We start from the raw sequence: 176,621 nt of genomic DNA, 5'->3' as shown, positions 1-176,621 counted from the left end.
CGCACAGAGACTGAAAATGGCCGCGTGAATTCTACCGCGGAGCCCCGTTGAAAATGGGGGGATTACCGAAACACTGCATCAGCATCGAAGTGCGTTTTGCTTGATCCATCGGCTTTAAGTTGAGCGCTGGCGCTATTACATGTTTGCAGCCACTGTTTTGGAAGGAGCCACATTGCTTTCACTGACGGACTTCATTGCTTACCTTCAGGGCGTAAAGCCTAAACTGGCCCGACCGCGATCCTTCAGGGCGGCATCCTCAACAAGGAAGAGCGGGGAAGCATCATCTATCGCAACGCCTACTTGGCAGACGACGTCCTACTTGTCGGCCCGGATGCGGCGGCCGCCATTTTGGCGGCATACCAGGCAGGCAAATTGTCCATGAACAAGGGGGCGGGTGTCGCCGAGGCCCCGCAGGCAGCTGAGTACGTCAATGACCAGGTCGTGAAGGAGCAATTCCGGGAGCGCCGGCGCAAGGAAGCCTGTTTGAGGGATATCTCTTTGGTGAAGGAACGCGATTTCACGGACAGCCGTCTGCTCGATAGAATCTTTTTCGCCCACGCTCCGAAAGGTACTATGAGGCTGACGCTGGATGGCATCGACGTCACGAAGGACGTCCATGGCTACCGAAGCAACAGTCGGAAGAACACTGGGTACGAGGTCACCTTCTACTGGACCGGATCGGACGGTCAGCAACGGAGCTGCGGGACGGGGAAGCCGCCAGAAGCGTTCAATCGTGCAAACGATCCGGAGAGAAACTGGGGATTTTATGAGTAGGCCGATTTACCGATCTGTAGGCACTACCAGCTGATTGATACGTTAGGGTATATGTGCCCTATCCTCGACGTTCAATCAGGTAGTTTTGCGATAGAATATCGCGACATGTGTATCGGCTAACCAGCGGCAAACACGATAAAACCAGCCACTGAGAGCAAGGCGCACACGCCCCAGAATATCGCCGTCTTCACACGTGTGGGGGGAGGGGAAGCATAATCGTTATCTGGACCCGGTGATTTGTCCCATCCACTTACCATGTTGACCCTGTTATTAAGTGTATAGAGATTTAATTATGCATAGATCGAAAACCCATAAGCATCTATGCATCTACAATTCCGTTGAGTAACATATGATTGTGCCAGTCGCATTTATTTTTTTGGGGTGCAATCCCAAGCGACGGACATGTAATTTAAAGATTGTAATCAGTTGTGTATTCTGCGTCGCCAGTTGTGAATTATCCGCTGTAGCGACGAAGGACGACCAATGATTCCGGAAGGCAGTGCTCAAGCCACCCATTTAATGTTTGATTACATCGTTTCGATGAAAACGGCTCAATCTTCATCCGAAGTTCTGGGTCATCTGCGTGATCTTTCGACTACGCTTGGTTTCGACAGCTTTGCAGTATCCGGCATCCCGTTAGCAAATGAGAATATTGCCCCCTACGTATTATTGAGCGGTTGGCGACAGGATTGGTTTGATCATTATGTGGCTGAGAACTACGTTCACATCGATCCCGTGATCCGACAGGCCAAACTGTCGGATGAAGCTTTCGTCTGGAGCGAAGTGATCGCGGGGCAGCAGCTAGGTCCTCGGGCCAGGAAGCTGATGAACGAAGCAGCTGACGTAGGCATGCGAGACGGATTTTGCGTCCCGCTCCACCTCTCTGGCGGGTTCCAAGCTCTGGTGACATTCTCCGGACAAAGCGTCGATCTTCCGATCGGACTTCAGAGTGTTCTACAGATTATAGCCATCTATGCCCATAACAGGCTTCGGTTTTTCATGCCTGCAATCAGACCTGATCGACAACGGCATGCGGCAAGCATCACCCAACATGAACTCGACGTCATTCGGTGGTGCGCGGAAGGTAAAACCAACTGGGAGATAGGAGCGATTCTGGGGCGCAGCGAAAAAACCGTCCAGCACGAGCTACATAACGCACAACTTAAACTTTCATGTGTCAATAGAGCGCAACTCGTTGCCGAGGCTTTTCGGGCTGGCCTCATTCGGTAAATAGGCGATTTTGCCTATCGTCTGCGATTTTGCGGCGTGCGAATAAACGCCAGCAGATGAGAGGGGCGACATGTTAACGTATATTCCAGGTTATATTTTTGAAGATCACCGTCTAAAAAAGGATGTACTCAAGTTTCGGCACCGACATTTCGTTGAACGGTTTGGTTGGGAAGCCTTACGAAAACCCGAACTCCTTGAAACAGATCAGTTCGATACCGATGAAGCAATCCATCTTGTCCTCATAAAGGAGGGCGTTATTCTCGGTTACAGCCGTCTTTTACTGACCATGCGTCCACATTTATTGTCTGACGTATATCCCGAGATTGCAGCGGGAAATCCTTACCCAATAGGACCTGCGATCTACGAATGGACACGCTGTGTGGCGGAGCCTGATACCAAGATTGCAGGTATCTCAACGTCCAACATCCTTCTAACCGGCGTGCTGGAATTCTGCCTGGTGAAAGGAATTGAGGCTCTGATCGTCGAAACCCATCCAAAACTCATGAATCTGCTGGTTTCCACTGGATGGGATGTGGAACCGTTCGCTGCACCATGCACATATGCTGAAAGCCTCGTTGTTCCGATATGTGCGAAGCCTTTGCATTCAGCCTTGGAAATTCACCATCGGCTGTACGGAATTGAAGGCTCTGTTCTCGATCTAAGTGCAGGCGACGAACTCATCATTGATCAGACATTGGCTATGGTCGACGTAATGTGCCCTGGACGTATCGCGTGGGGAACATCTCATGCTTGAGCAAAGTGGCAGCCAAGAGCCTCTCCTTGAAGTTATCGACAACGTCGACAGGCTCCTGAAACGGCTCAGTTTAGAAAATGAAGGAGAAAAGTTTTCATTCCTTATGTACCTGCTTGCGATGACCAAAGAGGAAGCCAGCAGCGCGATGGTCAACTACGGAACATCGTCACAGCACTAGCTTCGGGTTTGCTGCTTCACGGGGTAATTAAGTGAAGCTAGGATGTGGCGGCCAATGCACCAAATACTTGATTCATTATATCCGATGGATCAGCCGCTGTGGCCGTCCACGCTATCCTAGACCTGCAAAGTCCATCCGGTTGGACCCAGCGTCTGCATCACTCGGATGCTCACCTCGTTTGTAAATCATTATAAACAGCGTCAGGTCGCGCGCCTCCTGCCTTGAGCTTGGGTGACTGACTAGACTTGCATGCAAGCCGACGGGCGTGTGCGCCCTTCCTATTGGCTTGCTGTCGCTTGACCCTCTTCCACAACGCATCGGAGACGATACGTAGTTGCGGAATCTCCTGGATGATATGCTGCTCTGGCGAATTTAGCCGGGATACCCGGCGTTCGCTTACCGGGTTCTTTCGGTATGCGAGCCTATTGAACACCAAGCGACCTATGTACAACTCGTTGTTCAAAATTCCGGTTCCTCTTCGCCTGTGGCCCCGGATCGCCGTTCCTCTCCACGCTTGTCCGCGAGGGCCTGCTACACCCTTCGTATTGAGCCTGTCGGCGATTATGTCCGGACTAGAGCCCTTTGCATATTGTTTGAATATCCAAACAATGACATCGGCTTCATCGGGATTGATATCCCTCAGGCCTCGGATGGGCTCACCGTCTGCTCCAAGCACCTTTTTGATCGCGTAACCGTAGCAAATGCCGCCGGGCACTCGTCCCTTTTTCGCTACTGTCTTCATTCCTTCTCGTGTGCGATATCGGACCTGTTCCAGCATCTCACTGTTGAGGACGGCCCTGAGGCCAAGCTCCATTGATGACACCTGCGAGCTGCCATGAACGGTCCAGAGTTCGATTTCATGAAAGTGCAGCAGCTTCAGCACTTTCGCACTATGCTCGAGGTCGCGCGACAGGCGATCAAGGGTCAGGCAGAGAAGGACGTCGAATGCGCCTTCTCGCGCCCCCTTCAAGGCGGCCTGAAGACCCGGCCTTGTATCGAAGCTAGCGCCACTTACCCCCGCATCTACAAAGGTCTGATAAAGCGTCCAACCCCGCTCTTGTAAAAATGAGGTTCCTAAATCGATCTGTGTTTCGATGGACGCTGGGTTCTGCTGATCTGTTGAGTAACGCGCGTAAATAGCCACTCTCTTACACATTTAGTCCTCCCAAGACGATGGAGGTGAACGGTACCATGAACCGCGTGATCAGCTTTCGGCAGAAAACAGGCTAATGGGAGGGCAACTTTGAGGAAACAACAGTACTTGCGTTAACCATATCTGTGAAAGTGCACTATTCCGGCACGTTCGAGATTAAATTCTACCTTTACCGACAGAGACCGACACAATATAACGCCGGAACTGACGCAGGGAGCAATGCATGAACCGAATAGGCATACGCGCAAAGTAATCACACGGACGGAGGACCGTCTCGGTGACATGCGTATGTCGTGGTGGTGTCGAGCCGAAGGAGGGCTTCATGCATTTTGCACGTCAGGTTTCCAAACATATCTCGTTGCACAAGGCTGGTCTCGGGTTTCTGAGCATGCCCGCGATCAAACCACGCACCTTCGGTCATGCAAACCGTATGGGCGAGGGCGGCTCGGCTAATGACGGGGAAAGCGGAATAACACGGTATCGTCGTAGTTTCGACGACTGAGACCAAGTTCTGGAACGAACCTGTTGCCGAACTCGCAGTGCGCAAACCGCCGGCTACGCACGCCAAGACCCTGCGCGGCTTTTCGATCTTCAAGGAAACGGTGGTCTTTCACGAGAGTGATCTCGAACGCCGAGCCTCGAAGGTCATTCAGGTCCGCAAGGACGTGGAGGCCATCTACTCGCAGTTCCCAGTGCTTCTTTACCGTGACGCCGAGGGAGTTTGGCGCGAGCACATTTGCGACTTTTGTGTAGTTTTCCAGAACGGTGAGACCGTCGCTGTAGCAGTGAAGCACGCCCGAAAGTCGGATGTTATGGCGGACCTGCTGAAACGCATCAAAGCCGAAGGCTTCCTCAGGAAGAACCGAAACGGCTCCACGACCCGCGGCGCAGTCCATGACATTCGCCTGATGACTGAGCGCGAGGCGACTTACGGTGCCTACGAGAATGCAGAACGCATCATGCGCGCACGTCGCATGCGTGATGATGCGGACTATGATCGCGCCCTTGCGCTAGTCCAGAAATTCAGCGGCCGGTTTCGATTTGGCGAACTGCTGCGCGGCTGCGAAGATCGCGCCGCGCGTCGGGCCTCCATCTTTCTTCTGATCGACAATGGAATGTTGGTCCCCGAAACCCAGGGCCGGATCGATGATCTGACTCTGCTCGTGGTTCGTCGCTGAACACTCTCCCTCTTCCTAACTGAGCTGTGCCCTTGAAAGGAGCCCGCGATGCTGACTGCCCTTACTATGCCGAAAATCCTCGACCACGCCATCGTCAAGATGCGTCACGCCGATCGCTTCACTGAAGGCGAGGTCCACTGGAAACCGAAGAAGCGGGACGAAGACGGCTGGACCTTCAGCAACGAAGCCAACCCCAACGACGAACGATTCCTGTTGCACCGCGAAGTCTACTCCAAGCTCCTGAGCGGTGCCGTGAAAATTCGCCACGGCTACAACGCACCGGAAAACCAACGGCTGCGGGCGATCTTCGGCGAAGAGACGACAATCGACGACATCAAAGGAAAGCGGCGGCCCTTGGCCTTGTTTCGGGAGAAGCTCATCAAGCGATACGATCACGAATGCGTTGCGCTCGGCAAGAAGCCCCGCTGGTCGAAGGAAAAGTTTGACGCGAAGCTGCGCGCCTGGCGGAAGGAGATTATCTCCGAGATGCTGGGCCTCGATGACGAGGGCACGAACGAGGACGATCCGCGCGCCGACACGGTAATCGAGCTGCAGGCTTTCCCCACGCCTTCCATCAAGACGTTCCGTCGCGATTACAAGCGCTATCACGCCTGTGGTGCGGAGGTGCTCGGTATCGTCCACCGCCACCACGGTCCTGGACTTCATCTTAGGAAGGTGGATGCCGACTCGATGGCCTTTGCCCACAAGGAGGCGCTGAACTACATGACGGACCGAAAGCCGAGCATGGCACAGGTCTACCGCAACTACGTCGCCAAACTGGCAAAGGTGAACGCAGAGCGGATCACGCCGCTCCTCAAGGTCAAGAGGCATAAGTTCGAATCGATCATCTCGAAGTTCGACGCTTTCGATAAATGGGACGGCCGCCATGGCCGGGCCTCGGCTCTCAAGCGCTTCGGTATGGTCAAGCGCGGAATCAACGCGCTGGCGGTCGGAGAACGCATCGAAATCGACTTCTGGAACGTTGATCTCATGACCCTCTTTGTTGAGACGGGGATGTGGGACATCCTGCCGCCGGCGTACAAGGAAGCGGTCGCTGGAAAGCGAATCTGGTTCGTGGCAGCGATCGACGTGGCCACGCGGTACATCCTTGCCTTCAGAGCGAGCCTGAACCCCAATGCGGTTTCGGCGGCCGCGGCTATCCGCATGATCATGTCCGACAAGCGTCACATCTCCGATTTCGTCGGAGCCGAGACGCCTTGGATCGGATTGGTCCAGCCTCGTGACATCTTCAGCGACAACGGCACGGAGTTCGCCAACGAGGTGATGGAGAGCATCATGCGCGCCGCCAAGATCACCTTCAATCGCCCCCAGGCTGGAAATCCGAAGGCGCGCCCTTTTATCGAAAGCCTCTTCCATTCGATCGGCCCCCTGATCGCTGCGTACTTCACGGGAAGAACCTTTGGTTCCGTGGCTGAGAAGGGCGACTACATTCCCGAGCATCAGATCAGCCTGCAGGTGGACGAGATGATCCGTCTCTTCACCTTTGCAATCTGCGACATCTACCATAACAAGCCACATAGTGGGCTTGGCGGCGGCTCCCCGCACAATGCCTGGCGGCGAGCTGTTCAGGAAGACGGGATCGAATTCCCGAGCCAGGACCCTGAACAAATGCTCCACATCTTCGGTGTGAAGTTCAAGCGTCGCATCGGACAGTACGGCATCTCCTTCATGGGCATTCCTTACGGAAACGAAGAGCTGCATCGCCAGCGGACGAAGTACGGCCAGATGGAGTTCGAGATCAAGGTTGATCCCGAAAACCTGGAACACATTGCGGTGCGCGGCGACAAGGGTTGGTTTGTCGTCAGAAACCTGGTCGATATTGGTCCCGATCTTTCTCTGGCTGAATGGATCGTCGCGCGGCGCGATATCCGCGCGCAGCACGCGTCTGAGGCTGAGGCTGGTCTGGCGGCGATGAACCGCGCCATCAATCGTCTCCGTGAAACGGGAACGGCGGCGGCCGTTCGGGCCAATCTGACACCGCGCAACTTCACCGCAGAGCATTATCTGCTTGCCGAGGCCGAGCTGTTTGGAGCGTGGGAGGCCGTTCTGTCGGCCGACACGCCTAAGGTCACGCCGTCGTTTTCTCTTCCCGATGATCCTCTGCGGCAGGGTTCTGTCTCCGCATCCAGTGCCGTGCCGGCGTTCCACGAAGAGCGTGAGAAGGATGCGAGGAAAAAGAAGCGTGTGGACGCTGCCGCTGCCACGGCGAAGCCGCCTGAAGACACTGCAGCCTCCGAGCCTAACAACAATTACTACGAGGAGTACTGAGTATGGATACCTTGACCATCGGACTTGATAACGGCGGCGGCAAGAAGCCGGATGTTTACGACTACATCGAAAACCCGGGCGACAAGATGTTGACCGAGATGTTGCGGGAACTGATCGATAACGTCGAGCTCTGCCGTAGCGGAATCGGATCACGACGTCGCGCCCTCTTTTTGGTGGGAGGATCAGGCACTGGAAAATCGACGGCGTTGAAACACCATTTCCGTTTGATGCCCGAATTCCAGCCGCGGGTGAACGAGTATGGCGAGGAGGTACGGCCGCTCCTCAGCCTGGAAGCGCCTAAGCCCTGTGGGACGAAGGATTTCGCCGTGGCTATCCTGGATGCGATCGGAGTGCCGTCGAAGGCTAGACAGACCGAAGCCGAACTCTATGCGACCGTGAAAACCCAGTTCCGGGAGCGCGGGATCATCTATCTGCACGTCGACGAAGCTCAGCATCTCCGCCGTCACTCAAGTAGCCAAGCGATCCTTGATGTTCAAGACCGCATCAAGAGCCTGATGCAGATCGCTGACTGGCCGTTGCATATGATCTTCTCTGGCGTCCCGGACCTTGCCGATCTGCTGAAGGGCGGCGACGGTCAGGTGAAGAACCGGTCGTTGATCATGCGGTTCGTGCCTTTGAGCCTGCCCAACAACCGAGCGGACGTCCAACGCGTGCTTACAGATATCGTCGAAACCAGGTGCGGGTTGGTCCTCCCTGACGAACTCCTCACTGATGATTTCCTGGGGCGTCTGTGCTGGGCCAACAGCGGCAGCTTCGGTGAGATTGTCACGGCAGTCCAAGGAGCGTGCTTCCTGGCGATGAGCAAGGGCAAGGATACGGTCGACCGCCGCGCTTTCGCCTTCAACTACTCACGCACCAGCGGGTGTCTGCCGAACGACAACATCTACACGGCTGCCCGATGGAGTGAGATCGATCCCGCAAACTCTGTCGCCGATCTCTGGACCCCTGCAAAGAAGGGAAGCAAGTGATGGTCCTGCCTGTAACCCTCGAATACCACGCCGATGAGACTGCGATCGATTTCGTAGCACGTCTTGCCGCGGCAAATGGGTTCTCATCCTTGCGGTCGTTCCTTGGCCACACGGATGTCACGGCGAGGGCTATCGAGCAAGGTGATGCCGACGCCTTGGCTTTGGTCACCGAGTGGTCGGGTGTTTCGGTGTCGCGCCTTCAGACACTGGCGGTGGTGGCTTCCGGTGCCGGGGAAACCTGGCGAATGGGTCATGCTACCCTGAGCAAGGAGATGCGGCTCGGACGGAGGCACCGTCTCTGTGCACGGTGCGTCATGGAGGATAGGGAAAGGAGGTCGGGGCGTCATGTGTCCCGAGCCTATCGCCGCGCGTGGTGGAGTGTTCGGGGAATCGAAGGCTGCCACCTTCATGATTGCGCTTTGCTTGAGGTGTCGGTGGGTTCTGAGGATGACGTCCATGACTTCCCTCGGTTCGTGGAAGCCAACCTCGCACAAATTGAGGCTGCGGGTGCCGCTCCCCTCCCTAGCCGACAGCCTATGCTTGATCGATATCTGCGGGACCGGGTGTTCCTGGGTGCCGGAACCAGCTTCCTGGACGCGCTCCACGTGCACGTCGCGGCCGAATTCTCACGCTATCTCGGTGACGTGCTTGCCCTTCATCAGGTCCGTGAATGGATGTCGGAGGACACCGATCTGCGTGAGTGGGGATTCTGTCTCGCAATGAAAGGTGAAAATGAAATTCGGCGCGCTATTGCGCAGGTGATTGATCGTGATCGTCCTATGGCAAAGTACGTGGGACAGGTGTTGGGTCCTATGGCCCACTGGCTCCGTCGAAACCTTTCCAAGGACGCTTATCAGCCGATCGTGGACCTCATGCAGGATATCCTCGTGCGCAATATGCCGTTTGGGGAAGGTCAGACCATCCTCAAACCTGTCGAAGTCCGCTACTTGCATAGCGTGACCTCTGCGCATGCTGAGTATGGTCTTACCCACAACCGTATCAGAGCCTTACTGAAGGCGAACGATCCTGATTTTCGTGACGGCTTCTCTGACGCATGCACATACTTCGATGCGGCCGTGTTACGGCCCATTCTCCTCGCGGCCCGTGAGACGGTGAATAGTAGGGAGGCCGGAGACCTCTTGGGCGTCAGCGAAGAAATGGTGCATGGCCTCTTGAGCGTAGGCATCCTGACTCAAGTTGAGAGGCGTGCCGACGGAGAGCGGGCATTTGCACGAATCGAAATGAGAGCGGTGGACGCTCTGATTCAATCTCTGGCAAACAGATCGGCAGTTGCAGTCTGCACGAATGGGTTTACGTCGCTTGCTTCGGCGGCTTCTGTTTTCCGACAGCCGTTCAAGCAACTCGTAGGAATGGTATTGGACGGAAGTGTCGAGGCCTTCATCGAGCATGGCGACAGACCGATCTTCGAACGGGTGTACCTTGCTTCACCGACCCCATCGTCCGAGGAGGCGCGCAAAGAGCAAAGAAAAGGCAGCCCCTTCGCTGGCGGCGACGGCGATCTGATGCGACTGAAGGAGGCCGAACTCGCGCTTGGTACCACGACCATCACTGTCGCTGAGCTCATTAGGCGCGGATATCTCACTGTGAAAACTGTTCGTCGGGACACTGGGCGAGTAGTAAAGTTCATTGAGAGGACGTCGCTTGAGGACTTCAAAGTGACCCATGCATCGCTGTCCGAGATCGCGAAGTCTCGCCAAGGATATAGGGCGGCTATCAAAGCGGAATTGGATTCTGCCGGCGTCGCCCCGATCTTCGAACCAGAGGGTTTCATCGCGCGCTTCTACCGGAGGACGGACCTTACCCGGTCCAGGTAGCCTCGTACCCAATTCGGGTAGACTTCAGCTTTTAACCCGCTTCTGCGGGTTTTTTAGTGCCTATGCCCAGAAGGTGCCCACATCAAACGCCGCGATATGCCCACGTCATTTTGGAGGCCCCGAAAAAAGCGCAGTCTTTTCAATGAGCCATATGCGAAGATGGACAAACCATCACCGCGTAATCATCTGGTGTCACTGCCGTGAAGATGGACCTCCGCTCCTGTGACCGCAGCATTGGTCTTGCCATCCGCAGGTCCGCTATCGAGGTATGAACTGCTCTAAGGTTCTGTCAGCGGCAGGTGCTCTGGGAAACAGCTCAAATGTGACTTCCAGGCGGCCATCAATGTACACGTTGCCTCCGTTATGCCAGATGCAAAGGACACGGTCTCCGCAGCTCGGACTGGAACGTCGGAGGAGGCATTTTCGCTGGCACGGGAAAAGGAGGGCGGCACTATGATTGCGTCGCCAAACTCGGGATGCTCACCCGCCGGGTTACACCTGTCCATTCTCCGCCGCCACACACGGTTTTGCAGAGTGATCTGCTCTTGACCAATGAGTTCCGTGCTTCGGATTGCTCGAGTGGGCCTTTTCTGTTCTGACCAATGACATAGAACTATGCTGACATGCGTGTTTTTGTACCGCACCCGTCACCATGGAATGCAATTGAAGAAGCGGCTGTCACCAATAACGCCAATAGCTTGATCGGATGATTCATCCGCCGGTTTGCCTCTCCGCTCTCTGTGAAGTCTCAATGTGAAGGGCCAGGCAATCCGTTTATCGGCCAATGGCGTCGATACATTTGATGACTTTAGGGGAGCGCAGGAGGGAAGCCAGCCTTGCCTATTTTACTCTGTTGAAAGTCTGATATTTTTTGCTTTTCGCGACTTGACCGCGGGCAGGCATCTGAATATGTTCCGCCCACTTTCAAAGGCGCGACGCGCTGCCTGAGGGAGAGCGTAGCTCAGCCGGTAGAGCAACTGACTTTTAATCAGTAGGTCCAGGGTTCGAATCCCTGCGCTCTCACCACTTTCGCAAATTCTTATCCGGATTTTTGAAGCCCCATTGGTTGGGTCGTTAGTTTCGACCATGTGTGGCCAGGTGCACGCACGGTCTGCGTAGCTGCATGGATGTATAGAGGGTCCATCAAAAGTGCTTAGGCGGTTTTGCGCCCGGACTGCACAGCAATAAAAGCTCGAACATTTCAGCTGCCCAGTCCGAAAATGCGCTGGTCTGCTGACGTTGGCGATCTCTTTAGCCCGGACGTGAATACTTGAAGCGCGTAACCAGCCTCACCGTGTGGTCAGGCTGGATCTCGTAGAGTTCGGAATAGCGATCTCCGAACTGGTCTCTCACCTCATAGCTGAAAGAACTCCCGACCCGTCCATTTACAATGGGAGAGCGACCGCCATAGGTTAAGCTCGATGGAAAGGGTTCGATCGCTGAGGATGTTGAGCAGCCGCTCTGCCCAGCACACAACAAGATCGCTGTTCCTATAAGCCACATCCGGGGGTAAGCTACCGTCATCTGCTGTATTCCTTGCTCCCGCAGTCGAGATAGAAGATGCGATTTTGCAGCCGGCTGACAAGCTATGCCGCAATGCTCTGGCGATGATTTTGGGCACGGGAGTTGGCGGTCCCCGCGGCTCGCAACTGTTGCGACGATTGTAGCTGTGGTGCTGCTTTCAAGCCTTTAAGGGGCATGAATACAGACAAGAATCTTCCTCAGCGCTCATGTTTCTGTTTCAGCCCTGTTAGTTCGATCAACATATTTTGTTCATCTGCGGTTCAGGTTTGTCCCTTCTCGGCCATTTTGGTGCGGTAGGTGCAGAGTGAATAGATGTTTTGATTCGAAAGGAGAGCGTGATGCGGGTCCTCCCTCTCATTCTCGCCGGATCTCTCGGCATATTTTTAGCGTCAACTGCATGCGCAGATGAACCCGCTTTGATTTGGGCGCCCAGCAAGCTTTCGGATACGGCATACAACGCACGGCTCGGTTTGCGCATTCCAGGCTATGACTATGCGTCCACAGGTGTGGATATAGGCGTGCAGTCCAAGGTAAAGGGCGGACCGGCCGAGGCGCCTGTTAAGGTATGGGGGAAGCTAAAGGCCGCGTCCCTGCGCACCCCTGACTATCAGTTGAACCGCGACGTCAGTCTGGACATGAATGCTTTGACAGGCGGGGGTACGGCGCGGATGAGCCTTTCATCGAAGCGAATTCTCAACTCGGATCTTGATCTTGAGCTGGAAAGGAGCATCGCGCTTTCCTACGGCGGCATTCACGGCAGTTGGGGGGATTTGAACGCTATGCAGAGCATTCGCTGGTCTAACCCGGCTTGGGGAAGTGCTGTGCTGATCAATGCCGGGAGTGTGGATAGCCTGAGCCATGTCACAACGGGAGTGGCGATAGAGCAGAAGATCGGAAAGAGGCTGAAAGTGACCGGGCGTCTGGATTCCATCACCGGCCCAGCGCCAAGGCCTGCGGTCAACGCTCGCTATTCGATCCGCTGGTAGAGGCGCGAGAGGCATACAGAACTGAAGCCGTGACCATTTGACTTGTAGAGACAAGGAGGGGCGCCGTAGCGCCCCTCTGTCGGTTTAGTGCAGGATTTGGCTCAGGAAGAGCTTGGTGCGCTCGTGCTGCGGGTTGTCGAAGAATTCCGCAGGTGAATTCTGCTCGACGATCTGCCCTTGGTCCATGAAAATGACTCTGTTGGCGACCTGACGGGCGAAACCCATTTCATGTGTTACGCACAGCATGGTCATGCCTTCTTCGGCAAGACTCACCATGGTGTCGAGAACTTCCTTCACCATTTCCGGGTCGAGTGCTGAGGTTGGCTCGTCGAAGAGCATGATCTTTGGCTTCATGCACAGCGACCGGGCGATCGCCACACGCTGCTGCTGACCGCCGGAAAGCTGTCCTGGATATTTGTTCGCCTGCTCAGGGATCTTGACGCGCTCGAGATAGTGCATCGCGATCTCCTCAGCCTGCTTCTTGGGCATCTTGCGAACCCAGATTGGAGCAAGAGTGCAGTTTTCCAGGATGGTCAGGTGGGGGAAGAGGTTGAAGTGCTGGAAGACCATGCCGACTTCGCGGCGGACTTCATCAATCTTCTTCAAATCGTTCGTCAACTCGATGCCATCGACAACGATTTGACCCGTTTGATGCTCTTCCAGACGGTTGATGCAGCGGATCATTGTTGATTTACCAGATCCGGATGGTCCGGCGATAACAATGCGTTCGCCTCTCATGACCTTGAGGTTGACGTCACGCAGAACGTGAAAATCGCCATACCATTTGTTCATATTGGTAATTTCAATAGCGACATCGGTCTGGGATACCGTCATGGCGCTGTTGTTTGCCTTTTGAGCGGACATAGAAAATTCCCTTCTTATCGCTTGTGACCGGTGTCGAGATGACGCTCCATGAAGAGCGAATAACGAGACATCCCGAAGCAGAAAATCCAGAACACGAAGCCTGCGAATACATAGCCGGTTACAGGTGTGACAGGAGTTGCCCAGTTGGGGTCGGCCTGGTTCAGGTTCACAATACCCAAGAGATCGAACATGCCGATGATCGACACCAGCGAGGTGTCCTTGAACAGTCCGATGAAGGTATTCACAATACCAGGAATGACCAGCTTGAGGGCCTGGGGCAGAATGACAAGACGCATTTTCTGCCAGTAGCTGAGGCCGAGCGAATCTGCGCCTTCATATTGACCGCGAGGCATAGCTTGCAAGCCGCCGCGGATGACTTCCGCCATATAGGCGGAGGAGAAGATTGAGACGCCGATCAAGGCACGCAGCAACTTGTCGAAGGTCCAGCCGTCCGGCAGGAACAGCGGCAGCATGACGCTTGCGAAGAAAAGAACGGTGATCAACGGAATGCCGCGAACGACTTCGATGAAAAGCACGCACAACATTTTGATGACCGGCAGATTCGAGCGTCGGCCCAAGGCCAGCAAGATACCGATCGGCAGCGAAACCGTTATGCCGAAGAACGACAGCACCAGTGTCACCATGAGGCCGCCCCAGAGCTGCGTTTCGACCGTTGGAAGGCCAAAACCGCCTGTAAGCAGGAAGAAGGAGATAACTGGAAGCACCACGAAGAGTGCAAGTGCGTTCAAGCCTTTCGCCGGTGCCTTCGGAATCAGCATCGGGATCAGCAGGATGGTAAACATGACCATGACCAGAATCGGCCGCCACCGTTCATCCAGCGGATAACGTCCGAAGATGAACTGCTGGAATTTGGCGGACACGAAGGCCCAGCACGCGCCTGACTGTCCGTCGGGCAGCGCACCACCCTGTGCAACGGTCAAGCAAGCTGTACGATCGCTTCCCGTCCACACAGCGTCAATGAAAAGCCACTGAATGATGCTGGGGATAGAGAAGGCCAGAAGGGCAATCGCCAGAATTGTCATGACGACATCTTTTGGCGTCGCGAACAGATTGACGCGCAGCCAATGGATGATGCCCTTCTCACTCGAAGGTGCCTCACGCGCCGCAGTCATTTGCTGGCGCACATACGTAAAATCGGTGTTCGACATCTTATCTCTCCACCAGCGCCATTTTTGCGTTGAACCAGTTCATGAAGAGGGCCGTCGTAATCGAAAGCGACAGGTAGATTACAAGCCAGATCGCAACGATTTCTACCGCCTGTCCAGTCTGGTTAAGCATCGTGCCGCCCACTGCGACGACGTCCGCATAACCCACGGCAACGGCGAGCGACGAGTTCTTCGTGAGGTTCAGGAACTGGCTCGTCAGCGGTGGAATGATGAGCCGCATGGCCTGAGGAATGATGATCAGCCTGGTCGTGATGTTGGAACGCAGACCAAGAGCATTCGCGGCCTCTGTCTGGCCCTTCGGTACAGCTTTGATACCGCCACGCACGATTTCTGCAATAAACGACGCTGTATAGAAGGAGAGGGCAAGATAGAGTGAAATGAACTCAGGTGCGACGACCGAACCGCCCGTCAAGTTGAAACGGCTTGCGACCGGATACTCAAAGGTCATCGGTGCGCCGAGTGCCAGGAATGTCACAAGCGGCAACAGCACAATAAGACCAAAGCCAACCCAGCCGGAAGGAAACTGCTGTCCAGTTTGTGCCTGTCTGCTTCTGGCCCAGCGGGAAATAATGATTGCCGCGACAACTGCAATCAAAAATGCCAAGCCGACAAGCCAGGTCCCTTCACCCCAGATGGCCTTCGGAAAGAAGAGACCACGGTTGTTCAGGTAGGAGCCGAACGGTAGCTCCATCGATTCCCTAGCTTGTGGAAGGATGGTGATGACACCCTTATACCAGAAGAAGATGACGAGAAGCGGTGGAATGTTTCTGAAAAGCTCGACGTAGGCTTGCGCGATCTTTGCGATAAGCCAGTTACGGGACAGACGTGCAATACCAACCAAGAACCCAATAATCGTGGCAGTAATGACGCCAGCAATGGCGACCTGCAGGGTATTCAGCAGGCCAACGAGTAGTGCGCGCGCATAAGTTGAATCGCTGGAATACTCGATAGAACGCTGACCGATATCGAAGCCGGCGCGGCCCTGCAAGAAGCCAAAACCAGATGCAATATTTGCCCTTTGAAGATTGTGGATCGTGTTCTGCGTCACGATCCATACGAACAGCACTACCAATGCTGCTGTTACTACTTGATAAAAAATTCCGCGCGCTTGCGGGTCGTATATCAGCGAAGAAAGCGTCTTACGAGGCTTCCCCGGGCTGAGCGCGTCGCCTGCCATGGGCACTTTCCCTCTCACATGCTCTTTTGAGCGTTTTTTTGCCCTTCCGGGTTTTGTTTATGCTGAAGGCGGAGATGACCCCGCCTTCAATATCTTCATAGATGAATTTTATGTATTAGCGTGCTGGTGGAGCATACTGCAGGCCGCCCTTGGTCCACAGTGCGTTCAGGCCGCGCTGAATTTTGAGAGGCGTGTTCGGGCCGACGTTGCGGTCAAACACTTCGCCGTAGTTACCGACCAGCTTTACAACATTGTAAGCCCACTCATTGGTCAGACCAAGGTCCGTGCCAAGCTTCGTACCTTCTTCCGAGCCGAGCAGACGCTTCACGTCCGGGCTGCCGTTGGTCTTCATCTCATCGACGTTCTTGGAGTTCACGCCAAATTCTTCAGCGTTGACCATTGCATAGTGAACCCAGGAGACCACATCGAACCACTGGTCATCGCCCTGGCGAACGGCCGGGCCAAGCGGCTCCTTGGAGATGACTTCCGGCAGAACTTCGTTCTCATCCGGGTTCTTCATCTTCAGACGAATGGCATAGAGGCCGGACTGGTCGGTCGTGTAGACGTCGCAACGGCCGGAATCGTAGGCACCAGTCGCGTCAGCTTCCTTTTCGAAGACGACCGGGTTGTACTGCAGATTGTTTGCCTTGAAGTAGTCAGCCAGGTTGAGCTCGGTGGTGGTGCCCTGCTGAACGCAAACGGCTGCGCCGGACAGTTCAAGAGCCGACTTCACGTTCAGAGCCTTCTTCACGATGAAGCCCTGGCCGTCATAGTAGTTTACGGTGCGGAAGTTGAAGCCGAGCGAGGTGTCGCGGCTCAGTGTCCACGTCGTGTTACGGGTCAGAACATCGATTTCGCCGGACTGGAGCGCTGGGAAGCGGTCCTTTGCGGAGAGGGCGACAACTTTGTACTTGGAAGCGTCACCGAAGACAGCTGCTGCGATGCCGCGGCAGTAATCAACGTCGATACCGGTCCATTCGCCCTTGTCGTTCGGGTTGGAGAAGCCCGGAATGCCGCCGCTGACGCCGCAGGTTACAAAGCCCTTCGCTTTTACATCGTCAAGCGTGGCAGCGGATGCAGCCGAGGCGGCGCCAAGGACTGCCGCGCCGATCGCGGCTGACAGGATCGTCTTTTTCATTTTCCCAACCTTTGTCTGTTTGTTTTTTAGAATAGAATACTCACCATGCGTGATTTTCATGGTGAGTTGCTCGTAAGGCCTCCCGAAACGAGCCGGGCTTATCACAGTCGCAAATCTTCGCGCCGGTCAAGACTTGCCTTTTATATTAGCGCCCAAAATTCGACAAATTTCGGTGCGTTGATGATATATAAGGCAGGGTGTGCAATTTTGGGCAGCCCCGATTGTGCGTGAGGTCTGTTTTTGGCCAGTTGATGCATAGCTTGCTTAAGCGTTTTGGCATCCTGATGATCCGTGATAGCACCGCTTTGAATCGCGATCTTCACGCAGGAACCTTCAGCAAATGAAAAAAAAGACCTCTGGTCACTCTGCTCTTGGTGAGAACACACGGCTCGCACATCTGGGCCATGACCCCGGCAGCTTTCACGGATTTGTAAACCCGCCGATCACGCGCGGTTCGACCGTACTTTTTCCTGACTCCCATACGATGGCGACGCGCGGACAGAAGTATAGCTATGGTACGCGGGGAACGCCGACGACCGACGCCTTGTGCGAGGCGCTTGATGAGTTGGAAGGATCGGCAGGCACCATTCTGGTGCCGTCAGGGCTAGCGGCCATTACGGTGCCATTTCTGGCCTATCTCTCCGCAGGTGATCACGCCCTGGTCGTTGATTCCGTTTACGGCCCCTGCCGCGAATTTTGCAATACAACCTTGAAGCGGCTGGGCGTGACAGTCGACTATTACGATCCGGCTATCGGTGCGGGGCTCGAGGCATTGATCCGTCCGAACACAAGGCTTGTTCATACGGAGGCGCCAGGCTCCAACACCTTTGAGATGCAGGATATTCGCCTCGTCTCCGACATCGCTCATAGGCATGGCTGCGTCGTGACGATGGATAATACGTGGGCTACGCCACTTTATTTTCGTCCACTGGATCATGGCGTGGATGTTTCCATGCATGCCACGACGAAGTATCCCTCCGGCCATTCTGATATCATCATGGGATCGGTATCGGCCAATGCAGAACATTGGCCAAGACTGAGGCAGGCGCAACTTTCGCTTGGCATTTGTGGAGCGCCAGAAGATTCATACCTCGTCCTGCGCGGTTTGCGCACAATGGGCGTGCGATTGGCTCATCACCAGAAGAGTGCGCTGGAAGTTGCCCAATGGCTGGAAGGTTTGGAGGCTGTCGACCGGGTCATGCATCCGGCGCTGGAAAGCTTTCCGGGACACGCGCTCTGGAAGCGGGATTTTCGCGGCTCCAGTGGTATCTTTTCTTTCGTTTTGAAGGTTGACGGTAAAGAGCGCTTCAAGGCAAAGGCCCATGCTTTTCTGGACGCTTTGAGCCTCTTTGGTCTGGGTTATTCTTGGGGTGGGTATGAAAGCCTGGCGCTTCATGTGGATTTGAGTGATCGAACCATTTGCAAGGCACCTGAAACTGGTCCGGTTATTCGATTGCAGATCGGTCTTGAGGACGTTGCCGATCTGAAGCACGATCTGGAGGCCGGTTTCACCGCAGCCGCCGCAGTTTAACGGTCTTCCGATTGGAATTCGTGGCCGTAAAGCCAATCAAGATCCGCCGCGAGTGATTGCGGCGGACGAAGGGCCAGGATCAGATCACGGGCCACACGCAATGGGCCTCTTGCATGATAGGCTAAGCGGTTAAAGTCACCCCGGCGTCTCACCATGGATGCGCGCCGCTTGCGTGAGGCTTCGTAAGCGTGAAGGGCCGAAGGCAGGTCGTTGGCGGAGGCAATCCATTCGGCCAGCTCATAAGCGTCTTCAATGGCCATGGCCGCGCCTTGGGCCGCAAACGGCATCATGGCATGCGCAGCATCTCCCACCAGAACGGTGGATTGTCCATCCTGCCATGCTCCATCGCTGACCTGATAAAGAGGCCAGAATCGTGGATCCTCCCGGCGGCGGAGCATCTCCGTGATTTCGCTGTTCCAGCCGGAAAATTGTTGCAGCAGAAGCCGTTTTTGCTCGGCAGAGGCATGAGCATCCCAGGTATTACCGGGATTGATCCCGGCGGCGATGGCCACGATGTTGAATGCTTCCACTTCCGCCAAGGGATAGGCCACCATATGGGTGGATGGCCCCAGGAAGGCTGTCACGCTCTTTGGATTGAGGAAGGCAGGGCTTTCCCTGAAGGAAAGAGTGAAGCGCCAGGCTACGTTTCCTGAGAAATCCGGCTCCGGTGCATTTGCTATGGTGTTTCTGATGCTGGACCATACGCCGTCTGCGCCAATTATGAGGTCCGGAGCGACTCCGGTCAGCGCCTCGATCCGCACTTTATCGGCATGCTCCAGTCTGCGTCCGAGGCGTATCTGGCAGTTGGGGTTGTTTGCAACGGCATTGGCCAGGACTTTTTGCAGTGTCGAGCGGTGCAGCACACCATAAGGTGCCTGCCAGCGTTGCCTCGCACTCTGCCCCAGTGGAAGCGATGCCAGCTTGCGAAGGTCACGGCCGGAAACCATCTCAACCGAGACCGGCTCTGTCCACACTTCTTCCAGATCAGCCAGAACGCCAAGCCTGGAAAGGACCCGTGAGGCGTTGGGTGAAAGCTGTAAGCCTGCACCCACCTCTGCGAGGTAGGACGCCTGCTCAATGATTTGAACCTGTATTCCCCGCCGCGCCAGCGCAAGCGCAGCGGTGAGCCCCGCCATGCCGGCGCCGATAATCGCTGCGGTTTTTATGGTCATGAGTGCGCTATTAGGCGGCCTTCACGTGGAAGACACAGCCGGGAGGATTGGTTTCCTCTGCCTTGAGGGAGGCATTGTAGCGATAGAGCGTGGAACAGTAGGAGCAGACCTTTTCGTTGTCGTCGCCCATATCGATGTAGATGTGGGGATGGTCGAAGGGTACGTTTGCGCCGGTGCACATGAATTCCTTGACGCCGACTTCAATCAGGCGATGCCCACCGTCGTTCTGGAAATGAGGGATACCGTGACCGGCCATGGAAATTCTCCAATTGCTTTGTTATGGCGCGACATTACTCATGCCGCTGCGGAATGTGTAGAGGTCCGGCGCTTTCGCCAAACGAAAAAACGCAAATTCCACCGTGGAATGATGCCGCACCTTGACCTATGTTTCGCCCGCAATAGGAAGTTTTTCGATGAATCTCAATACGCCTGAATTTTCGCGCTTTACGCATGATGGCTTGTCGCTGGCCTATTTTGATGCCGGTGAAACCACAGGTGAGCCGGTTCTGCTGATCCACGGCTTTGCTTCAAGCGCAAACGTGAACTGGGTGCATCCGGGCTGGCTGAAAACGCTGGGTGATGCCGGTTACCGTGTAATCGCGATCGATAATCGTGGTCACGGTGCCAGTGACAAGCCGATGGAGGTGGATGCCTATCGGCCCTGGGTTATGGCAGATGATGCCATCGCTCTGCTCGATCACCTGGAGGTGGAGACGGCCCATTTCATGGGCTACTCAATGGGGGCGCGCATTTCCACTTTTGCGGCACTGAAGCATCATGCCCGCATGCGGTCGCTGGTCCTGGGCGGGCTGGGAATTGGCATGACCGATGGGGTGGGGGACTGGGACCCGATTGCAGACGCCCTGCTTGCAGAAGACCCTGAAGCCATTACCCACGCCCGCGGCCGGATGTTTCGGGCATTCGCCGACCAGACGCGCAGCAACCGGACGGCGCTTGCTGCCTGCATCCGTGGTTCGCGCGACCTTGTGGCAAGAGAGGCTATGGCATCCATAGAGCTTCCCACATTGATTGGCGTCGGAACCAAGGACGATATTGCCGGCTCTCCGCAGGAACTGGCAGCTTTGATGCCAAATGCGCGGGCACTCGACATTCCCAATCGCGACCACATGCTTGCCGTGGGTGACAAGGTATTCAAGACGGCAGTCCTGGATTTCTACCGGGAGCTTGGTTGAATACACCGCTGGCCGTCCGGGAGATTTTTGGGCGGTCATTGGTGTTTCACCAATTCTGTTCTATATCTTGAGTTCGTCGAGCAAGAGGATACCGCCATGGTGGCACGCAGTGATATTCGAGTTCAGGAGCCCTTTGCTGCGGTCGATCCTATCTGGGATAGTCTGCGACAGGAGGCGAGAGCCGGGGCAGAGCGAGATCCGGTGCTTGCCGCCTTTCTTTACTCCACGGTTCTGAACCACAGATCTCTGGAAGACTGCGTGATACACCGCATCTGCGAGCGGCTCGATCATCCCGATATGCAGGCTGTTCTGTTGCGCCAGACCTTCGAGGAAATGTTGCTCGACTGGCCGGAATGGAGTGCCATTTTGCGGGTGGATATTCAGGCCTATTACGATCGTGATCCGGCCTGCACCCGTTTCCTGGAGCCTGTTCTCTATTTCAAGGGCTTCCATGCCATTCAGACGCACCGGCTTGCACACTGGTTGATGAAAAAGGATCGGCGGGATTTTGCGCTTTATCTGCAAAGCCGATCCTCAAGCGTCTTTCAGACCGATATCAACCCGGCAGCTCGCATCGGCAAGGGCATCTTCCTGGATCACGCGACGGGGTTGGTCGTCGGCGAAACGGCGGTTATCGGTGATAACGTATCGATCCTTCATGGCGTTACGCTCGGTGGGACTGGGAAGGAAGGCGCTGATCGCCATCCGAAAATCAGTCACGGCGTTTTGATCGGGGCAGGGGCCAAGATCCTCGGCAACATTGAGGTTGGCCATTGCTCGCGGGTGGCCGCAGGTTCGGTGGTGCTGAAATCCGTGCCGCATAATTCTACGGTGGCTGGCGTTCCGGCCAAGGTTGTAGGCGAAGCCGGGTGCACAGAGCCCTCGCGCCTGATGAACCAGATGATTGCCAGTGAGGATTGAGCATCCGGCCCCTTCGCTCCGATTGCGTGGGGGAGAATGGCGGAAGCGCCTTTACTTTCGCCGCTATCCCGTGCCAAAAGCCGCGAACCATAAAGAAGACGGAGAAACACCGGTGAAAGCTGAAGAAATCAAGAAACTGGACGCCTATTTCAAGCGTGTGTTCAATCCGACAATGAGCGTTAAGGCGCGCCCTCGGAAGGACGATTCCGCAGAAGTCTATGCTGGCGATGAGTTTCTTGGCGTTGTCTACGTAGACGATGAAGACGACGAGCGCTCGTACAACTTCTCGATGGCCATTCTGGATGTCGATCTCTGATACAGTCGAGATAGTGCGAATGAGGCGGACCTTGCGGTTCGCCTTTTTTGTTTGCGCAACACCCTGAAATTAAAGTGGCTTCGCATCTGCGAATAAAACCCGCTTGACTTTCGCAGTGCGAAATAATTCTATCAGGAATTGAATACACTCAGGAGGTGGAGAATGTTCAATCTTGATGATGCAAACCGCAAGACCAAGGAAGTGCTGGACGGTATGTTGAAGAACTATTCCGATGTGGCAAAGGGCCTTCAGGCTATTGCAACTGAAAATACGGACTACTCCCGCAAGGTCTTTCAGGACTTCACGGCGCATATGGAGCGCCTGATGGGCGTTCGCAACATCGAAAGCGCGCTTGAGTTGCAGACGGGCTATGCCAAGTCTTCCTATGAAGGCTTCGTGGCGCAGAGCACGCGTCTTGGCGAATTGTACACGGATCTTGGCAAGACGGTTACCAAGCCGTTCGAGGCTGCAGTTGTACAATCCACGGCATTGGTTAAGCGTTCCGCCTGATAGGCAGCTTGATGTTTCTATTGAGGCCGTCTGCATCCGCGGGCGGCTTTTTCTATTGCGACATGTTCCGGGCAAGCCTGTTTTGCGATGCTGATCCATCGCTTCGAGCAATAGTGATTGCGTACGGCAGCGAGGGGCTTAAAATCGCTTCCTGACGAACTAAATAGAAGTGACTGATGTTCGAGCCATGCGGACGATGAAGGAAGCGGTCGGACAATGGGGAATGATGAAAGATGATCGCGAAGCCGATCTTGATGCAAGATGAAAAGAGTGACGATGGTGACCAGGCCAATCGCGGCACGTCGGTCATAACCCGTACGAAGCCGAAGACGAAACGCCCGAATCTCTATCGCGTTCTTTTGTTGAATGACGACTACACGCCGATGGATTTCGTCATCCATATTCTGGAGCGTTTTTTCCAGAAGGACCGTGAAGCGGCCACTCGCATCATGCTGCACGTTCACAATCATGGTGTGGGCGAATGTGGCGTCTTTACATACGAGGTGGCTGAGACCAAGGTAAGCCAAGTCATGGATTTTGCCCGCCAGCACCAGCACCCGCTGCAATGTGTCATGGAAAAGAAGTGAGGAACCCACGTGCCAACATTTTCGCCTAGTCTCGAAAAGGCGCTGCATCAGGCACTGACCTTCGCCAATGAGCGGCACCACGAATATGCGACGCTGGAGCATTTGCTGCTGGCGCTCATAGACGACGCCGACGCGGCGGCGGTTATGGGGGCATGCAACGTCAATCTGGAAACGCTTCGAAAGACCGTTTCCGATTATATCGATAATGAACTCGCCAATCTCGTCACGGGATATGACGAGGACTCCAAGCCAACTTCCGGATTTCAGCGTGTCATCCAGCGCGCGGTTATCCACGTGCAGTCTTCCGGTCGGGAAGAAGTGACCGGCGCAAACGTTCTGGTCGCAATTTTTGCCGAGCGCGAAAGCCATGCGGCTTACTTCCTGCAGGAGCAGGAAATGACCCGCTACGACGCGGTCAACTATATTTCTCACGGGATTGGCAAGCGTCCCGGCTCCTCGCAGGTGCGCACACCGCGCGGCGCTGAGGAGGGGGAATCCGAGGCCAAGACCGGGCGCGAACAGGAAGAGGGGGGCGCAAAGAAAGCCCAGGATGCCCTTACAGCCTATTGCGTCAACCTGAATGAGAAGGCCAAGAACGGGCGGATCGATCCGCTGATTGGACGGCACTCTGAGGTTAGCCGCACAATTCAGGTTCTGTGCCGCCGCTCCAAGAACAATCCTCTCTATGTCGGTGATCCGGGTGTCGGTAAAACCGCAATCGCGGAAGGTCTTGCCAAGCGGATCGTGGAAGGCAAGGTTCCGGAAGCACTCGCCGATGCGACAATTTTTTCGCTCGATATGGGTACTCTTCTTGCAGGCACCCGCTATCGCGGCGACTTTGAAGAGCGCCTGAAGCAGGTCGTGAAGGAGCTTGAGGAATACCCGGGCGCTGTCTTGTTCATTGACGAGATCCATACGGTCATCGGCGCTGGCGCGACCTCGGGCGGCGCAATGGATGCGTCCAACCTGCTGAAGCCGGCTCTTTCGTCGGGTGCAATCCGCTGCATCGGCTCGACGACCTACAAGGAATACCGTCAGTTCTTCGAAAAGGACCGTGCGCTTGTGCGGCGCTTCCAGAAGATCGACGTCAATGAGCCTTCAATTGATGATGCCATCGAAATCATGAAGGGCTTGAAGCCCTACTTCGAAGAGTATCACAAGCTGCGTTACTCGAATGAGGCGATCAAATCGGCTGTCGAGTTGTCCGCGCGCTACATTTCTGACCGGAAGCTTCCGGACAAGGCTATCGACGTGATCGACGAAACGGGTGCGGCACAGATGCTTCTGCCGGCTTCGAAGCGCCGTAAGCTGATCACGGAGAAGGAAATCGAGGCGACAATCGCAACGATGGCCCGTATTCCGCCGAAGACTGTTTCGAAGGATGACGAGATGGTTCTCGCCAATCTCGAGAAAGAGCTTCGTTCGGTTGTCTACGGACAGGATAAGGCGATTGAAGCGCTCTCCACCGCGATCAAGCTTGCTCGTGCGGGTCTTCGCGAACCGAACAAGCCCATCGGCTCCTATGTCTTCTCCGGTCCGACCGGGGTTGGTAAAACCGAAGTGGCAAAACAGCTTGCCTCGTCGTTGGGTGTCGAGCTGCTGCGCTTCGACATGTCGGAATACATGGAGCGGCATACGGTTTCCCGTCTGCTCGGAGCCCCTCCCGGTTACGTCGGATTCGATCAGGGCGGCCTGCTGACCGACCAGGTGGATCAGCATCCCCATTCGGTTGTGCTGCTGGATGAGATCGAAAAAGCACATCCGGACATCTACAACATTCTGTTGCAGGTCATGGACCATGGCTCCCTGACAGATCACAATGGCAAGAAGATCGACTTCCGCAATGTGATCCTGATCATGACCACCAATGCAGGCGCGGCAGAAATGGCCAAGGCTGCCATTGGCTTTGGCTCGTCTCGCCGCACCGGTGAGGATGAAGAGGCTTTGAACCGTCTCTTTACTCCGGAATTCCGCAACCGCCTGGATGCAATCATTCCGTTCGCGCCTCTGCCCACCAAGGTTATTCATCAGGTGGTCCAGAAGTTCGTCATGCAGCTGGAAACGCAGCTCTCAGAGCGTAACGTTACCTTCGATCTGCATGAGGATGCGATCTCATGGCTGGCGGAGAAAGGCTATGACGAGCGCATGGGGGCACGCCCGCTGTCTCGCGTCATTCAGGAACATATCAAGAAGCCTCTGGCGAACGAGATCCTGTTTGGTGCCCTGCGCAAGGGTGGCGTGGTCCAGGTTACTGTCGGCAAGCAGGAGGATGGCAAGGAGGACGGCCTTGTGCTGAAATGCATCCCGGAGGCTGCCCCTGTGAAGCCTAAGCCCGAGGCTGAGGTCGAGGCAGCAGAGGACGATGCAGGCGAACAGAAAGCATCGCCCTCCAAGGCGCGGAAATCCAAGCCTAAGGATCAACCGAAGGCGGGCGGGAAAGCCAAGGATGTGAAGGCAAAGGCCGATGCCGATGCCCTGACGGAAGAACAGCCGAAGCCCCGCAAAGGCGCGACCGTTCCACGGGTCCCGAAAAAGAAGTGATCATCGCAAATCAATGCTATGCCGGAGGTGTTCTCTGGCATAGTTTTGTCTGGTTCGGTGTTGCGCCGGGCAGTTGCGGAAGCGGACTGCTTCATCCGCAATCAAAGTGAGCCTGTTCTGCTCCATCTCATGCGGATGTTCCTGGCAGACGTGGACGTGGAATTTCTGATGCCGACAACCGATGTGAGCCAACGCACCAATCTGACCTGGTTTATGATTGGCATGCGGGGCATTTTTTCCATTCCTGCCATCATATTGATGACATCCTTCGTCGGCTTCAGTGCTTTTGCGCTTGAATCCGGCATCACGAGATCGCAGGCGGTTTTCATGACGCTTGCGGTGTGGGCGTTACCAGCCAAGATGATACTCGTTGGCACAATGGCAGGCGGCGCACCTTTGGCGGCGAGCTTTCTGGCCGTGACACTCTCCTCCATTCGCATGATGCCCATGGTCGCATCGATCATGCCGGAAATGCGCACAGACAAGAGCCCGACGTGGCTGTTGTTGTTTCTGTCTCACTTCGTGGCGATCACATCCTGGGTTTTCGCCATGCAGCATGTGCCCAATGTGCCGAGAGAGCGCAGGCTGGCCTATTTCGGTGGTTTCGCCATCACGCTCACTCTCATCAATGGCATCATCGTAGCCATTTGCTACGGCATCGTCGCTCAGTTCCCGCCTGTCGTTGCCGGTGCACTGTTCATGCTGACACCCATCTATTTCTTTGCGTCCATCTGGGCGAGTGCGCGTCAATCGGTTGTAAAGGTTGCCTTCATTGCAGGCGTGGTCCTCGGGCCTTCCATGGCGCTCGTCGAGCCCAAATTCGATATCCTCTACGCCGGGATTGGCGGGGGTACGCTCGCCTACCTGTTCGACAGATATTTCATCCGTAAAAGACGTCAGGTTTCCCAGAGCCCTGCTGTTGAAGAGGAGTTCCCATGAGTGACGCCTGGTGGTGGACCTATCTTGTCATTGCGCTTGCCGGTTGGCTTGCAACAGATATCTGGCGTTGGCTGGGTGTGCTGGCCGGAAACACGCTGGATGAGGATTCGGAAGGGCTGCAATGGGTGAGGGCGGTAGCAACGGCCCTCGTGATGGCTGTCACAGCCAAACTTGTGGTCTTTCCAACCGGGACAATTGCGGATGCACCACTTTGGTTGCGTGCAGGATCTGTCGCGCTTGGTTTCGTGGCATTTCTGCTCGCTGGGCAGCGGGTTATCGTCTGTGTCGTGGTGGCAATTTCGACTTTGCTTGCCGGGTTGCTGCTGCTGTGAGTGCACGGAAGGGAAGCTCCGTTTGCTTGCCGGAGCTTCCTGCGCAACTTTACGCCAGGGCGGCGCGAATTTTGTCTGCGTTAGCCGCAAGAACCGCCTGATCTTCCATCTGTCCGCTATGCGGCTTCAGTGGCTGGCCTTCATGGCGTGGGATCACATGAAAATGCAGGTGAAAAACGGTTTGGCCGGCCGCCGGTTCGTTGAACTGCGCAATGAAAACACCATCCGCAGCAAAGGCTGTCTTGGCAGCATTGGCCAGCTTTTGAACGACCGGCATAAGCTTCGATAATACCGCCGGATCGGCATCCAGAAGGTTTCTCGAACCTTGTTTGGGAATAACGAGCAAGTGACCCGGTGCCTGGGGCATGACATCCATGAATGCCACCGTGTCATCGTCTTCATAAAGCTTGTGAGATGGGATTTCGCCTTTCAGGATTTTTGCAAAGATATTGCTGGGATCATAGGCCGGAGTGCTCATCGAAATGACTCTTCCTCTCTTCGAATTCGGTTATTCCTCACCCTTTCTGAAAGGGCTGTGTTCAGTCAGATATTCGCCAGCATAGGCGACCTCTCGGCGTTCGCGCGCAAGATAGTCCTCGACCGCACGACGCAGACCCGGATGGGCGATATAATGCGCTGAATGAGTTGTGACGGGCATGTAGCCGCGCGCCAGCTTGTGCTCTCCCTGGGCGCCAGCCTCAACTCTCTTCAGCCGGTGCGCAAGGGCAAAGTCGATAGCCTGATGATAGCAGACTTCGAAATGCAGGAACGGGTGATCCTCAATGCAGCCCCAGTGACGACCAAACAGGCAATCTTCGCCGATAAAATTGATCGCCCCGGCGACATATCTGCCTTCTCGCTTGGCCATGACCAGGAGCACGTCATCTGCCATTCTCTCGCCGATGAGCGAATAGAAACTGCGGGTGAGATAGGGGCGTCCCCACTTTCGGCTGCCTGTATCCATGTAGAATGCGAAGAACTGATCCCAGATGTTTTCGGTCAGGTCGCTGCCTGTCAGCCACTCGATGGAGATGCCGTTTTCCAGCGCCGACCGTCTCTCCTTCCGGAGGTTCTTGCGCTTTGACGAGGAGAGTTCGCCGAGGAATTCCTCATGGTTCGCGTAACCCCGGTTGATAAAATGAAACTGCTGATCCATTCGATGCAGGAAACCGGCTTCCTCAAACGAGGAGAGTTCTTCATCCGGCAGAAAAGTGACGTGTGTGGATGAAATGCCAAGCTGGCGTGTAATCTCCGTGAGGCCGCCTGCAAGGTTCAGCCGCACGCTTTCAGTATCCTGCGCGGACGCACTCAAAAGCCTTGGCCCCGTTGCAGGCGTGAAGGGGATACAGCATTGCAGCTTTGGATAATATTGGCCGCCTGCACGCTCGAGCGCGTCTGCCCAGGCATGGTCAAACACATATTCGCCCTGGCTGTGGCTTTTCAGATAGGCGGGAACCGCGCCTAGAAGATCACCTTTCTCGTTTTCCATGAGGATATGATGGCCAAGCCAGCCAGTTTTCGCAGTCGCGGAACCAGACTCCTCCAGGGACGAGAGAAAGGCGTGAGATAGGAAAGGATTGTAGGCCACATCACCCCCGCGCCGCGTGCCGGACAAGCTTGACCATCGGTCAATGCCAATGGACTTGAACGATTTTTCGACGCGGAGGGTGAGTTGTTCCGTCATGCAGATTTTGTCTCTCTGGGATCGAACCCTTCGAAGGTCATTTGATCGGCATGAGTATAGGTATGCGTGCGTGCTTTTTCATCCCTGACGGTCCAGGTAATCACCGGAACGCCCTTTGCCCTCTGTGCCTCAATAAAGCTGTTGGGCAGGTGAGACCAATGGTAGGAAATGAAATCGAGACCCAGTTGCATGGCTTCATCATGCTCGAAGAAGGTCTCTGGCTTGGCGCCTTCGGCCGTTAAGCCGACGGGGTAGGGTGCCTCAAGCCGTTTCAGCTCGCGCAGCAGGTGATGATCGAAGCTCATCAAGGCGACTTTGCCCTGGTAGCCTTCCAGCACTTCCAGCACCGCTTCAACAAAGCCGTCATCTTCTTCCGCATTGCGGCCTTTCAGCTCAATCACCAGCGGAACCTTGCCCTGAACCAGGTCAAGCATCTGCCTTAGCCTCGGAACGCGATCAGCTGTTCCGCCAACGGCCAGCAAGCCCAGCTCGGAGGCCATTTTCTCACGGACATCGCCTTTGATCCCACACAGCCTCTCCAGCGTATCGTCGTGGAAGACCATGGGAATGCTGTCTGCCGACAGCTGGATATCGCATTCGATTGCGAACCCGGCTTCTACAGCGCGAGCGAAGGCGGAAAGGGTGTTCTCCCATACCTTCTGGTTCATGTCGTGGTAGCCGCGATGGGCGACTGGCAACTCCTTGATCCAGGATGCTGCGATGCTCATGCTTCGACTTCCAGGATTGCATCCACCTCGACGGCAGCATTGAAGGGCAGTGCGGCCATGCCCACCGCTGCGCGCGCGTGTTTACCTGCCTCGCCAAGAACGTTCGCAACGAGGTTCGATGCGCCGTTCATCACCACATGCTGCTCGCTAAAGCCGGGGGCGGATGCAATGAAGCCGTTCAACTTCAGAACGCGGCGGACCTTGCCAAGATCGCCGCCGAGGGCGGCCTTGACCTGCGACAGGATATTGATGGCGCACAATTCTGCAGCCCGTTGCGCCGTGGCAACATCGACATCCGATCCGACCAAACCCGTCACCGCAACTTTACCGCCTTCCATCGGCAGCTGGCCGGAAATGTACAGGGTATTTCCGCTTAGCGTGTAGGGTACGTAGTTGGCGGCTGGTGCGGCTGCCACTGGCAGCTCAATCCCCAGTTCCTTGAGTCGGCCATCGATTGCTGCAGACATTTCGTTCTCCTGTTTGATTGTAAAATTGACGCGATTCCGTCACAGATGAAGCAAGCATCGCCTGATGGCGTTCTTATAACATCATGGGCTGAGTCCCATAGGAGATTGTGGATGGTCCGTTACGGCCTTGCAGCTGTGGCTTTCTCCAGCAGCATCATGCTTCTCGCAAACCCGGTTTGGGCCGGGCCCGAGGCAGCTCTTTCACTTGTGCCGCATCGCGCAGTCTATGACCTCAAATTGAAGGATGTGTCCGACCGTTCGGGCATTGAAGGCATGTTTGGCCGAATGGTCTATGAATTCACCGGATCCGCCTGCTCCGGTTTCACAACGAATTTCCGGTTTGTCACGAAGATCGATACGGGCGAAGAGCAGAGAGTGACCGATCAGCAAACGACCACGTTCGAGAACATCCGTGCCGGCCAGTTCCGCTTCGATACGAAATCCTTCACAGACGAGCAGATGGACAAGCAGGTTGTGGGGGAAGCGAAGGATGATGCCGAGGGGGTGAAGGTGGAGCTGGCCAAGCCCGATCGGCGCGAAGTGCAGCTTACCGCATCACAATTTCCCACGGCACACATGCTGGACGTCATAGAGCGAGCGAAGAAAGGAGAGCGCTTTTTCGAAGCGCGTCTGTTCGATGGCTCCGAGGACGGCGACCAAACTCTGCTGACATCCACTATTGTGGGGCCGCAGCAGGGACCGAAGCTGGACGACGCGGAGGCAAATAGTGCCGGAGCGTTTGCCAAAAAGCCCTATTGGCCAGTGACGATTGCCTACTTCAACGAGGATGCGCAAACGGATTCCACACCAGTCTACCGAATGTCCTTTAAGTTGTATGACAATGGCATCACGCGGGATCTCATCATGGATTATGGTGATTTCGTGCTCTCCGGCACGCTATCCAAGCTGGAAGTTCTGGGGGAGCCGGACAAGCACGCCTGCAAGTGATTCTATTCATAAATGCACGCATAATTGCCGATATGACTTGCAATTCGGTCGATTGGCGTTTATGCGCACCATCATTCCACACGTGAAGCTTGGGATTGGCCGGGAGAAATCCGGTCCGTTCCGCCGGTGGTTGGCTTGTCCAACTGTTCGCTTCGCGGGGGTTAAACCGGAAACAAGGAGAAAAAGGCATGGCATTGCCTGATTTCAGCATGCGTCAGCTCTTGGAAGCTGGCGTTCACTTCGGTCACCAGACGCACCGCTGGAACCCGAAAATGAAGCCGTACATCTTCGGCGATCGTAACAATATTCACATCATCGACCTCGCGCAGACGGTTCCGATGCTGTCCCGCGCTCTGCAGGTGATTTCCGACACCGTCGCACGTGGTGGCCGCGTTTTGTTCGTTGGTACGAAGCGTCAGGCGTCTGAACTGATCGCCGATTCGGCAAAGCGTTCCGCCCAGTACTACGTCAACTCCCGCTGGCTCGGCGGTATGATGACGAACTGGAAGACCATTTCGAACTCGATCCAGCGTCTGCGCAAGCTCGACGAAATCCTTGGTTCTGAAGCCCAGGGCTTCACCAAGAAGGAGCGTCTGAACCTTGAGCGCGAGCGTGAAAAGCTTGAGAAGGCTCTTGGCGGTATTCGCGACATGGGCGGTACTCCGGACCTGATGTTCATCATCGACACGAACAAGGAAAAGATTGCTATCGACGAAGCAAAGCGCCTTGGCATCCCGGTCGTTGCTATCATCGACTCGAACTGCGATCCGGACCTGATTGACTATCCGATCCCGGGTAACGACGATGCTTCGCGCGCCATCGCTCTCTACTGCGATCTGGTTGCCCGCGCTGCCATCGACGGCATTGCTCGCCAGCAGGGCGCTTCCGGCCGTGACGTCGGCGCTTCTGCAGAAGCTCCGATTGAGCCAGCTCTGGCTGACGAAGCTCAGGCTTAATTTTTCGGGATTGCCCGAAACCTCGAAGGTCGCCACTCGGCGGCCTTCACTTGAATGGGCGGGACCGTCTGCGCGGTTTTCCTGCGCATGGGGCCCAACGGCACCATTCATGACGCTGTCATACTCCGGGGTACACTCCTGCCCCAATTCGGCGCCTGGCTTTAGATTCCCTGCTGGCGCATCCGACAATCGATAAGAGGCAAAAATGAGCGAAATCACAGCCGCAATGGTGAAGGAACTGCGCGAGAAGACCGGCGCAGGCATGATGGACTGCAAGAAGGCGCTCGCCGAAACCAATGGCGACATGGAAGCAGCGATCGACTGGCTGCGCGCCAAGGGCATTGCCAAGGCCGACAAGAAGTCTGGCCGTACAGCGGCTGAAGGCCTCGTCGGCATTGCCAGCGCCGGCACGAGCGCTGTTGTTGTCGAAGTCAACTCCGAAACCGACTTCGTTGCACGTAATGACGCCTTCCAGGATCTGGTGCGCGGCGTGGCATCCGTAGCTCTTTCTACGGATGGTTCCGTAGACGCAATTGGCGCTGCTACCTATCCGGCAACTGGCAAGTCTGTTTCCGACTCGATCAAGGACGCGATTGCGACGATCGGCGAAAACATGACGCTGCGTCGCGCCGCCAAGCTGTCTGTCGAAGATGGTGTTGTCGCGACCTATGTTCACAATGCTGCTGCTGATGGCCTCGGCAAGCTCGGCGTTCTCGTTGCTCTCAAGTCTACCGGCAACAAGGATGCACTGGCTGCCATCGGTCGTCAGGTTGCCATGCACGTTGCCGCGACGAACCCTCTGGCAGTTCGCGCTGAAGAAGTTGATGCCGCTGTCGCCGAGCGCGAGCGTAATGTCTTCATCGAGCAGTCCCGCGCTTCCGGTAAGCCGGACGCCATCATTGAAAAGATGGTTGAAGGCCGCATGCGCAAGTTCTTCGAAGAAGTTGCTTTGCTGTCGCAGGCATTCGTTATCAATCCTGACCTGACGGTTGCTGCCGCCATCAAGGAAGCTGAAAAGGAAGTCGGCGCTCCGATTGAAGTGACTGGTATGGTTCGTCTGCTTCTCGGCGAAGGCGTTGAGAAGGAAGAGACCGATTTTGCTGCTGAAGTTGCAGCCGCTGTGAAGCACTAAGCTTCCGGCTCTCAAAACTTGTGAAAGCGAAGGGCATCGCGTGACAATGCGATGCCCTTCGTGTATCCGGCATTCGGTGCGATCCTCGAAGGAGTTTCCATGTCTTCCACCCAAACCATCTACAAACGTGTTCTGCTCAAAGTGTCTGGTGAGGCGCTGATGGGCAGCCAGGGATTCGGCATTGATGTCGCCGTGGCAGATCGGATTGCCTCAGACATTGCCGAAGCGGTAGGCATGGGCGTAGAAGTTGGCGTCGTAGTCGGCGGCGGCAATATCTTCCGCGGCGTGGCTGTAGCCTCCAAGGGCGGCGACCGCGTGACCGGCGACCACATGGGCATGCTCGCGACCGTGATCAATGCTCTGGCGCTAGCCACATCTCTGCGGAAGCTGAACGTCGAGACCGTTGTGCTCTCAGCGATTGCAATGCCAGAGATTTGTGAGAGTTTCTCGCAGCGTCGCACCTTGCATCACCTGGCGCAGGGCAGGGTGGTGATTTTTGCTGGCGGAACCGGCAACCCCTTCTTCACGACCGATTCCGCCGGGGCGCTGCGCGCTGCGGAAATTGGCGCGGAAGCCATCTTCAAGGGTACGCAGGTGGATGGCATCTATTCCGCCGATCCGAAGAAGGATCCCAACGCCACGCGCTTTGAGCAGCTGACCCATAGCGAAGTCCTGGAGAAAGGGCTTGCGGTTATGGATGTCGCAGCTGTAGCGCTGGCGCGTGAGAACGCAATACCTATCATTGTATTCTCAATTCATGAGAAGGGCGGCTTCGGCCAGATCTTGACCGGCGGCGGTCGCCGGACCATCGTGACGGATAACTGATAGATTTTATGCAGGTTTTGGACAGCCTGCAGAGAAACGGAGTGCAAGATGAGCGGAACTGATCTCAACGATCTCAAGCGACGCATGGACGGCGCGATTACAGCCTTCAAGAGCGATATAGCTTCTCTTAGAACGGGTCGTGCATCGGCTAACATTCTGGATCCGGTAACGGTTGAAGCATATGGCTCCCGTATGCCGCTGAATCAGGTTGCCAACATCACCGTCCCAGAGCCACGCATGCTTTCCGTATCGGTATGGGATAAGCAGATGGTTGGTGCCGTGGATCGTGCCATTCGCGAATCCCACCTCGGTTTGAACCCCATCGTTGATGGGCAGAACCTGCGTATTCCGCTGCCGGAACTTAACGAGGAGCGTCGCAAGTCGCTGGTGAAGGTTGCCCACGATTACGCGGAAAAGGCAAAGGTTGCTGTTCGCCACGTTCGTCGCGATGGCATGGATGCACTCAAGAAGGCTGAAAAGGATGGCGATATCGGCCAGGATGAAAGCCGCGCCCTGTCGGAAAAAGTGCAGAAGATGACTGACGATACGATTTCCGAAGTCGATCGCTTGCTTGCGGAGAAGGAAAAGGAAATCATGCAGGTCTAAGGCCTGGCACGGCGCATAAACGCTCAACAATACACGGAAAGCTCATGAACAACGGTTCGACGCCAAATGTGCCGAAGCACGTCGCCATCATTATGGATGGAAACGGTCGCTGGGCGAAGGAGCGGGGTTTGCCCCGCACCATTGGGCACACGAAAGGCGTCGAGGCGGTCCGTCGCGCTGTTGAGTATGCGGGTGAGGTGGGGATTGAGTTCCTCACCCTCTATGCCTTTTCTTCTGAAAATTGGAGCCGGCCGGAAGAAGAAGTATCCGATTTGCTGGGGCTTCTTCGTCGCTTCATCCGCCGCGATCTGGCGGAACTGCACCGCGCCAATGTGCGAATCAAGGTTATCGGCGAGAGGCACAAGCTGCGTAGCGATATCCTGCCGCTTCTTTTGGAGGCGGAGGAGACAACCCGGCAGAATTCCGGGCTCACACTGATCATTGCGTTTAACTATGGGGCCCGCGACGAGTTGACGCGCGCCATGCGTGGCGTTGCTGCAAAAATTCGTGACGGGCTTCTGCAGCCGGATGAGATAACGGAAGATCTGATCAGTAGCCACCTCGATACGGCAGGCATTCCGGATCCTGATCTCATCATCCGGACCAGCGGCGAGGAGCGGCTTTCGAATTTCCTGCTCTGGCAGGCCGCCTATGCGGAATTTGTCTTCCTGCCGGGCTTCTGGCCGGATTTCGGACGTGAGATGTTTGGCGAGGCCCTGAAAATCTTTGCTTCGCGCGACCGCCGCTATGGTGGCTTATCGGCGGCTCCAGCTGCGGTGGTGGGCTGATGTCGCCCGAGCTGAGAAAGCGCATCGTATCAGCAATCGTTCTGGCTGCTTTCGCGCTTACGGCCACATGGCTCGGAGGCTTCGCTTTCAGGCTGTTGTCTTCGGTAATTGCATTGACGGTGTACTACGAGTGGTCGACGATAACCCGGCTTGCCGAAAAGGATTTTGCAGGGAATGCGTTCGGGTGGCTGGCAATTGCCGTGATTTGCCTCAATCTGCTGTTCGGCGATCAGGGCATGGGTGTTCCGTTTCTCGGTGGCTTGACGATTACCGCGGTTCTCCTGGTTTTGGTACGAAAGAGCAGCTGGTGGCTGCCGGGTGGCATATTCTACGCAGGCTTGAGCGGGATTGCGCTTGGTGCCATTCGCGGGGCTGATGAGCCCGGATTTGTTGCTGCCCTGTTCGTTTTCGCAGTGGTTTGGGCGACGGATATTCTCGCCTACTTTGTCGGCCGCGCCATTGGCGGGCCAAAACTGGCTCCTCGTATCTCTCCCGGAAAGACCTGGTCGGGTGCCATTGGTGGCACAATCGCGGGTGTTGCCGCAGGGGCAGCCATCTTCACAGCATTCTTTCCGAATCTTGGGCTGCGCCTTTTATTGCTGGCATTTTTGCTGTCTGTCGCGGGGCAGATCGGGGATCTTTTCGAATCCTTCATCAAGCGGCGCTTCGGTGTCAAAGACTCTGGCAGGCTGATTCCCGGCCATGGCGGCGTGATGGACCGCGTTGACGGCCTCGTTTTTGCCGGCTTTGCAGCCTTCTTTCTGGCTATCATAAACGCAGCATGGATGCAGGATGGCTCGGCATCAGTTGCCGCATTCCTGTTCGGGCTGTAAAAGCGGGTAAAACCCGGAGGTGGGAATGGCGATACTTGGCTTCATAACGGGATATCTGGTCCCATTTATCCTGGTTTTGTCATTGCTCGTCTTCGTGCACGAAATGGGGCATTACCTTGTCGGTCGTTGGAGCGGTATCCGGGTCACGGCCTTTTCGATCGGTTTCGGACCTGAAATTGTCGGGTTCAATGACCGTCATGGCACGCGTTGGCGGCTGTCGCTGATTCCCTTGGGAGGCTATGTCCGCTTTTATGGCGATGAGGACGCTGCCAGTCGCCCGGACTCCGAGGCATTGTCACACCTCTCGCTAGCAGAACGCAGTCAGACATTGGCGGGAGCCAAGCTGTGGAAGCGTGCGGCTACAGTTGCCGCTGGACCGATTGCCAACTTCCTTCTGGCAATCGCCATCTTTGCAGTTCTTTTCGCGGTCTACGGCAGGTCCGTGGCCGATCCTGTTGTCGCAGAAATTCGACCCGACAGTGCGGCGGCGGAAGCAGGAATACAGGTTGGCGATCGTCTCATCGCTATGGATGGCTCTCCGATCAGGACCTTTGAGGATGTTCGCCGCTATGTGACTGTGCGCCCCGAGACGCAGATGACTGTGACGGTGGAGAGGGGTGGCAACACGATTGATTTGCCGCTGGTGCCCAAGAGAACCGAGATCACCGATCAATTCGGTAACAAGGTTGAGCTTGGATTGATCGGTGTCGTTACAAATGAGCAAAGTGGCAATTTTCGGCACATAACCTATACGCCGCTTGAAGCGCTGCAGGAAGGCGTGGTCGAGACCGGCCATATCATCACTGGCACATTCCGATACATCGGCAATCTCGTTACAGGCCGTATGAAGCCGGACCAGTTGGGTGGCCCCGTGCGTGTTGCCCAGGCTTCTGGCCAGATGGCAACCTTGGGAATCGCTGCGGTCATTCAGCTTGCTGCTGTCCTTTCTGTTTCAATTGGGCTTTTGAACCTTATGCCGGTTCCAGTACTTGATGGCGGGCATCTTGTGTTCTATGCGATTGAAGCTATTCGTGGAAAGCCACTGGGAGCAGGCGCACAAGAGATTGCCTTTCGCATAGGACTGGCTATGGTGCTGAGCCTGATGGTATTCGCGACGTGGAACGACATTTCGAACCTGATCGGCTAATGATGTGAATAACCATCTATTTACCTTGTTCACAAGTCGTCGTGGCGATTGGGTCACGCCTTTGAAGGAAGTAAATAGAAATTAACGGGATACCTTGCTTGTAGGGTAAAAGCAGGTAAAACGACACACGTGGCCGGAGTCGGGTTCCGCCCGCCGAGGGACAACGGGAAAAGGTAAGATTTGAAAATGAAAGCTGGTTCAAAGTTTTTGAACGCAGTGTCGGCGTTTGCGCTGTCTGCTGGTGTTGTCGTGTCGGGCGCAAGTGTTGCTGTCCTTGCATCGCCATTCACCGCTGAGGCTGCGGTCATTCAGCGTATCGACGTGCGTGGTGCGCAACGTACCGGTCAGGAAGCAGTTCGTTCAAACCTCACGATTCGTCCGGGCGTCAGCTTCTCAAATGCGGATATCGATGAGTCGGTGAAGCGTCTGTATGCCACCGGCTATTTCTCCGATGTCAAAATCTCGGTCTCGGGCAGCACGCTTGTTGTGTCGGTCAATGAGAGCCAGCTTGTTAACCAGGTGGTTTTTAACGGAAACCGCAAGATCAAGGACGACAAGCTTCAGTCTGTCGTTCAGACCCAGCCACTCGGTCCTTACAGCGAAGCTATCATTCAGGCTGATATTCAGCGCCTGAAGGAGGCCTATACGTCGATCGGTCGTAGTGATGTGCAGATCACGACGCAGGTTGCTCCTGTTGGGCAGGGGCGTGTGAACCTCGCTTTCGTGATCAATGAAGGCGATCGCACGAAGATTTCGAATATCAACTTTGTTGGTAACCAGGCCTACAGCGACAGCCGTCTTCATGATGTTCTGATCACCAAGGAATCGGGTCCGCTGTCCTTCCTGACACGTAAGGATGTCTTCTCCGAAGACAAGATGCGTGCCGACGAAGAGGCGCTCCGTCAGTTCTATTTCAGTCACGGTTACCCGGACTTCCGTGTTGTGTCTGCCGATCCTGTTCTGGATGAGAGCAAGAACGAGTACACGATTACCTTCACGGTCGAGGAAGGTCCTCGCTACAGGTTTGGCGACATCAATGTCGAATCCACGGTTGAGGGCGTGAGTGGTGAGAGCCTCCGTGGTCTTGTGGAAACCAAGAGCGGCGACACCTACAATGCCAAGGAAATCCAGAAGACGATGGAAGCGATCTCCAAGAAGGTCGCTGAAGCTGGGTATCCTTTCGCGCGCGTAACGCCTCGTGGCGACCGCAACTTCCAGACCAACACTGTTGGTGTGACCTATCTGGTTGACCAAGGTGAGCGCGCCTATGTCGAGCGGATTGAGATTCGCGGTAATACGCGCACCCGTGACTATGTTATCCGTCGCGAGTTTGATCTCAGCGAAGGCGATGCGTTTAACCAGACAATGATAACGCGCGCCAAGCGTCGCCTTGAAGCTCTCGGATATTTCGCCAAGGTGAATATATCGACGCAGCAGGGTTCTGCACCTGACCGTGTTGTCATCGTTGTTGATGTTGAAGATCAGTCCACGGGCTCTTTCGGTATCGGCGCCGGTTATGCCGGAAACGACGGTCTTGTCCTGGAGGCTTCGGTCGAGGAAAAGAACTTCCTGGGTCGTGGTCAGTATATCCGCGTCGCGGCTGGTGGCGGTCAGGATGATTCCCGGACCTACTCCTTGAACTTCACCGAGCCGTATTTCCTCGGTTATCGCCTTGCTGCTGGTTTTGATGTCTTCAAGAGCCAGACCTCTTCGAACAACAATTACAAATACGAAGAGCAGGGTTTCTCGCTTCGTGTCACCGCTCCGATCACGGAACAGCTAGCGACGACGTTCAAGTACAATTACAAGCAGATCCAGTATTCTCCGGATGGAGCGTTTAGCAATCTGTCAGCGCCCTATCAGGATCTGGTGAATGGCGGCAAGTATCTGCAGTCGTCTGTGTCGCAGACTTTGACCTACAACAGCTTGGATAGCCTGACGCTGCCGCGTGAAGGTATCTATGCAACTGTGACGCAGGAATATGCGGGTCTTGGCGGTGACTCTGATTTCTACAAGATCTATGGCCGCGCCCGGTACTTCCACCTCCTTTCCGACGAGTTGGATATGATCGGTCAGATCGCAGTTGGTGCTGGTCATGTGGTTGCTACTGGCGACAATTTGAACGTGTTCGACCAGTTCACCCTGGGTGGCCGTCAGATTCGCGGCTTCAAGAGCGACGGTATTGGTCCACGCATGCCGAATGGCGATACGATTGGTGGCACGACTTACTTCACAGCTTCGGCAGAAGTAAGTGTACCTATGCCGGCAGTGCCTGAAGACTTTGGTCTTCGTGCCTCGGTATTTGCCGATGCGGGTTCGCTCTACGGTAACAAGGTGACAAACACAGCTGGCATCCTTGGTACGGACAACTCGCTTCGCGCTTCGGTAGGTGCTGGTATTACCTGGGCCTCTCCGTTTGGAGCGCTGCGGTTCGACTACGCTGTGCCGGTTGCCAAGGAAGATTTCGACAAGGAACAGCGGTTCCGCTTCAGCATGGCCAACCAGTTCTGATGTTATCGGCCCTCGAAAGAGGGCCGAATGCTCTTCTGGAGCCTACTTATGGATCATCATCGTTTCTTCCCTCTCCACGAGGGTATAGCTCTGCGCGATCTGGCTGATCGCGTTGGAATGCAACTCGTGTCTGTTGAGGCGGGTAGCAAGCTGGTGCGTTCGGTCGCGCCGGTTTATCGTGCTCAAGAGGGCGATATTTGTTACCTCGTGTCCCGCAAGTATCGTGACGAGCTTGAGACCTGTCAGGCAACGGCAATCATTTGCAGTGCCGATATCGAGCCGTTTGTGCCGGATCATGTGGCCGTTCTGCGCACCAAGACGCCGCATGCAGCCTTTGCGACGGTTGGCGGTTTGCTTCACCCGGAAGCGCTTCAGCCCCTGAAGGTAACGGAAAACGGTATATCACCGAAAGCCTGCATTCACGAGACAGCGAAGCTTGAAGCTGGCGTTGTCGTTGAACCCTTTGCTGTCATTGGTGCGAATGCCGAAATTGGTGAAGGCAGTCACATTGGTGCCAATACTGTCATAGGCCCGGACGTCAAGATTGGACGCAACTGTTCGGTCGCATCAGGTGCGACAATTTTTTGCGCTTACATCGGTAATAATGTGATCATTCACACCGGGGCACGAATAGGCCAGGACGGCTTTGGCTTCGCTCCCGGTCCTGCGGGCATGATCAAGATGGTGCAGGTTGGTCGCGTCATCATCCAGGACAATGTGGATATCGGTGCCAATACCACGATCGACCGTGGTGCAATGGATGATACGGTTATTGGTGAAGGCACGAAGATAGATAATCTCGTTCAGATTGGACACAATGTTCGGATTGGTCGGCACACGGCTCTGGCAAGTGGAGTTGGCATTGCTGGTTCGACGCGTGTTGGCAGCGGCGTCCAGATCGGCGGGGCTGCAGGTATAAACGGTCATATCACGATTGGTGATGGTGCGCAGATCGCTGGTATGAGTGGGGTGGTGACGTCAGTTCCCGCCGGTGCACGTTATGGCGGCTTTCCGGCGAGACCGCTTCAGGATTTCTTGCGCGAGAGCGCTGATATTATGAACCGCGCCCAAGCGCGGCGTAAGAAGAAGGATGCTCATAATGGTTGATGATACGCCGACGGTGCTCGAATCCGCCGACATCATGGAAATCATGGAGTTATTGCCGCATCGGTATCCATTCCTGTTGGTGGACAAAATCATCAACATCAAAGGTGATGATAGTGCGGTTGGCATCAAGAATGTTACGGCCAACGAGCCTCAGTTCATGGGGCATTTTCCCGCGCGGCCTATTATGCCTGGTGTGCTTATTGTGGAAGCAATGGCGCAGACGGCAGGTGCTATTTGTGCACGCAAGCAGGGATCTGCCGGAAACCTCGTTTATTTCATGACGATCGATAATGCGCGATTCAGAAAGCCGGTTGTGCCAGGCGACCGCGTGGAAATCCATGTTGTAAAGCAGAAGCAGCGTGGAAACATTTGGAAGTTTCACTGCGATGCGCTTGTGGATGGGGCGCTGGTCGCGGAAGCAGATATTGGCGCAATGATGATGCGCCCTAAGGAAGATGAATGAGTACTGTTGCATCGAGCGCCATCATCCATCCATTGTCGGTGATTGAAGAAGGCGCCGTGATTGGTGAAGACGTCAAGATCGGCCCATTTTGCCGCATAGGTGGGCGCGTCACTCTGCATGAAGGCGTGCAAGTAATTTCGAATGCCGTAGTGGATGGTTTCACGGAAGTCGGCCGCGATTGCCATATCTATCCTATGGCTGTCATCGGTGGCGTTTCGCAAAGCCTTCACGAGGCTGGCGAGGACTCAAAGCTGGTCATCGGCGAGCGCTGCACCATGCGGGAAGGCGTCACCATGAACACCGGCACTGTGGGTGGCGGTGGAATCACCAGCATCGGCAATGACTGCCTCTTTCTGGCAAATTCGCATGTCGCTCATGATTGCCGCTTGGGTAACAATATTATCCTGTCGAATAATGTGATGCTTGCGGGTCATGTGATTGTCGGCGACAGGGCTATCTTGAGCGGCGGCTGTGCGGTGCATCAGTTTGCGCGCATAGGCAGGCAGGCCTTCGTCGGTGGTCTTTCCGCGGTGAATTACGATGTGATTCCCTATGGCATGCTGAACGGTAATCCAGGCATTCTGGGCGGGCTTAATGTGATCGGAATGAGCCGTGCCGGAATTGAACGCGCGGTTATCCATCAGGTAAGGCGGGCCTTTAAACAGATCTTCGATGCGGAGGGTTCTGTCCGCGCAAATGCGGCAGCAATCCGGGACGAATATCTGGATTGCCCTGAGGCGCTGGAAGTGATCGACTTCATTTGCGCCGAAAGTGATCGGGCGATTTCATCGCCGTATCGGGGAAAAGCCTGACGTGGAAAGCTCGGATACCTCCGGGCGCCTGGCCATTATCGCCGGCCATGGCTTCCTGCCGCTATATGTGGCAGAGGCCGCGCGTGAACGAGGAGAAAATCCCTACATCATCGTTCTCAAGAACGAAGGAAACCGGGATTTCTCCCAGTTCGACCATTCTTTCGTCGGTGTCGGCGATGCATTGCTAATCCAATCCATCATCAAAAAACACGGAATTGCACGGGTCGTTCTGTCGGGCGGTGTCCATCACCGGCCGGAGGTGTCGGAAATCCGGCCAACCTTTGGTGCCCTCCTGCGGCTTCCAGGCATCCTTCGTACGTTAATCAGCGGGGGTGATGACGCGGTTTTGCGGATGGTGATCAGCCTCTTTGAAAGCATGGGCTGCAAGGTCTATGGTGTTCACCAGATCGCTCCCAATCTCTTGGCGGAAGTCGGCGCGATCAACGGCAGCCCGCTTACGGAGTACGATCGGCGGGACATCCGGGTCGCTGCACATGCCGCAAAAATTCTCGGCGAGCTCGATGTGGGGCAGGGTGCTATCTGCGTTGGCGGCCGCGTAGTTGCGCTTGAAGGGGTCGAGGGGACAGATGCCATGCTGATGCGCGTGGCCGAGTTAAGGGCTGCTGGACGGATCTCGCAACGCAAGAAGGGGGTTCTCGTCAAGCTGTGCAAACCCCAGCAGGATCTGCGTGCCGATCTTCCTACCATTGGTCCGGCAACCATGCGGGGCGCGGCGGCAGCTGGCCTTGCTGGTATAGCAGTGGAGGCTGGACGTGCATTGGTGGTGGAGCGAGAAGAGTGTATAGCCATCACCCAACAGGAGGGGCTATTTCTGTATGGCCTCGATCTCGCCGCGAAAAATATGGGGCTTGAATGAACACACGTCCTCTGAGGCTCGCTATTGTAGCTGGTGAAGTGTCTGGCGACCTTTTAGCTGCGGATCTCGTGGACTATCTTCAGCGCATCCACCAAGGGCCTGTCGAGTTAATCGGGGTCGGGGGCGACGCGCTTGAAGAGCGCGGTTTGAAGTCTTTTTTTGATTTCTCTGAACTTTCCATCATGGGAATCACGCAGGTTCTGAAGCGTTTGCCACAGCTGTGGCGTCGCATTCGCCAGACGGTCGATCAGATTGTTGCCGCCCGACCTGATGCGCTTATTATCGTCGACAGTCCTGACTTTACCCACCGCGTCGCGAAGGCCGTACGTGAAAAGCTGCCCACACTTCCAGTGATTGATTATGTCTGCCCCAGCGTCTGGGCCTGGAAGGAGTACCGGGCAAAGAAAATGCTTGGCTATGTCGATCTGGTGCTGGCTCTGTTGCCATTCGAACCGCGTGTCATGGCAAAACTCGGTGGGCCAGAAACGCGGTTTGTCGGGCACCGCCTGACGGTAGAGCCGAATGTGCTACAAGTTCGCAGCGCCCGCAGAAACGGCGACAAGACGCGTGTTGGTGGGCCACGGGTATTGTTGCTTCCCGGCTCCCGTTCCACCGAAATCAATGCGCTCATGCCTGTCTTGCAGGAGAGTGCTGAGCTTATTCTTTCGCGCCAGCCGCGCGCGACTTTCCTGCTTCCGACGGTGCCAAGGCAGGTTGGCCGGGTAACAGAGCTTCTTAAAACCTGGCCTGTTCAACCTCAACTTACCTGTAACCATGAAGAGAAATGGGAGGCATTCGCCCAGGCTGATGTCGCTTTGGCCGCCTCAGGCACCGTGACGCTGGAGCTGGCGCTGTGCGGCGTGCCGACAGTTTCAATTTACAAAACAGATTGGCTGATGACGCTGTTGACCAAGCGGATCAAGGTGTGGTCGGCAGCCCTGCCAAACATCATTGCCGATTACCCGGTGATTCCGGAGCAAATAAACGTCCTGCTTCGACCTGGCTATCTCGCGCGCTGGGTGGATGTGCTCTCGGCTGATACGCCGCATAGACGCGCCATGCTGTCGGGCTTTGATTCTCTATGGGACGCTCTTTCTACCGATGGAGCGCCAGGTGAAGTCGGTGCTCGTCACGTCCTGTCTCTCTTGAAAAACAGAGGAATCATCTAGCTACGTCTCCGGGCGCAAGGCGCTAGAGCATTTCCGGTGAAAACGGGGTCACCTGGAATCCTCTATATCTTTGTTTTTACGCAGTCCGGACGCAAAACCGCTAACGCACTTTTGCTGGACGCGCTCTAGATGCAGTATTTCAGGCGCGTCCGACCGTCTGGTTTCATGAGCAGAACAAGTTTGGCGCGTGGCCCGATACGCCCATTCCCGTCAAAAATTCTGTTGTTCAGTTTTTGGCCGTTGTCCACATGGTATGGTTTTACCGCGATCAGCGGACTTCGGATCAAGCGTTGGAGAATCAACACCGTCTGACGCAGTGCAAGCATCCCAGGGGCGCGACCTGATTGATCGTGCAAAAGCAGAAGGCCCGGTTTGAACCGGGCCTATGTGTCTTTACCTGTTAGCGCTTGGAGAGCGGTACGTAGTCCCGCTTCGGAGCGCCTGTGTACAGCTGGCGGGGGCGGCCGATACGCTGCTGCGGATCTTCGATCATTTCAGCCCACTGCGCGATCCAGCCAACGGTACGCGCCAGTGCGAAGAGCACGGTGAACATCGTTGTCGGGAAGCCCATCGCCTTCAACGTGATGCCGGAATAGAAGTCGATGTTCGGGTAAAGCTTCTTCTCGATGAAGTACGGGTCCGTCAGTGCAATCTTTTCCAGCTCCATGGCGACCTGTAGCAGCGGGTCATCCGTGTGGCCCAGTTCGGCAAGCACCTCATGCGTAGTTTTCTGCATGATCTTCGCGCGCGGATCGTAGTTCTTGTACACGCGATGACCGAAGCCCATCAGGCGGAACGGGTCGTTCTTGTCCTTCGCGCGCGCAATGAATTCCGGAATACGGTCCGGCGTGCCGATTTCCATCAGCATGTTCAGCGCAGCTTCGTTTGCACCGCCATGCGCCGGGCCCCAGAGGCAGGCAATGCCAGCAGCAATGCAAGCGAATGGATTTGCGCCGGAGGATCCAGCAAGACGCACGGTAGACGTCGAGGCATTCTGCTCATGATCGGCGTGCAGGATGAAGATGCGATCCATCGCACGAGCGAGAACGGGGTTCACCTTGTACTCTTCACAGGGAACAGCAAAGCACATGCGCAGGAAGTTGGACGCGTAGTCCAGATCGTTCTGCGGGTAAACGAATGGCTGGCCGATGTGGTACTTATAGGCCATAGCGGCAATCGTCGGCATCTTCGCGATCATGCGAAGAGAAGCAACCATGCGCTGATGCGGATCGGTGATATCCGTTGAGTCGTGATAGAAGGCCGAAAGCGCGCCGACAGTGCCGACCATAACGGCCATGGGATGCGCATCGCGGCGGAAGCCGGTGAAGAAGCGGCTCATCTGCTCATGAACCATCGTATGGTGCGTCACGCGATAATCGAAATCCTTCTTCTGTGCGGCTGTCGGTAGCTCGCCGTAGAGAAGCAGGTAGCAGGTTTCAAGAAAATCGCCATGTTCCGCGAGCTGCTCGATCGGATAGCCACGGTGCAGCAGAACGCCTTCATCACCATCGATGAAGGTGATCTTGGATTCACAGGAGGCCGTAGAGGTGAAGCCCGGATCGTAGGTGAAGGCTCCGGTGTTCTTGTAGAGCGCGCCAATGTCGATGACATCCGGCCCGATAGTGCCCTTTCGCACCGGGAGGTCTACTTTCTTTTCTCCCAATCCAAGGTGTGCGTTCGTGTCCGTCATACTGATCCTCCGATAGGCGGAATGGCGCAGGACGCGCCAGAAAAAACAGAAGCGTTGGAATTAGCTATATGATCTAACGCGCCCTGCCAAGCGTTCCAGACCATGTTTTGTGCGCCGCGAAAGTGAGGTGTATCTGCTGGATGCAGATACAGTAAAGGCGGCCCACGCAGATTATGTTGGATTAAATCGATCCAATATACGAAAGGATAGGAACCAGCTTTGTCAATGCGTTGACCAATGCGCAAGGCGCGTGTCAGTGCTTGCCAGAACATGTGTGATCGGCGGGCGAGGGTGGGCACCGATTGACAGAATCGGCACATCAGGGTCGGGGCAATCGGGCTGGCGGCGGAACGGCAAAAGAGCTCGATTGGCTTCCGGCCGAGCGTGCCGACGCGACACCCCCCATGTTGCCACCACCGAAGCTGAATTTCGCTGCGGAGCCGGATCACCTATCAGAGCCTGCAGGGAAGGCGCGGCTGTCCGGCTGGATCGAGCAGGAGCTGGACCAAGGTGCAGGTTTTCTCTTGCTTCCCGTCGCCTTGGGGCTTGGTGCGATCCTTTGGTTTACGGCAGCCTCCCGGCCCAGTCTGTTCTTGGTGGCAACTGCACTGCCCCTGCTGCTCGCCAGCCTCATCTTGCGCTGGACGATGCGGCGCTGGTTGTCGGTAGCCGCGTTTTTGACAGGGAGCATCTTTCTGGGAATGGCAAGTGCCGCCTGGGAGGAGTGGCGTCTTTCGACAATCATTCTGGACAGTGCGGTGACCACAACGGTGGAAGGCGTTGTGGAAAGACGGGAGGCCACAGGGCAATCACGTTGGCGTTATGTCCTCGAAATTCGTGGGACAACCGACCCGGTGCTGACACGCCCGCCGACGCGGGCCACGCTGACGGTGAGGGGCAAGAGAGAGCCTTTCCACATGGGAGATGTTCTGCAGGGCAAGGCGCGCCTCTCACCGCCATCAGGACCACCATTGGCCGGGCTAGGTGATTTTGCTTTTGCCTCCTATTTCGATGGGATTGGCGCGACCGGCTTCTTCTTCGGCACGCCGCAGAAAATCGGTATCGCTGAGGAAGCGGGCCTTCAGTACGGTTGGCTCAACTCCCTTTATGACTTGCGAAGCTATGTCGGTGACCGCATCCGCACATTGGTGGAGGGGGACAAGGGCGCATTCGCGGCAGCCATCATCACCGATGAAAGAAGGGCAATCTCCGGCCCTGTTCTCGATGCCCTTCGAGAAGCAGGGCTCGCCCACATCGTGGCGATATCGGGATTGAACATGGCTCTTGCTGCCGGGATTTTCTTCGTCGGTGCCCGCGCGCTGCTGGTTTTGATTCCGGGGATTTCCCAGCGCATTTCCGTCAAGAAGGCGGCGGCCTTCGGTGCGCTTCTGATGGTGACAGCCTACTACCTGATTTCCGGTTTCGGGGTGTCTGCGGAACGCGCCTATATCATGATGGTGGTCATGCTGATGGCGGTTCTCGTCGACCGACCTTCGATCAGTCTCCACAACATCGCGCTCGCAGCCATCATTATTCTCGTGCTGCATCCTTCCAGCGTCATGGGCGCAAGTTTCCAGATGTCCTTTGGAGCGACTGCCGCCTTGGTGGCAGGCTACAATCTCTGGTCAAAACGCAAGCAGAATGAAGACGGTTTTCAGATTAAAGGCCCTCAGGCTGCAGTTGTTACATCGGTTGCAGGCTTTGTAGGCGGCACGGTCATGACTTCCTTGATCGGCGGCTTGTCCACGGCGATTTTTTCCATAGCGCACTTCAATCAGCTGAGCGCCTATGGCCTCGTTGCCAATCTGGCAGCCATGCCTTTCATCTCTGTGATTGTCATGCCAGCGGGTCTGCTGGGGATGCTGGCAATGCCATTCGGCCTCGACGCTCTTTTCTTTGCTATCATGGGGTGGGGTCTGGACGTCGTTATCAGTGTCGCAACAGTGGTTGCCTCCTGGGACGGAGGCACGAGCATTGGACGGGCGCCACCTTACTTCCTTGCCATCACGTCCTTCGGTCTGATTCTCTTCATTAGCCTGAGGTCTCCGCTGCGGTGGCTGGGCGCGGTTCTTCTCACTGCTGGATTGATCTTGCTATTTTCTGGTGCGGGAAGAGCCCGCCCGGAGATGGTGGTAGCAGAAGACGGGGAAGCCATCCTCCTACGGCGCGGATCTGTAGCGTCGACCAATCAGGCGCGGTCGTCGGGCTTTCTTTTCGAACGATGGCGCAACGCCTTGCAGATAACCGATACGATACTGCCCGTAAGACGCAGCATTGATCTTGCGGGTGATGACGAGCCGTCCATCAACGCGCTCGCTGATGGTGACGAGGAAACGCCAGTGCTCTCAAACATCCGGAGTGACCGGAAGCGCTTGACGACGGCGCAGATCAAGTCCGTCGAAGCGGCCATGGCAACGGGGCTCAGTGAGATCAAACCAGATCAGTTTTTTTGCCTCACGCGTTTGATCTGCATGACAATAACGGCCGAAGGATCAAGAATCGCTGCAGTGAGCGATAACCGCTTGCTGAGCTTTGCCTGCGACCATGCGGATTTCGTTGTATCGAGCCGGACACGGTTCTCCAGTTGCCGATCAGGCGCGCGGCTGCTGACAGGCACAACACTTCGAACAACCGGCACAATGGAAATTGTGTTTGGTGGCCACTTTGAGCCCGGCAACTGGGCCTATCTACCATCGCTCAATTCAAGTGCCCGAGCATGGGAAATACACCGCACCTATGACTGGCGAGCCCGAAGCTTCGCGATAGACGCGCATGATGACCCCATCCAGCGATGGCTCAATGGTAACGGCGAATAAGACCGACCAGGCGGCCTTGAACCTTCACGCGTTCCGGCGGAAAAATCCGCGTTTCGTAAGCCGGATTGGCGGCCTCGAGAGCGATGGATGCTCCCTTGCGGCGAAAACGCTTGAGCGTTGCCTCTTCATCATCGACAAGAGCGACAACGATATCGCCCGGATTGGCTGTGCTGCCATTGCGGATGATCACCGTATCGCCGTCGAGAATTCCAGCTTCGATCATGGAATCGCCCTTCACCTCAAGCGCATAGTGCTCGCCCGGACCCAGCATTTCGAGAGGTACGCTAATGGCATGGGTGTTGTTCTGAATCGCTGAAATCGGCACACCTGCCGCGATGCGACCCATGACGGGGACGGAGACTGAAGTGCTTTCCTCAGCCGCTACCTTCACCGGCTGTGGTGCAGGGACAGGTTGCGGATTGGGCTTGCCCAACGAACCCTCGATAACGCTTGGCGAGAAGCCGCGCTTGGGTGCCGTACTGGTTCCAAAAGGTTCCGGAAGCTTGATGACTTCGAGTGCACGAGCACGATTTGGAAGGCGTCGGATAAAGCCACGTTCTTCCAGCGCCGTAATGAGGCGATGGATGCCTGATTTCGACGCAAGATCCAGAGCATCCTTCATCTCGTCGAAAGAAGGGGGAACCCCCGATTCCTTCATGCGCGCATGAATGAAGAGAAGTAGTTCCTGCTGTTTGCGTGTTAGCATAATCGGCACCCCGTCCGGAAACAAATCCAGAACGGACACTATATGTTCCAGTTGTGTTCCGCAAGGGGCTCGAAGCGCACTTGTACAAAACGAATAATCGGTTCTAAACCATTTTAACGCAGCGGATGGAGATCGTCGTGTCCAGCAGTCTAGATCATCTCGTTCTGCCAGTTGAAAGCCTTGGTAGATCGAGGGGCATGTTTAGCCGGCTTGGTTTTACGGTTGCGCCTGATGGGCACCACCCTTTCGGAACGTCGAACGCTTGCGTTTTCTTCTGCGACCAGACCTATCTGGAACCACTGGCGATTCGAGACATGGAACGCGCTGGTGAGGCAGCCGGGGCCGGGAATGTCTTTGCAAAGCGGCATTTGGAGGTGGCCATGGACGAGCGATGGCACGCGCCGTCTGCCTTCGTTCTCGCTTCATCCAATGCCGATGCAGATCATGCTCGGTTTGAGAGCCGTGGAATTTCGGCGGGACCAGTTCTGAATTTTTCGCGAGAGGCGCAAGGCGCCGATGGCAGCAAGAGAACCGCGAGCTTCCGGCTGGCCTTTGCGGATCTTGGCTCGAAGGAATTGCTCGGCTTCACGTGTCAGCGAATCAACGCGGCTCTGCCCGGCGGATCGCTCCTGAATCACGAAAACACGGCGCAGGGTATCGCTGAAGTCCTGTTAATTGCCTCTGATTTTGCCAAGGATGCTGACAGGCTGGCATTGGTCCTTGGAGATAAAGGCTGCCAGGGTGAGGCTGAATGGACGTTTCAGTTGCAAAACGGTGCTCTGCGTCTTTTGGCCTTCAGTCATGCCCTGACTGCTTTCGGCGCCTCCTCATCGCGCAGCCAGATGGTCGGGCTGGGCGTGACGATTGCCGTGAAGAGTTTGGCTGCGGCAGAAGCCTGCCTTATTGGCAACGAGATCCCTCATACAAAACTTGGCCGCATGCTTGTGGTTAGTGCGCAGCCAGGAGTTCATCCGATGCTAGCCTTTGTTGAGATTCCGTGACGGTCGAAAACTGCTCGCGCAACGGGAGGTCGGCGCCAGAATGGGTGTGTGGTGAAATCAGAGAGCAGGGACATTCATTGCACATGCAAGAGAGGCAATCCTTGTTTCTCGCTGAACGCCATAGACGGCTCTTGCGGCTTAACGATCTGCTTTTGCGCAGCGACAGCGCAACGCGCACGCTGAGTGCATGGTGCTCCGCTGAGCATACGTGCGAGGGTGAGCTGTCCTCTATTCGTATGGGCGATGATTGTATCTCCGCTGGGCCGGAGGTCAGGCATGCTCTTTGCATGGCGCAGGAAGGCGAGATTGTGCATCGCCGGGTGCTGCTGGTTTGGGGGCAAACACCTATAGCGGAGGCGGATAACTGGTATCTGCCTCATCTGCTCACCGCAGATATGAACACTTCGCTTCAAACCACAACAGTGCCGTTTGGACGGGTGGTGCAGTCGCTAGCGTTTCGCCGGCAGAGCTTATCCTGCGAAGTGCTGTGGCTATCGCCCCAGCAGTTTCTTCCGCAGCAGGTTCTGCGCCATACTGCGCTTCTGAGAAACAGAGAAGGTGCCGCCTTCAGCTTTGTAACGGAAACCTATTTGCCCGGCGTTCTCGAATTTTCCTCAGACCCGGACGGGCTTCACGAAACAGGTTGCGGTTCGACGTGACAGATGGCGAACCGGCTGTTATGGACGTGCGAGTTTTCGGCAGTGCGCTGCCCGGTGAGAGACGGAGGTTCCCATGACTGTTCGCGCCAATGCCATTGTTTCGGTGGGCGAAGGGGCCTCACAGGTTAACTTCGGCAACGACAAGCGGCTTTCCCTCATCTGTGGACCGTGCCAGATGGAGAGCCGCGAGCACGCCTTCATGATGGCAGGTGCTATCAAGGAGATCTGTGACAAGCTGGACATCGGTTTGGTCTACAAATCGTCATTCGATAAGGCCAACCGCACTTCTCTCTCCGGCAAGCGCGGCATCGGGCTGGAAAAGGCGCTCGAAGTCTTCGCCGACCTGAAGAAGGAGTTCGGCTTTCCCGTCCTGACCGATATCCATACGGAAGAACAGTGCGCAACTGTTGCGGAAGTGGTGGACGTTCTGCAGATACCCGCATTCTTGTGCCGCCAGACGGATCTTCTGGTTGCTGCGGCGAAGACCGGACGCGCAATCAATGTCAAGAAAGGGCAGTTTCTGGCACCCTGGGACATGAAGAACGTTCAGGCGAAGTTTACCGAAAGCGGCAATCCGAATGTCATGCTGTGTGAGCGCGGCGCCTCCTTTGGCTATAACACGCTCGTTTCGGATATGCGCTCCCTGCCGATCATGGCCGCACTTGGCTCTCCAGTCATTTTTGATGCCACACATTCGGTGCAGCAGCCCGGCGGGCAGGGCGGTTCAAGCGGCGGTCAGCGCGAGTTCGTTGAAACCCTGGCGCGTGCGGCTGTGGCGGTGGGCGTCGCTGGCGTTTTCATCGAAGCGCATGAGGATCCGGACAATGCTCCCTCCGACGGCCCCAATATGGTGAAGCTCGAAAACCTCCCCAGGCTCCTCGAAACGCTGCTCGCATTCGACGCGGTGGCCAAACGATCGAGCTGATTGAGGCCGGGCGGGAGCTGTCATGTTCCCGCCATTGTATTTTGCGTTTCTTCGAGTAAGACAATCCCATTCATTCCATCCCTCCACGTAACAGGATAGGCTCATGACAGCTATTACCGATATCATCGCGCGCGAGATTCTTGACAGCCGCGGAAACCCCACGGTTGAGGTGGACGTGCACCTTGAAGATGGCAGCATGGGTCGGGCGGCGGTTCCGTCGGGTGCCTCCACCGGCGCGCATGAGGCAGTAGAGCTGCGCGATGGCGGTAAACGGTATCACGGCAAGGGTGTCGAGAAGGCAGTTGAAGCCGTCAACGGCGAGATTTTTGATGCGCTCGGTGGCCACGATGCGGAAAACCAGATTCTCATCGACAACCTGATGCGTGAACTGGATGGCACCCCCAACAAGTCTCGCCTGGGCGCGAATGCCATCCTTGGCGTTTCTCTCGCCGTGGCAAAGGCTGCAGCAGAAGCATCTGGCCTGCCGCTTTTCCGTTATGTTGGCGGCCCTAACGCGCGCCTTCTGCCGGTCCCGATGATGAACATCATCAACGGTGGTGCGCACGCTGACAATCCGATCGACTTCCAGGAATTCATGATCATGCCGGTCGGTGCGGAGAACATCCGCGAGGCTGTTCGCATGGGTTCGGAAGTCTTCCACGTTCTGAAGAAGGAACTGGCAGCACAGGGCCACAACACCAATGTTGGTGACGAGGGTGGTTTCGCACCTGGTCTTGAAAGCGCTCCGGCTGCGCTCGATTTCATCATGAAATCCATCGAGAAGGCAGGCTACAAGCCGGGCGACGACATGCACATCGCTCTCGATTGTGCGTCCACCGAATTCTTCAAGGACGGCAAGTACGTGCTGGAAGGTGAGGGCCGCACGCTGGAGCCTGAAGCTATGGCTGAGTATCTTGCTGAACTGGCTGCAAAGTATCCGATCATTTCCATCGAAGACGGTATGGCCGAAGACGATTGGGATGGCTGGAAGGCGTTGACGGATAAGATCGGCTCCAAGGTGCAGCTGGTTGGCGATGATTTGTTCGTCACCAATTCCGCCCGCTTGCGAGATGGTATCAAGATGGGTGTGGCCAATTCGATCCTGGTCAAGGTCAATCAGATTGGCTCTCTGACTGAAACCCTGGATGCTGTCGAGACCGCACATAAGGCACGCTACACGGCCGTCATGTCGCACCGCTCCGGCGAGACGGAAGATTCCACGATTGCCGATCTGGCTGTTGCCACCAATTGCGGACAGATCAAGACCGGTTCCCTGGCGCGTTCTGACCGGCTCGCCAAGTACAACCAGTTGATTCGTATCGAAGAGATGCTTGGACCGCAGGCCGCTTTTGCGGGCCGTTCGATCCTTCGCGCCTGAAACGGACGCCACACTTGACCAATTGAGAGGGCGGCAACCCATGCGGGGTTGCCGCCCTTTTTCAATGCTCGACCTTCCAATCATGTGGCGCGGGTCAACCATTGATTAAACAAGTTCTGTCAGGTTTCGCATGTTGTGCGTAACAGGATTCTCGTATGTGGACGAAGCATCATAAAGAGCGGAAGCTGGGCCGATTTGTCCTTCCCGCGATAACCATCGCATTCGTTTCCTATTTCAGCTATCATTCCATTCATGGTGAATTAGGCCTGATCGCAACGGAGAAATTCGAGCGCACGCGGCTTGAGCGTGTGGCAACGCTGGAAAAGCTCGTGACAAAGCGTGAGGCTCTGGAACGCCAGGTTCGGCTTCTGAGTGATGGATCGCTGGAGCGGGACATGCTGGATGAAGTCGCGCGCTACCAGCTCAACGTCTCGCGTGATGACGAGATCACGATTTTCCGCAACTATTTCTGATTAACCGAAAACAAGTTAATATCAGTTTTATTCAGTGATATCATGGTGTTGGATATCATGTTAGCCATGCAAATATAGCATTGCTGGCGCGCTTAAACTTCCCTATGGTACGCTCAACCAATCAAGCACGCAGGGAGGTTATGAATGGCGCCGAAGCAATCCGCGTCCGCATCCGGTCGCAAGACGGCGGCGAAGCCTGCAAAGAAGGACTTCAACGGCGGTACTATTGTTGAGTTCACCAAAGAGCAGGAACTCAGCGCGTATCGTGAAATGCTCCTCATTCGCCGATTTGAAGAAAAAGCTGGCCAACTTTATGGCATGGGCTTCATCGGCGGATTCTGTCACTTGTACATCGGTCAGGAAGCTGTCGTCATCGGCATGCAGATGGCGATGAAGGAAGGTGATCAGACCATCACTGGCTATCGCGATCACGGTCATATGCTTGCAACGGGCATGACTGCACGGGGCGTTATGGCTGAGTTGACGGGACGTCGTGGCGGCTACTCCAAGGGTAAGGGTGGCTCCATGCACATGTTCTCCAAGGAAAAGCACTTCTACGGCGGTCACGGTATCGTCGGTGCACAGGTCTCACTGGGCACTGGTCTTGGCTTTGCCAACAAGTACCGTGGCAATGATAATGTGTCCGTCGCCTATTTCGGTGATGGCGCAGCCAACCAGGGTCAGGTCTATGAAAGCTTCAACATGGCCAACCTGTGGAAGCTGCCGGTTATCTACGTAATCGAGAACAACCGCTACGCCATGGGTACGTCTGTTGCCCGTGCCTCCGCGCAGACGGACTTCTCCCAGCGCGGCGCTTCCTTCGGTATTCCGGGCTTCCAGGTGGATGGCATGGATGTGCGCGCCGTGAAGGCTGCGGCTGATGAGGCGACCGAGCACTGCCGTTCCGGCAAGGGGCCGATCATCCTTGAAATGCTGACCTACCGTTATCGTGGTCACTCCATGTCCGACCCTGCGAAGTATCGTTCTAAAGATGAAGTGCAGAAGATGCGGTCCGAGCATGATCCGATCGAGCAGGTGCGTGCACGTCTCCTTGAAAAGGGCTGGGCAAGCGAAGAGGATCTGAAGGCAATCGACAAGGATGTTCGCGATATTGTCGCAGACAGCGCCGATTTTGCACAGAACGATCCGGAGCCGGATGTATCCGAGCTCTACACCGACATCCTGCTGTAATCGGGGAGGGAACCCATGCCAGTCAATATTCTTATGCCCGCCCTCTCTCCGACGATGGAAGAAGGCACTCTTTCCAAGTGGCTGAAGAAGGAAGGTGACAAGGTCACTTCCGGCGATGTCATTGCGGAAATCGAAACCGACAAGGCAACCATGGAAGTGGAAGCCGTTGACGAAGGCGTTATCGGCAAGCTTCTGGTTGAGGCCGGCACGGAAAACGTGAAGGTCAATACGCCAATCGCAGTCCTGTTGCAGGATGGTGAGAGCGCCGATGCCATCAGTTCTGCGCCGAAGGCTGATGCCGATACCCCGGCCGCCACAAGCGACGCTGCCGGTGGCAAGGCTCGCCAGTCCTCGGAAGAGCCGACCTCTGCAGCTGACACGAAGGTTCCGGCTGCGCCAAAGGTTGATGTGGCTTCCGACCCGGATATTCCGGCGGGCACGGAAATGGTGACGACGACTGTTCGTGAAGCCCTTCGCGATGCAATGGCCGAAGAAATGCGCCGTGATCCGGATGTGTTTGTCATGGGTGAAGAGGTTGCCGAATATCAGGGCGCCTACAAGATCACCCAGGGTCTTTTGCAGGAATTCGGTGCGCGCCGCGTGATCGACACGCCGATTACCGAACATGGTTTTGCAGGCGTTGGCGTTGGCGCGGCCATGGCCGGGCTGAAGCCGATCGTTGAGTTCATGACCTTCAACTTCGCCATGCAGGCGATTGACCAGATCATCAACTCCGCAGCCAAGACGCTGTATATGTCCGGTGGCCAGATGGGCGCTCCGATGGTGTTCCGTGGTCCGAACGGCGCGGCTGCCCGCGTTGCGGCACAGCACAGCCAGGATTATGCTGCCTGGTACAGCCACATTCCCGGCCTCAAGGTTGTCGTTCCGTACACGGCGGCAGATGCCAAGGGCCTGCTGAAGGCTGCGATCCGCGATCCGAACCCGGTGATCTTCCTTGAAAATGAAATCCTCTACGGCCAGTCTTTCGAAGTGCCTAAGCTGGATGATTTCGTGCTGCCAATCGGCAAGGCGCGCATTCACCGCAAGGGCAAGGATGTTACGCTGGTTTCCTGGGGCATCGGCATGACCTATGCGGTCAAGGCGGTGGCTGAACTGGAGCAGGCTGGCATTGATGTCGAGCTGATCGATCTTCGCACCATTCGTCCGATGGATCTGCCGGCAATCATCGAGTCGGTGAAGAAGACGGGTCGCCTGGTCACGGTGGAAGAAGGCTTCCCGCAGTCTTCCGTTGGTGACTTCATCGCCAACACGGTTCAGCGCGAAGCGTTTGATTATCTGGATGCGCCGGTCATCACCATCGCTGGCAAGGATGTTCCGATGCCTTATGCGGCGAACCTTGAAAAGCTGGCTTTGCCAAATGTTGGCGAAGTCGTGCAGGCTGTTAAGGCTGTTTGCTACAAATAAGCGGAGGGCAGGCTCATGCCGATCAATATCACCATGCCCGCTCTCTCTCCGACCATGGAAGAGGGCAACCTTGCCAAGTGGCTCGTGAAGGAAGGCGATAAGGTCAAGTCCGGCGACGTTATTGCCGAGATCGAGACCGACAAGGCGACCATGGAAGTGGAAGCCGTCGATGAAGGCGTTGTTGCCAAGATTGTCGTTCCTGCCGGTACGGAAGCGGTCAAGGTGAATGCCTTGATTGCTATCCTTGCGGAAGAAGGCGAAGATGTTTCTGCAGCGGCTTCGGCTGGCGTTTCCGGTTCTTCTGTCGCGAAGGCAGAAGCAGCCCCGGCACCTGCTAAGGCGGAGCCCGTTGCTGCAGCGGCGCCTGCACCTGCCGCAAAGACGGAATCGGCATCGGCTGCTGTTTCCGGCGAGCGGGTGTTTTCGTCGCCTCTGGCACGTCGCGTTGCCAAAGAGGCCGGCATCGATATCTCCAAGGTGGCTGGCTCCGGTCCGAAGGGCCGTGTTGTAAAGTCGGATGTCGAAAAGGCCGTTGCCGGTGGCTCAGCCAAGCCTGCAGCAGCAGCGTCCCAGCCTGCTTCGGCAGCGCCTGCGCTCGCCAAGGGCATGTCTGAAGACGCAGTGCTGAAGCTGTTCGAACAGGGCTCCTACGAGCTTGTTCCGCACGACGGCATGCGCAAGACGATTGCCAAGCGTCTTCAGGAATCCAAGCAGACCATTCCGCATTTCTACGTGTCTGTAGATTGCGAACTGGATGCGCTTCTGGCGTTGCGCTCTCAGCTGAACGCAGCCGCGCCTGAAAAGGACGGCAAGCCGGTTTACAAGCTGTCGGTCAACGACATGGTCATCAAGGCGCTCGCGCTTGCTCTGCGTGACGTTCCGGATGCCAACGTCTCCTGGACGGATAGCGCAATGGTCAAGCACAAGCATGCCGACGTGGGTGTCGCCGTGTCGATCCCCGGTGGACTGATCACCCCGATCATCCGCAAGGCCGAGACGAAGAGCCTGTCCGCAATCTCCAACGAGATGAAGGACTACGGCAAGCGCGCCAAGGAGCGTAAGTTGAAGCCTGAAGAGTACCAGGGCGGTACTACGGCAGTCTCCAACATGGGCATGATGGGCGTCAAGAACTTCGCGGCGGTCGTTAACCCGCCGCATGCAACCATTCTTGCCGTCGGTGCGGGCGAGGAGCGTGTTGTGGTCAGAAAAGGCGAGATGAAGATCGCCAACGTCATGACTGTTACGCTTTCCACTGACCACCGTTGCGTCGATGGTGCGCTGGGTGCTGAGCTGCTCGGAGCGTTCAAGCGCTATATCGAAAACCCGATGGGTATGCTGGTGTAAAGCCTGGAAGGCGGGAATATGCGTTCCGTTCTGGCTTACGGCGATAGCCTGACCTGGGGGTACGATCCGGACAGACTGGGTCGTCACGCCTATGAAGACAGGTGGACCAGCGTACTGCAGAAGTCGCTGGGCCATGGTGTTCGGGTTATCGCTGAAGGCTTGAACGGCCGCACCACCGCCTATGACGATCACTTGGGTGACTGTGATCGCAATGGCGCCCGGCTTTTGCCGAGCGTTCTTGCAACGCACAAGCCGATTGATCTAGTCATCATCATGCTTGGCACCAATGACTTGAAGCAGGGGATCGCGGGTTCCGCGATCCTTGCGACCAACGGCATGAAACGGCTTGTCGATCTGGTGCGCCATCATGTCTGGGGCTTCGATTACGATGCCCCCGATATTCTCCTCGTTTCGCCTCCGAAGATTTGCGAAACGGCGAACAGCGCCTTTGCTGCGATGTTCAGGGACTCGCTGGAGGAGTCGGCAATGCTGGCGACGCTCTACCGGGATTTGGCGGATGAGGTTGGATGCGGTTTCTTTGATGCGGGGTCGGTAGCGCAGACAACGCCTGTCGATGGCATTCATCTGGACGCTGATAATACCCGCTCGATCGGTCGCGGTATCGAGCCGATAGCAAGAATGATGCTGGGCCTTTGAGGTCCGGAAAGATTGATCAGGGTCAAGGAGTTATAGCTGAGGATCGCGGTAGCATGCTTCCGAAGTCATAAGACGGAGGTCGATCATGTCACACACGCCACACCAACTCGCAGAAGATTTTCCTGAACATTTGGTCAAGATTCGTCATCTGCGTGAAAAGGACGGGCACTTTCATCGGATCTCGAAGGAGTATGAGGAAGTGAACCACCGCATACACCTTGGCGAAACGGATATTGAACCCTGCGACGATCTTCACATGGCTCAGCTGCGAAAGCAGCGTATGGCTTTGAAGGATGAAATATACGGGATGTTGATGCGCGCAGAGCCGCTCGCTGCGGAAGCTGAAGTCTAAGCTTCATTGCGCTTTCACTCCCTAGGATAAAACAGAAGACGGCATTAGCCGGTTCGCTAGTTTCTGAAGGAGTGGAAGCGCCTATGGCTCAATCCTATGACGTTATCATCATCGGCTCCGGTCCCGGCGGCTATGTAACAGCCATTCGTGCAGCCCAGCTGGGTCTGAAAACCGCGATTGTCGAGCGTGAACATCTGGGCGGCATCTGCCTGAACTGGGGTTGCATTCCGACAAAGGCACTGTTGCGGTCGGCTGAAATTCTGGATCATGCCAATCACGCCAAGGCTTACGGCCTGACACTCAACGGCACCATGACGGCCGATGTGAAGGATGTCGTTGCCCGTTCGCGTGGCGTCTCAGCCCGCCTGAATGGCGGCGTCGCCTTCCTTATGAAGAAGAACAAGATCGATGTGATCTGGGGCGAGGCCAAGCTGACCAAGCCCGGCGAGATTGTCGTCGGTCCATCGTCCAAGCCTGCTGTTCAGCCGCAAAACCCGGTTCCCAAGGGTGTTCTCGGCGAAGGCACCTACACGGCCAAGCATATCATCGTTGCCACTGGTGCCCGCCCACGTGCGCTGCCAGGCATTGAACCGGATGGCAAGCTGATCTGGACCTATTTCGAAGCCATGAAGCCTGACTTCATGCCGAAGTCCATTGTGGTCATGGGGTCTGGCGCCATCGGCATTGAATTCGCCTCCTTCTACCGCTCCATGGGCGTTGATGTAACGGTGGTCGAACTGATGCCGAACATCATGCCGGTGGAAGACGTCGAAATTTCCACCTTCGCGCGCAAGCAGCTAGAGAAGCGCGGGATGAAGATCATCACCGAAGCCAAGGTGTCCAGGGTCGAGAAGGGTGCAAACTCTATTACGGCCCATGTTGAAACCAAGGACGGAAAGGTTCAGCAGATCACCGCCGACAGACTGATTTCCGCCGTTGGCGTGCAGGGTAATATCGAGAATCTTGGCCTTGAAGCGCTGGGTATCAAGACGGATCGCGGCTGCATTGTCATCGATGGCTATGGCAAGACGAATATCCCTGGCATTTATGCCATTGGCGATGTTGCAGGTCCGCCAATGCTTGCACATAAGGCCGAGCATGAGGGCGTTATCTGCGTTGAAAAGATTGCAGGTGTTCCCGGAGTTCATCCGATGGACAAGGGCAAAATCCCCGGCTGCACCTACTGCAACCCGCAGGTTGCCTCTGTCGGTCTGACGGAAGCAAAGGCGAAGGAAGCAGGCCGCGACATTCGTGTTGGACGTTACAGCTTCGGCGCTAATGGTAAAGCCATTGCCCTGGGTGAAGATCAGGGCATGATCAAGGTCATCTTCGACAAGAAGACCGGTGAATTGCTTGGTGCTCACATGGTGGGTGCGGAAGTGACGGAACTCATCCAGGGTTTTGTGGTCGCCATGAATCTGGAGACCACCGAGGAAGAGTTGATGCACACCATCTTCCCGCACCCGACACTTTCCGAAATGATGAAGGAAGCTGTTCTGGACGCCTATGGCAAGGTTCTGAACGCCTGATCAATCAAGTCCGGTGTCCCGCTATTGCGGCGGGACACGGCAACCGCCATATGTGCTGCAAAATGGAGTGCGGTCTATGGAAGGCTTGGGTTTCTTCGGAACGATTATCATCGGCGGTCTGGCAGGCTGGTTGGCTGGCATGTTGATGGATTTACGCTTTGGCGTCTTCATGAACATCGTGCTCGGCGTGGTAGGCGCAGCGCTTGCAACAGCCATATTGGAGCGTGCTGGAATTTGGGTCGAACCCGGTGCATGGGGCGGCTTGATCAGCGGTTTTCTCGGAGCGTGCGCTCTGTTATTTGTCGCGAAACTGGTAAGACGCTGATCCGTACCCTGGATTAAGGAAGCATATTGTCATGGTAACAATCCTCGACCGCATGTCATCCGACGATGCGAAGCGGGTCCGGCATCCGGAGAAGGCGCATCGCCCCGATACGGAGGTCATGCGCAAGCCGGAATGGATCCGCGTGAAGGCGCCGACTTCGAAGGGGTACCAGGAGACGCGTGAGCTTGTGCGTAGTCACAAGCTGGTCACGGTTTGTGAAGAGGCTGGTTGCCCTAATATCGGCGAGTGCTGGGACAAGAAGCACGCCACCTTCATGATCATGGGTGAAATCTGCACGCGCGCCTGTGCCTTCTGCAATGTCGCGACCGGCAAGCCGAATGCGCTCGATCAGAACGAGCCGGAGAATGTTGCCAAGGCCGTCAAGCAGATGGGCCTTAGCCATGTTGTCATCACCTCTGTTGATCGTGACGATCTCGACGATGGCGGCGCCGAGCACTTCGAAAAGGTAATATGGGCGATCCGTGCGGCATCCCCGCAGACGACCATCGAGATCCTGACACCGGACTTCCTGAAGAAGCCCGGAGCATTGGAGCGTGTGGTTGCGGCAAGGCCGGATGTTTTCAATCACAATATGGAAACGGTCGCGGGCAATTATCTGACGGTGCGTCCCGGCGCTCGCTACTTCCACTCCATTCGTCTTTTGCAGCGGGTCAAGGAACTTGATCCCACGATGTTTACCAAGTCCGGCATCATGGTTGGCCTTGGTGAAGAGCGGAATGAAGTTCTTCAGCTTATGGACGATCTGCGCACTGCCGATGTCGACTTTCTGACGATTGGCCAGTATCTGCAGCCCACCCGCAAGCATCACAAGGTTGAGAAGTTCGTTACGCCGGAAGAATTCAAGTCGTACGAAACCGTTGCCTATACCAAGGGCTTCCTCATGGTGTCTTCGAGCCCTCTGACCCGCTCATCACATCATGCCGGTGATGATTTTGCCCGCTTGAAGGCGGCGAGGGAAAAGAAGCTGATGGCAGCGGAATAAGCTGATCGCTCAACGGGTGCGAACAAGCACCCGTTAGGCTTTTGTCGCCGCCAATGCTTGTGCGATTGTCATCTTGAATGTAAGGGCGCGGCGAACTGTCTCTTGCCATCGGCACGCCGCATGACTAGCTGATATTCATGCCAAAGTTTGAAAATCATAGACCTGTAAGACACTCGCCGGCGGACATGTTCGCTCTAGTGGCAGATGTCGAGAAATATCCGGAATTTTTGCCGCTATGCGAGGCTTTGACCATTCGTTCGCGCAAGGAGCGTGACGGCAAAACCCTGCTGGTTGCGGATATGACGGTAGGTTACAAAGCTATCCGCGAAACCTTCACCACGCAGGTCTTGCTCAATCCGGCTGAACTGGCGATAGACGTCAAATACATCGAAGGGCCGTTCAAGTATCTGGATAATCAATGGCGCTTCCGAGAGTCCCCGGAAGGCTGCGTCGTCGATTTTGTGATCGATTACGAGTTCAAGAGCCGAATACTGGGTGCCCTGATGGGCTCCATGTTCGATCGCGCTTTTCGTATGTTCGCGGAGGCGTTCGAGGAGAGGGCGGACAAGGTCTACACGTCAGCCAATTCTGCTAGCAATTGAAGTGCTGTCTCCACGGTTGCGAGCCGCACTTTTTCGCGTCCGAGATCGCCATAGCGCATTTCACGGTGCAGGAGGCGACCGTTGCGGTGTATCGCCGCCAAATGAACAAGACCGACAGGTTTTTCCGCCGATCCGCCGCCCGGCCCGGCAATGCCGGTGACGGCGACAGATAGATTGGCATTGGATCGCCACAGAGCGCCCTTTGCCATCTGCAAGGCGGTTTCCCTTGAGACTGCGCCATAGCAGGCAAGTGTCGATGGCTGAACACCCAGTAGTTCCTGCTTTGCCTCATTGCTATAGGTGATGAAGCCTCGATCCACCACTGCGGAGGAGCCTGCAAGCTCGGTCAAGATGCCGCCGATCAGACCGCCTGTGCAGGATTCTGCCGTCGAAATCCTGAGGTGACGCTCCTGGCAGACCCTGATGAGGCGTTCAGCTTGTTCCAGTATCGCCTGGGGAAAAAGGCTCATCGCTGAAGTTCCCCATAGATGACGGTGGCCGTTGCAATTGCTGCAATACCCTCCTTGCGCCCAATGAAGCCAATCTTCTCGTTGGTGGTTGCCTTGACCGAGCATCTATCGACGGAAATGCCGAGGATCTCGGCCAGTGTCGAGCGCATGGTGTCGCGATGCGGAGCGATTTTCGGCACTTCCGCAATAAGTGAAATATCGGCATTGGTAATGATACCGCCTTTGGCGCGAACGATTTCTGCCGCATGGGCGAGGAATATACGCGATGCCGCACCCTTCCACTGTGGATCGGACGGGGGGAAATGGTCGCCAATATCGCCAGCACCACAAGTGGCGAGAAGGGCATCTGTCAGCGCATGCAGCGCCACATCCGCATCGGAGTGTCCGTGCAGTTTCAGATCATGTGGGATGAACACGCCGCAAAGCGTCACACCGTCACCCGGCACCAGCTGATGAACGTCATAGCCATTGCCGGTGCGTACGTCTGGAAGCGAATTTCCGGTGAATTTGGCATCAGCCATGGCAATATCCTGTGCTGTCGTGAGTTTAACATTCTGAGCCGAACCCGGCACCAGCAAGACCGGCATCCCGGCCCATTCGGCAATGGAGGCGTCATCTGTGAAATCGCTGCGCCCACTTGCGGCAGCCTTTTCATGCGCTTCCAGGATCTTCTCATAATGGAAGCTTTGCGGCGTCTGTGCGGCAAACAGCCGATCCCGCGAGACCGTTGCCTCCACCAAGCCATCTGCGGAGCTTCGCTTGAGGGTATCTGCTATGGCGACTGCCGGCAGCACCGCATCATGGCCTTCGTGAAGGCGTACAGCAATTGCTTGTAGAAGTGAGCGATCGACAAAGGGGCGCGCCGCGTCGTGGATCATCACATGGTGAGGCCCTGCAGTGCCAAGCGCACGCAGACCGCGAAGCACCGATTCCTGTCGAGTTGCGCCGCCCATAACAGACAGAACTCGTTCTGCACCGGGAAGATCACGGATCGATTCCGAAAACTGGGCTTGATCATCCGGATGGATAACTGTGACAATTGGGCCGCTGTCGGGCCAGTTCAGGAATGCCTCAAGCGTGCGGCGGAGCACGGGCTGCCCACCGATCAGACGATACTGCTTGGGACCCCGTTCCGGCGAGCCCGCTCTTTCACCACGCCCTGCAGCAACAATGACCACACCCGTCGACATACACCAAATCCTGCTTGGAAAGGCCCGATTCTCAGCATCGGGCAATTGACAGCCGAGAACTATAGACTCAAAAACACGTTTTCCAGTGCAGCGCCTATAATTCGCGCATTGCTGGAATCGCTCTTGGCAAAATGAATTTGAATGAATAAAAATAGGGCAGTTAATTTGTGTGCCCGAAAGATGATCAATTGGCTCTTTTCGATCCGTCCCAACCCTTTGCCATAGGCTCCGTCTGTGTGCGTAATCGAATGGTTCTCGCGCCCATGTCCGGCGTGACGGATTTGCCGTTTCGCCAGATTGCCTGGCGCTATGGGGTGGGGCTGGTGGTGACGGAAATGGTTGCCAGCCGGGAGCTGGTGCATAACCGCGGTGAATCCTGGGAGCGCCTGAGGAGTACCGGCATCAAGCCACATATGGTGCAGCTCGCCGGACGCGAGGCGCATTGGATGGCGGAGGCGGCGAGGATTGTCGAAGGCGAGGGCGCCGACATTATTGACATCAATATGGGATGCCCTGCGAAGAAGGTTACAGGTGGCTATTCCGGATCGGCTCTCATGCGTGACCCTGATCATGCGCTCTCGCTGATTGAGGCGGTCGTCAAGGCTGTTCGTGTTCCTGTCACGGTCAAGATGCGACTTGGCTGGGACAGTGAAACCATCAATGCTCCGGTCATTGCGCGGCGAGCGGAAGAGGCGGGGGTGGCGCTGATCACAGTTCACGGCCGCACCCGGATGCAGTTTTACGAAGGCAAGGCTGATTGGGAAGCCATTGGTGCTGTTCGTGAAACAATCAATATTCCACTCATCGCCAATGGCGATGTGTTGTCCGCAGCAGATGCACAAGAGATCGTGCGGTGCTCGGGTGCGGATGCTGTCATGATCGGCAGAGGTGCACAGGGCAGGCCCTGGTATCCTGGCGTAATGGCCGGTGCACTGGAGCCGTCTTGCATGGAAAAGGCCAAAGTGGCCTGCGAGCATTATTCCATGATGCTGGATTTCTATGGGCGTGAGGCTGGTTTGCGCCACGCACGAAAACATGTCGCCTGGTACCTTGAACAGAATGCGCCTGATACTCCTGCAGAGATGAAAGCGAACCTGATGACCGAAAAAGATCCTCAGACAGTTTTGCGTGTTCTTGAGGAGGCACTGTTAAACGGTGCGGATAACAGCCAGAGGGTGGCCGCATGAGTGCCTCCGTGCAGGATAGTGTAGCCATGGCTGTTCTGAACTCGGTTCAGAATCCGGTCATCATGGTGGATAATGAAGGGCAGATTGCGTTTGCGAACTGGGAAGCGGAAGCCTTTTTCGGGGCAAGCGCAACCCATCTTGCCCGTAACAAGATATCCACCTTCATCCCTTTCGGAAGCCCGCTTCTGGCGCTGATCGATCAGGTGAGGGAGCGCCGAGCTCCTGTCAACGAATACCGGGTGGATCTGTCCTCTCCACGATTGGGACAGGAAAAGCTTGTAGACCTCTATGTGGCGCCTGTCGTCAGCGAGCCGGGTGCGGTGGTCGTTGTCTTTCAGGAGCGCAGCATGGCGGACAAGATTGACCGTCAGCTGACGCACCGTGCCGCAGCGCGCTCTGTCACCGGTCTGGCATCCATGCTGGCACATGAGATCAAGAATCCGCTCTCCGGCATAAGAGGAGCAGCGCAGCTTCTGGAAACCTCGGTTGCGGATGAAGATAGGGCGCTCACGCGCCTCATCTGCGATGAAACGGATCGTATCGTTTCTCTTGTCGATCGCATGGAAGTCTTCTCGGATGAGCGTCCGGTAGATCGTGTTCCGCTCAATATTCATGCGGTGCTGGATCACGTGAAGGCGGTGGCGAAGGCTGGCTTTGCACGCGATCTGAAGATCCTTGAAAATTACGACCCTTCATTGCCGCCGGTATTCGCCAATCGCGATCAACTGGTGCAGGTTTTTCTCAATCTCATCAAGAATGCGGCCGAGGCCATAGGTGCGCAGCCGGATGGTGAAATCATGCTGACTACGGCGTACCGGCCCGGCATCCGCCTGTCGGTCGCTGGCACGCGTGAGAAGATTTCGCTGCCGCTGGAGTTCTGCGTAATCGATAACGGTCCCGGCGTTCCCAGTGATATTCTTCCTCATTTGTTTGACCCATTCATCACAACAAAGACGAACGGCTCCGGCCTTGGCCTTGCTCTTGTTGCCAAGATAATTGGCGGACATGGCGGTATCGTTGAATGCGATAGCCAGGCCAGAAAGACCGTTTTCCGTGTTTTGATGCCCATGCATAAAGGCGACGGCCTTCAGGATTGAAGGCTGCTTCCGAACCCGACAGGACGTTTGAAATGACAGCTACCATCCTTGTCGCAGATGACGATGCCGCCATCCGCACAGTGTTGAACCAGGCGTTGACGCGCGCGGGATATGACGTTCGGATCACATCCAATGCCGCAACACTTTGGCGTTGGATCTCCGCCGGTGATGGGGATCTCGTGGTGACGGATGTCGTCATGCCGGACGAGAATGCCTTCGATCTATTGCCACGCATCAAGAAGGCACGACCAGACCTGCCGGTACTCGTGATGAGCGCGCAGAACACCTTCATGACGGCGATCAAGGCTTCCGAAAAGGGCGCCTACGACTACCTGCCAAAACCCTTCGACCTGACAGAGTTGATTGCCATCATCGGCCGCGCTCTGGCGGAACCGAAGCGCAAGCCGGCGAAGCTGGACGATGATATGCAGGATGGCATGCCGCTGGTCGGCCGCTCTGCCGCGATGCAGGAAATCTATCGCGTTCTGGCGCGTCTCATGCAGACGGATCTTACGCTGATGATTACCGGGGAATCCGGTACAGGTAAGGAACTTGTGGCGCGGGCGCTGCATGATTATGGCAAGCGTCGCAACGGGCCATTCGTTGCGATCAACATGGCCGCCATTCCGCGTGACTTGATCGAATCTGAACTGTTTGGCCACGAGAAGGGTGCCTTTACCGGGGCTCAGAACCGCTCCACCGGACGCTTTGAGCAGGCAGAAGGCGGCACACTGTTTCTCGACGAAATCGGCGATATGCCGATGGATGCGCAAACCCGTCTTCTGCGTGTGTTGCAACAGGGGGAATACACCACTGTGGGCGGTCGAACACCGATCCGCACGGATGTCCGCATTGTTGCAGCAACCAACAAGGATCTGAAGCAGCTCATCAATCAGGGCCTCTTCCGCGAAGACCTGTACTATCGCCTCAACGTGGTGCCGCTACGATTGCCGCCTCTGCGCGATCGGGCCGAAGATATTCCGGATCTTGTCCGACACTTCATGCAGATGGGCGAGAAAGAGGGGCTAGACGGCAAACGCTTCGATAACGAAGCGCTCGACATGATGAAAAGCTATGCCTGGCCCGGCAACGTGCGCGAGCTTGAGAACCTGGTCCGGCGTTTGATGGCGCTTTATCCCCAGGATGTGATTACACGCGAGATCATCGAATCGGAGCTTCGCTCGGATGTGCCGGACAGCCCCATCGAGAAGATGGCGGCGCGTACCGAAAACCTTACCATCGCGCAGGCGGTGGAAGAGAATATGCGCACCTATTTTGCCAGCTTCGGCGATGAATTACCGCCGCCTGGGCTTTATGACCGGGTTTTGACGGAGATGGAATATCCGCTCATTCTGGCTGCTCTTACCGCAACGCGGGGCAATCAGATCAAGGCTGCCGATCTTCTCGGCCTTAACCGCAACACACTGCGGAAGAAAATTCGGGAACTAGGCGTATCGGTCTATCGTAGCTCCCGCAGCGTCTAGGCTTCTTCTGCTTGACTCTCGCGCAAGCTTCGTTGCATTTTCGCCACATTGCGTTGCTCAATGGCAACGCAGACGCGATGCTCGAGGCTGTCTTTTAAGATTTGCCTGTTCCACCGCAGGGCGTGACGCGATCATCGGAATGTTCTCCTGAATGGCAGGGGGCGGGGAGTAGGGTTAAATGGCAGAGCGGTCTATGCCGGTCGCAGTGGACGAGGCAGCAGCCCTGATTCAGGATAGAAGGGCATCTTTCGCTCTTCCCGGACTGCTGCTGGCTGGCGGAGCGCTGCTTTGTGCTGTCGCGACCCTCTTTATCCTGCTGGGTGCAACACCCATCGCCCCCACCTCCAACGTTGTCATCGCGTCGGCGGTGGTCAATACGCTTTTCGTGTTGGGCCTGATCTATTTGATCGCACGCGAAGTGGGGCGTCTCGTCAAGGCGCGCAAACGTGGCCGTGCAGCCGCACGCCTTCACGTGCGCATTGTTGTGTTGTTTTCCATTGTGGCCATCACGCCTGCTGTTCTTGTTGCCATTTTTGCCAGTGTGACCCTGAATGTGGGGCTCGACAGATGGTTTTCCTTGCGCACGCAATCGATCGTGCAATCGTCGCTCGATGTCGCTCGCGCCTATATGCTTGAAAATGCCAGCTATCTGCAGGGCCAGACGGCTTCCATGGCCAACGATCTCGAACGAAATCGTGCCATGTTCTATCTGGACCGCACAGGCTTTGTTGACCTGATGACGCGACAGGCAAAGGGCCGTGCCTTGCTTGGCGCCTTTCTCGTTCGCGATGACGGTGAGGCGATTGCGCAAGCGGATATCAAGACAGAGAAGCCACTCCCGGCAATCCCGAAGGATGCTTTGGCAAGCTCTGCAGCGGGCACGCCAACACTGATTCCTCCGGGCATCACCAACCTCGTTGGCGCAGTGATCAAGCTGGATGCCATTCCCGGCTCTTTCCTCTACACCATCCGTGCAGTCGATCCGAAGGTGATGGGCGCTATGCGCCTGATGGAGGATAACAGGGCAGAGTATCAGGCGATGGAGGCTGGCCGCATGAGCCTGCAGGTCGCCTTCGCGGTGCTTTATCTCGGTTTTGCGCTGATCGTGCTTCTCGCTGCGATCTGGACAGCCATTGCAGTTGCCGACAGAATCGTTCGTCCTATTCGCCTGCTGATCAGCGCGGCTGATAATGTCGCGACAGGCAACCTGAATGTTGTGGTGCCGGTACGCTCGGCGGATGGCGACGTGGGCAATCTTTCCCGCACATTCAATAAGATGATTTCGCAGATCCGCAGTCAGCGCGACGAAATTCTTGAGGCTAAGGATGAGGTGGATGATCGTCGTCGCTTCATTGAGGCGGTTCTATCCGGCGTGACGGCAGCGGTTATCGGCGTCGAGGATGATCATCGTATCGCCATCGTCAACAAATCTGCGGAAGAATTCCTCGGTGCTCCGGCAGAAAGCCTCGTGGGACAACGATTGGAAGAGGTTGCTCCGGAAATTGAGCAGGTGCTTCGAGAAGCAACCGGGCGTGGGCGCGGCGAATTCCGCAAGGAAGTCAACCTCATGCGCAACGGCAAGGAACGGACCGTGAGCGTGCAGGTGACGCGGGAAGAGCAGCGGAGCGCCAGCGAATCCTATGTCATTACGCTGGATGATGTGACTGATCTGGTGATTGCTCAACGCTCTACCGCATGGGCGGATGTTGCCCGCCGCATTGCCCATGAAATCAAGAATCCATTAACGCCGATCCAGCTTTCCGCAGAGCGCCTGAAACGCCGTTACGGGAAGCAGATTGACGAGAACGACCGGGCCGTCTTCGACCAGTGCACAGACACAATCGTTCGCCAGGTTGGCGATATTGGGCGGATGGTGGATGAATTCTCGGCTTTTGCCCGCATGCCCAAGCCATCCAAGGAAATTGCCGATCTGCGCGATATCTTGCGCGATGCGATTTTCCTTCGTGAGATGGGCGCAAGCCACGTTACCTTCCACCGTGAACTTGGTGATGAGCGGCTGGAGGGACTGTTCGACTCGCGCATGCTGGGTCAGGCCTTCGGTAACCTCATCAAGAACGCGGTAGAGGCCATTGAGGCAGTGCCGAGCGACGAGCAACGGGACGGACGCAAGGTCCTCGTTCGCTCCATCTATGATGCTGCCAAAGACCAGTTTCAGGTGGATATCATTGATAATGGCAGCGGGCTTCCCGCCGAGAACCGTCACAGGATCCTCGAGCCGTATATGACGATGCGCGAGAAGGGCACCGGTCTCGGCTTGGCGATCGTCAAGAAAATCATTGAAGAGCATGGTGGGCAATTGGAGCTGCACGATGCGCCGGCGGATTTCGATCATGGCAATGGCGCCATGATTCGGGTTGTTCTGCCGCATGCGCAGTCCGCAGTTCTGCCGCACCTAGAGAAGAACAAGGAAATGTCCTATGGCGTCTGATATTCTTGTCGTAGATGATGAGGCTGATATTCGTGATATCGTTTCAGGAATTCTGTCGGACGAAGGCCATGAAACCCGCGTGGCGCACGATAGCGACAGCGCGCTTGCTGCGATCTCGGATCGTGTGCCTCGCCTGATCTTCCTGGACATCTGGATGCAAGGCAGCAAGCTTGATGGACTGGCTCTGCTGGATGAAATCAAGGCTCGCCATCCCGAGCTGCCGGTGGTGATGATTTCCGGTCACGGCAATATCGAAACGGCGGTGTCCGCAATCAAGCGCGGTGCGTTTGACTTCATTGAAAAGCCATTCAAGGCTGACCGTCTCATCCTGATCGCTGAACGCGCGTTGGAAAACTCAAAGCTAAAGCGCGAAGTTACGGAGCTGAAAAAGCGCACAGGTGACGCAGCAGAACTGGTTGGCACCTCGGTTGCCATATCGCAACTGCGGCAGAACATTGAAAAGGTCGCCCCGACCAACAGCCGCATCATGATCCTCGGTCCGTCCGGCTCCGGTAAGGAACTTGTTGCCAGGATGATTCATCGCAAATCATCACGCGCAAACGGCCCCTTTGTTGCGCTGAATGCCGCGACGATTACTCCGGATCGTATGGAAATTGCCCTTTTCGGCACGGAGGGCGGTCCGGGGCAGGCCCGCAAGATCGGAGCGCTTGAAGAGGCGCATCGCGGTATCCTCTATCTTGATGAGGTAGGGGAAATGCCGCGTGAGACGCAGAACAAGATCCTGCGCGTTCTGGTGGATCAGCAATTTGAGCGGGTCGGCGGTTCCAAGCGGGTGAAGGTGGATGTGCGCATCATCTCCTCGACGGCCTATCACCTGGAGAGCTTGATTGCGGAGGGCATATTCCGTGAGGATCTCTATCACCGCCTGGCGGTGGTGCCGGTCAAAGTGCCAGCCCTTGCCGAACGCCGCGAGGATATTCCGTTCCTCGTTGATATGTTCATGCGGCAAATTTCCGATCAGGCTGGCATACGCCCGCGAAAAATTGGCGAAGACGCGATGGCCGTGTTGCAGGCCCATGATTGGCCGGGCAATATTCGCCAGCTGAGGAACAACATAGAGCGCCTGATGATTCTGGCGCGTACTGATGGGCCGGACACGCCTATTTCCGCAGATATGCTGCCAACTGACCTTGGTGACATGCTGCCGAAAATTTCCACCAAGGGCGATCACCACATCATGACACTGCCCCTGCGTGAAGCACGGGAAATGTTCGAGCGGGATTACCTCGTCGCGCAAATCAACCGCTTTGGCGGCAACATCTCCCGCACCGCTGAGTTTGTTGGCATGGAGCGATCAGCACTGCACCGCAAGCTCAAGTCGCTCGGCGTGTGATTTGCATCTGCATGACATGAAATGCGGGACCTGCTAACGGCCCCGCATTCCGATTGGGCGTCGTGATATCAGCCGCCGCTTATTGACCGATTCTGCAAGCTACTGAAATCTTCTGTGGATGAAGAGGGCCGTTACACGCCATCTTCACGCATGCAAAGTGTCAACACTCCGCCTCCTATTTCATCCTTCTGATATATAACAGTAATTTCAACGTGAAGCGGCGCGATCTGTGCCTGCGGCAGACGCCAAGATTGGGCGTTGCGTTCAACACGGCTATTTGATAACCAAATAACCGGACAGCGGATGCAGGAGAGGGTTTGCCGCTGGCTTTTCCGAGCGTGATCAATATCCCCCGGTCTTGAAGACCGGCAAAAAAGAAAGAAGCGGCGCTATGGCGGAACGTTCTCAAAATTTGCAGGATCTGTTTCTCAACACGGTTCGCAAGCAGAAGATCTCACTTACAATTTTCCTGATCAACGGTGTCAAACTTACGGGCGTCGTGACCTCCTTTGACAATTTTTGCGTTCTTTTGCGCCGGGATGGGCATTCGCAGCTGGTTTACAAGCATGCGATTTCCACCATTATGCCCGGCCAGCCGATGCAGATGTTCGAAAGTGAAGAGGCGGCGGGCTGATATCGTGCGTCGCTGGAGGTTGAAACCCCACGACTGGCAACCCATATCGCTCTTGCACCCTGCTCAAGCATGATGAAAAGGAACCGCCGAACTCTTCGGCGGTTTTCGTGTTTGTTCACGGGAGTTAGCTTGCACAAAGCTGCTCTGTGTGCACGATCATGCATGAGGGTGCATTTCGACCCATTGAATCGGAATAGCTCTCTGGGCTTCTCATTTTTGAAGCATAATCTGACCCGATCCTCGCTTCGCTCCGGTTGGATTAGGCTCTAGTTTTACGAAGGACGACGATCATAGTCAGCCGCGATACCTCGAATGAATCCCTTGTTCCAGATGCAGAAAAGCGCCGTGATGACATGCGCGCGCTGGTGCTGGTTCCTGTTCTGAAGCAATCCAGATATTCCCAATCGCCTGGCTCCGAGGGCGCCGTGCCTGTTCCGAGACGGTCAGACGAGGCGCGTCTTGAAGAGGCAACGGGTCTTGCCCGCGCGATTGACCTGACTATTGCGCAGGGGCTGATTGTGCCAATCAGCCAGCCGCGCCCCGCCACGCTGATGGGCACCGGAAAAATCGCTGAAATCAAACAGATGCTGGACGATAACGATTGTGGTCTCGTTATCGTGGACCATCCGCTGACACCGGTTCAGCAGCGCAATCTGGAAAAGGAATGGCATTGCAAGGTCATTGACCGTACGGGCTTGATCCTTGAGATCTTTGGTCGGCGCGCCTCCACGAAAGAGGGCACGCTGCAGGTTGACCTGGCGCATCTCAATTACCAGAAGGGGCGGCTTGTCCGCAGCTGGACCCACCTGGAGCGCCAGCGGGGTGGTGCAGGCTTCATGGGTGGCCCCGGTGAAACACAGATCGAAGCAGACCGCCGCCTGCTGCAGGAGCGAATCCTGAGGCTGGAGCGTGAGCTTGAGCAAGTGGTAAGAACGCGCCAGCTTCATCGCGCCAAGCGACGCAAGGTACCTCACCCCATTGTTGCACTGGTTGGTTACACCAATGCTGGCAAATCTACGCTGTTCAACCGCATCACCGGTGCAGGTGTGCTGGCGGAGAACATGCTCTTTGCAACGCTTGACCCGACTTTGCGCCGGATGAAGTTGCCGCATGGCCGAACCGTGATCCTCTCTGACACGGTCGGCTTCATCTCCGATCTGCCCACGCATCTCGTTGCGGCCTTCCGTGCAACGCTGGAAGAAGTGCTGGAGGCGGACCTGATCCTGCATGTGCGAGATATGTCCGATCCGGACAATCCGGCACAATCCGCGGATGTTTTGCGCATTCTGGATGATCTCGGCATCGATGAGAAAGAGCGCAGCGAACGCATCATCGAGGTTTGGAACAAGATTGATCGCCTGGAGCCAGAGGCGCACGAAGCTGTGTCGGAAAAGGCGAAGGGCCGCGAAAACGTGCTGGCGGTATCAGCAATCACGGGTGAGGGGATTGAGCCACTCCTGGCGGAGATTGCTGAACGTCTTGCCGGTGTGGTGACCGAAACGACTGTGGTGTTGCCACCGGAGAAATTGTCGCTGATCTCCTGGATCTATGACAATGCCATGGTGGACGGACGCGAAGATCGCGAAGACGGCTCGGTGGCGTTTGATCTGCGTCTCTCCGAGCAGCAGGCAAACGCCCTAGAACGCAAACTGGGCGTGCTCCAGCCGGTCGAGAAAGAAGACTGGGAGCGCTGATCGCTGACGGTGGCAGGCGCATTGCGTGCTGCCACCGTGCCGCCGCTCACTCCGCGGCTTCGGTCTTTTCCACCTGCTTGGCGTGCTGCCAGAGTTCTTCCATCTCTTCGAGAGAGGCTGCTTCCAGCGATGTTCCCTGTTTGGAGAGCTCGCGTACAATATGGCCGAAGCGCCTGCGAAACTTCGTATTGGTTCCTCGCAGTGCCTGTTCGGGATCGCTTTTGACATGCCGCCCAATATTGACCAGCGCGAATAGCAGATCGCCGAGTTCATCCTGGATCCGCTCGCTGCGCCCCTCCTTCATGGCCTGCCGCAGTTCTGCGATTTCCTCTTCAACCTTATCCAGAATGGGTTCCGGCTCCGACCAATCGAAACCGACCTTCGCCGCCTTTTCCTGAAGTTTAAGGGCTTCGCTCAGAGCCGGTTGGCTCCGCTGTACAGCGCCGAGGAAGCTTGACTTGCTGTCCTCCACAAGTCCGCGCCTTGCCCGCCGTTCCGCCCGGTCCTTCTTCTCTGCGGCTTTGATCTGGTCCCATTGCAGCTTGACTGCCTCGGGCGTGTCGGCATCCGACTTTGCGAAGACATGCGGATGTCTGCGGATCATCTTGGTCATGACTGCCTCGACCACATCCGCGAAAGAGAATTCACCGGCTTCCTGCGCCATCTGTGCGTGGAAGACGACCTGGAAGAGAAGGTCGCCAAGCTCGTCCTTCAGGTCTTCCATATCGTTACGCTCTATGGCGTCTGCGACTTCATAGGCTTCCTCAATCGTGTAGGGCTTGATTGTCTCGAAGGTCTGCTCAACATCCCATGGGCAGCCCGTCTCACGGTTGCGCAAGGCGGCCATGAGGTCCAGAAGGCGGTTGATGTCTTTCGATGGTTGCATGAAGCGCACTTTCCGGTTTGCAGGTCAGTTCAGCGGAATGCTGTTGCTGGATTTTGAGCTCTGATAGCTGCTCGAAAGCCGATCGTAGCATTGCTTTATACGCTGGACTTGCGCTTGCAATTCCAGCTTTGTCTGCCCATTGGTGTTTTCCACCAGATCCAATATGGCATAGGCATTCCAGAAGCCGTTTTGGCGGCGATAGCCACCCGGTTCAAGTGCGAAGACTTCCTTCATGATTTTCAGGTCGTGAGGAATGGAAAAGGCATCGCGCGAATCCTCGTGACTGAAAAAATAGTAGAAATTGTCAAAGCCGGCCCAGGTAATCGCAGACATGCACATGGTGCAGGGTTCGTGCGTTGAAAGGAAAATGAGGTCTCGCGTATCGGGCTTCTGCGACATTTCGTAGAAGCGTTTGAGTGTATGAACCTCGCCATGCCAAAGCGGATTTTCCAGCTCGTTATTGGTCTCCGCCAGCACCAGCGACAGATCCGATTTTCGAAGGATTGCCGCACCGAATACCTTGTTGCCAAGTGCGACACCTTTCTCAGTCAAGGGTAAGATATGTTGCTCGATAACGTTCAGCAGTCGGGATGGATCAACGGGAGCGGTCACGCGTGGTCCTCATATTTAAGCGGTTACTGCTATGAGCATAGAAGGTCCGCTCCCCTGTTGGAACCGGGAATCCGTCAATGCAGGATTCGCGAAGAACCATGCTCGCGCTTGAAGGCTCCGGAGGGGTTTTCTGCGCTCACGCATAGTTCAGGAATGAAAATGTCCTCAGGTGAGAAAGCGAGAACAGGCATTCCTTCATCTTTCCTCAACAGTCTGCCATACTCTATTCCATTATCTGACTGCATCCATGTCGGTGCGATGTTGAACCGGGAATGAGAAATGGCTGACAAGGTATTGACTGCGAACCGTCTGACGGATGGCATCGCTGTCTGGCTTAATGCTGGAGGGCAGTGGACGGAGAATCTGCAGGAGGCTCTCGTCGCGCGACATGCCGAGGCGGCCTCTGCTCTTGAGGAGATCGGCAAGCGCGATTTTACCGCAAACCTCGTTGTTGACGTCAATGTCATCGACGTCGAAGAGGTTGATGGGCTGATCCGCCCGTTGCGTCTGCGCGAGCGCATCCGTGCCGCCGGTCCGACCATGGAATATGCGAGCGGCTACAAGCCCGCCGATCCCGCCTTTATTGCCGCCTGAGGACTGAAATGTACCGTTATGATGAGTTTGACCACGCCTTTGTGGCAGGTCGTGTTGAGCAGTTTCGTGATCAGGTTTCGCGTCGTCTCTCGGGCGAACTGGCCGAGGATGCTTTCAAGCCTCTGCGATTGATGAACGGCGTTTATCTGCAGCTACATGCCTATATGCTGCGCGTGGCCATTCCCTATGGCACGCTGAACAGCCGGCAGATGCGCATGCTTGCGCACATCGCGCGCAAATATGATCGTGGCTATGGCCATTTCACGACAAGGCAGAATATCCAGTACAACTGGCCGCGGCTTGCCGATACGCCGGATATTCTGGCGGAGCTTGCCAGCGTGGAGATGCATGCGCTGCAAACATCCGGCAACTGCATTCGTAACGTTACGGCAGATCATTTTGCTGGCGCTGCAGCCGATGAGGTTGCTGATCCCCGTCCTTACGCAGAAATCCTGCGTCAGTGGTCCTCCGTTCATCCGGAGTTCTCGTTCCTTCCGCGTAAATTCAAGATTGCCGTGACCGGAGCCGAGCGCGACAGGGCGGCGATCCAGGTTCACGACATCGGCCTTCATCTGAAGCGGAATGAGCAGGGCGAAATCGGCTTTGCTGTTTACGTGGGTGGCGGCCAAGGCCGCACGCCTATGGTAGCCAAGAAGATCCGCGATTTCCTGCCTGAACAGGATCTTCTTTCTTATACAACCGCCATTATGCGCGTTTATAACCTGCATGGCCGCCGCGACAACAAATACAAGGCGCGCATCAAAATCCTCGTTCACGAAACGGGTGCTGAAGAGCTTGCGCGTCAGGTTGAGCAGGAATTTGCGCATCTGCAGGAAACCGAATTGAAGCTGCCGGAAGCTGATATTCAAGCCATCACAGCCTATTTCGCACCGCCAGCTCTGGAGGCTCGCCCCGAAGGCTGGGCGCAGCTTGCGGGCTGGAAGAAGGCCGATGCGAACTTTGCCCGCTGGGTCGATCAGAACGTCCAACCGCACAAGCACCCCGATTACGGCATGGTGACCATTTCGCTGAAGCCGATTGGCGGTATTCCCGGCGACGCAACCGACGTTCAGATGGAGGCGATTGCTGACATCGCGGAGGAATATGCTCTGGATGAAATTCGCATCAGCCATGAGCAGAATGTTATTCTGCCGCATGTGGCGCTTGCGGATCTTGAACCCGTTTATCGGGCACTGCTTGCGCAGGGTCTTGCCACAGCCAATTCAAATCTGATCACAGACATCATCGCCTGTCCTGGGCTTGATTACTGCGCGCTGGCCAATGCCCGCTCTATTCCGGTCGCCCAGGCCATTTCCGAGCGTTTCGGTTCCGCTGAACGGCAGGCGGAAATCGGCGAGTTGAAGATCAAGATATCGGGCTGCATCAATGCCTGCGGGCATCATCATGTCGGGCATATTGGTCTCCTCGGCGTTGAAAAGAAGGGCGCAGAACTCTATCAGATCACACTTGGCGGATCGGCTGACGAGCACACCTCGATTGGGGAAATCATCGGTCGCGGGTTCGAGCCGGAGAAGGTAACGGACGCGATAGAAACGATTGTGAACACATATCTGGGCCTGCGTCTTTCGCGTGAGGAAACCTTCCTGGAAGCCTATCGTCGCGTTGGGCCGCAGCCGTTCAAGGATGCTCTATACGGTCAGACAGCGGAAGCTGCGTGAGGAACTGGTGATGACACGTGTTTGGAAAGAAGCCGGTTTCGTTGAAAATGATCCGTGGGTCATCGAGACCGAAGAGCAGAAGGCGGGTGAGGGGCAGCAAGCCCTTCTCTCCATCAATGCCTTGATTGAGCTTGCCGATAGCAGCAATGAGGTCGGCTTTGGCGTCGTCGTCAATCCTGCCGACGATGTGCGGCGGTTGGAGCCTTATCTCTACCGGATTGAAGTCATCGCGGTGCAGTTCCCGGCTTTCAATGATGGGCGGGGTTTCAGCCACGCTTCACTGCTGCGCGAACGTCTTGGCTATGCCAACGAGCTTCGTGCGGTCGGCGATGTTTTGATTGACCAAATTCCTTTGATGCTTCGTTGCGGCTTTGACAGTTTTGCTGTTTCGAATGAAACCGCATTGAAGAGATTGGCGGAGAAACGCCTGCCGGGCATTAGCGTTCATTATCAGCCGACAGCACGCCCGGCTGAAGCAGGCGAAGCCTATAGCTGGAGACGCCGTTCTGCCTGAGGAGGGTTTGGGTGAAAGGCACTGTCAGGGGGATAATTTTTCCGCCTGCGGCGAAACAACCTGCGCCTCCTGCCTTCAACTACCCACGGTATTGGTATATTTGAGTGGCGCAAAGCCAGCCTTTGGAATGAGATCAATATAATGAACGCTCCTGCCAAGAATGACGATTTTGCTCAGAAGCCTGCCGCCATCCCGGATGGTGTCTACGCAGAAACCGTATTGGCGGTTGAGCATTATACCGACCGTTTGTTCCGCTTTCGCATGACGCGGCCCGCCGGCTACCGTTTCCGCTCGGGTGAGTTCGCGATGATCGGGCTGATGGTCGGCGAGAAGCCGATCTATCGCGCCTATTCTATCGCAAGCCCTGCCTGGGATGAGGAGCTTGAGTTCTTTTCGATCAAGGTTCCAGACGGTCCTCTGACCTCGCACCTCCAGAAGATCAAGCCAGGCGATACTGTCCTGATGCGCAAGAAGCCCACAGGAACGCTGGTTCTGGATGCACTCACCCCGGGCAAGCGGCTCTATATGTTTTCGACCGGAACGGGCATTGCTCCCTTCGCCAGCTTGATCCGTGACCCGGAGACCTATGAGAAGTTCGATGAGGTTATCCTCACCCATACCTGCCGCGAAGTGGCGGAGCTGAAATATGGGTTCGGCCTCATGGAAGAGATTCGCAATCACGAATTCCTGGCGGAAATCGTGGGCGATAAGCTAAAGCATTACCCAACGGTGACGCGCGAAGACTACCCGTTTCAGGGCCGCATTACCGATCTCATCGAGAACGGCAAGATGTTTACCGATCTAGGCGTTCCGCCACTCGATCCGGCTATTGATCGCGGGATGATCTGCGGTTCCTCGGCCATGTTGAAGGACACCAAGGAACTGCTCGAAAAGGCCGGTTTGACGGAAGGCGCAAACAACAAGCCTGCCGAATTCGTTATTGAACGCGCCTTTGTCGGCTGATTGGGCCTATCGACTGAAACGAAAGAGGGGCAGCAGCGGCTGCCGCTCTTTCGTTTGTCACTCGCAATGCGTGGCTGTCTTAATCGTCTTTGACAATTGTGCTGAGAAGTTCCCACATATCGGCGCCCGTTTCGAACACGGCTGCATTGGCTTTGAAAGTGCTCTCGGCCGTCATCAGCGTAGTCATGTCCGACAATAGGTCCGGCTGCGAGCCTCCGCCTGAGGTGTCAGCATCGCGCGCTAGCCTGGCTTCCACGCCGCCGTTTGCCGTGGACGAAAGGGATGCATTCAAACGCGTGTAATCGGGCGTCAAAGCATTCGCTATGTTGCTCGCCGCAGCCTCAACGCGCCGGGTCTGCGCCTGCATGCCGGATTGGGAAATTGCCATGATGGAAGAGATGCTCATCGAAGCTCCTTTTGGCCCAATTGCTCGACATTCTAGCAGAGGCTCTGTCTCTCCACGGAGGTTCGTGAAAATAGCGTTGCTTAAACGTTAATGAAGGGAGCCCACAGGAAACGGCAGGTCCGGCTGACTTGGCCGTGTATGAGAACGCGTGTTTCGGGCTCGCACCAGGTTCGTCATGGCGTGAGGAAGCTCGTCATGCTTCTGACTTTCTTGACACAGCAAAAAGAAAGCCCCCGCAGCGCAATAGGCTGCGAGGGCTTTTTCACGTCCAGGCCGCGGGCTTATTCAGCGGCTTCGGCATATTCTTCCATCGGAGGGCAGGTGCAGACGAGGTTGCGATCGCCATAGACATTGTCGATCCGGTTCACGGGCGACCAGTACTTGTCTACTCGGAAGGAACCGGGTGGGAAGCACGCCTGCTCTCGGGTGTAGGGGCGCGTCCATTCACCCACCAGATCTTCCACCGTATGAGGTGCATTCTTGAGCGGGTTGTTCTCCCGGTCCATCTTGCCCTCTTCGATTTGCCTTGCCTCTTCGCGAATTGCCAGCATCGCATCGCAGAAACGGTCGATCTCTGCTTTTGTCTCCGATTCTGTCGGTTCGATCATCAAGGTTCCGGCAACCGGCCAACTCATGGTTGGTGCATGGAAGCCGCAATCGATCAATCGCTTGGCAATGTCATCGACGCTAACGCCAGCAGACGCATTCAGCGGTCGCGTGTCGATGATGCACTCATGAGCAACACGGCCAGACGCGGACTTGTAGAGCACATCATATGCGCCGGAGAGGCGAGCCGCGATGTAGTTTGCGTTGAGGATGGCAACTTTGGTGGCCTGGGTCAGACCTTCGCCGCCCATCATCAGGCAGTAGGACCAGCTGATCGGCAGAATGGATGGTGAACCGAAAGGTGCGGCAGACACCGCGCCCTCACGACCATCCCATTCCACGTGACCCGGCAGATAAGGTGCAAGATGCGCCTTCACACCAATGGGGCCCATGCCTGGCCCGCCGCCGCCGTGCGGTATGCAGAAGGTCTTGTGCAGATTGAGATGGCTGACATCGGATCCAATATCGCCCGGTCGCGACAGACCCACCATGGCGTTCATATTGGCGCCGTCCAGATAAACCTGGCCGCCATGCTGGTGCGTGATCTCGCAGATTTCCTTCACCGTTTCCTCAAACACGCCATGCGTCGAGGGATAGGTAATCATGCAAGCGGAAAGGCTGGCGGAATATTGCTCTGCCTTGGCGCGGAAATCGTCCAGATCGACATCGCCATTTTCCTTGGCCTTGACCGGAACGACCTTCATGCCGACCATCTGGGCTGAGGCAGGATTGGTGCCATGCGCCGAGGTTGGGATGAGGCATACATCGCGGTGAGTATCGCCTCGCGCGATGTGGTAATTGCGAATGGTGAGAAGGCCCGCATATTCGCCCTGCGCACCGGAATTCGGCTGCATGGAGAAGGCGTCGTAACCGGTGATCTGGCAAAGCTTTGCCGAGAGATCGTCGATCATGTCCTTGTAGCCCGCAGCCTGTTCGACTGGTGCAAATGGATGCATGTCGGCAAATTCCGGCCAGGTGATCGGCAGCATTTCAGCCGTTGCGTTCAGCTTCATGGTGCAGGATCCGAGGGGGATCATGGCTCGGTCAAGAGCGAGATCCCGATCCGAAAGACGGCGGATATAGCGGGTCATTTCGCTTTCCGCGCGGTTCATATGGAAGATCGGGTGCGTCATGTATGGCGATGTGCGCAGCAGATCCGTCGGAAGCCGGTAATCCGCTTCGAAATCTGTCACCTTGAAGTTACCGCCGAAGGCGCGCCAGACTGCTTCCAGAGTGGCCGGGCGCGTACGTTCGTCAAGCGACATCCCGATCTTGGTAGATCCGACCTTGCGCAGGTTCACTCCCTCAGCCACGGCGGCGCGCAGGATGAGGCCCTGCATGTGACCAACTTCCACAGTCACGGTGTCGAAGAAGGCTTCCGGCTCAACCGTGTAGCCGAGTTTTTCCAGCCCCTTCGCCATCAAAACTGCCTTGCGGTGAACCTGCTGGGCAATGGCCTTCAGACCTTCCGGGCCATGAAAGACGCCGTACATGGATGCCATCACGGCCAGCAGAACCTGCGCAGTGCAGATGTTGGACGTCGCCTTTTCGCGGCGAATATGCTGCTCACGCGTTTGCAAGGAGAGGCGATAGGCTCGGTTGCCGCGCGCATCGACGGAAACGCCAACGAGACGACCCGGCATGGAGCGCTTATGCGCATCCTTCACTGCCATGAACGCCGCATGCGGCCCACCATAGCCCATGGGCACGCCGAAGCGTTGCGAAGAGCCAATGGCTATATCGGCACCCATTTCACCGGGCGATTTCAGCAGCGTCAATGCCAGCAGGTCGGTGGCAAAGGCGGCAACGGCACCGGTCTGATGCAGGCGCGCAACCAGGCCTGAAAAATCATGCACGTGACCGTGCGTGCCTGGATATTGGAAGATGGCACCGAAGACATCGACCGGATCGAGATCTGTGAAGGGGTTGCCGACGATCACCTTCCAGCCAAGCGGCGCTGCACGCGTTTCGATCAACGCGATCGTCTGCGGATGGCAGCCCGCATCGACAAAAAAGGCACTGGCCTTTGATTTTGCCTGACGCTGGCAAAGGGCCATCGCCTCGGCCGCTGCTGTTGCTTCGTCCAGCAATGAGGCGTTTGAAACATCCAGCCCTGTGAGATCGCAGATCATGGTCTGGAAGTTCAGCAATGCCTCAAGGCGTCCCTGCGAAATCTCTGGCTGATACGGTGTGTAGGCGGTGTACCAGGCAGGATTTTCAAGGATGTTGCGCTGAATGACAGGCGGGGTGATTGTGCCGTAATAGCCCTGGCCGATCAGCGAAGTCAGGGGCTGGTTCTTGTTTGCGGTCTCCCGCAGTCGATCGAGCGCCTCACGTTCAGTGAGTGCTGCGCCCCAGGCCAGCGGTTCGCGCTGGCGGATGGAGGAGGGCACAGTGGCATCGATCAGGGCATCCAGCGATGGATAGCCCACAACCTTCAGCATTTCCTTCATTTCCGACGGAGAGGGGCCGATATGACGCCGATTGGCAAAGTCATAGGGCTGATAATCGGTGAAGTGGAAGTCCTTTGTATCAGACATTAGCCAACCAGCTCCTTGTAGGCTGCCTCATCCAGCAGTTCGTCTGCGTCTGAAACATTGTTGAGCTTGAGCTTGAAAAACCAGCCTTTGCCCTGCGGATCGGAATTGACCAGGGAGGGATCTGCGGTAATGGCGTCGTTGATTTCGACGATCTCGCCAGCAAGTGGACAATAAACGTCGGATGCTGCCTTTACGCTTTCGACAGTCGCGGCCTCGCCATTCTTCTCGAAAGTAGAGCCAACTTCGGGTAGCTCAACAAAAACCAGATCGCCCAGCTGGTCGGCTGCGTGCTGTGTGATGCCAACGGTGGCGACATCGCCCTCAAGCTTCAGCCATTCGTGTTCAGCGGTGAATTTCAGCATGGTTCTCTCCGGAGGAATTAGCGTTTGTAGGTTTGTGTGACGAAAGGCAGCGAGGAGACAACAAGCGGCAGATACTTGCCGCGCACCTCGGCGAACACGGTTTGGCCGGGAATTGCGAGCGGGGTCGGCACATAACCCATGGCAACCGGGCCCTCTGCGGAAGGGCCGAAAGTGCCGGATGTGACTTCACCGATCTCCTGCTGCCCCTCTGCATCGGCAAACAGTCTGGAATGAGCACGCACAGGTGCCTTGCCTTCTGGCCGCAAGCCCACACGGCGGCGGCTGGTCTTGTTGGCAAGTTCGCCCAGAATTCGCTCTGCGCCGGGGAAACCGCCCTCCCGTTCGCCACCGGCGCGGCGGGCCTTCTGAATGGCCCATTCAAGCGAGGCCTCTATGGGGGATGTCGTCCTGTCGATATCGTTGCCGTAAAGGCAGAGTCCCGCCTCAAGACGAAGGGAATCGCGTGCGCCAAGTCCAATAGGTTCGCAATCGGGGTGTGCCAGAAGTGCCTTTGCCAGCTCTTCGGCCTTTTCGGCGGGCACGGAAATCTCGTAACCATCCTCGCCCGAATAGCCGGAGCGAGAGACAATGCAGGATGCGCCCACCAGCATCACATCACGCACATCCATGAATTTCATGGCGGTAACATCTGGCGAAAGCGCACTCAGCACGGCTTCCGCCGCAGGGCCTTGCAGAGCAATCAGCGCACGGTCTTCCAGCGGCTCCACCGTGCAGCCGGAGAGATTGGCCTGCATGTGACTTATGTCTTGCGCCTTGCACGCCGCGTTGACGACCACGAGCAGATGATCGCCGCGATTGGTAATCATCAGGTCATCGAGAATGCCGCCATTTTCGTCGGTAAAGAATCCGTAGCGCTGCCGGCCTTGTTTGAGACCCAGAATGTCGACGGGAACAAGCGTCTCAAGCGCGATAGCCGCATCTGCGAGCCTGCCGCTTGCTGGCCGAACGATGACCTGACCCATATGCGAAACGTCGAATAGGCCAGCCTTGGCACGTGTGTGGAGATGCTCCTTCAGCACGCCCGCGGCATATTGCACTGGCATGTCGTAGCCAGCGAATGGCACCATGCGTGCGCCGAGTGAAATATGAAGGGAATGAAGAGGTGTGGTGTTCAGTTGGCCGGGTTCGGTCAAGGACGCCTCCAGGTGATGCGCGGCCAGGCCGCACGAGCTCAGTTCATGGCGCGCTATGCGCCGTTCAAAAGAGCCCCCTCTGTCCTTCGCGCCTGAGATTGTTATCCCTTCGGCGAGCCCTTCGCTTCGAAAAGGCTTCTCTCCAGAGTCCTGTCGTTCCTCGCTGGTCCTTTTGCCTGAGAGTTTCCGGGGCGGTTGCTCCTTCGGCGCCGCATTGAAGCGGTTTCTCCCAGCGAGATGCGCGTCATTATGAGAGTGGTGGGGCACTTGGCAAGAGGCAAATGTCGCGATCTGCGCAAAATTTGTCGCAGTCCCCAAGTGCGAGCTTTATTAGCCGATGTCTTGCGCTGGCCTGAATCCGCTTGAAAAGAAGGAAGCGTGGTCATCGGTTACGGACACCAGACTGTGGAGGAGTGAGAAGGAACTGTCAGCGTCTACGTCAGGAGAGCAGGAAATTATGCGAAACAGGAATGCAAAATGAGAGTTAGCCACGCGTGAGCGGTGGGGTCCTTACCGGCATATTGATTCGCAACGGCGCTTATTCGTTCTCGCTGTTTTCGCGATAGGCGTTCTCAACAGCTCGATGGTCAGTCAGTGGCTGCTGCCCGTGATGCAGTGCGAGATCCAACGACATGGGAGTTGCTGGAATGAGCGCCGTGGTTTCCTCTGGGCTTCCGCCACGCACCCGCTCTTCATTTCTTTCCGTATCCTGCTTTGCATCCTGGACCTGGTCACGGGTACTGACGCGCCGCGAAGGCTTCATAGCCTCCATAGCAAAGGCCGCAGTGTTTGCGGACACTGAAAGTACCTGGGTCATCACACACTCCTGTCGCGTTACAGGTAAATATACGTGACCTTTTCTTGGTTCCCCTTTAAGGTTCCACTTCCAATTTTAGTGAATTCAACCGCTTAAGAGTTCTTCCATGTTGAATATCCTTCTGGTTGCCGCAGGTGGCGCATTCGGTTCAATTTGCCGCTACCTCACGGGGCTGCTGATGACGCGCCTTTTCGGAACGGCTTTTCCCTGGGGCACAATCACCGTTAACATTGTCGGCTCGTTTGCAATTGGCTTTTTGACCGAACTGGTAGCACGCAAGTTCAACGCTTCCATGGAGATGCGTCTGTTGCTCGTGGTCGGGATTTTAGGCGGCTTTACAACCTTCTCGTCTTTCTCTCTGGATACGGTTGCCCTGCTGGAAAGAGGCGCAACAATGCCAGCTGTGATTTATGTTCTTGCAAGTGTTCTCGTATCACTGACGGCAACTTTCGCCGGGTTTGGATTGGGGAGAGCCCTGCTCTGATTGCTGCATCAGGTAATTTCGCCTTTCCCTTTGCGCGAAAAATCATCTAAAGGCTGAGGAAATGGCCGTTCTGGCTCTTCCAAATAGAAAGATTTTCGATGGCAGGCATCGAGCATATCCGCGTTGATGCGGACGAGGCTGGCATGCGCCTCGACCGCTGGTTCAAGATTCACTACCCCGGCCTCGGGTTTGGCGCGCTGCAAAAATTGCTGCGGTCCGGCCAGATCCGGGTGGAGGGTGGACGTGTGAAATCCGATACCCGGCTTCAGCCGGGTCAGATGGTCCGCGTGCCGCCCATGGATGTGGACCCGAAGGTTCCAAAAGCCGGTCCAATTGGCGGCAAGGACCTGAAGCACGGCGACGATGGCGAGTTGTTGGCACGTATGCTGCTGCACGAGGATGACAAGGTCTTTGTTCTGAACAAGCCAGCCGGTCTGGCAGTTCAGGGCGGTTCTGGCGTGACGCGCCACATCGACAAGATGCTGGATGCATGGATCAACCAGAAGGGCGAGAAGCCTAGACTGGTGCATCGTCTCGACCGCGACACCTCTGGTGTTCTCGTTATCGCCAGAACGCGCGGTGCGGCACAGAAATTGACGGCCGCATTCCGCGAGCGTGACACCAAGAAGACCTATTGGTCGCTGGTGAAAGGTCTGCCGCGCAAACGTGAAGACAAGATATCGACATGGCTGGTGAAGGAGCAGACACCGGACGGCGACCGCATGCGGGTTGCCAAGCATGGCGAAGAGGGTGCCGATCATGCCGTCTCCTATTACCGCGTTATCGATACGGCAGCGCAACGACTGAGCTGGCTGGAAATGGAGCCCTATACCGGCAGAACGCACCAGTTGCGCGTTCATGCATTGCACATTGGGCATCCGATCATTGGTGACCCCAAATACTTCATTGACGACCCGAACTGGGATTTCCCGGGCGGTGTGCAGAAACGCCTGCACCTCCATGCGCGCCATATCGATATTCCCCACCCATCCGGTGGGCGTTTGAAGATTACGGCGCCGCTGCCGCCCCACATGGTGCAAAGCTGGAATCTGCTTGGTTTCGATCAGGCAGATGGCATTCGTGATGATGAAGAGTGATCTGCGCCTCGTGCTGTTCGATTGCGACGGCACGCTGGTCGATAGCGCCCATCTCATCCATGAAGTCATGCGCAAGACATTTGTGCATTTCGGTCACCCTGAACCTTTGATGGAGCAGACCAAGGCAATCATTGGTCTGACGCTGGATATTGCAATCGCGCGTATCCAGGGGAAGCCTCATGTCGATGACGAGGCAGTGCGGATGATGGCCCATTACAAGTCCGTCTTCCACGAAACCAGACAGGAAACCGGCTTTGAAGAAAAGCTGTTCGATGGCATCCGCGGTGTCATGGATTCGCTTGCCGCTCGTGATGACCTGCTTCTGGGCGCTGTGACCGGCAAATCTCGCCGGGGCCTCGACGTTATTTGCAGGGCGCATGGTTTCGATACGATCTTTACTGTAAGCCGAACCGCCGATGACTGCCCCTCGAAGCCGCATCCTGCCATGGTGACCGAGTGCTGTGACCAAACGGGCATGCGTGTCCAGGATACTCTTGTCATCGGGGATGCGATTTACGATATGCAGATGGCGAAAGCCGCCGGGGCAAAGGCCATCGGCGTGGCTTGGGGTTATGCTTCCGTGGCGGAGCTTAAGGCTGCGGGTGCCGATGCTATTGCTGAGAACCCCAGGGATCTTTTGAGCCTGATTGGCTGAGGATATTCAATGCGAGAACTATTCGATCTTCCGGAAGGGCTGAGCCATCCCGATCCGACGCGGCGGGCGCAGATACAGATGCAGAAGCCGCTGCCCAAGCGCTTTTATTCTGAAGTGACTGTTGCCCAGGAGGGCGCAGTCTTTGCAATTCACTTGGATGGACGCCCCGTGAAGACGCCAGCGAAAAAAGCGCTGGCCGTTCCCACCGCGCAACTGGCAGAGATCGTCCGCGCAGAATGGACATCACAGGTCGATGTGATTGATCCGGCGACGATGCCCGTCACGCGGATGGTCAATACGGCACTTGATGGCGTGGCCAATGATCCGCAATCAGTTTTTGACGACATCCTGCGTTACTCGACCAGCGATATGCTATGCTACCGCGCCGAGGAGCCGATGGAACTTGTCGCGCGTCAGGCAGAGCGTTGGGATCCCGTTCTTGATTGGGCCGCCAACAGCCTCGGCGCTCGTTTCATTCTCATCGAAGGCATCATGCCGCAAGAGCAACCTCAGCAGGCAATTCAGGGACTGTCAGCTTCGCTGCGTCGTTTTGATACGCCTCTGGAGCTTGCAGCTCTTCACACAGTCACCACCCTCACAGGCTCAGCCATTCTGACCCTGGCTTTTGCGGAAGGTTTCCTTTCTGCCGATCAGGCATGGGAATTGGCGCATCTCGATGAGGACTGGACGAATGAATTGTGGGGCATAGACGCTGAGGCCGAGCAGCGCCGGAAAAAAAGACACCAGGAATTGCAGGCCGCAGTTGCAGTTTTTTCGTCGGTGCGCGCCCCGACTTAACTCAATGCTAACGCTGTTTGGCGATCATCGGTGCAAACGCCCCGGTGATCCATGCACGCGTATTTGGCAAGGTTTTCATATCTGGTTCTTGCTTGGCTGATCCTCAGCAGCTTTCGCATTGGCCCGCAGGCCCATGCGCCCGAAATGCCATTGCTTTATGATGTCCGCGGTGCCTTCGTCAGTGCGCCCGCTTCGGTATCGCCGCGCCTGGTCAGCGAGATCGATACGCGTCTTCATGCCTCCATTCGCGCCACATTCCGTAAGACGCTTTTGCCGCGGACCATCATTACCGTGCGCATTTTCGATGTACGGCATGAGAAGTTTCTGGTGGGTGGTCTCGCTTCCGCGCGAATTAGCGTTGAAGCCACAGCAGTGGGCAATGGGGAAAAGATCGCGGCCGGAGGCTTCAATGTCTCTGCCTATAGCCTGAGTGCCACTTCGGGCGAATCTCTGCTGGCGAAACGCATTGCGGAACGTGTAGCGACAGAATTCCGTCTTGAAGACGCGGGTTCTTCGACTTTGGCGACTGCGCTCTTCCCTTGAGCTTTGCAGTTTCATCTCATCATCATACTTCTGCTCTCTAACTCCCCACTTTCGCGAGATTCGTGCGGATGACACATGATTTGGAGGACGGTTCTGATGATCAAACGAATGGGCATTGCCGCAATGATGATGCTGGCAACAAATTCAGCGGGTGCTGAGAACAGGATAGATCAAATCCGCCCTGATGCACCGGAACTGGCTGCATTTGGTGCTCATGCCATTGGAGTTAGGACGCTCAAACTCGTCAATCCTGATCAGATCGACATCAAGAAAGTGGAGCCGGGCAAGGAGTTGCCGCGCTACGATCGTCCGCTCACGGTGGAAGTCTGGTATCCCTCGGAGAAAGGTTCTGCTGGGGGCGAGTACCACACGCTTCTCCGCGATGGTCAAACGGAAGTGACGTTGAAGGGCAGGGCAGTCAGGGATGCCGCGCCAGAGAAGGGTGAGAAGTTTCCCCTTGTCATCCTGTCTCATGGTTATCCCGGCAACCGTTATCTCCTGAGCCATTTTGGCGAAAACCTGGCCAGTAAAGGCTATGTGGTCGCCTCCATCGATCATACTGACAGCACTTACGATGATCGGGGAGCCTTCGGCAGCACCCTGGTGAACAGGCCGCTGGATCAACGTTTCGTGTTGGACGAAATATCGCGCTTGAGCGCGACAAAGGACGGATTCTTGTCCGGTCTGGTCGATACCGAGCGTACGGGCCTCATTGGCTATTCAATGGGTGGTTACGGGGCTGTCATTACCGCTGGTGCAGGCGTGACTGATTCAGCCGTAGCGGCTGGTTGGTCGGCCCCTGCTGGAACTCTCGGCGTGCATAAAGCCGGTACCGAAAGCCATCGAAAGCTGTTTGACCAGAGGTTCAAGGCCATCATGTCCATAGCACCCTGGGGCATGCAGAGGGGTATGTGGGATGGCGCGGGTACGGCGGAAATAAAGGTCCCGATCTTCTTCATGGCAGGTAGCGCAGACGATGTCTCCGACTATGCAAAGGGTATCCGTCCCCTCTTTGAAAGCAGGATGCCAGTTGATCGCTATCTGCTGACCTTTGACAATGCCAACCACAATGCAGCAGCCCCGATGCCTGCACCGGCAGAAAGCTGGAAGAAGAGCGAAAGCCTTGGCTATGCGCCCTTCGATCATTACGCGGATCCGGTATGGGACAGCGTGCGGATGAACAATATCGCCCAGCATTTCGCCACCGCCTGGTTTGACCTGAAGCTGAAGAATGAACAGGGCAAGGCGCGATATCTCGACCTCGTAGAGGATGCAGATAAAGGTGTCTGGGCTGCGAATGCTGAAGGTGGCTTCAAGCCCGAGCACAGCTATTGGGCAGGTTTTCCCAATAGAACCGCCAAGGGCCTGAAGCTGGAGCACCGCGCTCCGGATTGATCATCCGCACGCAGGTACAGCACCTGCCGTCAGCTGGTCACTTTCAACCCGATGATTCCCGCAAGGATAAGGCCAATGCAGAATAGGCGCGCTGCCGTTGCGGGATCCTTGAACAGGATGATGCCGAGGATGACTGCCCCCAGCGTGCCAATTCCGGTCCAGATAGCGTAAGCCGTTCCGATTGGCAGATCGCGCACTGCGAGGCCCAGCAGAACCACGCTTGCAATCATGCAGACGACGGTCAAAACGGTGGGGACAGGCTTGGTAAAGCCTTCGGTGTATTTCAGGCCAATGGCCCAGCCGCATTCCAGTATGCCCGCGAGGGCGAGATAGATCCAGGGCACGATGTCCGCTCCTGCAAGAGAGCGGGGACGGCCCCGCCTATAGTGTTGCGCCCCCAGGAGGGGCGCACGCAGTCGTCTGCGCACGCCGAAGATAAAGCGCCCGACGGCCCAATCAAGCCATTTTTCTAGCCGAGCCGCTCCGCATGCCACCGCAGATGGTCATCCATGAAGGTCGAGATAAAGTAATAGGAGTGATCGTAGCGCTCATGCATGCGCAGCGTCAGCTGGATGTCCGTGTCCTTGACCGCCTCTTCGAACAACCAGGGGCGCAGGCCATTTTCCAGGAAGCTGTCAGCCTTGCCCTGATCAATCAGGAACTCCGGAAAGCGGGCGCCATCCTCCACGAGTGAGCAGGTATCATATTGCCGCCAGGCTTGTCGATCTGCGCCGAGATATTTCTCGAAGGCGGGCATTGACCAGTCTGCCGATGAGGGTGCAACGATTGGTGCGAAGGCCGAGCAGCTCTTGAAGCGGTCGGGGTTCTTGAGGGCGATGGTCATTGCGCCATGGCCGCCCATCGAATGGCCGAAGATGCCCTGACGATCCATATCGACGCGAAAGTGCTCCGAGATCAAGGCGGGCAGTTCCTGGGTCACATAGGTGTACATCTGGTAATGCTCTGCCCAAGGGGCCTCGGTCGCATTCAGATAGAAGCCTGCACCTTTGCCCATCTGCCAATTGGTCAGTTCGTCGGCCACGTCATTGCCTCGGGGGCTTGTATCCGGGCACACGATGATGAGACCAAGTTCTGCCGCCAGCCGCCGATACTCGCCTTTTTCCATCACGTTGGCATGGGTGCAGGTCAGGCCGGAAAGAAACCACAGGACAGGTCTCTTTTCGCTGGTGGCTTGCGGAGGGACGAAGACTGCAAAGGTCATGTCGGACTTGCAAGCGGCTGACTCGTGCTGGAACACCCCCTGCATTCCGCCGAAGGCTGTGTTTTGAGAGATGACTTTCATGGGTTTCTTCCTGTTGTGTTTCGCATTCAGCCAGCCAGCGCAACGGCGGCGTTGACTGTGGCTGCGACCAGAACCGTGTTGAAGAGGAAAGCGACCAGCGCATGCGCAAGGTTGAGCCGCCGCATGGCTGTCGTGGTGATGGCGACATCCGAGGTTTGCGCCGTCATTCCGATGACGAAAGAGAAGTACAGAAAATCAAATCCGGCAGGCTCCTTCGTTTCCGGGAAGGCAAGGCCGCCCTGCGTCACCAGAAGGCCATTCTCATCTGTGCGACGGCGCCAGAAATGATGGGCGTAATGGGCGGAAAACATCGTGTGCAGGGACAGCCAGCCGCCAATGACGGAGAGAAATGCCAGCGCAATTTCGACCGTGCTGACATGGCTTGCGCGGTTAAGTGCGTTGAAGAGTGCGCCGATGGCAGCAATCACCGCACAAACCGTCAGAAGCAAGATGACCGAGGCAGGAGCATCGTCCCGCTCGGGGCTGGCCTTCAGGCGCGCAACAGTCAGGCGCGGAAACCGCACCGCCATGATGCTGAGATAGACGAGAAAGAAAGTGACAGCAGCGCCCTCAATGGCAAGATGCGGTGCGCCATAGACAAGCAGACAAAGACTCGTAGCCCCTGCCATGCCAGCCGCATAGAAGGGACTGTAGCGGCGGCTTCGCCAGCGGGAGCGGATCTTGCGCGGCTGTCCGCTCATGGCGCTTCTTCCGAAGCGGCTGTCTGGTCTATCTGCTTTGCTCTTCGGCACAAGCGGTCGAGTGTTGAAAGGAAACTGGACCTATCGCGCTGCGTGAAGGCTGCGTTATAGCCCTTGCTTTCCCCGGTTTCGCGAAGATGAGCGCCGAGGTCACGCATAGCACTTGCCATGCCAATGTTCGTTTCGTCGAACACCCGTCCCGTAGGCCCCGTTACCTGCGCGCCTTTTGCGACACAACGAACGGCAAGGGGAACGTCTGCGGTCACAACGATATCTCCGGCGGCTGCCCTTTCGGCAATCCAATCGTCCGCAGCATCGAATGCGCCTGATACGATGACATTCTTGACCATGGGATCGCGGGATGGGCGAAGCCCCGAATTGGCAACAAAGGTTACCTCGATCGCGTGCCTCTCGGCGACCTTGAGGATTTCGGCCTTGACCGGACAGGCATCTGCATCAACGTAGATCACTGCACCCCTCGCAACATGTCGATGTGGGGCAGCCCGTCCTCCACATATTCTTCCGATATGGGTCGGAAGCCGAGACTCGTGTAGAATGCCAGAAGATAGCTTTGCGCGGAAATCTCTATCGGTTGAGATGGAAAGGCCAGTTCGCAGGTCGAAAGTGCCTCCGCCATCAATGCTGCACCAAGGCCTTCGCCCCTGTGATCTTTCGAGACAGCCACTCGCCCGATCCGCGGATGGGCAGAGGGCGATGGCTGGAAAATGCGAGCGCAGGCTATAGGCAGCCCGTCCTGCAGAAAGCGCAGGTGCAGCGCGTTCAGATCGTCGCCATCCAGTTCTGGATATGCGCAAGCCTGCTCCACGACGAAGACATCCACCCGCAATCTCAGCAAGGCGTAGAGATCGACGGCGGAGAACTCTTCGAGCCTCCGCACATCGACCGTGTAATGGAGTTGAGAATTCAATAGACGACCACGCCGCGAATGCTGTCGCCCTTGTGCATGAGATCGAAGCCCTTGTTGATGTCTTCCAAGGGCATTGTGTGCGTGATCATGGGGTCAATCTGGATCTTGCCTTCCATGTACCAGTCAACAATCTTCGGCACGTCTGTGCGGCCGCGCGCGCCGCCGAAGGCGGTTCCCATCCACTGACGACCCGTCACGAGCTGGAACGGCCGGGTGGAGATTTCCTGACCGGCACCGGCCACGCCGATGATGACCGACTTGCCCCAGCCGCGATGCGCCGATTCCAGCGCCTGACGCATGACTTTCGTGTTGCCGGTGCAATCGAAGGTGTAGTCTGCGCCGCCAATGAGGTCGCCATTGCGCTTGGTCATGTTGACCAGGAAGGGAACGATGTCGTCACCGACCTCCTTCGGATTGACGAAGTGCGTCATGCCGAACTTTTCGCCCCAGGCCTTGCGGTCGGGATTGATGTCGACCCCGATGATCATGTCGGCCCCTGCAAGGCGAAGGCCCTGAAGGACGTTGAGGCCGATGCCACCCAGGCCGAAAACAATCGCGGTAGAACCGATTTCCACCTTGGCCGTGTTGATGACAGCGCCAACGCCTGTGGTTACGCCGCAGCCGATATAGCAAATCTTGTCGAAAGGTGCGTCAGGATTAACCTTTGCGACAGCGATCTCCGGCAGCACCGTGTAATTCGCGAAGGTCGAGCAACCCATGTAGTGATGGATCTTGTCCTTGCCGATGGAGAAACGGCTCGTGCCATCCGGCATCAGGCCCTGACCCTGGGTGGAGCGGATGGCGGTGCAGAGGTTGGTCTTGCGGGAAAGACAGGAATAGCATTCACGGCATTCCGGCGTGTAGAGCGGGATCACGTGATCGCCCTTCTTGACCGAGGTGACACCCGGCCCGACATCGACCACGATACCTGCACCCTCATGGCCGAGGATGGCCGGGAAAAGCCCTTCAGGATCCGCGCCAGACAGCGTGAAATCATCCGTGTGGCAGATCCCGGTTGCCTTGACCTCGATGAGGACTTCCCCGGCGCGTGGGCCTTCAAGCTGAACGGTCATGACTTCCAGCGGCTTGCCAGCCTGAACGGCAACGGCGGCGCGAACATCCATGGTACAATCTCCTAGGTTCTTGATTCCGAATGTGTTGTTGCATGGCAGGATAGGCCACTCAAGCCTGTTTGCGACATTGCCTCACGCTTCCCGTTTTCGCACCTGTTCTCGCCAAATGATGAACAGGCCGGAAGCAACGATGATGAAGATGCCAACCCACTTAGATGGCGTCGGAAAGTCTGAAAACAGCAGATAGCCGAGCACTGTCGCCGATATGATCTCAAAATACTGAAAGGGTGCCAGCAGCGAGAGTGACGCCATGCGGAAGGCTTTGACCACCAGCAGGTGCACATAGCCGGAGAGGGAGCCGAGAATGACCAGCAGAGTGAGGCCCAGCATGGAGGAGGGAAGCGACAGTTCGAAATCGACGATGTTTGCTTCATTTCCCGCCAGCAGCACGACACCCATGAAAAGGGTTCCGCCAAGCCCGGACATCATCTGCATGGTCAAAGGAGAATCCGCGTCACCCAAGGCACGGTTCAAAAACAGATACAGCGTGAAAAGCGCGGCACAGGCGACGGGCAGCAGGGAGGTCCAGCCAAATATTGCGTAGCTTGGCTGAATCACAACCATCGCCCCGCCGAAGCCCGCCAGAATGGCAGTCCAGCGTCGCCAACCGACCTTCTCACCCAGAAACAGCGCCGACATGATCGTCAGCATGAAGGGCTCGACAAAGTAGATGGCGAATACATCCGCCAAGGGCATATATTTGACGGCGGTAAAGAACATCAGGCTTGCGCCCGCATGAAGGCAGCCGCGCATCAGGTTCATCCAGGGGCGCTTCACGTTACGGAAGCTGCCAACACTCATAAAGAAAAGCGGTGCGAGAACAACGAGCTGGAAGAAAAAGCGATAGAAGGTGACTTGCCCCGGAGACATGGTTTCGAATGTCGCCATATATTTCGCTATGGCATCCATCATCGGCAGTACAATCATGCACAATGCCATGAGGAGCATTCCCTGGACCGAACGATCGGCTGTCGTGGCTGATGTCGCAGTTGTCATGGCGCATTCCTCTTTACATCGGTTGAAGCACGCAGCACGCGAACTCGCAAGGCGGGAGCGCGTCCTTAACCGTTCGGCCATTCGTGAAAAGGATCTGTAGGCGGAAAAACAGCCGGCTGAATCATCGCCCGCGAAGGCGTCTGGCAGTTTTGCGAAATCAGATGCGCCGAAACAGAGACATCAAAAATGACGGGGAGCGTAAAGAGCCAAGCTGACAGGCGCAGACGCCTCAAGTTTTTGACAGGCAACAAAAAACCCGGCCGAAGCCGGGTTTTTTTTGGTGCGGTCGAGAAGACTCGAACTTCCACGGGTTGCCCCACAGCGACCTCAACGCTGCGCGTCTACCAATTCCGCCACGACCGCATCGTGGTAGGCCTTCTTGCGTCGGCGAGGGAGCATCTAGCAAAGGGATTTCGGCAGCGCAAGTGTGCCGTGACAGTTTTTTGAAAGATAAATTGCTGCAGGAATTCCTATATGAGGCGAAGCCCGCATTTGCAGGCTTTTGCGCCTGTGGATATAAGCGGCCAGTCTTGAAAAAAGAGTTTTCCCTCATGCTGACACGAACAGACCTTCAGATTTCCATGATGCCGCAAGAAGGCAGCCCGCCAGTGCGCTGGCGAATCTCGGATGATCTGGTTCCATATGAGCATGCACTGGACATTATGAATCAGGAGGTGGAGGCAATAGCGCAGGGCAGGGCCGACGAGCTTGTCTGGCTGCTGGAGCACCCGCCGCTCTATACGGCGGGAACGAGTGCGGACATGTCCGACCTTATAGAACCCGATCGTTTTCCCGTTTATGCCGCCGGACGCGGCGGGGAATACACCTATCATGGCCCGGGCCAACGCGTTGCTTACGTCATGCTCGATCTGAAGCGGCGCAGGCAGGATGTGCGGGCGTATGTGGCAGCTCTTGAGGAAGTCATTATTCGCACCCTCGATTCCATGAATGTCCGCGGCGAGCGTCGCGAGGACCGCGTTGGCGTTTGGGTTCGACGCCCGGAAAAGCCAACGCTGCCGGATGGAAGCACGGCGGAAGACAAGATTGCGGCCCTGGGCATCCGCCTGCGCAAATGGGTGAGCTTTCACGGCCTTTCCCTGAACGTCGATCCGGACCTGTCGCACTTCTCCGGCATCGTGCCCTGTGGGATCTCCGCCTATGGGGTAACGAGCTTGATGGATCTTGGCCTGCCCGTGTTGATGACCGATGTCGATGTAAAATTGCGGCAGGCCTTTGAAGAGGTCTTTGGCCCGACAAAACAGGAGGTCGGCCGATAATAGCCGCCTGTGTCCGGACCTGACGCTCACTCTCCGCTCGGACAGTGAGCGATTTCGCATATTTATGGAACAATTCTAAAGATGAATATTGTACACAGGTTTTAACGGAAAAAAGTTGACACTCGTTGTCATATTAGTAGTTATCGGCTCCAACCGATATACAGGACGAGCCGGTTAAGCGCATCGAAATCAAAAATGTGCCACCGCTCGGCTGATTCTTCTGTGAATGAGGAGCCCGCCATGGCCAAGATCTTTTCGCCACTTGCGGCAAGCACAGCAAACGCCTCGCACGAATTCCTTCTCGCAACGCCGGACAGGCGACTGCGGACCCAGGGAGCCTTGTGTGAACTTGAGCGCGGTCCACTCATCAGCCTGCGTGAGCGTGTCGAGCGTTTCTTCGCAAGCCGCACAGATGGAATTCCTCTTCTCGTTGGTGCTCTTCCTTTCGATGTCCTTGCTGACGATTATCTGTTTCAGCCAGCCCACGAGGTCTCTGGTGAAAGCAAGTTGAGTGCGGAGGGGCCTGCTGCCAGTTCACGCTGGATCGTCAAGCAGGAGCCAGCCGCGAAAGACTTCGCCGAGGCTGTTTCGCATTGCGTGAAAGCGCTCTCGGAGAATGCAGGCAGTGCTTCGCATGTTCGAAAGGCGGTACTGTCCCGCAGTCTGGTTCTTGAGTCGGATTCAGCGATATCGATTCCCCGCCTTCTGGGAAGGTTAGCGCACGATCCCTCTGTCACGCAGTTTCGCGCCCCCTTGCCGCAGACGAGCGCGCTTCAACCTTCGCTCGTCGGGGCCACGCCGGAGCTGCTTCTGTCCAAACGGGGCGCGACCATCGTTTCCCACCCCTTGGCCGGTTCCTCACGGCGCTCTGCCGATCCTGTTCTGGATCGCCAGGCCATGCGCGCATTGCTGGCTTCGGAAAAAGATCACAGGGAGCACCGGATCGTCACGGAGATGATCCTGGATACGCTTTCACCATACTGCCTGACTGTGAATGCTTCGGAAGGCACGACCATTCGTTCCACCGCCAGCATGCATCACCTGGGTACCCGGATCGTGGGCAAGCTCAAGGATGAGGCAACGCCAGTGGCAGAACTGCTTGCGCTCCTCCATCCGACTCCCGCCGTCTGCGGCTTGCCGCGCCGGGAGGCCGCCGACCTTATCTCACGCATAGAGGGCTATGATCGCGGCTTTTACGCAGGTGCCGTCGGCTGGATCGACGAGGTGCAGAATGGGGAGTGGTATGTTTCCATTCGATGCGCGGAGGTTGCCGGGCGTCATGCTCGCGTCTTCGCCGGCGCCGGGATTGTTGTGGGTTCCGACCCGCAAAAGGAAACGGAAGAAACCTCAGCCAAGTTTGCAGCCATGTTGAATGCTCTGGGAATCGATGAACAGGGCCGCCCGCTGCAGGAGCATGCCGCATGATCCCGTTGCAGCAGAATTTTCCGGCAGAGTTTGCCGATCGTTATCGCGCTGCAGGCTATTGGCGGGGCGAAACATTTCCAGCACTTCTGAAGGATCGGGCAAAGAAGTTCGGCAATCGGACCGCCGTTGTGGGGGCGGATCAGCGCTGGACCTACTGCGAGCTTTTGCAACGTGCGGAGATTGCAGCCTGTGGCTTCCTGTCCCTGGGGCTCAATCCCGGTGATCGTGTGGTTGTGCAACTGCCGAATATCCCGGAATTCTTTTCCGTCGTGTTCGGCCTGTTTCTTGCGCGGCTTGTGCCTGTCTATGCTCTTCCAGCCCATCGGCAGACGGAAATCGTGCATTTCGCGATGCGTGCGGAGGCTTCGGCTTACATTGTAGCCGCGACCCATGATGGCTTCGACTATCGCGAATTGGCGCGGTCCGTGAAATCGCAAGTGCCAGATTTGCATCACGTCGTCGTTGTGGGAGAGGCTCAGGAATTTACGGATTTCTGCGATTTCCGGCTAGATCCCGCAATCGGCTTTGCGCAACCCGATCCTTCCTCGGTTGCCTTTCTCCAGATTTCCGGAGGCAGCACTGGTCTTTCTAAACTCATTCCGCGCACGCATGACGACTACATCTATTCCTTCCGCGCCAGCGCGGAAATCTGCGGACTGACGGAAGAGAGCGTCTATCTGGTCTCGCTCCCGGCGGCCCACAACTTCCCCATGAGTTCACCGGGCTATTTCGGGGCCTTCTATGTGGGCGCAAAAGTGGTTCTGGCTCCGTCTCCCAGCCCCGAGACCGCATTTCCCCTGATCGAGAGGGAAGGCGTAACAATCACCGGCCTTGTTCCGCCCCTTGCGCTTCTCTGGCTACAGGCGGCACAAACCAGGAAGCACGACCTTTCCAGCCTGCAGGTACTGCAGGTCGGCGGCGCGAAATTCATGCCGGAATCTGCCAAGCGGGTGCGTCCCATCCTTGGCTGCACCTTGCAGCAGGTCTTTGGCATGGCCGAGGGGCTGGTGAACTACACCCGGCTGGATGATCCCGAAGAAATCATCGTGGAGACGCAAGGCAGGCCGATCTGCCCCGATGACGAGGTTCTGATTGTCGATGACCAGGGCAATCCTGTTCCTGAAGGGGAACCCGGAAATCTGCTGACACGGGGGCCATACACCATTCGGGGCTATCACAATGATCCCGGCGCGAATGCACGCTCCTTTACGCAGGATGGGTTCTACAAGACGGGCGATGTGGTGAAGCGCACAGCGCAGGGTTACCTCGTCGTGCAGGGCAGGGCGACAGACCATATCAATCGAGCCGGGGAGAAGATTTCGGCGGACGAAATCGAGGATCACCTTCTCGCTCACCCCAATGTTTTCGATGCAGCGGTGGTTTCCATTCCGGATGAGTTTCTGGGAGAGCGGAGCTGCGCTTTTGTCATTCCGCAGGGTGAGAGGCCAAAGGGACCGGCGCTGAAGGCGTTCATGCGCAGCCGCAAGGTCGCGGATTTCAAGGTGCCGGATCAGATCGTCTTCGTCGATTCATTCGATCTTACCGCTGTCGGTAAGGTCAGCCGGAAAGAATTGCGTGCTCGGTTGCGGGCCCAGTTTCTGGCGGAACAGCAAATGAAAGCAGGACAGTAAGAATGGCATTGCCGAAAATCGCACCTTATGCCTTGCCGACCGCGCAAGAGCTGCCGGTTCCCAAGGGCCCGTGGCAACTGGAACCGGGTCGTGCAGCCCTTCTTGTGCATGATATGCAGCGCTATTTCGTTGATGCCTTTACGCCGGAAGCTGAGCCTATCACCCCGGCAACGGCCAATATTGCGCGGCTTATCGAGGCGTGCCGTAAAGCGGGCATTCCTGTCTTTTACACGGCACAAAACGGTGATCAGGATCGCCGGGATCGCGGTCTCCAGGCCGATCTCTGGGGGCCGGGAATGAGTTCCGCACCGGAGCATCAGGCCATTATCGATGAGCTTGAACCGCAAGCGGGTGACATCGTGCTGGTGAAGCACCGCTACAGCGCCTTCCAGCGGTCCAATCTTGAAACGCTGATGCGCGCGCGCGGGCGCGATCAACTGATCGTCACCGGCATCTATGCCCATATAGGCTGCATGATGACCGCCGCCGAGGCATTCCAACGGGATATCGAAGCCTTCTTCGCTGCGGATGCGTTGGCCGATTTCAGCCGCGATCAGCACGATCTTGCGGTGAATTGGGTGGCTGGCCGCTGCGGTGTGCCGATGGCCACCGATACGATTCTGGCTCGTCTGGATAGCTGAGGAGCTGATGATGACCGTTACACTGGAAAGCATGCGGGCTGATGTTGCAGCCATCATTCATGAAAACCCGGAGGATATCGGGTTCGAAGACAACCTTATGGATCTGGGGCTGGATTCAATGCGGCTGATGAACCTGATCCTCGCCTGGCAGGAAGCAGGCGTCGATCTGGATTTCGGAGAGTTTGCTGAAGAATTCACGCTCGCAGGCTGGTGGCGTGCAATCGAGGCCAAGCGGGCAACCAAATGACCGCAGAACCAAAGCGCATTTCGACGGTCTTTGCGGGAGCCCGCGCAGGCGAGATACCCTTGACGGAGGCTCAATCCGGCCTCTGGTACATGCAGCAATTGGATTGCAGCAACCCGATCCTGAATGCCAGCCAATATGTCGAGTTGTGCGGTGATCTCGACCTTCGTCTCTTCCAGGCCGCTTTTGACCAAATGGTGGTGGAGGCCGAGTGCCTCTCCATGACATTCGAGGATACCCCTTTCGGCCCTGTCCAGAAGCTTGCCCACGACAGCAAGCCTTGCCTTCAGGTGATCGATCTGAGTGGATGTGCCGATCCGATGGCTGATGCTTTGGCGGACATGCGCAAGGATACAGCCACGCCGGTCAAACTGGAAAGCGGCCCGATTGCGGCCTTCACCCTGTATCGGCTCGGCCCGCTACATCACGTCTGGTACGAGCGCATCCATCATCTCGCCATTGATGGTTACGGCATCGTGCTGATAACAAACCGGGTGGGCGAAATTTACTCTGCGCTCAAACATGGAGCTTCCACGGGTACACCCTTCGGCCCGCTTCAGGCGGCATTCGCGGAAGATGCCGCCTATTCCTCCGACGAAAAGCGCGAGAAAGACAGGCTTTTCTGGAAAGAGGAGCTTGCGCAGCTGCCGGAGGTTGTCAGCCTTGCCTCCGGGCGCGCCATCTCCAGCCATGTGTTCAATAGGCAATCGATAGATCTTCCGTCAGATCTCTTTTCGGAACTGTCCCGGCGCGCCCAGGAAGAGGGTGTCACCTGGCCCGATCTGCTGACGGTCATCGTTGCGAGTTACTGCCGGCGCTTTGCTTCGGTGCCTGAAATTGTCACTGGCGTCCCGCACATGGGCAGGCTTGGCAGCAAGGCTGCCCGTGTGCCCTGCACTCTGATGAATGTGCTGCCTGTGCGTTTTGAGAACCTGGATGAAATGTCGCTGGGATACGCTGCAAAGCTTGCGGTAAAGCGGCTGATGGCCTGCCGACGCCACGGACGCTATCGCAGTGAGCAGGTGCGGCGCGATCTTGGCCTGATGGGCGGACATCGCCGTCTCTTCGGTCCGATGATCAACATCCAGCCGTTCGATCTTCCTCCGAATTTTTCTGGTCTGGACGTAAGGCTTCACATCATGGGGGCGGGGGCCGTCGATGATATAACGTTCACTTTCCGTGGGGACGCAAAAAAGAGCCTTCTGATGGAGGTGGATACCAATCCCGCCCTCTACTCCATCGCTGAAACGAAGAACCACAGCGAGCGGCTGCATGCCTATCTTGAGGCGGCGCTTTCCGCTGCGCGGCTCGCCGATATTGCCTTGGCCAGCCCCGGCGAACAAAGACGCTACATCTTCGAGGCCAATGCAACGAAGCACGCGGTCACGGATGAAACCCTGACGGATCTCCTAGAAGCGTCCATGCGCAAGCATGCGTCGAGCGTCGCTGTCGTGTTCGAAGGTGAAAGCGTGACCTATGCTGAGCTGGACCGGCGAAGCGAAGCGCTTGCTTCGCTACTGGTAGAACTGGGTGCTGGACGGGATAGGCTGGTCGCCGTCTCCCTGCCGCGGTCTATCGATCTGATCATCGCGCTTTTCGCGGTGTTGAGGGCGGGTGCAGCCTATCTGCCACTCGATCCAGATCACCCTAAGGATCGCCTTGCGCGCATTCTGGATCTCGCACAGCCTGTTACCATTCTCGCCGGGAAGGATCAGCAGGAGCTTTTCGATCGTCCGATCCTGAGTCCACAGGATTGGCCGGGGACTGTTTCGCAGCAGAACTGGCCGCGCGCGACGCAGCAAGACCTCGCCTATGTGATCTATACCTCCGGTTCGACGGGCGAGCCGAAGGGTGTCATGATTGAGCACCGGGCCATCGTCAATCGCCTGGAATGGATGCGGCAGCACTACGGGTTCGGACCGGATGACCGGATCCTCCAGAAAACGCCTGCTACCTTCGATGTGTCGGTCTGGGAATTTTTCCTCGCCGCCTTGTCGGGCGCGACACTGGTTGTCGCGCCGCCCAATGCTCATCGTGATCCTGTTGCAATCGCCGGGCTCATTCGTCGCGAGGCGATTACCACGCTGCATTTCGTGCCCTCCATGCTGTCTGCCTTTCTGGCATCACCGGAAACGCAGGGTCTGGACGTCAGGCGGGTTTTCTGCAGCGGCGAGGAACTGACGGCCGATCAGCGGCAGCGCTTTCACAGCCGGATATCCGGCGAACTCCATAACCTCTATGGCCCAACGGAAGCCGCCGTCGATGTCAGCTTCTGGCCCGCAACGCCGGAGGATCAATCCTCGCCGCTCCCCATCGGCTGGCCCGTATGGAACACCCGGCTTTATGTGCTGGATGACAATCTGCACCCGCTGCCGAGCGGTGTTCCCGGCAATCTCTATCTCGGCGGCGTGCAATTGGCACGCGGCTATCTCGGAAGGCCGGATCTGACCGCGGAGCGCTTTCTGTCGGATCCGTTCTTGCCGGGAGAGCGCATCTACAAGACCGGCGATCTGGCCCGTCTTCGAGAAGATGGCGCGGTCGTTTATCTTGGCCGTTCCGATCATCAGGTCAAAATTCGCGGCTTGCGCATAGAACTTGGTGAAATAGAAGCCGTGATCATGGCCACAGGGCTTGTGCGAGAAACGGTGGTTCTCGCGCGCGAGGATCGACCCGGCGACAAGCGCATTGTCGCTTACCTCGTGGGGGATCACTCCATCGATCCGCAGAGTGTGCGGCAGGCGGTGGCACAGCGGGTGCCGGATTACATGGTGCCTTCTGCCTTTGTGAGCCTGGACGCTTTGCCGGTGACAAGCAATGGCAAGCTGGACCGCAAATTGCTGCCAGCACCCACCTTGGATTTCGCAAAGGGCAGATCCTTGCAGGGTGAGACGGAAAAGCTGGTTGCTCGCCTGTTTCAAGAAATTCTTGAACTCGAAGAAATGCCTGGTCCCGAGGCGGATTTCTTCGCACTCGGTGGCGATTCCCTTTCGGCTGTTCATCTGTGCCTGCAACTGAGGCAGGAGCTGGGGCAGGACCCCGGCCTCGGCACCATATTCGAGCATCCGGTGATTACCGAGCTCGCGCATGCACTGGAAAGCGCAGCCATGGATCAGGGGCTTGGGCCACTCATCGCATTGGCGGATGGTCCTTCGCAGATGCCGCCTCTCTTCCTCATCCACCCGGCGGGTGGGATTGCGTGGGGATATCGCCATCTCGCGCGGGCCTTGGGCAAGCACCGAAAGGTCTTCGGCATTCAATCACCCACGCTTGATATGGCGATCTCTGCGCCAGAGAATTTGCAAGCGCTAGCAAAGACCTATGCGGACATCCTGCAAGATAAGGTGAGGAGTGGACCGATCCATATTGGGGGCTGGTCCGTTGGCGGTATATTAGCGCAGGCAGTTGCCGTTGAACTCGCATCAAGGGGGCGAACGGTCGGTGTGGTGGCGCTTCTCGATAGCTATCCGTGCGATTGCTGGCGCGCCGAACCTGAGCCGGATGAGGCGGCAGCACTTCGTGCTCTGTTGGCGATTGCCGGCTATGATCCGGAAGCGCATCACGAGCTGCGGACACGCGATGAGGTCACGTCATTCTTGCGTCAGGGCGGCAGCACACTCGGCAGCCTGCCGGAAGCAGTGCTCGATGGCGTCGTTCGCTCCGTCATGGACACCAATCGGTTGGTGCGCGGCCACTATCATCAGGTTTTCCGGGGCCCTCTTACTCACTTCCGTGCAGCTCTGGACCATAAGGACAAGGACCTGTGGCCCGAGTTGTGGGCCGCCTATGCGGGCTCGATCGACGTTGTGGATGTGCCCTGCCTCCATTCTCAAATGACTTCTGTTCAGGCCGTAGCGGTTATCGCACCGGAGCTGGATCGTCGTCTTGCCGCCTATGATCACTGAGGAGACCTTATGCAACTCACAGGCCTAGCTGGAAAACTGGCTTTCGTGACAGGGGCAGGCGGCGGCATCGGCAGGGCCGTTGTCGATGTGCTGCTGTGCTCCGGCGCCACCGTTGTTGCGACCGATTTCAGCGAAGATTTGTTGAGCGGGCTGCAGCACCACCCGCAGGATCGATTGTTCCGTCGCGTGCTGGATGTGCGCGACAGTGCGGCGGTGAATTCCGTCATCGAAGAGGCGGAAAATACTATTGGACCCATTGGCCTTGGCATAAATGTCGCCGGCATCCTCTCCACAACCACTGTGACCGAAACGGACGATGCGACCTGGAGAAACGTTTTCGCGGTGAATACCGATGGCGTATTCCATGTGTCGCGGGCGCTTGCGCGTGTGATGCTGCCGCGACGGTCGGGTGTTCTGGTGACCGTGAGTTCCAATGCGGCGGGCATTCCCCGGCACGCCATGGCGGCCTATGCGGCATCAAAGGCTGCGGCCACCATGTTTACACGCTGCCTCGGCCTGGAGCTCGCACCCCACGGCATTCGCTGCAACATCGTCGCTCCGGGTTCCACTCTCACGCCCATGCAGACGGGCATGTGGGCGGATGAACGGGGCGCGGAGCGCGTCATCGCCGGGCTGCCCGAACAGTTCAAGATCGGCATTCCCCTGAAAAAGCTGGCGACCCCGCAGGACATTGCGCAAGCAGTCGTCTTTTTGCTTTCCGATCAGGCCAGCCACATCACCATGACAGATCTCTATGTTGATGGCGGTGCCACTATGCGCGCCTGACAGCATCTCGCTTCATTCACCCATCTTTTTCATTCACCATCCAACAACAGGATAAGCTACATGAGCAGTCTAAAACCATCCGGCACCTTGGGCCTGAATGCGGGCGTTGCGCGTCTTGCCATTCTTGCTGGCGCTATGGCTCTGAGCCTTGGAACGGCAATGGCGCAGAGCTTCGAGCAGCCCGACAAGGATTATCGCGGCCAGGTGCGTCTGGGACCTGCAACGCGCGGCCAGCCGCTGATTGCAGGCGGCGAGGTTTCAGTGCAGGGACAGAATTTCAAGCCCGGCCAGCAGGTGCAGTTGTTGAAGGGCACTGAGAAGGTTGGCGAGGGCGCCTTTACCGCGGACGCTGAAGGCAAATTCACCGCCAAGTTCAAACTGCCAGAAAACGCGGCAGTGGGAACCTATCCACTGATTGTCACAACCGATTCTCCTTATTATGCGGATGTCGTGAAGCTAAAAATCTCCCCCAAAATTCCGCTGTCGGGCCAGGATAAATTCGTTCTTGCCTCAGAAAAGCTTTCGCCCGGCCTTTATCAGGTCGGTTACAGCGAGAAGAGCAATGCGGTATTCGTGACCTCGGCTGCCGGTCGCCCGCCTGTGAAGAACTCGGAAATCTTGAAGCTTGATCCTGAGACGCTGAAGGTTGTGGCACGAGTAAAGCCGCAGGATGCACCTGAGGGCGGCGTCTATGCCGTTTACGGTCTTGGCATCGACGATGCCAACGGGACCATCTGGGTGACCAATACCCGCCAGGATACTGTTGCTGTTTACAAGCAGTCTGACCTTTCCCTTGTGAAGCAGTTCAAGCCAGGTCTTGCGACCCATGCGCGGGACGTGAAGATCGATGAGGCGAAAGGCTACGCCTATGTAAGTCAGGTTGGCGTGCCGGAGATCGCTGTCTTCAACACCAAGACGCTGGAAAAGGTCGACTCCATTGAAATCACGTCAAAGGCACGTGGCGAAAAATTCTCCCCCGCCAGCCTTGACTATGACCCCAGAACTGGGCGCCTGATCGCGGTTAGCCTTTCCACCAATGAAGTAGCGGTTATCGACACCCACTCGCGTGCGGACGATAAGGTATTTCCGGTGAAGGGTGGCTTGTCCACAATCGGTGTCGCTTACGACGCAGCCGATGACCGCATCTTCGTGGCCGGGCAGGGCAGCGACAACCTTCTGATCCTTGATGCAAAATCTGGTGAAGTTCTTCACGATGTGGCTGTGGGTGCTGGATCGCTCAACGTGGCGTTCGAACCGAAGTCGAAGCACGCCTTTGTCAGCAGCCGCGATGCAGGCACGGTTACGGTTGTTGACGCCAACGGCAAAATCGTCGCGAACCTGGAAGTTGCGCCATTTGCCAACCATGTGGTCGCTGACGGGAAGGGCGGCGTCTATGCCGTCAACAAATCCCTCAACCCCGAAGATACAAACGGCGACCGGGTGACGCTGATCACGCCTAAGTAAGCCCGCTGTCGAATGGCTGAAAAGAGAGAAGCCCCGGTTTTGCCGGGGCTTTTCGAATTCAACGGTGCTGCCTGATGCGCAAAGCTGTTCAGAAAGCGCTGTGACGGCGGGCATATTCGCGAAGCCCTGCCTGCTCCCTGCGAAGCTCGCTGATAGTAGATGCCACAGTCGCTACAAACATAGTGCTGATAAGGCCAGCAAGTGCAATCATAGTAACGTACATAGGCATCTCCTTTGCGATCAAGGAGCCCTATGTCTTAGTAATAGGGCTGCTCGTAAGTCGAACCAGTCAGCTGTGTGTATCTGACATTCGACTCGTTTTTGTCTTGGTAGAGAGTCACAGTTGCAGTCATCATGACTGCGATCACGGCCGTCCAAACCAGATTGATGACAGTGATCGTATCCGGCATGGCCGTTTTCTTCTTGGCGAACATCTCCAAATTCCTTCTCGTTTCCAGAACGCGCGGGGCGCGAACGGGTTCCGCACCAGTATGAGAGAAAATTAACCCTTATCCTCTGAAGCCACCCTGAAAGCGCCGTTCATCTGGCGTTCAGGTTTCTGCCAAAGGTTGCCGCTGCGTACGATTTCCAAAGCCAATTCCAAAACAACAGACATCAGGACAGCAGAGAGGATCAGTACGGCCAGCATGGTTTTTCCCTTTTGCCGGATGATAGCGCCACTCGTTCAGCTCATCGGGCATGGTGGCAATAAAACACGCGCCGCATGAAACGGTCTTGAACACCGCATTCATTTGCCGTTCACCTGTGCCGCCTTGCGAAATGGTGCTGTCCGTGACACAAGGCGGACACCGCATCGGAGGTTTGCTTGAGGACTGCGTTCTACCCAGGATCATTCGATCCCATGACCAATGGTCACATGGATATCTTGCTACAGGCGCTGAATGTTGCCGAGCAGGTCATCGTTGGTATTGGCGTCCATCCAGGCAAAACACCACTCTTTAGCTTCGACGAGCGCGCGCAGATGATCAGGGATGCACTGAGCAGCGTTGCGTCTGAAAAGACTGGTGTTCTCCATGTCGTATCTTTTTCGGGACTTGTGGTGGAAGCCGCCCGCGAGCATGGCGCAACGCTCCTTATCCGCGGACTTCGTGATGCTACAGATTTCGATTACGAGATGCAGATGGCGGGCATGAATGGTGAAATGGCACCGGATGTGCAGACCGTCTTTCTGCCTGCAAAGCCAGCTTCGCGACCCATAACGGCCACATTGGTTCGCCAGATCGCGAAGATGAACGGCGATGTGAGCAAATTTGTGCCACAGGTCGTGGCACACGCACTCAGCGACAAAGTTTCCAGCTGAGTGGTCATACAATCAAACGGAGTTCATTCAATGAAGCTTCTTTCCCTTGCATTTGCTGGCCTTGTTGCCGCTGCATCCTTTGCATCGCAGGCACTGGCGGCCGCAGATGATTTCCTCACCATCCAGCTGAAGGACGGTCCGGTTGTTGTGCAACTGATGCCAGAAATTGCGCCAAAGCATGTGGCGCAGGTCAAGAAACTGGCTGCCGAAGGCAAGTACGACAATGTTGCCTTTCATAGGGTCATTGATGGCTTCATGGCACAAACGGGCGATGTGAAGTTCGGCAATCTGAACAAGGGCTACGATCCCCGCCGTGCCGGCATGGGCGGTTCTGATCTTCCGAATATTCCGGCTGAATTCTCTAAGGTTCCGTTTGAGCGTGGCATCGTTGGGATGGCCCGCTCGCAGGACCCGAATTCGGCCAATTCCCAATTTTTCATCATGTTTGACAATGCGCCTTCGCTGAACGGCCAGTATACCGTCATCGGCAAGGTCGTTTCGGGCATGGAAAATGTCGACAAGATCAAGCGTGGCCAGGGCGGCAACGGCGAGGTTTCAGATCCCGACCGGATGATCAAGGTCACGGTTGGCAAATAAGGCGCGGGAAACCGCAAAGAAGGAGAGTGAAAATGGCCGAGATCAAGGATCCGGAAAACACCATCATCATGGAAACCACCAAGGGTAAGGTTGTCATCTCCCTTATGCCGGATCTGGCACCGGGCCATGTTGAGCGTATCAAGGAACTGACGCGCGAAGGTCAGTATGACGGCGTTGTTTTCCACCGCGTCATCGCAGACTTCATGGCACAGACGGGCGACGTGAAGTTCGGCAAGAAGGGCGGCGAAAGCTTTAACCCCGGCCGTGCGGGCATGGGCGGTTCCGACAAGCCGGATCTAAAGGCTGAATTTTCGGCGGTTCCGCATGTTCGCGGCACATGCTCCATGGCCCGCTCGCAGAGCCCGAACTCTGCCAACTCGCAGTTCTTCATCTGCTTCACGGATGCTCCCTGGCTGAACAAGCAGTATTCCGTCTGGGGACAGGTGATCGAAGGAATGGACATCATCGACCAGATCAAGAAGGGCGAGCCGGTTTCCGATCCTGACTCCATCGTTTCCATGAAGGTTGCAGCCGATATCGCGGCCTGATCTTTGCCAGGAATCTCAGAGAAGCGCTCCGGCAGAGCTGGAGCGCTTTTCTTTTTGCTCAAGCGCCGCTATCAGCGGTCTTGCAAGCTTTAGCAACATCATCCACACCGACAACGATCCAAGCGAATGCGTGTAGACCTTTTCGATTTCGACCTGCCAGAAGAGAATATTGCGCTGCGCCCCGCCAACCCGCGGGATAGCGCCAGGCTGCTGCTTGTTCAGCCGCACGGCGAAGAGGTGTTGTCGGATCAAATCGTCCGCGATTTGCCGAAGTTCCTCAAGGCGGGAGATGCTCTCGTTTTCAACGATACCAAGGTCATTCCGGCGCAGCTGGAAGGCATTCGTCACCGCGAAGGCGCGCCGGATATAGGCGTATCGGCCACGCTTCACATGCGCGTGGCACCGGATGCGTGGCAGGCCTTCGCCAAGCCAGGTAAAAGACTGAAGATCGGCGACCGGGTCTCTTTCGGCCACGCAGCAGAAACCTGTGCCCTGGGCAGTCTCGATGCCACGGTCGAGGAAAAGGGCGAGGGCGGTGATATTACGTTCCGTTTCGACCTTTCCGGCCCGTCGCTTGACGAGGCCATCATGGCGGTCGGACATATCCCGCTTCCGCCCTATATTGCCGCCAAGCGCCCGGAAGATGCGCAGGACAGCAAGGACTATCAGACCATTTACGCACGGGAAGAAGGTGCCGTTGCAGCACCGACCGCCGGACTTCATTTTACGCCGGAGCTTTTTGAGGCCCTGGACGCAGCCGGCATAGAACGGCATTTCGTGACGCTTCATGTGGGGGCAGGCACCTTTCTGCCGGTCAAGGCAGATGACACGCAAGACCACAAGATGCACGCCGAAATTGGCTATGTTTCGGCGGAAACAGCGGCCGCATTGAACGCAGTGCGCGCCCGTGGCGGGCGGATCGTTTCAGTTGGCACGACATCGCTGCGATTGCTGGAAAGTGCCGCCAATGAAGACGGCAGCTTGAAAGCCTGGAGCGGCGCAACCGATATCTTCATCACGCCGGGCTATCGCTTCAAGGCCATCGACGCGCTGATGACAAACTTCCACCTGCCGCGCTCGACCCTCTTCATGCTGGTTTCAGCCTTTGCAGGCTTTGAGACCATGCGCGCCGCCTACACCCATGCGATTTCCACGGGCTATCGCTTCTATTCCTATGGCGATTCCAGCCTGCTTTTCCGGAACGATGCACAATGAGCGAGACTTTCCAGTTCACCCTGAAGGCAACAGATGGCAAGGCGCGCCTCGGCGAAATCAGCATGCCGCGCGGGACGATCCGCACGCCCGCCTTCATGCCGGTCGGCACTGTTGGCACAGTCAAGGCCATGTATCTGGATCAAGTGCGTGAGGGTGGCGCAGATATCATCCTCGGCAATACCTATCACCTGATGTTGCGGCCCGGTGCGGAGCGCGTGGCGCGACTTGGCGGCTTGCACGAACTGATCCGCTGGCCGGAACCCATCCTGACGGATTCCGGTGGCTTCCAGGTCATGTCGCTGTCCGGCCTTCGCAAGCTGGATGAACAGGGCGTGACCTTCAAGAGCCATGTCGATGGCTCGCTGCATCACATGTCGCCTGAACGCTCCATCGAAATTCAGGGGCTACTGGATTCCGATATCCAGATGCAGCTTGATGAATGCGTGGCGTTGCCAGCCGAACCCAAGGAAATAGAGCGCGCCATGGAGCTTTCGCTTCGTTGGGCGGAGCGCTGCAAAATTGCCTTTGGCAACCAACCGGGCAAGGCAATGTTCGGCATTGTGCAGGGCGGCGATCAGCCTGCGCTACGCATTCGATCTGCCGAAGGACTGAAGCAGCTGGACCTCAAGGGCTATGCAGTGGGTGGTCTTGCGGTCGGCGAGCCGCAGCATGTCATGCTGGATATGTTGAACATCACGCTGCCTGTCCTGCCAACGGAAAAGCCTCGCTACCTCATGGGCGTCGGCACGCCAGACGACATCATCAAATCGGTTGCGCGTGGCATTGACATGTTCGACTGCGTTATGCCGACCCGTTCGGGACGCCACGGACTGGCATTTACCCGCAAGGGCAAGGTCAACATCCGCAATGCCAAGCACGCGGAAGACGTGCGCCCGCTGGATGAGCAGTCCAGCTGCCCTGCAACGCGGGATTATTCACGCGCCTATCTGCACCACCTGGTTCGCTCGAATGAGGCTTTGGGTGGCATGCTGTTATCCTGGAACAACCTTTCTTATTATCAAGAACTGATGCAGGGCATTCGCAAGGCGATTGCCGAAGGCCGTTTCGAGGATTTCATGGCCGAGACACAGGAAGCCTGGGCACGCGGCGACGATTGAGCGAAGTCAGATGCCGGTGCTGGCGGTCTTCGCCAGCATCCGAACTCCATTGATCTTGTAGCTGCCATCATCTTGCAGGCGCAGATCGTAAATGGCGGTCGCGTCTTTGCCGTCACGACCGGAGAGAATGACCTCCTGAAACACCGTTTCTCCGCCACCAACAAGCTTTGAGCGACCGAAGGCGTAGTTGCGCGCGCCGAACAGGGGTTGATACAGCGCCTGTATCATACCCAGGAAGACCGCTTCATCCTGGAACCTGGATCGAATATCGGGCGAGGCAAAGGAATAGGCCGCCTTTGCATCATTGGCCTGGAGCGCGGCAATTTGCTGCGAGATGATTTTCTGCGCCTCGACCAAGGGGTCTTCCGCACGGGCGAGCGTCAGGGGCAGAAGACAGAAGAATAAGAGCACCATTGCGAATCGGGACTGCATGGGCGTTCTCCCCGGAAAAGGCGAAGCATTCACACCCGCTGGATGCGGCAGGAACTGCGCCTTCCTTCATCAGAGTGACATAAACTGTTTCCTGTTGGCAACTACGTCGTCATTTCAGGAATCGATCACTATCATCCATGCAGCTTCTCCTTGTTTCTGCCGCTGCTGAGTGAGATTCGTATTCGTGATTCCTCCCATCGGTTATGCCCCATGAACATTCTCGCGCCGCCTGCGCTGCTCTTCTTTAGCAACGCGCTGATTTTTGTTTCGCTGTTCACACGCCTGCCTTCAATTCAGGAAGGGCTGGGTGTGGATAAGGCTTGGCTGGGATTGGCTTTGCTGGGTGTTCCGCTCGGCACATTCATGGCCTTGCCTATTGCAGGCCGGGTGGTGAACTATTTGACGCCGCGGGTTGCCGCACCGCTCATGCTGACGATTGCGGCCGCCATCACGCCGCTTCTCACCATCCTGTCGATCTGGGGCTTTTTCGCCTGCTTCGTGCTTTTCGGCTTCTTTCGCACCATCCTTGATGTCGCTGCGAACATGATCTCGACAGGTATAGAGCAGCGGACGGGCAAGAAGGTTCTATCGCGCAGTCATGGTTTCTGGTCCATCGGCTTGCTGGTGGGCTCTCTGGCATCAGGCTTTGTGGCTGGCCATGGTATATCGCCGTTCGTTCATCAGTCCGTCGCGGCTGCTATCGTCGCTGTATGCTGCATTATCGTCTGGCGCATTGCGCCGCGCGAGACGCGCCTTCCCAAAGCCAGTGGAAAGCGGCCTGTCTTCATCCTGCCAGATCGTATCATCGTCCTGATCTGCATCATGGTCTTCGGGATCGGGATCAGCGAAGGGGCTGTCTATGATTGGGGCATCTTCTATCTTCGCGAAGTGCTGTCTGCGGATGCATCGACGGCGGGCATTCTTTATGCCCTCTTCACTGTCGGCATGGGCGGAATGCGGCTGGTGGGAGATAAGCTGCGCGAAAAATTCGGCACGATGACACTGGTCCGCGCCTCTGCCGCTGGGGTGGCGCTTGGCGTGATCCTTCTGCTAGCTGCAAACAACCTTTATCTGGCAGGCTTGGCCTTGTTCCTGATGGGCTGTGGCGTGGCGCTCGGCTTCCCGCTGGCCGTGGCAACAACGATCGAGCGCGGCAGGGGTCAACCAGCCGACAACCTTGCGGCCCTTGCTCTCACCCTGCTCCTCTCCAATATCGGTGTGCCGCCAATGCTGGGCTTTGTTGCCGAACATGCAAGCCTCAGCATGAGTTTCGCTCTGCTCTTGCCCTTCCTCGTCTTGAGCTTCATCATGGCGCCAGTGGCGCAAGGACGCACTCCCCGTTTTCTGGGTCGAATGGCACCTGTTGCTGCAAACGATGGGGAAAAGGTGGCATCGGCCCCTGTTTCGCCACAAGAGGCCGCGAGGGGTTGAGGCTTCCGGCGAAGCACTTTACGAGAGGGTGACCTTGGACAATTTGACACCAGGTGGAACCGTGATCGATCCCTACAAGACGCTCGGCGTAGACAGAGATGCAGATGGAGCCTCAATCAAGGCTGCCTATCGATCTCGTGCGAAAGCTGCGCATCCGGATGCGGGTGGAGATGTGGATGCTTTCTCCAAGCTCACAGCTTCCTACGAACTGCTGCTCGATCCCGTGCGCCGCAAAGTCTACGACGATACGGGTTTTGACCCGCAACTGACGGACACCAAGGATTTGGAGGGCCTGCTGATCCTTGATGCGCTGGTCAACGATTTCATTCTGGACGAGCGAGAGCCCGGCTCATTCGATCCGGTGGCGGCCATGCGCCGTCGATTGACGGACAAGATCGTCAACACCCGCATTCATATTCTCGAACTAGAACGGCACCGTGGACGGATTCGCCACCACATTGACCGAATCGGCAAGCGGCCGGAAAGCGATGTTCTGGGGAGAATGTTGAACGCCCGTTGCGACACCATCGCTGATGCCATCACCAAGGCAGAGAACGAGATCAAGACCATCGAGCAAGCCTATTCCATGCTGGAAGGCTATTCCTACGAGCTTGAAGCGGAATTGCCAAAAGCGGCTGAATAAGCCTCGATGAAATCAGGCGATCCCGGGCTGGACAGGTAAGAAGCTCGCCTGCCAATTCGTTGGCCATGAGAAGAAAGCGGAAAAATACCCATGTTCTCCGTCCCTGTCGCGTCCGCTTGACACAGCCCGGGTTCGAAAGGCAAACCCATCTCTCGCAACAAGGTTCCGCTCAATCACCGGAAAAGAGGAAGCTGGCTGGTGCCCTGTTCTGCGGCCTCACTCAGATTGGAGAGCGTAACGCCAAGAAGGCGAACACCGCGCCTGAAGGGATAGACGGTTTCCAGCAATGCTTCGGCTATCTCCAGCACTTCCGCCTCGCTTGCAAAGGAAAGCGACTGGGTTCGGCTGCGCGTCATCTGCTGAAAATCGCTGTACTTCACTTTCACCGTGACCGTTTTTGCCGAAAGATTGCGGGCACCGCAATAGCCCCAGATTTTCGATACCAACGGTGCCAGCTCCTGCTTTGCCGGCTCCAGGGCGTGAATATCCTCAATAAATGTATCTTCCGAGCCGATCGATTTCCGCACCCGGTCCGGCTTGACCTGACGATGATCAATGCCCCGCGCAATGCCATAGAAATAGGGCCCGGACTTTCCGAAATGCTGGGCGAGAAATGCCAGTGACTTCGCCTTGAGGTCAGCGCCGGTCTGAATGCCAAGCCTGTGCATCTTCTCCGCCGTGGCTGGACCAACGCCATGAAATTTCTTGACCGGAAGTTGTTCGACGAAAGCAGGACCCATGCGCGGTGTGATGACGGCCTGCCCATTCGGCTTGTTCAGGTCGCTTGCCATCTTGGCCAGGAATTTGTTGTAGGAGATACCGGCAGACGCGTTCAGGCCGGTCGCTTCCTTGATCTTGCGACGGATTTCAAGCGCGATCTCGGTCGCAACGGGCATGTTCTTGAGGTTTTCGGTCACATCGAGATAGGCCTCGTCCAGAGACAGCGGCTCGATGAGGGGTGTGTATTCAGCGAATATCTCACGGATCTGCTGGGATACTGATTTATACACCTCAAAGCGCGGCTTCACGAAGATGAGTTCGGGGCATTTGCGCGCTGCAGTCACAGAGGGCATGGCTGAGTGAATGCCGAATTTTCGTGCTTCATAGCTTGCCGCGGCCACGACGCCACGGGCAGCCGCGCCGCCAACAGCGACAGGCTTGCCGCGAAGCTCTGGATTGTCGCGCTGTTCCACAGAGGCATAAAATGCATCCATATCCACGTGGATGATCTTGCGAACAGCCGCCAAGGGCTCTTCCATGAAGATGCCAATCCTTTTATGCTCTCTCAACGGACTGCTCGTTTCAGGAATCACTTAATCAGCCTACGCTTGTATTCAAGGAACATAGATAGAACATAACAGGACCGAAGCCAGATGTGAAGCTGATTGAAGTGCTGGCTGCTTCTCTGACAACTCTGAGAAGCAGAATATTAAATTTGTGTCAGTCGGTATGTTTGTACGGAACCGGACGGCGTATCCAGCATTGGGTCGGGCTTGCGTTTAGGAGACCTATCCTTTGGCTGATCAAATTTCGACCGATGTACGTCGCTCACTTATTGCCCTTGCTACATTGAATTTTTTCCTTGCCGATGCGCGAGATGGGCTTGGTCCGTTTCTGGATGGATTTCTCGCAACGCATGGATGGCAACCGTTCACCCTCGGCGTTGTGGCCACTGTCGGCGGCATATTGGGAATGATCGCAACTCCGTTTTTCGGCGCTCTCGTTGATGCTTCGGATCACAAGCGAACGCTCATCATTATTCCCGTGCTTCTCGTAACAGCGATGGCACTCTGGACATTGGCCACACCCAACAATTTCTCGGTTTTTGGGGGGCAGTCAGCCACCGCAATCGTGGGTGCTGTCATCGGTCCGGCGCTGATGGGCTTAACCTTGGGCCTTGTGGGTGAGAGGCGCTTTACCGATCAAGTCTCGCGCAACGAATTCTGGAACCATGCAGGCAATGTGTTTTCTCTTGCTGCAATCTATCTTGGCAGCATGTATTTCGGACTGAACGGCGTGGTGGGCCTGATGGTGATGACGGCGGCTGCCGCCATCCTTGCGACGCTCGCAATCGATCCGCGCCACATTGATAACCGCGTGGCACGTGGCATGAACACTCACGGCGCTGACGAAGGTCCATCTGGTTTCTCTGTTTTGACGCATAGCAAGGGTCTAATCCTTTTGGCCCTGGTCCTAATGATCTTCCACTTCGGCAATGCGCCGATTAGCCGCCTCATTGCGCAGAATTTCTCAATCCAGCTGGGCAGCCCGTTCCGCACGACAGCCATTACGACGGGCGTTTCTCAGGTTGCCATGATCGTCGTGGCTCTTGCGGCGCCGCGTCTCATTTCACGTTTTGGGCTCGCTTCGATTTTCATCGTGGGTCTGATGGCGCTGCCCATTCGCGGTGCTATCGCGGGCAGTTTTTCAAACTTTGCAGCCATCTATCCAGTGCAGATACTGGATGGCATTGGTGCTGGGCTGATCGGTATCGCCACGCCGCTTGCAGCAGAACGTATCCTTTCAGGTACAGGCCGTTTTAATGTGGGCCTCGGTGCAATCATGACGGTGCAGGGGATTGGGGCTTCATCCAGCAATCTTGTTGCTGGCTGGCTGACGGATAAGGGCGGCTACTCTCTCGCATATTGGGTGCATGGTGGTGTTGCCGCGTTAGCACTGGTCCTTTTCATCTTTGGACGCAAGGCCATTGCTCCCCCATTGAAGAGAGAGCAAGCGGCAACGGGCTAACGTGCATTCCGCCAGTGAATTTTAGCAGTGGCTGACTCGTCTGTTCTTCACGCTGCCCTAGATAGGGCTAAAGTTGCAGGCGGGAACCAAAATCGGGGTTCTCTTTGAGGGCGAGGGTGCTGGATGAAAAAGCAGATCAATTTGATGGGCGCCGCTGTGGTGGCGCTGGGTTTCTCCTTATCGGCTGCTCAGGCGCAGGTGGTCGTTTCCTCTAAGATTGATACTGAGGGAGGCTTGCTCGGAAACATCATCATGAGCATGTTGAAGGCAAACAACATCGAAACCACCGACCGAATTCAGCTTGGCGCGACGCCCGTGGTTCGCAAGGCTTTGCTGGCCGGAGAGATTGATATCTACCCGGAATATACCGGTAATGGCGCCTTCTTTTTCAACAAGGCGGAGGATCCGGTCTGGAAGGACGCCGCCAAGGCCTATGAGGCGGTAAGGAGGCTTGATTTCGATACCAACAAGGTCATCTGGCTTGCACCTTCGCCTGCAAACAACACCTGGGGTATTGCGGTTCGCAAGGACGTGGCCGATGAAGGTCAGCTCAAGACCCTCAGCGAGTTCGGCAAATATGTCAGCGGTGGCGGCAAGGTGGTTCTTGCAGCCTCGTCCGAGTTCGTGAATTCAGCAGCAGCACTTCCTGCCTTCCAGACGACCTACGATTTCAAGCTTCAGCCCAGCCAGCTCATCACTCTTTCCGGCGGTGATACGGCCGCAACAATTGCCGCCGCGGCCAACCAGACCAATGGGGCCAATGCGGCCATGGTCTATGGCACTGATGGCGGCATTGCACCGTCTGGTCTTGTGGTTTTGGAGGACGACAAGGGTGTTCAGCCGGTCTATCAGCCAGCACCTGTTATCCGCGAGGAGGTTTTGAAAAAGAATCCGAAGATCGAGGACATCCTCAAGCCGGTTTTTGCCAAGCTCGATCTCGTGACTTTGCAGGAATTGAATGGCCGGGTGCAGCTTGGCGGGGAGCCCGCAAAGGCTGTGGCTGACGACTTCCTGAAGAAAAACGGCTTCCTGAAATAGGAATTGTCGATGCTCGGTTTCCTGTTTCGCATCGGCCCATACCAACACGCCTTTACAGTGTGGGATTATTCTTCTTGATTGGCAGCCGCTTGGACAAGCTGGGTTTTCTGATTGCCATCCTCAATCTGTTGGGGATGGCATATTTACCCCTGGTGGTGCTTAAGCCAAACCGCATCGTGCAGGGGCAGGCTCTCCCGCTATGGGAGGCTGTCGCAACGCCAGTCGCTGGCTTGACGATTGCTGCCGTTCTGGTTGCCAGCCTCGTGGTAATGGTGAAGCTGCGTCTGTCGGTCAGGCTTGCCTTCGCCTTGCTGGCCGTTGTTGTTCTCATGTTCGCGGCAGGCCTTTCAGCCACGCACCTTGTTGCGCCGGGCAATGGCTTTGCTCGGATTTCCCTGGCCTCCGGCTTTTGGGTTTTGCTTTTCGCCAATACGCTCACAATCTTGGATGCCCTGGCCAAGATCCAGTTGCCGCCTCTATGGCGGCTCGTACTGCTTGCCGCATTTCTAGCAGTCTGTGGTTTGTTTTTTGTCTCTGGCGGCTGGAGCCAGCTCTCTATCCTGAAGGAATACGCGTCCCGTTCTGATGTGTTCTGGAGAGAGGTGAGCCGGCACGTTCTTCTCGCTGCGGGCTCACTTATGGCAGCACTGCTGATCGGCCTGCCGCTTGGCCTTGTCTGTCATCGTGTTCCTCAGCTTCAACGTCTGTGCCTGGCGCTATTGAATACGGTGCAAACTATACCTTCTATGGCTCTTTTCGGCCTGTTGATTGCTCCCATGGGTTGGCTGGCCGTTCATATGCCGGGAGCCTCCGATCTTGGCATTCGCGGTATCGGTGCGGCACCCGCCTTTGTCGCTCTGGTACTTTACTCGTTGCTGCCGGTTGTTGCGAATACGGTTTCCGGCCTTGACAATGTTTCCGCCGTTACGGTGGATGCGGCGCGCGGCCTAGGCATGAGCCGGCAGCAGCTTCTCTGGCGCATAGAAGTGCCGCTTGCCATGCCTGCCATCCTCACCGCAATCAGGATCGTGCTTGTCCAGAACATCGGCATGGCGACCATCGCGGCGCTGATTGGCGGCGGTGGACTGGGCGTATTCGTATTTCAGGGAATAGGGCAAACGGCGATGGATCTGGTGCTGTTGGGTGCCTTGCCCACCGTAGTGTTGGCGCTCTGCGCCGCAGTGGCCATGGACGCCCTGGTCGATGGCGCAAGGGGTCCCGGCAGAAAGGCAGCGCGATGATTGAGATCGAAAATCTCTCCAAGATCTACGACGGTCAGACAGTCGTCGAAAATGTGTCGCTGAAGGTGCCTGCCGGATCGATCACGACCGTGGTGGGAACATCAGGCTCCGGCAAGACCACACTGCTCAGAATGATAAACCGCCTTGTTGAGCCAAGCTCCGGTACCATACGGGTCAATGGTGAAGACAATCGTGCGATGGCGCCACACGAGCTTCGCCGCAGGATTGGTTATGCAATTCAGGGGCATGGATTGTTTCCCCACCGCACGGTGTTTGAGAATATCGCAACCGTTCCCAGGCTGCTTGGCTGGCGGAGGACGCGGATCTACGAAAAGGTGCACAGCCTGCTGGAACTGTTTCAGCTGTCGCCTGCGGATTTTTCCGGGCGTTATCCGCATGAGCTGTCCGGCGGGCAACAACAGCGTGTCGGCGTGGCGCGTGCTCTTGCGGCAGAGCCAAGTCTCTTGCTGATGGATGAACCTTTTGGCGCGCTGGACCCGATCATCCGTGCCAAGGCGCAGGATGATCTGCTGACCATACAAAGGCAACTGAAGACGACCATTCTTCTGGTGACGCATGACATGGAGGAGGCATTCCAGCTTGGGGACCGGATAGCCGTGATGCATGCTGGCCGCCTGGTTCAATATGCAAAACCTGAAGCGATCCTGCGTCATCCGGCAAGCGAGTTCGTTTCATCCATGGTTGGCAGCGTAGAGCGCCCTTTCAGATTGCTTTCCCTTGGAACAGTGAACTCCCTGACAGAGCCCGGCGAGGCGCAAGGTGATGCATTTTTCGAAAGCCTGAGCCAGAGGGACGCATTGGCCCGTTTGCTATGGGAGGGGCGCGACGCTGCGCCAGTTGTGACGGAGAACGGAGAGCGGGCAGGGCGCGTTACGCTGGCGCGCCTCATCCAGTCGGCATCGGAGGCAGGATGAGCGGCAACCGATACCAGCCCTTCACCTTGCTGCTTCTATTGATCTTTGTCGCCTTCCTGTTCGATCCCGCAGCATTCACGCCTCTCTTCAAATGGTTCGCTGACGGCAACGCCCCCGCCATTTATCAGCAGGATAGTCTCGCCTGGCTGACACTTCAGCATCTCATGCTCGTTGTTACGGCCACGGCAAGCTCATCGCTCATTGCTCTTTTTCTGGCGGTTCTCGTTACGCGGCCATTTGGTGCGGATTTCCTACCGCTTTCCCGTAGTGTCGTCGCGATTGGACAAACATTTCCACCCGTTGCCGTTTTGGCGCTATGCGTTCCCATTCTTGGCTTTGGCAATGGACCGACCCTCATCGCCTTGATCCTCTACGGGCTTCTACCCATCTTCGAAAATGCTTTGACAGCGTTGAGCACCGTACCCCCACCCATCGTCGAAGCGGCTCGGGGAAGCGGCATGACGCAGAGCCAAAGGCTGTGGCAAGTCGAACTGCCGCTTGCCTTGCCTTTCATTCTTGCCGGAATTCGAATCTCTGCCGTCATCAGCGTCGCCACAGCGACGATCGGCTCGACTGTTGCGGCAAAAACGCTCGGGGAGGTCATTGTTGCCGGTCTTCAGAGCTACAACTACGCCTTCATCCTGCAAGGCGGTCTGCTGGTGGCGGTGCTCGCATTCCTTGTCAATCAGGCTCTCACGGCTTTGGAAAAGCGGGTGCGCCGGTAAAATATTTCTGGCCATGCGGATAAAAAATTATCCTGAACGAGAAATATTTTCAGATTAAACCTCATTAAAACAGCGGCTTGCGGTATGATTTCGATGAAATATCGGAAATTTCCGATTTCGCTGTTGCAATAAAATTAATAAGGAGTACATTCTCCATATCGACAAATTGCTTGTGACGTCGTTTCAGAGCTTTCACGCTCTCTTCGGATTTCCTCTCAAATATTTCGATCTTTGCCCGCAAGGTATCGCGGGTCCAACAACGGTTTGAGAAAAGGAAATCGTTATGAACATCGGCACAGTTAAGTTTTTCAACGCCACCAAGGGTTTTGGTTTCATTCAGCCTGAAAACGGCAGCGCGGACATTTTCGTGCACATTTCAGCTGTAGAGCGCGCAGGAATGCGTTCGCTCGTAGAAGGCCAGAAGGTGAGCTTCGACATCGTTCAGGATCGCCGCTCGGGCAAGAGCGCAGCGGATAACCTGCAAGCAGCTTAACGTTATGCAGTCACGCTGACCACGGATGTACTGGCAGCGAGATAGATAGCTTGGAGAGGTCGGGTATTGCCCGGCCTTTTTTATTGTTCGCAATACGGAGATATCTCCATGGCCAGACAGAAATTCGAATCCGGCGATCGGGTTATTCTGCGCGTTCGGATGCCAGGTCAGTCCGACGGCGTCGGCAGAATCGTCGCGCTCCAGCCGCAAGGGCAGGGCGGTGTTTCAAAACGTTACCGCGTCCGATTCCCCACGGAAAACTTCGAGCGCAGCATCAGCGAAGATGACCTCGAGCACGCATCGGATGTTACACCCAAGCGCGCGTCAGCCGCGGTACAAACAGAGGCTGGTCCAAGCTGGATCAACTCAAGCAAAATCAGGATCAAGAAGTAAGAAGGATTTCTGTAATCCTTCATTCTGGCGGAAGAGGTGGGATTCGAACCCACGGTACGGTTTCCCGCACGCCGGTTTTCAAGACCGGTTCCTTAAACCACTCGGACACTCTTCCTCTGGAATATGCGATGGCCCGCTGAGCGAAGCACCAAAGCCAGATGTGCAGCGGTTATAGCTTTCGCTACGGCCACGTCAACCACTCCGGCAACCGAGTTTGCAAACTCTTTCATTTGCACTGCACAATTTTCGAAGGCAGCAGGCGTCTGCGTTTTTGTCTCGCCTAGCTATGTGCCTGTTTTGCCAAAGATCGCCAGAGACAATTCCCGGCCTTTGCATGATAAGTTCTGGTGGCAGTGCAGCAATCCTGCCCTATATCGGCCATGGTCCGTTTGTTTGTTCAGCGGGTCGCAGGACTTTTCTGATTTCAGGGTAGACCTCGCAGGCATCCGAAGTCTCAACCGGGGTGGAAGGGATATTGCAGCCCTACCGCCCCTCCAGTTTCTCAGTGGTTCACATCCGGCTGGCGTTTTCGCCCTGATGGATCGGGCCATCCAAAACCGGAGCGTCGTGTATGGCTGCGAAGGGCAAGACGATTACCAGTGTCATCTGGAGCATTTCATCCAAGGTGGCAATCTTCACCCTCAAATTCGTCAGCGTCCCCATTCTGGCCCGTTATCTGTCACCGTCGGAACTCGGCATGGTCGCCAGCGGGATGATTGTGATCACCTTCCTGCTGCTTTTTGCCGGGGCAGGGCTGACTGCCGGGTTGATCCGCGACGCCCGAGAAGATGCCGTCAGCGATGATACGATCTTCTGGACGAACCTGGGCGTTGCAACCACGTTGGGCTTCCTGGTTTATCTGTTTGCCCAACCTCTGGCATCGCTTCTCGGCGCGCCGGAAGCCGCCTGGTTGCTGGAAATCTTTGCGCCGCTTTTCGTCCTTTACCTTGGGCCAGACGTGGCAAGCAGCCAGCTCTCCCGTCGCATGGCCTTCGATAAGGATGCTTTCGTCTCCGTCTTTGCGGAGGCTATGGGCGCAATTGCTGCCATTGCCATCGTCATTGGAGGATATGGAATCTGGGCCCTTATCGGCCAGCTTTATGTCAGCGCGGGCCTGCGCTTCATTGGCCTTTTTCTTGCCGCAGGCTATTTACCCGGCTTTCATTTCGCAATGCCGGAACTGCGCCGTCACATGTCCTATGGCGTGCGCCTCGTTGGCGCAGACTTCGTAAGCTTCCTGTCATTCCAGTCGCCGATTGTCATCATAACTCGTATGCTTGGTCTGCCTGAGGCCGGCACCTTCAATCTGACCAACCGGCTATCCGATCTTCCAAATCAAATTGTCCTTACCGGGCTGATGAGCGTTCTGTTCCCTTCGTTCAGTCGCATGAATGACGATAGCGAGAAGCAGGCTGCCATTCTATCGCGAACTACGCAGGCGACCACGCTGCTGTTGGCGCCCATGCTGTTTGGCATCTGGGCTGTGGCCGAACCGGCCATGACTGTGGTCTTCGGGGAGAAGTGGGCTTTCGCGGCCCCGGTGCTTGGCTTGCTTGCCGTCTCAAAGGGCATCATGTCGCCCTGCGGCAGCTTCATCCCCTACCTCAAGGCAACCGGCCATGCGACAGTCCTTTGGCGCTTCGGCCTCGGACGCGCAATCACGACAATCCTCGCGATGATTGCAGGCGCATGGTGGAATGGGCTTTATGGCCTCTGCGTCTTCCTGTGCATCGCAAACGTCGGTGTCTTGCTGTCCTACCTCTGGGTCGTGCTCAAGGTGGCCGGTCTTCCCCTCATCGCGGGCATGCGCAACACGCTATTCCCTCTGCTGCTGGCGGGCTTGATGGCGGTGACCGTGAGGCTTCTCTTTGTGGGAGGATGGATCCAGGCGGACGGAGCGCTCATGCAATTGGCAATGGGCGTTGCTGTTGGAGGCGCGCTGTATGCGGTACTTGTTTTGCTTACCCAGCGGCGTCTCGTGATGGAGCTGGTGCGGCGATAACGGCATAGTTCTCATCCGTAGAGGCGACAGTATTATTTACTGTATTTTAACCATAATTTCAGCTAATTTTATTTATCCACTATTTCGGATCGCATTTTAGCCACGTTAAGGGCAAAACTGCACGAGCAATGGCGCACGTGAAGTACGAGGCTTCCGGTCGCCTGTGTCGCTGAAAAGCGGCGCTCGGGTCAATTGCGGCGTGGGACTAGAGTATTGAGTGCGGAAAAAAGCAAGCTTCTGCTGGGTGCGAAGTGGATAGGTGTTGCCCTGGTTTGTGCAGGCATGGCGTCATGTGCGTCCACATCCAACACCACCACAGCCAAGAAGAATAAGCCCAAAAGCAAGGAATACTTCGCTGAGAGCGAGTATGGCGTGAAGGCCAGCCCGCGCGTTGTGGCCGAAGGTCAGCCGGTGCCAAAGGGTGGCGGTCGCTACATGGTGGGCAACCCTTATGAGGTGAAGGGCAAGGTTTACGTTCCGAAGGAAGATCCGAACTACAACAAGACCGGTCTTGCTTCCTGGTATGGCTCCGCGTTTCATGGCCGCTACACCGCCAATGGTGAGGTGTATGACAGCGAGCATATTTCTGCCGCACATCCAACCTTCCCGCTGCCGAGCTATGCTCGCGTAACCAATGTGGATACCGGCTCTTCCGTCATCGTTCGTGTCAACGATCGCGGACCTTTCCACCCGGGCCGTATCATCGACGTATCTGACAAGACCGCAGAATTGCTCGACTTCAAGCGCACCGGAACGGCTCGTGTGAATGTCCAGTATGTTGGCAAGGCGGATATGAGCGGTCACGACATGCCCTTCCTGATGGCATCCTATGTCCGCAAGGGCAGCCGAATGCCGGGCATCTATCCTGACGGCCAGATTGCGACGGGCGTGATGGTTGCATCTAACCAGTCGCTTGGCGATCAGCTACAGAGCTATGATCGTTCCAATGCCATTTCCTCCGCTGCTTACGGCAAGTCATCCGGTAAGGGGCAGAAGACTGAAACGCGCAACCCGGCACCTCAGCCGGTTGTTCAGGCAGCTCTTGCGCCCGCACCGACTGCGCGTCCTGCAAGCCTCCCAGCCGCTCGCCCCGCTGCACAGCCAGTTGTTGCTGCCGTTCAGGCAAGGCCAAACATTGCGCCGGTAACAGCACCAGTTGTGAACAAGCCTGTTCACGTGGCTTCCGCGCCGCAACCAAAGGCTGTCGCCCCGAAGCCGTCTCAGGCGCGTCCGGTTGCTGCCCAGGCAGCCGTAACGACATCAGAGACTGCTTATGCAGCACCGGCCAAGCGCCGCACAGAGCCGCAGGTCATCTTTGGCAATGTGATCCTTCGCGATGACGGCATGATGCAGCAGGTGGATGGCGCACCTCAGGGCAAGCCTGCCCGTCGGTAAGCCGCACCAGACAAGCCTGTGCGCCTTGACAGAATCGAGGCGTACAGATGATTTTTGAAGATGCCGTTCGGCGGTTGCGCCGAACATTAGCCACTGATACTCAATGACCGATGCGGTGGACGAGCATTTTCATGTATTTTCCAAGGTTCTCCAGATCGATCGTACCCGGCGTGTTGGCTCTGGCCTTGATCGCGGCCGCGGGCGAAGTTTCAGCGCAGGATAGCGGCCTTCCAGACCTCAAGGCAAAGCAGGCTTATCTCGTCGAATCAAAGACTGGTACGGTTCTTCTGGCTCAGAACGAAAACCAATCCTTTCCTCCTGCGTCTCTGGCCAAGCTGATGACCATGGATCTGGTCTTCGACGCCGTCAGCAAAGGCGAGATCAGGCTCGAACAGGCATTTCCTGTATCGGAAAATGCGTGGAGAACCGGCGGTGCACCCTCAGGCACCACCACCATGTTTGCAGCGCTGAAGTCTGAAGTTCCCGTTGAGGATCTCATTCGCGGCGTCGTTGTTCAAAACGCAAATGATGCTTGCATCATTCTGGCAGAAGGCCTGTCCGGCAACGAGGCCAATTTTGCCGCCCGGATGACGGCGCGCGCCAGGGATCTGGGCCTGACACGTAGCGTGTTTGGCAATTCCACCGGTTTGCCGCAACAGGAAAGCCGCACGACAGCCCGCGATCTGGTCGAGCTTGCTCGGCACATTCACGCCAACTACCCGCAGTTCTACAATCTATATACCCAGCCCGATTTCACCTGGAACAAGATCTTCCAGCGTAACAAGAACCCGCTACTTGGGCTTGGAATCGGGGTTGATGGACTTGGAGCAGGATTTGCGGAGGGTTCCGGCTTTGCGGTCGTCGCCTCGGTCGAGCGCAATGGCACGCGGCTGTTCATGGCGCTTGGCGGCCTTGCCAGCGACAAAGAGCGGACCGAGGAATCGCGTCGAATTCTGGAATGGGGCCTCTCCGCGTTTGAGACGCGCGTGCTGTTCAAGCAGGATGAGGTGGTGGGGCAGGCCTCCGTGTATGGCGGTGAAAAATCGCATGTCCAGCTTGTTTCATCCGAGCCGGTGAACATTTATGTGCGGGCAAAAAACGGCGAGAGGCTGAGCGGCAAGATTGTTTACAAGTGGCCCTTGCGGGCACCCGTGGAGAAGGGGCAAGTGGTGGGCACTCTGCAGATCTTCGAGGGCGATCGTGCTCTGAAGCAGGTGCCGCTGCATGCCGCGGAAAACATTGGCGTCGGGGGGCTCGTTTCAAAGGCAGCGGACGCGGCCCTGGAGATGTTGTTCTTCTGGCTTTGATTTTCTGATCCCGTAGTTTCACATTTCCGGTTTTGTCGTCTAGAACGACCGCAGTCGCAGCAGCAGAACGGACAGCCATACAGTGAGCAAGCGGACAGGCCTATTCGTTACATTTGAAGGCGGGGAGGGTGCGGGCAAGTCCACGCAGATCCGCCGTCTTGCCGCGAGCCTTGAGGAACTGGGAAACGCTGTTGTTCTGACCCGTGAGCCGGGTGGCTCTGCCGGGGCGGAGGCAGTTCGTCACGTTATTCTCTCCGGCGCCGCAGAGCGGTTCGGTGTGCGGACAGAGGCCATGCTTTTCGCAGCGGCCCGCAACGACCATGTGGAAGAAATCATTCGCCCTGCGCTGCTGGCAGGCAAAATCGTGCTGTGTGATCGGTTTATGGACTCCTCACGCGTCTATCAGGGCATTACGGGCAATCTCGATACAGCCTTCGTCAATGCGCTTGAGCAGATCGCAATCAACGGATTGCGTCCCGATCTGACCCTGATCCTGGATCTACCGGCGGAGGAGGGGCTGAAACGCGCACGGACGCGCAGCCTGGAGGCTGGAAGCACGGAGGCGCCAGATCGTTTCGAGAAGGAGGAGATTGACGTGCATGAAAAGCGCCGTCAGGCTTTCCTCGATATAGCGAGCCAGGATGCCGAGCGCTGCCGCGTGATCGATGCATCGAAAGATGCGGATGCTGTTGCCAACGCAGTTCTCGAGGCTGTTCTGGAAAAGCTCAATGCACGCAAGCAGGACGCAGCCAGCCATGAGTGATGCTGTTGCCGGCGTTCTCGACGGCGCCATTCCGCCTCAAAACAATACGGTTCTCTTTGGCCATGAGGAGGCGGAGCAGTTTCTGGCCCGCTTTTACCATTCTGGCCGCAGCCACCATGCCATTCTGATTGAAGGGCCGGAAGGAATTGGCAAGGCTACGCTAGCCTTTCGCTTTGCCAATCACGTGCTCAGCCATCCCGATCCTGCTGCCGCGCCTCTTGAACTGGCAGTTCCTGATCCGTCCAGCAGTGTGAGCCGACAGATCGCCTCTGGTGCATCACATAATCTTCTGCACTTAACCCGCCCGGTGGACGAGAAGACGGGCAAGGTGAAAACCGCGATTACCGTCGATGAAGTTCGCAGGGCAGGGCACTTTTTCTCGCAAACTTCGGGAACAGGGAATTGGCGCGTGGTCATTATCGATCCGGCCGATGATCTCAATCGCAATGCTGCGAACGCCATTCTGAAGATTCTGGAAGAGCCGCCAAAACGCTCGCTCTTTCTGGTGCTGAGCCATGCACCGGGACGATTGTTGCCGACCATCCGTTCACGATGCCTGCCGCTAAAGCTTTCGCCGCTGAAGGCGGAGAGTTTGTCTGCAGCTCTTGCGAACCTCGGCGTTGCTCTCGATGGCGGAAGAACAGCAGAGGAGGTGTTGCAGCTGGCAAATGGCAGTGTCTCCCAGGCGCTTAAACTGCTCAATTACGGTGGCACGGAGATCATCGCAGCGTTCAACGATGTGCTATCCGCAGAAGGGCCGGGCGCACGGCGTGCCATGCACCGGCTTGGAGACGTACTGGCTGGGAAGGACAACGAGGTTATATTTACCTTTTTCCTCGGGCATCTGACGGAATATCTGGAGGGGAGGGCTCGCTCTCTCGCTCTCAGCGGCGAACTCGCCCAGGCGGATCGTCTTTCCCGTCTGGCATCAGACGTGACCGAGCGCATTACCGTTTCTCAGGCCTACAATCTGGATCGGAAACAGACCATCCTCTCACTGCTGGAAGATGTTGCGCGCTGATTCTTCTGAAACTTCTGTTTCGCATTGGCAAAACATGGTTTAAGACGCGGCCAGAGAAATTCACGAACTGAATGCTGGCTTTCATGTCTTCGAAAACGCCCTACTACATCACGACCGCCATATCCTATCCCAACGGCAAGCCTCATATCGGCCATGCCTATGAGCTGATCGCAACGGATGCCATGGCGCGCTTTCAGCGGCTCGACGGACGGGATGTGTTCTTCCTGACCGGCACGGACGAACACGGCCAAAAGATGCAGCAGACTGCACGCGCCGAAGGCATTACGCCGGAGGAGCTGGCCGAACGGAACTCCAACGAGTTCCGCGAGATGGGCAAGCTCCTGAACGCGTCCAACGACGACTTCATCCGCACGACCGAGAAGCGCCACCACCAGACGGTGCAGGAAGTCTGGCGGCGTATGGAGAAGAACGGCGACATCTACAAGGGCGGTTATGCCGGCTGGTATTCGGTGCGCGACGAGGCCTATTACCAGGAAGAGGAAACCGAAGTGCGGCCCGATGGCGTGCGCTACGGTCCCCAGGGCACGCCGGTCGAATGGGTTGAAGAGGAAAGCTACTTCTTCAAGCTTTCCGCCTATGAAGACAAGCTCCTGAAGCTCTACGAGGAGCAGCCGGATTTCATCGGCCCGAACGAGCGCCGCAACGAGGTAATCTCCTTCGTTAAGTCGGGTCTCAAGGATCTGTCGATCTCGCGAACGACCTTCGACTGGGGCATCAAGGTACCCGGCGATGAAAAGCATGTGATGTATGTCTGGGTCGATGCGCTGACCAACTACATCACCGCGACAGGCTATGTCGAAGATCAGAGCGGCCCACGGGCGAAGTACTGGCCAGCCGATGCGCATATCATCGGAAAGGACATCATCCGCTTCCACGCCGTCTACTGGCCAGCCTTCCTGATGTCGGCTGGCCTGCCACTGCCCAAGCGCGTTTACGCTCACGGCTTCTTGCTCAACAAGGGCGAGAAGATGTCGAAGTCACTTGGCAACGTTGTTGACCCGGTCAATCTCGTGAACCATTTTGGGCTCGATCAGGTTCGCTTCTTCTTCCTGCGTGAAGTGTCTTTCGGTCAGGACGGAAGCTATTCGGAGGAGGGGATCGGCACCCGCATTAACGCCGATCTCGCAAACGGTATCGGCAATCTCGCATCCCGTTCGCTTTCGATGATCGGTAAGAACCTGGAAGGCAAGGTGCCGGAACCCGGTCCGCTGACCGATGCCGACAAGGCTATCCTGGCGACGGCTGACGAGGCGATTACAATTTGCCGAGAAGAGATGAGCAAGCAGCAGATCCATAAAGCGGTCGGCGCGATCATGAACATCGTCAATGAGGCGGATCGGTATTTCGCGGCTCAAGAGCCCTGGGTTCTGCGTAAGACCGATGTTGCGCGTATGAGTACGGTTCTCTACGTCACGGCTGAAGTCGTTCGTCAAATTGCCATCCTGTTCCAGCCGATCATGCCGGACAGCGCGGCAAAACTTCTGGATCTTGTGGCTGTCGCGCCGGAAGATCGCGTTTTCGCCAAGTTGGGTGAGGCGGGTCGTTTGAAGCCTGGCACGGAACTGCCCGCCGTTTCGCCGGTTTTCCCACGCTATGTCGCGCCCGAAACGGACAAGGCTTGAATTAGACTGATGCTGATCGATACGCACTGCCATCTGGATTTCGCAGACTTCGAAGAAGAGCGCGATGAACTCGTTGCGCGCGCCCATTCGGCTGGCGTTGGCCAGATGGTGACGATTTCCACGCGCGTCAGAAAGTTGCCTGCACTTCTGGCACTAACGGAGCGCTATCAATCGGTCTTCTGCTCGGTCGGCACGCATCCCAATAATGCCGCCGATGAGTTGGATGTCACTGCAGACGAACTTGTGCGTCTGGCTGAGGCAAACGAAAAGGTTGTGGCGATAGGAGAGGCGGGCCTCGACTATTTCTATGATACGCAGAAGCCGGAAGATCAGCAGACAGGCTTTCGCCGTCACATTGAGGCGGCACGAAGGACACAGCTGCCTTTGGTCATACACAGCCGCAGTGCGGATGATGATATGGCTGCGATCCTGCGTGAAGAAACGGAGAAGGGCGCTTTTCCCTTCATCCTCCACTGCTTTTCCGCAGGTCAGGCCCTGGCGGATGCTGGCGTGGAATTGGGCGGCTTCATCTCGTTTTCCGGAATACTGACCTTTCCGAAGTCGCAGGAATTGCGCGATATTGCCCGCACCGTCCCGATGGATAGATTGCTCGTAGAGACTGACGCGCCCTATCTTGCGCCAAAGCGCTGGCGCGGCAAACGCAATGAGCCTTCCTATGTTGTGAACACCGCGGAGGTGCTGGCGGATGTGAAGGATGTGTCATTTGAAGAAATGGCAGAAATCACGACAGCCAATGCATTTCGGTGTTTTTCCAAAATGAAGAAAGTCGTGTAACTTGTCGGGGCAGGGCTTCAAGCGCCGTTTCACGGTCCTCGGATGCGCCTCGTCTCCGGGCGTTCCGAGACTGGATGGCGATTGGGGTGCTTGCGATCCGCAGGAGCCTCGGAACCGACGCCGTCGGGCCGCCTTTCTGATCGAGCAGATTGCTCCCGACGGCGGCATCACCACTGTGGTGATCGATACCGGACCGGACTTTCGCGAACAGATGATATCCGCCAAGGTGAAGCGGATCGATGCAGTTCTCTATACCCATGCACATGCGGACCATTTGCATGGTATTGACGACTTGCGGGGCTATTTTCATGCGCAAAGGATGCGCATCCCCATATGGGCCGATCCGGTTACGATGGAACGGATCAGGGCGGGTTTCGGATATTGCCTTGAAACACCTGCGGGTGGCAATTACCCGCCGATCGTCCGGCCAAACCTCATCACCCACCTGTCACAACCCATCACCATCGATGGCGCAGGCGGCAGCATCGAAATTCTGGCGCACACGCAACAGCACGGCGATATTCAATCGCTGGGCTTCCGGGTCGGTGATGTCGCCTATTGCAGCGATATCAGCGATTTTCCCGGTGAAAGCGTTGAGCGCTTGTATGGACTGGACGTTCTCGTTATCGATGCTCTCCAGTACAAGCCACACCCAAGCCATCTGTCACTGGATCAGGCCTTGGCTTGGATCGAAAGACTCGGACCTCGCCGGGCAATCCTCACGCACATGCATATACCGCTGGATTATCAAACTGTGCTGGAGCAGACGCCGGACAGCGTCGAGCCAGCTTATGACGGCCTGAGTTTCGATGTCATGCTTTGAGCCTGGAGCGTTTTCGTAGCTGATAGAAACACAACAACGCTCCAACTCTTTGTTTTTACCTATTTATCCGAGAAAATCGATACGCCCTTTATTCAGGTAAATGCTCTAAGAGCCAGATTTTCAAGGGTAGGGCCGAGAAGGGGGATGATCGCTTCTCTGCGGCATCCGCTTCCTCAGGCGCCACGCGGCATTTAGGGGTAAGAGCTTGCCACGGCTGATGGCGATGAAATCAGTCGTCTCAGCCCAAACTCCCGGAATCGGGTGAATGCGGACACGTCCTCCTTGGCCTTTGCTCGAATAAGCGCTCCCTCATATCCCTCCACGATACTTGCCGTCAGATGTTCGATATCCTCATTTTCAGCGAGATCGCCATTCAGCTGAGCGGCGAGGAGTACGCCTTGAATGCTTTTTTCCCAGCGCTCAAACGCTTGGGCGACTGCATCAAGCACAACAGCGCTCCGGCCTGCAGCGCTCTGGGCAATCACCCCGTAAAGACAGCCAGCGTAGGGTGCCTCGGCGCGGAATTCTTGTTCAAGAGCGTCGAAATAGGCGAGGAGGCGGTCTAGTGGCTCTAGCCGGCTGTCTGTGAAGAATCTCTCCCGCAACTGCTGGTACTTTGCCTCATAGGCTTCGATGACCGCTACGACGAAGTCATCCTTGCTCTGGAAGAAATAATAGAAAGAGCCTTTAGGGACGCCGACAGATTTCAGGATTGGCCCAATGCCAACACCTTCATAACCATGCGCCAGCAATTGTCGCATGCCTTCGGAAATAAGACGGTCCCGTGTCGTAGATTGGGAATCCATAACTAGACCATTCGTCTACAACGTTGACTACGCACATCTCTCTCCTTGGAGCGGCCTTTTCATGAGCATAGCACGAAGCAGGCTTATTGGCATCTATCTCGTGGCCGCATCAGCCATTCTGTGGAGTACGGCCGGGCTCTTCGTGAGAATGGCCGACATGGACGTCTGGTCGATGGTGGCATGGCGATCGGCATTTGCGTTTCTAACGCTTGGTGCTTTCGTGTTGCTGCGCCGGAGAACCAGAAAGAAGGACGCCGAAGCGAGTTTTGGTTTACCAGGCGTGGCGGCCTGCGCGGTTTCAACAGTGGCAGCCATCACGTATATCGCCGCGCTGCAATGGACAACCGTCGCAAATGTCATGACGATCTACGCAACACTGCCGTTCGTGGCTACAGCTATTGCTTTCCTTTGGTTGCGCGACCGAGTGACCTCGCGGTTTATCATTGCGGGGTCTCTGGCATTTCTAGGCGTGGCTATTTCGGTTGGCGCCGCAGTGTCGGCAAAGGATCTGCTTGGCGTACTTGCAGCCTTTGTCATGACGGCCGGATGCGCCACTCAGATTGTTATCGCAAAGCGGTTTCCAAGCATGGATTCGACCCTGATGACAGTCTTTGCAGCCCTGGCATGTTTCTGCATTGCTTTACCGCTGATGCAATACACCATGCCGTCTCCAACTCAGCTGTTGGCTTGCGCATTCTACGGGATCTTCACAACTGGCATCGGATACGTGCTCTTGCTGCTTGGTTCGCGCCGGCTGGGTTCTGGTGAGGCCGGTCTGATCTCCATGCTGGACGTGATCCTTGGCCCTATATGGGTCTGGATATTCTATAACGAGGAGATGACTTTGCCAGTGCTTGTTGGCGGAGCAGTCGTTTTGAGTTCCGTCTTCTGGTATCTTTCACCCAAGCGAAAGGTTGCCATGGCCGATACCGGGCCAACACCGGGCTAGGCAGGAGTTTGAGGTTTACCTGTCACCAGATCGGCTTAAGCTAGCTGAAAGGCGGGACGGGACACATATCTCTCACAATTCAGGCCTCAATCAAAATCAGATAAGACAGATTATGGAACACAGCACCCAGAAGGCCTGGATGCGATCATGAACCTAACACCAGAACCGGGGCCCAGAACCTGCTGCCTTGGACGCCTTGTTATGCACCGACGAACTGGAAATACGCCCAAGCCGCGACAAATCCAACGATGATGGCACCAATGACCGCGGCCTTCTTCAAGGCTGGCGAAGGCTGGCGCTGCGGCTTAACCGGCTTGGGTTTGTTGAATTTGATGATATCGCCCATGATTTGTCCTGCTGATGATATGCTCTCATGCCTACTTAATTTTGCCCGAAGTATCCAGAGCAACAAGCTTATGCAGTGATATTGCAAAGCTGAAAGTTCCATCTTTTCAGGCGCTTCATGTCAGCGTCGGTTTTGGAATATACAAAATCTAGATTTATTTGTGGACTTTTGGAACTTTTCCCTATATCTAGATGAGGGTCAGACACGGAAACAGCGAATGCATGATCGCATGTCGCATTCTGGATGCCGTCGTCTCTTCCTGGCAAACATGATGCATTGCCACTTGGGAAGACCAATTCAGCTTGAGTGCGGCTGCAAGGTCAGCGCCGCGAAAAACAATTTGGAACAGACATTCCGCGGCTTACGGTCGAGGAAGAGAGAGTGTGTTCCCGAGGAACAGGAGCGTTCTCCCAGCTGTTGAGCCGGGGGCTTGAATCACTATGACATTAGTTACTGAAGCTGACGTTGCGGATGTCTCTGCGACGCCCAAGATCAGTCTGAAATCCGTCTATAAAGTGTTCGGTGAGCGCCCGGAGAAAGCGCTCGAAATGTTCCAGTCCGGCAGATCGAAGGCCGAAGTTCACGCGGCAACGGGCAGCACGATCGGCGTTTCCAACGCAAGCTTCGATATCCAGTCCGGCGAGATTTTTGTTATCATGGGCCTTTCAGGCTCTGGCAAATCCACCCTCCTCCGCTTGCTGAATCGGCTGATAGAACCAACGGCCGGTGCCATCGAGGTGGACGGCCAGGACATCACAAAAATGTCCAGGCAGGAGCTGATTGCGCTGCGTCGTCGCGAAATCAGCATGGTATTTCAGTCCTTTGCTCTTTTGCCCAATCGCACTGTGTTGAATAACGCAGCCTTTGGCCTTGAAGTGTCCGGCATGGCAGAAGCGGAGCGCAACAAGCGCGCTTTGGAAGCTCTGGAGGCCGTCGGTCTTTCGGGTTATGCGCAAAGCTATCCCGATCAGCTATCTGGCGGCATGAAACAGCGCGTTGGCCTGGCGCGCGCCCTTGCCAGTGAACCCACCATTTTGTTGATGGACGAGGCATTTTCCGCACTTGATCCGCTGATCCGCACGGAAATGCAGGATGAGCTGGTTCGTCTGCAATCCGAGCATAGCCGCACAATTGTCTTCGTCAGCCACGATCTGGATGAGGCGATGCGGATTGGCGACCGTATCTGCATCATGCAGGATGGCGAAGTTATCCAGGTTGGCACGCCGGATGAGATCGTCACACAGCCAGCCAATAATTATGTTCGCTCATTCTTCCGCAACGTCGATATCTCGCAGGTCTTCAAGGCGGGTGACGTGGCGCGGAAAACGCAAGTTACCATTATCGAGCGACAGGGTGTCACTGCCGCTGCTGCACTTGAGCGCATGAAGAGCTTTGACCGCGATTATGCGATCATTCTCGGTCGCGATAAAACCTTTCATGGTGTCGTGAGCCAAACTTCGCTCATCGAGAAGCTACGCGCAAAGGATCCCGATCCATACCGCAGCGCGTTCCTGCCAGAGATCGAACCAATTCCAGCGGATGAACCGCTGGCGAATGTGCTGGGCCGCGTGGCTGGCAGTCCATGGCCAGTGCCAGTGATTGATGATCGCAAACGCTACATCGGTTCCATCAGCAAATCGACTTTGCTCGAAACGCTGGATCGCGCAAGCTAAACGGGGGAATTCCAATGACTCTTGAGATTGGCAGCGGCGTGGACAGCGCCGTGAACTACATTCTTGACAATTTTTCACCCCTTCTGGACACCATTGCGAGCGGCATAGGCTTCGTGACGGATGGCATTCTCAATGCCCTGTCATCTCTTCCCATGCCTCTTGGTATCGCTGTTTTCGTGCTGCTGTCCCTGTGGCGCGTTGGCATCGGATTTGCCGTTTTCACCGGCTTAGCTCTGTGGCTTGTTCAGCATATGGGCCTTTGGCAGGCGACGATGGAAACCCTTTCGCTGGTCATTGCCTCAACCTTCATTGCGATGCTGGTGGGGTTGCCGCTGGGGATTGCGATGGCACGGCGAGACAGTGTGGCGGCGGTGTTGCGGCCAGCGCTCGATCTGATGCAGACGATGCCAGCCTTCGTCTATCTCATTCCTGCAGCCATGTTCTTCGGTCTGGGGGCCGTCCCCGGTACGATTGCAACCGTCATTTTTGCAATGCCTCCTGTGGTTCGCCTGACCAATCTTGGCATCCGGCAGGTACATCCGGAATTCATCGAGGCCGGCCAGGCCTTCGGCTGCACCTCCTCGCAGTTGCTGGTCAAGGTGCAGCTTCCCAACGCCCTGCCCTCCATCATGGCAGGCATCAACCAAACCATCATGCTTTCGCTTTCCATGGTCGTCATTGCCTCAATGATCGGCGCAGGCGGCATCGGCAATACGGTGCTGACAGGTATTCAGCGGCTGGATGTGGGCACCGGCTTTGAAGGCGGCCTCGCGGTGGTCATCCTGGCTGTGATTCTGGATCGTATTACCCAGAGCCTTGGCAGACGACCCGCACTCGTTAGCCGGCTACTGGCCTGGAAGGCAAACACTGGCGAAGCACGTGCTCCTCGCCCTGCCCTCAGCACCTAAGCCAAGCGGAAATTCATCCGCCAAGCCTGCCACGCGCGCAAGCGTTCAGCGTTTCGCCAAGGCGACATGGCTCACCACAAAGACTTAAGGCGTGAACATCGATCTGAACAATCGGGACACGCTTTAATATGCGAACCTTCAAAAAAGGAGCAAGAATGTTCAAGTCAATTGCGTCTCTCGGCGCCACCCTAAGCCTCGCCGCTGCGTTGGTTGCAGGAACTGCAACAGGCAGCTTTGCACAGGAACAGAAGCCGGTGAAGATCGGCTGGGCTGCGTGGTCTGATGCGGAGTTTGTGACTAAGCTCGCCGCCAAGCTCATCAAGGATAAGCTCGGCCAGGAGGTTCAACTCGTTCAAACGGATGTCGCGCCGCTTTATCAGGGTGTCAGCCGTGGCGATATCGATTTTATGATGATGGCCTGGCTGCCGCAAACCCATGCCGATTATTTCGCACGGGTGAAGGATAAGGTGGATACGCTGGGCACGGTCTATGACGGTGCGAAGCTGGGCTGGGTGGTCCCGAAATATATCCCCGAAAGCGAAATTGCATCGATCGAAGATCTCAAAAAGGACGATGTCCGCAAGAAGCTGGGCGACACCATCCAGGGGATCGATCCGGGTGCCGGACTGACACGCCTTTCACAGGAAGCGCTCAAGACCTACGAGTTGAAGGACTACAACCTCCGAATCTCAAGCGAGGCTGGCATGCTGACAACCGTCGACCGCTCATATCGCGGTGAGAAATGGTTCGTGGCAACGTCCTGGAGCCCGCATTGGATGTTTGGCAAGTACGACCTTCGTTACCTGAAGGATCCCAAGAATGCATTGGGCGAGGCCGAACACGTCGATATCCTTGCCCGGAAAGACTTCAAAACGGACAATCCGAAGGTGGCAGATTTCATGTCACGCATGAAGTTGCCGATCGCGGATCTGGAGGCGGCGATGTTTGACGCGCAGGAGACATCCTACGACAAGGCAGTCGATAATTATATTGAGAAACACCCGGACCAGATCAAAGCGTGGTTGGGCGAGCAGGGCTAAATGCAGCGGAGGGTCGGAAAATTTCGGCCCTCCCCTATGTTCACCGTTACCGAACAGTCCGAGGTTAGACATGATATCAGCACGTCAATTACAGCCCGCAGCGTCTGAGGACACGATTGGTGGGCGCATTTCACTCGCACGTGAAGCCCTTGAGATGACTGTCGCGCAGGCAGCTGAACAATTGGGCAGAACAGCTGAGGAATGGGCAAACTGGGAGAGCGACCGTTGCGCGCCGCCACCAGCCTTGCTGCATGAAATCGCAGCCACCTTGCAGGTCACGCTTTGCTGGCTGCTTACCGGCCGTGGCGTTGGCCCAAGCTGGGAAGACCTTCTGGAAAATGTTCCCCCCTACCGCGTCGAACCGGCAACCCTTCGCCTGGTGCGATAATATCGGCGGGCTGCCTGACCGCAATTTTTGTCCCCAGATTGGTTGACTGGCCACCTCGAAAAAGTACATCTGCACGCCCTTGGCCCGCTTTGCGAATCTCCCCTCCTTGTTCCCATCAGGAACTCCGGCAGAGCGGGGGCGTTTCGTTGAGCGGAGAGTGATGTCTGAACGGAGCATGAGGCGCCAGCCAGACGCAAGGATAAACTTATACACCATCCATGCAGCCTGGATGAACCGAGGCGAAGGAAGGGACATGACATGAAGGACATGGATCAGCAGATGGATGCTCAGGAAGCAGCTCTCGCCATCTACCTCGAGCAGAACGATACCGAGCAGTTGACAGACATTCTTGTCGCAGCTCTCGATGATGCTCTCCGCCTTATGCAGGAAGACTTCTTCCGCGAAACAATGCATTGACTGATATGCCGGTTGCGCCGGTGCTCACCGTCAGGCCGGTGCCAGCGGCAGACGAACGGTAACGCGAAGGCCTTTTCCTTCGCGCCCCTGCCCAAGCGTGAGCGCCCCGCCGTGCAGATTGGCAATTTCTTCAACGATAGGCAGGCCAAGACCTGTCCCCTTCTCGTCGCTGCGTTCAGCTCTGTCGAAGCGGCGCAGAACGCTGGAGTGAAGCGATTGCGGAATGCCGGGACCGTTGTCTTCAACTTCGACAACTGCCCAGTCCGCCTCATGCAGCACCCGGACGGTAACTTCCGCACCGCGCCCTGCATAGAGAAGTGCGTTTGAAATCAGGTTTTTGAGAAGCTCGGACAAGAGAAGCGGCTCTCCGCTGATCATGATCTCGGCCTCCCCCTCAAATCCAAGATCGATTCCCGCTTCATCGGCAGGCGGCACCTGTTCACCTGTTACAGTTCGCGCCAGATCCACAAGGTCAAGGCGTTGAAGATGCGCGGTAACGGCACGCGATGTGGCATCGAGGCGTGACATCATGAGCAGCTGCGCCAGGATCCGCTCGGTTTTGGCAATCGCCGCATCCGCCTGCTGGATTGACTCCCGCGCCTGTTTTTGATCGTCAGAGCGCGCGGCCAAAGCCAGTTGCGTTCGCACAACAGCAAGGGGCGTTCGTAACTGATGGCTTGCATTGCCAGTGAAATGCCGCAGAGCATCCAGCGCGAGATTCAGGCGAATCATGAAGGAATTGACGGTTTCTACAAGTCCTTCGACCTCTGAAGGCACGGCTTGCTCGATCGGCTGCAAATCATTCGGATTGCGTTCAGCAATTGCCGCACTCAGGCGGTTCAACGGTCGAAGTGAAAGCGAAACTGCAAACCACACAATCAGCGCGGCCCCCGTCATCATCAGCACCAACCGTGCTGCAGAATGAAGCAGGATCGAGCGCGCCAGTTGTTGCCGCGCAATGGTCGTTTCAGCAACGGTCACTGTGAATGGAACAGAAGAAATGCCGGTCGATGCACTGCGAGCCAGCGTCGCCACCCGAATTGGCTCACCGCGAAAACTGGCATCGTCAAACGCTGTCGACTGCCCCTCTCTGCGATCAATGGCCGGCAAAGCCTGATAGCCGGTGATGAAGGTGCCGGGTGGACCATCCACCCGATAGAATACACGGTCCTGCGCCGCCGAGGTGAGCATTTCCAAGGCAACGTAAGGAATATCGACAGCCAGCGAGCCGTCTTCGGCAACGACCACCCGCTCAGCAATGGCGAGTGCCGAGCCCGCCAGAACCCTGTCAGAGACCTCGTCCGCTGTCTGCTGTGCTTCGCGCCACGTATCTGCAAGCGCAATTGCGCCCAGCACGGCTGTACCGGCCAGCAACCATGCGAGCAACCTTCCGCGAATGGAGCGCACGGCAAATCTCATGGATCCTCGGGCGCAATATCGAGGTAATAGCCGATGCCGCGTGCAGTCTTAACGGTCAACCCGTGGGCAAACAGGCGGCGTCTAAGACGGCTGACATATTGCTCTATCGCATTGGCAGAAAGGTCTTCGTCGAATCCTGTCAGGGAGCCGATGATGGCGTCTTTGGAAACGACCTTTCCAGCGCGCAGGAACAGAAGCTCCAGAAGAGCAAGCTCGCGCGCCGGAATATCGATGGGCCGCCCGCCACTGGAAAAGCTGCGCGACGTGAGATCGAAGGTCAATGCGCCGAACTCTACCCGCGAGCTTCGCAGACCGGCCTGTCGACGCAACAATACGCGGATGCGGGCCTCCAGTTCGGAGATATCGAAGGGCTTTGTCAGGTAGTCGTCAGCCCCGAGATCGAGGCCCCTCACCCGCTCCTCCGGCGCGCCTCTGGCCGTCAGTATCATCACAGCTGCCTGGTTCTGGCGGGCGCGGATGGACCTGAGAACATCCAGACCATCCATTTCAGGCAGGTTGAGATCGAGGATGATGAGATCGAAGCTCTGTGCCGTTGCTGCAGCTTCGGCAGAAAGGCCATCGCCCACCACGTCGACTGTATATCCACTCCCTCGTAAGATCGCGGAAAGCCCCTCGGCCAATGTGCCGTTATCTTCGACCAGCAATATGCGCAATGCATGTCCCCCACGGCTGTTTGAAGATAGATGGGAACACGTCCGCTTGTGAAGAGGCTGGCCATCCGGCATCATGTCATGATGATACGCCTCCTTCTAGCCTCCTGCCTCGCTGCACTCAACACCGCTGTTGCGAAAGCGGATGTCACGCATTTTGCGGCCCTTAACGGTAAACAGGATGCGCCGGAACTGGTGGTTTACTCCTCGCTGGATGAGCCTTTGGCCAAGCCGATGATTAAGGCATTCCAGAAGGTCAATCCTGAGATCGCGGTGCGTTACGAGGACATGCTTACCGGAGCGATTTACGACAGGATCGTCAGGGAGACGGACGGCCCAAAACGAACGGCCGATTTTGCCTTTTCATCTGCGATGGATTTGCAGGTCAAGCTTGCGAATGACGGGTATGCGCAGGCAAGCCATTTGCCGATGAGTGCGCGATGGCCATCCTGGGCCAACTGGCGCGACACAGCCTATGCCCTGACATTCGAACCGGCAGTTTTCGTCTATCATAAACCCAGCTTTTCAGCATCCGCACCGCCTGCAACCCGTGCGGAATTCGTGGAATATCTGGCGCGCGAGGGTGACAAGGTGCATGGCCGCATTGCCACCTATGATATTGAAAGATCGGGCGTCGGCTTCCTTTTTATGTCACGCGACCAGGAACAGTTTGACGATATATGGAATGTCGTGCGTGCCATGGGCAGTGCCGGCGTGAAACTCTATTCCACCAGCCAGGCGATCCTGGAGCGCGTTGCCGATGGCAGGTTTGTGCTGGGTTACAATATCCTGGGCTCCTACGCCGCAGATTGGGCCTCCAATTATCCGGACGTAGGCATTGTACTGCCCAAGGACTATACGGTGGTGATGTCGCGCATCGGCCTTGTTCCCCAAGCTGCGCAATCGCCAGAACTTGGCCGCCGCTTCCTTGAATTTTTCATGTCAAAGGAAGGTCAGACCATCCTGACGGAGCAGCTGCAAATCCCAGCCGTCAACCCCGATGTGGCCGTAGGGAACACCGCAACAAGCATGCGAAACATGCTGGGCGGGCAGCTAAAGCCCGTGCCCGTAAGCCCGGGGCTCATGGTCTATCTGGATCAGGTCAAGCGCTCGAGGCTTATTGCACGATGGAACGAAGCGCTTCGCCTGCAATAGGGCAAATCTCTCTAAAGGCTTAACGTCAGCTAGATGTCAGGATAATGTGGTCGCTTAGTGGCATCCTGAAAACGTGGAGGCGTTTCAGGAACGACTGGGGGGAGACGCCCGCTGCCGAGATTGGCGCGAGTGTATGAAAAACAAACGTCTTCCGCCCGGCACGCCATAACATGCGCTTTGCGCCAACGGAGGACAAACCCTTGAAACATATTTTTCTCGCAACTTTTCTGGCGGGATCCGTAGCTCTTCCGGCATTCGCTGCCGATTACACCATCATGGCGCCCGCTGCCCCCGGCGGCGGATGGGACCAGACTGCACGCTCGCTGCAGACGGCAATGCAGAAGGAAGGAATTTCCAAGAACGTGCAGGTCGTCAACGTGCCTGGCGCTGGCGGCACGATTGGTCTTGCCCAGTTCGCAAGCCAGCAGAAGGGCAAGGACAACGCCCTCATCGTTGGCGGATACGTGATGGTTGGCGCCATCCTCACCAACAAGGCACCGGTGACACTGAAAGATGTGACACCAATCGCTCGCCTCACAGGCGAAGATGAAGCCATCGTCGTTCCAGCTTCCTCACCGATCAAGTCCATGGCTGATCTGGTTGCTGCCCTCAAGAAAGATCCCGGCTCCGTTTCCTGGGGTGGCGGTTCTGCTGGCGGTGTGGACCACATCACGGCTGGCCTCATTGCCAAGGCAGCAGGCGTTGATCCGACCAAGATCAACTACATCGCCTTCTCCGGTGGCGGTGAAGCACTTGCGGCCATTCTCGGCTCACAGGTTACCGTCGGCATTTCCGGCTATGGCGAGTTCGAATCACAGGTAAAGTCCGGCACGCTTCGTCTGCTGGCGACCTCCGGTGAGAAGCGCCTGCCCGGTGTGGATGCACCGACGCTGAAGGAAGCCGGTGTGGATGTTGCTGTTCAGAACTGGCGCATGGTTGCCGCTGCCCCCGGCCTCAGCGCAGAACAGAAGGCAAAGGTAACGGCCGATATTCAGAAGCTTGCAACCTCTGCGACCTGGCAGGAAACGCTGAAGACCAAGGGCTGGCAGGACACCTTCCTGGCGGGCGCTGACTTCGACGCGCAGCTTGCCAAGGATATCTCGGCTACAGAAGGCATCCTGAAGGATATTGGACTGGTAAAATGAGCGATAAGCCTCTGATCAAGGCAGAGGAGCGCCGCCCCGATTGGGCGGCGCTTGTCATTGCCGCTGTACTCGTTGCCCTTTCCGCGACGATCTTCATAGACGCCGCACGCCTGCGCGAAGTTACCGGCTACTCACCCGTCGGTCCGGCGACCGTGCCGCAATGGATAGCCATCGCGCTTCTTCTTCTGGCAATCTGGACAGTCGTCGCAGCTTTCCGGGGTGATTTTCCTGAGCGTGACAGACAGGAAATCAAGCCTGTGGTTTGGGTCATCGGCGGGCTTGCTGCTCAAATGCTGCTTCTCAACACGGCAGGATTTTCCATCGCAACGGGTGTCTTGTTTGCGGCAACCGCAGCTGCATTCGGAAAGCGCAAGATCTGGATCTCGCTTCCCGTGGGCATCATTCTCTGTCTGGTCGTCTGGTTGATTTTCGCTGGCCTCTTGCAGCTCTCGCTGCCCGCTGGGCCGCTTGAGCACCTATTCATGTAAGGGCATTGCCAATGAGCACTTTCGAATTCCTCATGCAGGGTATCGTGGTGGCCATGCAGCCCATGAACCTGCTTTACGCCCTGATTGGCGTAACACTGGGAACTGCCGTCGGCGTTCTTCCCGGCATTGGCCCTGCCCTCACCGTCGCCCTCCTTCTGCCTGTCACCTATCAGCTGGATCCGGCCGGATCGCTCATCATGTTTGCAGGCATTTACTATGGCGGCATGTATGGCGGCTCCACCACCTCCATCCTGCTCAATACACCCGGAGAAAGCGCATCCATCGTGACTGCGCTGGAAGGCAACAAGATGGCCCGCGCCGGTCGCGGCGGACCGGCACTGGCAACTGCTGCCATCGGTTCCTTCGTTGCCGGATTGCTCGCCACGGTCGGTCTTGCTTTCATCGCGCCCTATATCGTGAAACTCGCGCTCGTCTTCGGGCCGCGTGAATATTTTGCGCTGATGGTTCTTGCCTTCATCACCGTTTCTTCTGCCTTCGGCGATTCTACCCTGCGCGGCCTGACCTCGCTGTTCATTGGCCTTGCGCTTTCGCTGATCGGCATCGACCAGCTGACGGGACAGACGCGTCTTGCCTTCGGCGTTCCGGACCTTCTCGATGGCGTGGAAGTGACCACGCTTGCCGTAGCAATGTTTGCAATCGGCGAAACGCTCTATATTGCGGCACAGGGCAACCTTGCGCCGGATAAGGTTGAGGCGGTCAAAGGCTCTATCTGGATGAGTGCAGCCGATTGGGCGCGTTCCTGGAAGCCCTGGCTTCGCGGCACCGTCATTGGCTTTCCCATTGGAGCAATGCCGGCAGGCGGTGCTGAGATCGGCACCTTCCTCTCCTACGCAACAGAGAAGAAACTGACGAAGCATCCGGAAGAGTTCGGCAATGGTGCCATTGAAGGTGTGGCCGGTCCGGAAGCCGCCAACAACGCCTCTGCGGCTGGTACATTGGTTCCTCTGCTTACGCTCGGCCTGCCCACAACGGCGACAGCGGCGATCATGCTTGCTGGTTTCCAGCAATACGGTCTGCAGCCCGGACCACTTCTTTTCGCAACCAATCCGCAGCTTGTCTGGGGCCTTATCGCCTCACTGCTGATCGCGAACTTCATGCTGCTGGTGCTTAACCTTCCGCTCATCGGCCTCTGGGTTCGACTGCTGACGATTCCGAAGCCGTGGCTTTATGCCGGAATTCTGGTCTTCGCGACCCTTGGCACCATTGGCGCCAATCCCTCGGTCTTCGAGCTTGGCATGCTCCTGGCATTCGGTGTGCTCGGCTACGTCATGCGCGTTTTCGGTTACCCGATTGCGCCAGTCGTGGTTGGCCTGATCCTTGGCCCGCTGGCTGAACAGCAGTTGCGCCGTGCCCTGGCGATCAGCCAGGGAGACTTCACGGTTCTCTTCACCTCGCCCATCGCTGCTGTATTGCTCACCATTGCAGCCCTCGCTCTCATCGTACCACTTATTCTGCGCGCGCGCGGCCGTGGCGAAGTGTTGTCGCAGATGGCGGCTGACGAGGACTGATAACGATTTGTCTTCCGCCGGCTTCATTTGGCGGGAGACATCCCCTCTCCAATGGGAACAAAGCGTTGGTGACGTGCGTTAGCGCGGATCATCCGGGGGATTATCTTATGGCCGGTTCGAGACCGCCTTTCACACTGCACTTTCTTCATCGTTCGAATGCTCTGCCAATTCAGGCGAAGGCCACGCGATGAGCCGTTCCAAGCGCATATTCACCTATGGAACGATGATCTTCGGCTTTGCAATAGCAGGCTATCTTCTCTATCGCGGCTTAAGCCAGTTCACCTGGGATGAGATTGTTCAATCCGTTAAAGCCATCCCGTGGAGCAATCTGCTTCTGGCAATGCTCTATTGCGCGGGCTCCTATCTCTGCCTCACCGGATTTGACTGGGCAGGCGTCCGATATGTGAAAAGTGACCTGCCCTACCCCAAGATCGCCCTTGCCTCTTTCGTCAGCCTTGGGCTTGGACAAAGCATTGGCCTCGCAGGCCTCAGCAGCGGAGCGATCCGCTACCGCTACTACGCGCATTGGGGGCTTTCGACGGAAGATGTAGCGAAAATCGTGCTTCTGTCGGGCGTGACCGTCGGCCTTGGCTTGCTGGCTCTTGGCGGGCTTGTGATGGTTCTCAACCCGGCGGACACGGCCAAAATCCTGCGGATTGCGCCATCGGCGGTTCTCATTCTCGGCCTAGCGCTGCTCCTGGCAACGGTCGCCTATGTGCTGGCTGCGGCATTCCTGCGTGCGCCAGTCAAAATCCGCAAATGGACATTCAAGATGCCGACAGCCCGATTGGCCATCGCACAGATCGTCATCGGCACAGTCAACTTTGCGCTCGTCTCCGCATGCCTCATGGAACTGATGCAGGCCAGCGAGAATGTGAGCTACCTGAAGGCCGCAACGGCTTTCGTGCTAGGCAATATCGCAATCCTGGTCACGCATGCGCCGGGTGGGTTGGGTGTGCTTGAGGTAACGGTACGCCATGTGATGGGAGAACAGGCGACTATCGGAGCACTGATAGCGTTCCGTGTGATCTATTTCTTCATTCCCTTCTTCATCGCCCTGCCCATCTCGTTGATCGGGGAGGCAGTTTTCCGCGCAAACAAGGGCAAGAGTGAAGCCAAAAAGGAAAATGATCTGCGAAGGAATGGTGATGTCAGTCCCGTGGCTTGAGCTTCCGCTCGTCAATTTGCCCGGAAGACTGTAGGTCCGCTTCCCAACCGAAAACGCTTCTTCCGCCATAATCGGGTGAATTTCGAAACTCTCCGGCCACGTACTCCTTCAGATCAGGCCCGGTGACATATCGCTCCATCATCCTTGCCTGATGGTCGAGCCGCCGCAATGCCTCCAGCTCTTCCGTCTGCCCAAGCTTGCCCTTTCGCACGGCAGACTTCATGACGCGAATGGTTTCGTCGTAGACTTTTAGCGGGACCGGGAATGGATGCCGATCCTTTCCGCCATGAGCCAACGAATAACGCGCCGGATCGGAAAAACGGCATGGCGCGCCGTGCACAACTTCGGAAACAAGGGCCAGAGCTTCGACGGTGCGCGCGCCCACTCCCGGCGTCAAAATCAGATCGCTGAAATCCTTCGGGCCTCTGTCCGCAGCGGCAGCCAAAGCGCCATGAAGCCGCCGCATGTTCACATCTTTCTCGCGAACATCATGATGATCCGGCATGATCAGGTGCGGAAGGAGCGGCTGCGCCACCGGCACTGCCGTTTCGGCACGAATGGCGGCAATTTCGCGCAAGAGCCGATCCGGGCCAAGGTCTGAGAGAAGTTCGAGCTGTGCCGCGCGGGATCTTTCGGCGCGACTGTCTGCAAGGTTGATGATTTCACCCTGCTGATGCCCCTCGATACCGCTATGCGGCGAATCGAAATAGCTTTTCAATCCCTCAGACATCCAATGGTATCGTCGCGCCTGACGGCGCTCGCCATTCATGCCCTGCTGCACCACCACCCACTTACCGTCGCTAGCGGCAATGAAACCATGCAGGTAAAGGTCGAAACCATCCTGGACAGCGGCACTATCAACCTTGGCAACCAGCCTGCTCGTCTGTGCAAGAGCTAGGCCGTCAAAACCGACGCGTTCGCCGATGAGGAACAATTCATCGGGTGTTTTGCGTGAGTGCTGGCCCCGCCCGCCGCAGACATGAAGTCCCAGCTCACCTGCCATGGGGGCAAGCCCCTTCTTCAACGCGCCGATGACCGAGGTGGTGATGCCGGAAGAATGCCAGTCCATTCCCATGACCGCGCCAAAGGATTGGAACCAGAAGGGATTTGCAAGGCGCCGCAGAAATTCGTCACGGCCATAGTGATGCACGATGGCTTCAGTGATCAAGGCACCAAGGCGCGTCATCCGCTGCCCCAGCCAGTGGGGCACGCGCCCGCCATGAAGCGGTAGATCCGCGCTGCCAGCTCTGCGTGTCATGTTCTACCTTCGTTCCGGCTCTTTCCTACTGCGAAAGCAAGCGATTGGCCAGAGTGGCGGAACAAAATCGGGTCGCAATGGTCAGAAATACAGACACAGAACCGGAGGCTGAAATGCGAACCTACTATGCCTATCATCATGCAGAGCCATCGCCCGGCTGCTTCATTATTCGCTTTTATCATTCCGGCGGCGAGATCCGGGGATACATTCGCCAGATCGGTGAACCGGGCCAGAAAGACGAGATTTTCCCCGGAGAGGAAATGCAGCCGGAAGACGCCTTTCGCATGGCAGACAACAAGAATCGCGGTGATCGCAAACGCCCGATTTTCATAGCACTGTCAGAAGGCGTGCAGTGGAATCCCGCCTGGGGTCGATTGATTTGATCCGGCTCTGCCGCTTTTTAACGGTTTCCCGCAGCATTCTCACGTTTGTTTTGACCTCCCATACCTTCAATTCCCTTGCGGTTTGTTCTAGAGACAAACTTCAGACCCGCCGTGAGGCGGCTTTCGCACGGTTTTGCAAGGTAATGTCGGTCGATGCTTGATACGCTTAGAAACGCTGCCCGCTCCTGGGTCGCGAAATTGCTTCTTCTGCTTCTTGTGGTTTCCTTCGCCATTTGGGGCGTGTCCGCATCGATGTTCAGCGGGACCAACACTTCCGTTATGACGGTGGGAAGTCAGAAGATTTCTCCAGAGGAATTCCGGCTCGCCTACCAGAGACAGCTTGGCGCGATCAGCCGTCAGCTCGGAACCCAGCTGACGAGCGAACAGGCACGCGCATTCGGCGTTGAGCAGCAGACATTCTCGCAGCTCTCTGCCGGTGCCGCACTGGATGAACTTTCCGCCGATATGCGCCTGGGTCTTTCTCAGGATCGGTTGGCGGCACTCATCGCAGAAGATCCTGCCTTCCGCGGTAATGATGGCCAGTTTGACCGCACCCTGTTCAGCGCGCGTCTTCGTAACGCCGGCTTGAGAGAGCAGGACTACATCAACGAACGCAGCAAGGTTGCTGTCCGAAGCCAGGTGGTGGATGCCATTGCAGATGGCTTCCAGCCGCCGCAGGTGCTGGTGAACGCTCTGAAACAATACCGCGATGAGAGCCGTGATGTGGATTACATCGTGCTTTCCAATGCGAACATCGACCCGATCAAAGCCCCGACCGAAGAGGTTCTGGCCAGCTGGTTCCAGGGCGTGAAGGCGCGCTATCGTGCGCCGGAGCTTCGCCGCTTCGCCTATGTGACCCTGCAGCCATCGGATGTCGCTGATCCGACAACCGTGACGGAAGATCAGGTTCGTGCCGAATATGACCGCCGCAAGGATAGCTACCGGACGCCGGAAACCCGCACCGTTGAGCAGCTGAGCTTTCCAAGCAAGGAAATGGCCGATGCCGCGCTTCAGCAGATGAAGGAACGGCAGCTGACCTTCGATCAGCTGGTTGCCGATCAAGGCAAGTCTGCGAGCGACGTCATGCTGGGCGACTTCACCAAGGATCAGATCCCCGATCCTGCCATTGCCAATGCTGCATTCGGTGTCAGCGCTTCAGGCGGCACGACGGGTATTGTCCAGGGCGCTTTTGGCCCGGTCATGCTGCGCGTTACCAATATTCGCCCCGAAACAACCAAGTCTTACGACGACGTGAAGGAAGACATTCGCAAAACCCTGGCGCTTGCGGCTGCGGCTCAGGATGTTCAGGCTGTTCATGATCGCTTCGAGGACCTGCGTGGTTCCGGTTCCTCCCTTGAGGAAGCTGCCGCGCAACTTAAGCTCAAGGCCGTCACCGTGACCACGGATCGCACCGGGCTCGACGCTGAAGGCAAATCCGTTGCCCTCCCTGCCGCAGAAACGCTTGTGCAGGACGTGTTCCGTACTGATGTCGGTGCGGAAGCGCTTCCCGGCAATCTTGGCAATGATGGCTATGTCTGGTTCGACGTGCGCGAAATCATTCCGGAGCGGGAGCGCAGCTTGAGCGAAGTGCGCGAGAAGGCTGTGGCCGATTGGACAGCAGAGCAGCAGCGCCAGGCATTGGCCGCCAGATCTGAAGATTTGAAGGCGCGCCTGGACAAGGGCGAAACGCTTGAAACCATTGCCGCAGAACTTGGGCTGACGGTTGAGAACAAGAGCGGGCTTCGCCGCCAGTCGACTGACGCTATCTTTGGCCCTGAAGCCGCGAAGGCTGCTTTCTCCGGTCCAAACGGTGTAAATGCCGTTGCTCAGGCCGCCGATGGTGAATCCCGCATTCTGATGCACGTCAAGAATGTTCAGCAGGCTCCGGCGGCCCCTCTGTCGTCGGGTGATGAGCAAATCACGCAGATTGCCCGTGCCGCTGGCGACGACCTGCTGGATCAGATGGTTGTGAAGCTGCAAAGTGACTACGGTGTGACGATCAATCAGACATTGGCTGACCAAGCCATCGCGCGCTGAGTGATCACCAGAGGGGGCCAATCGCATGCCTGATTTGAAAGCCTATATCGCCAAAATCGCGACAGGCGAGCCACTTTCGAAAGAGGATGCACGTGCCGCTTTCGATATTCTCATGTCGGGCGAAGCCACCCCCTCTCAGATCGGTGGTTTCTTGATGGCGCTTCGCGTTCGCGGGGAAACGGTCGATGAAATATCAGGCGCTGTTTCCACCATGCGCTCAAAAATGCTGCCCGTCGCTGCGCCAGATGATGTGATGGATATCGTCGGTACCGGGGGAGATGGGCTGAAAACCTACAATATCTCCACTCTGGCTGCACTGATCGTTGCTGGTGCGGGCGTTCGCGTGGCCAAGCACGGCAATCGTGCCTTGAGTTCCAAATCCGGAACGGCAGATGCTCTGGCGGCGCTCGGCGTGAAGCTGGATATTCAACCGGATTTGATCGCCCGTTGCATCTCCGAAGCAGGCATTGGCTTCATGTTCGCCCAGGTGCATCATGCTGCCATGCGGCATGTCGGTCCAAGCCGCGTTGAGCTTGGCACTCGCACCATCTTCAATCTTTTGGGTCCGCTTTCCAATCCCGCAGGCGCAAAACGCCAGTTGCTGGGCGTTTTCTCCCCACAATGGCTGGAACCTATTGCTCATGTCATGCGGGATCTGGGCTCGGAAAATATCTGGGTTGTGCACGGCGATGGCATGGATGAGATTACCACCACCGGCGTAACCCAGGTGTGCGCGCTGGAAAACGGCACCATTCGAAACTTCGTACTGACGCCAGAGGATTTTGGCGTGGCACGCGCAACTCTTGATGAGTTGAAAGGCGGCGATGGAGAGGTCAATGCTCGTGCGCTGCGCGATGTGCTTTCGGGCGCACGTAATGCCTATCGGGATATCGCGCTTTGCAATGCAGCAGCATCACTGGTGATCGCCGGGAAGGCTGCTGACGTGTTGGAAGGCATGATACTGGCGACGACCTCTTTGGATAACGGCCATGCGGCTGCGGTTCTGGATAAGCTTGTCGCGATCTCAAATGAGGATAATTAAAGCGTTATGAGCGACATTCTTAAAAAAATTGAAGCCTACAAACTCCAGGAGATTGCCGCGGCCAAATCCCGCATCTCCATTGACGATCTGAAAGCGATGGCGCGCGAGCAGGACGCGCCCCGCGGTTTCTACAAGACGCTTCGCAAAAAGCAGGCCGAAGGCTCTTTTGGTCTGATCGCCGAAATCAAGAAAGCAAGCCCATCGAAGGGCCTCATTCGCCCGGACTTCGATCCGCCTGCCCTTGCAGAAGCTTATGAAAAAGGCGGCGCGGCGTGCCTGTCCGTGCTGACGGATACGCCAAGCTTCCAGGGTGCGCCCGAATTCCTCACCGCTGCACGCAAGGCCTGCTCGCTTCCCGCGTTGCGCAAGGACTTCATGTTCGACGTCTATCAGGTGCACGAAGCACGCGCCTGGGGCGCAGACTGCATTCTGCTCATTATGGCATCGCTTTCTGACGACGATGCAAAGCGCCTGGAAGACGAGGCCCATTCGCTGGGAATGGACGTCTTGATCGAGGTGCACGATGCGGAAGAAACGGAGCGCGCTCTCAAGCTCACATCTCCGCTTCTCGGAATCAACAACCGCAACCTGCGCACCTTCGAGGTCAGCCTATCGACCAGCGAAACGCTCGCGTCGCTCGTACCGCAGGATAAGCTACTTGTTGGCGAAAGCGGCATATTCACGCATGAAGATTGCAAGCGCCTTGAAGCGAGCGGTATAACCACCTTCCTGGTGGGTGAAAGCCTGATGCGTCAAGCCGATGTGACAGCTGCGACACAACTCCTCCTTCAAGGAAAAGCGGCCGCATGACTGAAAGTAAGCAGCGGCTGACGCATATCGATGCGACTGGTGAAGCCCACATGGTTGATGTGGGCGAGAAGGTTGATACGGTGCGCGTTGCCGTTGCCGAAGGCGTCATCCGCATGAAGCCGGATACACTCACTCTCATCCTTGAGGGAAATGCCAAAAAGGGAGACGTGATTGGTACGGCACGTCTCGCTGGCATCATGGCTGCCAAGCAAACCGCCAACCTCATCCCGCTATGCCATCCTTTGATGTTGACCAAGGTCTCCGTGGAAATTGAAGCGGATCACGACCTTCCGGGTTTACGAGTTACCGCAACCGCAAAGCTGACTGGCAAAACCGGCGTCGAAATGGAAGCGTTGACTGCCGCTTCCATTGCGTGCCTGACGATCTACGATATGGCCAAGGCTGCGGATAAGGGCATGGAAATCGGCGGAATTCGTCTTTTGGAAAAGAGTGGCGGCAAATCAGGAGACTGGAGCCGCCAAAGGTGAGGCAGCATGGCAACGAACCTTCTCCCTGTGGTAGAGGCGCTAGGTCGCCTGCTTGATCGGGCACATCCGGTAAGCGACGCGGAATTGGTCGGCCTTGACCGAGCCACGGGTAGAGTGCTTGCCGCTGATCTTTCTGCACGCCTGACACAGCCTCCCTTCAACGCTTCCGCCATGGATGGCTATGCGCTCGCTGCCGCCGATGCACCCGTGGTCGGCTCCGAGCTTATTGTCATAGGTGAAGCCGCCGCAGGCCGTGCATTCGATGGCACCGTCGGTGAAGGTGAGGCCGTGCGGATCTTCACCGGCGCTCCGGTACCGGCAGGGGCAGATTCTGTGCTCATTCAGGAGGATGCGGAACGGCTCGATGGAAACCGCATCCGCACCAGGTTTCCGGTCACGAAGGGAAGACACATACGGCCGCGTGGCCAGGACTTCCAGGAAGGGGAAGTCGTTCTGAAAGCCGGCACTTTGCTGGACTATTCGCATCTGACGGTCGCGGCTGCCATGAACCACCCGCAGCTGCAGGTTATCCGCCAACCGCGCGTGGCAATCCTGGCGACGGGGGATGAACTGGTCCCGCCGGGCAGCACTTTGAATTCCTCGCAAATCATTGCGTCCAATACCTTTGGCATCGCATCTCTGGTGCGCGAAGCGGGCGGCACTGTCTTGGATCTTGGCATTGTTCCAGATGCGCAGGATAAAATTGAATCCGCCATCGCACTGGCCGTGAATGAGAAAGCAGACATTCTCGTGACGCTTGGCGGCGCATCCGCGGGAGACCATGATCTGGTGCAGGCAAGCCTGAAGGCGCAGGGCATGGAACTGGATTTCTGGCGCATCGCCATGCGCCCCGGCAAGCCGCTTATGGTCGGCTCACTCGGCCAGATGCTGGTGCTGGGGCTTCCCGGAAATCCCGTTGCAAGCCTCGTATGCGGGACGCTTTTTCTTGAACCTGTTGTTGCCAAACTTGCGGGCCGCAAGGTGCATTCTCGTGCTTCGCAGGCTATCTCGGCATCCAGACTGGCTGCCAATGATCAGCGACAGGACTATCTGAGAGCCAGACTTGGTCGTGATAACAACGGAACGCTGATAGCAGAGGTCTTCGAGAAGCAGGATTCATCGATGATGAAGATCTTTGCGCATTCCGATTGCCTGATCGTTCGGCCACCGCATGCGCCGGAACTTCCAGCCGGCGCCCCCTGCCCCATCATCCTTCTGCGCGGCATGCCTAGATGATCCAGTGGCTGGCAGCACGCGTAAATTCACACGATGGAATGTGAAGTGGAGTGCCAGCGTAATGACCTCATCCGAACCGCCCGTCATCCTGTGGTTTCGGCGAGACCTCAGGATGGATGATCATGCTGCGCTGTTACAGGCAATCCAAACCGGACGCCCAATTGTCTGCGTGTATATCAGAGAGCCACTGAAGGGCAATCTTGCGATTGGCGGCGCGCAAGAATGGTGGCTACACCACTCTCTGGAAGCCCTCAACAAATCGCTCAACGAGCGGGGAAACCGCCTGACGCTGGCATCTGGCCAAGCTAGTGATGTTCTGCTGCGCATCGCGAAAGAAACCTCCGCAAGCTGCATCTTCTTCAATCGGCATTACGAACGGGACGCGCTGGATTTGGATGTGGCGTCTTCCCTTCGCGCAGAAGGACTGGACGTAAAGCGCTTCAAAGGACAGATCCTCCACAATCCGGAGACCATGAAGACCGGCTCCGGCGGCGCTTACCGCGTCTACACGCCATTCTGGCGCGCATTGGAGCGGGACGGCGATCCTCGCGAACCCGTTGGTGCTCCTGAGGCTATCCCTGCCCCGCCGCACTTTCCGAAGAGCGAAGAACTGCCCGATTGGCACCTTCTACCCGATCGGCCAAACTGGGCCGAAGAATTTGCCGAGCTTTGGCAGCCAGGCGAAGCGGGCGCGATGAAGCGTCTGGAAAGCTTTCTGGAAAAACCCGTTCTCACCTACAAAAAGGATCGGGACTTTCCGGGTCTCGGGAACGCGACATCCCTGCTTTCGCCACATCTCGCTTTTGGCGAGATTTCTCCCGCCCGAATCTGGCATGCGACACGTGGGCTGGAAGCGACAGAGCATGTCATACATTTCCGGAAGGAACTGGTTTGGCGTGAATTCTCCTATCACCTGCTTGTGGCGTTTCCGAAGCTCGGCGAGAAGAATTGGAATGATCGCTTCGACGCCTTCCCATGGACGTTCGACGAGATAGCCTTTGAAGCATGGACAAAGGGAAAGACAGGTTATCCCATTGTCGATGCAGGCATGCGCCAGCTCTGGCGTCACGGCTACATGCATAACCGCGTAAGAATGATCACAGGCTCATTCCTCATCAAGGACCTGATGATCGATTGGCGCAAGGGTGAAGAGTGGTTTCACGATACGCTGCTGGATGCAGACCCTGCCTCCAATGCCGCGAACTGGCAATGGGTCGCTGGCTCCGGTGCTGATGCAGCTCCGTTCTTCCGCGTGTTCAATCCCATCCTTCAGGGTGAAAAGTTCGATCCCGATGGCGACTACGTGCGCCGCTTCGTGCCGGAGATCGCAAACCTGCCGACAAAGTACATTCACAAGCCGTTTGAAGCACCAAGGGAGGTGCTTGCCAGGGCGGGCGTGACACTGGGGAAAACCTATCCCAATCCGATAGTGAACCACGCACAGGCCCGCGATCGTGCGCTTTCAGCCTATGCAGAGGTGACTGGACGAAGCGGAGAGCCTGACCCACGCGATTGAGATGCAAGAAGCCCGGGAACTATAAAATCCCGGGCTTTCAATTCGATAGTTCAAACGACCATCAAACCAGACGGCTCTGATCCAGCGCCGCCGAAATGAAGCTCGAGAAGAGCGGGTGCGGATCCAGCGGACGGCTCTTCAATTCCGGGTGGTACTGAACGCCGATGAACCAGGGGTGGTCGGCATATTCAATGGTTTCCGGCAGAAGGCCGTCGGGCGACATTCCGGAGAAGATCAAACCGCAGCTTTCCAAACGCTCCTTGTAGGCGACATTCACCTCATAACGATGGCGATGGCGCTCGGAAATATCCGTCGAGCCGTAGATTTCCGCAATCTTGGTCTCACGCTTCAGAGCTGCCTTGTAGGCACCAAGACGCATTGTTCCGCCCAGATCGCCAGCAGACGAACGCTTCTCGAGCGAATTGCCCTTCACCCACTCGGTCATGAGACCGACAACCGGCTCCTTGGCAGGGCCAAATTCGGTGGATGAGGCTTCTTCAATGCCAGCGAGGTTTCGCGCTGCTTCCAGCACGGCCATCTGCATGCCGAAGCAGATACCGAAGTACGGAACCTTACGCTCGCGCGCGAAACGTGCAGCGTTGATCTTTCCTTGCGCGCCGCGCTCACCAAAGCCACCCGGCACCAGAATGCCGTTGACCTTCTCGAGGTAAGGGGCTGGATCTTCCTTTTCGAAGATTTCAGACTCAATCCACTCAAGCTTGACCTTCACATGGTTGGCAATGCCACCATGATGAAGTGCCTCGATCAGCGACTTATAGGCGTCCTTCAGCCCGGTATATTTGCCAACAACGGCAATCGTAACTTCACCTTCCGGCGTATGGATACGGTTGCAAACCTCTTCCCATGCATCAAGCCGCGGCTTTGGTGCAGGTTCGATACCGAAGGCTGCAAGCACTTCCGAATCAAGGCCCTCCTTATGATAGGCCATTGGCACATCATAAATATTGGCCACATCGAGCGCCTGAATCACGGCAGAAGGGCGAACATTGCAGAAGAGCGACAGCTTGCGGCGTTCCGCTTCCGGAATTTCGCGATCCGCGCGCACAAGCAGAATATCCGGTGCAATACCGAGCGCCTGCAGCTCCTTCACCGAATGCTGCGTCGGCTTGGTTTTCAATTCGCCCGCCGCGGGGATGTAAGGCATGAGGGTGAGGTGCAGGTAAACGGCTGAACCACGCGGGAGTTCATTGCCCAACTGGCGAATGGCTTCCACGAAAGGCATAGCCTCGATATCGCCGACGGTCCCGCCGATTTCGCAGATCACGAAATCATAATCGTCATTGCCTTCAACAACGAAGTCCTTGATCTCGTTGGTGACGTGCGGAATGACCTGCACGGTCGCGCCGAGGTAATCGCCGCGGCGTTCCTTGTCGATGATGTTCTTGTAAATACGACCGGTGGTGATGTTATCGGTCTTGGTGGCCGAACGCCCCGTGAAGCGTTCGTAGTGACCCAGATCGAGGTCCGTCTCAGCGCCGTCATCGGTCACGAAGACCTCGCCGTGCTGAGTCGGGCTCATGGTGCCCGGATCAACGTTGAGATAAGGGTCCAGCTTGCGTAGCCGAACCCGGTAACCTCTGGCCTGTAGCAAGGCTCCGAGGGCTGCAGCCGCAATTCCTTTTCCAAGGGAAGAAACCACGCCGCCTGTGATGAATACATATCGCGCCATGGGAGTCACCGGATACCTTTTCACGATCGATTCCGCCAGCCCAAAATTTCTTTAGGATGGTCAAAACTGTGGAATCTGCACAAAAGAAAACCGGCAGGCTTTCGGCCTGCCGGAGGTTTAAGCATTAACCGGGCTTAGTTGCCGGTTGGAACAGAAGACGGATCGGCAGGAGCTGCCGCACCGCCAGATGCCGGAGCACCCGTTGCTGGAGCTGCGCCATTACCAGCGGGCTGCGAAGGCGCCGGACCAAGCGAGTCCAGAATGCCATTGCCCTGCCCCTGCTGGTTGGCGGGGATGCGGTCCAGAATATCCGTCGGACGGGATTCATGGCGCGCCATAATGCCAAGAACGAGCGATGTCACAAAAAACAGCGTGGCCAGGATCGCGGTTGTGCGCGTCAATGCGTTGGCCGTTCCACGTGCCGACATGAAGCCGGAGCCGCCGCCAATACCAAGGCCGCCGCCTTCCGAACGCTGGATCAGCACGACGCCCACAAGCGCCAGCACGATCATGAGATGAATTACGATCAATACGGTCTGCATATCAGTCCAGTCCTGCACGAGAAGTGCTGCGGCATACAAAAAAGCTTTGGCGGTCCTTTAGCTCAGCCCGACCAGCATTCCAAGGGGCAAGTCGCCTTGCCCCTCACTTTCGATGCATTTTACTTCGCGATTTCTTCATAGACGCCGTAGATGGCGAGGAAGTCGGCAGCTTTCAAGCTCGCGCCGCCAATCAGCGCGCCATCCACATTGGCCACGGACATCAGTTCCTTAGCATTGCCAGGCTTTACGGAGCCGCCATAGAGAATGCGCATCTTCTTGCCGTGCTCGCCGAAGCGCGCAACCAGCTCTTCACGCATGAAGGCATGTGCCTTCTCCACATCCTCAACCGTCGGCGTGAGGCCCGTGCCAATCGCCCATACCGGCTCATAGGCGATAACTGTGTTTTCCGGGGTGGCAGAATCCGGCACGGAACCGGACAGTTGACGCTTGAGGATTTCGAGGGTCTGGCCAGCCTTGCGCTCATCAGCCGTTTCGCCAATGCAGACGATGGCGGTCAGATCTGCGGCGAAAGCAGCTTCTGCCTTTGCCCGCACAAGGTGATCCGTTTCTGCGTGATCGACGCGGCGCTCCGAGTGGCCAACGATGACATAGGTGCCGAAGCAGTCTGCAATCATTTCGGCGGAGATATCACCTGTATGCGCGCCGGATTGATTTTGATGGCAATCCTGCGCACCAATCATCAAGGGGCTGTCCGTGCACAAGGCCGTCGCGACATAAAGCAGCGTTGCAGGCGGGCAAATCAATGCATCAACCTTCTCCGCAAGAGGTGTGGTCACACCTGCGGAAATCGCCTTGATCTGATCCAGAGAGGATCTCGTGCCGTTCATCTTCCAATTTCCCGCTACAAGCGGGCGAACATCCGGCGTCATTCGCTTTGCTTCCCTTCGCTCTCCCGACCCCCACATCCATGAGGTGCCGCCCTTCCGAAACCTCGGGGCGTTCAAGGCCCCCTTCCCAACCGTTTCTTCCTGCAAACAGGCGCGGCTGGGCCTAAACTCTGGTTAAGAGAATGCGGCTTGCGGATCAACCGGCTGTCAGAAGAAAGTTCAAGATCTCGCGCCAATCACTCATTCTGATCGGTGTCCCATGTCCACCCGTTTCAAACAGGCGGAAAATGGTCGGATACTTTGCCGCGCGCATTTTCTTGTAGAGAGAAATTTGCGGTTCGGCGGCATAAACGCTGTCCGAACTTCCATGGGAAAAATAGACAGGCAGCTTCAACCTGGCAGCCGGGGTCGTCAGAAACCCCGGATCGGCAGGCCCGCCCATAATGGCAAACCCCTTGAGGTAGCGGACAGCCTCCTTGTCACGACTGATGTTCTGACAAATGAAATTGCCCATCGAGGCACAGGCCAAAATCACCGGCCGACCGCTGGAAAGCTCGAAAACGTAACGAATCAGAGCGGCAACATCTGAGGCGCCCTTTGCATCGAAACTGCGGATCGATGGCGCATAATAAGCACCGCCGTTGAGGACCGCCAGATTCTTCAGGCGATTGAAATTACCGCCGAAGGAATAGTCGTTGGCACCCAATCTTCTGTCACCGCCTCGACCATGAATGAAAATCACCGTGAAGCTGGCCTGGGTCTGCTTGCCAACGCGCATCACTTCCATGCGGCTGGTGCCCAGGGTCAGGGTTTCATTGACCTGCTGGGCGCGGACACGCGTATCGACATAGGCCGGTTTCACCCGCCTCTCCGGCTCCTCGTCACGGCCATTGATGTCCCTCATCTCCTGATAGTCGAGGACTTGGAATGCACCGTCGTCCTCGCTGCGCAAAACTGTCTGCTGCGAGAACAATTCATCCTTGAAGGGCCGAATCGGTCCATCCTGCGCGCTGGCCGAAAGCGCGGACAACAGCAGGAAAAGCCCGCCCAACACGCGATTTTTCAAATGATCTGTGGACATGGAGGGCTTCATCCACTTCCTCGTCACGCGCCGACTTGCCTATTGGGCCTAGGCAGCGCACATCCTGTTCCAAACCATGCGCATTGACGCAAGGCATCGCGAAAAAGCCGTTTATCTGGCACACTCGCAGGCGATTCGATAGCCACGGGATGCTTGAACCGGCACATTCCTAATACGCTTGATGCCCTGACCACAGGCAAGATGTACGGACACAATGGACGACACCAACGACCTTTTCGCCAGCATTCCGGAAACTGCACCCAAGCCTGCGGCTGAACCGTCAGCAGGTGCGCCAAAAGCGCCGCCCGCTCGTGCTGCAGCCCCGGCAGTGCCGCCTTCCGCATCCAGCGAAAACTACGATGCATCCTCGATCCGCGTTCTTGAGGGGCTGGAACCCGTCCGCATGCGCCCCGGCATGTATATCGGCGGAACCGATGAAAAAGCGCTTCATCACCTGTTTGCCGAAGTCATCGATAACTCGATGGACGAGGCTGTTGCTGGACACGCCAATTTCATCGAGGTTCACCTCGATACGCAGGGCTTCCTGACGGTCTCGGACAATGGCCGCGGCATTCCGGTTGAGCTGCACCCACAGGTTCCGGGAAAGTCTACGCTTGAAGTCATCATGACCAAGCTGCACGCGGGCGGAAAGTTCGACGGAAAAGCCTATGAAACCTCGGGCGGCCTGCATGGCGTTGGCGTATCGGTGGTCAATGCCCTTTCAGATCTGCTCGAAGTGGAAGTTGCGCGGAACCGCAAACTCTATCGCCAGCGCTTTTCGCGTGGCATTCCGCTGGGCGGGCTGGAAGAATTGGGCGATGTGCACAATCGTCGCGGCACGCGGGTTCGCTTCCATCCCGATCCGCAGATATTTGGTGAACATGCCAGGTTCGATGCGGGGCGCATTTTCCGCATGGCCCGCTCCAAAGCCTATCTGTTTGGCGGCGTGGAAATTCGCTGGAGCTGCGATCCGGGCATTGTTACCCCAGGTGGCGAGATTCCGGAAAAGGCCGTATTCCATTTTCCCGGCGGCTTGAAGGATTACCTGGCAGCCACACTCGGCAAGGACTTCACGGTGACCCGCGAGATCTTCTCCGGGCGTACCGAGAAAACGGGTGGGCACGGTGCACTGGAATGGGCCGTGACGTGGTATGGGGGCGATCCGCAGATCCACTCCTATTGCAATACCATTCCGACGCCCGAAGGTGGCACGCACGAGGCGGGCCTGCGCATTGCCTTGCTGAAGGGCCTTAAAAACTACGCCGAACTGACGCAAAACAAGCGCGCAAAGGATATCACCACCGATGACGTGATGATTTCCGCTGTCGGCATGCTGTCTGTCTTCATTCGCGAGCCTGAATTTGTCGGTCAGACCAAGGACAAGCTGGCAACTGTTGAGGCCCAGCGCATCGTAGAAAACGCACTGAGAGACCCCTTCGATCATTATCTTGCAGGCAACCCTGCGGAAGCGGCGAAACTGCTGGATTGGGTGATAGAGCGTGCCGAAGAACGGTTGCGCCGACGCAAGGAAAAGGAAGTCAACCGCAAGACAGCCGTGCGCAAACTTCGTTTGCCCGGCAAGCTGGCGGATTGCTCCCAGAACACGGCAGAAGGTGCGGAACTCTTCATCGTCGAGGGCGATTCGGCTGGCGGCTCCGCGAAACAGGCACGCAACCGCACCAATCAGGCTATCTTGCCTCTGCGCGGAAAAATCCTGAACGTTGGTAGTGCGAGCCGCGAAAAGCTTTCCGCCAACCAGCAGATCGCAGACCTTATCCAGGCGCTTGGCTGTGGCACGCGCACCAAATACCGCGAAGAGGATCTGCGCTATGAGCGCATCATCATCATGACGGATGCGGACGTGGACGGTGCCCACATTGCCTCGCTGCTGATTACCTTCTTCTATCAGGAAATGCCGGAGTTGATCCGGGGAGGCCATCTCTATCTCGCCGTTCCGCCCCTCTACGTCATTCGCCAAGGCGCAAAAACGGTTTATGCCCGCGACGACGCCCATCGCGCCGAACTGATGGCAACCACTTTCAAAGGCAAGAAAGTGGAAATCGGCCGCTTTAAAGGTCTCGGCGAAATGATGCCGCAGCAATTGAAAGAAACGACGATGGATCCGGCCAAGCGCACGCTTCTTCGCGTGGCAATCGATGAGGTGGACTTCGAAGGCACGCGTGAGGCTGTGGACAACCTCATGGGCACGAAGGCTGACGCCCGTTTTCGCTTCATTCAGGAGCGGGCGGCGTTCGCGGATAATCTGGACATCTAGCGCATCGCCGTTCAACCGGCTTGATCGGAACGGGCGGCTTCAATGCCGCCCTATTTCGTTGCATCTTTCGCCGCCAGAACACGCAGTAAAGCGCTCATCAGCGCGGCAGATTCATAAGGCTTTCGTACGACGGGAGCGGCGAAGCTTGCAGGCACGATGGAGCGATCACTATAGCCGGTGGCAAACACGAAGGGCACGCCACGACGCACCAGCTCTTCTGCAACGGGCAGAGATGTGCTGCTGCCAAGGTTGACATCCAATATCGCGACATCAGGCGTGAAACCTTTCAGGCGGCGCAGCGCCTCATCCGCAGATGGCGCCGTCGTCACCTTCAACAGACCGTTTTCGGCAAGCATCAGTTCAACATCCGCCGCAACAAGCATCTGGTCTTCCACCAGCAGCAATTCGAGATTGGCCAGCAGATCGATGATCTCGCGCGTTGATGCAGCATTCAGGTCGGTTTGGTCGGATGGTTCGGGGTCGTCGCCGCCCTGCACGTGCTTGGCGGGAATGACGAAACGCGCCGAAAGGCCTTCCAGATCGTAACTGATCATGCTTTCGCCCGCCAATTCGTAAGGGATGCTCCGATCGATCAGTATCGTTCCAAAGCCTGCACGCAACGGCTTGCTGACAGGCGGACCACCCGTTTCCTTCCAAGTCAGTTCCAGATCGCCGGTCTCGAGCCGATGCCATTGGATATCGAGATGGCCACCGCTTTCCGACAGCGAGCCATACTTGGCTGCATTGGTCGACATCTCATGCAGGACCAAAGCCATGACGGAAAAGGCGCGGCTGTCGAGCCATAGGTCTGCCCCGGTCAGTCTGACTGTCCGATGCTCGCCGGAATAGGGCTTCAGCTCTGCTTCCAGCAAATCCTTCAGAGATCCACCATCGGAGCCACGCACCACCTGATCATGCGCAAATGAAAGCGCCTGGATGCGGCCTTTAAGCGTGGCAACATACTCTCCAATATCACGGCCTTCCCGGACCGGATGACCAACCAGCGCCTTTATGACCGCCAGGATATTTTTGACGCGGTGGTTCAGCTCCTCGTTCAGCATCCGCTGCCGGACATCGGCCTTGCCGCGCTCGTCGGCCAGCAGCTCGTTGTGATGCAGGATGACCTCTACGAGAACTGCCCGGATGGCATCTGCAATCTCGCGTTCTCCGTCCGTCCAACGCTGCGCTTTCAGGTGCACAGTCTCCTTCCAGATCGCGAAGCTCTTGCGCGGCGTCAAGCGGTCTCCCATCGGGCCGCTTTCATAGGTCTTGTCCGGGTTCCCGGCCCAATTAAGCGTCTGCACCAATTCCCGTCGGAAGAAGAACAGATAATCCTTTGGTCTCTGAGACAGCGGAATTGCGAGAAGACCGGACACATCGACCGCAAAGGTCGCGGCTTCTGGCAAGTGAAGGGAAAGCTGGTCCGTCGCCCATATCCTTGCGTTAGAAACCTGCCCCACCAGTTCGGCGACATTGGGTATGAGTGTGAGCGGTGGCACCGCACCGTGGCCTGTCCATGCGCCGTCCAGCCACAGACCCACGCCATCACACGGCATGATGCGGGAAAACTCCAGCAATGAACCGCGTAGCAATTGGCTGATATCGGCAGTTTGCGACGCTGATTGCAGCAGACGATCCAGCGAACGACGTGCGCTCTGCGCCGTATCCAAGATCTGCTTTTGCTTGAGTGCGCTGAGGTGAAGCGAGAAAAACTCGCCGAACATCTCCGCTGCAACGCGCTGCTGCATGGCCAGCGCGCGGGGCGAATAGTGATGGCAGGCGATCAACCCCCAGAGTTCTCCGTCCACCACAATCGAAATCGACATGGAAGCAGCCACGCCCATATTGCGTAGATATTCGCAATGAATGGATGAGACGCTGCGAAGATGCGCGTAGGAGAGATCGACAGGCGGCTCGTCCTCACGAAGCGGCGGCACGAGGAATACGCGCTTGTCACTGGCGTCCGAAATCACGCGAATGGTGTTTTTCAGATAAAGAATGCGAGCTTGTTTGGGTATATCGCTTGCCGGGAAATACTGGCCCTTGAAGCTCTCAAGATCCCGCCGCTTGTGTTCACTGACCACCTTGCCAGCCCCATCATGCTCAAAGCGGTAGATCATGACGCGATCATAACCAAGCATCGCGAAAATGAGGCGGGAAGATTTTTCAACCAGCTCGTCAATGCTGGAAATGGAACGAATGCGGCTGATCAGCATCCGCGCAGTTTCCAGCGGTTGATCAGATTGCATGGCGTTTGGTTCGAATTCGATAATCGCACCCTGCTCCGTGCGATGAACGGCAGCATCGAAGAGCCCTGCCGGCAGGGATAGGCCAAGCCGCAGCGCGGAGCGTGAAGGATCATCGCTTGTTGCCAGCGCATTGCGCAGCGTATGCGCAACATCAGAGCCAACAGCATCCTCCAGCCTCAGTTGGACAAGATTTTCCGGAACGCCCAGAAAGCTGGAGATATTGCTGGAGTGACGCAGGATAACGCCTCCACTGCCATCGCACATCAGAAGCGCGCCATGGGCCTGAATGCTCCCAGGAATATGGATCGGCTCTCGGTCGCAATTCGTCAGATCGACCGTCGGGGCATCATGCATTCACAGTTTCCTTGGAAGGCGCGTTCTGCCAGACCGAAAGCAGATCTGGACGCCTCGACAACCTTGTTCATATCGACGTTCGGCGCAGCATCGAGAATTTCAAGAAATCTCCTGAAGCCATCGGAGTGTGCCTGCCCCGCCAGATGCCGGGCGCCAAATTCTTCGTTTAATCCTAGCTCTTTGGCGCGCACATACAAAATGCGTGCCCCCAGAGATGAGCCTTCCAGAACGTAGAGCGCACCCAGCAGAGTTTCCAGATCAAATGCCTCTGAAATATTCGTATGTTGATGTACGGCAGTTACATTAAGATCACGCATATCGGCTATGATAAGCGGGCTGATGGGGGCCGGACGCCATACACCGAACGGATCTGGCCATGTCGCACGAACGAGGCTTTGCTCCAGCGGCTGCCTGAAGGCAAGCAGCCCTAGGAGATAGGTCTGATATTGCTCCAGTGTTTGGAACGATCCGACAGCCGCGTCCACGGCAGCATGATGAGTTGATGTGCGCTCCCGCAGAAGGAAGCGGCGTGCCGATGGGGACATTTTAGGGAAGATGCTAAGTTGACGACGGTCTTATTTGTAGCGCATCTGCGCCTTACGGCAAGGTTGAATTTCCGTTATAGCTAAAAGTGACGCCTTCTTTCCCCTATATGCGGGTGAACAGAAGGTGCGAACAGGGATGACAGTGAAACGTGCGTAATACTGAAAAACCTAAGGCAGAACCGCGTTGGCTCGGGCCGGTTGCACCCATGCGCATGGCGTTGATCCCATCGATTTCCGCAGCACGCTGGCTTCTGGTGCTCATCGTATTCGCCGGAATCTATTTTTTTCACGGCTTTGTGATTCCGGTTCTTGCAGCACTTGTCATCGGCTTTGCCAGCTGGCCACTCTACAAAGATCTTCTGCGACGAATTGGCGGTAATACGACAATCGGCGCAACAATCGCGATCATCTGCGTTCTCAGTTTCATCATCATTCCCATCAGCATCGCTCTCAGCTACGCGATTGGCGAGTTGAGGGATTGGATTGGCTGGACCATTCAGATCAATCGGGTCGGCTCACCGCCGCCCGTCTGGATCGTGCAGCTTCCCATAATTGGCGACTGGCTCTCACTGCAATGGGAACGCCATATCGGTGAACCCGGTGCCATAGGCGAGCTGGTGCAACTCGTCAGTGGCGCCAATATCGGCAATATCTATCGCGCCGTCATTGCAGCGGGCGACGGTGCCTTTCATCTGTTGCTCACGCTTCTTTTCATGCTGATCGCGCTTTTCTTCGTCTATCGCGATGGCGCCTCCTTTGCGCGACAGATGGATATGCTCGGCGAGCGCATTCTGCCTTCACGCTGGGAGAGGATTTCCCGCGTTGTACCGGCCACCATTTCCTCGACCGTTACCGGCATGACGCTGATTGCGATTGGCGAAGGTATCGTGCTTGGTATCGCCTATTGGATTGCCGGCGTCCCATCGCATGTCACTTTGGGTGTCATTACGGGTGTCATGGCTCTGATCCCAGGTGGCGCACCCCTCTCCTTCACCCTGGTTTCTCTCTATCTGGTCGCCAGCGGCTCTCTGTTTGCGGGCGTCGCACTCTTTGTCTGGGGGGCTGTTGAGCTTTTCATCGTTGACAAGACCATAAGGCCGAAGCTTGTCGGCGGGCCGATCAAGCTGCCCTTCCTGCCAACCTTCTTCGGCCTTGTTGGCGGCGTTAAGACGCTCGGCTTCCTGGGCTTGTTCATTGGGCCAGTCCTGATGGCATTGCTCGTCGCCATCTGGCGGGAATGGATGCGTGAGATCGAGCTTTCAAGCGGACCCGACCTCGTGGAGATCGCAAGCGCGGAAGCCGCTCAACCACCTGCAGATGCAGCCAAGGCGAAAACGCCTTAACCGAGGCTCTTCTGCATGAAAATACTGAGGGGATCGAGCTTGTAGGAGCCGAAAGGCTCGATTTCCACGAAACCGGCCTTGCGGTAAAGATTGATTGCCTCAGGCTGATAGATGCCGGTCTCAAGCCGCATCACTGAAACTCTGTGGTGCCGAGCTTCGGCCTCCAACGCATCCAGAAGCCGTTTTCCGAGGCGCAGCCCACGTGCGGCTTCGTCAACGTACATGCGCTTGATTTCGCTGGTATCGTCGTTCGAGCGCACCAGAGATGCGCAGCCCAAGATCTCTTCGCCTCTTCTGGCCACGAAAAAAGAGACGTTTGCCATCTCCAATTCCTCGATGGGCAGCATATGGTTGCTCTCCGCCGGATAGAGGGAGGCGGCATAGGCATCCGACAGGGCTAGGAGACGCAGCACCCCGTCTTGGCGTGGGCTTTCTCGGCGAATAACAATCTCTTCCATCTGCCTGTCTTCTCGGTTCCCTGCCTTCACAAAGGCATGATCTTTTCATTACTCGTCAGCCTGTTAAAGGCTGAGGGTTCATTCATGCTTACTGCAATGGTTATGATGACGATACTGGGTTGCGATGATGGCGTTACAGATTGCCAATATGTGGCCACACTAAAAAAGCGCTGGACCACCATTGAACGCTGCAATGCCGTTTCCGAAAAGGAATTGGCCAATTTTGCCAATGTTTCCTTTCCGGTTGTCATTGCCGTCTGCCAGAACCCGGCCGTTGCCGAGACGAAACCCGCCCAGACAGCACCCGCTTCGGAAGCGAACGGATCAGGACCACCCCATCCGGAACCGACAGAGCAGCAAATTCTGGCAGAGGAGCGTTCCCTCGGCCAGAAAGCAATCGAACACGTCTCGTCGATCCTGCCATCGAAAGACAGTGTTCAGAACCTTCTGCATGGCCCAATACGTGTCATTGAAGACGGATATTCCTGGGTAGCGAAGCGGTTGAGATAGGGCATGCCCGCCCAGATCGACAACAACGGCTCTGCCGTCGCTGTCCCGGCTCAGGCGGCGATAGCCGCCTCTTCCACCATGTAACGGGCAAGATCACGTTCTTCCTGCCGCTGCATCGTCTCCACCATGTCGAGAAGTTCGTTTACGGGGGAGTAGTCATCCACTGTCCGTGGGTAGCGCTCAATCAGCTCGCGGCAGATGCTTGATTGGGCCCAGGCAGTCGCATCCTGCAAACGTTCCCGCCACAGCATGGTGGCCGCAACAAAAACCTCTGCAATATCGCGGGAAAGACCGCAGGATTCGTAGAGAGCTCGGGCGGCATAATGGCGTCCGGTTGCCAGAATGGAGCGAACGCGCCGTTCATCGACGCCGGAAAGATCCATGATGGCTGCGGCAAAGAACTCAATGCGCCCGCTGCACAAAGCGTGCATCAGGAAAGCTGGAGTGAGACGACCATCTTCACGCATCTGCGCAACCAGATACGGCATTTCTTCCGCACCAGCCTGACTTGCAACAGCCAGTGCGGCCAGTGTGCCGGCCTCGCGGGTGATATGGGCGATCCGTGGTGCAGACAGGGTGGATTGCACCAGCCATGAACCCGCCAGCGCCTGGCTAACCTTGTGAACCAAAAGATCGCGCACCTCAGGTGGCAGATCTTCCCGGCACAGAAGAAGGTTGCGTATTTCTGCATTCTGGCCGTGACGCTCGGCAATTCGGCGCAGGGAGTATCTGGTAATGTCAGCTGTCTCATTCTCCAGCAACAACATCACCTCCCCCGCGTCACCAACTTCCGCTATCGCGGCTGCGACGCCACGGGATAAATCCGGGCGGCTTGCAATGATTGCTCTGGTAACGCCCGTTCCACGGCCGACAAGATCGACGAGGTCCATCTCGCTGAGAACCGGAGACATGGTCAGTACCGGGCAGGCCACATCCGGCTGATCCTCTGCAAGCGCCAGAACGATACCCCGTGGTGCGAAATCACACTCTGCAAGGGTCTCAGCAAGCGCCATGCGCACGGACGGCGCCGGATCATCCAGCAGGTGGATCATCGCATGCAAGGCAGCCTGTCTCTGCGGGTCGGTGTCGCTCAGTCGAAAGAAAGCGGTGCACAAAGCCTTGGCAGCGCGCGCTCTATCGGATGCGACCGCAGTTTCGGACCAGGAGAGAAACGCTTCAATGATCACTACACACCCCAACCGGCTCAAGCGCTGAGTCGCTCGAAACTTACCCTAGTGTGATGCTAGCGGGAAATAGTTTACGATCGGTTCACCATATGCGTTAAGCATACCGGCAAGCGATTGCAAATATTAGTATTATTGAAGCGAAGCGGGTGCTGCCATGACTTTCAGCGCTGCGGGCGATCCAGCTGGAAAACATCGCTGCCGCCATCGCAGTAATCCATGTAGCCCATCCGCGCGATCGGCCTAGACAGGCTCATATCGATGCGCCCGTCCCTGACGATATCCTCGCTGATGTGAATGCCGACAACCTGACCGAAAACCATGACGGAGTCGGACGACGCACCATTCAATGCCTTGGGCTGCGAAATCTCCGTCACCTGGCACTCCAGCACAGCATAAGCCTCCTTCACGTAAGGCGCGCGCACCAAGCGTCCCCATTCCGCCGTGAGGCCCGAGAGTTCGAACTCGTCGACGCCGTAGTCGACCGGCGCCGACGACGCATTCATACGCCCCACCAGATTTCGGCTGACGAGGCTTGCGGTAAACGCGCCCGTTTCCTCTGCATTCCGACAACTGTGCTTGCGGCCACTGGAGGAAAACATCACGATTTTCGGATGGTCCGACACGATATTGAAGAATGAGTAGGGCGCAAGGTTGATTGAGCCGTCCGCGCCCCGACTGCCGATCCAGCCGATAGGCCGAGGCGCAACGATGGCCTTGAACGGATCATGTGCCATTCCATGCGCATTCTCGGCTGCCTGGTAAAACATCACTCGTCTCCACCGACCCAGCTGACGATTTCGGAAAGCTCTGGACGCGGGCGATCCGTCTGTGGAAAGCTTGTGGAACCAATGTGGATAAATCCGGCCACTTTCTCGTCCCCGGCGATGCCAAGCACGCCCTTGGCACCGTCATCATAGGCAATCCATTCACTCAGCCAGTTGGCTGCGTAACCATGCGCATTAGCAGCCATGAAAAGGTTCAGGCAAACCGCACCCGCCGACATCTCCTGCTCCCAGACCGGGATTTTCACATGCGGCGCTGCCTTGCTGACCACAGCAATAACTACCGGAGCGCGCGTGAGTCGGGCCAGCTCCACATTCCGAAGTTCCGGGCTAAGATCTGGCGTCTTCGCCAAGGCGATTTTCAGCAGCTCCTCCCCCAGGCGGACACGCTCTTCGCCGCGATAGACAATGAAGCGCCAAGGCGCCAGCTTGCCATGATCCGGCACGCGTGAAGCCAGGGTCAGGATGGACAGGATCTCTGCCTGCGATGGGCCGGGTTCCGTCATCTGCAAGGCCGGAATGGATCGGCGGGTACTCAAATAGTCGAACAAAGGCTTTTGAATGGGCATTGCAGCGTCTCTATGCGTGGGTTGATCTTGAAATTGCCGCGTGGTTGGTTTTGAAGTGGCCTTGGTAAGTCAAAGAGTCAACGGTCGGCATCCCATGAGCGCAGTTTCCCGGACGGCTATCTTGCTCACACTGAGCAGCGCCAGCCTATTTGCGCCCTGCGCTCTGTCGCAAGATGCATTCAAAACCTTCAAGCAATTGGACAGCACGGCAAAAATGCCGAAGCTGAACGCCTTCAGCGGCACGACTGCACGCACCGCACCCGCTGCGCGTGACGTGATGCTGGAAGCAAAATTGACCGCCGATGGCGCTCCCATGCAGACCGGACTGACCTGGCGCGTATTCAGCCCAAACCCGGGAGCCGATGGGAAGCTGCCGCTGATTGCTACATCGGAAGGTGGAGCTGCACATTTGCAGCTTGCACCGGGCGATTATTTTGTGAATGTCGCGTTCGGGCGCGCCGGCATTACGAAACGCCTTTCCGTGCCTGAAAACGGCGAAATCAAGAAGCAGTCCTTCGTTCTGGATGCGGGTGGTCTGGTTTTGAACGCGGTGGCAGGCAGCGATCAGAGAGTGCCAGTCAACAAGCTTCGCTTTTCCATTTACTCGGTCGATGCCCGTGAAGATGGCGAAAGAGCCCTCGTCATGGCCAATGTTAAACCGAATACGATCGTTCGCCTCAATACGGGCACCTATCACGTCGTTTCGGAATACGGAGACATCAACGCAAGCGTGCGTGCAGACATTCAGGTTGAAGCTGGCAAACTGACAGAGGCTACCCTTCAGCATCGAGCAGCGCAGATTACGCTCAAGCTCGTGTCTCAGGAGGGCGGTGAAGCCATTGCCGATACGGCCTGGTCGGTCTTGACGGCGGGCGGCGATGTGGTCAGCGAAAGCGTCAGTGCCTTTACCACCATGGTTCTCGCCGAGGGTGATTATACGGCGGTCGCCCGCAACAAGGACAAGATCTACCAGCGCGACTTCACGGTCGAATCCGGCAAGAACGCCGACGTGGAAGTTCTCATGAAAGAGCAGCAGGCGACTGACGTCGACGCTGACTGAAGGTAAGCACCAATTCCAGACTGAAAGGCCCGGCATCCTCGTTTAGATGCCGGGCCTTTGCGTTTTTATTCGGCTGCAGCCTTCCGTGCAGCCTGACGACGCTTCACGTCCGGAGGCGTGGCCTCTTGCGAAAGAGACGCCACGGCATCTGCCAGAGACATAGGCGTCTGGGCCTGCGAACCGAGACGACGGATATTGACCGTCCGATTTTCAGCTTCCTGACGACCGCAGACAATGATGACCGGAACCTTGGTGACCGAGTGCTCGCGGATCTTGTAATTGATCTTCTCGTTGCGGAAATCTTCCTCAACGATCAGACCCGCTTCCCGCAGCGTCTCAGCCACTTCCCGACCATAGTCGTCGGCATCGGACGTGATCGTCGCCACCACCACCTGAAGCGGCGCAAACCACAGCGGCATGTGACCGGCAAAGTTCTCGATCAGAATACCAAGGAAACGCTCCATCGAGCCGCAGATGGCGCGATGGATCATGACCGGCTGCTTTTTCTCGGAATTGTGGTCGATATAGAAGGCGCCGAACCGCTCCGGCAGGTTAAAGTCTACCTGCGTGGTGCCGCACTGCCATTCACGACCAATCGCGTCCTTCAGAGTGTACTCGAACTTAGGCCCGTAAAATGCGCCCTCACCTGGCAAAATTCCAGTTTTGATGCGACCGCCGGATTGCTCCTCGATCGTCTTCAAGACCTCCATCATCACGCTTTCGGCGCGATCCCAAAGCTCATCGGATCCGACGCGCTTTTCAGGACGTGTGGAGAGCTTCACGACAACCTCGTTGAAACCGAAGTCTTCGTAGACGGACAGGATGAGATCGTTGATGCGCAGGCATTCCGCTGCCATCTGTTCTTCGGTGCAGAACACATGGGCATCGTCCTGCGTGAAGCCGCGAACGCGCATGAGGCCATGCAGTGCGCCGGAAGCTTCATAGCGATGAACGGTGCCAAATTCCGCAAGGCGAACAGGCATTTCACGATAAGACTTCAAGCCATGCTTGAAGATCTGCACGTGGCCCGGGCAGTTCATCGGCTTGAGAGCGAAGACGCGGTTATCGGCTTCTTCATCCTTGGGGTGCGTGAACGCGTAGGCGGATTTTACCGCAAACATGTTCTCCTGATACCAGCCCCAGTGACCCGAGGTTTCCCAGAGAGAAGCATCCAGAACCTGTGGTGCATTGACCTCTTCATACGTGTTGGCCAAGCGACGGCGCATATAGGAGGTTAGTGTCTGGAACATACGCCAGCCTTTGCCGTGCCAGAACACGACGCCCGGACCTTCTTCCTGAAAATGGAAGAGATCCATTTCGCGGCCCAGCTTGCGGTGATCACGCTTTTCAGCTTCCGCCAGCACATGAAGATACTGATCCAGCTGCTCCTGCTCAGCCCAGGCTGTGCCATAGATACGGGTCAGCATCGGTCGGGTGGAATCGCCACGCCAGTAAGCGCCAGCCACCTTCATCAGTTTGAAGGCGGTTCCAACCTGCCCCGTGGAGGCCATATGGGGGCCACGGCAGAGGTCGAACCAATCGCCCTGGGAGTAGATCTTGACGTCCTGATCTTCAGGAATCGCATCCACCAGTTCCACCTTGAAGCCCTCGCCCTTTTCGGCGAACACGTCCTTGGCCTTCTGGCGGGACCAGACTTCCTTGGTGAAAGGCTTGTTGCGGCCAATAATCTCCTTCATCTTCTTTTCGATCTTCGGCAGATCGTCAGGCGTGAAGGGCCAATCTTCCTGCGTGTCCGGGTGAACGCGCTTGAAATCGTAATAGAAGCCGTTCTCAATGACGGGACCGATGGTCACCTGTGTGCCGGGCCAGAGTTCCTGCACAGCTTCGGCCATCACGTGTGCCGCATCGTGGCGGATCAATTCCAGCGCGCGCGGATCTGCGCGAGTAATGATCTCGATCTTGCCCGGCGTTACGGGGTCAGAGAGATCACGCACCTCGCCATCGATCGCGACGGCAACGGACTTCTTGGCCAAAGACTTCGAAATGGACTCGGCAACCGCAAAGCCGGTTGTGCCCGCGTCATATTCGCGAATTGAGCCATCGGGAAATGTAAGGGAAACGGACATTGTTTTCTCCTGTTATCCAGTCCCGCCAACGAATGCGGGTGGTTAATCGCGCCGCTTCGTGCGGCGTCCAACGCGCGCGTTGATACGCTCGAATGTCCTCGGAGTAAAGTATACGGCGCTTAGCCGTTTATGCTGTCAGTGCCTGCGCTGCGATATCGCCAAGGCGTGAACCAGGTTTGGCGTTTGGCACGCGTTTCCGGCACAGGATCAAGCCCGGATGACCCAAAGGGGCCGCACCGTGCGAAACGGTAGGCGGTCATCCACCCGCCGAACCAAAGGCCATGACGCGCGACGGCCTCGTAACCGAATTCAGAACAGGTTGGAATGAGGCGGCAGGAATTTCCGACAAAGCCAGAGAGTGTCAGCTGATAGAGCCGGATCAGACCCATCCCAATCAGACGGTCCGGGGTTTTTCGGAACGGCCCCTGCCAGTTGCGGCCTTTGCGAACAGGACGGTGATCATCGTTATCGTCTTCCAGATTCTGGCAGTGATGGCACATAGGCTTAACCGGCGATGGCAGATTGTCTGGCTTCAATCTGATCCAGACAATCCACAACAGCATCGAAAGTCAGCATCGTGGAAGCGTGGCGGGCCTTGTAATCCTTGACCGGCTTCAGCACGCGCATTTCCTCGAAGCGGCCAGTTGGCCCCTCCCCATCTTCCTTCAGCATCTTCAACATGTCTGTGCGAGCCTGCCGAATCTCCTCTACCGTTGCACCAACAACAGCGTGAGCCATGGCAGACGAGGATGCCTGCCCCAGAGCGCAGGCACGCACCTGATGGGCGAAATCGGTCACCACGCCGTCCGAGACTTTCAGAAAGACACGCACTTTCGAGCCGCATAGCCGGGAATGCTTCTCGCTTGTCGCATCCGCGCCATCCAGAGTACCGGAGCGCTGTATGTTACCGGCCAGTTCCAGAATGCGATTGTTGTAGATATCGTCCATGGCAAGGCCCAAAATCGAGGTGCAATATCCGCATTTACCGAATGCGTCGTCTCCGCGCCAGATGACTAGTAGCGAAGGCTTCTGTGCTCTATATGATGACGCTGAAACACCGTTCAAGAAACTTGTTTCTCGTGCGGCACAACTTTGCGGGTCGGTCATGTCTTGTAAAAAAAGATCCGACAGGCCAGATAGCGCGTAACGGCTGACTAGGCACTGAAACGCAGCACCAAATCAGCCACGGTCAGGTGCGGCTTTGAACCGCACCAGGAGACGAGATCATGGACGCAATCGTGAAGAATTTTCCGGCAGGCCAGAAACAGCCTCGCCCCACACAACAAGAGGCCGAAGAAGCGATTCGCGTTCTCTTGCGTTGGGCCGGCGACGATCCAACACGCGAAGGGCTGCTCGATACGCCAAAACGCGTTGCCAAGTCCTATCGCGAACTCTTCGGTGGCTATGAGCTTTCACCTGAAGAAGTGCTGGGGCGCACTTTCGAAGAAGTGGGTGGCTACAACGATGCCGTTCTGGTGAAGGAAATCCCCTTCTATTCGCATTGCGAACATCACATGGTGCCAATCATCGGCAAGGCCCATGTTGCCTACCTTCCTCAGGGCCGCGTGCTGGGTCTCTCAAAGATCGCCAGGCTGGTGGAAGTGTTTGGCCGCAGGCTTCAGACACAGGAAAACATGACGGCACAGATCGCCGACGCCATTCAGACCACGCTCAAGCCTCGCGGCGTTGCAGTGATGATCGAGGCGGAGCACATGTGCATGGCCATGCGCGGGATCCAGAAACAGGGCTCCTCAACGCTGACGACGACTTTCACCGGCGAATACAAGGAAAATGCTCAGGAGCAGGTGCGCTTCCTGACCATGATCCGCAAATAACTCCTGCGAGCGTTTCATGACCATCACATTCCCGCCGCTCCCCTCGAGCAAAACCGAACTTGAAGATGCTGGCGCATTTACGCCGCGCTTCGATGAGGCAGGATTGGTAACCGCTATCGTTACCGATTATTCAGATGGCGAGTTGTTGATGGTTGCCCATATGAATGCCGAGGCGCTGGCCCTGACGATAGAGACGGGGATTGCCCACTACTTCAGCCGCTCGCGCAACAAGATCTGGAAGAAGGGTGAAACCTCCGGCAACCTTCAAACGGTGGTGGAGCTTTTGACGGATTGCGATCAGGATGCCGTCTGGCTGAAGGTGCGCGTGGCGGGCCATGATGCCAGCTGCCACACCGGCCGCCGCTCCTGCTTTTATCGTAGCGTAAAGCTTGTCGATGGCCGCGCCATGACGGAGATTGTTGACGGCAAGCGCCACTTCGATCCCCATTCAATTTATCAGGGCAGCGGAACCTGAGGGCATTTGCATCGTTTTTCGGCAACCGGCCCCAAAATGAACGCTTTCTCAACGAGTCTAGGCGCTCAATGTATGTCCGGCTTTTAGCCTGAAGGGCGGTATCGAATGCTGAACTGGACTTGGAATCGCGGCGACCCCGGCGGCACGACCTCTGAAAACAGCGGTGCAAATAGCACGCCTGCTCCACCCGTAGAAACAAAGCCTCGCAAACCGAAGCTTGCGCTTGCCCTCGGTGGGGGTGCTGCACGTGGCTGGGCACATATCGGTGTTTTGCGGGCGCTTGAGGAAGCAGACATAGAAGTCGGCATGATTGCTGGCACATCCATCGGTGCGCTTGTCGGCGGCTGCTATCTTGCCGGAAAGCTTGACGAGCTGGAGACCTTTGCACGCTCCCTCACCATGCGGCGCATTGCCGGCCTGCTGGATCTCACCATTGGCGGTGGCGGCCTTCTGGGCGGTATGCGGCTGACGAAACGGATGCAGGAACATCTGGAAGATGTCGCCATCGAGGATCTCGAACGGCCATTCGTTGCCGTCGCGACCGAGCTTCATAGTGGCCACGAGGTTTGGATCACGAGTGGCTCTCTGATTACCGGTCTTCGCGCGTCCTATGCCCTGCCCGGTATCTTTGAACCGGTAAAGTGCAACAATCGCACACTCGTGGATGGCGCATTGGTCAATCCCGTACCCACCTCAGTCTGTCGCGCCTATGAGCAGCCGCTCGTGGTTGCCGTGAACCTCAACTATGACATTTTCGGTCGATCGGCAGTGGTTAAACACAATGCCAGCGTCCAGCCGGTTCAGCCGGGGCAGCACACGAAGGTGCAAGAGGCCCGCATCGGCGTGCCGGGCGTCATGGTGCAGGCGTTCAACATTATTCAGGAGCGCATCTCTCGCGCCCGCCTGGCTGGTGATCCGCCAGATCTCGCACTCCATCCTCGTCTAAGCGACATCGGCCTTTCGGAATTCCACCGTGCTGGTGAGGCAATAGACCGGGGTTACCAAGAGGCAAAGGCCCGCATCGTGGAACTGAAGCGGATGCAGGAAATCTTTACCCTGACATAATCAGGGCGACGAACACGCATCGCCCTGACCAAAACTCAGCTCGCGATATAAGCGCGGATATGCTCGGCTTCGGTCTCGATCTCCTGAATGCGCGCCTTGACCACGTCGCCGATGGAGATGATGCCGCACAATTTTCCGCCGCTTTCAACCGGAACGTGGCGGAAGCGACCAGAACTCATGATCTCCATCAAATCATTCAGCGAAGTCTCTTCCGTGCAGCGCGTGACGGAGGTTGTCATCGCAGAAGAAACAGGTTTCGAGAGCACGGCCGCTCCTTCGCGCGCCACACAGCGCACGAGATCGCGCTCCGTAAAAATTCCAGCAATACGACCTTCGAGACTGGTGACAACAATAGCACCAATGCGCTTCTCGTTTAAAATAGTGGCCACTTCCTCAATGGTCTTGTCACGCGGCACAGAAACCACGTCGCGGCCTTTTCGATCAAGCATGTGTTTTACGGAGACAGACATCAATTCCTCCTATCGAGCAGCTCTTTCGCTCATCCGCTCCGCGACTCCCCTCGCAGAAGCGAATGTTTAAAGAGTGTGCGCCTGCTTTAAGAAGAAAACAAGGAACTCAGTTTTTCGGGCTCGACTGAGGATCGAAGAGCGCAAAGAGCAAATAGCCGAACAGGAAGCCACCGATGTGGGCATCCCAGGCGACAGCTGCATCTTCTGCACCCAGAACCGGAAGCCCGATGGCGATGGCCACATTGCCGAGAAACCAGATCAACGTGAAAATGAAAACTGTGCGGTTACGCATTGCGCCCGTGATAGACTGGCGCGGCAACAGATGCGCCGGAACTCGGCCAAAGCGTATGCCTTGAGCCGGAAAGGCAAAGCGACATGCCGCACCCATCAAAGCAGAGATGACCCCCGAAGCGCCGATGAGAACCGTCTCCTGCCCCCAGTTCAGCCAGGCGTGAAAGAATGCAGATGCGGCGGCAGAGGAAGCCCAGAAAACCACAAACCGGGCAAATCCGATGCGGCGATAGACAGGCGCGCCAAAGGCCGCCAGCCAAAGACCATTGAACAGAAGATGCTCCACACTGCCATGCAGCAATGAATAGGTCACAGGCGTCCAGAGCCATTCAAGCCCCTGATCTGCCAGCGGATAAACGTAGCGCAGTGGCGTAAATGCCAACTCGAACAGGAAGTAGGCGCGCATTTCATCCGACATCACGGAGTTCGGTATCACGAAAAGCGCGATGAGCAGTATGAGACAGATAACCAGCGGCGAGGGCAAATTCACGATGGGCTGACGCTGATTCCCCTGCCCTGAAGGTGAAGCAGAACGCTCAACCTCTACGCCTGAATGATCATGCCTCCTCTGCTCGCCCTCATCTGACCAAAGTCCAGTCTGCTTCTCATCCATACAACCACCACTTCATTGAAGTAGCAGATTAGCACCTTTCATCTGACACCGCGAGGCGTGACATTGGCCGAAACCAAAGTCGAGTTGGCACGTATTTCGCTACTTGCTGTTTAAGAACAATATCCGCCCTTCAACCGATCAGGAATGGAACAGACCGTGCAACCTCTGGGCAGCCGCAGCAATGAAGTGTTGACCTATTGGCAGAAATTGAGGCGCGGCCGCTCGCTCCCCGTTCGAACGGACCTGCAGCCTGCGGCACTCAAATGCCATT

Annotated in this window: 175 protein-coding genes, 3 tRNA genes and 1 riboswitch (1 of these 179 cut by a window edge); of the genes, 122 read left to right on the top strand and 56 right to left on the bottom strand. The window is 56.6% G+C overall.

Annotation, left to right across the window (positions count from 1 at the left end):
- The first annotated feature begins 300 nt into the window (after window positions 1-300).
- The 4 genes from ACFSE1_RS03335 to ACFSE1_RS03320 all read left to right on the top strand — a co-directional run bounded on the left by ACFSE1_RS03335 (window position 301) and on the right by ACFSE1_RS03320 (window position 2,936).
- On the top strand, window positions 301-774 hold the full coding sequence (locus ACFSE1_RS03335; RefSeq protein ID WP_377396520.1) for a hypothetical protein: 474 nt from the start codon (window positions 301-303) through the stop codon (window positions 772-774).
- Window positions 775-1,257: 483 nt separating this feature from the next.
- Window positions 1,258-2,004, top strand: coding sequence for a helix-turn-helix transcriptional regulator (locus ACFSE1_RS03330; protein WP_377396518.1), 747 nt, complete (start codon window positions 1,258-1,260; stop codon window positions 2,002-2,004).
- Between the two features lie 70 nt (window positions 2,005-2,074).
- Window positions 2,075-2,758 carry an acyl-homoserine-lactone synthase gene (locus ACFSE1_RS03325; RefSeq protein WP_377396516.1) on the top strand — a complete coding sequence of 228 codons (684 nt, stop codon included), beginning with the start codon at window positions 2,075-2,077 and terminating at the stop codon, window positions 2,756-2,758.
- Window positions 2,751-2,936, top strand: a complete 186-nt coding sequence (locus ACFSE1_RS03320; protein ID WP_377396513.1) for a hypothetical protein — start codon at window positions 2,751-2,753, stop codon at window positions 2,934-2,936. The genes ACFSE1_RS03325 and ACFSE1_RS03320 overlap by 8 nt, the downstream gene beginning before the upstream one ends.
- Before the next feature lie 169 nt (window positions 2,937-3,105).
- Here the strand turns inward: ACFSE1_RS03320 and ACFSE1_RS03315 are convergent, their stop codons facing one another.
- Window positions 3,106-4,092: a recombinase family protein gene (locus tag ACFSE1_RS03315; protein ID WP_377396510.1), complete on the bottom strand. Its 987-nt coding sequence runs from the start codon at window positions 4,090-4,092 to the stop codon at window positions 3,106-3,108.
- Window positions 4,093-4,411: 319 nt separating this feature from the next.
- On the opposite strand from ACFSE1_RS03315, the gene ACFSE1_RS03310 reads away from it, so the two are divergent.
- The 7 genes from ACFSE1_RS03310 to ACFSE1_RS03280 all read left to right on the top strand — a co-directional run bounded on the left by ACFSE1_RS03310 (window position 4,412) and on the right by ACFSE1_RS03280 (window position 12,890).
- Complete coding sequence (locus ACFSE1_RS03310; RefSeq protein ID WP_377396507.1) at window positions 4,412-4,591, top strand: hypothetical protein; 180 nt, start codon at window positions 4,412-4,414, stop codon at window positions 4,589-4,591.
- Between the two features lie 37 nt (window positions 4,592-4,628).
- The gene (locus ACFSE1_RS03305) at window positions 4,629-5,267 is read left to right on the top strand and encodes a hypothetical protein (protein WP_377396504.1); all 639 of its coding nucleotides are present in this window, start codon (window positions 4,629-4,631) and stop codon (window positions 5,265-5,267) included.
- Between the two features lie 48 nt (window positions 5,268-5,315).
- Complete coding sequence (locus ACFSE1_RS03300; RefSeq protein WP_377396501.1) at window positions 5,316-7,556, top strand: Mu transposase C-terminal domain-containing protein; 2,241 nt, start codon at window positions 5,316-5,318, stop codon at window positions 7,554-7,556.
- A 2-nt stretch (window positions 7,557-7,558) separates the two neighbouring features.
- A complete protein-coding gene (locus ACFSE1_RS03295) occupies window positions 7,559-8,545 on the top strand; it encodes a TniB family NTP-binding protein (RefSeq protein WP_377396498.1) in 987 nt (328 codons plus the stop codon).
- The gene (locus ACFSE1_RS03290; RefSeq protein WP_377396495.1) at window positions 8,545-10,380 is read left to right on the top strand and encodes a TniQ family protein; all 1,836 of its coding nucleotides are present in this window, start codon (window positions 8,545-8,547) and stop codon (window positions 10,378-10,380) included. The genes ACFSE1_RS03295 and ACFSE1_RS03290 overlap by 1 nt, the downstream gene beginning before the upstream one ends.
- Window positions 10,381-11,330: 950 nt before the next feature.
- A tRNA-Lys gene (locus ACFSE1_RS03285) sits at window positions 11,331-11,406 on the top strand.
- A gap of 1,016 nt (window positions 11,407-12,422) precedes the next feature.
- Complete coding sequence (locus tag ACFSE1_RS03280; protein ID WP_377396492.1) at window positions 12,423-12,890, top strand: hypothetical protein; 468 nt, start codon at window positions 12,423-12,425, stop codon at window positions 12,888-12,890.
- Between the two features lie 84 nt (window positions 12,891-12,974).
- Here the strand turns inward: ACFSE1_RS03280 and ACFSE1_RS03275 are convergent, their stop codons facing one another.
- From ACFSE1_RS03275 to ACFSE1_RS03260, 4 genes are all read right to left on the bottom strand, one after another.
- Complete coding sequence (locus ACFSE1_RS03275; protein ID WP_377396489.1) at window positions 12,975-13,754, bottom strand: amino acid ABC transporter ATP-binding protein; 780 nt, start codon at window positions 13,752-13,754, stop codon at window positions 12,975-12,977.
- Window positions 13,755-13,768: 14 nt separating this feature from the next.
- Complete coding sequence (locus tag ACFSE1_RS03270; RefSeq protein ID WP_377396486.1) at window positions 13,769-14,923, bottom strand: amino acid ABC transporter permease; 1,155 nt, start codon at window positions 14,921-14,923, stop codon at window positions 13,769-13,771.
- A gap of 1 nt (window position 14,924) precedes the next feature.
- Window positions 14,925-16,118, bottom strand: coding sequence for an amino acid ABC transporter permease (locus ACFSE1_RS03265; RefSeq protein ID WP_377396483.1), 1,194 nt, complete (start codon window positions 16,116-16,118; stop codon window positions 14,925-14,927).
- A 115-nt stretch (window positions 16,119-16,233) separates the two neighbouring features.
- Window positions 16,234-17,256 (bottom strand): amino acid ABC transporter substrate-binding protein, encoded by a 1,023-nt coding sequence (locus ACFSE1_RS03260; RefSeq protein ID WP_377396480.1) that lies wholly within the window; start codon window positions 17,254-17,256, stop codon window positions 16,234-16,236.
- Window positions 17,257-17,596: 340 nt separating this feature from the next.
- On the opposite strand from ACFSE1_RS03260, the gene ACFSE1_RS03255 reads away from it, so the two are divergent.
- Window positions 17,597-18,787 (top strand): cystathionine beta-lyase, encoded by a 1,191-nt coding sequence (locus tag ACFSE1_RS03255; RefSeq protein ID WP_377396477.1) that lies wholly within the window; start codon window positions 17,597-17,599, stop codon window positions 18,785-18,787.
- On the opposite strand, the gene ACFSE1_RS03250 is transcribed toward ACFSE1_RS03255, so the two are convergent.
- Both ACFSE1_RS03250 and ACFSE1_RS03245 read right to left on the bottom strand, forming a co-directional pair.
- On the bottom strand, window positions 18,784-19,959 hold the full coding sequence (locus ACFSE1_RS03250) for an FAD-dependent monooxygenase (RefSeq protein ID WP_377396473.1): 1,176 nt from the start codon (window positions 19,957-19,959) through the stop codon (window positions 18,784-18,786). The genes ACFSE1_RS03255 and ACFSE1_RS03250 overlap by 4 nt on opposite strands.
- A gap of 10 nt (window positions 19,960-19,969) precedes the next feature.
- On the bottom strand, window positions 19,970-20,215 hold the full coding sequence (locus ACFSE1_RS03245) for a zinc-finger domain-containing protein (RefSeq protein WP_377396470.1): 246 nt from the start codon (window positions 20,213-20,215) through the stop codon (window positions 19,970-19,972).
- A 157-nt stretch (window positions 20,216-20,372) separates the two neighbouring features.
- Between ACFSE1_RS03245 and ACFSE1_RS03240 the strand changes: the two genes are divergently transcribed.
- The 8 genes from ACFSE1_RS03240 (at window position 20,373) to ACFSE1_RS03205 (ending at window position 27,298) form a co-directional block, all read left to right on the top strand.
- Window positions 20,373-21,152, top strand: a complete 780-nt coding sequence (locus tag ACFSE1_RS03240; RefSeq protein WP_377396468.1) for an alpha/beta fold hydrolase — start codon at window positions 20,373-20,375, stop codon at window positions 21,150-21,152.
- A 96-nt stretch (window positions 21,153-21,248) separates the two neighbouring features.
- Complete coding sequence (gene cysE, locus ACFSE1_RS03235) at window positions 21,249-22,073, top strand: serine O-acetyltransferase (RefSeq protein WP_377396465.1); 825 nt, start codon at window positions 21,249-21,251, stop codon at window positions 22,071-22,073.
- 112 nt (window positions 22,074-22,185) lie between these two features.
- Window positions 22,186-22,389 (top strand): DUF3126 family protein, encoded by a 204-nt coding sequence (locus ACFSE1_RS03230; RefSeq protein ID WP_377396462.1) that lies wholly within the window; start codon window positions 22,186-22,188, stop codon window positions 22,387-22,389.
- A 162-nt stretch (window positions 22,390-22,551) separates the two neighbouring features.
- On the top strand, window positions 22,552-22,899 hold the full coding sequence (locus ACFSE1_RS03225; protein ID WP_377396459.1) for a phasin family protein: 348 nt from the start codon (window positions 22,552-22,554) through the stop codon (window positions 22,897-22,899).
- 233 nt (window positions 22,900-23,132) lie between these two features.
- On the top strand, window positions 23,133-23,486 hold the full coding sequence (gene clpS / locus ACFSE1_RS03220; protein ID WP_377396456.1) for an ATP-dependent Clp protease adapter ClpS: 354 nt from the start codon (window positions 23,133-23,135) through the stop codon (window positions 23,484-23,486).
- Between the two features lie 9 nt (window positions 23,487-23,495).
- Window positions 23,496-26,027 carry an ATP-dependent Clp protease ATP-binding subunit ClpA gene (gene clpA / locus ACFSE1_RS03215; RefSeq protein WP_377396453.1) on the top strand — a complete coding sequence of 844 codons (2,532 nt, stop codon included), beginning with the start codon at window positions 23,496-23,498 and terminating at the stop codon, window positions 26,025-26,027.
- Window positions 26,028-26,195: 168 nt separating this feature from the next.
- Window positions 26,196-26,966, top strand: a complete 771-nt coding sequence (locus ACFSE1_RS03210; RefSeq protein WP_377396450.1) for an AzlC family ABC transporter permease — start codon at window positions 26,196-26,198, stop codon at window positions 26,964-26,966.
- Window positions 26,963-27,298, top strand: a complete 336-nt coding sequence (locus ACFSE1_RS03205; protein WP_377396447.1) for an AzlD domain-containing protein — start codon at window positions 26,963-26,965, stop codon at window positions 27,296-27,298. The genes ACFSE1_RS03210 and ACFSE1_RS03205 overlap by 4 nt, the downstream gene beginning before the upstream one ends.
- Before the next feature lie 49 nt (window positions 27,299-27,347).
- Here ACFSE1_RS03205 and ACFSE1_RS03200 read toward each other — a convergent pair whose 3' ends face one another.
- The 4 genes from ACFSE1_RS03200 to ACFSE1_RS03185 are packed head-to-tail and all read right to left on the bottom strand — an operon-like array spanning window position 27,348 to window position 30,177.
- Window positions 27,348-27,776, bottom strand: coding sequence for an HIT family protein (locus tag ACFSE1_RS03200; protein WP_377396444.1), 429 nt, complete (start codon window positions 27,774-27,776; stop codon window positions 27,348-27,350).
- A gap of 30 nt (window positions 27,777-27,806) precedes the next feature.
- Window positions 27,807-28,982 carry a GNAT family N-acetyltransferase gene (locus ACFSE1_RS03195; protein ID WP_377396441.1) on the bottom strand — a complete coding sequence of 392 codons (1,176 nt, stop codon included), beginning with the start codon at window positions 28,980-28,982 and terminating at the stop codon, window positions 27,807-27,809.
- The gene (locus tag ACFSE1_RS03190; RefSeq protein WP_377396438.1) at window positions 28,979-29,710 is read right to left on the bottom strand and encodes a glycerophosphodiester phosphodiesterase; all 732 of its coding nucleotides are present in this window, start codon (window positions 29,708-29,710) and stop codon (window positions 28,979-28,981) included. Before ACFSE1_RS03190 ends, ACFSE1_RS03195 begins: the two co-directional genes overlap by 4 nt.
- Window positions 29,707-30,177 carry a RidA family protein gene (locus ACFSE1_RS03185; protein ID WP_377396435.1) on the bottom strand — a complete coding sequence of 157 codons (471 nt, stop codon included), beginning with the start codon at window positions 30,175-30,177 and terminating at the stop codon, window positions 29,707-29,709. The genes ACFSE1_RS03190 and ACFSE1_RS03185 overlap by 4 nt, the downstream gene beginning before the upstream one ends.
- Before the next feature lie 111 nt (window positions 30,178-30,288).
- On the opposite strand from ACFSE1_RS03185, the gene ACFSE1_RS03180 reads away from it, so the two are divergent.
- The 14 genes from ACFSE1_RS03180 to lpxB all read left to right on the top strand — a co-directional run bounded on the left by ACFSE1_RS03180 (window position 30,289) and on the right by lpxB (window position 44,351).
- Window positions 30,289-31,125 carry a cell envelope integrity EipB family protein gene (locus ACFSE1_RS03180; RefSeq protein WP_377396432.1) on the top strand — a complete coding sequence of 279 codons (837 nt, stop codon included), beginning with the start codon at window positions 30,289-30,291 and terminating at the stop codon, window positions 31,123-31,125.
- A 188-nt stretch (window positions 31,126-31,313) separates the two neighbouring features.
- Window positions 31,314-32,081, top strand: a complete 768-nt coding sequence (gene rpsB / locus ACFSE1_RS03175) for a 30S ribosomal protein S2 (protein WP_377396429.1) — start codon at window positions 31,314-31,316, stop codon at window positions 32,079-32,081.
- 205 nt (window positions 32,082-32,286) lie between these two features.
- The gene (gene tsf / locus ACFSE1_RS03170; RefSeq protein WP_377396426.1) at window positions 32,287-33,213 is read left to right on the top strand and encodes a translation elongation factor Ts; all 927 of its coding nucleotides are present in this window, start codon (window positions 32,287-32,289) and stop codon (window positions 33,211-33,213) included.
- Between the two features lie 99 nt (window positions 33,214-33,312).
- Entirely contained in the window at window positions 33,313-34,038 is a 726-nt protein-coding gene (gene pyrH / locus ACFSE1_RS03165) for a UMP kinase (RefSeq protein WP_377396423.1), read from the top strand.
- A 48-nt stretch (window positions 34,039-34,086) separates the two neighbouring features.
- A complete protein-coding gene (gene frr / locus ACFSE1_RS03160; RefSeq protein ID WP_377396420.1) occupies window positions 34,087-34,644 on the top strand; it encodes a ribosome recycling factor in 558 nt (185 codons plus the stop codon).
- A 44-nt stretch (window positions 34,645-34,688) separates the two neighbouring features.
- Entirely contained in the window at window positions 34,689-35,432 is a 744-nt protein-coding gene (locus tag ACFSE1_RS03155) for an isoprenyl transferase (RefSeq protein WP_377396417.1), read from the top strand.
- Window positions 35,432-36,265, top strand: a complete 834-nt coding sequence (locus ACFSE1_RS03150) for a phosphatidate cytidylyltransferase (protein WP_377396414.1) — start codon at window positions 35,432-35,434, stop codon at window positions 36,263-36,265. The genes ACFSE1_RS03155 and ACFSE1_RS03150 overlap by 1 nt, the downstream gene beginning before the upstream one ends.
- A 25-nt stretch (window positions 36,266-36,290) precedes the next feature.
- Complete coding sequence (gene rseP / locus ACFSE1_RS03145; protein WP_377396411.1) at window positions 36,291-37,412, top strand: RIP metalloprotease RseP; 1,122 nt, start codon at window positions 36,291-36,293, stop codon at window positions 37,410-37,412.
- 186 nt (window positions 37,413-37,598) lie between these two features.
- Window positions 37,599-39,923, top strand: a complete 2,325-nt coding sequence (bamA, locus tag ACFSE1_RS03140; RefSeq protein ID WP_377396407.1) for an outer membrane protein assembly factor BamA — start codon at window positions 37,599-37,601, stop codon at window positions 39,921-39,923.
- Window positions 39,924-39,971: 48 nt separating this feature from the next.
- Window positions 39,972-41,030 carry a UDP-3-O-(3-hydroxymyristoyl)glucosamine N-acyltransferase gene (gene lpxD / locus ACFSE1_RS03135; protein ID WP_377396404.1) on the top strand — a complete coding sequence of 353 codons (1,059 nt, stop codon included), beginning with the start codon at window positions 39,972-39,974 and terminating at the stop codon, window positions 41,028-41,030.
- Entirely contained in the window at window positions 41,023-41,493 is a 471-nt protein-coding gene (fabZ, locus tag ACFSE1_RS03130; protein ID WP_377396401.1) for a 3-hydroxyacyl-ACP dehydratase FabZ, read from the top strand. The genes lpxD and fabZ overlap by 8 nt, the downstream gene beginning before the upstream one ends.
- Window positions 41,490-42,305: an acyl-ACP--UDP-N-acetylglucosamine O-acyltransferase gene (lpxA, locus tag ACFSE1_RS03125; protein WP_377396398.1), complete on the top strand. Its 816-nt coding sequence runs from the start codon at window positions 41,490-41,492 to the stop codon at window positions 42,303-42,305. The genes fabZ and lpxA overlap by 4 nt, the downstream gene beginning before the upstream one ends.
- Window position 42,306: 1 nt before the next feature.
- On the top strand, window positions 42,307-43,182 hold the full coding sequence (locus ACFSE1_RS03120; RefSeq protein ID WP_377396395.1) for an LpxI family protein: 876 nt from the start codon (window positions 42,307-42,309) through the stop codon (window positions 43,180-43,182).
- Window positions 43,179-44,351: a lipid-A-disaccharide synthase gene (lpxB, locus tag ACFSE1_RS03115; RefSeq protein ID WP_377396392.1), complete on the top strand. Its 1,173-nt coding sequence runs from the start codon at window positions 43,179-43,181 to the stop codon at window positions 44,349-44,351. Before ACFSE1_RS03120 ends, lpxB begins: the two co-directional genes overlap by 4 nt.
- Before the next feature lie 400 nt (window positions 44,352-44,751).
- Here lpxB and gltA read toward each other — a convergent pair whose 3' ends face one another.
- Entirely contained in the window at window positions 44,752-46,041 is a 1,290-nt protein-coding gene (gltA, locus tag ACFSE1_RS03110; protein ID WP_377396389.1) for a citrate synthase, read from the bottom strand.
- Window positions 46,042-46,343: 302 nt separating this feature from the next.
- Here gltA and ACFSE1_RS03105 point away from each other — a divergent pair, with 302 nt between their 5' ends.
- A complete protein-coding gene (locus ACFSE1_RS03105) occupies window positions 46,344-48,857 on the top strand; it encodes a ComEC/Rec2 family competence protein (RefSeq protein ID WP_377396386.1) in 2,514 nt (837 codons plus the stop codon).
- On the opposite strand, the gene lexA is transcribed toward ACFSE1_RS03105, so the two are convergent.
- Entirely contained in the window at window positions 48,838-49,563 is a 726-nt protein-coding gene (lexA, locus tag ACFSE1_RS03100; protein WP_377396383.1) for a transcriptional repressor LexA, read from the bottom strand. The two genes, ACFSE1_RS03105 and lexA, sit on opposite strands and share 20 nt — an antisense overlap.
- 137 nt (window positions 49,564-49,700) lie before the next feature.
- Between lexA and ACFSE1_RS03095 the strand changes: the two genes are divergently transcribed.
- From ACFSE1_RS03095 to ACFSE1_RS03030, 14 genes are all read left to right on the top strand, one after another.
- Complete coding sequence (locus ACFSE1_RS03095; protein WP_377396380.1) at window positions 49,701-50,564, top strand: VOC family protein; 864 nt, start codon at window positions 49,701-49,703, stop codon at window positions 50,562-50,564.
- Window positions 50,565-50,851: 287 nt separating this feature from the next.
- Window positions 50,852-51,223, top strand: coding sequence for a hypothetical protein (locus ACFSE1_RS03090; RefSeq protein ID WP_377396377.1), 372 nt, complete (start codon window positions 50,852-50,854; stop codon window positions 51,221-51,223).
- A gap of 73 nt (window positions 51,224-51,296) precedes the next feature.
- Window positions 51,297-52,148: a 3-deoxy-8-phosphooctulonate synthase gene (kdsA, locus tag ACFSE1_RS03085; protein ID WP_377396374.1), complete on the top strand. Its 852-nt coding sequence runs from the start codon at window positions 51,297-51,299 to the stop codon at window positions 52,146-52,148.
- Between the two features lie 103 nt (window positions 52,149-52,251).
- The gene (gene eno / locus ACFSE1_RS03080) at window positions 52,252-53,526 is read left to right on the top strand and encodes a phosphopyruvate hydratase (protein WP_377396371.1); all 1,275 of its coding nucleotides are present in this window, start codon (window positions 52,252-52,254) and stop codon (window positions 53,524-53,526) included.
- 155 nt (window positions 53,527-53,681) lie between these two features.
- Window positions 53,682-53,999, top strand: coding sequence for an FtsB family cell division protein (locus ACFSE1_RS03075; protein WP_377396369.1), 318 nt, complete (start codon window positions 53,682-53,684; stop codon window positions 53,997-53,999).
- A 144-nt stretch (window positions 54,000-54,143) separates the two neighbouring features.
- A complete protein-coding gene (pdhA, locus tag ACFSE1_RS03070) occupies window positions 54,144-55,190 on the top strand; it encodes a pyruvate dehydrogenase (acetyl-transferring) E1 component subunit alpha (protein ID WP_377396368.1) in 1,047 nt (348 codons plus the stop codon).
- Window positions 55,191-55,205: 15 nt separating this feature from the next.
- Window positions 55,206-56,615 (top strand): pyruvate dehydrogenase complex E1 component subunit beta, encoded by a 1,410-nt coding sequence (locus ACFSE1_RS03065; protein WP_377396365.1) that lies wholly within the window; start codon window positions 55,206-55,208, stop codon window positions 56,613-56,615.
- A gap of 15 nt (window positions 56,616-56,630) precedes the next feature.
- Window positions 56,631-57,959, top strand: a complete 1,329-nt coding sequence (locus tag ACFSE1_RS03060; protein WP_377396362.1) for a pyruvate dehydrogenase complex dihydrolipoamide acetyltransferase — start codon at window positions 56,631-56,633, stop codon at window positions 57,957-57,959.
- Window positions 57,960-57,977: 18 nt separating this feature from the next.
- The gene (locus tag ACFSE1_RS03055) at window positions 57,978-58,616 is read left to right on the top strand and encodes an SGNH/GDSL hydrolase family protein (RefSeq protein WP_377396359.1); all 639 of its coding nucleotides are present in this window, start codon (window positions 57,978-57,980) and stop codon (window positions 58,614-58,616) included.
- A gap of 85 nt (window positions 58,617-58,701) precedes the next feature.
- Window positions 58,702-58,968, top strand: coding sequence for an HP1242/YdcH family protein (locus ACFSE1_RS03050; protein WP_377396356.1), 267 nt, complete (start codon window positions 58,702-58,704; stop codon window positions 58,966-58,968).
- 83 nt (window positions 58,969-59,051) lie between these two features.
- Window positions 59,052-60,497: a dihydrolipoyl dehydrogenase gene (lpdA, locus tag ACFSE1_RS03045; RefSeq protein ID WP_377396353.1), complete on the top strand. Its 1,446-nt coding sequence runs from the start codon at window positions 59,052-59,054 to the stop codon at window positions 60,495-60,497.
- 76 nt (window positions 60,498-60,573) lie between these two features.
- Window positions 60,574-60,822, top strand: coding sequence for a GlsB/YeaQ/YmgE family stress response membrane protein (locus ACFSE1_RS03040; RefSeq protein ID WP_377396350.1), 249 nt, complete (start codon window positions 60,574-60,576; stop codon window positions 60,820-60,822).
- 31 nt (window positions 60,823-60,853) lie between these two features.
- Complete coding sequence (gene lipA / locus ACFSE1_RS03035) at window positions 60,854-61,825, top strand: lipoyl synthase (RefSeq protein ID WP_377396348.1); 972 nt, start codon at window positions 60,854-60,856, stop codon at window positions 61,823-61,825.
- A gap of 137 nt (window positions 61,826-61,962) precedes the next feature.
- Entirely contained in the window at window positions 61,963-62,427 is a 465-nt protein-coding gene (locus ACFSE1_RS03030; protein WP_377396345.1) for a type II toxin-antitoxin system RatA family toxin, read from the top strand.
- Here the strand turns inward: ACFSE1_RS03030 and ACFSE1_RS03025 are convergent.
- Together ACFSE1_RS03025 and ACFSE1_RS03020 are read right to left on the bottom strand one after the other, a co-directional pair.
- The gene (locus ACFSE1_RS03025; protein ID WP_377396342.1) at window positions 62,397-62,897 is read right to left on the bottom strand and encodes a CinA family protein; all 501 of its coding nucleotides are present in this window, start codon (window positions 62,895-62,897) and stop codon (window positions 62,397-62,399) included. The two genes, ACFSE1_RS03030 and ACFSE1_RS03025, sit on opposite strands and share 31 nt — an antisense overlap.
- The gene (locus ACFSE1_RS03020) at window positions 62,894-64,087 is read right to left on the bottom strand and encodes a bifunctional 2-C-methyl-D-erythritol 4-phosphate cytidylyltransferase/2-C-methyl-D-erythritol 2,4-cyclodiphosphate synthase (RefSeq protein WP_377396339.1); all 1,194 of its coding nucleotides are present in this window, start codon (window positions 64,085-64,087) and stop codon (window positions 62,894-62,896) included. Before ACFSE1_RS03020 ends, ACFSE1_RS03025 begins: the two co-directional genes overlap by 4 nt.
- A gap of 167 nt (window positions 64,088-64,254) precedes the next feature.
- Between ACFSE1_RS03020 and dusB the strand changes: the two genes are divergently transcribed.
- The 7 genes from dusB to hflX all read left to right on the top strand — a co-directional run bounded on the left by dusB (window position 64,255) and on the right by hflX (window position 73,986).
- Window positions 64,255-65,274: a tRNA dihydrouridine synthase DusB gene (gene dusB, locus ACFSE1_RS03015; protein ID WP_377396336.1), complete on the top strand. Its 1,020-nt coding sequence runs from the start codon at window positions 64,255-64,257 to the stop codon at window positions 65,272-65,274.
- The gene (locus tag ACFSE1_RS03010; RefSeq protein WP_377396333.1) at window positions 65,271-66,371 is read left to right on the top strand and encodes a two-component system sensor histidine kinase NtrB; all 1,101 of its coding nucleotides are present in this window, start codon (window positions 65,271-65,273) and stop codon (window positions 66,369-66,371) included. The genes dusB and ACFSE1_RS03010 overlap by 4 nt, the downstream gene beginning before the upstream one ends.
- A 32-nt stretch (window positions 66,372-66,403) precedes the next feature.
- On the top strand, window positions 66,404-67,855 hold the full coding sequence (gene ntrC, locus ACFSE1_RS03005; RefSeq protein ID WP_377396330.1) for a nitrogen regulation protein NR(I): 1,452 nt from the start codon (window positions 66,404-66,406) through the stop codon (window positions 67,853-67,855).
- 178 nt (window positions 67,856-68,033) lie between these two features.
- Window positions 68,034-70,304, top strand: coding sequence for a sensor histidine kinase NtrY-like (locus ACFSE1_RS03000; RefSeq protein ID WP_377396327.1), 2,271 nt, complete (start codon window positions 68,034-68,036; stop codon window positions 70,302-70,304).
- Entirely contained in the window at window positions 70,294-71,658 is a 1,365-nt protein-coding gene (gene ntrX / locus ACFSE1_RS02995) for a nitrogen assimilation response regulator NtrX (RefSeq protein WP_377396324.1), read from the top strand. Before ACFSE1_RS03000 ends, ntrX begins: the two co-directional genes overlap by 11 nt.
- Before the next feature lie 391 nt (window positions 71,659-72,049).
- Entirely contained in the window at window positions 72,050-72,292 is a 243-nt protein-coding gene (hfq, locus tag ACFSE1_RS02990) for an RNA chaperone Hfq (protein WP_377396321.1), read from the top strand.
- A gap of 353 nt (window positions 72,293-72,645) precedes the next feature.
- The gene (gene hflX, locus ACFSE1_RS02985; protein WP_377396318.1) at window positions 72,646-73,986 is read left to right on the top strand and encodes a GTPase HflX; all 1,341 of its coding nucleotides are present in this window, start codon (window positions 72,646-72,648) and stop codon (window positions 73,984-73,986) included.
- Between the two features lie 46 nt (window positions 73,987-74,032).
- Here hflX and mazG read toward each other — a convergent pair whose 3' ends face one another.
- Window positions 74,033-74,872: a nucleoside triphosphate pyrophosphohydrolase gene (gene mazG / locus ACFSE1_RS02980; RefSeq protein ID WP_377396315.1), complete on the bottom strand. Its 840-nt coding sequence runs from the start codon at window positions 74,870-74,872 to the stop codon at window positions 74,033-74,035.
- 24 nt (window positions 74,873-74,896) lie between these two features.
- Window positions 74,897-75,484: a nucleoside deaminase gene (locus tag ACFSE1_RS02975; RefSeq protein WP_377396312.1), complete on the bottom strand. Its 588-nt coding sequence runs from the start codon at window positions 75,482-75,484 to the stop codon at window positions 74,897-74,899.
- A 279-nt stretch (window positions 75,485-75,763) separates the two neighbouring features.
- Between ACFSE1_RS02975 and ACFSE1_RS02970 the strand changes: the two genes are divergently transcribed.
- From ACFSE1_RS02970 to ACFSE1_RS02955, 4 genes are all read left to right on the top strand, one after another.
- Complete coding sequence (locus ACFSE1_RS02970) at window positions 75,764-76,078, top strand: DUF2849 domain-containing protein (protein ID WP_377396310.1); 315 nt, start codon at window positions 75,764-75,766, stop codon at window positions 76,076-76,078.
- A gap of 8 nt (window positions 76,079-76,086) precedes the next feature.
- Window positions 76,087-77,757, top strand: coding sequence for a nitrite/sulfite reductase (locus ACFSE1_RS02965; RefSeq protein WP_377396307.1), 1,671 nt, complete (start codon window positions 76,087-76,089; stop codon window positions 77,755-77,757).
- Between the two features lie 10 nt (window positions 77,758-77,767).
- Window positions 77,768-78,271, top strand: a complete 504-nt coding sequence (locus ACFSE1_RS02960; protein ID WP_377396304.1) for a DUF934 domain-containing protein — start codon at window positions 77,768-77,770, stop codon at window positions 78,269-78,271.
- Between the two features lie 141 nt (window positions 78,272-78,412).
- Window positions 78,413-79,234, top strand: coding sequence for a ferredoxin--NADP reductase (locus tag ACFSE1_RS02955; protein WP_377396301.1), 822 nt, complete (start codon window positions 78,413-78,415; stop codon window positions 79,232-79,234).
- A gap of 79 nt (window positions 79,235-79,313) precedes the next feature.
- Here ACFSE1_RS02955 and ACFSE1_RS02950 read toward each other — a convergent pair whose 3' ends face one another.
- From ACFSE1_RS02950 to ACFSE1_RS02930, 5 genes are all read right to left on the bottom strand, one after another.
- Window positions 79,314-79,640, bottom strand: coding sequence for a flagellar basal body protein (locus tag ACFSE1_RS02950; protein WP_377396299.1), 327 nt, complete (start codon window positions 79,638-79,640; stop codon window positions 79,314-79,316).
- A 281-nt stretch (window positions 79,641-79,921) separates the two neighbouring features.
- On the bottom strand, window positions 79,922-82,786 hold the full coding sequence (gene gcvP, locus ACFSE1_RS02945) for an aminomethyl-transferring glycine dehydrogenase (RefSeq protein ID WP_377396296.1): 2,865 nt from the start codon (window positions 82,784-82,786) through the stop codon (window positions 79,922-79,924).
- Entirely contained in the window at window positions 82,786-83,148 is a 363-nt protein-coding gene (gene gcvH / locus ACFSE1_RS02940; RefSeq protein WP_377396293.1) for a glycine cleavage system protein GcvH, read from the bottom strand. Before gcvH ends, gcvP begins: the two co-directional genes overlap by 1 nt.
- A 17-nt stretch (window positions 83,149-83,165) precedes the next feature.
- Entirely contained in the window at window positions 83,166-84,302 is a 1,137-nt protein-coding gene (gene gcvT, locus ACFSE1_RS02935; RefSeq protein WP_377396290.1) for a glycine cleavage system aminomethyltransferase GcvT, read from the bottom strand.
- Between the two features lie 154 nt (window positions 84,303-84,456).
- Window positions 84,457-84,544, bottom strand: a riboswitch (glycine riboswitch).
- Window positions 84,545-84,840: 296 nt separating this feature from the next.
- Entirely contained in the window at window positions 84,841-85,119 is a 279-nt protein-coding gene (locus ACFSE1_RS02930; RefSeq protein WP_377396287.1) for a hypothetical protein, read from the bottom strand.
- 106 nt (window positions 85,120-85,225) lie between these two features.
- Here ACFSE1_RS02930 and crcB point away from each other — a divergent pair, with 106 nt between their 5' ends.
- The 6 genes from crcB (at window position 85,226) to ACFSE1_RS02900 (ending at window position 90,091) form a co-directional block, all read left to right on the top strand.
- Window positions 85,226-85,603, top strand: a complete 378-nt coding sequence (gene crcB / locus ACFSE1_RS02925) for a fluoride efflux transporter CrcB (protein WP_377396284.1) — start codon at window positions 85,226-85,228, stop codon at window positions 85,601-85,603.
- Window positions 85,604-85,701: 98 nt separating this feature from the next.
- Entirely contained in the window at window positions 85,702-86,700 is a 999-nt protein-coding gene (locus ACFSE1_RS02920) for an RluA family pseudouridine synthase (RefSeq protein ID WP_377396281.1), read from the top strand.
- A gap of 1 nt (window position 86,701) precedes the next feature.
- Window positions 86,702-87,355: an HAD-IA family hydrolase gene (locus tag ACFSE1_RS02915; RefSeq protein ID WP_377396587.1), complete on the top strand. Its 654-nt coding sequence runs from the start codon at window positions 86,702-86,704 to the stop codon at window positions 87,353-87,355.
- Window positions 87,356-87,364: 9 nt separating this feature from the next.
- Window positions 87,365-88,153, top strand: coding sequence for an ATP12 family chaperone protein (locus ACFSE1_RS02910; protein ID WP_377396278.1), 789 nt, complete (start codon window positions 87,365-87,367; stop codon window positions 88,151-88,153).
- Between the two features lie 63 nt (window positions 88,154-88,216).
- Window positions 88,217-88,696, top strand: coding sequence for a hypothetical protein (locus ACFSE1_RS02905; protein WP_377396275.1), 480 nt, complete (start codon window positions 88,217-88,219; stop codon window positions 88,694-88,696).
- 96 nt (window positions 88,697-88,792) lie between these two features.
- On the top strand, window positions 88,793-90,091 hold the full coding sequence (locus ACFSE1_RS02900) for an alpha/beta hydrolase family protein (RefSeq protein ID WP_377396272.1): 1,299 nt from the start codon (window positions 88,793-88,795) through the stop codon (window positions 90,089-90,091).
- A gap of 29 nt (window positions 90,092-90,120) precedes the next feature.
- Here ACFSE1_RS02900 and ACFSE1_RS02895 read toward each other — a convergent pair whose 3' ends face one another.
- The 8 genes from ACFSE1_RS02895 to ACFSE1_RS02860 all read right to left on the bottom strand — a co-directional run bounded on the left by ACFSE1_RS02895 (window position 90,121) and on the right by ACFSE1_RS02860 (window position 95,515).
- Entirely contained in the window at window positions 90,121-90,435 is a 315-nt protein-coding gene (locus ACFSE1_RS02895; protein ID WP_377396269.1) for a DMT family transporter, read from the bottom strand.
- A gap of 125 nt (window positions 90,436-90,560) precedes the next feature.
- Window positions 90,561-91,394: an S-formylglutathione hydrolase gene (gene fghA / locus ACFSE1_RS02890; protein ID WP_377396267.1), complete on the bottom strand. Its 834-nt coding sequence runs from the start codon at window positions 91,392-91,394 to the stop codon at window positions 90,561-90,563.
- A gap of 26 nt (window positions 91,395-91,420) precedes the next feature.
- Complete coding sequence (locus tag ACFSE1_RS02885; protein WP_377396264.1) at window positions 91,421-92,095, bottom strand: DUF1345 domain-containing protein; 675 nt, start codon at window positions 92,093-92,095, stop codon at window positions 91,421-91,423.
- On the bottom strand, window positions 92,092-92,565 hold the full coding sequence (locus tag ACFSE1_RS02880) for a YaiI/YqxD family protein (RefSeq protein ID WP_377396261.1): 474 nt from the start codon (window positions 92,563-92,565) through the stop codon (window positions 92,092-92,094). The genes ACFSE1_RS02885 and ACFSE1_RS02880 overlap by 4 nt, the downstream gene beginning before the upstream one ends.
- The gene (locus tag ACFSE1_RS02875) at window positions 92,562-93,023 is read right to left on the bottom strand and encodes a GNAT family N-acetyltransferase (protein WP_377396258.1); all 462 of its coding nucleotides are present in this window, start codon (window positions 93,021-93,023) and stop codon (window positions 92,562-92,564) included. The genes ACFSE1_RS02880 and ACFSE1_RS02875 overlap by 4 nt, the downstream gene beginning before the upstream one ends.
- Window positions 93,020-94,147: an S-(hydroxymethyl)glutathione dehydrogenase/class III alcohol dehydrogenase gene (locus tag ACFSE1_RS02870; protein WP_377396255.1), complete on the bottom strand. Its 1,128-nt coding sequence runs from the start codon at window positions 94,145-94,147 to the stop codon at window positions 93,020-93,022. Before ACFSE1_RS02870 ends, ACFSE1_RS02875 begins: the two co-directional genes overlap by 4 nt.
- Window positions 94,148-94,228: 81 nt before the next feature.
- Window positions 94,229-95,152: a DMT family transporter gene (locus tag ACFSE1_RS02865; protein ID WP_377396252.1), complete on the bottom strand. Its 924-nt coding sequence runs from the start codon at window positions 95,150-95,152 to the stop codon at window positions 94,229-94,231.
- Window positions 95,153-95,430: 278 nt separating this feature from the next.
- A tRNA-Leu gene (locus ACFSE1_RS02860) sits at window positions 95,431-95,515 on the bottom strand.
- A gap of 188 nt (window positions 95,516-95,703) precedes the next feature.
- Between ACFSE1_RS02860 and lipB the strand changes: the two genes are divergently transcribed.
- The 8 genes from lipB (at window position 95,704) to ACFSE1_RS02820 (ending at window position 106,522) form a co-directional block, all read left to right on the top strand.
- Window positions 95,704-96,429, top strand: coding sequence for a lipoyl(octanoyl) transferase LipB (gene lipB, locus ACFSE1_RS02855; RefSeq protein WP_377396249.1), 726 nt, complete (start codon window positions 95,704-95,706; stop codon window positions 96,427-96,429).
- Between the two features lie 240 nt (window positions 96,430-96,669).
- The gene (locus ACFSE1_RS02850) at window positions 96,670-97,854 is read left to right on the top strand and encodes an isochorismate synthase (protein WP_377396246.1); all 1,185 of its coding nucleotides are present in this window, start codon (window positions 96,670-96,672) and stop codon (window positions 97,852-97,854) included.
- Window positions 97,851-99,485, top strand: coding sequence for a (2,3-dihydroxybenzoyl)adenylate synthase (locus ACFSE1_RS02845; RefSeq protein ID WP_377396243.1), 1,635 nt, complete (start codon window positions 97,851-97,853; stop codon window positions 99,483-99,485). Before ACFSE1_RS02850 ends, ACFSE1_RS02845 begins: the two co-directional genes overlap by 4 nt.
- A 2-nt stretch (window positions 99,486-99,487) precedes the next feature.
- Window positions 99,488-100,126, top strand: coding sequence for an isochorismatase family protein (locus ACFSE1_RS02840; protein WP_377396240.1), 639 nt, complete (start codon window positions 99,488-99,490; stop codon window positions 100,124-100,126).
- 10 nt (window positions 100,127-100,136) lie between these two features.
- Window positions 100,137-100,373: a phosphopantetheine-binding protein gene (locus tag ACFSE1_RS02835; protein WP_377396237.1), complete on the top strand. Its 237-nt coding sequence runs from the start codon at window positions 100,137-100,139 to the stop codon at window positions 100,371-100,373.
- Window positions 100,370-104,272 (top strand): amino acid adenylation domain-containing protein, encoded by a 3,903-nt coding sequence (locus tag ACFSE1_RS02830; RefSeq protein WP_377396234.1) that lies wholly within the window; start codon window positions 100,370-100,372, stop codon window positions 104,270-104,272. Before ACFSE1_RS02835 ends, ACFSE1_RS02830 begins: the two co-directional genes overlap by 4 nt.
- 9 nt (window positions 104,273-104,281) lie before the next feature.
- Entirely contained in the window at window positions 104,282-105,058 is a 777-nt protein-coding gene (locus tag ACFSE1_RS02825; RefSeq protein WP_377396231.1) for a 2,3-dihydro-2,3-dihydroxybenzoate dehydrogenase, read from the top strand.
- 60 nt (window positions 105,059-105,118) lie between these two features.
- Window positions 105,119-106,522, top strand: a complete 1,404-nt coding sequence (locus tag ACFSE1_RS02820; protein ID WP_377396228.1) for a YncE family protein — start codon at window positions 105,119-105,121, stop codon at window positions 106,520-106,522.
- Window positions 106,523-106,610: 88 nt separating this feature from the next.
- On the opposite strand, the gene ACFSE1_RS02815 is transcribed toward ACFSE1_RS02820, so the two are convergent.
- The 3 genes from ACFSE1_RS02815 to ACFSE1_RS02805 all read right to left on the bottom strand — a co-directional run bounded on the left by ACFSE1_RS02815 (window position 106,611) and on the right by ACFSE1_RS02805 (window position 107,171).
- Entirely contained in the window at window positions 106,611-106,745 is a 135-nt protein-coding gene (locus ACFSE1_RS02815; RefSeq protein WP_377396225.1) for a hypothetical protein, read from the bottom strand.
- 34 nt (window positions 106,746-106,779) lie between these two features.
- The gene (locus tag ACFSE1_RS02810; protein WP_377396222.1) at window positions 106,780-106,956 is read right to left on the bottom strand and encodes a hypothetical protein; all 177 of its coding nucleotides are present in this window, start codon (window positions 106,954-106,956) and stop codon (window positions 106,780-106,782) included.
- 68 nt (window positions 106,957-107,024) lie between these two features.
- Window positions 107,025-107,171 carry a hypothetical protein gene (locus ACFSE1_RS02805; protein WP_377396219.1) on the bottom strand — a complete coding sequence of 49 codons (147 nt, stop codon included), beginning with the start codon at window positions 107,169-107,171 and terminating at the stop codon, window positions 107,025-107,027.
- 177 nt (window positions 107,172-107,348) lie between these two features.
- Here ACFSE1_RS02805 and coaD point away from each other — a divergent pair, with 177 nt between their 5' ends.
- The 5 genes from coaD to tgt all read left to right on the top strand — a co-directional run bounded on the left by coaD (window position 107,349) and on the right by tgt (window position 111,321).
- Window positions 107,349-107,843 (top strand): pantetheine-phosphate adenylyltransferase, encoded by a 495-nt coding sequence (gene coaD / locus ACFSE1_RS02800; RefSeq protein WP_377396216.1) that lies wholly within the window; start codon window positions 107,349-107,351, stop codon window positions 107,841-107,843.
- 30 nt (window positions 107,844-107,873) lie between these two features.
- On the top strand, window positions 107,874-108,440 hold the full coding sequence (locus tag ACFSE1_RS02795; RefSeq protein WP_377396213.1) for a peptidylprolyl isomerase: 567 nt from the start codon (window positions 107,874-107,876) through the stop codon (window positions 108,438-108,440).
- 32 nt (window positions 108,441-108,472) lie between these two features.
- On the top strand, window positions 108,473-108,988 hold the full coding sequence (locus ACFSE1_RS02790; RefSeq protein WP_377396210.1) for a peptidylprolyl isomerase: 516 nt from the start codon (window positions 108,473-108,475) through the stop codon (window positions 108,986-108,988).
- Window positions 108,989-109,114: 126 nt separating this feature from the next.
- Window positions 109,115-110,203 (top strand): tRNA preQ1(34) S-adenosylmethionine ribosyltransferase-isomerase QueA, encoded by a 1,089-nt coding sequence (gene queA / locus ACFSE1_RS02785; RefSeq protein ID WP_377396207.1) that lies wholly within the window; start codon window positions 109,115-109,117, stop codon window positions 110,201-110,203.
- Window positions 110,200-111,321 (top strand): tRNA guanosine(34) transglycosylase Tgt, encoded by a 1,122-nt coding sequence (tgt, locus tag ACFSE1_RS02780; protein ID WP_377396204.1) that lies wholly within the window; start codon window positions 110,200-110,202, stop codon window positions 111,319-111,321. The genes queA and tgt overlap by 4 nt, the downstream gene beginning before the upstream one ends.
- A 6-nt stretch (window positions 111,322-111,327) precedes the next feature.
- On the opposite strand, the gene ACFSE1_RS02775 is transcribed toward tgt, so the two are convergent.
- Window positions 111,328-111,753 carry a DUF4864 domain-containing protein gene (locus ACFSE1_RS02775; protein WP_377396201.1) on the bottom strand — a complete coding sequence of 142 codons (426 nt, stop codon included), beginning with the start codon at window positions 111,751-111,753 and terminating at the stop codon, window positions 111,328-111,330.
- 210 nt (window positions 111,754-111,963) lie between these two features.
- Between ACFSE1_RS02775 and ACFSE1_RS02770 the strand changes: the two genes are divergently transcribed.
- Both ACFSE1_RS02770 and ACFSE1_RS02765 read left to right on the top strand, forming a co-directional pair.
- The gene (locus tag ACFSE1_RS02770) at window positions 111,964-113,184 is read left to right on the top strand and encodes an MFS transporter (protein ID WP_377396198.1); all 1,221 of its coding nucleotides are present in this window, start codon (window positions 111,964-111,966) and stop codon (window positions 113,182-113,184) included.
- A 61-nt stretch (window positions 113,185-113,245) separates the two neighbouring features.
- Window positions 113,246-113,827: a J domain-containing protein gene (locus tag ACFSE1_RS02765; RefSeq protein WP_377396585.1), complete on the top strand. Its 582-nt coding sequence runs from the start codon at window positions 113,246-113,248 to the stop codon at window positions 113,825-113,827.
- Between the two features lie 173 nt (window positions 113,828-114,000).
- On the opposite strand, the gene dinB is transcribed toward ACFSE1_RS02765, so the two are convergent.
- On the bottom strand, window positions 114,001-115,086 hold the full coding sequence (gene dinB / locus ACFSE1_RS02760; RefSeq protein WP_377396195.1) for a DNA polymerase IV: 1,086 nt from the start codon (window positions 115,084-115,086) through the stop codon (window positions 114,001-114,003).
- 256 nt (window positions 115,087-115,342) lie between these two features.
- Here dinB and ACFSE1_RS02755 point away from each other — a divergent pair, with 256 nt between their 5' ends.
- The 7 genes from ACFSE1_RS02755 to ACFSE1_RS02725 all read left to right on the top strand — a co-directional run bounded on the left by ACFSE1_RS02755 (window position 115,343) and on the right by ACFSE1_RS02725 (window position 121,400).
- Window positions 115,343-116,575, top strand: coding sequence for an MFS transporter (locus ACFSE1_RS02755; protein WP_377396192.1), 1,233 nt, complete (start codon window positions 115,343-115,345; stop codon window positions 116,573-116,575).
- 144 nt (window positions 116,576-116,719) lie between these two features.
- Complete coding sequence (osmF, locus tag ACFSE1_RS02750) at window positions 116,720-117,613, top strand: glycine betaine ABC transporter substrate-binding protein OsmF (protein WP_377396583.1); 894 nt, start codon at window positions 116,720-116,722, stop codon at window positions 117,611-117,613.
- Between the two features lie 77 nt (window positions 117,614-117,690).
- The gene (locus tag ACFSE1_RS02745; protein WP_377396581.1) at window positions 117,691-118,854 is read left to right on the top strand and encodes an ABC transporter permease; all 1,164 of its coding nucleotides are present in this window, start codon (window positions 117,691-117,693) and stop codon (window positions 118,852-118,854) included.
- Entirely contained in the window at window positions 118,851-119,789 is a 939-nt protein-coding gene (locus ACFSE1_RS02740; protein ID WP_377396189.1) for an ABC transporter ATP-binding protein, read from the top strand. Before ACFSE1_RS02745 ends, ACFSE1_RS02740 begins: the two co-directional genes overlap by 4 nt.
- The gene (locus ACFSE1_RS02735) at window positions 119,786-120,514 is read left to right on the top strand and encodes an ABC transporter permease (protein WP_377396186.1); all 729 of its coding nucleotides are present in this window, start codon (window positions 119,786-119,788) and stop codon (window positions 120,512-120,514) included. The genes ACFSE1_RS02740 and ACFSE1_RS02735 overlap by 4 nt, the downstream gene beginning before the upstream one ends.
- Before the next feature lie 283 nt (window positions 120,515-120,797).
- Window positions 120,798-121,007, top strand: coding sequence for a cold-shock protein (locus ACFSE1_RS02730; protein ID WP_377396183.1), 210 nt, complete (start codon window positions 120,798-120,800; stop codon window positions 121,005-121,007).
- 108 nt (window positions 121,008-121,115) lie between these two features.
- Complete coding sequence (locus ACFSE1_RS02725; RefSeq protein ID WP_377396179.1) at window positions 121,116-121,400, top strand: cold-shock protein; 285 nt, start codon at window positions 121,116-121,118, stop codon at window positions 121,398-121,400.
- A 25-nt stretch (window positions 121,401-121,425) separates the two neighbouring features.
- On the opposite strand, the gene ACFSE1_RS02720 is transcribed toward ACFSE1_RS02725, so the two are convergent.
- Window positions 121,426-121,515, bottom strand: a tRNA-Ser gene (locus ACFSE1_RS02720).
- Window positions 121,516-121,971: 456 nt separating this feature from the next.
- On the opposite strand from ACFSE1_RS02720, the gene ACFSE1_RS02715 reads away from it, so the two are divergent.
- From ACFSE1_RS02715 to ACFSE1_RS02680, 8 genes are all read left to right on the top strand, one after another.
- Complete coding sequence (locus ACFSE1_RS02715) at window positions 121,972-123,402, top strand: lipopolysaccharide biosynthesis protein (RefSeq protein WP_377396176.1); 1,431 nt, start codon at window positions 121,972-121,974, stop codon at window positions 123,400-123,402.
- A gap of 213 nt (window positions 123,403-123,615) precedes the next feature.
- Entirely contained in the window at window positions 123,616-124,797 is a 1,182-nt protein-coding gene (locus ACFSE1_RS02710; protein WP_377396173.1) for a septal ring lytic transglycosylase RlpA family protein, read from the top strand.
- Window positions 124,798-124,928: 131 nt separating this feature from the next.
- Window positions 124,929-126,104: a D-alanyl-D-alanine carboxypeptidase family protein gene (locus ACFSE1_RS02705; RefSeq protein WP_377396170.1), complete on the top strand. Its 1,176-nt coding sequence runs from the start codon at window positions 124,929-124,931 to the stop codon at window positions 126,102-126,104.
- An 82-nt stretch (window positions 126,105-126,186) separates the two neighbouring features.
- Entirely contained in the window at window positions 126,187-126,867 is a 681-nt protein-coding gene (tmk, locus tag ACFSE1_RS02700; RefSeq protein WP_377396167.1) for a dTMP kinase, read from the top strand.
- A complete protein-coding gene (locus ACFSE1_RS02695; RefSeq protein WP_377396164.1) occupies window positions 126,860-127,888 on the top strand; it encodes a DNA polymerase III subunit delta' in 1,029 nt (342 codons plus the stop codon). The genes tmk and ACFSE1_RS02695 overlap by 8 nt, the downstream gene beginning before the upstream one ends.
- A gap of 83 nt (window positions 127,889-127,971) precedes the next feature.
- Entirely contained in the window at window positions 127,972-129,531 is a 1,560-nt protein-coding gene (metG, locus tag ACFSE1_RS02690) for a methionine--tRNA ligase (protein ID WP_377396162.1), read from the top strand.
- Between the two features lie 9 nt (window positions 129,532-129,540).
- The gene (locus ACFSE1_RS02685; protein ID WP_377396158.1) at window positions 129,541-130,326 is read left to right on the top strand and encodes a TatD family hydrolase; all 786 of its coding nucleotides are present in this window, start codon (window positions 129,541-129,543) and stop codon (window positions 130,324-130,326) included.
- A 1-nt stretch (window position 130,327) separates the two neighbouring features.
- Window positions 130,328-131,149: an MBL fold metallo-hydrolase gene (locus ACFSE1_RS02680; RefSeq protein WP_377396155.1), complete on the top strand. Its 822-nt coding sequence runs from the start codon at window positions 130,328-130,330 to the stop codon at window positions 131,147-131,149.
- Window positions 131,150-131,340: 191 nt separating this feature from the next.
- Here the strand turns inward: ACFSE1_RS02680 and ACFSE1_RS02675 are convergent, their stop codons facing one another.
- Window positions 131,341-131,955: a TetR/AcrR family transcriptional regulator gene (locus tag ACFSE1_RS02675; RefSeq protein WP_377396152.1), complete on the bottom strand. Its 615-nt coding sequence runs from the start codon at window positions 131,953-131,955 to the stop codon at window positions 131,341-131,343.
- A gap of 61 nt (window positions 131,956-132,016) precedes the next feature.
- Here ACFSE1_RS02675 and ACFSE1_RS02670 point away from each other — a divergent pair, with 61 nt between their 5' ends.
- A complete protein-coding gene (locus ACFSE1_RS02670; protein ID WP_377396149.1) occupies window positions 132,017-132,904 on the top strand; it encodes a DMT family transporter in 888 nt (295 codons plus the stop codon).
- Between the two features lie 199 nt (window positions 132,905-133,103).
- Here ACFSE1_RS02670 and ACFSE1_RS02665 read toward each other — a convergent pair whose 3' ends face one another.
- Window positions 133,104-133,250: a hypothetical protein gene (locus tag ACFSE1_RS02665; RefSeq protein ID WP_377396146.1), complete on the bottom strand. Its 147-nt coding sequence runs from the start codon at window positions 133,248-133,250 to the stop codon at window positions 133,104-133,106.
- 440 nt (window positions 133,251-133,690) lie between these two features.
- On the opposite strand from ACFSE1_RS02665, the gene proV reads away from it, so the two are divergent.
- From proV to ACFSE1_RS02640, 5 genes are all read left to right on the top strand, one after another.
- A complete protein-coding gene (proV, locus tag ACFSE1_RS02660; protein WP_377396143.1) occupies window positions 133,691-134,923 on the top strand; it encodes a glycine betaine/L-proline ABC transporter ATP-binding protein ProV in 1,233 nt (410 codons plus the stop codon).
- Window positions 134,924-134,931: 8 nt separating this feature from the next.
- Window positions 134,932-135,831, top strand: coding sequence for an ABC transporter permease (locus ACFSE1_RS02655; RefSeq protein WP_377396579.1), 900 nt, complete (start codon window positions 134,932-134,934; stop codon window positions 135,829-135,831).
- Window positions 135,832-135,986: 155 nt separating this feature from the next.
- Complete coding sequence (locus tag ACFSE1_RS02650; protein WP_377396140.1) at window positions 135,987-136,871, top strand: glycine betaine ABC transporter substrate-binding protein; 885 nt, start codon at window positions 135,987-135,989, stop codon at window positions 136,869-136,871.
- Window positions 136,872-136,941: 70 nt separating this feature from the next.
- A complete protein-coding gene (locus tag ACFSE1_RS02645) occupies window positions 136,942-137,259 on the top strand; it encodes a helix-turn-helix domain-containing protein (protein ID WP_377396137.1) in 318 nt (105 codons plus the stop codon).
- Between the two features lie 258 nt (window positions 137,260-137,517).
- Window positions 137,518-137,676 (top strand): hypothetical protein, encoded by a 159-nt coding sequence (locus ACFSE1_RS02640; protein WP_377396134.1) that lies wholly within the window; start codon window positions 137,518-137,520, stop codon window positions 137,674-137,676.
- 30 nt (window positions 137,677-137,706) lie between these two features.
- Here the strand turns inward: ACFSE1_RS02640 and ACFSE1_RS02635 are convergent, their stop codons facing one another.
- Both ACFSE1_RS02635 and ACFSE1_RS02630 read right to left on the bottom strand, forming a co-directional pair.
- Window positions 137,707-139,095: a sensor histidine kinase gene (locus tag ACFSE1_RS02635; RefSeq protein ID WP_377396131.1), complete on the bottom strand. Its 1,389-nt coding sequence runs from the start codon at window positions 139,093-139,095 to the stop codon at window positions 137,707-137,709.
- On the bottom strand, window positions 139,092-139,769 hold the full coding sequence (locus ACFSE1_RS02630; protein ID WP_377396128.1) for a response regulator transcription factor: 678 nt from the start codon (window positions 139,767-139,769) through the stop codon (window positions 139,092-139,094). Before ACFSE1_RS02630 ends, ACFSE1_RS02635 begins: the two co-directional genes overlap by 4 nt.
- Window positions 139,770-139,847: 78 nt before the next feature.
- Here ACFSE1_RS02630 and ACFSE1_RS02625 point away from each other — a divergent pair, with 78 nt between their 5' ends.
- From ACFSE1_RS02625 to ACFSE1_RS02605, 5 genes are all read left to right on the top strand, one after another.
- A complete protein-coding gene (locus ACFSE1_RS02625; protein WP_377396126.1) occupies window positions 139,848-140,921 on the top strand; it encodes an ABC transporter substrate-binding protein in 1,074 nt (357 codons plus the stop codon).
- A gap of 200 nt (window positions 140,922-141,121) precedes the next feature.
- Window positions 141,122-142,066, top strand: a complete 945-nt coding sequence (locus ACFSE1_RS02620) for a Bug family tripartite tricarboxylate transporter substrate binding protein (RefSeq protein WP_377396123.1) — start codon at window positions 141,122-141,124, stop codon at window positions 142,064-142,066.
- The gene (locus ACFSE1_RS02615; protein ID WP_377396120.1) at window positions 142,063-142,554 is read left to right on the top strand and encodes a tripartite tricarboxylate transporter TctB family protein; all 492 of its coding nucleotides are present in this window, start codon (window positions 142,063-142,065) and stop codon (window positions 142,552-142,554) included. The genes ACFSE1_RS02620 and ACFSE1_RS02615 overlap by 4 nt, the downstream gene beginning before the upstream one ends.
- Window positions 142,555-142,565: 11 nt before the next feature.
- Complete coding sequence (locus ACFSE1_RS02610; RefSeq protein WP_377396117.1) at window positions 142,566-144,083, top strand: tripartite tricarboxylate transporter permease; 1,518 nt, start codon at window positions 142,566-142,568, stop codon at window positions 144,081-144,083.
- A gap of 187 nt (window positions 144,084-144,270) precedes the next feature.
- Window positions 144,271-145,251: a lysylphosphatidylglycerol synthase transmembrane domain-containing protein gene (locus tag ACFSE1_RS02605; RefSeq protein ID WP_377396114.1), complete on the top strand. Its 981-nt coding sequence runs from the start codon at window positions 144,271-144,273 to the stop codon at window positions 145,249-145,251.
- Here the strand turns inward: ACFSE1_RS02605 and ACFSE1_RS02600 are convergent.
- Window positions 145,235-146,509 carry a DUF763 domain-containing protein gene (locus tag ACFSE1_RS02600; RefSeq protein WP_377396111.1) on the bottom strand — a complete coding sequence of 425 codons (1,275 nt, stop codon included), beginning with the start codon at window positions 146,507-146,509 and terminating at the stop codon, window positions 145,235-145,237. The two genes, ACFSE1_RS02605 and ACFSE1_RS02600, sit on opposite strands and share 17 nt — an antisense overlap.
- 113 nt (window positions 146,510-146,622) lie before the next feature.
- On the opposite strand from ACFSE1_RS02600, the gene ACFSE1_RS02595 reads away from it, so the two are divergent.
- The 7 genes from ACFSE1_RS02595 to ACFSE1_RS02565 all read left to right on the top strand — a co-directional run bounded on the left by ACFSE1_RS02595 (window position 146,623) and on the right by ACFSE1_RS02565 (window position 154,021).
- Window positions 146,623-146,892, top strand: a complete 270-nt coding sequence (locus tag ACFSE1_RS02595) for a hypothetical protein (protein WP_377396109.1) — start codon at window positions 146,623-146,625, stop codon at window positions 146,890-146,892.
- A gap of 153 nt (window positions 146,893-147,045) precedes the next feature.
- Window positions 147,046-148,929 carry a peptidylprolyl isomerase gene (locus tag ACFSE1_RS02590; protein ID WP_377396106.1) on the top strand — a complete coding sequence of 628 codons (1,884 nt, stop codon included), beginning with the start codon at window positions 147,046-147,048 and terminating at the stop codon, window positions 148,927-148,929.
- 25 nt (window positions 148,930-148,954) lie between these two features.
- On the top strand, window positions 148,955-149,971 hold the full coding sequence (gene trpD / locus ACFSE1_RS02585; protein WP_377396103.1) for an anthranilate phosphoribosyltransferase: 1,017 nt from the start codon (window positions 148,955-148,957) through the stop codon (window positions 149,969-149,971).
- Window positions 149,972-149,977: 6 nt separating this feature from the next.
- Window positions 149,978-150,781, top strand: coding sequence for an indole-3-glycerol phosphate synthase TrpC (gene trpC, locus ACFSE1_RS02580; protein ID WP_377396100.1), 804 nt, complete (start codon window positions 149,978-149,980; stop codon window positions 150,779-150,781).
- The gene (gene moaC, locus ACFSE1_RS02575) at window positions 150,778-151,269 is read left to right on the top strand and encodes a cyclic pyranopterin monophosphate synthase MoaC (RefSeq protein ID WP_377396097.1); all 492 of its coding nucleotides are present in this window, start codon (window positions 150,778-150,780) and stop codon (window positions 151,267-151,269) included. Before trpC ends, moaC begins: the two co-directional genes overlap by 4 nt.
- Window positions 151,270-151,275: 6 nt before the next feature.
- Window positions 151,276-152,505: a molybdopterin molybdotransferase MoeA gene (locus tag ACFSE1_RS02570; protein WP_377396094.1), complete on the top strand. Its 1,230-nt coding sequence runs from the start codon at window positions 151,276-151,278 to the stop codon at window positions 152,503-152,505.
- Between the two features lie 61 nt (window positions 152,506-152,566).
- The gene (locus tag ACFSE1_RS02565) at window positions 152,567-154,021 is read left to right on the top strand and encodes a cryptochrome/photolyase family protein (protein ID WP_377396091.1); all 1,455 of its coding nucleotides are present in this window, start codon (window positions 152,567-152,569) and stop codon (window positions 154,019-154,021) included.
- Between the two features lie 61 nt (window positions 154,022-154,082).
- Here ACFSE1_RS02565 and ACFSE1_RS02560 read toward each other — a convergent pair whose 3' ends face one another.
- The 4 genes from ACFSE1_RS02560 to ACFSE1_RS02545 all read right to left on the bottom strand — a co-directional run bounded on the left by ACFSE1_RS02560 (window position 154,083) and on the right by ACFSE1_RS02545 (window position 158,182).
- On the bottom strand, window positions 154,083-155,720 hold the full coding sequence (locus tag ACFSE1_RS02560; protein ID WP_377396577.1) for a CTP synthase: 1,638 nt from the start codon (window positions 155,718-155,720) through the stop codon (window positions 154,083-154,085).
- A 125-nt stretch (window positions 155,721-155,845) separates the two neighbouring features.
- Window positions 155,846-156,253, bottom strand: a complete 408-nt coding sequence (gene secG / locus ACFSE1_RS02555) for a preprotein translocase subunit SecG (RefSeq protein ID WP_377396088.1) — start codon at window positions 156,251-156,253, stop codon at window positions 155,846-155,848.
- Between the two features lie 119 nt (window positions 156,254-156,372).
- Window positions 156,373-157,143, bottom strand: coding sequence for a triose-phosphate isomerase (gene tpiA, locus ACFSE1_RS02550; RefSeq protein ID WP_377396085.1), 771 nt, complete (start codon window positions 157,141-157,143; stop codon window positions 156,373-156,375).
- A gap of 154 nt (window positions 157,144-157,297) precedes the next feature.
- Window positions 157,298-158,182, bottom strand: coding sequence for an alpha/beta fold hydrolase (locus ACFSE1_RS02545; protein ID WP_377396082.1), 885 nt, complete (start codon window positions 158,180-158,182; stop codon window positions 157,298-157,300).
- 214 nt (window positions 158,183-158,396) lie between these two features.
- On the opposite strand from ACFSE1_RS02545, the gene parE reads away from it, so the two are divergent.
- Window positions 158,397-160,457 carry a DNA topoisomerase IV subunit B gene (parE, locus tag ACFSE1_RS02540; RefSeq protein WP_377396079.1) on the top strand — a complete coding sequence of 687 codons (2,061 nt, stop codon included), beginning with the start codon at window positions 158,397-158,399 and terminating at the stop codon, window positions 160,455-160,457.
- A 50-nt stretch (window positions 160,458-160,507) separates the two neighbouring features.
- Here the strand turns inward: parE and ACFSE1_RS02535 are convergent, their stop codons facing one another.
- Entirely contained in the window at window positions 160,508-163,060 is a 2,553-nt protein-coding gene (locus tag ACFSE1_RS02535; protein WP_377396076.1) for an HWE histidine kinase domain-containing protein, read from the bottom strand.
- Window positions 163,033-163,377 (bottom strand): biliverdin-producing heme oxygenase, encoded by a 345-nt coding sequence (locus ACFSE1_RS02530; RefSeq protein WP_377396073.1) that lies wholly within the window; start codon window positions 163,375-163,377, stop codon window positions 163,033-163,035. The genes ACFSE1_RS02535 and ACFSE1_RS02530 overlap by 28 nt, the downstream gene beginning before the upstream one ends.
- A 434-nt stretch (window positions 163,378-163,811) precedes the next feature.
- Here ACFSE1_RS02530 and ACFSE1_RS02525 point away from each other — a divergent pair, with 434 nt between their 5' ends.
- Entirely contained in the window at window positions 163,812-164,948 is a 1,137-nt protein-coding gene (locus ACFSE1_RS02525) for an AI-2E family transporter (RefSeq protein WP_377396575.1), read from the top strand.
- Here ACFSE1_RS02525 and ACFSE1_RS02520 read toward each other — a convergent pair.
- Complete coding sequence (locus tag ACFSE1_RS02520) at window positions 164,945-165,406, bottom strand: GNAT family N-acetyltransferase (protein ID WP_377396070.1); 462 nt, start codon at window positions 165,404-165,406, stop codon at window positions 164,945-164,947. The two genes, ACFSE1_RS02525 and ACFSE1_RS02520, sit on opposite strands and share 4 nt — an antisense overlap.
- Window positions 165,407-165,490: 84 nt before the next feature.
- On the opposite strand from ACFSE1_RS02520, the gene ACFSE1_RS02515 reads away from it, so the two are divergent.
- Window positions 165,491-165,916 carry a hypothetical protein gene (locus ACFSE1_RS02515; RefSeq protein WP_377396067.1) on the top strand — a complete coding sequence of 142 codons (426 nt, stop codon included), beginning with the start codon at window positions 165,491-165,493 and terminating at the stop codon, window positions 165,914-165,916.
- A gap of 50 nt (window positions 165,917-165,966) precedes the next feature.
- Here the strand turns inward: ACFSE1_RS02515 and ACFSE1_RS02510 are convergent, their stop codons facing one another.
- The 3 genes from ACFSE1_RS02510 to ACFSE1_RS02500 form a co-directional block, all read right to left on the bottom strand.
- A complete protein-coding gene (locus tag ACFSE1_RS02510; protein WP_377396064.1) occupies window positions 165,967-167,103 on the bottom strand; it encodes a DUF2336 domain-containing protein in 1,137 nt (378 codons plus the stop codon).
- A 161-nt stretch (window positions 167,104-167,264) separates the two neighbouring features.
- Entirely contained in the window at window positions 167,265-167,870 is a 606-nt protein-coding gene (locus ACFSE1_RS02505; RefSeq protein ID WP_377396061.1) for a flavin reductase family protein, read from the bottom strand.
- A complete protein-coding gene (locus ACFSE1_RS02500) occupies window positions 167,870-168,454 on the bottom strand; it encodes a nitroreductase family protein (RefSeq protein ID WP_377396059.1) in 585 nt (194 codons plus the stop codon). The genes ACFSE1_RS02505 and ACFSE1_RS02500 overlap by 1 nt, the downstream gene beginning before the upstream one ends.
- A 94-nt stretch (window positions 168,455-168,548) precedes the next feature.
- Here ACFSE1_RS02500 and ACFSE1_RS02495 point away from each other — a divergent pair, with 94 nt between their 5' ends.
- Window positions 168,549-169,514, top strand: coding sequence for a hypothetical protein (locus ACFSE1_RS02495; RefSeq protein ID WP_377396056.1), 966 nt, complete (start codon window positions 168,549-168,551; stop codon window positions 169,512-169,514).
- Between the two features lie 65 nt (window positions 169,515-169,579).
- Here the strand turns inward: ACFSE1_RS02495 and thrS are convergent, their stop codons facing one another.
- The 3 genes from thrS to ACFSE1_RS02480 all read right to left on the bottom strand — a co-directional run bounded on the left by thrS (window position 169,580) and on the right by ACFSE1_RS02480 (window position 172,549).
- The gene (thrS, locus tag ACFSE1_RS02490; protein WP_377396053.1) at window positions 169,580-171,601 is read right to left on the bottom strand and encodes a threonine--tRNA ligase; all 2,022 of its coding nucleotides are present in this window, start codon (window positions 171,599-171,601) and stop codon (window positions 169,580-169,582) included.
- Between the two features lie 119 nt (window positions 171,602-171,720).
- A complete protein-coding gene (gene yidD, locus ACFSE1_RS02485; protein ID WP_377396050.1) occupies window positions 171,721-172,101 on the bottom strand; it encodes a membrane protein insertion efficiency factor YidD in 381 nt (126 codons plus the stop codon).
- A gap of 4 nt (window positions 172,102-172,105) precedes the next feature.
- A complete protein-coding gene (locus ACFSE1_RS02480; RefSeq protein WP_377396047.1) occupies window positions 172,106-172,549 on the bottom strand; it encodes an iron-sulfur cluster assembly scaffold protein in 444 nt (147 codons plus the stop codon).
- Window positions 172,550-172,827: 278 nt separating this feature from the next.
- Between ACFSE1_RS02480 and folE the strand changes: the two genes are divergently transcribed.
- The 3 genes from folE (at window position 172,828) to ACFSE1_RS02465 (ending at window position 174,976) form a co-directional block, all read left to right on the top strand.
- The gene (gene folE / locus ACFSE1_RS02475) at window positions 172,828-173,436 is read left to right on the top strand and encodes a GTP cyclohydrolase I FolE (RefSeq protein ID WP_377396043.1); all 609 of its coding nucleotides are present in this window, start codon (window positions 172,828-172,830) and stop codon (window positions 173,434-173,436) included.
- Between the two features lie 16 nt (window positions 173,437-173,452).
- Window positions 173,453-173,911: a phosphoribosyl-AMP cyclohydrolase gene (gene hisI / locus ACFSE1_RS02470; RefSeq protein ID WP_377396040.1), complete on the top strand. Its 459-nt coding sequence runs from the start codon at window positions 173,453-173,455 to the stop codon at window positions 173,909-173,911.
- A 105-nt stretch (window positions 173,912-174,016) separates the two neighbouring features.
- Window positions 174,017-174,976 (top strand): patatin-like phospholipase family protein, encoded by a 960-nt coding sequence (locus ACFSE1_RS02465; protein WP_377396036.1) that lies wholly within the window; start codon window positions 174,017-174,019, stop codon window positions 174,974-174,976.
- 35 nt (window positions 174,977-175,011) lie between these two features.
- On the opposite strand, the gene ACFSE1_RS02460 is transcribed toward ACFSE1_RS02465, so the two are convergent.
- Both ACFSE1_RS02460 and ACFSE1_RS02455 read right to left on the bottom strand, forming a co-directional pair.
- Window positions 175,012-175,446, bottom strand: coding sequence for a CBS domain-containing protein (locus ACFSE1_RS02460; protein WP_377396573.1), 435 nt, complete (start codon window positions 175,444-175,446; stop codon window positions 175,012-175,014).
- 106 nt (window positions 175,447-175,552) lie between these two features.
- A complete protein-coding gene (locus ACFSE1_RS02455) occupies window positions 175,553-176,350 on the bottom strand; it encodes a rhomboid family intramembrane serine protease (RefSeq protein ID WP_377396033.1) in 798 nt (265 codons plus the stop codon).
- A 156-nt stretch (window positions 176,351-176,506) separates the two neighbouring features.
- Between ACFSE1_RS02455 and ACFSE1_RS02450 the strand changes: the two genes are divergently transcribed.
- Window positions 176,507-176,621, top strand: the beginning of a protein-coding gene (locus tag ACFSE1_RS02450) for a PAS domain-containing protein (protein WP_377396030.1). 413 nt of this gene lie beyond the right edge of the window; only the first 115 of its 528 coding nucleotides appear in the window; its start codon is at window positions 176,507-176,509; its stop codon lies beyond the right edge, outside the window.

Source organism: Affinirhizobium helianthi, from assembly GCF_042680945.1.
Classification (GTDB): Bacteria; Pseudomonadota; Alphaproteobacteria; order Rhizobiales; family Rhizobiaceae; genus Neorhizobium; species Neorhizobium helianthi.
The sequence above is the reverse complement of the archived record's forward strand: the minus strand, read 5'-3'. Positions and strand labels throughout refer to the sequence as shown.

Bases quoted from the DNA above. Each gene is read 5' to 3' on its own strand.
- ACFSE1_RS03330 (WP_377396518.1), top strand. From the start codon at position 1,258: ATGATTCCGGAAGGCAGTGCTCAAGCCACCCATTTAATGTTTGATTAC.
- ACFSE1_RS03325 (WP_377396516.1), top strand. From the start codon at position 2,075: ATGTTAACGTATATTCCAGGTTATATTTTTGAAGATCACCGTCTAAAA.
- ACFSE1_RS03320 (WP_377396513.1), top strand. From the start codon at position 2,751: ATGCTTGAGCAAAGTGGCAGCCAAGAGCCTCTCCTTGAAGTTATCGAC.
- ACFSE1_RS03315 (WP_377396510.1), bottom strand. From the start codon at position 4,092: ATGTGTAAGAGAGTGGCTATTTACGCGCGTTACTCAACAGATCAGCAG.
- ACFSE1_RS03310 (WP_377396507.1), top strand. From the start codon at position 4,412: ATGCATTTTGCACGTCAGGTTTCCAAACATATCTCGTTGCACAAGGCT.
- ACFSE1_RS03300 (WP_377396501.1), top strand. From the start codon at position 5,316: ATGCTGACTGCCCTTACTATGCCGAAAATCCTCGACCACGCCATCGTC.
- ACFSE1_RS03295 (WP_377396498.1), top strand. From the start codon at position 7,559: ATGGATACCTTGACCATCGGACTTGATAACGGCGGCGGCAAGAAGCCG.
- ACFSE1_RS03290 (WP_377396495.1), top strand. From the start codon at position 8,545: ATGGTCCTGCCTGTAACCCTCGAATACCACGCCGATGAGACTGCGATC.
- ACFSE1_RS03275 (WP_377396489.1), bottom strand. From the start codon at position 13,754: ATGTCCGCTCAAAAGGCAAACAACAGCGCCATGACGGTATCCCAGACC.
- ACFSE1_RS03270 (WP_377396486.1), bottom strand. From the start codon at position 14,923: ATGTCGAACACCGATTTTACGTATGTGCGCCAGCAAATGACTGCGGCG.
- ACFSE1_RS03265 (WP_377396483.1), bottom strand. From the start codon at position 16,118: ATGGCAGGCGACGCGCTCAGCCCGGGGAAGCCTCGTAAGACGCTTTCT.
- ACFSE1_RS03260 (WP_377396480.1), bottom strand. From the start codon at position 17,256: ATGAAAAAGACGATCCTGTCAGCCGCGATCGGCGCGGCAGTCCTTGGC.
- ACFSE1_RS03255 (WP_377396477.1), top strand. From the start codon at position 17,597: ATGAAAAAAAAGACCTCTGGTCACTCTGCTCTTGGTGAGAACACACGG.
- ACFSE1_RS03250 (WP_377396473.1), bottom strand. From the start codon at position 19,959: ATGACCATAAAAACCGCAGCGATTATCGGCGCCGGCATGGCGGGGCTC.
- ACFSE1_RS03245 (WP_377396470.1), bottom strand. From the start codon at position 20,215: ATGGCCGGTCACGGTATCCCTCATTTCCAGAACGACGGTGGGCATCGC.
- ACFSE1_RS03240 (WP_377396468.1), top strand. From the start codon at position 20,373: ATGAATCTCAATACGCCTGAATTTTCGCGCTTTACGCATGATGGCTTG.
- cysE (WP_377396465.1), top strand. From the start codon at position 21,249: ATGGTGGCACGCAGTGATATTCGAGTTCAGGAGCCCTTTGCTGCGGTC.
- ACFSE1_RS03225 (WP_377396459.1), top strand. From the start codon at position 22,552: ATGTTCAATCTTGATGATGCAAACCGCAAGACCAAGGAAGTGCTGGAC.
- clpS (WP_377396456.1), top strand. From the start codon at position 23,133: ATGATCGCGAAGCCGATCTTGATGCAAGATGAAAAGAGTGACGATGGT.
- ACFSE1_RS03210 (WP_377396450.1), top strand. From the start codon at position 26,196: ATGCCGACAACCGATGTGAGCCAACGCACCAATCTGACCTGGTTTATG.
- ACFSE1_RS03205 (WP_377396447.1), top strand. From the start codon at position 26,963: ATGAGTGACGCCTGGTGGTGGACCTATCTTGTCATTGCGCTTGCCGGT.
- ACFSE1_RS03200 (WP_377396444.1), bottom strand. From the start codon at position 27,776: ATGAGCACTCCGGCCTATGATCCCAGCAATATCTTTGCAAAAATCCTG.
- ACFSE1_RS03195 (WP_377396441.1), bottom strand. From the start codon at position 28,982: ATGACGGAACAACTCACCCTCCGCGTCGAAAAATCGTTCAAGTCCATT.
- ACFSE1_RS03190 (WP_377396438.1), bottom strand. From the start codon at position 29,710: ATGAGCATCGCAGCATCCTGGATCAAGGAGTTGCCAGTCGCCCATCGC.
- ACFSE1_RS03185 (WP_377396435.1), bottom strand. From the start codon at position 30,177: ATGTCTGCAGCAATCGATGGCCGACTCAAGGAACTGGGGATTGAGCTG.
- ACFSE1_RS03180 (WP_377396432.1), top strand. From the start codon at position 30,289: ATGGTCCGTTACGGCCTTGCAGCTGTGGCTTTCTCCAGCAGCATCATG.
- rpsB (WP_377396429.1), top strand. From the start codon at position 31,314: ATGGCATTGCCTGATTTCAGCATGCGTCAGCTCTTGGAAGCTGGCGTT.
- tsf (WP_377396426.1), top strand. From the start codon at position 32,287: ATGAGCGAAATCACAGCCGCAATGGTGAAGGAACTGCGCGAGAAGACC.
- pyrH (WP_377396423.1), top strand. From the start codon at position 33,313: ATGTCTTCCACCCAAACCATCTACAAACGTGTTCTGCTCAAAGTGTCT.
- frr (WP_377396420.1), top strand. From the start codon at position 34,087: ATGAGCGGAACTGATCTCAACGATCTCAAGCGACGCATGGACGGCGCG.
- ACFSE1_RS03155 (WP_377396417.1), top strand. From the start codon at position 34,689: ATGAACAACGGTTCGACGCCAAATGTGCCGAAGCACGTCGCCATCATT.
- ACFSE1_RS03150 (WP_377396414.1), top strand. From the start codon at position 35,432: ATGTCGCCCGAGCTGAGAAAGCGCATCGTATCAGCAATCGTTCTGGCT.
- rseP (WP_377396411.1), top strand. From the start codon at position 36,291: ATGGCGATACTTGGCTTCATAACGGGATATCTGGTCCCATTTATCCTG.
- bamA (WP_377396407.1), top strand. From the start codon at position 37,599: ATGAAAGCTGGTTCAAAGTTTTTGAACGCAGTGTCGGCGTTTGCGCTG.
- lpxD (WP_377396404.1), top strand. From the start codon at position 39,972: ATGGATCATCATCGTTTCTTCCCTCTCCACGAGGGTATAGCTCTGCGC.
- fabZ (WP_377396401.1), top strand. From the start codon at position 41,023: ATGGTTGATGATACGCCGACGGTGCTCGAATCCGCCGACATCATGGAA.
- lpxA (WP_377396398.1), top strand. From the start codon at position 41,490: ATGAGTACTGTTGCATCGAGCGCCATCATCCATCCATTGTCGGTGATT.
- lpxB (WP_377396392.1), top strand. From the start codon at position 43,179: ATGAACACACGTCCTCTGAGGCTCGCTATTGTAGCTGGTGAAGTGTCT.
- gltA (WP_377396389.1), bottom strand. From the start codon at position 46,041: ATGACGGACACGAACGCACACCTTGGATTGGGAGAAAAGAAAGTAGAC.
- lexA (WP_377396383.1), bottom strand. From the start codon at position 49,563: ATGCTAACACGCAAACAGCAGGAACTACTTCTCTTCATTCATGCGCGC.
- ACFSE1_RS03090 (WP_377396377.1), top strand. From the start codon at position 50,852: ATGGCGCAGGAAGGCGAGATTGTGCATCGCCGGGTGCTGCTGGTTTGG.
- kdsA (WP_377396374.1), top strand. From the start codon at position 51,297: ATGACTGTTCGCGCCAATGCCATTGTTTCGGTGGGCGAAGGGGCCTCA.
- eno (WP_377396371.1), top strand. From the start codon at position 52,252: ATGACAGCTATTACCGATATCATCGCGCGCGAGATTCTTGACAGCCGC.
- ACFSE1_RS03075 (WP_377396369.1), top strand. From the start codon at position 53,682: ATGTGGACGAAGCATCATAAAGAGCGGAAGCTGGGCCGATTTGTCCTT.
- pdhA (WP_377396368.1), top strand. From the start codon at position 54,144: ATGGCGCCGAAGCAATCCGCGTCCGCATCCGGTCGCAAGACGGCGGCG.
- ACFSE1_RS03065 (WP_377396365.1), top strand. From the start codon at position 55,206: ATGCCAGTCAATATTCTTATGCCCGCCCTCTCTCCGACGATGGAAGAA.
- ACFSE1_RS03060 (WP_377396362.1), top strand. From the start codon at position 56,631: ATGCCGATCAATATCACCATGCCCGCTCTCTCTCCGACCATGGAAGAG.
- ACFSE1_RS03055 (WP_377396359.1), top strand. From the start codon at position 57,978: ATGCGTTCCGTTCTGGCTTACGGCGATAGCCTGACCTGGGGGTACGAT.
- ACFSE1_RS03050 (WP_377396356.1), top strand. From the start codon at position 58,702: ATGTCACACACGCCACACCAACTCGCAGAAGATTTTCCTGAACATTTG.
- lpdA (WP_377396353.1), top strand. From the start codon at position 59,052: ATGGCTCAATCCTATGACGTTATCATCATCGGCTCCGGTCCCGGCGGC.
- ACFSE1_RS03040 (WP_377396350.1), top strand. From the start codon at position 60,574: ATGGAAGGCTTGGGTTTCTTCGGAACGATTATCATCGGCGGTCTGGCA.
- lipA (WP_377396348.1), top strand. From the start codon at position 60,854: ATGGTAACAATCCTCGACCGCATGTCATCCGACGATGCGAAGCGGGTC.
- ACFSE1_RS03030 (WP_377396345.1), top strand. From the start codon at position 61,963: ATGCCAAAGTTTGAAAATCATAGACCTGTAAGACACTCGCCGGCGGAC.
- ACFSE1_RS03025 (WP_377396342.1), bottom strand. From the start codon at position 62,897: ATGAGCCTTTTTCCCCAGGCGATACTGGAACAAGCTGAACGCCTCATC.
- ACFSE1_RS03020 (WP_377396339.1), bottom strand. From the start codon at position 64,087: ATGTCGACGGGTGTGGTCATTGTTGCTGCAGGGCGTGGTGAAAGAGCG.
- ACFSE1_RS03010 (WP_377396333.1), top strand. From the start codon at position 65,271: ATGAGTGCCTCCGTGCAGGATAGTGTAGCCATGGCTGTTCTGAACTCG.
- ntrC (WP_377396330.1), top strand. From the start codon at position 66,404: ATGACAGCTACCATCCTTGTCGCAGATGACGATGCCGCCATCCGCACA.
- ACFSE1_RS03000 (WP_377396327.1), top strand. From the start codon at position 68,034: ATGGCAGAGCGGTCTATGCCGGTCGCAGTGGACGAGGCAGCAGCCCTG.
- ntrX (WP_377396324.1), top strand. From the start codon at position 70,294: ATGGCGTCTGATATTCTTGTCGTAGATGATGAGGCTGATATTCGTGAT.
- hfq (WP_377396321.1), top strand. From the start codon at position 72,050: ATGGCGGAACGTTCTCAAAATTTGCAGGATCTGTTTCTCAACACGGTT.
- hflX (WP_377396318.1), top strand. From the start codon at position 72,646: ATGCGCGCGCTGGTGCTGGTTCCTGTTCTGAAGCAATCCAGATATTCC.
- mazG (WP_377396315.1), bottom strand. From the start codon at position 74,872: ATGCAACCATCGAAAGACATCAACCGCCTTCTGGACCTCATGGCCGCC.
- ACFSE1_RS02970 (WP_377396310.1), top strand. From the start codon at position 75,764: ATGGCTGACAAGGTATTGACTGCGAACCGTCTGACGGATGGCATCGCT.
- ACFSE1_RS02965 (WP_377396307.1), top strand. From the start codon at position 76,087: ATGTACCGTTATGATGAGTTTGACCACGCCTTTGTGGCAGGTCGTGTT.
- ACFSE1_RS02960 (WP_377396304.1), top strand. From the start codon at position 77,768: ATGACACGTGTTTGGAAAGAAGCCGGTTTCGTTGAAAATGATCCGTGG.
- ACFSE1_RS02955 (WP_377396301.1), top strand. From the start codon at position 78,413: ATGAACGCTCCTGCCAAGAATGACGATTTTGCTCAGAAGCCTGCCGCC.
- ACFSE1_RS02950 (WP_377396299.1), bottom strand. From the start codon at position 79,640: ATGAGCATCTCTTCCATCATGGCAATTTCCCAATCCGGCATGCAGGCG.
- gcvP (WP_377396296.1), bottom strand. From the start codon at position 82,786: ATGTCTGATACAAAGGACTTCCACTTCACCGATTATCAGCCCTATGAC.
- gcvH (WP_377396293.1), bottom strand. From the start codon at position 83,148: ATGCTGAAATTCACCGCTGAACACGAATGGCTGAAGCTTGAGGGCGAT.
- ACFSE1_RS02930 (WP_377396287.1), bottom strand. From the start codon at position 85,119: ATGACCCAGGTACTTTCAGTGTCCGCAAACACTGCGGCCTTTGCTATG.
- crcB (WP_377396284.1), top strand. From the start codon at position 85,226: ATGTTGAATATCCTTCTGGTTGCCGCAGGTGGCGCATTCGGTTCAATT.
- ACFSE1_RS02920 (WP_377396281.1), top strand. From the start codon at position 85,702: ATGGCAGGCATCGAGCATATCCGCGTTGATGCGGACGAGGCTGGCATG.
- ACFSE1_RS02910 (WP_377396278.1), top strand. From the start codon at position 87,365: ATGCGAGAACTATTCGATCTTCCGGAAGGGCTGAGCCATCCCGATCCG.
- ACFSE1_RS02900 (WP_377396272.1), top strand. From the start codon at position 88,793: ATGATCAAACGAATGGGCATTGCCGCAATGATGATGCTGGCAACAAAT.
- fghA (WP_377396267.1), bottom strand. From the start codon at position 91,394: ATGAAAGTCATCTCTCAAAACACAGCCTTCGGCGGAATGCAGGGGGTG.
- ACFSE1_RS02885 (WP_377396264.1), bottom strand. From the start codon at position 92,095: ATGAGCGGACAGCCGCGCAAGATCCGCTCCCGCTGGCGAAGCCGCCGC.
- ACFSE1_RS02870 (WP_377396255.1), bottom strand. From the start codon at position 94,147: ATGGATGTTCGCGCCGCCGTTGCCGTTCAGGCTGGCAAGCCGCTGGAA.
- ACFSE1_RS02865 (WP_377396252.1), bottom strand. From the start codon at position 95,152: ATGACAACTGCGACATCAGCCACGACAGCCGATCGTTCGGTCCAGGGA.
- lipB (WP_377396249.1), top strand. From the start codon at position 95,704: ATGCTGACACGAACAGACCTTCAGATTTCCATGATGCCGCAAGAAGGC.
- ACFSE1_RS02850 (WP_377396246.1), top strand. From the start codon at position 96,670: ATGGCCAAGATCTTTTCGCCACTTGCGGCAAGCACAGCAAACGCCTCG.
- ACFSE1_RS02845 (WP_377396243.1), top strand. From the start codon at position 97,851: ATGATCCCGTTGCAGCAGAATTTTCCGGCAGAGTTTGCCGATCGTTAT.
- ACFSE1_RS02840 (WP_377396240.1), top strand. From the start codon at position 99,488: ATGGCATTGCCGAAAATCGCACCTTATGCCTTGCCGACCGCGCAAGAG.
- ACFSE1_RS02835 (WP_377396237.1), top strand. From the start codon at position 100,137: ATGACCGTTACACTGGAAAGCATGCGGGCTGATGTTGCAGCCATCATT.
- ACFSE1_RS02830 (WP_377396234.1), top strand. From the start codon at position 100,370: ATGACCGCAGAACCAAAGCGCATTTCGACGGTCTTTGCGGGAGCCCGC.
- ACFSE1_RS02825 (WP_377396231.1), top strand. From the start codon at position 104,282: ATGCAACTCACAGGCCTAGCTGGAAAACTGGCTTTCGTGACAGGGGCA.
- ACFSE1_RS02820 (WP_377396228.1), top strand. From the start codon at position 105,119: ATGAGCAGTCTAAAACCATCCGGCACCTTGGGCCTGAATGCGGGCGTT.
- ACFSE1_RS02815 (WP_377396225.1), bottom strand. From the start codon at position 106,745: ATGTACGTTACTATGATTGCACTTGCTGGCCTTATCAGCACTATGTTT.
- ACFSE1_RS02810 (WP_377396222.1), bottom strand. From the start codon at position 106,956: ATGTTCGCCAAGAAGAAAACGGCCATGCCGGATACGATCACTGTCATC.
- ACFSE1_RS02805 (WP_377396219.1), bottom strand. From the start codon at position 107,171: ATGCTGGCCGTACTGATCCTCTCTGCTGTCCTGATGTCTGTTGTTTTG.
- ACFSE1_RS02795 (WP_377396213.1), top strand. From the start codon at position 107,874: ATGAAGCTTCTTTCCCTTGCATTTGCTGGCCTTGTTGCCGCTGCATCC.
- ACFSE1_RS02790 (WP_377396210.1), top strand. From the start codon at position 108,473: ATGGCCGAGATCAAGGATCCGGAAAACACCATCATCATGGAAACCACC.
- queA (WP_377396207.1), top strand. From the start codon at position 109,115: ATGCGTGTAGACCTTTTCGATTTCGACCTGCCAGAAGAGAATATTGCG.
- tgt (WP_377396204.1), top strand. From the start codon at position 110,200: ATGAGCGAGACTTTCCAGTTCACCCTGAAGGCAACAGATGGCAAGGCG.
- ACFSE1_RS02775 (WP_377396201.1), bottom strand. From the start codon at position 111,753: ATGCAGTCCCGATTCGCAATGGTGCTCTTATTCTTCTGTCTTCTGCCC.
- ACFSE1_RS02770 (WP_377396198.1), top strand. From the start codon at position 111,964: ATGAACATTCTCGCGCCGCCTGCGCTGCTCTTCTTTAGCAACGCGCTG.
- dinB (WP_377396195.1), bottom strand. From the start codon at position 115,086: ATGGAAGAGCCCTTGGCGGCTGTTCGCAAGATCATCCACGTGGATATG.
- osmF (WP_377396583.1), top strand. From the start codon at position 116,720: ATGGGCGCCGCTGTGGTGGCGCTGGGTTTCTCCTTATCGGCTGCTCAG.
- ACFSE1_RS02740 (WP_377396189.1), top strand. From the start codon at position 118,851: ATGATTGAGATCGAAAATCTCTCCAAGATCTACGACGGTCAGACAGTC.
- ACFSE1_RS02735 (WP_377396186.1), top strand. From the start codon at position 119,786: ATGAGCGGCAACCGATACCAGCCCTTCACCTTGCTGCTTCTATTGATC.
- ACFSE1_RS02730 (WP_377396183.1), top strand. From the start codon at position 120,798: ATGAACATCGGCACAGTTAAGTTTTTCAACGCCACCAAGGGTTTTGGT.
- ACFSE1_RS02725 (WP_377396179.1), top strand. From the start codon at position 121,116: ATGGCCAGACAGAAATTCGAATCCGGCGATCGGGTTATTCTGCGCGTT.
- ACFSE1_RS02715 (WP_377396176.1), top strand. From the start codon at position 121,972: ATGGCTGCGAAGGGCAAGACGATTACCAGTGTCATCTGGAGCATTTCA.
- ACFSE1_RS02705 (WP_377396170.1), top strand. From the start codon at position 124,929: ATGTATTTTCCAAGGTTCTCCAGATCGATCGTACCCGGCGTGTTGGCT.
- ACFSE1_RS02695 (WP_377396164.1), top strand. From the start codon at position 126,860: ATGAGTGATGCTGTTGCCGGCGTTCTCGACGGCGCCATTCCGCCTCAA.
- metG (WP_377396162.1), top strand. From the start codon at position 127,972: ATGTCTTCGAAAACGCCCTACTACATCACGACCGCCATATCCTATCCC.
- ACFSE1_RS02685 (WP_377396158.1), top strand. From the start codon at position 129,541: ATGCTGATCGATACGCACTGCCATCTGGATTTCGCAGACTTCGAAGAA.
- ACFSE1_RS02675 (WP_377396152.1), bottom strand. From the start codon at position 131,955: ATGGATTCCCAATCTACGACACGGGACCGTCTTATTTCCGAAGGCATG.
- ACFSE1_RS02670 (WP_377396149.1), top strand. From the start codon at position 132,017: ATGAGCATAGCACGAAGCAGGCTTATTGGCATCTATCTCGTGGCCGCA.
- ACFSE1_RS02665 (WP_377396146.1), bottom strand. From the start codon at position 133,250: ATGGGCGATATCATCAAATTCAACAAACCCAAGCCGGTTAAGCCGCAG.
- proV (WP_377396143.1), top strand. From the start codon at position 133,691: ATGACATTAGTTACTGAAGCTGACGTTGCGGATGTCTCTGCGACGCCC.
- ACFSE1_RS02650 (WP_377396140.1), top strand. From the start codon at position 135,987: ATGTTCAAGTCAATTGCGTCTCTCGGCGCCACCCTAAGCCTCGCCGCT.
- ACFSE1_RS02645 (WP_377396137.1), top strand. From the start codon at position 136,942: ATGATATCAGCACGTCAATTACAGCCCGCAGCGTCTGAGGACACGATT.
- ACFSE1_RS02640 (WP_377396134.1), top strand. From the start codon at position 137,518: ATGAAGGACATGGATCAGCAGATGGATGCTCAGGAAGCAGCTCTCGCC.
- ACFSE1_RS02635 (WP_377396131.1), bottom strand. From the start codon at position 139,095: ATGAGATTTGCCGTGCGCTCCATTCGCGGAAGGTTGCTCGCATGGTTG.
- ACFSE1_RS02625 (WP_377396126.1), top strand. From the start codon at position 139,848: ATGATGATACGCCTCCTTCTAGCCTCCTGCCTCGCTGCACTCAACACC.
- ACFSE1_RS02615 (WP_377396120.1), top strand. From the start codon at position 142,063: ATGAGCGATAAGCCTCTGATCAAGGCAGAGGAGCGCCGCCCCGATTGG.
- ACFSE1_RS02610 (WP_377396117.1), top strand. From the start codon at position 142,566: ATGAGCACTTTCGAATTCCTCATGCAGGGTATCGTGGTGGCCATGCAG.
- ACFSE1_RS02605 (WP_377396114.1), top strand. From the start codon at position 144,271: ATGAGCCGTTCCAAGCGCATATTCACCTATGGAACGATGATCTTCGGC.
- ACFSE1_RS02600 (WP_377396111.1), bottom strand. From the start codon at position 146,509: ATGACACGCAGAGCTGGCAGCGCGGATCTACCGCTTCATGGCGGGCGC.
- ACFSE1_RS02595 (WP_377396109.1), top strand. From the start codon at position 146,623: ATGCGAACCTACTATGCCTATCATCATGCAGAGCCATCGCCCGGCTGC.
- ACFSE1_RS02590 (WP_377396106.1), top strand. From the start codon at position 147,046: ATGCTTGATACGCTTAGAAACGCTGCCCGCTCCTGGGTCGCGAAATTG.
- trpD (WP_377396103.1), top strand. From the start codon at position 148,955: ATGCCTGATTTGAAAGCCTATATCGCCAAAATCGCGACAGGCGAGCCA.
- trpC (WP_377396100.1), top strand. From the start codon at position 149,978: ATGAGCGACATTCTTAAAAAAATTGAAGCCTACAAACTCCAGGAGATT.
- moaC (WP_377396097.1), top strand. From the start codon at position 150,778: ATGACTGAAAGTAAGCAGCGGCTGACGCATATCGATGCGACTGGTGAA.
- ACFSE1_RS02570 (WP_377396094.1), top strand. From the start codon at position 151,276: ATGGCAACGAACCTTCTCCCTGTGGTAGAGGCGCTAGGTCGCCTGCTT.
- ACFSE1_RS02565 (WP_377396091.1), top strand. From the start codon at position 152,567: ATGACCTCATCCGAACCGCCCGTCATCCTGTGGTTTCGGCGAGACCTC.
- secG (WP_377396088.1), bottom strand. From the start codon at position 156,253: ATGCAGACCGTATTGATCGTAATTCATCTCATGATCGTGCTGGCGCTT.
- tpiA (WP_377396085.1), bottom strand. From the start codon at position 157,143: ATGACGCCGGATGTTCGCCCGCTTGTAGCGGGAAATTGGAAGATGAAC.
- ACFSE1_RS02545 (WP_377396082.1), bottom strand. From the start codon at position 158,182: ATGTCCACAGATCATTTGAAAAATCGCGTGTTGGGCGGGCTTTTCCTG.
- parE (WP_377396079.1), top strand. From the start codon at position 158,397: ATGGACGACACCAACGACCTTTTCGCCAGCATTCCGGAAACTGCACCC.
- ACFSE1_RS02535 (WP_377396076.1), bottom strand. From the start codon at position 163,060: ATGCATGATGCCCCGACGGTCGATCTGACGAATTGCGACCGAGAGCCG.
- ACFSE1_RS02530 (WP_377396073.1), bottom strand. From the start codon at position 163,377: ATGCGTGATCTTAATGTAACTGCCGTACATCAACATACGAATATTTCA.
- ACFSE1_RS02525 (WP_377396575.1), top strand. From the start codon at position 163,812: ATGCGCATGGCGTTGATCCCATCGATTTCCGCAGCACGCTGGCTTCTG.
- ACFSE1_RS02520 (WP_377396070.1), bottom strand. From the start codon at position 165,406: ATGGAAGAGATTGTTATTCGCCGAGAAAGCCCACGCCAAGACGGGGTG.
- ACFSE1_RS02515 (WP_377396067.1), top strand. From the start codon at position 165,491: ATGCTTACTGCAATGGTTATGATGACGATACTGGGTTGCGATGATGGC.
- ACFSE1_RS02505 (WP_377396061.1), bottom strand. From the start codon at position 167,870: ATGTTTTACCAGGCAGCCGAGAATGCGCATGGAATGGCACATGATCCG.
- ACFSE1_RS02500 (WP_377396059.1), bottom strand. From the start codon at position 168,454: ATGCCCATTCAAAAGCCTTTGTTCGACTATTTGAGTACCCGCCGATCC.
- ACFSE1_RS02495 (WP_377396056.1), top strand. From the start codon at position 168,549: ATGAGCGCAGTTTCCCGGACGGCTATCTTGCTCACACTGAGCAGCGCC.
- thrS (WP_377396053.1), bottom strand. From the start codon at position 171,601: ATGTCCGTTTCCCTTACATTTCCCGATGGCTCAATTCGCGAATATGAC.
- yidD (WP_377396050.1), bottom strand. From the start codon at position 172,101: ATGTGCCATCACTGCCAGAATCTGGAAGACGATAACGATGATCACCGT.
- ACFSE1_RS02480 (WP_377396047.1), bottom strand. From the start codon at position 172,549: ATGGACGATATCTACAACAATCGCATTCTGGAACTGGCCGGTAACATA.
- folE (WP_377396043.1), top strand. From the start codon at position 172,828: ATGGACGCAATCGTGAAGAATTTTCCGGCAGGCCAGAAACAGCCTCGC.
- hisI (WP_377396040.1), top strand. From the start codon at position 173,453: ATGACCATCACATTCCCGCCGCTCCCCTCGAGCAAAACCGAACTTGAA.
- ACFSE1_RS02465 (WP_377396036.1), top strand. From the start codon at position 174,017: ATGCTGAACTGGACTTGGAATCGCGGCGACCCCGGCGGCACGACCTCT.
- ACFSE1_RS02460 (WP_377396573.1), bottom strand. From the start codon at position 175,446: ATGTCTGTCTCCGTAAAACACATGCTTGATCGAAAAGGCCGCGACGTG.
- ACFSE1_RS02455 (WP_377396033.1), bottom strand. From the start codon at position 176,350: ATGGATGAGAAGCAGACTGGACTTTGGTCAGATGAGGGCGAGCAGAGG.